Here is a 230,686-nt window from a genome sequence, read left to right on the forward strand (position 1 = left end):
GGCGCCGAGGGCAAGTACTACCAGATGTTCGGGGACAACGAGATCAACGTCTCGCTGACCGCCAACCCGAGCCACCTCGAGGCGGTCGACCCGGTCCTCGAGGGCCTGGTCCGCGCCAAGCAGGATCTCATCGCCGACGCCGACGACGAGAGCTTCCCGATCCTGCCGCTCATGCTGCACGGCGACGCCGCATTCGCCGGTCAGGGTGTGGTCGCCGAGACGCTCAACATGGCCATGCTGCCCGGCTACCGCACCGGCGGCACCGTGCACATCGTGGTGAACAACCAGGTCGGCTTCACCACCGCCCCGGAGCACTCGCGTTCCACCGAGTACTGCACCGACGTCGCGAAGATGATCGGCGCGCCGATCTTCCACGTGAACAGCGACGATCCCGAGGCCTGCGTCTGGGTTGCGAAGCTCGCCGTCGACTACCGCCAGACGTACCACAAGGACGTCGTCATCGACCTCGTCTGCTTCCGCCGCCGCGGCCACAACGAGGGTGACGACCCCTCGATGACGCAGCCGGCGATGTACGAGGTCATCGACACCAAGCGTGGCGTCCGCAAGAGCTACACCGAGGCCCTGATCGGTCGTGGTGACATCTCGACCAAGGAGGCCGAGGACGCCCTGCGTGACTACCAGGGACAGCTCGAACGGGTCTTCAACGAGGTCAAGGAACTCGAGAAGTACCACGCCGAGCCGTCGCCGTCGGTGGAGTCCGACCAGACCCTGCCGACCAAGCTGGTGACCGCGGTCGACAAGGAAGTCCTGCAGACCATCGGTGACGCCTTCGTCAACGTCCCGGAAGGCTTCAACCCGCATGCGCGCGTGAAGCCGGTTCTCGAGCGTCGCGCCGAGGCCGCCCGCAACGGCGGCATCGACTGGGCCTTCGCCGAGCTCCTCGCGTTCGGTTCGCTGGTCATGGAAGGACGCACCGTCCGCCTGTCCGGTCAGGACTCGCGCCGCGGCACCTTCACCCAGCGTCACTCGGTGCTCATCGACCGGGAGAACGGTTCGGAGTACACCCCGCTGAACCACCTGTTGCCCGCCGACGCCGAGGACAACGGCGGCCGCTTCATGGTCTACGACTCGCCGCTCTCCGAGTTCGCCGTCGTCGGCTTCGAATACGGCTACTCCGTGGGCAATCCGGACGCACTCGTCCTGTGGGAGGCGCAGTTCGGCGACTTCGTCAACGGCGCACAGTCGATCATCGACGAGTTCATCTCGTCCGGTGAGGCCAAGTGGGGCCAGCTCTCCGACGTCGTCCTGCTGCTGCCGCACGGACACGAGGGCCAGGGTCCCGACCACACCTCGGGCCGCATCGAGCGTTTCCTGCAGCTGTGTGCCGAGGGCTCGATGACGGTGGCGCTGCCGTCGACCCCGGCGAGCTACTTCCACCTGCTGCGTCGCCACGTGCTCGACGGCATCAGCCGTCCGCTCATCGTCTTCACCCCGAAGTCGATGCTGCGCAACAAGGCCGCCGTCAGCCCGCTGTCGGACTTCACCGACGACAAGTTCCGCTCGGTCATCGACGATCCGAAGTTCGCCAAGGGCGACGCCGACCGCAGCAAGGTCAAGCGCGTCCTGCTGGTGAGCGGCAAGCTCTACTACGAGCTCGCGGCCCGTCGTGACAAGGAGGATCGCGACGACATCGCGATCGTCCGCATCGAGCAGCTCTACCCGGTGCCGCACCGACGCCTGCGCAACACGCTGGAGCAGTACGGCAACGCCAGCGAGTTCCGCTGGGTCCAGGAGGAGCCGGCCAACCAGGGCCCGTGGCCGTTCCTCGGCCTGTGGCTGCCCGAGGTGTTGCCGGATGTCCTCGGTGGCCTGCGTCGCGTCTCGCGTCGCCCGATGTCGGCCCCGTCCTCGGGTTCGAGCAAGGTGCACGCGGTCGAGCAGCAGGAGATCCTCGACGAGGCGTTCGGCGAGTAGCCCACGCCGACCCGTTCGACACCACAGGAGGCCCCTGCCGGAATCATCCGGCAGGGGCCTCCTGCTGTTCGGGCATCACCAGATGTCGTGCGGCAGTTCCCATTCCGTGAGTTCACGGGTGAGCAGGTCCCGGAGGACGGCTTCGGAGCCGAAGGCCTCGTCGTCGAGTCCGAGGAGGGTGAACGACACCTGTTGCGGGGTTCGGACGAGCCAGGACTGCACGCCGTCGCCGAACCGGTGACCGGCCGCGGGATCGACGCCCTGGGTCGTGCCGCGCAGCACCATCCGGCGCGCGGTCCGGCCGCCGACCACAGTGGCCTCCGGGGTCACCTCACCGATGTTGGAGATCACCGCGTCGGGCATGCCCTTGCCCGCGCCGCCGCCCACGAGCTTGATCAGCACCGACGGCGGCAGGAACCAGGCGAGCGGGCGTAGATGGATGTGGGGTGCGCGACGCCCTTCGGACAGCCGCACGAAGGCGGCCTTGCACGCGGCCCGGATCCCGGTGAGATCTCCGCCCGGCACCGGCTCGTCGGTGAGGTACACCGAGACCCCCGCGATCGCGTTGGTCCGGTTGTCCTCCTCTCCCGCACGACGATCCACCGGGACGCCGACCTTGATCGGGGTGCCCAACGGGGATCGTCCGCTCGACCGGAGGAGCCCGCTCACCACCGCGATGAAGAGGGTGTTCGGGGTTCCGCCGTGCTCGGTTGCGACGCGGTCCCAGTCGCCCGCGGGGATCGACGCGGTCGCCCAGGTGAACTTGGCCGCCGGGGATCGCTCGGCGAGCGGAGGGCGTTCCGGTCGCGGATCCGGTTCCAGGCCACGAGGCCTTGCGGCGCTCGGCCACGGCCCGCACGATCCCCGCGACGACGGCACCGGCCTGCGCGACGGCGTCGGCCGCGTCGGCGAGACGCCGCCTACGAAGCGGGACAAAGGATTCCGAGGAGGCCGACGAGGGGGTACGGTCAGCCGCGACGGCGACAGGAACGCCCGACTCGCGTGCCGCCTCGGCGGCCGCAGCGACCATGCCCCGTCCGTCGGTGACCACGTGCAAGGCACTCAGGGACAGCACGGTGCCGCCGGATTCGGTGGGTGCGCAGCGCAGACGCCAGCACCGGCCGCCCTCGGCGTCGAGCGGGACCGTCGACATCTCGGCGATCGCCCAGGCGTCGACGCCGGCATCAGGAACGGGAAGGGAGTCGACGGCCAGGCCCGGGGCGTCGGGTGCCGGGCCCCAGCTCGGACGCGAGCCGTACACGGTGGACGGCACCAGCATCCGGTGCATGCGCCCTCGGGCGAGCGCGGCGTTCATGGAGGTCATCGCCTCGAGGGAGACCTCCTCGTCGAAGACCCAGACCAGCTGCAGCACCACCGACCAGCCGAGTGCCGGTGTGGCGAACCAAAACGGCGCGTCGTCGGTGGCGAGTCGTCCGTACCGGTCGTCATTCGTCTCTGGGCGTGACAAGAGCGCCATCAGTCCAACCTCATGTTGATCGACCGTGGTCGATGTCGATCCCCCGTCGTTCTCCCCGCGTACAAGGATCTCACCCGCGACTCGGACGTGCGCACCCAGGTTTCACCGGTCACATCTTGGTTATTCCTTCACCGAAGTCACGCCGTGGTCGAGCCCATGCCGCGACAACCGTAGACATCCTCGGAGGTCGATCTCATGTCATCCACGAATGTCCGTGCCACCCGTTCACCCATTCGAACCGCGGCGCTGGTCGTGGGCGCAGTCTTCCTGCTGGTCGGAGTACTCGGTTTCATCCCCGGCATCACCACCGACTACGACACACTGACGTTCGCGGGTCATCACTCGGAAGCCGCCTTGCTCGGCATCTTCCAGGTCTCGATCCTGCACAACATCGTCCACCTGCTGTTCGGCGTGGCCGGCATCCTCCTGTCGCGCGCCGCATCGACCGCGTTCCTCTACCTGGTCGTCGGCGGGGCCGTCTACCTCGTGCTCTGGATCTACGGCCTGGTCATCGATCACGACAGCGGCGCCAACTTCGTGCCGGTGAACACCGCCGACAACTGGCTGCACTTCGTTCTCGGGGCCGGCATGATCGGACTCGGCTTCCTGCTGCGTGGACGCCGCGATCGACCGACGACGGCAGACGTCAACCCGGCTGGTGGCCCGGCAGTCTGAGAACAGCTACGAGGTGGCCTGGGCGGCCGCGGCCGCCAGCGCCGGAAGGGCGGCGGTGATCAGCCCGAGGAGCTCCTCACGGGTGACCGTCGGTGAGGTGAGCCAGCGGATCGTCGTCTCCTCGACGAAGGCGATCCACCCGTGCACGCTCATCACCACCGTCGGGCTCACCTCCACCCCGAAGCCCGGCGCGTGATCGAGCACGCGGCCGACCATCACCTCGCGGGTGCGGTCGAAGACGTCGCGCATCGCGGGGTCCGAGCTCGACGCCCCGCGGATGAGCGCGGTGTAGGCGGAGCGGTTCTCGCTGACGAAGTCGACGAACGCCGCCATCGAGGCGGTCAGGATGGCGATCGGGTCGCCCAGGGACTCGTCGGGCTCGGTGCACGCGAGCATCCGGTCGGCCTGGGCCTGCGCGATTGCGACGTGATAGTCCTGCTTGGAGGCGAAATAGTGGAACAGCAGGGCCCGCGACACCCCGGCCGCGTCGGCGATGGCGTCGATGGTGATCTCCTCCAGTGGACGGTCCCGCACCATCTCCAGACCGAACTCCAAGAGCTGGTCACGACGCGCCTCCGGACTCATCCGGGTGCGCTTGGATGCGGTTCGCTTGTCCTCGATCACCTGCGCGGCAGCCGTTCCTCTACTGGTCACCCGGCCAGACTACTCCTATTGAGTCTTGTTCAATAACTATTGACACGTGTTCAGTATCACCCCTATGGTGGCACCATGACAACGAACGATGTAGAGATCGCCATCATCGGGGCCGGCTTCTCGGGGCTGGGTGCCGCCATCCGGATGAGGCAACACGGATTCGACGACTTCGTCCTGCTCGATCGCGGCAGCGACTTCGGCGGGACCTGGCGCGACAACACCTACCCCGGCGCCGCCTGTGACGTGCCGTCGCAGCTGTACTCCTACTCGTTCGCGAAGAACCCGACGTGGTCGCGGTCGTACTCGCACCAACCGGAGATCCACGCGTACATCAACGATGTCGCGGCCCGCCACGACATCGCCGCCCGGTCACGCTTCAACACCGAGGTGACCAACGCCGCGTGGAACGAGGACGAGGGTCGCTGGATCATCGACACCGCACGCGACGGCAAGACCGAGCAGGTCCGCGCCCGCGTGATGATCGGCGGCGTCGGACCGCTCTGCGAGCCGAACCTCCCCGACATCGACGGCATCGAGTCCTTCGAGGGCAAGATCGTCCACTCGGCCCGCTGGGACAACGACCACGACTTCACCGGACAGCGTGTCGCGGTCATCGGTACCGGCGCGTCGGCCATCCAGTTGGTCCCGGAGCTCGCCAAGGTGACCTCGCGCCTCGACGTCTACCAGCGCACCGCACCGTGGATCGTCCCCCGCACCGAGCGCGCCTACACCAAGCTCGAGCACTGGGCCTACAAGAACGTCCCGGGTTACCAGTCGGCCGTCCGCGGCGGGATCTACGCCGCCAACGAGGTCGTCGCCTTCGGCCTGACCTACTCGCCGACCGCACTCAAGCCCGTCGAACTGCTGTGCCGGGCGAACATCCTGCGCGGCATCGGTCGTGATGCCGAGCTCCGCCGCAAGGCCACCCCGACCTTCCAGGTCGGCTGCAAGCGCATCCTGCGCTCCAACGACTGGTACCCCGCCCTCGCCCGCCCCAACGTCGACCTCGTCACCGACGGAATCGACCGCATCACCGCGAACGGTGTCGTCGCCAAGGACGGCACGACGCGCGAGGTCGACGTCATCGTCGTCGCCACCGGCTTCCACGTCACCGACTCCCCCGTGTTCGAGAAGATCGTGGGCAAGGACCAGCGCAGCCTCGCCGACGTCTGGTCCGAGATCGGCATGCAGGGCTACAAGGGCTCGTTCGTCCACGGCTTCCCGAACATGATGCTGATGGTCGGACCGTCGACCGGCCTCGGCCACACCTCGATGGTGTACATGATCGAGTCGCAGCTCAACTATCTCGTGGACTACCTGAAAACCGTTCGGGCACAGGGGATCACCCGGACCGAGGTGCGGTTGTCGGCCCAGCAGGAGTACAACGCGGGCATCCAGCACAAGCTGCGCAACAGCGTGTGGGTCAACGGCGGCTGCGCCTCCTGGTACAAGGACGCCAACGGCAACATCACCACGCTGTGGCCGGGATTCACCTTCGCCTTCCGCAACACCACCCGCCGCTTCGACATCGCCGCATACGATGTCACCCGCGGTGCGCGTCGTCCGCTGACCCCCGCCCCGGACCGGGGCGACGAGTCGACGTCGGATCAGCCGGCGGCCGTGAACGCCTGAGCGTTCGACGCCAACAGATTTCGACACCATCTCGAGGAGAGACAACTCATGAAGGACTTTCGCGACAAGGTCGTGGTGATCACCGGTGCCGGTTCGGGCATGGGCCGCGACATCGCCGTCAAACTCGCCGCCCAGGGCGCCCGCCTCGCCATCTCCGACGTCACACCCGACGGACTGGCGGAGACCGAGCGTCTCGTGAAAGCGGCCGGCGCAGAGGTGCATTCGCAACTTCTCAACGTCGCCGAGCGTGAGGCGGTGCTGACCTACGCCGACACCGTCAAGGACCACTTCGGCGTCGTCAACGTGGTCTTCAACAACGCGGGCATCGCGCATCACGGTGAGGTCGAACGCACCGAGTTCAAGGACATCGAGCGCGTCATGGACGTCGACTACTGGGGAGTCGTCAACGGCACCAAGGCGTTCCTGCCGCACCTGATCGCGTCCGGCGACGGCCACATCGTCAACACGTCGTCGCTGTTCGGTCTTCTCGCCGAACCAGGTCAGGCCGCGTACAACTCGGCGAAGTTCGCCGTCCGCGGTTTCACCGAGGCGCTGCGCCAGGAGATGATCATCGCCAAGCACCCGGTGAAGGTCTCGTGCGTGCACCCGGGCGGTATCAAGACCGCGATCGCCCGCAACGCCACCGTCTCCGGCGACCACGATCAGAAGGCCACCGCCGCCTTCTTCGACCGTTACCTCGCACGGATGTCGTCCGAGGACGCCGCCGACGTCATCATCGCGGGCGTGCGGAAGGACAAGGCACGCATCCTCGTCGGCGCCGACGCCAAGATCCTCGACATCGCGGTGCGCATCGTCGCGTCGAAGTACCAGTGGGTCTCGGCGAAGGCCACCAGCTGGGCGCTGTCGAAGGCCCAGTGACGACTACAGGCCGTGCTCGGCCAGCCACTCGAGCGCGACCTCCCGCGGATCGCTGCCCGTCTCGACCTCGCCCGCCATCGTGGCGAGGTCGGCGGTGGCGATCTCGCCGGCGACCTTGTTCATGGTCTTGACCTGATCACGGTTGAGTGCGGCGGACCGGAAGACGGGCACGAGCATCTCGGCGCGCGGCCCGGACTGGTCGACCGGTCCGCCCTCGGTGCTCGGCTCGTCGGCTGGCGGGTTGTCGGCGGTGTCGCCGCCACCGGCCGAACCGCGTAGGGCCTGAACGTCCGACGACGCGCTCTCGGCGTCCTCTCCCGCGATGTCGAGCGGGGTGAGGAGGCCGACCGCGTCGCCCTCCGATGCACGCCGGAGCACCTCGTCGGTGGCTCCGACCGTCTGCACCGGCCCCAGACGGCAACCCGCCGAGGCGAACGCATCGAGCGTCGCCGGGTCGGGGTCGGAGGTGGCGACCACCGGCAGTCCCGGTGGGAGAAGTGCGCAGTCGTCGAGTCCGCTCGCGCCGACGCTGCCGGCGAGAGTCGTCGACACGAAGATCTGCGGTGCGCCGGACACCGGTGTCTCGTCGCCCACCGAGACTCCCTGCGGCAGCGAACGGTTCAGCTCGACGTAGACGTCCTCGGCACCGACAGCGGTCGACGACGGGGCGAGCATCGTCAGGAGGTCCCCGGTGAAGGCGGGGAAGAGGTCGAGGTCGGCGCGGTCCATCTCGTCGAGGAGCTCCGCGTCGTCTCCGCGTAGCTGATCGGCGGACACGACCGAACCCGCGTTCCGCAGGGCGCCCGCGTACACCTCGGCCATCACCCGCATGGCGGGCTCTTCCGACGAGCCGATCACGATGCCCCGCGGCGGCGAGCCGGCTTCGTCCCCGCAACCGGCGAGGACGACGGCCAGGGCTGCGATCAGCCCGGTGACCACCACGAGACGCTTGCGGGCGAGACGTTTACGCACGTTGTCACCGTATCTGTTATGCGCCGCCATCTGTTCTGCCCCACCAGCTTCAGACACCCTCGGCGATGAAGCCCATGATCGAGCTCGCGATGAGCTGGACGGCGATCGCGGCGAGCAGCAGACCGGCGATCTTGGCCAGCAGGGTGATGCCGCCGACGCCGAGTACGCGGATCAGGACCGTCGAGTACCGGAGCACCAGCATCACCACGATGTGCACGCTGATGATCGCGGCCGCGATGGCCAGGTAGCCGGCGGTCTGACCGTCGACGCTGCTGACCTGCACGATGACCGCGGCGATGGCGCCCGGCCCGGCGAGGAGCGGGGTGCCGAGGGGCACGAGCGCGACGTTGACGTCGTCGGACGCCTTCGGGTTGCCTGCGTTGCCCAGCCCGGTGAGCAGCTGGAGCGCCACCAGCAACAACAGCAGTCCACCCGCACCCTGGAGTGCGGGGATGCCGATGTGCAGATAGTTCAGGATCGCCTTGCCGCCGATCGCGAAGACGCTGATCACCAGGAGACTCACCAGGGGCGCCTGCCACGCCGCGCGCCGCCGGTACTCGGGCGACCGCTGACCGACGAGGCTGAGGAACAACGGAATCTGTCCGGGCGGGTCCATGATGACGATCAGCGTGATCAACGTGGTCGTGTACACGGTGACGTCGAAAGGCACGGCCGAATCTTACTGGGGAGGCGTGCCCGGGCCCCGCGGGTACCATCGGCAGGCGTGGCGACGATCCCCCGTTCCGGTCCGCGCGGCCTCCCGCCGCGCGGAGAACACCACCCGGCGCCCGCCTCCGAGAAGCCGGCGCGGGTATCGCGCGCCGTCGTCGACTGCGCGGTCTACATCAACGGCCACCGTCAGCCGGGTGACATCTCCTACCGCGACGCGCTGGCTCAGGTCCGCGAATCCGGCGAGGGTTTCGTCTGGGTCGGCCTGCACTCCCCCGACGATTCCCAGATGACCGATGTGGGCACGACGTTCGGCCTTCACGAACTCGTCGTCGAGGATGCCGTGCACGCACACCAGCGGCCGAAGCTCGAGGTGTACGACGACACGCAGTTCCTCGTGCTGAGAACCGTGCAGTACGTCGAACACGAGTCGATGGCGATGGCCAGCGAGGTGGTGGAGACCGGCGAGATCATGGTGTTCGCCGGACCCGACTTCGTGATCACGGTGCGTCACGGTGAACACACCGAATTGTCGGGCATGCGACGGAATCTCGAGAGCCGTCCCGAACGACTCGCCCTCGGCCCGACTGCCGTCCTGCACGCCGTGGCCGACAAGGTCGTCGACAGCTATCTCGCGGTGACCGACCGTATGGACGTCGACGTCGCCGCCATCGAGGAGTCGGTGTTCAGCCGGCAGAACCGCTGGCTCGACATCGACCCGGTTTATCTGCTTCGACGCGAGGTGCTCGAACTACGGCGCGCGGTCACCCCGCTCTCGACGCCGCTCCAGACCCTCACCGCGAGCGGTAACCCGTTGGTGCCCAAAGAGGTCCGACGACACCTGCGCGACGTCGCCGATCACCTCACGACCGTCATCGAACGGGTCCTGGAGTACGACGAGCTGCTGAACTCGATGCTGCAGGCCGGCGCCGCGAAGGTCGGCATCCAGCAGACCACCGACATGCGCAAGATCTCGGCGTGGGTCGCGATCGCCGCGGTGCCGACGATGGTCGCCGGTATCTACGGGATGAACTTCGACCACATGCCCGAACTACACCAACCGTGGGGCTATCCCCTCGTTCTCGGTGTGCTGGTCGCGACCTGCGTCGCCCTGTTCGTGGTATTCCGCCGCAGCCACTGGCTCTGACGACGAGCGCCGCGGGTACCGGGGGCGGCCGGTGAGTGCCGTTACCTAACCGGTGGTCGTCGGCCATCGAGAGGCCAGCGTCTCGCACACCGAACGTTGCTCGCTCTCGTCCCGCGCGTGCATCAGCAATCCCTCGACGGTGAACACCGCGATCATCACCTCGGCGTCGACGGTCTCCGGCGGGACTCCCGCCGTCTCCAGTTCGGCACGGAACAGACTGCCGGTGAGCAGGTGGAAGTTGTTGTGCCATTCCGCCACCGCCGGTGAGTGCGGCACGCGGGCATGCACCGTCGTCACCAGACCGCGCATCTCCGTCAACCGCTGCACGATCCACAGCACCCGAGCGGCGATCGGCTCACCCGACACCGCCTGATACATGGGCCACACATCGGCCATCACGGCCGACAGAACCGCGACGAGCACATCGTCCTTGTCGTCGAAGTACCAGTAGATGGTGTTGGCCGCGACACCGGCTTCCTTGGCCAACCGGTTCATCGACGTCGCCTCGTACCCGCCCTCGATGAACAGCCTCCGCGCGGCGACGACGATCTCCTCACGCTTCTCGTCGGCGGCTTGCGGCCGCTTGTTCCGCGCCACTGAAGAAGTCACCTCCACAGATTCTCTTGAATGCCGTTCAAGACACTGTTACCGTGTTGAACACCGTTCAAGATACCCCGGCGAAGGTTCTACCCATGTCACGTCAGTTCAGTTACGTCCGGTCCGATGTCACGTTCCGGTCGGGCGACGCCCGGTGCGCCGCCTGGCTCTACCGTCCGGAGGGCGCCGAGAACCCTCCGATCGTCGTCCTCGCCCACGGCTTCGCGGCATTCCGGGAACTGCGGCTCGACGCCTACGCGGCACGGTTCGCCCAGGCCGGCTATGCCGCACTCGTCTTCGACTACCGCCACTGGGGTGCGAGTGAGGGCTCACCGCGTCGTGTCCTCGACATCGCCAAGCAGCACGCCGACTGGGATGCCGCGATCGCCTACGTCCGGGGTCTCGACGGCGTCGACACGCGTCGAGTGGTGGCGTGGGGGACGTCCTTCGCCGGCGGCCACGTCCTGAGACTTGCCGCCCACGACCGCGACCTGGCCGCCGCGATCGTCCAGGTGCCGCACGTGAGCGGGCCCGCGTCGGCGTTCTCCCAGTCCCCGGCACTGGTGAGCCGCCTGATCCTCGCCGGAGTACGTGACCAGTTGCGGGCGTGGACGGGGCGGCCGCCCTACCGCATGGCCGCCGTCGCGCGACCCGGCGAGATCGCCATGATGACCTCGCCCGGCGCCTACGAGCAGGTCGAACGCATGGGAGACATGCGCGAGGAACTCCTCGCCGAGAACGACGTGGCCGCCCGAATCGCGTTGCGGGTGCCCTTCTACTCCCCCGGACGCCACGCAGCCGACATCGATGTCCCGGTGCTCGTACAGCTCGCCACGAAGGACGACGTCACACCCATCGACAAGGCCCAGGCCATCGCGCGTCGCATACCGAAGGGGGAAGTCCACACCTACGACTGCGCCCACTTCGAGCCGTATCTCGATCCGTACTTCGACACCATCATCGAGCATCAGATCGACTTCCTCGACCGCCACGTGGGAGATCGGCGATGACCACGAACGATCGTCGACGCACCACCGCGGGAAAGCCCGTCCTGGGTCGCACACTCAACCCCTTCGAGTGACGACGGTGCGCAACTGTCGGCGACCGGACGCGAACGGACCCGCCGGGAGCGCGATTGTCCGGTGACCGCACCGGGTAGTCGATCGGGCATGAGCACCACCGACACCGATGCCACTGTCGAGGCCCTGATGGAGCGTGCCGGACGGACCTACGCCGACGACGCGGGGATCACCCTGAAGAACACCCCGTCGCCGCTCTTCGAACTCCTGGTCCTGTCGCTCCTGCTGAGCACGCGGATCTCCGCCGACATCGCGGTCGCCGCAGCTCGCGAGCTGTTCGCCGCCGGGCATCGCACGCCCGAGAAGATGGCGCAGGCGTCGTGGCAGAACCTCGTCGACGCACTGGGACGCGGGCACTACAAGCGCTACGACGAGAGCACTGCCACCCGACTCAAGGAGGCGGGCCGGAAGGTCGTCGACGACTACCACGGGGATCTCCGTGAACTCGCTGCGAAGGCCGATTCCGACCCGGATGCGACCGCCGAGCTCTTGCAGGAGTTCACCGGCATCGGCCCGGTGGGCGCCGACATCTTCCTGCGCGAGGTGCAGTCGGTGTGGGACTGGGTCGCACCGCATTTCGACAAACGGGCCCTCGCCGCCGCGAAGGACCTCGGGCTGCCCGACGACCCCGGCCGTCTCGCAGATCTCGCCGACGGCAGGCCCGAGGTGCTCGCCGCCGCCCTGGTTCGGGCATCGCTGGACAAAGACCTGCTCGACGAGCTCAAGGCCGGATGAGGCGGGCCTATCCTGGGAGGGCGGCGATGGACATCCAGGTTTGAGTCCTGCGCTCCGCGGGCAATCGAGGACCGATTCGCGTCCACTGTGGACAACGAACGTGAGGAGTGCTGGTGTCAGCTGAGGCGATTGCAACCGATCCGACGACGGATGGGGTCTTTCGTGTCCCGACGCTGCCCCGCGCCCGCGGTCCGCTGTCCCGAGCGGTGATCGACCTCCTGCGCAGCGATCCCGACGTCACGACAACCGTCGAGGTGCCGGTTGCCCTACATGACGCCGACCCGTACGGCGACGACCTACAGCTGGCGCTGTACCTCTGCTACGAGATGCACTATGTGGGGTTCGCCGACGCCGACGCCACCTGGGAGTGGTCGCCGGCGCTCCTGTCACTGCGCGCCGGTCTCGAGCGGCGCTTCCTGGAGGCCCTCCACCGCGACGTACCCACCGCTGCCGAGGACGAGTCGGTGCAGGCCGAGATGGACGAACTCTGCATCGAGAATCTCGACGGCGACGGCGCGTCCTACTTCCTCCGCGACAACGGGACCTGGGAGCAGTACCGCCAGATGTTCGCACTCCGGTCGCTGTATCACCTCAAGGAGGCAGATCCACACGCCTGGGCGATCCCGCGACTCCGCGGGCAGGCCAAGGCCTCTTTCGTCGCAGTCGAATTCGACGAGTTCGGCGGCGGTCGCGGACGGGCCGTGCACCAGGAGCTCTTCGCCGACCTGCTCCGTTCGGCGGACCTGTCCGCCGACTATCTCGGCTACCTCGACACCGTTCCCGCCGCAGCCCTGACCCCGGTGAACCTGATGTCGCTCTTCGGCCTGCACCGCCGCTACCGCGGTGCAGCCGTCGGGCACCTCGCGGCGACCGAGATCACCTCGTCGCCCGGTTCCCAGCGGCTGCTCGCCGGACTCGAACGGCTCGACGCACCCGAAGCATGCCGGCACTTCTACCGTGAGCACGTCGAGGCCGACGCGGTCCACGAGCAGATCCTGCGCACAGACGTGGTCGGCGACCTCGTCCGGCAGGACCCGAGTGCCGAGGCCGATGTCATCTTCGGAATCCGTGCCTTCTTGTTCGTCGAGGACGCACTCGAGGCACACGTGATGGGTGCCTGGGAACGCGGCGAGAGCGCCTTCCCCGGAATCTAGAAGAACGGAATCTGGAAGAACGGACTAGTCGGTCGAGCGCCGACGACGCTTGCGGTGACTTGTGTCGCACAGCGGGTAGTTCTTGCTGCGCCCGCACGCACAGATGGCCACCATGAACCGGTCGGACTGCACACGGCAGCCATCCGGTAGTTCGATGTCGACCGGGCCCTCGACGAGCACCGGTCCCCCACGTACCACCCGCACCGCGGTGCGCTCGGCGCCCGCGCCGTTCTCGGTTCGCGCCACGGTGACGTCCTCCGAGGTCATGACTGTTCCGTGTCAGCAGTGTGACCCGGTGCCGGCTTCCCGTCGACCTTCTCGCCGCCCGGTGCGACGGCCGCGATGCCGACCAGTCGTTCGACGCGGCATCCGCGTTCGAGCAGCCCGCGTTCCTCGAGCCACTCGGCCCGCGCGGTCATGACAGGGCCGAACGGGATGAACCGCTCCGAGACGACCTCGGCGTGCAGACCGCCGGTACGGAGAGCACGCAGCGACGCCTCCTCGTCGGCGAACTCGGAATGCACCAGCAGGAACGCTCCGCCGGGCCGCAGCAGCGTCGGGACGTGCTCACACAGGAGGTCCAACACCGCCCGACCGTCGAGGCCGGCATCCCAGGCGTGCGACGGTCCCGCCGGGTGGTACCGGGGATCGTCGACCGGGGGCGTCGGCACGTAGGGCGGGTTGCAGGTCACGACGTCGTACTGCCCCACGTGGCGGGTCAGGTCGCCGTGCTGGACGGTGACGGACACCCCGGCAGTCAGCGAGGCCCGGCGCGCGTAGGCCACTGCGTCGGCGGATGCGTCGACGGCGGTGACCTCGGCTGCGCCCCGGCGCGCGGCGGCGATCGCGATCGCACCGCTACCTGTACACAGATCGAGGACGTTCTTGCCGTCCACGCCCAGGGAACGCACCATGTCGATGAGCAGTTCGGTGTCCTGCTGGGGCAGATAGACCTCGCCGACCGTGGCGATCCCGGAGGCGGCGGTGGTGGCCCGCGGCGTTGCGGGCGATGCGGATGTCAGCGTCACCAGTGCATCGTTCCCGTTTCTCACTGTGGTGAAACCTCAGCCGGGCGTGGCCGACGCGCGATTCGGCTCCGTGACGTCGATACCGGCCTCCCGCCACGCGTCCCGGAGAGCGTCTGCGCCCTTGAGCCGCACCCAGGCCGCCTCGTTGGCGGTGATCGGCACCGCCCGGAGCAGACGGACGGGATCCATCGGATCGGGCAGCTCGACCTCGCCGAGTTCGTCGGCGGACAGCAGCACCGCCGTGCAGGTTGCGCCGTCCCACAGCGGTTCGCCCAGATCGACGAGCGCATCGGCGTCGAGGATCAATCCCTCGACCGCCGGCGCGGCCGCCAGCGTCGCCATGCGCTTGTGCAGCCCCGGGAGCGGGGAACCCGCGCGCATTCGAACGACGAGTTCGGCGCGTGGCCCCTTCACCGGGTCGGCGTGGAGATCGGTCGGATCCGACATCGGATGGCGTGCGCATCCCGACGTCACGTAGACCAGTTCACCGGGAGCGGCGTCGTCGAGCACGAATCGCAGTACGTCGATCGGTTCGACGCCGAGGAACGTCACCGACGCCCGCTGTGGTTCGGCGCCCAGCCGATCCCGGAGATGTTTCCCGACGAGGTCGGTCACCGATTCAGTCACGTCCGACAGGCTACCGAGAAGTCTGCGACCGATTTGAGCCCTCGTCTAGCCTGGAACAATGGTCCGGGTTCTGGCGGTCGCCGACGAGGTGGTGGACTCTCTCACCTACGGCGTCGGTATCGAGGGGCGTCCCGACCTCATCCTCGGCGCCGGCGACCTCCCGTTCGACTATCTCGAGATCCTGTCGACGCTGTGCGATGCCCCGTGCGTCTACGTCCCCGGCAACCACGACCGGGAACTCCGGGGTTACCGGCGCGGGCGTACCGGTTGGACCCGCGCGGGCATCCCCACCGAGGACCCGGGTCCGTGCGGCGGCATCAACGCCGACGGCCGCACCGTGACGGTCGCCGGACTGCGCATCAGCGGACTCGGCGGAAGCCGCTGCTACAACGGCGGGACCAACCAGTACACCGACATCCAGCAACGTCTGCGGGCGATGCGGCTGCGCTGCGGGAACGTCCTGTCGAAACCCACGCAGGCGAACTCGGGCGGCACCGACATCCTCCTCACCCACAGTCCCGCGCGCGGCGTCGGCGACGGCGACGACACCCCACATCAGGGTTTCGACTGCTATCACCCCCTCGTGCGCGCACTGCGCCCGACACTGCTCGTCCACGGGCACGTTCATCCCTACGGCAGTCGCCCACGGGACCTACCGATCGGCGAGACGACGACGTCGATGAACGTCGTGGGCTTCTGCCAGTTCGACATCGATCCCGCGACGCGGAAGGTGGAGATCGTGAGGCGCAGGCATGGCGCGTGACACCGGATTCCCCGAGGCCGACGCCGAATACGACTTCGCCCGGTTACGACGCCGGGCCGAACGTGCCCGTCTCGCACAGTGGTTCATGCGGCAGCCGGCGGACGTCAACACCGTCCTGCCCTTCGACGAGGTCGTCGCGGCACTCGGCGCCACGGGCAAGACCGTGCTCGGACTCCAGGTCGTCGAGGTGTCCTCGATCGTCGGAAGCGTCGACCGCACCAAGGATTTCGACCGGTACTTCCGCCCCACCTCGTCGCACATGCGAGAACGGTGGCAGCGTATCGCCGCCGCCCAGCGCCGGGGCGAGTCGGTGCCGCCGGTGCAGCTCTACCGGGTCGGATCGATGCATTTCGTCATCGACGGCCACCACCGCGTGTCGATCGCCATCGCACGCAATCTGACCACGATCGACGCCTACGTGACCGAGATCCACACGCGCATCTCACCGGAGGGCATCAACGCACCGTCGGATCTGATCCTCAAGGACCACCGGCGGCTGTTCCTGTCGCGGGTCCCGCTCGAGGGCGCACAGGCCGAGGCGATCAAACTGACCGACGCCTTCGACTACGCCGAACTCGCGGAGAACGTGGAGGCGTGGGGTTTTCGGCTCTCCCAGGAGCTCGGCGAGTTCCTGAGCCGTACCGAGGTCGCCCGACGCTGGTTCGGCGAGGAGTTCCTGCCCGTCGTCCGCATGGCCCGCCGGGCGGGCATCCGCGACGACCTGACCAGCGACGCCGAGCTCTACATGTGGGTGGCATGCGAACGCTATCGCCTGGTGCGCAGGCACGTGTGGGACGAGAAGGTCTTCGACGAACTGCGCGACCACTCCGACCGTAAACGGCGGTAGTGGTCGCGCAGCGACGTGACGCGGACCCGCATCAGCGGCGGCGCAGCGACTCTCCCGAGCTCTGGTCGAAGACCGCCACCTTCGAGGCGTCGTAGAACAGCTCGGCGGTCGAACCGCGGGTGACCTTCGAGTCCGGCGACAGGCGGGCGATGAGCTGATTGCCGCCGAGATCGGTGCCGGAGTCGGCGGACAGTTCGGCGAGCGCATCGCTCGACGCCCGGTTCGACCCGTTGCCGACACCGAAGTAGGCGTAGATGTCCGAGCCCATCGACTCCAGGACGTCGATGTTCGCGGTGAACGTCGCACCCTGGCGACGTGTGGTGTCGTCGACGAGTGAGGCGTCCTCGAGGTGCTCGGGGCGGATGCCGATGAGAACCTCACCGCTGCTGCCGACGTCACCGGCGCGCGAGACCACGGCGCGATGGTCGTCGAGGGCGATGGTGCCGATCGCGGTCTCGATGCCGTCCGTGCCCAGGCGACCGGACAGGAAGTTCATCGCAGGCGACCCGATGAACCCGGCTACGAACACATTGGTCGGGTTGTTGTACAGCTCCTGGGGCGAACCGATCTGCTGGACGTGTCCGCCACGCAGCACGACGACACGGTCGCCGAGGGTCATCGCCTCGGTCTGGTCGTGTGTCACGTAGACGGTGGTGGTCCCGAGTCGCTGCTGCAGCTGGGCGATCTCGGTGCGCATCTGCACACGCAGCTTGGCGTCGAGGTTCGACAACGGCTCGTCCATGAGGAATGCCTTGGGCGAGCGCACGATCGCGCGGCCCATCGCCACACGCTGACGCTGACCGCCGGACAGGTTGGCCGGCTTGCGGTCCAGGTACTGCCCGAGATCGAGGATGCGCGCGGCCTCGTCGACCTTGGCGGCGATCTGATCCTTCGGCAGCTTCTGCAGCGTCAGCGGGAAGGCGATGTTGTCACGCACCGTCATGTGCGGATAGAGCGCATAGCTCTGGAACACCATGGCGATGTCGCGGTCCTTGGGGGCACGCTCGTTGACGCGTTCCCCGCCGATCCGCAGCTCGCCCGAGGAGATGTCCTCGAGTCCCGCGATCATGTTGAGCGTCGTCGACTTTCCGCATCCCGACGGTCCGACGAGGATCACGAACTCGCCGTCGCCGATCTCGATGTCGACCCCGTGGACCGCGGTGGAGCCGTCCGGGTACTGCTTGGTGACCTTGTCCAGAACGATGTCTGCCATGGGTTATCCCTTCACGGCGCCGGAAGTCAGACCGGCCACGATTCGACGTTGGAAGAACAGCACGAAGATGATGATGGGGATGGTGATGACGACCGCGGCGGCCGAGATCGACCCGGTCGGTTCCTCGAACTGCGAGCTGCCGGTGAAGTTGGCGATGGCCACCGGGGCGGTGATCGCTCGTTCGGTCGAGGTCAGCGACAGCGCGAGGAGCAGGTCGTTCCAGGCGAAGATGAACACCAGGATCGCGGCGGTCACCACACCCGGCGCGGCCAGCGGCGCGATCACCTTGCGGAACGCCTGCCACGGGGTGGCGCCGTCCATCTTCGCCGCCTTCTCCAGCTCCCAGGGGATCTCCCGGAAGAAGGCCGACAGCGTGTAGATCGCCAGCGGCAGCGCGAAGGTGATGTACGGCAGGATCAGGCCCGGCCAGGTGTCGAAGAGACCCAGCCGACGCTCGATGTTGAACAGCGGTGTCACCAGCGAGATCTGCGGGAACATCGCGATCAGCAGTGCCGCGCCGATGAGGACCTTCTTGCCCGGGAACTCCAGTCGGGCAACGGCGTAGGCGGCCATGGTGCCCAGGAGCACCGCGATGAGGGTCGTGATCAGACCGACGCCGATCGAGTTGATCAGCGCCGAGGTGAAGGCACTGGTCTCGAAGATCGACTTATAGTTGTCGAGAGTGAACTCGGTCGGGATGAACTTCCCGTCGGTCACGCTCGACGCCGGCTTGAACGACAGGCTGATGATCCACAGCAGCGGGATGAGTGCGTACAGGATCACCAGGATGTTGGCGATCGACCACCACGCCTTGGATTTTCCGCTCGAATTCACCGGATTACCTCCCCTCGTCGTCGGAACCCGGTGCGGCGGTGCCGAACCCCTTGATGAACACGAACGCGATGATCGCCACGCAGACGAAGATCAGGATCGAGATCGCCGATCCGACGCCCAGATTGAATGCGCCGAACAGGTTGTCGTAGCCCAGCATCGACACCGAGTAGGTGTTGTTGGACCCGCTGGTGAGCACGTAGATGTTGTCGAACACGCGGAACGCGTCGAGCGTACGGAACAGCAGCGCGACGAGGATGGCGGGCTTCATCAGCGGAAGGATGATGCGCCACAGGCGCGTCCACGCTCCCGCGCCGTCGACCTGTGCGGCCTTCAGCAGGTCGTCGGGCACCAGGGCCAGACCCGCCAGCAGCAGCAGCGCCATGAACGGCGTGGTCTTCCAGACCTCGGCGAGGATGATGATCGCCAGCGACGGCCACTGCTCGGTGAGCGGCGCACTGCCGTCGGGCAGCAGGTTCGCCAGGTAGCCGGTGCCCGGGGTCCACGCGTAGTACCAGGAGAACGCCGCCGCGACGGTCACGATGCCGTAGGGGATCAGGACCACCGTGCGAATCGTGCCGCGTCCGAAGATGGTGCGGTGCATCACCAGTGCGATGGCCATGCCCAGGACGAGTTCGATGAGCACCGACACGACCGTGATCCCCACGGTGACACCGAATGCCGTCCACCAGTAGTTGTCGGTCAGCACCGTCGCGTAGTTCGAGAACCAGACGAACTCGCGTTCGCCGGGCGCCGACAGGCTCATCTTGTTCAGCGAGAGCCAGACCGCGTAGATGATCGGATAACCGGTCACCAGCAGCATCATCAGTGCAGCGGGCGCGACGAGCCAGAAGGCGAGCCGCCGCTCGGCGGTCTTGCCCTCACTGCGCTTGCGGGGTTTCGTCGCGGACTCGGTGCGGGGTCGTTCGGCGACGGCGGTGGCAGCCCCCGATGACGGTGCGACACCGACGGATCCGAGACTCGATCCCACCGGGTTCACCGGCGACGACGCCGACGGGTTCGAACCGGAAGATGCCTCGTGGCGTCCTCCCGGAGGGGCCTTCCACAGTTCGTCCGAGTGGACCGGCGGGTTGTCGCCCACGATCGGGATCGGACCGGTCTGGGCCGGTGCATCGTCGGGCAGCGCGTGACGGCCGGCGCGGAACGTGGACTCGTCCTCGTTCGGCCTGCGCCCGGGTGTGTTGTCGTCGGTCACGGAACCAACCCTTCCCCGTCGATTGCCTTCTGGACGGCCTCGGCGAGTTCGTCCACCAGTGTCTCCGGATCCCACGCCCCGACCGGACTCAGCTTCGCCTGCAGCAGGGTCGAGATCGCCTGGTACTCAGGCGACTTCGGCCGCACCGCGGCGTGCTCGGGCTGGAGCTGGCGCTTGATCTCCTCGGCCATCGGGTAGGCGAGGCGGAAATCGGCGTCGTCATAGATCGATTCGATCACCGGAGGCGGGCCCGCGTTGAGGGAGAAGTTCTTCTGCGAGGCCTCGCTGGTGATGCACTCGGCGGCCTGCCAGGCCAGTTCCTGCTGCTCGGAGGTGCTCGCGACGGCGATGTTGATACCGCCGAGGGTCGTCTTGGTCGGCAAGCCCTCGAAGCCCGGGTACGGCGCGAAGTCGAAGACCTTCTGCATCTCGCGGTTGAGCGGGACCACATCCCGGTCGGACGGCGGATTCGCGCTGTCGGCGTACAGGTTCGCGTACTGCGTCAGGTCGAGGAACGGAACCGCGCCGGCGACCGCGTTCTCGCGCATGCCGGGGAACACGAAGGGCCAGTTGACCTCATAAAGGGCCTTGCCGCTCTCCATGCCGAGTCGGGCCGCCCCCTCGTCGGAATTGGTCAGCGACGGGTCGGCGCCCGGTGCGGTGGCCACCGCCTTGAGCGTGCGGAGTGCGCGGACCGTGGCGGCGCGATGTTCCGGGGTGTCGTTGAGGGTGACCTGGTCGGGATTGTCGGGGTCGACGACCTGCCCGCCGGCGCTGACGAGCACCGAGTTGAACCAGACCATCAGGCCCTCATATTGCCTGCCCTGCACCATGATGTAGGTCGGTCCGCCGTTGCGGCCGCTGACCAGTGCGTCCTCGAGCATCCCGTCCCACGTCGAGGCGGGGCGTCGTCGGTCGACCTTGTCCTCGAGGACGTCCTTGCGGTACCAGAGCAACTGGGTGTTGGTGGAGAACGGGATCGCGTAGAGGCGTTCGCGCTCATCCTCATCCGTCTTCCACACCGCGGTGTCGAGGGGGCCGCCGAGCGAGCGCGCGGAGACCTCCGCGGCCATCGCGTCCGGCACCGGGACCATCCAGCCGGCGTCGGCGAACTCCGCGGTCCACACCACGTCCATGCCCATGAGGTCGAGCCCGGAGTCGTTGCCCGCGAGGCGACGGGCCAGCTGCAGTCGCTGATCGTCGGCGCCCTTGGGCAGCGGCGTCGTGACGACCTTGTAGGCACCGTTGGAGTCGGCCGAACACTTGTCGCCGATCGCGGCGAAGGTGTCGGCACCGTCGGCCGGCGGATAGAAATTCAGTACGCCCGCTTCATATCCCGAGCCACACGCCGACAACACGGGAAGCGCCGCGGCCGCGGCGACTGCCGCCGCAAGGACCTTTCGCCTTACGCGACTTGTGGTTCGAGAGCCGGGCGGGCCGCCCTCCGATCGTCGGGAACCCCCCGATCGGCCAGTGCGGCCCGTTCCATCATCAGTGCTGACCCTGCTCCGCACGCAGCCTCCTCGATGTCGTACGCGGCGAACACCCGAGGTGCTCCGCCGTGAGCGTCCGAGGTGCAACGCTATACGTCGCGATTCGTGACATGCAACACATCCGGCATGGGCGTGCCACTCCCGTGTCGATCGTGATCGCCCCGTGTCCTCTAGGACAGGAGTCTCACATCGTCAGGCGGGCGAGCATGTCGCGCGCTTTCTCTGCGCTTTTCGGGTCGCAGAGGACGTCGTAGCGTCCGGCGACGAGTTGCATCGTCGACGCGAAATCGCGCTGTCCGCGGGTGGCGGCGTACGGAATCGTCGCCGAGATCACACCGAAGACCATGCCGCCCACGATGCCGGCGATGATCGGCCCGAGCGGCGAGCCGGTGAAGACGAGGGCGACGAGACACCCGAAGAAGAACCCGAGCCAAGCGCCGGACACCAGACCGCCACCGATTACCTTGCCCCACGTCAGGCGCCCGATGACACGCTCGACCTGCATGAGGTCGACGCCCACGATCGTGACGTCCTGAACCGTGAAGTTCTCGTCGGACAGGTAGTCCACCGCACGCTGGGCCTCGGCGTAGGTGCTGTAGGAGCCGATCGGCCAGCCCTTGGGCGGGGTCGGCAGGCCCGGTGTCTCCCGGCTCGGGCGCATGGGATTCGTCATTTTCGGGACCTCCCTCGTGGAAGTGGATCGACGGACGTCGCGGCTGATCCATACTCGCCGACGACGTTCGCCGAACCGTTGGCACTACCCTTACTCCCATGTCGTCGGTGAGCAAGGTGTTCGTGGCCAGATTAGTCGGGTTGGCCGTCCTTGGTCCCGATGGTGAATCCATCGGGCGGGTCCGTGACGTGGTGATCTCGATCCGATTGTCGGGTCAGCAGCCGCGCGCGCTCGGCCTCGCCGTCGAATTGACCACCCGCCGAAGGATTTTCGTCCCGATGCTGCGCGTGACCGGTATCGAGCCACGGGCGGTGACCCTCAACACCGGAACGGTGAGCCTCCGGAAGCTGCACCTGCGTCCCGGCGAGGCCCTGGCGATCGGTCAGATCCTCGACACGCGGGTCCGTGTCACCGATCCCGATCTGCCCGAACTCGCCGACGCCGACGTGACCGTGGTCGATCTCGGTATCGAGCGCACCCGTACCCGGGACTGGGTCGTGTCGCGGGTGGCCGTTCGTGCGGGCCGTCGTGGGCTGCGTCGGCGTCACGAGACCCACGTCGTGGAATGGTCCAGCGTCCAGGGGATCACGCAGTCCTCGCTCGATCTGCCGGGACAGGGCGTCGCCCAGGCGCTGATGCAGTTCGAGGGGATGCGTCCGGCCGACGTGGCCAACGCCCTGCGCGAGCTGCCGCCGAAGCGACGCGGCGAGATCGCGGCCGCGCTCGACGACGAACGGCTCGCCGACGTCCTCCAGGAGTTGCCGCCCGACGACCAGAAGGCGATGCTGACCGCGCTCGGCCGTGACCGGGCGGTCACGATCCTCGAGGAGATGGACCCCGACGACGCCGCGGACCTCCTCGGCGAGCTGCCCGACACCGAGGCCGAGGCCCTGCTCGAGGAGATGGACCCAGAGGAATCCGAACCGGTCCGCCGACTCCTGTTGCACTCCCCCGACACCGCCGGTGGTGTGATGACCTCCGAGCCGATCATCGTCAGCCCGTCGACCACGATCGCCGAGGCGCTCGCCCGCGTCCGCAACCCCGACCTCACCCCGGCCGCGGCGAGCATCGTCTTCGTCGTGCGCCCTCCGACGTCGACGCCGACCGGCAAGTACCTCGGCTGCGTCCATCTGCAGGCGCTGCTGCGTGAGCCGCCCGCCCACCTCGTCGGCGGCATCCTGGACACCGACCTCGCCCAGCTGCACCCCGAGGACTCCCTGGAGACGATGACCCGCTACTTCGCGACCTACAACCTCGTCTGCGGCCCGGTGGTCGACGAGGCCGGCCACCTGCTCGGCGCCGTCAGCGTCGATGACCTCCTCGACGAGATCCTGCCGCGCGACTGGCGTGAGACCGAACCCGAGGACATCGACCGGCCGTCCGGCGCCGGCGCGCAGGTGAGGATCCGATGAGCGAACAGGGCGGACGCAAACTCGACACCCCGAGCACGCGGCGCACCATCTCGTTCAATCTCGACTCCGACGTGGTCGGGATGTACAGCGAACGTGTCGCGCGATTCCTCGGGACCGGCCGGTACCTGGCCATCCAGACGGTGGTCGTGATCGTGTGGATCGCGCTGAACCTGGTCGCGGTGACGATCCGGTGGGACCCGTACCCGTTCATCCTGCTGAATCTGGCGTTCTCCACGCAGGCGGCGTACGCGGCTCCGCTGATCCTGCTCGCCCAGAACCGTCAGGAGAACCGCGACCGGGTGGCGCTTGAGGAGGATCGGATGCGGTCGGCGCAGACCAAGGCCGACACCGAGTTCCTCGCCCGCGAGCTGGCCGCCGTCCGCCTGGCCGTCGGCGACACGGTCACGCGCGACTACCTGCGCAAGGAACTCGACGACCTGCTCGACGAGCTGACCGAAAGGCTCGCCGCTCGCGACGCGGAGAGCGCGGACGAAGCGGACGCCGACGACCGATCCCAGTGACGAATCGTCCCCCCGATCTGGTCCGATAGACGCTCGTCATCGCTCCGTTATGTCACTCCAGTAACTTCTCTCCCATGAGTTTGCCGCCGTAACTTTTCGCATCGCAGCGACGAAGTGAGTGACGACGAGCAAATGCGGAGTTCGCCATTGGGTCATCAGACCCGATATGTATGGTGGGTCACAGTTCGGCCGGAACAGGGTGTCGGTCACACGGCGCCAGAGCCGGTCGGGCGCATTCGCTCTCGGCTCCAGGCCGTGCGGCCAGAGCGGGCAATCACTGCGTCCTCGGGGGCAGACGTGTGGTGTTTTGACAACGGAGTACATGTGATCGTGCAGGCGGGAACGAAGAATCGGATGGCGAGCCATCCGCGGGGATCGGCGGTGAACCGCCGGGTACACACGGAGACGGGGCGCCCGGCGAACGGGCGCACAGCACACGACGGTGGTCGTCGGTGAGCCCGCTCAACCTGGTGCGGCGCCGTCGTGGGCCGCAGCGTCCCCTGCAGTTTCCCCGCCGAGCCGCGACCATCGTCGTCGGTGGCGCCCTCGTCGGCACCATGGTCCTGGGCACCGCGTCGTCGAGCGCGCACGGCGTGCTCGCCGCCGCGACACCGGAACAACCCGAGGCCCCGGTCGTCGTCGCCGACGTGGTGCCGGGTTCGCCGGTCACCCTCCTCGGTTTCGCACCGCCGCCGGAGAAGCCGGCCGCCGCACTGCCCGCGCCCCAGTTCCGGCTCGCGAACGATCTCCCGTCCGGCCCGCTGGGCATCCCCGGCGTGGTCCTGCAGGCCTACAAACTCGCGGCCAACCGGGTCGGCGCCGAGAGCCCGCAGTGCAAGCTGCCCTGGTTCCTCCTCGCCGGCATCGGTCGGATCGAGTCCAACCACGCGAGCAACGGCTCGGTCGATCAGTACGGCACCACGATCAACCCGATCGCCGGCCCCGTACTCGACGGATCGCTGGCCGGCAACGCCGTCATCAAGGACACCGACGGCGGCCGCATCGACGGCGACCCCGAACACGACCGCGCCATGGGGCCGATGCAGTTCATCCCCAGCACCTGGGCGTCGTGGGGCTCCGACGCCAACGGCGACGGCAAGGCCGACCCCAACAACATCTTCGACGCGACCTACTCGGCGGGCCGCTACCTGTGCGCCGGGGTCAGCGACATCATGGGTGAGGGCACCCGCGTCGCCGCGGTCCTGCGGTACAACCGCTCGATGGAGTACGTGGCGAACGTGCTCGGCTGGGCGGGCGCCTACGCCACCGGCGTGATGCCGACGAACCCGATCCCCGAGGCCAAGCGCAAGGCATCGAGCTCCAAGAGCAAGAGCAAGTCCAGTTCTTCCTCGTCCTCGTCGACGCCGCCGTCGGGACCGTCCTCGTCGTCGCCCTCGGTACGCAAGCCGGCACCCCCGCCGCAGAACTGCTTCATCGTCTGCCTGCCGACGATCACCCTGCCCGGACAGGCTCCGCCGCCGACCAAGAAGCAGGCACCGATCACCAAGAAGGCGCCCCAGCCGAACCCCCGCGTCGGGGTGCCCGGACCCGCGACGACTCCGGTGCCCGTCCGCTGATCCGGCCCCCCGCAACCGTCCCCGGGACCACCACCGGGGTCTGCCGGTGACGCCGGTACGCTGGAGCAGATGACTACAGGAGTTGCGCCCACGGAATCGGCAGTTCGCGCCGCTCTGGGCAAGGTGAAGGATCCGGAGATCGGCAAGCCCATCACCGATATCGGGATGGTCAAGTCGGTCACGATCAACGACGACGCGAGCGTCGATGTCGGGATCTACCTGACGACGTCGGGATGCCCTCTGCGCACCGAGATCACCCAGCGCGTGGAGAAATCCGTCGCCGATGTCGCCGGTGTCGGCGCGGTGCGCGTCGAACTCGACGTCATGGACGACGAGCAGCGCACCGAACTGCGCAAGAAGCTACGCGGAGACAAGGCCGAACCGGTCATCCCCTTCGCCCAGCCCGGGTCCCTGACCCGCGTCTACGCCGTCGCCTCCGGTAAGGGCGGCGTCGGAAAGTCCAGTGTCACGGTCAATCTCGCGACCGCACTGGCCGAGCGCGGACTCACCGTCGGTGTTCTCGACGCCGACATCTACGGCCACTCCGTGCCGCGGATGCTGGGAAGCGATGCCAAACCCACCCAGGTGGAGCGGATGATCATGCCGCCGATGAACCACGGCGTGCGGTTCATCTCCATCGGCCAGTTCACCGACGGCAACACCCCGGTCACCTGGCGCGGGCCGATGCTGCACCGCGCACTGCAGCAGTTCCTCGCCGACGTCTACTGGGGTGACCTCGACGTCCTCCTGCTCGACCTGCCGCCGGGCACCGGCGACGTCGCGATCTCGATCGCACAGCTGATCCCGGGTGCGGAGATCCTGGTGGTCACCACCCCGCAGCAGGCCGCGGCCGAGGTCGCCGAACGCGCCGGTGCGATCGCACTACAGACACGCCAGAAGATCCTGGGCGTCGTGGAGAACATGTCCTGGCTCGAACTGCCCGACGGCACCCGCATGGAACCGTTCGGTTCGGGTGGCGGCGAGAAGGTCGCCGAGCGACTCACCCGTGCGGTCGGCGCCCCCGTCGAACTCCTGGGTCAGGTGCCGTTGGAGACCGCCCTGCGCGAGGGCGGCGATGCGGGTGTCCCGGTGGTCCTGTCGGCCCCCGACTCCCCCGCCGGATCGGCCCTGCGGGCGATCGCCGCGAAGCTGGCCGTGCGCAAGCGCGGGCTCGCCGGCATGAGCCTCGGACTCGACACCGTCCGCCACTCCTGAGCGGTCAGGTCAGGTCGCGTCCCAGTCGGTGACGGCGGGACGACGACCGGTCCGGCGTTCGGCCTGCGCACCACCCGAGGACGGCTCGGCCGACGGTGTGTCGGTGTTCTTGTCGAGCGACATCGGCGCCGACACCGGTTTGATCGGCGGTGCCGGCGTGGTGCTGCGATCGACGGTCGTGGCGTCTTCTCCGAGACGGAACAGTGAGTCGTCGCCGTCCAGCAGATGCTTGGTGACGATCGAGCGAGGCGTCATGCCCCGGAGCTCGTTGAGGTCGGCGAGCGGTTTGCGCAGGTCCTCGAACTCCGGACCCAGTTCGTCCTTGAGCTGGTTGGTCGCGCCGGTCGCGTAATCGCGGACCTTGCGCAACGACTGCATCGACCACGACACCGCGCCGGGGAGTCGTTCGGGTCCGAGGATGACGAGGGCCGCCACGATCAGGATCGCGATCTCGCCCCATCCGATACTGCTGAACATCTACCTCGTCCCGGTGTCAGTCGCTCTGCGGCGTGATCTTGCCGTCGAACGTGCGCCCGTCCCGCCAGTACTGGAACGGGATCTCCTCACCGATCTTCGCGGTCCGGACCGCGACATTCAACTCGTCGGCGCTCTCGATGGGCCGTCCGTTGAACGAGGTGATGACGTCGTTCTCGCGGACCCCCGCGCGTTCGGCCGGCCCGCCGGAGACCACGTTGCGCACCTGCGCGCCCAGGACCCGCTCGTTGCGGACCGAGCTGGCGTTGATGCCGATCTGGGCGTGGTTGACCTTGCCGTCGCGGATGAGGGCCTCGGCGATGGGCTTGGCCTCGTCGATCGGGATGGCGAAGCCGAGGCCGATGGAACCGCCGCCGGCACCGAGCCGACCTGCGGTGTTGATACCGACGACCTTGGCGTCGGCGTTGACCAGGGGGCCACCGGAGTTGCCGGGGTTGATGGAGGCGTCGGTCTGGATCGCGTCGATGACCGCATCGGTGTCGGACTCGGCGTCGGGAGTGAGGGCCACCGCACGGTTGGTGGCGCTGACGATGCCGCTCGTCACGGTCCGGTTGAGGCCGAGTGGCGATCCGAAGGCGACGACCTCCTCGCCGATCTGCAGATCTGCGGAGCTACCGAGGACCGACACGGTGGGATTCTTCACGTTCTCGACCTTGAGCACCGCGAGATCGGTCTTGGGATCACGGCCGACGATGCGGGCGGCGACCCGCTGACGGTCGAAGAAGATGACCTCGAGCTTGGCGGCCTTGTCGTTCGCGGCCATCGCGATCACGTGGTTGTTGGTGAGGATGTACCCGGCCTTGTCGATCACGAAGCCCGAACCGGTCGAGTAGGCCCCGGAGGCGCGTACGTCGATGGCGACGACGGACTTCTCGACGGCCCGCGCCACCTCGGCGATCGACGAACGCGGTGCCGATCCGTTGCCGGAGTCGTCGGTGGACAGCTCGACCGAATCGGTGGTCAGCGGGGCCGCGACCTCGGCGGTCCAGCGCCCCATCAAGCCGCCGACGAGAGCGATGAGCAGGGCGATGATCGCGAGTGTCGCAAGCGCGCTCCAGCTGATCCGGTTGCCCAGCAACACATCTCGCACACCGAGCTTGGGTCCGGGGTCGGTGGCCGGGGCCGACGACGCGGTCTGCAGTGCCGGGTCGACGAGTCGCGCCGGGCTTTCCGGATCGCGCCAGGGGTCGTTGGCCCGTGGCTCCTCGTCGGTCTGGCCGTACGAGGCGAGCGGGTCGCGCTGGAGGGTCTCGTCGGAACCCGGCGGGCGGCCGAAGGCCTCGGCGAGCACGGGATCCGGATCGGCGACATGGGGCTGCGGCGCGGAGTGATTGTTCGGAGTGGTCGCGAACGACCCGCGAACCCCCGAGGGCCGGCCGAAGACCTGCGCGGTCGACGGCGACACCGGGGAGTGTCGTGCGCGCCCGGGCGTCAGGCGCTGGGTGTTCGGGGGATCTTCGCGGCGGGCGAACTGGGCGTCACCACCGGGAGTCGAGGTGTCCTCGTCTTGCGATCCGGTTCCGTCGGCCACGTTCACCGACCCCGACGGCGGAAGTTGCGGCCACGGCCCGTGTCACGCGTGAGCGGGTTAGCGGGCGGACGCATCGCGTCGCGGGCGCCGGGGATGCCGTCGGTAGGGGCGTCCGAGCCGAGATCGATCTCGCGGGTCGGGATCTGGGACAGTGCACCGAGCAGGGATGCGGGCACCGACACCTGACCGGACTCGCGGAGTCGGGTGCGGGCCAGGGACTGTGCGTCGACGGCTGCCACGCATTCCGGGCAGAGCGCGAGGTGGTGGGAGGCGCGGGCGTGCGCCGACATGCCGAGCTCGCCGTCGACGAAGGCGGCGACCGCCTCGGGGGCGAGATGTTCGGTGGGTGCGAAGCGGCGTCCGCCGGCGGTGCCGGGCGCGCGATAGCCGCGATTGGGGAGGAAGGACGACGGGGCCGGTGTCCAGGAGTCCGCACTCCAGGAGGACCGCCGGCGACGGAGATTGGGGGTTGGGGGCTCGATACCGCCGCCCCGGGTCGGACGCCCGCGATCGCCGTCCATCATCGTCGGTCACCCCTCTCCACGACGTGTCCGCCGCAATCCGATCTCAGCCTGCCGAGTCTGTTCGCCACGGTACTCACCGCCGGCGGACTGTGCCGCCGCACGTGGCGTGCACGCAACGTCTCAGCTTATCCGAGTCAGACAACGACGCTCGTCGCCTTGTGGTTCCCGGACTCCGCCGAGGAGTCGGCGGAGGTGAGATGTCCGACGATCGACCGATGCCGGAACGACACCTCAGCTGTGTGCGCCGATGGCGACGGAACGGCTGCTGGTGTGGCCCTGAGCCGCCAGCGCGTCGCGGATGCTCTGCCGGCCGCGATGGATACGGCTGCGGACGGTGCCGAGCTTGACGCCCAGCGTCGCGGCGATCTCCTCGTAGGACAGGCCCTCGATGTCACAGAGGACGACGGCGGCGCGGAAGTCGGGCGCCAGCGAATCCAGGGCACGCTGCAGATCGGGATCGAGATTGGTGGCGTCGAAGATCTGCTGCGGGTCGGGGGTGTCGGCCGGCACGCGGTCGTACTCCTCCGGCAGCGCCTCCATCCGAATCTTGCTGCGGCGGCGGACCATGTCGAGAAACAGGTTGGTGGTGATGCGGTGCAGCCAGCCCTCGAAGGTGCCGGGCCGGTAGTTCGACAGCGAACGGAACACCCGGATGAAGGTCTCCTGGGTGAGATCCTCGGCGTCGTGCTGATTTCCCGACAGACGGTAGGCCAGGCGGTAGACGCGGTCGGCGTGCTCGCGCACCAGTTCGTCCCATGACGGCATCAGCATTTCGTCGCCGGTGGCGTCGAAACCTGCCGTGCCCGCCGGAACGGCAGGCACGTCGTCGATGGAATCGCGGGAATCGGTCATGGTGGGTGGTCGGTTCCTCTCTCGTGAACACAGCCCGGTGACCCTGAGCACTCACCGTGTGGAACAACGTCGCACCGATCGGGTATTCCCCATTCGGCGGGCGTTCACACCAGCCTGGAGCGGAATTACCGTCAACCGGACGCCCTTACCCTCTCCTACCGGAGTGTGGTCGCCGTATGAGTCGGCTGAGTGTTCCCTGAGGATGTGGGGCGACCCGGATTCGCGCAGGTCGGCGTGCCATGTCCGGGTTGGACCAAGCGACGGTTAACCTCGACGCGTGACCGAGTCAACCCCGTCCGCCGGCCCCGATCTGATCGCCTACGCCGAGTCGGCGATCGTCGAGGACGATGCCGTCATCGCCGCCCGTGCCCGCGCCGAGGAACTGGGCGCCACGCCCGTGAGCCCGGCGGTCGGTGCGCTGCTGGCGCTCCTGGCCCGCACCGCAGATGCCAAGGCGGTCGCCGAGATCGGGACCGGCACCGGCGTCAGCGGTCTGTGGTTGCTCAACGGCATGGCCGCCGACGGTGTCCTGACCACGATCGACCCCGAGCCCGAACATCACCGCGCGGCGCGGGCATCGTTTGCCGGGGCCGACATCTCCCCCGGCCGGACGCGTCTGATCAACGGCACGCCCACCGATGTGCTGCCGCGCCTGTCCGACTCGTCGTACGACCTGGTCTTCATCGACGGGCCGCTGCTGGACCTGCCGCGGTTCGTGACCGAGGCGGTGCGCATGTTGCGCGACGGCGGCGTCGTCGTGGTGCACAACGCGACCGCCGACGGCACCGTGGGCGACCCGTCCCGCACCGACCCGCCGACGGCCGCTGCCCGCGAGGCCGCCCTGCTGATCGCCGACGACGAGCGCCTCCTGCCGGTCGTCATCCCGCTCGGGCCCGGCGTGTTGGCCGCCGTCAAGACGCGCTGACCCGAACACAAACCCACCCTTTTCCGGCAAACCCACCACCCGTGCGGGTGCTGGGTTTGCCGGAAAAGGGTGGGTTTGTGGGTTCTACACGTCCGTCGAGAAGCGGATTCCGTTGTCGGGGATCTCGATTCCCGGCCACACCCGGGCGCCGCGCAGCAGTTCGCAGCGCGCGCCGATGTCTGCGCCGTCGCCGACGACGGTGTCACGGATCAGGGCCCGCGGACCGATCCGGGCGCCGAAACCGATGATCGAGCGCTCGACGACCGCGCCGGCCTCGATGACCGCGCCGTCGAAGACCACCGCTCCGTCGAGGCGTGCGCGGGGGCCGACCTCGGCTCCGCGGCCGACCACGGTGCCGCCGATGAGCAGCGCGCCCGGGCCGACGCCCGCACCCTCGTGGACCAGCGACTCACCGCGACGGTCGCCGAGTGCCGGCGACGGCGCGATGCCGCGGACCAGGTCGGCCGAACCGCGGACGAAGTCCTCCGGGGTGCCCATGTCGCGCCAGTAGGCGTGGTCGACGTGCGCGTGGACGTGCTTGCCCTCGGTGAGCAGACGCGGGAACACCTCACGCTCCACCGAGACGGGCACGCCGTACGGGATCGATTCGATGATCTCGCGCTCGAAGACGTAGGTGCCGGCGTTGATCTGGTCGGTCGGCGGGTCCTGGGTCTTCTCCAGGAAGGCGGTGACCCGACCGTCGGCGTCGGTCGGCACGCAGCCGAATGCGCGCGGATCGCTGACCCGGACCAGGTGGATGGTGACGTCGGCGTCAGCCTTGCGGTGGGTGTCGATGACGTCGCGGACATCGGTGCCGCCGAGCACGTCGCCGTTGAAGACGACGATGGTCTTGGCGGTCAGCTCGTCGAGGACGTTGCGGATACCGCCGCCGGTGCCGAGCGGCTCCTCCTCGGTGACGTAGCGCATGCTCAGTCCGAGCTTGGAGCCGTCACCGTAGTACTCGCTGAACGTCTCGGCCTTGAACGAGGTGCTGAGGACCACGTCGCGGATACCGGCCGCCTGGATGCGCGACAGCAGGTGGGTGAGGAAGGGCAGGCCCGCAGTGGGCAGCATCGGCTTCGGCGCCGAGAGGGTGAGCGGGCGCAGCCGGGTGCCCTTGCCGCCGACGAGGACGACCGCCTGGACGTCCTCGGCGACCGGACCCGATCCCACGACGGCTTCACTCCCCACCGAGTCGCGCACGGTGTACTGATCCACTTGATCGGTCCCTTCTTCGTGATGATCGGTACTCACTTCAGCACCTATCCGTTGGTTTCGCTCGTCGGGGTGTCCTGGGCCGACAGCGCGCGGCGGGCGGCTCGTACCGCGAGACGGGAGCGCACGGCCAGTCCGGCCCGCAGCGCCAGCCGCAGCGGTGCGCGTAGGACGCCGGGGTTGCGGTCGGCCTGGAACCGGTAGGCGCTCTCGTGGTGCGCGGGCAGCATCTTCTCCGGGTGCCGGCCCGCGCTGTGTCCCTTGGTGTGCACGATCTCGGCGGAGGGCACGTAGACGTTCTGCCAGCCGGCCTTGCCGAGTCGGTCGCCGAGGTCGACGTCCTCCATGTACATGAAGTAGCGCGGGTCGAAGCCGCCGACGGCGTCGAAGGCCTCGCGACGCATCAGCAGGCACGAGCCGGAGAGCCACCCGACGGCCCGTTCCGACGGGGCCTCGTCGTCGGCGCGGTAGGCCGCTGTCCACGGGTTGGACTTCCACACCGTGCCGAGGATGGCGTGGCCGGTGCCGGAGACGAGGTCCGGGACACGACGCGCCGACGGGTAGACCGTGCCGTCGGGTTCGCGGATCAACGGTCCGAGCGACCCCGCACGCGGCCAGCGTTGCGCGGCGGCGAGCAGCTCGTCGATCGAGCCGGGCTTCCACTCGACGTCGGGGTTGGCGATGAGCACGAACTCGATGTCGGGATCGAGTTCGGCGACGCCGCGGTTCATCGCACGCCCGTAGCCGAGGTTGCCGCCGGTGCGGACCAGCGTGACGGACTCGTAGTCCTGCTCGGCCTTCTCTGGTGCGCCGTCGTCGGAGCCGTTGTCGGCGATGATGACCTGCGGCATCACGTCGGTCACGGCGTCGAGACTGCGGAGGAATGTCGCGAGGTGATCACCGGAGGAGTAGGTCACCGTGACGACGGCTAGCTGAGCGGGCACCGGCTCAGGGTAACGAACCCTCTGACGCGGCGATCGACGCGTGCAGCGCGGCACGCCAGTCCCGCAGCGGGGTCAACCCTGCCGCGGCCCAGGAACGCCCGGAGAGCACCGAGTAGGCCGGGCGCGGTGCCGGGCGCGGGAACTCCGCCGTGGTCGTGGGCAGCACGCGTGACCGTTCGGCGCCGACCTCCTCGAAGACGGCCGCGGCCACGTCGAACCAGGTCGCGCGGCCCGCGTTGGTGGCGTGCAGGACGGCGCCGGTGACCTCGGGGCGGGGCCCGGCGGCGACGAGTTCCCACAGCCCGTCGGCGAGGTCGATGCAGTACGTGGGCGACCCGAGCTGGTCGTCGACGACCGACACGGTGTCGCGCGACTTCTCGAGGCGCCGCATCGTCCCGACGAAGTCGCGGCTCTCGGGACCGCCGGTGTACACCCAGGCGGTGCGCACGACCGTGGCGCGCGGGTCGGCCTCGAGGACGGCGCGTTCGCCTGCGAGTTTGGTGGCCCCGTAGACGGTGGCCGGTTCGCCGCTCACGTCGTCCGGTTCGTAGCCCTCCGGACGATCGGAGTCGGGTGCGGCACCGGGGAACACGTAGTCAGTGGAGACATGGATCAGCCACGCCCCCGCGGCGGCGGTGTGGGCGGCGAGCACTGCGGGACCGGTGACGTTGACGCGGCGGGCACCAGAGAGGTCCGATTCGGCGCCGTCGACGTCGGTGTAGGCGGCACAGTTGACGACGACGTCCTCGGGACCGAGGTCGCCGAGTGCGGCCGCCACCGACGTCTCGTCGGCGATGTCGATGTCGGCCGAGGTCAGCGGGCGCCACACCACGGAGTCGGGTGCCTGCGCCGACCTCCCCTGGAGGGCGGTGCCGAGCTGACCGCCGGCGCCGACGATGTACACGGTGGGGGTGCTGGGCGTGACACGCATGCGCACCATCGTGCCGCAGACCACGGTGGGCCACGACTCCACGTCATCCACGTGACGACCGCTACTCGACTCCTCGGCGTTGCGTTCTCGAATTCCCGAATCACTTCAGTAGCCTGGCGACAGCACAACACCAACTTTCACTTCTGCACCGACAATCCCATGGCGCGGACCGACCGGGCGCCACCGTCGAGCAGCTTGATGACCTCGAAAGGGATCGCTGACCAGTGGATTCACCATCCGACGGCGCACGTGGGCGGCCGCGCCCCCGGCGTGCGGTACCGCCGGAGCCGGGTAACCGGCGCACTCCGGATGCCGACAACGGCCGACGGCCCGTGCGCGGCGAACGCGCTGGTGAACCGGGACGGCCCAGCCAGGGAGCCCGCCCCCGTCCCGTGGACGCCGAGGCGGCCGGCCCCCGACGCCGCGTGGTTCGGCGTGCTCCCGAGCAACCGACCCGAGCCGAGTCCGCACAGCGTGCGCGACGCCAGCCGCCCCCGGAACGGATCCCCGCCCGGGACGAAGGGATGCCCCGACGACGCCACGCCGACGAGCGTGATCCCCGGCGGCGCGTGCCCCCGCAGGATCCGGCATCGCCCCGCCGTCCGCGTCGTGCCGACGAGCCTCTAGGTCGACGATCCTCCGGCGAGATCCACACGCGATCCAAGCCCGCCGAACGGCAGCGGCCCGCACCGCAGGACCCTGCCCGCAAGCGCCGGCCCCGCCCCGACGCCGAGCAGGCCACGGCCCCGGCGAAGAAGAGCGCCGCGAAGAAGGCCGGACCGGCGAAGGCAGGACCTCGGAAGGCGGCCGCCCCGAAGTCCGGCGCCCCGAAGTCGGCCGCTCCCAAGGCGACTGCCGAACAGGGTTCGGTCCAGAACACCGTCCCCAAGAAGGGCGCACCGAGGACTGGTGCACCCTCGAAGACCGGGGCACCCTCGAAGGCCACCACCGGCACTCCTCCACGCCGGAAGCGCCGATCGGCCACCGCCGGCGCCGCCGCGGTGACCGAGAAGCTCTCGGTGAGTGGAGAATCCACCGCGCCGGCGACTCCGCCGACCGCACCTCCCGGCACCTCGTCGCGCCCGCGCGCCCATTGGGCATCCGGAGCCGGGTGGGGTCGTGCGCTGATCGCGATCGCCTCGGTCGCCGTGCTGCTGTGTACCGGTTACGCCTGGAACACGATGTCCGACCTCGAGACCCGCATCACGCAGCTCGGTGGCCTCGGCCTGGGCGGCGCGAAAGACGGCGCCGTCGACATCCTGTTGGTGGGCACCGACTCCCGCACCGACGCGAAGGGCAACCCGCTCTCGCCGGAGGAGATCAAACTCCTCCGGTCGGGCGAGGAGGTCGCCACCAACACCGACACCATCCTGCTGGTGCGCATCCCCGAGGACGGTTCGTCGGCCACCGCGATCTCGATCCCCCGTGACTCCTACGTCGACGTGCCGGGAATCGGCATGAGCAAGATCAACGCCGCCTACGGCACCACCCGCGAAGGCGTGCGCGCTCGCGCCGTCGAAGCCGGGCAGTCACCCGAGGAAGCGGAGAAGGAAGGCACGCTCGCGGGCCGGAAGGCATTGGTGGACACCGTCGCCAACCTCACCGGCGTCCAGGTCGACCACTACGCGGAGGTCGGTCTGCTCGGCTTCGTCCTGCTGACCAATGCGGTCGGCGGCATCGACGTCTGCCTCAACGCGCCCGTCCGGGATCCGTTCAGCGGCGCCCGGTTCCGCAAGGGTGTCCAGACCCTCAACGGCCCCCGCGCCCTGAGCTTCGTGCGTCAACGTCACGGACTCCCCCGTGGCGACCTCGACCGCATCACGCGGCAGCAGGCCTTCATGGCGTCGCTGACCCAGAAGGTGCTCTCCGCAGGCACTCTCACCGACCCGGGCAAGCTCTCGGAGATGCAGAACGCGGTCGCGCGCTCCATCGTGATCGACGACGGCTGGAACATCATCAACTTCGCCGAGCAGCTCAAGGATCTCAGCGGTGGCCGCGTGAAGTTCGCGACCATCCCGATCGTGACCGAGCAGGGTTGGAGCGAGGACGGGATGCAGTCCGTCGTCGAGGTCGATCCGCAGGCGGTCAAGACCTACACCAGCAATCTCCTCACCCCGCAGCAGGCGGGCGGCGACACCCAGCGCGGCGACTTCAAGGTCGACGTCGTCAACGCCGGCACGATCGACGGGCTCGGGTCGAATGTCGCGAACATCCTGACCAACAAGGGTTATCAGTCCGGGGAGACCTCCAGCGGCAAGGCCGACACCAAGGACTCGGTGGTCTACGCCAAGGAGAACGGCGACGCCGCCCGACTGCTCGCCAAGGACCTCGGCGGCGTGAAGGTCGTCGAGGACCCGAACCTCGCCGATGACCAGCTCAAGGTGATCCTCACCAACACCTACGCCGGACCGGGCGGACTCGGCGACACCGGCGAACAGACCGACAACACCCCGGCCAGTGAGCGCGTCGGCAACAAGCGGCCGCCGATCACCGCCGGGACCAAGGGGCCGATGTGCGTGAACTGACCACTCCGAACACCGTTGCCGACGCGATCTTCGGTGCGGTGGCCGATCATTCGCGTCCGCTGCTGACCTACTACGACGAGGCGACGGGCGAGCGTACCGAGCTGTCGGCGGCCACCCTCGGCAACTGGGCGGCCAAGACCGCCAACTATCTGACCGACGAGATCGGCGTGGGGGCCGGGGATGTGGTGGTCGTGGATCTGCCCGAGCACTGGCAGACCGCCGGAATCGTGCTCGGCGCCCTGTGGTCCGGCGCCGATGTCCATCTCCCGGGACCGGACACCGCCGAGGCCGCGTCGGAACCGCTGGTGGTCTTCACCTCTCGTGACCGGCTCGACGGCCATCCCGACGCCGACGAGGTCGTGGTGGCATCACTCGATCCGTTCGCCCTGCCCCTACGTGACCTTCCGCCCGGGGTCGGCGACTACGGCAGCGTCGTACGAGTACACGGCGACCAGTTCGTCTCCCGGTCCCCCGCGGTCGAGGCGCTCGACGGGACACCGACGGCCGAGGTGATCACCGAGGCCCACACGGTCGCCGAACGGGACGGCATCGACGCCGGCACCCGGGTGGTGTCGACGCGTCCCTGGCACACCGCATCCGGCGTTCTCGCTCACCTGCTCGCGCCGATGATCGCCGGCGGCAGTCTCGTGCACGTCGCCAACGCGGCCGCGGAGCGGGTGACCGCGATCGCCGCGGTCGAGAAGGCCGGCGTCGTCTTCGCCGAGTGAGTTCTCGATTGCCGCAAATGCCGCGCGACCCCGCGGGAGCAGACACCAAGGCCCCGCGGGATCGCGGGTTTTGAGGCACAGTGGGCACATGCGACTACCTGACGCACTGGCCCGGTTCAACAAGATCGTCACCAATCCGATCCAGCGGATGTGGGCGCCTCACCTGCCACCGTTCGCCATGGTCGAGCACGTCGGCCGCAAGTCCGGGAAGACCTATTCGAACCCGGTGCTGGCCTGGGTGGACCGTGACAAGCTCACGATCGTCCTCACCTACGGCAGGCACACCGACTGGGTGCGCAACGTGCAGGCGGCGGGTTCGTTCACCATCGTCCGCAAGGACAAGCGCTATCGGGTGACCGGACCCCGCGTCGTGCCGTCGGACTCCCCCGACCTCGCCGGCGGCGCGAAGATCTTCGCGATGCCCTTCGAGTCGGCACTCCTCGGCACCCTCCACAAGGACTGAGCCGCGATGGCCGACGATCCGCTCGACGACTTCGCCGCGGAGGACGTGACCCTGCGCGGCGACACCCGTCGCGTCTACCGCAAGGGCACTGGTCCCGCGGTCATCGTGATCGCCGAGATGCCGGGCATCAGCCCGAAGGTCGCCAATGTGGCCCGGCGCATCGCCGATCTGGGCGCGACGGCCGTCATGCCGTCGCTGTTCGGGGTCGACGGCCAGGACCCGCGACCGGACAATCTCGGTCGCGTGGGCGCGGTGCGCAACATGCTGGGCACCATCACCAAGACCTGCATCACCCGCGAGTTCACCATTCTCGCAACGGGAAAGACCTCACCGGTCGCAGCGTGGCTGCGCGAACTCGCCGCCCTCGAGCACGATCGCTGCGGCGGTCCCGGCGTCGGCGCAGTCGGGATGTGTTTCACCGGCGGGTTCGCGCTGGCGATGGCCACCGACGAACGGATGGTGGCCCCGGTGCTCTCCCAGCCGTCGTTGCCGTTCGCGGTGCTCCCCGGCCGCGCACGCGCCATCGACGTCGACGCCGCAGACCTCGCCAAGGTCCAGGCGCGGTGCGCACGCGGTCTCGAGGTGATGGGTCTGCGCTTCGCCGGCGACCAACTCTCGCCGCGGTCGCGATTCGCCCATCTCCAAGAGCTTCTCGGCGATTCGTTCATCGGGATCGAGCTCCCCGACGAGGCGGCGAACCCGGATTCGATGTTCCCCCGGCCGCATTCGGTGCTGACCGAGGATCTCTACGACGAACCCGGACAACCCACCAGGGAGGCCTTCGACCGGGTGATGGACTTCTTCACCGACAAACTCGGCTTGCCGCCCACCGCTCCGGAATCCCCTGCCGCACAGGGCTAGTCGCCGAGCAGCTCCTGCTGCAGCGCGGCATCCTTGTCGAGGACCATCTGCTCGAGGCCCTTCTGGAACGACACCATCCGTTCCTGCAGGGCGGGGTCGGACGAGGCGAGGATGCGAACGGCGAGCAGCCCGGCGTTGCGCGCTCCGCCGACCGAGACGGTCGCGACGGGCACACCCGCGGGCATCTGCACGATCGACAGCAGCGAGTCGAGGCCGTCGAGGTGACGCAGCGGCACCGGCACACCGATGACCGGGAGCGGGGTCGCCGAGGCGACCATGCCCGGAAGATGCGCTGCCCCACCGGCTCCCGCGATGATGACCTCGATGCCGTTGGCGGCGGCGCCGGCGGCATAGTCGAGCATCCGCTGGGGTGTGCGGTGTGCGGAGACGACGCCCACCTGGAACGGCACGTCGAACTCGGCGAGCGCCTCCGCGGCGGCCTTCATCGTCGGCCAGTCGGAGTCGCTGCCCATGATCAGGCCCACCCGGGGACCCCGGAACTCTGCGGTCTCACTCATGAATGCACATCCCATCCGTCGGTCCACGTCGCGTGCGACATCCACTGCGCGGCACGCTCGGCGCGCTCACGCACCGATTCCATCGATTCACCCTGGCGGCCGACGACATTCACGTGGCCGATCTTGCGGTCGCGCCGCTCGCCCTTGCCGTACAGATGCACCTTCGCCTCGGGCATGCGCGCCATCAGGTGGTGCAGACGCTCGTCCATGGACATCTCCGGGGCCTCCGGTGCGCCCAGGATGTTGGCCATCACGGTCAGCGGCGAGGTCGGCGCGGTGTTGCCCAGCGGGTAGTCGAGGACGGCACGCAGATGCTGCTCGAACTGCGAGGTGACCGCGCCGTCCATCGTCCAGTGACCGCTGTTGTGCGGACGCATCGCGAGTTCGTTGACGACGAGCTCCCCGTCGACGGTCTCGAAGAGTTCCATCGCCATGACGCCGACCACGCCGAGTTCATCGGCCAGACGCAACGCCATCTGCTGGGCCCGCTCGGCGACCTCGTCGGAGAGATCCGGTGCGGGCGCGAGCACGACGGCGCACTGGCCATGACGCTGGATCGTCTCCACGACCGGCCACGCGGCGCCCTGCCCGAACGGGGACCGGGCGATCATCGCCGACAGTTCGCGGCGCATGGGCACTTTCTGCTCGGCGAGCAGGGCCGGTGCGTCGGACGGGTACTCGTCGAAGACCGCGAGCGCCTCGTCGGCGCCGTCGACCAGCCAGACCCCGCGGCCGTCGTATCCGCCGCGGACCGCCTTGATGACGATCTCCCACTCGTTGGCCTCGCCGAACTCGACGAGACGCGCACGGGCGGCCTCACGGTCGCCGGCGAGATCGGCGAACGCCGGTACCGGCAGACCCAGCTCGGCCAGCCGCACGCGCATGGCCAGCTTGTCCTGGGCGAAGTGCAGCGCCTTCGACGGCGGGAGGACTGCCACCCCTTCGGCTTCGAGCGCCTCCAGGTGCGCCAGCGGCACACCCTCGTGGTCGAAGGTCAGTGCAGCGGCACCTGCGGCGGCGCGGCGGAGATCGTCGAGTTCGTCGTGCGAACCGAGGACGATGTCGGCGCTCACCTGCGCGGCGGGATCGGACTCGGACGCGGCCAGGACGCGCAGACACTGGCCGAGGGCGATCGCGGCCTGATGGGTCATCCGGGCGAGCTGTCCGCCGCCGATCATCGTGACCTTCGGCATACCCGACGCCGCACCGGCACTCCGTGCCGCTTCGGGAGTGGGAGGCACCGTGGAATTCGAGGTCACCGGCCCGTTTTCGGGCGCTTCATCCGGCACGCGAGGATTCACGCGAACCATCGTTCCATGTCCGGTCCGTCATCCGCACAACCGCCCGGAGAACTGTCCCGACCGATTTGTTTCGTACACTCGGATCTTGTGCCATTGATCGACGAGCTGATCGCTCGCCTCCCAGCGCCGGTCCGACGGCTCGTCATGCGGCACCACGAACTCATCAAGTTCGCGATGGTCGGCGGCACGACGTTCGTCTTCGACCTCGCCATCTTCTACAGCCTCAGTCTCACGATTCTCGAGACCAAGCCGGTGATCGCCAAGGTCATCGCCGGTGTGCTGGCGACGATCCTCAGTTACATCCTCAACCGCGAGTGGGCCTTCAAGAACCGCGGGGGCCGGGAGCGGCACCACGAGGCGCTGCTGTTCTTCATCATCAGCGGGATCGGTGTCATCCTGCAGGCCGCACCGCTGTTCATCGGCAACAACGTCTTCGACATGCGGTCCAACCTCAGTGTGTCCGAGGTCGTCGTCGTCGACTTCGTCCTCGGCTACATCATCGGCAACCTGATGCAGATGGCCTTCCGGTTCTGGGCGTTGCGCAAGTTCGCGTTCCCCGAGGAGCTGCTGCGCGGCGGCGACGCCGGGTCCACCGACCTGCATCCGACGCTCGCCGAACTCAACGATGAGGAACTCGGTCACGCGTGATGCCGGTGTCCGAGTCGTCCTGACCCGGATCCTCCTGCTCGTCCGGGTCCTCGCCGTAGCCGCTCGCATACCGGGCCGGGACGACGATCGCGAAGACCGGTGGGCGTCGCACGGTGAGTTCCAGTCGTCCACCGTCGGCCTCGATGAGCGCCCGCGCCAGGGACAGTCCGACGCCGCTGCGACCGGCACCCGGCCGTTTCCCGGCCGAGAACCCCCGCCGGAAGATGTGCGCGGAGATCTCGTCGGCCACCCCCTCGCCCTCGTCGGCGACCGTGATGCGGACCAGATCACCGGCCTGCAGCGTGCTCACGTCGATCCGGCACATCCCGCGGCCGTGCTGTAAGGCGTTGTCGACGAGCACGCTGACCGCCTCGCGTAGGCGCCCGGACTGCGAGGTGAGTGCCTGGGGCGCCCCGTCGACCTCCACGGTCAGCTCACGGCCCTGGGCATCGAAGGCGTGGCGAAAGTCCTCGACCAGCGTGGTGAGCATCTCCCCGACGTCGATGAAATGCGGTGCGGGTTCGTCGGCCCGCGAGGCCTCCACCAGTTCGTCGAGTTCGGTGGCCAGTCGTTCGACCTGATCGAGCGCGGCCTCGGCCTCGGTGACCACCGCCGGGTCCTCGTGCAGTGTCAGCTCCTCGAGGCGCAGCTGGATGGCGGTCAGCCGGCTGCGCAGCTGATGCGACGCGTCGCCGGCGATCTCACGCTCCCGCTCGATCCGCAGCGCCTGCGCGGTGTTGGCGTCGGCGAGCGCCCGGGACACCCGGTCGAGCTCGGCGATGCCGTACATCTTCCATTCGGTGCGGAAGTCGGCGCGCCCGAGCGTCGCCGCCCGGTCGGCGAGATCGGTCAGGGGGTCGACGATCCGGCCGGCAGTCACGATGGCCACCACCGATCCGCCGATCACCGAGGCGAGCACCACGAGCAGCACGATCCCGGTCGCGGTCATCTGGTCGTCGCGGACCTCGTCGCGCGGGATGGACAGGGTCAACATGCCGGCGGAGCCCAGACCGATGGATTCCGACAGCCGGGAACCCCCGATGTCGGCGCCCACGACCAACCGCTGGGCTGTCCCCTCGAGATCCGGGTAGGTGATCGTCAGACGCCCGTTCGGCGGCAGCAGCAGCTCGAAGGACTCCCGGTTGACCGAGTCGCGCGGGATGCGCCCGTCGGCGCCCTCCTGGCGGATGAGCTGATCGGCGATGATCTTGAGCCGGTTGTCGAGGTCCTGGTGGGCGTTGTCGGCGACCCACCACCAGGCGACCACGCTCAACGGGATGCCCAGCAGACATCCGACCGCGATCAGGACGCCGATCATCGTGGTGAGCAGGCGTCGCCGCATGGACGCCGGGCGGCGAATCGAAGCGGGTCGTATGGGCATCGGCTTAGGGGTCGAACCGGAAACCGACGCCGCGCACCGTCACGATGTGCCGCGGGCGGCTGTGCCGGTCGTCGCCGATCTTCCGGCGCAGCCACGAGATGTGCATGTCGAGGGTCTTCGACGACCGCAGATCCGCCGACCCCCAGACCTCGGTGAGGATCTCCTCGCGTGTCACGACCTCGCCGGCGCGCTCCATGAGGAACCGCAGGAGATCGAACTCGCGGTTCGCCAGGGTGAGGTCCTGTCCGTCGGCCAGGACGCGGCGCGCCCGGGCGTCAAGCCGGATCTCGCCGCCCTCGAGCACCTCGTCACCGTCGCCGGGCTGGCGGCGCCGCAGCAGGGCGCGCACGCGCGCGAGGAGTTCTGCGAGCCGGAAGGGTTTGCCCACATAGTCGTCCGCACCGGCGTCGAGGCCGACGACGAAGTCCACCTCGTCGGTGCGTGCGGTGAGCATGAGGACCGCCAGTGCGGGACGTTGGGCACGCACCCGCCGACAGACCTCGAGTCCGTCGAGAACCGGGAGCCCGAGGTCGAGGATGAGCAGCTCGTAGCGACTGTCGAGCGCCTTCTCCAGCGCGTCGGCGCCGGTGCTCACGACCTCGCACCCGTATCCCTCCCGTGTCAGCGCACGTGCGAGCGGTTCGGCGATCGCGGCGTCGTCCTCGGCGAGCAGCACATTGGTCAACGCTCCCGCGCCCCTCTGCTCTCGGGACGGTCGGCGGGGCCGTCCGGGTCGCCGTAGGCGTCGTCTGGGTGGTCGTCGTCGCCGTACATGTCGAGCACCTCGTGATAGAGCAGGGAGTGGACCTTCTCCACCTGCGGGATGTCGTCGAAGGACAACGGCTCGTCGGAGGCCGACTCGATGACCAACGTTCCGGTCCGCAGCATCCGGTCGATCACGCCGTGGCGGAATTCGACGGTGTTGATCCGCCGGATCGGGATGTCGATCCCGGACCGCGTGAGGATTCCGTTGCGGAACATCACCCGGCGGTCGGTCAGCACGAAGTGCGTTGTCTTCCAGGACAGCAGCGGGCGGATGAAGTACCAGATGAGGCCGAGCGCCCACACCACGCCGACGACGATCAGCAGCACCGTCCGCGGGGTCGAGCTCAGCGACGACCCGGCGATCACGCCGGCGAGGACACCTGCGGCCGCGGTGATGATCCCGAACAGCAGGAACGGCCCGAGCAGACACTTCCAATGAGGGTGCCGGTGGAGAACCACACGTTCACCGGGCGCCAGGTTCTCCCGCGGGTAAGCCATGCGGCTCAGCATAATCGGGACGGGCGTGCCCGGGGGGCACGCTGAGTAGACTGCGAGGCACCAGTACCGATCGACTGCCGGGCACGTTGGGGCGGTCGGCGAGGAGAGATGTGATGACCTACCAGGACCCGCGGGGCCCGCACCGCGATCCCGATCCCCGGACCGCCCGCTACGAGTCCGGCTACAACCCCGATTCGCGTGCCTACAGCCAGCAGGGCGCGCCCTACGAGGAGCCGTACCGCGACCAGTACCCCGCCGAGCCCTACGGCGGCGGCGACGCCTACCGCGCCGCGGGCGGATATGCGGAGCAGCCGCGGCCGGCGCGGGCGCCGCGACGCGGCCCGGACGTCAACCCGGTCACCTTCGCCGGTGGAGTGGTGATGACCGGTGTGGTCACCGGCCTGGCGGCCTGGCTGGTCGCGTGGATCATCTCGGCCTTCGTCGAGAAGGTGAACGAGTCCGGCAAGCTCGGGGTGTGGAATCCGGTGGCGGCCAGCGAGATCTGGTTCGGCGTCGTGGGCTTCCTGTGCGCGCTCGCCGCGGGCGCCCTCTGGTACGTCCTCCAGCTGATCACGCCGGCGCCCAACCAGTTCTACCGCTGGATCGTCGGCCTGCTGCTGGTCGCCGCGGTCCTGATTCCGATCCTCACCTACCAGCAGACCTCGGTCGGCATCGAGACCGCGATCCTGCACTTCGTCATCGGCCTGCCGCCGTTGACGATCATCCCCGCGATGGGCATCAAGAGCCTGCAGCGTCCTGCCGGCTGATCTAGACCGGCCGCAGGTGCGTGACGTCGCCTGCGGCCGCGATCACCTGCCGCCCGTCGGCGTCGACGACGATCCGCCCGGACGCGTCGACGCCGGTCGCGGTGCCGACGACCTCCTCGTCGCCGGGCAGCACCAGCCGTACGCGGCGCCCGATGGTGTCGCTGTCCTCCCGGTAGCGGGCCGCGAGTCCGTCGACGTCGTGCGGCCAGAGGTCGAGCAGCTCCGACAACGCCCGCAGGTACGACGCCGCGAGCTCGGTGAGCGGGACGTCTTTGCCGGTCGCCAGCTGCAACGACGTCGCGGTGGGCACCGGCAACTGCTCCTGCGTCATCGTCGTGTTGAGGCCGGTCCCGATCACCGCCACTCCCCCGTCCCCGTGCCGGGTGTGCGGCGAACGCGTGTACTCCGACAGGATTCCGGCGGTCTTGCGCCCCTCGATCAGAACGTCGTTGGGCCACTTGAGGGTCGGCCGCACGCCCACCGCCTCGCCGATGCCCTGGACCGCGGCGAGGCCGGCCAGCAGCGACAGCCAACCGAGGTCCTCGGTGTGCTCACCGACCTCCACCGCCACCGACGTCGCCAGCTGGGTCCCGCGCGGCGCCGTCCACGTCCGCGCGTGACGTCCGCGGCCCGCGGTCTGATCGGTGGTCAGGCGTACCGTCCCGTCGATCGATTCGGTGGCCGCGCGTGTCACGAGATCGGCGTTGGTCGACCCCGTCGCGTCGACCACCTCGATCCGGTGCCAGCGCGTGTCGGCGAGTCGGGTCCGGAGCAGATCGGCGTCGAGGGTCATGTCTGAAGAACCTACTGGGTGCCTCGCCCAGGGATGACGAGCGGCGCAAACCCGCGGAAACGTTTGCGTAGCAAACGGTCCCTAGTGTGCGCACATGGATGTCGATGTCTTCGCCCAGCCCTCGAAACACCCACGGATGCACGGCGGATCGGCTCGAGGCCGCCACTCCACCGTGCGATGGGTGCGCGACATGATCGCGGCGTCGATCCGCGCGGGCCATCTGCCGGAGTCTGCACAACTCGCCGAGGACGCGCTCGTCAGCGAACTCGGCGCGAGCCGCGGAACGGTCCGCGCCGCGCTCCGGTCGCTCGCCGAGGACGGTCTTCTCGTCCGGAGACCCCGGGTGGGGACCATCGTCCATCCGCGACATGCGCGGCTCGAGATCTCCGACACCGTGGACAAGTCGTGGCAGGACCCCGAGATCTCGCTGCAGATCCTCGATCAGCGCACGGTCGCGACGACCGAGTTCCTCCGGTCATGTCTGGCGACGGAGGACGAATCCGTCCGGCTCCTCGACATCTTGTTCCGACGCCACGGCGAGGTGATCGGGGTCCGGACCGCCTACTTCTCCGCGGAGGTCACGTTCGACTTCGACGCGTACACGGGTCCGGTCACGATGGGTTCTGTGTCCTCCCTGCACTTTTCGGCGCCCATCGCGATTGTGGTGACCGAGGTGACGGCCGCGGCTGCCGACGCCCGGACGAGCGAACAACTCGGTATCGCCGAGGGCTCGCCGGTGTTGTGCCGGACCCAGGTGTTCTCTGATGCAGACGGGCGTCCGCTGCAGGTGTCCTTCGACCACTACCGCGCCGACCGGACGTCGTTCGTCACCGACCCGCTGGCAGTCACGATGCAGGATTGAGCATCGTCGCAGGTAGAGGGCGCGAGCACCGGCGCAAAGTTCGTTTACGCCGTCGGAACGGTCCACGAAACACCGGATTCATACCTTCATCTCAGAACGCCCCGGCGATCTTCTCCCGCTCACCTCACCCCAGGAGTCTCGATGATGAAGTACGGCGTCTTCCTCCCGACGGTCAACAACGGTTACATCCTGTCCAAGGCCTCCCCGCAGTACATGCCGAGTTATGAACTGAACAAACAGATCTCGGTCGACGCCGAGGCTGCCGGCTACGAATTCGTGCTGACCATGTCCAAGTTCCGCGGCTACGGCTCCGAGGGCAGCGGCTTCTGGGACTACGCCCAGGACCCGCTCGCGGTCGTCGGACCGCTCATCGGCGCGACGTCGACCGTCAAGATCTGGGGCTCGGTCGGCGCACCGTCGGTCCATCCGGCGATGGCCGCCCGGATCGCCGCCACCTACGACGACGCCAGCGGCGGCCGGTTCGGCATCAACATCGTCGCCGGGTGGAACCGCAGTGAGTACGCGCAGATGGGTCTGTGGCCGGGCGAGGACTACCCGAGCAAGCGCTACGGATACGTCGACGAGTACGTCCACATCCTGCGGACCCTCTGGGAGACCGGACGGATGACGTACGAGAGTGAGCATTTCCGGCTCGACGACTGCCTTGTGCAGCCGACACCGCGTCACGGGGTCACGGTGATCATCCCGGGTCAGTCCCCGCGGTCGATCGAGGCCGCCGCCAACCGCGCCGACGTGAACTTCGTGCTGGGTGACTTCGATCAGGTCGCCAAGGCACGCGCCGACCTCGTCTCCGTCGCCTCGCGGGCAGGGCGCGACGTCGGGACCGCTGCGCTGTACGGCATCATCACCGCCCCCACCGATGCCGAGGCGGTGGAGATGGTGCAGTCGTTCGCCGCCGACACCGACGTCGAGGCCGCGGACGGGCTCCGCGCCGCAGCCGCCGGCGACCCGACCGGGATGTCGGCGAAGATCCAGACCCAGGAGCGCCGCCAGGTGCTCGACGTCGACTTCGACCACCCGACCCGCGCCGCGGTCGTCACCGGTTCCTGCCTGTTCCACCCGCACCTCGTCGGCTCCTACGACCGCATCGCCGCATTCCTCCACGATCTCGACCAGGTCGCCGGCGTGGACCGCAGCGTGTTGTCGTTCCCCGACTACACGACCGACGTCTCCGCCTTCATGCAGAACGTGGCGCCGCGCGTCAGTCACCTCGCTGCGGTGTGAGTCGGATCGCGGTCTCGCGCAGGTCGTCCGCCGACCCGCGCGGGACCGCGTCCGTCCAGCTCAGAGGCACCCGAGGGAACCGGAAAACGGACAAACAGACCGCCACCGACCGATCGCTCGGGAACCTGAGGGATATCTCACGTTGATCCGGTTGACGTGGCTCACACTCAGGTAGTTAGCATCGACAGTCATGACCACAGCTTCACGCGACGATTCCGCCGCTCCCGACATCCACACGACAGCGGGGAAGCTCGCCGATCTGCGCAATCGTCTCGAAGAGGCGAAGCACCCCGTGGGCGAGGCCGCCGTCGAGAAGACCCATGCGAAGGGCAAGCTGACCGCCCGCGAGCGGATCACCCACCTGCTCGACGAGGGATCGTTCGTCGAACTCGACGCGCTCGCCAAGCACCGCAGCACCAACTTCGGTCTCGCCGAGCGTCGACCGGTCGGAGACGGTGTGGTCACCGGCTACGGCACGATCGACGGCCGCGAGGTCTGCATCTTCTCGCAGGACGCCACCGTCTTCGGCGGCAGCCTCGGTGAGGTCTACGGCGAGAAGATCGTCAAGGTCATGGATCTGGCCATCAAGACCGGCCGCCCGCTGATCGGCATCAACGACGGCGCCGGCGCCCGTATCCAGGAGGGCGTGGTCTCCCTCGGCCTGTACGGCGAGATCTTCCACCGCAACGTCCGCGCCTCGGGTGTCATCCCCCAGATCTCGCTGATCATGGGTGCCGCCGCCGGCGGCCATGTGTACTCGCCCGCACTGACCGACTTCGTGGTCATGGTCGACAAGACCAGCCAGATGTTCATCACCGGCCCGGACGTCATCAAGACCGTCACCGGTGAAGAGGTCACGCAGGAAGAACTCGGCGGCGCGACCACCCACATGGCCAAGTCGGGCACCGCACACTACGTCGCCTCCGACGAGGAGGACGCGCTCGAGTACGTCAAGGAGCTCCTGAGCTACCTGCCGAGCAACAACCGCGCTGACGCACCTCGCCTGCCGGTCGCGCAGCCGGCCGCCGGGTCCATCGAGGACACCCTGAACGACGAGGACCTCGAGCTCGACACGCTCATCCCGGACTCGCCGAACCAGCCGTACGACATGCACGAGGTCATCCGTCGCATCCTCGACGACGACGAATTCCTCGAGATCCAGGCCGATTACGCGAAGAACATCATCGTCGGTTACGGCCGCGTCGACGGACGCAGCGTCGGCATCGTCGCCAACCAGCCGACCCAGTTCGCCGGCTGCCTCGACATCGACGCCTCGGAGAAGGCCGCCCGCTTCGTGCGCACCTGCGACGCCTTCAACATCCCGATCGTCACCCTGGTGGACGTGCCCGGCTTCCTGCCCGGTACCGACCAGGAGTACCGCGGCATCATCCGACGCGGCGCCAAGCTGCTCTACGCCTACGGCGAGGCAACGGTCGGCAAGATCACCGTCATCACCCGCAAGGCCTACGGCGGCGCATACGACGTCATGGGCTCCAAGCACATGGGCGCCGACGTGAACCTCGCGTGGCCGACCGCGCAGATCGCCGTCATGGGCGCCTCCGGCGCCGTCGGCTTCGTCTACCGCAACCAGCTCAAGGAAGCCGCCGCGAAGGGCGAGGACGTCGACGCACTGCGCCTCGAGCTGCAGCAGGAGTACGAGGACACCCTCGTCAACCCGTACGTCGCCGCGGCCCGCGGATACGTCGACGCGGTCATCCCGCCGAGCCACACCCGCGGCCAGATCGCGACCGCGCTCAAGCTGCTCGAGCGCAAGATGGTCAACCTGCCGCCGAAGAAGCACGGGAACATCCCCCTGTGAGCGAGAGCGGCGTGAGTGAGGCATCCGTGAACGAGAGCACCGAGAAGGCGGCAGAGAAGCCGTTCCTGACCGTCGTCAACGGCAACCCGACCGACGAGGACCTCGCCGTTCTGGTGAGCGTCCTGGCCGGCGCGGGCGCCGGTGGGGGCGAGCCGGAACCGGAGATCCGCAACGACTGGGGCCGGCCCGTCGACCGGTTGCGTCCGCAGTGGGGCGCACCGTCGAGCTTCACCAACCTGCGCTACTGACACGTGCCTGACTCCCAGATCGGGTCGAACACACACGAGACCGGGCCGGCCACCGCCGGCCCGGTCTTCGTGCTCGGGTCCGCGTCCCCCGCCCGTCTTCGGGTTTTGCGTGCCGCGGGTGTCGAACCGGTGGTCCGTGTCTCGGACGTGGATGAGGACGCGGTGCTGGCCCAGTTGCCGCCCGGCACTCCCCCCGATGCCGTGGTCGCCGCACTGGCGCGCGCGAAGGCCGAGGCCGTCGCCGCGCTCCCGGACATCGCCGGCGCGGTCGAGAACGGCGAGACGGTCGTGGTGATCGGCTGCGACTCGATGCTGCTTCTCGGCGATCGTCTGCTGGGCAAGCCGCACACCCCCGAACGCGCACTGGCCCAGTGGTGCGAGATGCGCGGGCGCAGCGCCGATCTGCTCACCGGCCATCACCTGATCCGGCTGAGCCCCGGCGCCGATTCCGCCACTGCGACCGGGACCTCCTCCACGACAATTTATTTCACCGACGCCGACGACGACGTGATCGCGCGCTACGTCGACAGCGGCGAACCGTTGCAGGTCGCGGGTGCCTTCACCCTCGACGGCCTCGGCGGCTGGTTGGTCGAGCGCATCGACGGCGACCCGTCGTCGGTCATCGGGATCGGCCTACCACTCGTGCAGCGCCTGCTGACCGAGGCCGGACTGTCGGTCACCGACTTCTGGCAGCACTGAGCCCACCCAGATTGATGTCGCGTGCGACGTTATTCCGCATCCGTCCATCCGCGGCGATGCCGCTCCCGAGGAGCGAGCGAGCGCTCCCACTCGCTGCCTGATCCGAAAGAGCGCGACGCACCCATGTCCGCTGCCTGATCCGAAAGAGCGCGACGCACCCAGCTCTGCTGCCTGAGGTGCGAGCGCAGCGTCCCCCTCGCTCCCTGAGGTGCGAGCGCAGCGAGCCTCGAAGGGTCAGCGCACCTCGAACCACTCGACCAGTACAGCCCGGTGAACTGACGAAAAATTCGTCCCCGTGAGCACCATCCGAGGGCATATTGCCCTCGAAAGCCGCTCAGGGGGACGAGATTTTCGCGCCGCCGTGCCGCATTCTCCCGGGTCCCGCTGCGCGGCGATTGATGTCGCGTGCGACGCCATTCCTACCCGCTCATTCGGCGTCACTCGACCTCGAAGAACTCCGGCCAGTACCGCTGCAGGCAGTCCACCGGCTGCCCCTGGCGATTGAACGTCAGACCGGTGAGGCCGATGGTCAGCGCTCGCGCACGCTCGACCGCCGAGCCGTGGCCCGTCGCCCCGCCGGTGTCGCCGATGATCGGGAGCAGCGTCGCGACCTGCAGGATCTCCTTGGGTCCCAACCCGTCACGCTGGTAGGCGGTGGCGGCCCAGTTCGCGGCCAGGCAGTCGGCGACCAGCTCACTGTTCTTGCCCTGCGGCAGGCGTCGTTCCGGGATGTCGAAGGCCTCCGCCATCCGGAAGACCACGTTGTGCCCGTACTCGTGGGCGACGACGATGGCGGCGGTGAAGTCGCCGACTATCGGCGACGGCACCCCGAAGACGTTCCCGTCCCAGATGGCGGCGAAGGTGTCGACCGGCAGCACGATGCTGCCTTCGGTCTCCTGCCCCTCACCGTTGGGCTCCTCGTCGACCCCGCAGAAGAAGGCGTTGGCCTCGTCGGACGCTATCCGGTTCGACGCCCCGTCCTCGTCGATGCACTCGGTGGCGAAGGTGGTGCCCGACTCGATGAGGACCCGTCCCGGCGCGGGGTCACCCCAGCCGAGTTCGCCGAACCAGCCGCCCCAGGTCTGGTCGAGGTCGTCGAGCAGCGTGGTGAGGTACTTCGGTACCGCGGTGTCGACGTTGGACGAGTTCACCCCGCTCGTCATGAGCTCTGCCGCGGGTGTCGCCAGTTCGGGGCAGTCGTCGAGACTGCACCGGCCGGGGTCGGCGTTGCTCGGCGTCGACGACGGGATCCTCGACCGCGACGGCGAACTCGGGGTCGGCGACCCCGGCTCTGCGGACGAAGTCGACGACGACGCTCGGCTCGACGAGTCGTCGGCGGAGATGAGCGAACATCCGCTCGTCGCGGCGAGCACGGCCACCGCCAGCGGGACACCCCACCGCATGAGTCGCGAGACACTCCGGCGCTCCACCCGAGCCCCACGTCGATCGATCATTGGGCGAACTTAGCAGGCAACCACCCCACTGACCTGCGGTTTGTCATCCGACCGAAGCACGGCCCCGTTGGGCACCACAGACCGCACCCGATCTGCCACCGGGCGGTCCCGCGGGGCGATGCCCTACCCTTTATCTCCGGGACCGGTCACGGTCCGCGCGATGAATGTCGAGACGCCCGAACGCACCAAGCTGGAGAACAGACCGTGAGTGTTGAAACCGACCCGAATCCGGCCTTCGCCGAGTACGCCCACCCCGAGCGGTTGGTGACCACTCAGTGGCTGTCGGCTCACCTGGGCGCGAAGGGCCTCAAGATCATCGAATCCGATGAGGACGTGTTGCTCTACGACATCGGCCACATCCCCACCGCGCAGAAGATCGACTGGCACCTGCACCTCAACGATCCGGTCACCCGCGATTACATCAACGGTGAGCAGTTCGCAGAACTGATGCGCAGCAAGGGAATCGAGCGCAACGACACCATCGTCATCTACGGCGACAAGTCCAACTGGTGGGCAGCCTACGCACTCTGGGTGTTCACGTTGTTCGGTCACGAGGACGTGCGCCTGCTCGACGGCGGTCGCGACGCGTGGATGGCCGAGGACCGCGACACCTCCTTCGACGTCCCCGAGTACCCGCGGTCGGACTACCCCGTCGTCGAGCGCGACGACACCAAGATCCGCGCCTTCGCCCCGCAGGTCCTCGAGGTGCTCGGCACCGAGCCACTCGTCGACGTCCGTTCGCCGCAGGAGTACACCGGCGAACGCACCCACATGCCCGACTACCCCGAAGAGGGCGCACTGCGCGGCGGCCACATCCCCACCGCGGTGTCGATCCCGTGGGCCAAGGCCGCCGCACCGGACGGCCGGTTCCGTTCGCGCGCCGAGCTCGATGAGATCTACGGCGACCTCGACAAGGACACCCCGACCATCGCCTACTGCCGCATCGGCGAGCGGTCCAGCCACACCTGGTTCGTGCTCACCCACCTGTTGGGGTACACCAAGGTTCGCAACTACGACGGATCGTGGACCGAGTGGGGCAACGCGGTGCGCGTGCCCATCGCGGTCGGCGACGAGCCGGGTGCCGCACCCGGCTCCAAGTGAGCCCTGATCGACGATGAGTTTGCCCGCAGCCCTGGCCGAGATCGTCGATGACTTTGCCGCGCTTGGTGATTCGGACAAGATCACCTTGCTCCTGGAGTTCGCCGACGAACTCCCCGACCTCCCTGAGCATCTGCAGCAGGAAGCGATGGAACCGGTACCGGAGTGCCAGTCACCGGTGTTCCTGTCCGTCGACGCCGGTGATCCGGGATCGGTACGCCTGTACTTCACCGCGCCGCGCGAGGCACCGACCACGCGCGGCTTCGCGGCGATCCTGCACCAGGGACTGGACACCGCCTCGGCACAGGAGATCCTCGACGTCCCGTCGGACTTCTACTACGACCTCGGCCTGGGCAGCGTGGTCAGCATGCTCCGTCTCCGGGGTATGGCGGGCATGCTCGGCCGGATCAAGGCGCAGGTTCGCAATCAGACCTCCGGTTCCGGGTCCGACGCACCCGGGGCATGAAGTTCATCCAGATCCGCGATGAGCCCATCGCCCCGGGAGGGCTCGTCGAGTGGACTCCCTATGTCCCCGGCGGACTGGGAGCGTGGGATCACGACTCCCGCCTGACCTCGCACAACCACGAGCAGCACCTACGTGCGGCCTTCGAGTACCGCGTGCAGACGCAGCGCGAGGGCGGCCGCGAGGCGTGGCTTGGTCTGTCGATCGAGTTCGACGAGCCGTTGTCGATCCCGGCGATCCGCTCGGTGCTGACCCAGTGGATCGACCGCCACGAGGTGCTGCGCAGCCATGTGGTGATCAAGGGCACCGGCTTGCAGCGGCTCACCACCGACCCGGGCACCGTGAAACTCAAGATGGGCCGGATCGGCTGGTTCCGCGAGTCCGGGCCGCTCGTCGAGCAACTCGGCGGTTCCTTCGACCGTGCCACCGCACCGCTGCACTGGCCCGCCTACCTGTTCGCGACGGTGGGCCGGGCCGATTCGTTCACACTGCTGTTCGCCGCCGACCACTCCCTCGTCGACGGGTACTCGCTGATCATGGCCCAACAGGAGCTGGTCTCGCTGTATCGCGCGGCTCGGGAACACCGCAGCGCCAACCTGCCCGAGGTCGGCAGCTACGTCGACTTCAGCGCCGAGGAACGACGCCTCGCGGACCAGACCGGCGGCGACCATCCGGCGGTGGCCCTGTGGTCGGAGTTCCTGCGCACGGGCGCCGGCGACATGCCCGCCCTGCTGCGCTCACACGCCGATGACGTCGAGAACGCCGACCGCGAGTACCTCGAGGAGACGACGATCCCGCAGGAGTCGCTGTGGGGTGTCATCGCCGACGACGCCACGGCCAATCGCTTCACCGCGATCTGCTCGGAAGCCGGCGGAACGCTGACCGCCGGCATCCTCGCCGCGTTCGCGATGGTCCATCACGAGATGACGGGCGACGCGGACTTCCGCTGTGTGTTGCCCCGCCACACTCGCAACGACACCCAGTGGCTGACGTCCCTGGGCTGGTTCGTCGGCGTCGCACCGTTCTGGGTCGACATGTCCGACTCACCCACGTTCGATCAGGCGGTCGCCCGTTCCACCGCCGTCCTCAAGCGCGGCCGTCAGGGCGCCGCGCTGCCGTTCCTTCGGGTGGCGGAACTGATCGGTCATCAGGGAGAGCCGCGGTTTGTCATCTCGTTCATCGACACCCGCTATGCCCCGGGATCCGGGGCCGCCGACGCCGGGCGCGCGAAGGTGATCCGCAGCCACAGCTACTCGCCGCACGAGGTCTACATCTGGATCAACCGCACACCGTCCGGTTTGCGCTATTCAGCCCGTTTTCCGCGCGAATCCCCTCTTCGCGAGTACGGCGTCGACGAGGCGTCGGCCGACATCACCGTCGTCGGGGCCCCGATGCCTGATGCGTCACCTTTTCCACTCGACGCGGAGGCGAGCGCCATCGACCCGACCATCGGTCCTGTACACGCCTACCTGCACAATTTCGCCGAACTCGTCCGTCGGCTCGGTGATGCGAGCACGTTCTCCGCGGCGTTGTGACCCACGGCTCCACCGAACGTTTGCTCGGTGGGCTAGGGTATTGGCCGGAAGGTCGCGATGCTGGACTCCCGGCGTCGTCCATCGCCCGAGCCGTCCGCATCCCGGTCGACGAGGGTGTACCCCCCGTCTTGACCGTTTGTCCGACAACCGTGTCGCGCGCTAGCCCCGCGCTGCGAACACCTGAGTACGAGTAAGGCCCAGGAGAACAAGTGCCCAGTACCTCTTCCGCAATCAGCAAGGTCCTCATCGCCAACCGTGGCGAGATCGCTGTCCGCGTGATCCGCGCAGCCCGGGATGCGGGCCTCGCGAGCGTCGCCGTGTACGCCGAGCCCGACGCGGACGCACTGTTCGTCAAGCTCGCCGACGAGGCGTTCGCACTGGGCGGCCAGACCTCGGCCGAGTCGTACCTCGTGTTCGACAAGATCCTCGACGCCGCCGCCAAGTCCGGTGCCGACGCGATCCACCCCGGCTACGGCTTCTTGTCCGAGAACGCCGATTTCGCCCAGGCCGTCATCGACGCCGGGCTGATCTGGATCGGACCGTCGCCGCAGTCGATCCGCGACCTCGGTGACAAGGTCACCGCCCGCCACATCGCCCTCAAGGCCGACGCCCCGATGGCACCCGGCACCAAGGACCCGGTCAAGGACGCCGACGAGGTCGTCGCCTTCGCCAAGGAGCACGGCGTGCCCGTCGCCATCAAGGCCGCCTTCGGTGGCGGTGGCCGCGGCATGAAGGTCGCCTACACCATCGAGGAGATCCCCGAGCTGTTCGAGTCGGCGACCCGTGAGGCCGTCGCCGCCTTCGGTCGCGGCGAGTGCTTCGTGGAGCGCTACCTGGACAAGGCCCGCCACGTCGAGGCCCAGGTCATCGCCGACCAGCACGGCAACGTCATCGTCGCCGGCACCCGCGACTGCTCGCTGCAGCGTCGTTTCCAGAAGCTCGTCGAGGAGGCCCCGGCGCCGTTCCTGACCGACGAGCAGCGCACCAAGATCCACGAATCCGCCAAGGCCATCTGCCGCGAGGCCGGCTACTACGGCGCGGGCACCGTCGAGTTCCTGGTCGGCAACGACGGCCTGGTCTCGTTCCTCGAGGTCAACACCCGCCTGCAGGTCGAGCACCCGGTCACCGAGGAGACCGCGGGCATCGACCTCGTGCGTCAGCAGTTCCGCATCGCCAACGGCGAGAAGCTCGAGTTCACCGAGGACCCGACCCCGCGCGGCCACGCCTTCGAGTTCCGCATCAACGGCGAGGACGCCGGCCGCAACTTCCTGCCGGCCCCCGGCCCCATCTCGGTCTACAAGGAACCCACCGGCCCCGGCGTGCGCGTCGACTCCGGCGTGGTCGAGGGCGACGTCATCGGCGGCCAGTTCGACTCGATGCTGGCCAAGCTGATCGTCACCGGTGAGAACCGCGAGCAGGCGCTCGAGCGTTCGCGTCGCGCGCTCGCCGAGTTCCAGGTCGAGGGTCTGGCCACGGTCATCCCGTTCCACCGCCACATCGTCTCCAACCCCGCCTTCATCGGCGACGGCGAGAAGTTCGACGTCTACACCAAGTGGATCGAGACCGATTGGGACAACCCGATCGAGCCGTACACCGGTGGACAGCCGATCGAGGAGGACGACGCCGCACCGCGCCAGAAGGTCGTGGTCGAGGTCGGCGGACGCCGCGTCGAGGTCTCGCTGCCGGGCGATCTCGCCCTCGGTGGCGGCGGCGGTTCGACCAACGGTGTCATCCGCAAGAAGCCCAAGGCCCGCTCGCGCAAGAAGGGCGGCGGCGCAGCCGTTTCCGGTGACGCCGTGGCCGCACCGATGCAGGGCACCGTCGTCAAGGTCGCCGTGGAAGAGGGCCAGGAGGTCGCCGCCGGCGATCTGGTCGTCGTCCTCGAGGCCATGAAGATGGAGAACCCGGTCACCGCCCACAAGGACGGCGTCGTCACCGGCCTGTCCGTCGAGGCCGGTGCCGCGGTCACCCAGGGCACCGTGCTGCTCGAGCTGAAGTAACCCCTCGCTGCCTGAGGTGCGAAGAATTCCCTCTCGCTGCCTGAGGTGCGAAGGATTCCCTCTCGCTGCCTGAGGTGCGAGGAGCGAAAGCGACGAGCCACGAAGGCCTGGTGGGATGATCTCGCCAGCCCTTCGTGGCTCGCTTCGCTCGCACCTCAGGGAGCAGTGATCGGCCCCCTCGCTCGCACCTCAGGGAGCAGTGATCGGCCCCCTCGCTCGCACCTCAGGGAGCAGCGGCCGGCCCCTCGCTCGCTGCTCCCGGAGCAAAGATCGGCCTCCCCGCTCCCTGAGTAGCGAGGTCGCGTAGCCCAAACCCGCTCCCTGAGTAGCGAGCCTGCGAGCGTATCGAAGGGACACCGTGCAACCAGTCGAGATCAACGCGCCGGGACGTGGTATCTGCGTTCGCTTCGTGCGGACGACCGGATCACCGACGTCCCGACGTTGTCTCTTCTCGGGGTCGACTCCCCCGCCGACTACGTAGCGTCGGCGAATGACGACTGGGACAATGAGACCCGCTTCGTGTGGGCTATCTGCATCCCCACCACCGGCGAGCTCATCGCGCTGATCGGGGTGACCCCGGACGGCTCCTCCGGCGAGATGTGGGGCTTGGCGCGTGAGGGCTACGACGAGGCGCTCGACGCCGCGATCGGCCCGGTGTCACGCTTCGCCGAGGGGGCGTTGGGCCTGACTGTGCCAGAGCACTTCACACGAACCATCCGCTGAAACCCTCCCTGTGTCACGAGCCCGATCGACGTCGCACGCGACCTCGTTTCGCCACCGTCGAATCTCCCCGGCTCCCGCGTCGGCATCCTGATGACTTGCTAGCCTGCCCGCATGACCGAGCCTCCGCCGTTCAGTCCCACGATCACGCTGCTCACGTTGAGCCGGGTCTGGGAATCCGAGCTCGCGGCCGCACTCAAACCGCTCGGGCTCAACACCCGAAAGTACGGGCTCCTCGGCCACATTCGCGGCACTCCGGGGATCTCGTTCAGCGAACTCGCGCGACGGTCGCGCATCACGGTCCAGAGCGTGCACTCCGCGGTGTCGGGCTTCGTCGAGGCCGGACTCGTCGACGACGGCACCGCGCACGCAGGCAGCGCGTCGAGCCTGCGGATCACTCCGGCGGGCGAGGACATCCTGTCGCGGGCGGCCGGCGAGGTGGCCCGACTCGACACCGAGTTCTCCGCGCGCGACCTCGAACTGACACAAGCTCTCCGCAACCACATGATGCGGTCCTTTCCGGAGAGCTGACACCCGAGCCGACCTTCAGTTAGGCTGAAGGTTGTGAGAGTTCGCCACTACTTGCGCCGGCCGCCGACCGTGTCCGCGACCGAGGCCCTGCAGCTGGTGCACGACGGCGCGCTGGTCGTCGACGTTCGCCGCGACTTCGAATGGAACCGGGTTCACATCCCCGATGCGGTTCACATGCCGCTGGAGGTACTGCCCGACCGGTGCATCGAGCTACCGGAAGACACCCTCCTGATAGCGTTCTGCACCGGCGGAATCAGATCCGCCGGTGCAGCAAATCTCCTCGTGGAGAACGGCTTCGATGCCGTGAACATGAGCGGCGGCCTGATCGGCTGGCGCGCCGCGGGTGGCGAACTCAGCGAATGAGCCCGCCACCGGTCACGTGAACTAGGCCGTCGCGTTCGCGAACGCGTCGAGGTTGCCGGTCGCCTCGATGTACTCGGTCACCCAGCGTTCGATGACCGCCGAGGTCTTCTCGACCTTCTTGAACTGCCCGACGACCTGGCCGACAGGGTTGAAGGCGACGTCGATGCTCTCGTCGGGATGCTTGTGCGTCGCGGCGACCGCCATGCCGGACACCATGTACTGCAACGGCATTCCCAGCGGATCGGGGTTCTCGGGGTTCTCCCAGGCCTCGGTCCAGTCGTTGCGCAGCATGCGGCACGGCTTGCCGGTGAACGAGCGGCTGCGGACGGTGTCGCGGCTCGACGCATCGATGTAGGTCTGCTGCTGGACGGGGGTGTTCTCCGCTTCCTCGACCATCAGCCACTGCGAACCGCTCCACGCGCCCTGCGCACCGAGTGCGAGTGCGGCCGCGATCTGCTCACCGCTGCCGATACCACCGGCGGCCAGAACCGGCACGGGCGCAACCTCTTTGACGACCTGCGGCCAGAGCACGATCGAACCGACCTCACCGCAGTGGCCGCCGCCCTCGCCGCCCTGGGCGATGATGATGTCGACACCGGCGTCGGCGTGCTTGCGCGCCTGCTTAGGCGAACCGCACAGCGCGGCGACCTTGCGTCCGGCGGCCTGGATCTTCTCGATCATGTCCTTCGGCGGCGTGCCGAGCGCGTTCGCGATCAAGGTGACCTTCGGGTGCTGCAGCGCGATCTCGACCTGCGGCGTAGCGGTCGCCTCGGTCCAGCCGAGCAGCTGCAGCGAGTTGTCGTCGCCGTCGGCGAGCGGCACCCCGTGGTCGAGGAGCAGCTTGCGGCCGAACTCGAGGGTCTCGTTGGGGACCATCGACTGGAGCAATTTGGTGAGTTCCTCGGCCGACATGTTCGCGTCCATGCCCTCGTACTTGTTGGGGATCACGATGTCGACGCCGTACGGGTGATCGCCGATGTGCTCGTCGATCCAGTTCAGCTCGATCTCGAGCTGCTCCGGCGTGAAGCCCACCGCGCCGAGCACCCCGTAGCCGCCCGCCTTGCTGACCGCGACCACGACGTCACGACAGTGGGTGAACGCGAAGATCGGGAACTCGATACCGAGCTCATCGCAGATCGGGGTGTGCATACAGACTCCTCGCCAGTGTCAGAATTAGAACGTGTTCTAATCTGGATACCAGGCTGCGCGTCGTCGGACAAGCGTTCCGCGGAACACCCGTCCCGGGTCCGAGGGCCGCTGACCGGCGAACCTCGACTCGACTCCCAGACGTCGATCGAGGTCTGCCAGTCGAGATGAGTTCGACCGGATGACACGACTTCGACGAGAACTGTCGTACCCCTGCCCTATCCTGCAGATGTCAGGTGATCCTCCCGGTTCCGGTGAGGCGCCTTCCTTCCGCCCCGACTCGGGGCACACTCACCGAACGCGCCGCCCCAGCGGCGCCGCACTACGTCCGAGAGGGCCAACAATGACAGACCACATTGCGAGACAACCCAAGAAGATCCTCTACGTCGACATGGACAACACCCTCGTCGACTTCCAGTCCGGGATCGACAAGCTGAGCGACGCCGAGCGCAAGAGGTTCGAGGGCGATCTCGACGACGTCCCCGGCATCTTCTCGCTCATGGACCCGATGGATGGCGCCATCGAGGCCTACGAAGAACTGGCAAAGCTTTTCGACACCTACATCCTCTCGACCGCGCCCTGGGACAACCCCATGGCGTGGACCGAGAAACTGCTCTGGGTGAAGATGCACTTCGGCCGCGACAAGAAGTCGCCCGCCTACAAGCGGGTCATCCTGTCGCACCACAAGAACCTGAACAAGGGCGACTTCATCATCGACGACCGAACCATGCGCGGGGTCGACGCCTTCGAGGGCGAGCACATCCACTTCGGCCAGGCCGGCTTCGAAGACTGGGAAGAGGTCGTCGCATACATGCGCACGAAGGCCTGATCACGCCCGAGTGCCCGGCGATCGAACCCTCTTGACTACGTCGTATCTCGGCGGGCGTATGGGGTTCGCGCAGTCTCGGTATCTCCGTAGATGATCGCCCGTTCGCGACGGGATTCGGTGATCAGCGTTGCACCCCAGGTCATCACGGTGCCGAGGCGGTTGCGGACGCCGGCGAGGAAGGCGATGTGGATGACGCCCCACGCGACCCAGCCCGGGAACCCCGACATCTGGAACCGTCCCGACTGCACGATGGCGCGACGGCGCGCGATGTAGGCGGCGGTTCCGAGGTCGCGATACTTGAACGGCGCCCGTTCCTGTTTGCCCGCAACGGTTTCGGCGATGACCTTGCCCGCGTGGTGGCCACCCTGCATGGCGACCTCGGCGACGCCGGCGAGGTCCTTGTACGCCATCATGTCGCCGGCGACGAACACCTCGGGATGGCCGGGGACCGAGAGGTCCGCCTCCACCGGGATCCGGCCCGCCCGGTCCTGTTCGACGCCGAGCGCCGCCGCCAGGGTGTTGGCGAACGGGACGGCCTCGACGCCGGTGGTCCACAGCGTCGTTCGCGCCGGGTACCGGTCCTTGTGCTTGTCGGCCTTGCGGGTGGTCTCCACGTAGTCGTCACCGACGTCGGTCACGTGCACGCCGAGGTGCGTCTCCACGCCGAGGTCGTCGAGAGTCCGTTGGGCACTGGCCGAGAGCCGGGCGTCGAACGACGGCAACACCCGTTCCCCACCGTGCAACAGCAGGACCCGCGCCTGGGCGGGATCGATGGCGTCGTACTCACGCTCCAGCGCCCTGGTGGCGAGCTCGCGGATCTGACCGGCGAGCTCCACTCCCGTCGGTCCGCCCCCGGCGACCGCGAATGCCAGCCAGGACCGCTGTTCCTCGGGGTCGGTGATCGTCTCGGCCATCTCGAACGCGGCCATGATCTTGCGGCGGATCGTCAGCGCGTCGTCGAGGGTTTTCATCCCCGGTGCGTACTTCGCGAACTGGTCGTTGCCCCGGTACGCGGTCCGCATCCCGGTCCCGACCACGAGGTAGTCGTAGGGCAGGCGGAACGACGACCGGTCGAGACGGTCGACGACGACCTCCCGCGCCTGCACGTCGATGTCGGCGGCCTCCCCCAGGACGACGTCGAGATTGCGCTGGCGCCGGGTCAGGTGCCGGATCGGACTCGAGATCGCACCTTCCGACAGCAAACCGGTGGCGCATTGGTAGAGCAGCGGCTGGAAGACGTGGCTGGTGCTGCGATCGACCAAGGTCACGTCGACCGGGGCACTCCGTAGCCGGCGGACGCAGTGCATCCCCGCGAATCCTGCACCGATGACGACGACTCTGGGTCTCGAGGGGGCCATTCCGCCGATTGTTCCAGACTGATACGGACCCGTGGGATTGGTTTGGGCTTCGCGTCGCGGGGTATCCGCGCCGTGTGGAAACCAGGGTTTCTCTCTCGGTCAACGGTGTGGCCCACGACGTCGTCGTCGACACCCGCACCACCCTGCTGGACGGTCTGCGCGACCGCCTCGGCATCTTCTCGCCCAAGAAGGGTTGCGATCACGGCCAGTGCGGCTCGTGCACCGTCCTCGTCGACGGTCGGCGCATCGTCAGTTGCCTGTCGTTCGCGGTCAGCTACGAGGGCTCCGAGATCGTCACCGCGGATGGACTTGCCGAACCCGGCGATCTCCATCCCCTGCAGCAGGCGTTCATCGACCAGGACGCCTTCCAATGCGGGTACTGCACGCCCGGCCAGGTGTGCTCGGCAATCGGCATGCTCGACGAGGCGAAGAACGGGCACCCCAGCCACGCCACCGACGACCTCGACCCCGACGCGGCGCACGAGGCCCTCAGCGACGAGGAGATCCGGGAACGGATGAGCGGCAACCTGTGTCGCTGCGCGGCCTACCCCAACATCGTCGCGGCGATCCGGCAGGCGGCGGAAGGATGATCCCCTTCACCTACGAACGCGCCGACGACGTGGCGAGCGCCGTCGACTTCCTCCGCGACCATCCCGGAGCGAAACTGCTCGCCGGCGGCACCAACCTCGTCGACCACATGAAACTCGGTGTCGCCAACCCGCCTGCACTCGTGGACATCTCACGACTCCCCCTGGACCAGATCAGTGAGAACGCCGACGGTTCCCTGCGTCTCGGCGCGACCGCCCGCAACGCCGACACAGCTGCCCATCCCCTGGTCCGACGCCGCTACCCGATCCTCGCCCGCGCGCTGCTGGCGGGCGCATCACCGCAGTTGCGCAACCTGGCGACCAACGCCGGAAACCTGCTGCAGCGGACGCGATGCGTCTACTTCCAGGACGTCACGACGCCGTGCAACAAGCGCTCACCCGGTAGCGGCTGCTCGGCGATCGGCGGCTACACGCGCTATCACGCCATCCTCGACACTCCCGGCGCCGACGACCCGAACACCTGCGTGGCCACCCACCCGTCGGACATGGCCGTCGCGCTCACCGCCCTGGATGCGCGGATCGTCGTGCAGGGTCCGGACGGCGAACGCGAACTCGATGTCCGCGCGCTGTACCGCCACCCCGGTGAACATCCCGACCTGGACACGGTCCTCGACCCGCACGACGTCATCGTCGCGATCGACATCCCCGCGCCGCCGGCCGGGTCCGTCTCGACGTACCGCAAGGTCCGCGACCGGGCGTCGTATGCCTTCGCACTGGTCTCGGTCGGCGCGGAGATCACCATGGACGGGGACACGACCGACGGGGGCACCATCGGCGAGGCGCGGATCGCCCTGGGCGGCGTCGCGCACAAACCCTGGCGCGCCGAACGCGCCGAAGCCGTCCTCCGCGGGCGGCAACCGTCGCGCGAGTTGTTCACCGAGGCAGCCGATGCCGAACTCGCCGACGCCCGGCCCCTGGACGGGAACGAGTTCAAGATCCCACTCGTCCATCGCACCCTCAGCGCCGTCCTCGAGGAGCTGACCCGATGAGCGTCGTCGGATCGTCGCCCGCCCCCATCGGCCATGCGCGGATCGACGGCGTCGAAAAGGTCCGCGGCACAGCGCCGTACGCATACGAACACCTCACCGACGCAACCTACCTGTGGCCGATCACCGCGACCATCGCCCGCGGCCGGGTGACCTCGATGGACACCGCCGCAGCGGAATCGACCGAAGGTGTCGTCGCGGTCCTCACCATCGACAATGCACCCCGGCTGGCCGACACCTCCGACGGCGATCTCACGATCCTGCAGACGCCGGAGGTCGCCTACCGCGGTCAACTCATCGGCGCTGTGGTCGCCGAATCTCCCGAAATCGCCCGGGAGGCAGCAGCTTCGGTGACCGTGTCCTACGACGAGGCACCCCATGACACCGAGTTCCGCGCCGACCATCCCAATCGGTACCGGCCGGAGAAGGTGAACGGCGGCTTCGAACCCACGTCCGAGAGCGGCGAACCCGACCGGATCCTCGACGACCCTCCGTCCGGTTCGGTGGTGGTCGACGAGTGGTACTCCACGCCGGAAGAGCACAACAACCCGATGGAACCACACACCGTGGTCGCGACGTGGGCGCCCGACGAGAAGCTCCTCACCCTGTACGACTCGACGCAGTCGACGCAGGGCGTGGTCTCCGCGTTGGCGCCCGTCCTTGGACTCGAACCCGCACAGATGCGGGTGATCGCGCCGCATGTCGGGGGCGGGTTCGGGTCCAAGGGTTCCCCTCATTCGCACGACGTGCTGGCCGCCATGGCCGCGATGCGGGTGCCCGGCCGGGCCGTGAAGTTCGCGGTGACGCGCCAGCACATGTTCGCCTACGTCGGCCATCGTGCGCCGACGCGTGCCCGGCTGCGCATCGCCGCGGACGGCGACGGCAACATCACCGCATTGATCCACGAGGCACACGCGCACTCCGCTCATGCGAAGGAGTTCGCCGAGCAGGCGGCCGTCTCGTCGCGGATGATGTACACCGCCCCCAACCGGCGCACCGACCACCACGTCGTCCCCCTCGACGTCCCCCCGCCGTTCTGGTTCCGCGCCCCCGGCGAAGCGCCCGGGATGTTCGCGGGTGAGGTCGCGATCGACGAACTCGCCCACGCCGTCGGACTCGACCCGATCGAGCTGCGCGTCCGCAACGAACCCGCCGACGACCCGGAGAGCGGGAAACCGTGGTCGTCGCGGCAGCTCGTCCGATGTCTCCGCGAGGGCGCCGAACGGTTCGGCTGGGACCGTCGCCGCGCCGAGCCCGGCACAACCCGCGACGGACGGCAGCTCATCGGGTACGGCGTCGCGGCGTCGACGTATCCGCACATGGTGAACCCGGGCAACGAGGCCTCCATCTCCTATCGGGACGGCCGGTACGCGGTGCGGATCGCGGCCACCGACATCGGCACGGGAGCGTGGACGGCACTGACGCTCATCGCCGCCGATGCGCTCGGGATCGAGCCGGAACAAGTCGACCTGCAGATCGGTGACAGCGCCCTGCCGAGCGGCTCTGTCGCGGGCGGGTCGTCGGGCACATCGTCGTGGGGATCGGCGATCGTCGCCGCGGCACAACGATTTCGCACCCGGTTCGGCGACGCTCCGGCCGACGGCGCCGAGGTCAGCGCCGAGACCGACGAGAACCCCGATCTGAAGAAATTCCGGATCGCCTCGTTCGGTGCCCACTTCGTCGAGGTCCGCGTCGACGTCGACACCGGCGAGATCCGCGTCCCCCGCATGCTCGGGGTGTTCTCGATCGGGCGCGCCATCAATCCGCGCACGGTGCGGTCCCAGCTCATCGGGGGGATGACGTTCGGCATCTCGATGGCACTGCTCGAGGAGAGCGTCCGCGATCCGCGCTTCGGGCACGTCGTCACCCAGGATCTCGCCGAATACCACGTCCCTGTGCACGCCGACATCGCCGACATCGACGCCGTCTGGCTCGACGATCCCGACGAACACGCGACGCCGATGGGATCGCGCGGTGCCGGCGAGATCGGCATCGTCGGCAGTGCCGCGGCCGTCGTCAACGCGGTGTACAACGCAACCGGCGTGCGCGTCCGGGACCTGCCCGTGCACCTCGACGACCTGCTCGAGGATTTACCGGACCAGTGAGTCAGCCGACTCCCGGATAGGTCGACCAGCCCGGTACCGCGGGCGACACCGGCCACGGCTCGTCGGCCTGGGCAGGAAGCCAGTGCGGCATCCCCACCTGTCGCGTTGCCGCGCAAGCCTTCTGGTCGGTGGTCGGGGTGGGATACAGGGCGGAGAAGTCGTACCGCGAGGTGTACCAGCCGCCGAAGACGTCGGTCTCCGGCGTCCGCTGACCACCCCGCGGAGCCGCCGGCGGCTGGTCCCCGGTGCGTCGGATGTCGATTTCGACGGGACGCGAAGTGTCATACCCGACCGCCCACGTCCCATCGCTCTCCACCGAACGATATCCCTGACGGCACAGCACGATTCGCGTCCAGTCGACGTCGTCGACGCGTCGTAGGCCGGTGTAGAACGCGGTGCCGACCTGGCGCCGGGCCGCGGAGACCTCGGACGGGTAGGCGGTCACCATCTGGTCGATGTTCGACGGCGAGGCCTCGGCGAACCCCGGGTATCCCCACTCGACCGACGCCCCGGCGTTGGCGAGTTCGAACGACTCGACGTAAGCGCGGACGAAGGTGCCCTCGGCGGACTGGGGGTCGAGCACCGGTGTGGACGACCAACGGAAAGTGGTGTCGAAACCGGGCGGGAGGTGGGAGTCCTGGGCGGCGGGGCGATCGGGCGGAGCCTGGTCCGGCGATCCCGCGCACGCGGCCAGTCCGAGACCCGCGGCCAGCGCGGCGACCATCGCGACGATTCGACGGCGGTGTCCTCGCGCCACGTGATCACCTTCTTCGACGGTGATGGTCTTCGACGGGCCCGGTGTGCGCCGGCTCTGGCTGTACCGACGCGGGCTCTGTCTGCACCCTATGCACGGACGATCGGCAGAAGCGGGATCCGCGTGCACCGGAAAGGCGACGAGAAGGTCTCGAAATGGGCACGCCGTAGGGGGAGGCTCATTCCCGGGTGTCGATGTCCTGTCCCGTGGCCAGGTCGCCGCATTCGATGCAGGTCACCTGTTGATCTCGCAGGTACCGCTGCGCACCCACATCCCCGTGGATGACCTCGGCTGCGGGACCGAGATGGTCGGCGCCGATGTACACCGGATGCCCCCGCCGGCCGTCGAAGACGGCACGTACCAGATCCCCGCGCCGCCCTCCGGATGCCTCGACGATGCGACGCACCACGTCGGGTCCGACATCGGGGGTGTCGACCACCGTGAGCACCACACCGCCCACTGCGGGCCGACGCTTCGCCCAGTCGAGCGCCGCCGACACCGACGCGCCTATTCCGTCGGCCCAGTCGTCGACGACGAGTGCGGTGGTGCCGGCGGGCGGCTCGACGACCGCAGCCCCCATTGCGACCGCGATGTCCGCGCACCCACCGGCCCGGAGCGCGTCCGTCGCGGTCTGCAACCAGCGGCCGTCGTAGGCGAGGATCTTGGGCATCCCGTACCGGCTGCCGGCGCCGGCGGCGAGCACCACACCGAGAACCTCACCGATCTCGTTGTCCGCACCTGACGCCGTCACCGTTCCATCTTCCCAATCCCAGGAGCCGTTGGTGAATCGGCGGTCCTCGGGCGGACCTCCTAGGCTGTACGCGTGCGTCCAGACGAAGACCTCGACCCCGGCGGACGAGGACAGCTCGACCGCTTCAACGATCTCACCACCGACGCGTGCGTCAAGCGTTTGCTCGCCTGCTGCAGCTCGCTCACCTGGGCACAACGCGTCGCGGAAGAGCGCCCCTTCGCCGATCCACAAGCACTGTTGGATCGGGCCGACGACCTACTGGTCGAGCTGGCCGAGACCGACATCGACCAGGCTCTCGCCGGGCATCCCCGGATCGGCGACCGGCCCGACAACGCCTCGTCGGCCCGTGAACAGTCCGGGGTGTCCGGCGCGGACACAGCGGTCATCGACGAACTGAAGAAGTACAACGCGGCCTACGAGGACAAGTTCGGCCACGTCTACCTGGTGTTCGCCAACGGCCGCCCCGCCGACGAGCTGCTCGGAATCCTCAAGGAACGCATGGACAACGACCCCGCGACCGAACGCCGCGTGCTGCGCACCGAGCTGGCGAAGATCAACCGCAGCCGCCTGATCCGTATGCTGATGACACCAGACACCGACGAGGGAGCCTTCGCATGACCGGCCTGTCCACCCATGTCCTCGACGCCACGTCGGGCTCCCCTGCCGTCGGCGTCGAGGTGTCCCTACAGGACGCATCGGGCACCGAATTGGCTTCGGGCACCACCGATTCGGGCGGACGCATCGGCAAGGTCAACACCGAGGCCCTCGTCCCCGGCATCTACCATCTGGTCTTCGACACCGGGAACTGGTTCGCCGACAACGACATCAAGGCGTTCTACCCGGAGATCGACATCTGCTTCGAGGTCGACGACGCCGACCGCCACTATCACGTCCCGGTGCTGCTGAGCCCGTTCGCGTATTCGACGTACCGCGGTAGCTGACCCGGATGCCCGTCCACGACGACGTCGCCGCGCTGCTCGGGTCGGGTGCGGGGCGGGATCGTCGTGGGCATCACCGGCCCGCCGGGCGCGGGTAAGACGACCCTCGCGCGGTCCCTCGTCGACGACTTCACCTCGACCCTGGACCCCGACTCGGTCGGGTACGTCCCGATGGACGGCTATCACCTGTCGAACGCCGCACTGGATCGGCTCGGCCGCCGCGATCGCAAGGGCGCACCCGACACCTTCGACGTCGCTGGATTCGTTGCCACACTCCGACGCATCGCCGACGGCGGCGAGACCGTGTACGCACCCGACTTCGACCACACCGCCGGAGAGCCGATCGCGGCGTCGCTCATCATTCCCGCCACCGCGCGGCTGGTGGTCGTCGAAGGCAACTACCTCGGCCTCGACGAACCCGGATGGCGCGACGTCCGCCCACTCCTGGACCGCCTGATCTACGTCGACGCCGACGACGCCACCCGACGCGAACGCCTGCTCCGCCGGCACGTCGAAGCCGGGAAGAGCGAGGCCGAGGCCCGCGCATGGATCGCCACCGTCGACGACCCCAACGCGGGACTCATCACGGGTACGCGGTCACGGGCTGACACGATCATCGCCTGAGCGCTCACAGATTCCGTTCCCGCTCACCCGATTTCGGTGAGCGGGAACGGAATCCGTGAGCGAAACCCAGGAAGGGGCCGAAGGTCAGCCGATCTCGACAAGCAGGTCACCCGGCGACACCTGGGTGACCGGGCCGATCGCGACGCGCGTGACCTTGCCGCCGACGGGGGCGGTGATGGCCGCCTCCATCTTCATCGCCTCGATGGTGCCGATCGTCGCGCCGACGGCGACCTCGTCGCCCACATCGACCGACAGCGACACCACGCCGGCGAACGGCGCCCCGACGTGCTTCGGGTTGGACCGGTCGGCCTTCTCGGCGCTGGCGACCGCGGAGTCGATGCTGTGGTCACGGACCGCGATCGGACGCAGCTGGCCGTTGAGCACGCACATCACGGTGCGCATGCCCTTCTCGTCGGGCTCGCTGATGGCCTCGAGCCCGATCATCAGTTCCACGCCGGGCTCGAGGTTGACGCGATGTTCCTCGCCGTAGCGGAGACCGTAGAAGAACTGGTTCGCCGACAACCGGGAGGTGTCGCCGTAGGTCTCGTAGTGCTCCTCGAATTCCTTGGCGGGGCCGGGGAACAGCAGGTGGTTCAGACGCACCTGACGGTCGCGGCCGGGCTTGTCCAGGATCGCCTCGTCGTCGGCGGTCAGCTGCTTGACCTCCGGCGCCGGCGCCCGGCCCTCGAGTGCGAGGCTGCGCAGCGGCTCCGGCCAGCCACCGGGCGGGTCGCCGAGTTCGCCACGCAGGAACCCGATCACCGAGTCCGGGATGTCGTAGCTGCCCGGGTCGGCGGCGAAGTCCGACGCGGTGATCCCGCGTCCCACCAGCGCCAGCGCGAGGTCACCGACGACCTTCGACGACGGCGTCACCTTCACCAGGCGACCCAGCATCGAGTCGGCCGCGGCGTAGGCCTGTTCGACGGCCTCGAAGCGGTTGCCGAGACCCAGCGAGATGGCCTGCTGACGCAGGTTCGACAGCTGGCCGCCGGGGATCTCGTGCGAGTACACACGACCGGTCGGGGCCGGGAGCCCGGACTCGAACGGCGCGTACACCTTTCGCAGCGCCTCCCAGTACGGCTCGAGGTCGCAGACGCGGGCCAGGTCGATGCCGCTGTCACGGTCGGTGTTCGCGGTCGCCGCGACGATCGCCGACAGCGGGGGCTGACTGGTCGTGCCGGCCAGTGCGGCACTCGCTCCGTCCACCGCGTCCGCACCGGCCTGCCAGGCCGCCATGTAGGTGGCCAGCTGACCACCCGGGGTGTCGTGGGTGTGCACGTGGATCGGCAGGTCGAAGTTCTTGCGCAGAGCCGTCACCAGCTTGGTCGCCGCCGGGGCACGCAGCAGACCGGCCATGTCCTTGATGGCGAGCACATGAGCACCGGCTTCGACGATCTGCTCGGCCAACCGCAGGTAGTAGTCGAGGGTGTACAGGTCCTCCGACGGCGACGACAGGTCACCGGTGTAGCTCATCGCCACCTCGGCCACCGCGGTCCCCGTCTCGCGGACCGCGTCGATCGCCGGGCGCATCGCGTCGATGTTGTTGAGCGCGTCGAAGATCCGGAAGATGTCGATGCCCACGTCGGTGGCCTCTTCGACGAAGGCCGTGGTGACCTTGGTCGGGTACGGCGTGTATCCGACGGTGTTGGCGCCGCGCAGGAGCATCTGCAGGCAGATGTTCGGCATCGCCTCGCGCAACTGCGCCAGCCGATCCCACGGGTCTTCCTTCAGGAAGCGCAGCGCCACATCGTAAGTTGCACCGCCCCAGCACTCCACCGACAGCAGTTCCGGCGTCAACGTCGCGACGTAGGGCGCGACGTTGACCAGGCCGGTGGTGCGCACGCGGGTGGCGAGCAGCGACTGGTGCGCGTCGCGGAAGGTGGTGTCCGTGATGCCCAGACGCGGGTTCTCCCGCAGATCGCGGGCGAACCCTTCCGGTCCGAGCTGCAGAAGACGCTGCCGCGAACCGTCTTTCGGCGACGCGAGCACCGCGCGTTCGACGGTGGGCAGCTTGTCGCGCGGGTACACCGTGGTGGGCCGCTCACCGTGCGGCTTGTTGACCGTCACGTCGGCGAGGTACGACAGGATCTTGGTACCGCGGTCGGCCGACACGCGCTGGGTCAGCAGGCCCGGGCGCTCGTCGATGAACGAGGTGGTGACCCGACCGGCACGGAAGTCCGGATCGTCGAGCACGGCCTGCAGGAACGGGATGTTCGTCGCCACACCGCGGATGCGGAACTCGGCGACCGCGCGCCGGGCACGACGCACCGCGGTCGGGAAATCCCGTCCGCGACAGGTCAGTTTGACCAGCATCGAGTCGAAGTGGCCGCTCACCTCGGCACCGAGGTTGGCGCCGCCGTCGAGGCGGACGCCCGCGCCGCCCGGGCTGCGGTAGGCGGTGATCCGACCCACGTCGGGGCGGAAGCCGTTCGACGGGTCCTCGGTGGTGATGCGGCACTGCAGCGCGGCGCCACGGATACGGATGGACTCCTGCGACAGGCCGAGATCGTCGAGGGACTCCCCCGCCGCGATACGCAGCTGCGAGCTCACCAGGTCGACGTCGGTGATCTCCTCGGTGACGGTGTGCTCGACCTGGATACGCGGGTTCATCTCGATGAACACATGGCGTCCCTGCTCGTCGAGGAGGAACTCGACAGTGCCCGCGCAGGTGTAACCGATGTGGCGGGCGAAGGCCACCGCGTCGGCACAGATCTTCTCCCGCAGCTCGTCCGAGAGGTTGGGAGCCGGCGCGAGCTCGATGACCTTCTGGTGGCGACGCTGCAGACTGCAGTCGCGCTCGTACAGGTGGATGACGTTGCCGTGGGTGTCGGCGAGAATCTGTACCTCGATGTGGCGCGGGTTGACCACGGCCTGCTCGAGGAACACCGTCGCGTCGCCGAATGCCGACTCCGCCTCACGCGATGCGGCGGCGATCGCCTCGGCCAGGTCGGCACGGTCGTCGACGCGACGCATGCCGCGTCCGCCACCGCCGGCGACCGCCTTCACGAAGACCGGGAAGTGCATGTCCTCGGCCGCGGCGAGCAGTTCGTCGAGATCCGACGACGGCTCCGAACTCGCCAGCACGGGGATTCCCGCAGCCTTGGCCGCGGCCACCGCGGTGGCCTTGTTGCCGGTCATCTCCAGGATGTCGGCGCTCGGCCCGACGAAGGTGATCCCGGCCTCGGCACAGGCGGCGGCGAGGCCCTGGTTCTCCGACAGGAATCCGTAGCCGGGGTAGATCGCGTCGGCGCCGCACCGCACCGCTGCGGACACCACTTCCTCGACCGACAGGTATGCGCGCACGGGGTGGCCCGGCAGACCGATCTGATACGACTCGTCAGCCTTCAGGCGATGCACCGAGTTGCGATCCTCGTACGGGTACACCGCGACCGTGCGCGCCCCCAACTCGTAGGCGGCGCGGAACGCACGGATCGCGATCTCACCTCGGTTGGCAACCAGAACCTTGTCGAACATCGGGTGTTCCCTTTTCTCCCGCAGCGGCATTTTCGTCGAATTGTCGCCGGCCCGTTCACTTGACGGACCAATGAAGTACATCACGTGATCCTACTCACGCCGCAACCCACCCCGAGCACCCCCCACGACCTCCCCGAATCGCACCGAAACAGACTGCCGGACAAAGTAACCGGAACAGATTGCGCGGGCGTTGTGTAACGCTCTCACCGCAGGTGGGCAAGGTGAGAGATCACCAACGCGAAATACGGTCGAATACCGACCGATCGCTCTGTCGAAATTCGCTCGTACCGGAATCCGGATTGCGAATTAATCGGTCCGATTTCCGCAATACGGGTCGGCCTGCCCGTCCCGCGCGGCAGTGACCCACGCCGCAGGCTTTGGCCCGGCGGGTCGCCCACAACTAGCGTCGACCCCGGATCAGTCATGACAGACCGGGAGGTCAACACCGTGGGCTTCACACGCTTCGTCGCGCTCGGGGATTCGTTCACCGAAGGCGTCGGTGACACGGACCCGACCCGGCCCAACGGTCTGCGTGGCTGGGCCGATCGGGTCGCCGAACAGCTCGCCGCACGGAACGAGGACTTCTCCTACGCGAACCTCGCGATCCGCGGCCGCCTGCTCGACGCCGTGATCGACGAGCAACTCGACAAGGCGATCGCGATGAACCCCGACCTCGTCACCCTCTACGCCGGCGGCAACGACATCATGCGCCCGTCGATCGATCTCGACGCGCTGCTCGCCCGCTACGACGAGGCCTTGGGCAAGCTGGTCGCCACGGGCGCCACGGTCGTGGTCTTCACCGCCTACGACACCGGCTGGGCACCCGTGTTCCGCAAGCTGCGCGGCCGCATCGCCATCTACAACGAACTGCTCCGCGAGGTCGCCGAACGGCACGGCGTCGTCGTCTTCGATTACTGGCGACTCAAGGGTTACGACGATTACCGCATGTGGGACACCGACCGCCTGCACATGTCTCCTCTGGGCCACACCCGCATGGCCGCCGAGGTCCTCGATCTGCTCGGTGTGGAGCACGACATCACCCCCGTCGAGCTCGAGGCCGCCGCCGAACTGACCCGTCGCGAACAGCGTCGACAGAACGCCGAGTGGGCGCGCACCTTCCTCGGGCCGTGGATCATGCGGCGGGTGCGCGGCATCTCCTCCGGTGACGGCGTGACGCCCCGCTGGCCCGAATTGGTGTCCGGCGCGGATCTGCTCGCCCGCTGAAACCGCTACGCCCCGAAGGTCCCGGGAAGGGACGCAAACGTTCTCTCCCGAGGACGCCGGGATACTCTGGCCGTTCGGAGGTGTGAACCACACATGAGTACGACGGGCCGGATGAACGAGTGACGAGCAGGACCGAGACGAACGGATCGCAGGGCGAGGAGAAGCCGCACCCCGACACGTCCGCGGCGGCGGGCGACGAGCACACGCATCCCCGTGCGGCGGTCGCGGTGCTCTGCCTGGCCGGCATCGTCGTCGCCCTGATGCAGACGATCATCGTCCCGCTCATCCCGCAGCTGCCGACCCTGCTGAAGGCCGACGCGTCCAACACCACCTGGGCCATCACCATCACCCTGCTGGTGGGCGCCGTCGCCACCCCGATCGGCGGCCGGATCGGCGACATGTACGGCAAACGGCTCGCCATCCTGGGCAGCCTCGGCTTCGTCGCACTCGGCTCCGTCGCCTGTGCGCTCGCGACCTCGCTCCCGGTCTTCATCCTCGGGCGCGGACTCCAGGGCCTCGGGTTCGGCATCGTGGCCCTGGGGATCAGTGTCATGCGCGACATCGTCCCGGCGCGCTACCTCGGCTCGGCCGTCGGCACGATGAGCGCCTCCCTCGGCATCGGCGGCGCCCTCGGTCTGCCGTTCGCCGCGGCGATCGCGCAGCACGTCAGCTGGCACGCCCTGTTCTGGTCCTGTGCGGCGGCGTCGACCCTTGCGGCGGTGGGCGTCGCTCTCACCGTCCCGTCGACCACGCCCTCATCGGGCGGGCGCTTCGACTTCCTCGGCGCGATCGGGCTGACCGGCGTGCTGATCTGCCTCCTGCTGCCGCTGTCGAAGGGCGCGGTGTGGGGCTGGGGCAACCCGCTCACCCTCGGTTGCTTCGCCGGGTTCGTGGTGCTGCTCGCCGTCTGGGGATTCGTCGAACTCCGTCGAGACAACCCGCTGATCGATCTCCGAATCCTCGGCGAGCGCCCTCTGCTCCTCACCAACCTGGCCTCGATCGCCACCGGCTTCGCCTTCTACGCGATGCAGCTCATCCCGATCCAGTTGCTCATGGCGCCGACCAACAGTCCCAACGGTTTCGGCTACGACATGGTCCATGCGAGCCTGATCCTCGCGCCGAGCGGTCTGGTGATGTTCGTGTTCTCGCACATCAGCGGACGGATCAACGCCATCTTCGGCGCGCGGATCTCCCTCGCGCTCGGTGGCGTCATCATCGGCGTCGGGTACATCGTCTTCATCGTGGGTCTGACCGGCCCCTGGTCGCTCACCTGGATCCACATGCTGGTCATCGCCTGCTGCATCGGCGCCGGCCTGGGCATCGCCTACTCCGCGATGCCCGCACTCATCATGCAGTCGGTGAGCGTCGAGCAGACCGGCGAGTCGAACGGTGTCAACGCCCTGATGCGGATCATCGGCACCTCCACCGCATCCGCGGTCGTCGGCATGCTCCTGACGTGGTCGATGATCGCCGTCGCCGGCCCCGGTGGTTCGACGATCGCGGTTCCGGCGAGCGACGGCTACCTGTGGGCCGCCGGTATCGCGCTGGCCACCTGCGTGGTCGCCACGGTGGTCGCACTGGCCATCCCGGCGCGGCGCGGACTCACCGAAACCCAGGTGTGACACCGGACCTCGCCGATCGCGGTCCCCCGTCTGCAACGACCGGCACATCGAGATGCGCGGGCCGTCCGATCCACGTAGCGTGACGCCGTGCCCTCAGCGACGCTCATCGAGAACGCCTCCGTCCTCACCGTCGACGCGCAGCGTCGGGAGCTGCCCCGCGCGTCGGTGCTCATCGAGGGTTCGACGATCGTCGCGGTGTCCACCGAGCCGATCGACGCCGGAGACGCCGTTCGCGTCGACGGCCGCGGATGCGTCCTCACGCCGGGGCTGGTGAACACGCACCATCACCTCTACCAGTGGATCACGCGGGGCCTGGCGGCCGATCACACGCTGTTCCAGTGGCTCACCACGCTCTACCCGATCTGGGCCGGGATCGACGAAGAGGCCCTGCATGCCGCCGCCCTGGGCGGGCTGACCCAACTCGCGCTGTCGGGATGTACGACGACCACCGACCACCACTATGTGTTCCCGCGCGAGGGTGGCGATCTACTCGGGGCCGAGATCGCCGCCGCCGGCGAGATCGGGCTGCGTTTCCATCCCACCCGCGGATCGATGGACCTGTCGGAGAAGGACGGCGGACTACCCCCGGACACCGTCGTCCAGACGATCGACGAGATCCTCGCCGCCAGTGCCGATGCCGTTGCGCGGTGGCACGATCCGTCCCGCGACTCGATGTTGCGGATCGCGCTCGCGCCGTGTTCGCCTTTCTCCGTCACCACCGACCTACTTCGCGAATCAGCGATCCTCGCCCGCGAACTCGGCGTCCGCATGCACACGCACCTCGCCGAATCCGTCGACGAGAACACCTACTGCGCAGAACATTTCGGTTCGACGCCGCTGGAGTACATGGAGTCGGTCGGATGGGTCGGCCCCGACGTGTGGTTCGCGCACGGAGTGGAGTTCGACGACGCGGCGATCGCCCGCCTGGCCGCCACCTCGACCGGCGTCGCCCACTGCCCCACCTCGAATGCCCGTCTGGGCAACGGAATCTGTCGCACCCGGGATCTCGTCGACGCCGGGGTGCCGGTCGGACTGGGGGTCGACGGGGCGGCGTCGAACGAGTCCGCACGACTGCTCGAGGAGGCGCATCAGGCCGTCCTCATGGCCCGCGCGCGCGGCGGCCCGACTGCGCTGACCACCCGCACCGCTCTCGACCTCGCGACCCGCGGGGGTGCGCGGGTGCTGGGCCGGGAGGACGAGATCGGATCGATCGAACCCGGGAAGCTCGCCGACCTCGTACTGTGGGATCTGTCCACCGTCGCTCACTGCGACATCGACGATCCGGTGGCCGCGCTGGTCCTGGGAGCGATCCCACCGATCAAGGCGTCGTGGGTACAGGGCCGACAGGTGGTCGCCGACGGTGGCCTGCTCACCATCGACACCGAACAGATGACCACCGCCGTAGCGACGCAGCACCGCCGCCTGCTCGACAAGGCACGCTGATGGATCTCACCGCCGTCACCCAGTACCGATTCGCGCGTTCTCGCGACGAGGTGTTCCCGGCACCCGGCGAACAACTGGTCGCCGGCGGCACATGGGTCTTCTCCGAACCCCAACCGGCCACCACCGGTCTCGTCGACCTCAGCGAAATGGGTTGGCAATCGGTCGAAGACCTGCCCGACGGCGGCCTCCGCATCGGCGCCACCTGCACCATCGCCGAACTGGTCGCACTGCCACCGCGCCCGGGTTTCCGCGCCCATCCACTGTTCGCCCAGTGCGCGAACGCCCTTCTCGCGTCGTTCAAGATCTGGAACATGGCCACGGTCGGCGGCAACATCTGTCGGTCCTTCGCGGCGGCGTCGATGGTCTCCCTCGGCGTCGCGCTCGACGCGACGGCACACATCTGGCATCCCGAGGGCGCCGATCGCGACATCCCGGTCGCCGATCTCGTGATCGGCAACGGCATCAACGTCCTCGGCCCGGGTGAGGTCCTGCGCGCGGTCGACTTCCCCGCGCACGCGCTCGCCGCCGTCACCGGGTTCCGCAAGATCGCTCTCGTCGATCTCGGCCGCTCCGGCTCGGTCGTGACCGGCCGCATCGATCCTGACGGCACCACGGTGTACGGGATCACGGCCGCCACCGAGTGGCCCACGGTACTGCGGTACCCCCATCCGCCGGCTGCGGACCGGTTGCGTCACGACATCGTCACCGCCCCCGGCTACTACACCGATCCGCTCGGGTCGGCAGACTGGCGTCGCGGGGTGTCGGCGGTTCTCGCCGAGGAGATCCGCGTCGAGCTCGACGAGACGGGATAGAACGATGGAGTTCGAGGTCAACGGCGAGAAGATCGACGCCGAACCGGCTGCGGGACAATGCCTTCGGATGCTCCTGCGCCGGCACGCCCACTTCGAGGTGAAGAAGGGTTGCGACGCAGGCGATTGCGGTGCGTGTTCGGTCCTCGTCGACGGGCAACCCGTGCACTCCTGCATCTTCCCCGCACAGCGCATCGCCGGGAAGTCGGTGACCACGGTCGCCGGCCTCGGCACCCCAGACGATCTGCACCCGGTACAGCAGTCCTTCGTCGACAACTTCGGCTTCCAGTGCGGGTTCTGCACCGCAGGCATGATCGTCACCGCCTCGACCCTCACCCCGGACGACCTCCCCGATCTGCCGCGGCGGATGAAGGGGAACATCTGCCGCTGCACCGGGTACCGCTCGATCAGGGACGCGATCGGCAACGCCGTGGCACCCGCTCCGCCCCACCCGGACGGAGTCGGGGCCGAGGACAGCGGCACGGGCGTCGGCACTTCGGTGTGCCCGCCCGCGGCCCGACGCGTCGTGACCGGCACCGAGGCGTACACCTTCGACGTCCCCGTCGACGACGCACTTCACATCCACGTACTCGGTTCGCCGCACGCGCATGCACGAATCCGGTCGATCGACACGAGCGACGCGTCCGCCCTCCCCGGCGTGGAGGCGATTCTCACCCACGAAAATGTCTCGACGCCAAGGTTTTCCACGGGACGTCACCAGAACCGGCTCGAAGACCCCGACGACACACTGGTCTTCGATCCGGTCGTGCGTTTCATCGGTCAACGCGTCGCAGCGGTTGTCGCGGCGACCCCGGGGATCGCGGAACGGGCCGCGGCGCTGATCCGCGTCGACTACGAGGAACTGCCCGCGGTCTTCGACCCCGAGGAGGCACGCGCCCCCGGGGCCCCGGTTCTCCATCCCGACCGCACCCCCGAAGACCGTGTGGTGGCGGCCGATCAGAACATCGTCGCGACCTTCCACGAGGGGTTCGGCGGCGACGTCGACGAGGCACTGGCCGCATCGTCGACGACCGTGCACGGCACCTGGCGCACCGGACGGGTCACCCACGCCCAGTTGGAGACCCACGGTTCGATCGCCTGGACCGATGCCACCGGCCGTCTGGTCGTCCGTACGAGCACACAGGTCCCGTTCCTGGTGCGCGACGAACTCGCGCGACTCCTCGATCTTCCGGCCGAGAAGGTCCGGGTGTTCAGCGGCCGCGTCGGCGGTGGTTTCGGCGGCAAACAGGAGATGCTGACCGAGGATCTCGCCGCGGTCGCCACCCTGCGTACCGGTCGCCCTTGCGTGTACGAGATGACCCGCACCGACGAGATGACACGAACGACCTACCGCCACCCGATGCGGGTGACCGTGGATCTCGGCGCCGACGACGACGGCCGGCTCACCGCCCTCCGTGTGGACATGCTCTCCGACACCGGCGCATACGGCAACCACGCGATCGGCGTCATGTTCCATGCGTGCGCCGAATCGGTCTCGGTGTACAACTGCCCGGTCAAGAGGATCGACGCCGAGGCCGTCTACACCAACAACCCGCCGTCGGGTGCCTTCCGCGGTTACGGCCTCGGACAGGTGATCTTCGCGGTCGAGTCGGCGATGGACGAACTCGCGGTCCGACTCGGCATCGACCCCTTCGAACTCCGGCGACGCAATGCCGTCGCGGACGGCGATCCGCTCCTCATCGCCCGCCCCGACCCCGAGATCGATCTGGTGTACGGCAGTTACGGTCTCGACCAGTGCCTGGACCTCGCCGAATCCGCTCTGCGCCGGGGCAACGGCGCCGTCGTCCCGCCCGGTCCGCGGTGGCGGGTCGGTGAGGGGATGGCGATCTCCGCGATCGCCACGATGGCCCCGCGTGGTCATTTCGCCGATGTCACGGTCGCTGTCGACTCCGCAGGCACCTACCACGTCGGCGTCGGCACCTGCGAGTTCGGCAACGGCACCACCACGGTGCACACGCAGATCGTGGCGTCGGCGCTGTCGACCGATCCGGCCCGGGTCTCGCTCTGGCACGGGGACACCGACGCCGTACCCCACGACACCGGCGCGTTCGCCTCCGCGGGTACCACCGTCGCCGGAAAGGCCGTGCACGGCGCGAGCCTCGCGCTCCGCGACACCCTCGTCGAGGCGGCGAGCCGACTCACCGGCGTCGACCCCGAGTACGTCGAACTGCGCCCCGACGGCGCGGTGGCCGGCGGCCGGCTGATCGGTTTCCGGGACCTGATCGACGCGGTCGACGACGGTCATCGTGTGCGGTATCCGGACGGTCCGCGCGCCGTTGCCACGGGCGAGGAACGGGGCGAGATGCGTTCCATCGCATTCGATGTGCAGGCGTTCCGTGTCGCGGTCGACACCGAGACCGGCGCAGTCGCCATCCTGCAGTCGGTCCACGCATCCGACGCCGGCACCGTGATGAACCCCGAGCAGTGCCGCGGTCAGGTCGAAGGCGGTGTCGCACAGGGTATCGGCGCGGCCCTCTTCGAGGAGATCATGCTCGACAACGGATCCCCCGTGACCAAGGTGTTCCGCACCTACCGTGTCCCCCAGATGGCGGACATCCCGTTCACCGAGGTGTACTTCGCCGAAACCGCTGACCAACTCGGTCCTTTCGGCGCGAAGTCGATGTCGGAGTCACCCTTCAACCCGGTGGCCCCCGCATTGGCCAACGCCATCCACCGGGCCCTCGACGTCCGTCCGTACGAGACACCGATGTCGCGAGACCGGATCTGGCGTCTCACGCATCCCGAAGCCGTTGAGAAAGCACCGACGTAATGGTGTGACAAACACCCGACAAATGATCGGTGAACCCGAGTCTCGTTTCCTCACGAATCGGCACCCAACTCATTTCATTTGAGAGTGCATTTCGGGACCAGATACCGAACAGTTCTCCGGAAGTCCTGCGAATTCATCTCGCCGAGTCGCACACTCCTCACTGTCCACAGTCCAGAGGAGGGCGTCATGACACACACTGCACCCGGAGAAGAGCGCGGAACCCTGTCTGCCAAGCAGGGAATCGCCGCGGGGACGTCCATCGGCGCCGCGATCATCCTGATCGTCGTCGGAGTCGTCCAACTCGCCCAGGGAATCGCCGCGGTCGCCGAAGACGAGGTGTTCATCCGCGGCGTCGAATACGTCTACAAATTCGACTTCACGACGTGGGGCTGGATTCACATCGTGCTCGGAGCCATCGCGATCATCGTCGGTGCCGGCCTCGTCGGCGGGGCGGGTTGGGCCCGATTCACCGCCATCGTGATCGCCGGCCTGTCGATCATCGCCAACTTCCTGTGGCTGCCCTATTACCCGTGGTGGTCGATCCTGGTCATCGCGCTCGACGTGGTGGTCATCTGGGCCGTGTCGACCTGGAACCCCAGAGCCGAGTACTGACACCGATCGGCGCCATCCGTGAATACGGAGATCCCCGGGCCTGCCAAGGATCAGCCCGGGGATTCCGCGGCGCTCACCACCTCCGAACGCGCTGAGCTAGAGCGGCTGCGCGCCGAGGTGGCCGCACTGCGCGCCGCAGCCGGCACGACCCCACCGCGCGACACCGAGACACGGCGGTCGGGTTGGCGCTGGTTCGCGGTAGGTGTGCTGTGTGTCCTCGTCGCCCTGCTGGCAATCGCGTCGGTGACGTCCCGCTACGTCCGTGGGGAGCTGCTCGACACCGACCGCTATCTGACGATGGTTTCCCCTCTTGCCTCCGAACCGGCGTTGCAACAGGAGATCACCGACACCGTCACCGACGAGATCTTCAACCGGATCGACGTCGAGGAGCTGACCGCCACCGCCCTCAACGCGCTGACCGATGCCGTTCCCGCCACCGAGAACGCCCCCCGCGTGGATCGTGCAGTCGACGGATTGGCGCCCGTCCTCGCCGGTCAGGCCCGCAGCTTCGTCGAGCAGACGGTGTCGTCCCTGGTCGAGAGCGATCAGTTCGAGACCCTGTGGGTGGAGGCGAATCGTCGGGGGCACACCGCCCTCGTCGCCGTGGTCACCGGTGACGCCGGTCCGTCCTCGGTGACCGTCGACGACTCAGGAACTGTGAGCATCGCCCTGGGGACGGTGATCGACAACGTCAAGGCCCGACTTCTGGACCGCGGGTTCAGCTTCGCCGAGAAGATCCCAGCGGTCGACAAGCAATTCGTCCTGTTCCGCTCACCCGAACTGGTCAAGGCGCAACGCGCGGTCTCGGCACTCGACACCGCCGCCGACGTGCTGCCTTGGCTCACGATCGCCTGCGCGTTGGCCGCCGTAGCCGTCGCACCGCGGGGTCGGCGCCTGCGGGCATTCTCAGTGGTCGGCCTCTCGCTGGTACTCGCCATGCTGACGCTCGCCGTCGCGCTGATCGTCGCGCGCGCACTGTATCTCGACGACATACCGCCCGACATCCTGTCCCCGGACGCCGCAGCAGCCATCGCCGACACGGTCACCCAACCGTTGCGGCTCGCCTTGTGCGCCGTCGCGGTTCTGGGGCTCGTGGTGGCGATCGGCGCCTTCCTGGTCGGTGGCTCCGCGTCGGCCGTCGCGGTCCGCCACGGATTCTCCCGCGGACTCGACTCGCTGCAGAATCTACGGAAATCGCGACCCCCGAACACCTTCGAGTCGGCGGTCTACCGCGGACGCGTCGCTCTTCGCGCCGCGATCGTCGGCGTCGCCGCGGTGCTGCTGATGTTCTGGAACTACCCCACCGGCCTGGTGGTGCTGCTGATCGTTCTGTGCGGTCTCATCGCCCTGCTCGTCCTCGAGATCGTGATCCGTCCCGCTCAACGATCCGTTTCATAGCTCGAAACCGCGCTGGGCGCGGTTTCGAGCTATGAAACGTGAACGTCAGCCGCGCAGCAGCCCCTTGGCGACGTGGGTCACCTGGATCTCGTTGCTGCCGGCGTAGATCATGAGCGACTTGGCATCTCGCGCAAGCTGCTCGACCCGGTACTCGGCCATGTAGCCGTTGCCGCCGAACAGCTGAACGGCTTCCATCGCGACGTCGGTGGCGGCCTTCGACGAGTAGAGCTTCATCGCCGACGCCTCCGAAAGGCTCAGCGGCTTGCCCGCCTTGCCGCGCTCGATCGCGCTGAAGAGCATGTTCTGCACGTTGATGCGGGCGATCTCCATCTCGGCGAGCTTGAGCTGGATGAGCTGGAACTGCGCGATCTCCTGGCCCCACAGCTTGCGAGTCTTGGCGTAGTCGATCGACAGCCGCTGGGCCTCGTTGATGATGCCCAGCGAGAGCGCGGCGATGCCGACGCGTTCGGCGGTGAAACCGGCCTTGGCGCCTTCGGAGCCGCGCGAATCCTGACCGGTGTCCTCGGTCTCGCCGAGCAGACGATCCTTGCCGACCCGCACGTTGTCGAAGAACAGCTCACCGGTGGGCGAGCTCATCATGCCCATCTTCTTGAACGGCTTACCCTGCGTGAGGCCCGGCATGCCCTTGTCGAGGACGAAGGACAGCACCTTGCGGTCGCGCATGGGGGTGCCGCTGCCGTCGTCGAGCTTCGCGAACACGACGATGGTGTCGGCGTACGGACCGTTGGTGATGAACGTCTTCTGGCCGTTGAGGATGTAGTCGTCACCGTCGCGGCGGACGGTGGTCTTCATGCCGCCGAGAGCGTCGGAGCCCGAATCGGGTTCGGTGATGGCCCAGGCGCCGACCTTCTCCATCGTGACCAGCTCCGGCAGCCAGCGCTTCTTCTGAGCGAGCGTGCCCTTGCCGCGGATCGTCGAGGCGGTCAGACCCATGCTCACACCGAGCGAGGCGACGAGTCCCAGACACACGCCCGCGAGCTCGATGTTGACCATCATGAACATCGAGCCGCTCATACCGCCGCCGTCGCCGGATGATTTCTTCTTCTCCCCGTTGGCCTCTGCCTCGAGTTCCTTCTCGAGAGCGTCCTTGGCCATCGCATCGACCCCGAAGGTCGAGAGCAACTTACGGGTGATGTCGTACGGAGGCAGCACGCCGGACTCGAGCTCGTCGAGATGTGGTCGGATCTCCTTGTCGATGAACGCACGCAACGCGTCCCGCACCATCAGATCTTCTTCGGACCACTCGAACATCGTCACTCTCCCCAGACAGTGCCCGCCGGGGGCGAACACGTTTCAGTTTTGCCGACTCAACTGTGTCAGGAGTCACTCGCGATGTCTAGGTACGTCCTCTTGAATCTGTTTCTTCAGGGCGAATTCTCAGGGCCGGCCAGAAGTAGGAGGTCGCCGGCCGGACCTCGACCCGGAAGTACCCCGCGGCGTCGTCACACAGAAGTGCCTGCGCAACAGGCATCGCCACGACGACCGTCGCCACGTCGACGTTGAGGGTGTTGCGCCGGTCGTGCACCCGCCGCACGAACTCCTCGACGCTCTCGCCGCCGTGGGGCCGGGCCGCCGGGTCGGTGAAGAAGACCGCCAGCTCGCGAGGATCGATCTCCTCGGGCGCCGATCCCGCCCAGGTTCCGACGTCGAGCGTGCGGAGTTCCTCGTCGATCTCGGGCCGACCGCCCAGGAGCCGGACGCTCTCGAGTGTCGCGGGTTCCGGCCCACAGAAGGTCAGGGCCCCGACGACCGACGCCGCCAACGCTTCGATGTCGCGGCGACCGCGGTCGTCGAGGGGCGCTTCACCGCCGAAGCGCACCGATCGATTGGGACCGGTGCGCCCGGCGGTGATGATCTGCATGAATCGAGGCGCTCAGCTCTGGGCGGCGTCGACCGTCCGGGAGGTGGCCGGGCTCTCCGACCGCGCCATCGCGCCGAGGATCAGCGCGAAGGTCACCGTCAGCACCGTCCAGAGGATGACCTGGTTGGTGATCGTGTACACGCGGAAGTCGGCGACGACGTCCGCGGGGAAGCCGGAGAACACGATCTGGCCGGCGTCGTTGCGCACCGGCTCCGGCACCTCGCTGAACGTCGGCAGTAGTGCGATGGTGATGCCGACCGCGATCACGTACGCGGCGCCGCCCACCACGGCCGACACCAGTCCGCCGATCCGCGGCCGCAGCCACAGCGCGAGAACGACGGCCACGATCATCAGCACGACCGACGCGATGGTGACGGTCAGGAATGCACCCGTCCGTTCCCCGATCGTGTCGTCGTCCCCGACCGCGGGCGGATTGGCCGGGTACGCGAAGAACGGCACACCGAACACGGCGACGAACCCGATCGCCCCGAGGGCCCCGGCGACTGCGCGTGCGTCGGTGGCCGGGTACCGGTTGCCCAGATGGCTCCACAGCACGGTGAAGGCAACCGCGACGAACGCCCCCATGCACAGGGCGAACACCAGGTTGCCGACCCCGGCGCCGAGATTCTCCTGCATCGCGCGGGTGAAGACCTCGCCGCCCTCGCCGTGGGAATGCCCGCCGCCGGCGTGTGCCAGCGCCTCTTCGGCTTCCGAGCGCTCGGCCTCGTAGTCGACGGCCTTCGACACCACGGGTTCGAGATAGAACCGCGCGAAGACGAACGAGATGATGCCGGCGATCAGGCCCGAGAGCAGACCTGCGCCGATGAATTTCTTCTCCATGTGAACTTGTCCCTGCCGTTTCGGTATCAGGCCGACTCAGTGGCAGGGAAAGCCGAGGAAATGGCGGGAGTCGTGCACGAATTCGTGCACGTAGGTGTTCTCGCCGAACACCGACACGACCCCCTGGTCGTAGCCGAGGAAATAGTAGGCGAGCCCGGCCAGGAGGACCGTGAGGCTCAGCCAGAGCGCTGCGCTCGCGACCGAGAGATTCGGTACCGCCAAGGCGCGCGGAGAGGGTGTGACTGCTTCGGACGTACGGGGACCCGTCATGGGATTGTCCTTTCGCCGATCTCGCGTCGGAGAGTTGTGGATCAGATACCGCCGGCACGGCATCCTGACTCACGTCTTCTCTGGGGCACCGTCGAATCCCTCGACCGCGTCCCCGAGTCGGCGTTCACAGTGGCGCGACCGTTCCGGATTCTCACCGGATTCCCCGTACAGGCGTGTGTCGACTGTATACCCCGACCTGTCACACATGTGAGACATAGTGGATAGATGCCCCGCCCCTCTGTTCTCGATCGATTCACCGCCCCCACCCGGCGATGGTTCACGGGAGCGTTCACCAAGCCGACCGCAGCCCAGAAGGGCGCCTGGACCTCGATCGCCGACGGAGCGAACACCCTCGTCATCGCCCCGACCGGCTCCGGCAAGACCCTCGCGGCATTCCTGTGGGCGCTCGACCGGCTCGCCGCCGACGCCGGTGAGCGCCGCCCGGGTACCAAGGTCGTCTACATCTCTCCGCTCAAGGCCCTCGCCGTCGACGTCGAGCGCAACCTTCGCGCACCGCTCACCGGGATCACCCGCGCGGCGCAGGAACTCGACCTCCCCGAGCCGAACATCACGGTCGGCGTCCGCTCCGGCGACACCTCGGCCGCCGACCGCCGCGCGCTGGTGAAGACCCCTCCCGACATCCTGATCACCACGCCGGAGTCGCTGTACCTCATGCTGACCTCCGCGGCACGGGAGAGCCTCACCGACGTGGAGGCGATCATCGTCGACGAGGTCCACGCGGTCGCCGCGACCAAGCGGGGCACGCACCTCGCACTCACCCTCGAACGCCTCGACGAGCTCCTCGACAAGCCCGCCCAGCGGATCGGATTGTCCGCGACCGTCCGGCCACCCGAGGTGGTCGCCGGGTTCCTCTCCGGGTCGGCGCCCTGCCAGGTGGTCAAGCCCAAGGCCGACAAGACCTTCGATCTCCGCGTCGACGTGCCGGTCGAGGACATGGCGAACATCCCGCCGGCACCCGGCCCCGAGGGCGCGGATTCCGCCGAACTCGACGACGCCTTCTCCCCCACGGCCGGATCGCTGTGGCCGTATGTGGAGGCGTCGATCGTCGACCAGATCGAGGCCAACCGGGCGACGATCGTGTTCGCGAACTCCCGGCGCCTCGCCGAGAAACTGACCGCCCGGCTCAACGAGATCCACGCCGAGCGGCAGGGTGTCCCAGCCGAGGCCACCGCCAACCCGACGGTCGCGGGCGGGGCTCCCGCGTTCGTGATGGGCAGCGGCGCGAGCTCCGGCGCCGAGGCCGTCCTCGCGCGGGCGCACCACGGCTCGGTGAGCAAGGAGCAGCGCGCTCAGATCGAGGACGACCTCAAGGCCGGTCGCCTGTCCTGCGTCGTGGCGACCAGTTCGCTCGAACTCGGCATCGACATGGGCGCGGTGGATCTGGTGATCCAGGTCGAGGCGCCGCCGTCGGTGGCCAGCGGCCTGCAGCGCATCGGTCGCGCGGGCCACCAGGTCGGCGAGATCAGCCAGGGCATCCTCTACCCCAAACACCGCACCGACCTGCTGCACTGCACGGTCACCGTCGGCCGCATGCTCGACGGCGCGATCGAGGAGATCAAGGTTCCCCAGAACCCCCTCGACATCCTCGCGCAGCAGACCATCGCAGCCGCCGCCGTCGACGACCTCGACGTCGACCACTGGTACGAGGTCGTGCGTCGGGCGGCGCCCTACCACGATCTCGGACGCGGTGTCTTCGACGCGACACTCGACCTCATCGCCGGGCGCTTCCCCTCAGACGAGTTCGCCGAACTGCGGCCGCGGGTCAACTGGGACCGCGACGCGGGCGTGATCACGGGACGCCGAGGCGCCCAACGCCTCGCCGTGACCTCCGGCGGGTCGATCCCCGACCGCGGCCTCTTCGGCGTCTTCATGGTCGGCGAGAAGTCCACGCGCGTGGGTGAACTCGACGAGGAGATGGTCTACGAGTCGCGGGTCGGCGACGTGTTCGCCCTCGGCGCGACCAGCTGGCGCATCGAGGACATCACCCACGACCGCGTCCTGGTGTCGCCCGCATTCGGCCAACCCGGCCGACTGCCGTTCTGGATCGGCGACGCCATCGGGCGTCCCGCCGAACTCGGTGCGGCGATCGGCGCTTTCACCGGGGCCATCGCCGATCCCGGCAAGCTCGACACCCATGCCGAGCGTCTCGGACTCACCGAGAACGCGCGCACCAACCTCGCCACCCTCATCGCCGAACAACGCGAGGCGACCGGGCACCTCCCCACCGACCGGACACTCGTCGTCGAACGATTCCGCGACGAACTCGGCGACTGGCGCGTCATCCTGCACTCGCCCTACGGTCTGCGCGTCCACGCGCCGTGGGCGAGCGCCATCTCCCAACGACTCCTCGCGACGCTGGGGATCGAGGGCGCCACCACCGCGTCCGACGACGGGATCATCCTGCGTCTCCCCGACACCGACGACGCGCCCCCGGGTGCCGACGTCTTCCTCCTCGATCCAGACGAGGTCGAACAGCTCGTGACCGACGGTCTTGCCGACTCGTCGATGTTCGCCTCTCGGTTCCGCGAATGTGCCGCGCGCGCACTGCTTCTGCCCCGTCGGGATCCCGGTCGGCGCGCGCCGCTCTGGCAGCAGCGCCAGCGCAGCGCCCAATTGCTTTCCGTCGCATCGAAATTCCCGGACTTCCCGATCGTTCTGGAAGCGGTTCGCGAGTGTCTTCAGGACGTGTATGACCTCCCGGCACTGCTCGATCTGCTCGGCCGCATCCGGTCGCGCCGCATCCGGGTCGTGGAGACCGAGACCCCGAGTCCGTCGCCGTTCGCGGCGTCGCTGCTGTTCGGCTACGTCGGCGCCTTCATGTATGCCGACGACGCGCCGCTCGCCGAACGTCGGGCGGCCGCACTGTCCCTCGACACCAGCCTCCTCGCACAGCTGCTCGGCCGCGTCGACCTCCGCGAACTGCTCGATCCCGGTGTCATCGCCGAGGTCATCGCCCGTCTGCAGCGTCTGTCCCCCGAGCGGCAGGCGCGTGACGCCGAGGACGTCGTCGACCTGCTCCGCTGGCTCGGCCCCCTGACCACCGAAGAGGTGGAGGAAAGATACCGGGGAGAAGCAGCAGTGGCCGAGGTGCTGGCCGACCTGCACCGCAGCGGACAGATCATCTCGATCAACCACAACCGGCGCGCCCTGTGGGCGTCGATCGACGACACCGCACGGCTGCGCGACGCACTCGGGGTCCCGGCGCCGATGGGCATCCCGGCCGCCTACCTCGAACCGGTACCCGACCCCGTCGGCGACCTCATCGGGCGCTACGCCCGGACCCACGGGCCGTTCACCGTCACCGACGCCGCGGCGTCCCTCGGCATCGCCACCGCGGTCGTCCGCGACACCCTGGCCCGCCTGGCCGCGGAACGGCGCGTCGTCGAAGGCGATTTTCTGCCCGAGACCGGCACCGCCGATCCGGCGCAGGGCGCGGCACCGACCACCCAGTGGTGTCACACCGACGTCCTCGGTCAGATCCGCCGCGGGTCGCTCGCCGCGAGCCGGGCCGAGGTCGCACCGGTCGGCACCGAGGTACTCACCCGCTTCCTCGTGGAATGGCAGCACGGTTCGCCCGGCACCCAGCTGCGTGGCGTCGACGGCGTCGCGACCGTCATCGACCAGCTGGCCGGGTACCCGCTGCCGGCGTCGGCCTGGGAGTCGCTGATCCTGCCCGCACGTGTCTCCGACTATGCCCCGTCCATGCTCGACGAGCTGCTGAGCAGCGGCGAGGTCGTCTGGTCGGGGCACGGCCGCATCGGCAACGCCGACGGCTGGGTGGCCCTGCACCCTGCCGACGTGGCCGCGTTCACCATCGCCGAGGCCGACACGATCGACACCACCGCCGTGCACGACGCGATCACCACGGCACTCCAACCCGGTGGCGCACTGCGGTTCCCGCAGATCGCCGGGGACATCAGCACCGGCACCACGACGCCGGCCGCGGACATCGAGTCAGCACTCTGGGACCTGGTCTGGGCGGGACAGGTCAGCAACGACACGTTCGCGCCCGTCCGCGCACTGTTGCATCCCCGGCGTAACCCGACGACGCCACGGTCGGCGCCCGCGCACCGCGCCCGGGGTCGCGCACCCAGACTCCGCGCCGGTCGCCTCTCCGCGCGCTACCTGACCGAGCACGCATCCGGGCCGCCGGTGTCGCCGACCGCGAGCGGACGCTGGTTCGCACTGGACCGACCCGAGATCGACTCGACCATCGCCACACAGGCACTGTGCGACCAACTGCTCACGCGCTACGGCGTGATCACGCGCGGCAGCGTCGTCGCCGAGGAGGTGGCCGGCGGATTCGCCCGGGTCTACAAGGCGCTCACCGTCTTCGAGGACAACGGACAGGTCCGTCGCGGCTACTACGTCGACGGCCTCGGCGGCGCGCAGTTCGCCTCCCCGGCCACCGTCGACGAGTTGCGGCGTCACGCCCTCCCCGACCGCAAGCCACCCCGCGAGGCGACCATCCTCGCCGCGACCGACCCGGCCAACCCGTACGGCGCGGCGCTGGAGTGGCCCCGATCCCGCGACGCCGACGCCGGACACCGCCCGGGCCGCAAACCCGGCGCACTGGTGGTGCTCGTCGACGGCGAACTCGTGTGCTTCGTCGAACGTGGCGGCAAGACGCTGCTGACGTTCACCGACTCGATCCCCTCGCTCGAATCCGCCGCCGGCGCGCTGGTGGCCCTGGTGCGCGCCGGTCGCATCTCCCGGCTGACGATCGACCAGATCGACTCAGAGCCGGTGCGCGCCACCGATTTCGGGAAGGTCCTCGTCGAGGCCGGGTTCGCCACGACGCCGCGCGGCATCCGACTCCGGTACGGAACCCATGCCTGAGGGCGACACCGTCTTCGCCGCGGCCGCCCGGTTACGCCAGGGGCTCGAGGGACGAACCCTCACGTCGACGCAGTTCCGCATCCCGTCGCTGGCGACGTCGGACCTGTCGGGACGGACCGTCGTCTCCGTCCGGTCGCGGGGCAAGCATCTGCTCATCGACGTCGGCGAGAGCGAGCCCGGTGCGGGCGACGCGCTCAGCATCCATTCGCATCTGAAGATGGAAGGTGTCTGGCACGTCCATCGCCGGGGCCAGAAGTGGCGCCGCCCCGCCTATCAGGCGCGCGTCGTCCTCCGCACCGACGACACCGAGGCCGTCGGCTTCGACCTCGGCACGCTCGAACTGCTCGCCGACCCGGACGCTGCCCTCGCCTACCTGGGCCCGGACCTGCTGGCCGACGACTTCGACCGCGAGGAGGCGATCCGACGCCTCGCCGCCGACCCGGAGCAGACCATCGGCGCGGCACTCCTCGACCAACGGCTGATGGCCGGCGTCGGCAACGTCTTCCGTAGCGAGATCTGTTATCTCCGTGGCGTTCTCCCTACACGCCCGGTCGGCGAGGTGGATCTCGGTCCGATGGTCGACCTCAGCCGACGCCTGTTGTGGGCCAACCGGATGCGCTCGGCCCGGACGACCACCGGCCAGACGTCACCCAACGGACGAATGTGGGTGTACGGCCGCAAGGGACAACTGTGCCGCCGCTGCGCGACGATCATCAGACGCGGCGAGATCCCGTCGACCGGCGGCGATCGATCCATCTACTGGTGCCCGCGCTGCCAGGCCTGACGCGCAAACCCACCCTTTTTCGGCAAACCCAGCACCTGCCCGGGTGCTGGGTTTGCCGAAAAAGGGTGGCTTTGTACGCGCGTCTTGGTCATCAGACCCAGTGTATTGACGTGTAGAACATTCAGAATCCGCCTGTGCGAGAGCCAGATTGGTCGTCAATCACTTTGAGATCACTATGATCGCAATTGTGGGGCTTCGAATCGGGCTCCGATACGTTTTTCTTCGATCACATGATCACCATTCCTCTGAACGAAATCAGTGAGCATCCGACGAACGCGCCACTCCTGTCCGGCGCACCACTCGTCTGACGCCGCGCATCGAGCGCCAGTACTCATTTCGTGTCATCAGACCTCAGGTCGCCGTCCGCACCGGCGTGCGACCTACGACTGTGCATGGCTACCCGCCGAAAGGGATACCGATGACCACCACTCCTACCCAGGACGCCGCGCGCGGTGACGACCCCGGATTCGAGATCAGACGCCGTCCGCCCTGGATCTGGATCGCGTTGTCCCTCGCGGTGGTTGTCGCCGTAGTGGTGGCGGCGAGTTTTGCGCTGGGCAACGACGATAAATCTCCGAACGAGATTCCTGGGGCCACATTGGTGATCGCCACCGACGAGGGATGCGCCGGTGAACAGGCCCTCGTCGAGTTCATCGCCGAGAACGTCGCACCGAAGTACGGAATCAAGGTCGCCAATCGCGGCCTCTCCGACAGCACCACCATCAACCGCGCGGTGAGCGACGGCGAGTTCGCGGGAACGCTCTACCAGCACAAACTGTGGCTCAAGCAGGTTCTCGAGGCCAACCCTGACTTCGAAGAGGTCGCGGTGACCCCGGTGTTCCGATGGGGATTCGGCATCTGGTCGCAGAAGTACACCGACCCCGCCCAGCTGCCCGATGGCGCCACCGTCTCTCTGTACTCCGATCCCGCCAACGAGGCGCAGGGATTGTGGCTGCTGGAGCGCGCCGGCCTGATCAAGCTCAACCCCGACGCCGAGAAGTGGCGTGTCACCCAGAAGGACATCCTCGAGAACCCGAAGAACTTGAAGTTCCTTCTTCTCGACTTTGCCGCCCAGTCGCGTTCGCTGCCCGATCTGGATGCCGCGGTCGGTTACACCTACTTCTACCAAGCTGCGAAAGTGCCCGAACGCTACCAGATCTTCGCTCCGCCGCCACCGGACGAGTTCGCCGGTCAGCTGACCATCGGCAGCCGGTGGGCCGATACCGAGAACATCAAGAACCTGGTCAAGGCGTTCAAAGATCCTGCTGTCCAGGAGTTCCTGGCAACAGATCCGAGCGTGAAGGGCGGACTCCTTCCGCTGCAGTGACATTCGTCCACAACGCTTCACATCGCGGACCGACGAATCCGCGACAGACCGACCCCCATCACCGAGCATGTACCCGATGAGCGGTACATCGGCTCACGGAAGGACCCATGGCAGAGAAGAAGAAAGCCCATCTGCTGGGCTTCATGCAGAACGGCTTCAACAGTCACGCGACGGGCATGTGGCGCCATCCGCGCGACAAGGTCAACTGGGACTTCGGGAAGTACGACTACTGGCAGCACATAGGTCGCGTCCTGGAACGCGGACTCTTCGACGCGATCTTCATCGCGGACCAGCTCGCGCCGTACACGACGTACCAGAACTCGTCGGATGCGAGCGTCAAGTACGCCGTCCAGTTCCCGTGCAACGAGCCGTCGACGATCGTCCCCGCGATCGCGACGGTGACCGAACGGCTCGGTATCGGTGTCACCTTGTCGACCGCGTTCGAGCACCCCTACTCGATGAGTCGACGGCTGTCGTCGCTGGACTACCAGTCGAACGGTCGCATCGCGTGGAACATCGTATCGTCGTTCTCCCATGGGGAATGGAACGCGTACGGCATCGATGGCCGCGAACGGGGGGATCGCTACGAGCGGCTCGAGGAGTACATGGAGCTCTGCTACAAGCTCTGGGACTCCTGGGACGACGACGCGATCATCGCCGACAAGGCGTCGGGGATCTACGGCGACCCCGCCAAGATCCACGAGGTCGATCACGAGGGTGAATACTTCCGCTCGAAGGCGCGGCACTTCGTCGCTCCGTCGCCGCAGAAACATCCCGTCCTCTGGCAGGCCGGCTCGTCCGATCGCGGACGAGACTTCGCGGCCAAGCACGCCGAGGCGGTCTTCGCCGTACACCCGACCATCGCGAGGATGAAGGAGTACTCGGCCGACCTGGAACAGCGGGCCACCGAACGCTTCGGACGCGAACCGGGCAGTGTGAAGCGGATTTTCGGTCTCCAGACCGTCGTCGGCGAGTCTCGCGCCGAAGCCGAGGACAAGTTCGAACGGATCAAGGAATGCATCCCGCCGGAGGGTGCCCTCGCCTGGATCTCGGGTCACTTCGGAATCGACTTCTCGCAGTACTCGCTGGACGACAACGTCGCCGACATCGAGGTCCCGGGTATCCAGGGGTTGTTCGAGTCGATCCTGTACGCCAAGGACGGCGCACCCGTGACGGTCCGCGAAGCGGCACTGATCTACGCCCAGGGCATGGGCATGCCGGTTGCGGTGGGAACTGCGGCCGACATCGTGGACCAGATGGAGGTCTACCTCGACGAGGGCGGCGCCGACGGGTTCATGCTCGCGACGACGTTCACGCCCGGATGCTACGAGGAGTTCGTCGACTGGGTCGTTCCCGAACTCCAGCGCCGCGGTCGATACCGTGAGCGCTACACCGGCACCACGTTGCGCGAGCACCTTCGCGAGTACTGAGACCGTCCGCAAACCCACCCTTCCTCGGCAAACCCAGCACCTGCCCGGGTGCTGGGTTTGCCGAAAAAGGGTGGGTTTGCGAAGCGGCGTCAGACGGGATACCGCTCGGGCTCGGGACCGAATTCGAAGCGGCGCGCGGTGATCTCGTCGACGGCGATCTCCACGTAGTTGTATTTCACCGTCGCGATCCACGGACGCAGGGGCAGCTTGTCGGCCGCCTCGATGTCGCCGAACGACGTCAGGATGCGGGCCGTTCCCTTGGCGACGACGCTCCAGCCGCCGGTGTCGGTGTGGGCGTCGGTCTCGAACGCCACCCGGTCGTTCACGACGAGTTCGGAGAGCTTCGTCCCCTCGCCGGTGCGCAGGGTGATCTTGCCGTCCGCGGCATGATAGTTGACGGGGAAGATATCGGGTGAACCGTTGACGCTCAACGCGATACGACCCAACTCGGCGGAGCCGAGCAGTTCCCACGCCTCGTGCGGGCCGAGGACCTGAACCGGAGTCTCTGTCATGACCAGTCCCTTCTCTCCCCCACTCTCGATCCTGCCGCGGGACAGTGGGATCGAACAGAGACCAACGACCCACCTGTCCGGGACACAAGGTCACCGAACCGGTGGGTCCGACGATCTCACTCGGGGACGGGCACCGGTTCCAGGATCTCCGACCGCGCCTCGGGGGCGGCGGCGCGCAGTGCGTCGGCGGAGTCGTCGTCGGGCTGTTGCTGCGAGGCAACCTCGGCCTCGACCCGGGCGATGTAGGTCGCGACCTCGAAGTCGCGTTGTTCGGTGGTCCAGTCCAGGATCGGTGCGAGCAGGTCCGCGACCTCGTCGGCGCAGTCGACGCCGCGGTGTGAGTACTCGATCGCGATGCGGGTCCGCCGGGCCAGGACGTCTTCGAGATGCAGTGCGGCCTCGTCGATCGCGGCGTAGACCACTTCGACGCGCAGGTACTGCGGCGCAGCAGCCAGCGGCGCGAGCAGCGACCTGTCTTCCTGGGCGTAGTAGAGCACGTCGTCGATGAGCGAGCCGTAGCGGTTGAGGAGTCGCCGAATCCGATACGGGTGCAAGCCGTATCGCTGCCCGAGATGCTCGCACTGGTTGATCAGCGCGAAGTAGCCGTCCGCACCGAGCAGCGGCACCCGCTCGGTGATCGACGGCGCCACCCGGGTGGGGATGAAGTCGTTGCACGCGTCGACGGCGTCGGCGGCCATGACCCGGTAGGTGGTGTACTTGCCGCCCGCGATCGACACCAGACCCGGCGCCACGGTGGCCACGGCGTGCTCGCGCGAGAGCTTCGACGTCTCGTCGTCCTCACCCGCCAGCAGCGGTCGAAGGCCGGCGTAGACGCCTTCGATGTCGTCGTGGTTCAGTTTGGTGACCAGCACCTCGTTGACGCGTTCGAGGATGTAGTCGATGTCGGCCCGGGTGGCGGCCGGATGCGCGAGGTCGAGGTTCCAGTCGGTGTCGGTGGTGCCGATGATCCAGTGCGTCTCCCACGGGATGACGAACAGCACCGAGTTTGCGGTGCGCAGGATGATCGCGGTCTCGCTGACGATCCGGTCGCGCGGCACCACGATGTGCACGCCTTTCGACGCGCGCACCTTGAAGTGCCCGCGCTGCTTGGACAATGCCTGCACCTCGTCGGTCCACACCCCGGCGGCGTTGATGACACAGTGGGCCCGCACCTCGGTGACGTCGCCGTTCTCGGTGTCGCGCACACGGACCCCGAGAACACGATCGGATTCGCGGAGGAAGCCGATCACCTGCGTCGAGGTGCGGATGACCGCGCCGTAGTTGGCCGCGGTGCGGGCCACCGTGAGGCTGTGCCGCGCGTCGTCGACAACCGTGTCGTAGTACCGGATTCCGCCGATGAGCGAGCTGCGCTTGAGCGCGGGGGCCACGCGCAGGGCACCCGAGCGGGTCACATGCTTCTGCCCGGGCACCGATTTCGCGCCGCCCATGCGGTCGTAGAGGAAGATCCCCGCCGCGACGTAGGGCCGTTCCCAGACCCGCTGCGTCAGCGGGTAGAGGAACGGCAGGGGCTTCACCAGGTGCGGGGCCAGCAGCCGCAGCGAGAGCTCGCGCTCCTTGAGTGCCTCACGCACCAGCCCGAATTCGAGTTGTTCCAGGTAGCGCAGGCCGCCGTGGAACATCTTCGACGACCGGCTCGACGTCCCCGAGGCGATGTCGCGGGCCTCGACCAGCGCCACTCGCAGACCGCGCGTGGCGGCGTCGAGTGCGGCACCCACGCCGACCACCCCGCCGCCGATCACGACGACGTCGAACTGTTCCTCACCGAGACGTCGCCACGCTTCGGCTCGGTAGAGCGGGCCCATGTCCGCCGGCCGGTCCGGGTTGAACTCGGTGTTCATGTTCGCCGAGCCTAATTGATCTCGGGCCGCACCACAGCGTGCGACACTGACGGCGTGGGCAGTTCAGGCAAATACGTGGCGGCGATCGACCAGGGCACCACCTCCACCCGGGCGATGATCTTCGACCACAAGGGACGCGTCGTCGGCGTCGAACAACTCGAACACGAACAGATCTTCCCGCGGGCCGGCTGGGTCGAACACGACGCCGCCGAGATCTGGCGCAACACCCGGCGCGTGGGTGCCGCCGCGCTGGCCTCGGCCGAGCTGACCGCCAAGGACATCGTCGCCTGCGGGATCACCAATCAGCGCGAGACCACGGTGATCTGGGACCGCGAGTCCGGAAAGCCGGTCCACAACGCGATCGTCTGGCAGGACACCCGCACCAGCGAGGTGTGCAAAGAACTCGCCGGCGACGTCGGCGCCGACCGCTTCCGAGAACGCACCGGCCTACCGTTGTCCACCTACTTCGCCGGCCCCAAGGTGCGCTGGCTGCTCGACAACGTCGACGGCCTTCGCGAACGCGCCGAGGCAGGCGAATTGTGCTTCGGCACAATGGATTCCTGGATCGCGTGGAACATGACCGGTGGCGTCGACGGCGGGCAGCACGTCACCGACGTCACCAACGCCTCACGCACCATGCTCATGGATCTGCGGACGTTGGACTGGGATGAGGAGATCTGCGAGGAGATGGGCATCCCAATGTCCATGCTTCCCGAGATCCGCAGCTCATCCGGGGAATTCGGCTCGTTGCGCGGGAACGGCCCGCTGCCCGGCGTCCCGCTGACCGGCATCCTCGGCGACCAGCAGGCCGCCACCTTCGGTCAAGCCTGCCTGAACCCCGGCGAGGCCAAGAACACCTACGGGACCGGGAACTTCTTGTTGCTCAACACCGGCACCGAGCCGGTCTTCAGCGAGCACGGCCTGCTGACGACAGTCTGCTACCGCATCGGCGACCAGCAGGCGCGGTACGCGCTGGAGGGATCGATCGCCGTGACCGGGTCGCTCATCCAGTGGCTGCGCGACAATCTCGGCCTCTTCCCGGTGGCGTCGGATGTCGAGAAGCTGGCCGCGGAGGTCGACGACAACGGCGGCGCGTACTTCGTCCCGGCGTTCTCCGGCCTGTTCGCACCGCGCTGGCGTTCGGATGCCCGCGGCGTGATCGTCGGCCTGACCCGTTTCGTCAACAAGGGCCACCTGGCGCGTGCGGCACTGGAGGCCAGCGCCTTCCAGACCCGCGAGGTCATCGAGGCGATGCAGGCCGACGCCGGCATGGAACTGTCCACACTCAAGGTCGATGGCGGGATGGTGGTCAACGAACTGCTCATGCAGTTCCAGGCCGACATCCTCGACGTCCCCGTGGTGCGGCCGGTGGTCAACGAGACCACCGCGCTGGGTGCGGCCTACGCCGCCGGCCTGGCCGTGGGGTACTGGGAGAGCGAGGACGAGATCCGCGCCAACTGGGCCGAGGACAAGCGGTGGAAACCCACGATGGTCGAGGAGGAACGGGACCGCCTGTACGCGGAGTGGAACCGGGCCGTCGAGCACAGCTTCGGCCTGGCGTGACCCACCGGTCCGGCGTGACTCAGGCGACGAAGTCGGCGAGGACGCCGACGACGCCCGCGCTGCCGCCGAGTGCTGCGGCAGCCTCGTAGGCCGCCTCCCGCAGGGCGGTCCGCGGAGCCTCGGCCGTCGTCGTCACCGACATGGCCGCGAGGACGCAGTCGAGGGCCCGGGCACGCCGGAAGCAGTCGAGCTGGGCGTCGACGTCGCCGCGGCGCTGATGCGCGAACGAGTCGAAGTCATGTTGTGCGACAACCACTCTCAACGCAGCCACCCCCGCCGGGTCGGCGCTGCCCTGTTGGCGCCACTGTCGGATCACGTCGCGGATCTCGGGTGTCGACGCACCCGTCACGTCCATCACCGTGGCGACGAGGAGGTGCAGACACCGGATGATGTCCTCGTCCGGTACCGCGGAGGCGAGCCGGGCGACGCCCCCGGGCAGCCGATCGACCCGGCTCAACATGTTCGGCTCCTCGTGTCCGGCGACGATGTGTCGCCGCCGGCGGTGCCGGCGTCGGAGGTCTCCGGCGAACGACCCGGCAGGGTGGGGTCCTCCCCCGGAGTCAGCCGGAAGGCCGGGGTCTCCGACGGTGTCGACGCCCGTTGGGGAATCCAGTCGCCGATGACCGGGGGCCCGACGAGTGGCAGATCGCCGACGATCTCCGCGCCGTGCTCCCGGTTGTGCAGATAGGGCGCAGCCTTGTGCTGGTTGTCGTTGTCGGCTCCGGGTCGGCGGCCCATGGGCGGTGCGCCGGCCGGACCCACCGGTGGGGTGATCCCGGCACGCGGTGTCGCGGCGGGCGGCGCCGATGCTGCGGGCGTCGCAACCGCCGGCGACGACGGCGACGGCGACGGCGACAGTGGGAGTGGCCCGACGACCGGGATCGCCCCTCCGCCGATTCCTGAACCGAAACCCGCTCCTGCGGAACGGGGTTCGTCCACAGCGCCCGTTCGGCCGGAGCCGGCGAAACCGTGCGGGGTGCTGCCCGGGGTGCCCATACCGCCGCGGAGGAGACCGTCGGGGTCGTCGTCGGCGCCGCCACGGCCGGACGAGCCCGACGAGGAAGCCGACGCCGACACCGGGGTGACGACCGGGGCGGGTCCGCCGCCCGCCGGTCCCGGAGCCGCACCGTTGGTCGCGACCGGGACCGCGCCGCCACCGGAACGGCCGAAGTCCCCGGCGTCGACCGTGTTCGCGGCCTGACCCCGGGGCGTCTCGGGACGCGAGCCCAACCCACCTCCGGCGGACATGCCGCCGGTGCCGCGGACCAGATCGTCCGGCCCGGTGGGCTCGGGAAGCGAGTGCTGGACGCGTTGCATCGGCGACGAGTACGTACCCGACATGGTGCGGTCCGCCTCGAACCGCACCATCGGCGCGTCCTCGGGATTGTCGCGGAGGTGCTGCTGCAGTTCGCGCAGCCGACCTTCCTGATCCCGTGTCGCACCGACGATCCCGACCGCGCTGCCCAGTGCCTCGCCGACCACGGTCGCCGTCTCCAGGCTCCGCTGCATGGCGTCGGACAACGACTTCCCCGCCTCGAGGGCGGTGTCGGAGGCGCGGCCGCGCAGGTCGTCGTCGAACATCGCCGCCATCCGCTCCGACGCGCGGCGCACCGCGTCGATCGCCTTGAGGATCGTCTCGACGTCCCCGGCCGCCTGGCCGGGTTCCATGGTGCGGAGGGTGTCGATGATCTCGTCGATGCCCATGCCGGCCCAATCGGTGCGTCCGCCCCCGAAGGACGGCGCGTTCGACACGCCCCGATTGTTCTGGGCGAACGGCCCTGTCACGACAACGGCCCCGTCACGACATCTCCCCCCACGTCGCGGTGCGCCCGGTCCCGGGCGGATCGGTACGACCCTACCGCGATGGTGGGGTCTCGCCGGTTGTCAGTCCAGATCGTCGTGACGGACGAGCTGACGCGCCGCCTCGGTGATCGACCCGGACAGCGACGGGTACACCGAGAACGTCTGTGCGAGATCTCCGACCGTCAGTTTGTTCTGCACCGCGAGGGCCAGCGGGAGGATGAGCTCGGAGGCGTTCGGGGCCACCGCGACTCCGCCGATCACCACACCGGTGGCGGGGCGGCAGAAGATTTTCACAAAGCCGCGTCGCAGACCGCTCATCTTGGCGCGCGGGTTGGTCGCCAGCGGCAGCATCACGGTGCGCGCGGGGTACTCACCGGCGTCGATGGCCTTCTGCGACACCCCGACGGTGGCGATCTCGGGACGCGTGAAGATCGCCGACGCAACGGTTTTCAGCTTGATGGGGCTGACACCCTCGCCCAGGGCGTGGTACACCGCGATGCGGCCCTGCATGGCGGCCACCGAGGCCAGCGGCAGCAGGCCGGTGCAGTCGCCGGCGGCGTAGATGCCGGGCACCGAGGTCCGGGAGACCCGGTCCACCTGGATGTAACCGCCCTTGTCGACCTCGACACCGGCGCGCTCGAGTTCGAGGTTCGCGGTGTTGGGGATCGAGCCGACGGTCATCAGCACATGGCTGCCGGTGACGGTCGATCCGTCGGCGAGATGGGCGGTGACGGTGTCGCCGTCGCGGACGACCTTGTCGGCGCGGGCGTGCTTGACGAGTTCGACGCCGCGTTCGGCGAGGGCGTCCTCGAGCACCAGGGCGGCGTCCTCGTCCTCATGCGGGAGCACGCGGTCGCGGCTCGACACCAGCGTCACCTTCACACCGAGTTCGGTGTAGGCGTGGACGAACTCCGCGCCGGTGACACCCGAACCGATGACGACGAGATGCTCGGGCAGCTCCTCGAGGTCGTAGAGCTGACGCCAGGTGAGGATGCGCTCGCCGTCGGGCTGGGCGTCGGGCAGGATGCGGGGCGACGCACCGGTCGCGATCAGGACGACGTCGCCGTCGAAGCGCTGGGTGCTGCCGTCGGCGAGGGTCGCGAGGACGCTGTGGGTCGAGACGCCGACCTGTGCCTCGTCGAGCACGGCGGTGCCGGTGACCAGATTGACGCCCTCGCTGACGAGTCGCGACTTGATGTCGGCGGACTGGGCGAAGGCGAGGTCGCGCACGCGCTGATGGATCTGCGGGAGCGTGATCAGGGTGTCGTCGGCCTTGATGTTGATGCCGAGGTCGATGGCGCGGCGGACCTCGGTGCGGATGCCGGTGGAGGCGATGAAGGTCTTCGAGGGGACGCAGTCCCACAGCACGCAGGCGCCACCGATGCCATCCGAATCGATCACCGTGATGTCGGCTCCGTACGCGGCCGCGGCGAGCGCCGCCTCATAACCCGCTGGGCCACCGCCGATGATGACGATCCTGGTCACTGTGCACTCCTGTCCTTCACCGGTATCGCCGCGGCTGCCCTCGTGGGGCACCGCGCGCCCGATGTGGTGTTGTCGAATGGGCGAACTGGCTGGCGCCGGACCGACGGGCGTCCGACTTCAGTGGTGTCCGACGGCAGATCCGACTGGGTCGAGCCCCGCGGGGTTGTGCGTAGCTCTGGTGTGGCGGACCGTCACATGGTGTCGCGCCATGTACCAACCTAGTCCGGATCGTTCCGCAACACGCCACGTGGTGGCCCCGCGTGCGTCGTACGCCACTCCTTCGCCCCTGCCTGTCGCCTTTCCGAGTCGCCGTCGACCCACTAGGCTCCATCCGTGCCTATATACGCCGCGTACGGATCGAACATGCATCCCGAGCAGATGGCGGAACGCGCGCCGCACTCGCCGATGGCGGGTACGGGATGGCTACGCGGATGGCGCCTGACCTTCGGTGGCGGCGACATCGGCTGGGAGGGTTCCCTGGCGACGGTCACCGAGGACCGCGAGGATCCCGACGCCCGCGTCTTCGTCGTCCTGTACGACGTGACCACCGAAGACGAGGAGCTCCTCGACCGTTGGGAGGGGTCCGAACTCGGTATCCACCGCAAGATCCGCGCCCGCGTCGACACCGCCGACGGCCCTGTGCTGGCCTGGCTCTACGTGCTCGATGCCTATGAGGGCGGGCTCCCCTCGGCCCGCTACCTCGGCGTCATGGCCGAGGCTGCGGAGATCGCCGGTGCCCCTGCCGACTACGTGCAGGACCTGCGGTTGCGCGAGTCGCGCAACGTCGGCCCCGGGCCGGGGCCCGTCGAATCCTGACCCCGACGCCCAGGGCGCGAACGGCCTTCACCTGCTCCTCGAGTAGCGAGGTGGCGCGAACGGCCTTCACCTGCTCCTTGAGTAGCGAGCTGGCGCGAACGGCCTTCACCTGCTCCTTGAGTAGCGAGCTTGCGAGCGTATCGAAAGGACCCCGACGCCTAGGGCGCGAACGGCGGCGTGAGCTCCGGCGGTTCGCCGGTGGCGCTGCGTGCGTTGAGGACGACGCCCGCGAGGGTGCGGACACCGATCGCCAGTGCGCGTTCGTCGAGGTCGAAGTTCGGCGAGTGCAGGTCGACCTGCGGGCCGAAACCGTCCCACACACCGAGGCGCGCCATGGCGCCCGGAACCTGTTCGAGGTACCAGGAGAAGTCCTCGCCGCCGGGTGACTGCGGTGTGGCGGCGACGGCGTCGGGTCCGATCGCGGCGACCGCGCGTTCGAGCATCCCCACGGCGACCTCGTCGTTGACCACCGGCGGCACACCCCGGAAGTAGGAGAGGTCGTAGCGCACGCCGAGCGGCGCGAGGAGCTCACCGACGACGCTGCGGACCAGCGGCTCCAGGGTCGCCCAGGTGCCGTGGTCGCCGGTGCGCACCGTGCCGCGCATCCGGCCTTCCTGCGGAATCGCGTTGGCGGCGCTGCCGGCATTGGCCGCACCCCACACCATGACCGTTCCCGACCGCGGGTCGACGCGCCGCGAGAGCACCCCGGGCAGTCCGGTGATAACGGTGCCCATCGCGTAGATCAGGTCGCCGGTCAGGTGCGGTCGGGACGTGTGCCCGCCTGCGGAGTGGAGCTGCAGGTCGATGTGGTCGGCTGCCGAGGTCAACGGACCCGAACGCAGGCCGACGGTGCCGACGGGTAGACGCGGATCGCAGTGTAGGGCGAAGATGCGCCCGAGTCCGCTGGTCACGCCGGCCTCGATGGCGTCGAGCGCACCGCCGGGCATGACCTCCTCGGCCGCCTGGAAGATCAGTCGGACCCCCACCGGGAGCGGTCCCGCCGAGGCCAGGAGCTTGGCCACGCCGATCAGGATCGCCGTGTGGGCGTCGTGTCCGCAGGAGTGCGACGCCCCCTCGACCGTCGAGGTGAACGGGAGGCCGGTGTGTTCGGTGACCGGCAACGCGTCCATGTCGGCGCGCAGACCGATCCGCGGTTCGCCGGCCGGCCCGAGGTCGCAGACCACGCCGGTGCCCAGCGGGAGCCGACGCGGGTCGAGGCCCGCGGCCGACAGTTCGGCCATCACCAGTTCGGTGGTGCGCACCTCCTGCCGGGACAGTTCGGGATGGGCGTGGATGTCACGGCGCCAGGCGACGAGATCAGGGGCGTGATCGGCGAGCCACGCATCGATGATCCTCGACGCGTCCGGCTGACTCTCGGCCATCACGCCGGTCACGACAGGACCCCGGCGGGCGTCGGAACGGCGAGGTCGGCGAGCAGCGGGCCGCGGAGTCCCCGCTTGATCAACGCGAGGTTGGGTCCAACCGTCGCCGCACCGGCGGTGGCGATCTCGGCGGCGCGGGCGGTCAGCTGATCCGCCTCCACCGCCTCGTCGACGATGCCGGCGGACACCGCGTCGGCGGCGCCGTATCGCCGGCTGGTGTACATCGCCTCGGTCGCGGTCCGGTCGGTGAGTCGTGTGCGCAGGAGCGTCGACATCCCGCGGGTGAACGGCATGTTCAGGGCCGCTTCCGGCAACGACCAGAAGCCGCGCTCGGTGCGCATGACCAGGTGGTCGGCGCAGAGGGCGAGCATGGCGCCCGCGCCGAAGGCGTGGCCGTTGACCGCCGCGACCGTCGGCACCGGGAGGGTGAGGATCGTGGCGTACAGCGCGTGCACACGGTCGAGGTATGCGGGCAGCTGATCCGGCGCGGCGAAGATGTGGTCGGTGTCGAGCCCGTTGGTGAAGAACTTGCCGGTCGCGGTCAGCACCAGCGGACGCTTCGGGTCGGCGCTCACCTCAGCGAGCAGCCGTTCCACCTCGTCGAGCCATTCCAGACGGAAGCGGTTCTCGGGGTTCGACTCGTCGAGCTCGGCGCCCTTGGCCCCGAGATGGAGTTCGACGACCTCCCCGACCTCGTTGAGATATGGCATGAACAGACCTTATCGCTCCGCGGCGCGTCCTCTCCCGGCGCGGCGCTCGCACGCCGCCGCAGGGCCGCACCGGCGTCGGGGCCACCGTTTAGGGTTGGCGCATGGATCCCACTGCCGACGCCGACGCCGCGGCCCTCGTCGCTGCCGCCACCATCGCCGCCGAGACCGACGCCGCCGCACACGATGTGGCCGTGATCCTCGGTTCCGGATGGGCCCCGGCCGCCGACGCGTTCGGTGCACCGATCCGTTCGCTGCCGATGTCGTCGATCCCGGGCTTCACCCCACCCAAGGCCGCCGGCCACGGCGGCGTGATCCATTCCGTTCGGGTCGGAGACCGTCGAGCCCTGTTGATGCTGGGCCGGATTCATGCCTACGAGGGCCACGATCTCGCACGGGTCGTGCATCCGGTGCGGACTGCGGCGGCGGCCGGCGTCCACACCGTCGTGCTCACCAACGCGGCCGGCGGTCTACGCGAGGACATGTCGGTGGGTCAGCCGATCCTGATCTCCGACCACCTCAACCTGACCGCGCGTTCCCCGTTGGTCGGCGCACAGTTCGTCGATCTCGTCGACGCCTACTCCCCCCGCCTGCGCGGGATCGCCCGGCGCGTCGACTCCTCCCTCACCGAGGGTGTCTACGCCGGCCTGCCGGGACCCCATTACGAGACCCCCGCCGAGATCCGGATGCTGCGCACGCTGGGCGCCGACCTGGTCGGCATGTCGACGGTGCACGAGACCATCGCCGCACGCGCCGCAGGGTTGGAGGTCCTCGGGGTCTCGCTGGTGACCAACCTGGCCGCCGGGATGACCGGCGAACACCTCAGTCACGCCGAGGTGCTCGAGGTCGGGCGTGCATCGGCGACGCGTATGGGCGAACTGCTCGCCCAGATCATCGGCGAACTGTAGAACCGATCCCGGCGGCGAATTCTCCCCCGACGCGTCCCGAAAGAACCCGAGGAGCACCATGACCTACCCACCCGACGGCTCCGGCGGTTATCCGCCCGGCGGGTACCCGGGCGCCTACGGGCCCGGTGGCTATCCGCAGAGTCCGCCGCCACCGCCACGCTCCCCGTGGACGTCGCCCGCGGTTCTGGTGGCCATCGGCGCCGGCGTCCTGCTGGTGGTCGCGGGCGTGCTGGCCGCGTTCCTGCTGATCCCCGCCGACGAGGAGTCCACCGACACGGTTGCCGCCGGCTCCACCACCTCGGAGCCGCCCACGATCACGAGTACGGTCACGCAGTCCCCGCCGCCGACCCCGACCACCATCACGACGACGACGCCGTCGCCGCCGCCGAACCGTCCGGCCCCCACCGTGGCGGGCGCGGACTGGCAGGGGTTCGTCACCGGACCGCGCTGCAACGCCGCCGACGACCCGGCGGTCGCGATCGGTCAGACCTCGCGGTCGCGCGTGGTCATCTGCCAGGTCGGCAATCAGACGGGCCGTTGGTACTACAAGGGACAGGCTCCCGAGGGCGGCATCGAGTTGCAGTTCCCGACCCGCGTCGGCAACACCTTCGAGGCGAGCAACGGAGCCGTCCGCTACCTGGTGTCCCCGTCGAGTCTCACCATCGTGGAGGGCGGTTCGGTACTGGCGAACGAGCCGATGCTCGCCTACTGGTCGTCACCGGGCTGAACGCAGCAACCAAACGGCCCGGGGTCTCCCTCAGCGCGGGCCGAACTGACGGTCGCCGGCGTCGCCGAGTCCCGGGACGATGTAGTTGGCGTCATCGAGGCCCTCGTCGATCGCGGCCACGACCAGACGGCACGGATGGCCCGCCTTCTCGAGCAACTCGACTCCCTGAGGTGCCGCGACGACACAGACCGCGGTGATGTCGGTGGCGTTGCGCGCGACCAGCAGCTCGATCGTGTGCAGCATCGACCCGCCGGTCGCGAGCATCGGGTCGAGGACGAAGACGGGCAGCCCGGAGAGATCCTCGGGCAGGGACTCGAGATACGGCACCGGCTGGGCGGTTTCCTCGTCGCGGGCGATACCCACGAAACCCACCCGGGCCTCCGGCACCATCGCATGCGCCTGCTCGACCATCCCGAGGCCGGCACGCAGGACCGGGACCAGCAGCGGCGGCTTCGCCAGCCGTGATCCGGTGTGCGGGACGAGCGGCGTGCTGATCTGCACGTCCGCTCTGGGCGCACCGGCGAGCGCCTCGTAGATCAGCATCTGGGTGAGATCCGAGAGTGCCGCACGGAATCCGGCGTTGTCGGTGGTCTCGTCCCGCATCGTCGTCAGACGAGCGGCGGCGAGAGGATGGTCGACGATCAGGCGTTCCATGGCGACCACACTATTTCCTGAACCCCACCCGCGTGTGCATCGAGGTACCGCGCATCGCCGGCGGCGGGGTTCGTCCGCACTCGATGGAACCGAACCGGCGTCCACCGCGTCGAAAACCCATGAGCCCGCGATCCACCGCCCCAACCGCCGACCTCTCCCGTCCCGGGTCCGCCCGGACCTCCGAACTGATGACGGAATCTGCAGCGCTGCAGGAGTTCTCGTCGACGCACCGCACCGGGAGCGTGCTGGTCGGCGATCAGGCCCGCAGCGACGAGGCAGTTCTGGTCGATCTCGCGATCACGTTCGGGGTCATCGGCGCAGAGTTTCTCGCCGCGGTGGTCGAGTTCCTCCTGATTCACCGGAGCAACCTCGAGACGACGGCGTCGCGGCAGGAAGACATCGCCTCGGCCACCCGCCGCGCGGACGACACCTACCTCGCCTGCGACTGCGCGGCCGCGGACCGGGGGTTCACCCTCTGATGCTCGACGTCGACATGTTCGTCGGACCCCTGCGCCAACTCGTTGCGGCACTGGGCACCGGCATCCTCGCCCCGGGTAACCCGGCGGAGACCGTCCGTGCCGCCGCGGGTGCGGTCGACGCCGCACGCCGTGGATCGTCTGCCGCCACCGAAGCGGTGCGCACACACTGGGAGGGTTCCGGCGCGGCAGCGGCCGTCGACGCCGCGGGGAGACTTCAGCAGAGCATGGGCACGCTGGCCGACGACGCCGATGCGTTCGCCCGCCTCGTCGAGAGCGCCGGCGGGAAGGTGCAGACGGCGTCGACCCAACTCCTCGGCCTGGTGGACTCTCTCGAACGTCGGGCCCGCGCGTTCGGGAGCGAGTTGTTCAGCCCGGCCGGCCTGCTGACGATGCTGCCGGTGGCGGCCGAGCATCTCGGCCGCGGTCTCGAGATCGTCGCTCGCACACGCGCCGACCTCCGCGCCGACACCGACGCGATGGCGGCCCTCGGGCGGCGGATCGCACCCGCGCCGGTCACGATCACCGGCGGCTCGGCGACCGGCGAGCACCCTTCGGGGTCGCCGGCCCCCGGGGGCGTGCCGATCACACTTCCCGACGGTTCGGTGGCCCACGCGCCGAACGAGCGGGCGGCGACGGCGGTGCAAGCCGCACTGAGCCAGCGGGGTGTTCCTTATCTCTGGGGCGGGACGACGCCCGCCGGTTTCGATTGCAGTGGTTTCACCAGATGGGCCTACCGGCAGGCCGGTCTCGAACTCCCCCGCCTGGCCCAGGATCAGGACACCGCCGGAATCCGCGTGTCACGAGCCCAATTACAGCCCGGCGATCTCGCCGTGTGGTCCGGGCACGTGGCCATGTACATCGGCAACGATCAGATGATCGAGGCCGGCGACCCGGTCGGCGTCTCCCCGGTTCGGACGACCAATCTCGACCAGACCTTCGAAGGATTCTTCCGCCCCCGATGACAACGTGGCGCGAAGAGCGTTCGGCCTCTGTGGGGGCACTACTGGATCCACGGCGATCAATCGCTAGGCTGTGTCCCCATGGCCGGAGACATCGTCCCGATTGAGCTCGGACTCACCGACGGAAACAGCTTCACCCTGTGGGCACCCCGCTGGCGAGAGGGTGACGACGAGTGGGAGGCGTTCCTCGGTCTCGACGAGGATCTCTACGTCCTGCCCGGTGTCGCCGAGCTGGCGGCCTTCATCCGCACCAACGACGACAACGACCTCGTCGAGCACCCGGCGTGGCCGACCATCGTCGGCGTGCAGGCCGAGGAGCTGATCCCCGACGAGCGCCACACCTACGACCTGGTGGGCGTGCCCGAGCTCGCCGCCGAGGATCCGACCCCCGAGGTCATCGCCGAACTCGAGGACGCGCTCGAGATCGTGCGCATCCTGGGCGAGGTCTGCGAACTGACCGCGATCACGAAGTTCTTCAACGGCAACCCGATCCTGGGTGCGGTCACCACCGGCACCCGCAACTTCGAGGGCCGCGAGGGCCTCGACCTCTGGGTCCGCATCGGCCGTCTCATCGCCAAGCACTGGGACGATGTCCTCGACGCGATCGACGAGGTCATCACCACGCCGAAGGTCGACGCGAAGGCCGTCGAGACCGCCGAGGCCGAACTCGAGGCCGCCGCGTCTGCCGAAGACGAGGACGAGCCGGACGACGACGACATCGAGATCGTCGAGACCGCGGACGACGCCACCGATGACGCCGACGACGAAGATGACGATGAGGACGACGATTACGACGACGACGATTTCTGGGCGTCGGTCGGCATCGACCCGATCAAGATCGTCACGAGCGGCAACGAGTACCTGACACTGCGCTGCTACCTCGGCGACGACCCGGTCTTCCTCGGCACCAAGGGCAAGATCTTCGTGTTCACGTCGGCGCGCTCGCTCTCGCGTTTCCTCGCCGACGACAACACCCACGATCTCGCCGAGCTGTCGACGTTCGAGGACGTCCGCACCGAGGCCACCAACGGCTCACTCGAGTTCGACGTGATCGACGACAACGTCTACGTGCTGCCCGGCCTCGCCGAGGACATCGCCGACGGCCCGCGCCGCATGGACCGCGACCAGCTCGACCTCGCCGTCGAACTGTTCACCGACGCAGCCGACTACGCCGGCGACGACACCGTCAACGAGGCCCTCGGTACGTCGACTCCCCTCGGCTGGTTCGTCGACTACACCGTCAACCCCGACCCGAAGCGGATGGCCCCGAGCGGACCGTTCGACAACGAGGCCGAGGCCTGGCGGGCGCTCGAGCACGACTTCGAGACCCGGCTCGTCCGGAAGGGCTAGCCCGTCCCCGCTCCTTGAGTGGCCCCGGCTCGTCCGAAAGGGCTGATCCTTCCCGCTCCTTGAGTAGCCCCGGAGCGTGCGGAGGGGCGTATCGAAAGGAGTTCTTTTCGGTATCGAGGTCAGCCCGACCCGAGCAGCACCGCGTAACCCGGCTTGATCACGTCGTCGATGACCGCGAGCCGTTCGTCGAAGTGGATGAACGCCGACTTCATGGCGTTGACCGTGAAGCGTTCGAAATCGGCCCAGCCGTAACCGAACTGGTCGGCGAGCAGCCCGAACTCCTTGCTCATCGTGGTGTCGCCCATGAGCCGGTTGTCGGTGTTGACGGTGACCCGGAACCGGAGCCGGGCCAACACGTTGAACGGGTGCTCGGCGAGCGAGGTGACCGCCCCGGTCTGCACATTCGAACTCGGGCACAGTTCGAGCGGAATCCGCTTGTCGCGCACGATGTTCGCGATGAGGCCTAGCTTCGCCCCGGTGAAGGAGTGGGCGGCGAGGTCGACGCCGTCGGGGAGTTCGATGTCGTCGAAGACCCGAACCCCGTGGCCGAGACGGTCGGTGCCGCAGAAGCCGATGGCCTCATGGATCGACGGCAGGCCGAACGCCTCGCCCGCATGGATGGTGAACGGCGCACAGTTGGCCCGCATGTACTCGAAGGCGTCGAGATGACGGGTGGGCGGATGACCGGCCTCGGCACCCGCGATGTCGAAGCCGACGACGCCGCGATCGCGGTAGCGCACCGCCAGTTCGGCGATCTCCCGTGAGCGCGCCGCGTGCCGCATCGCGGTGACCAGACAGCGGACGATGATCGTCTTCCCGCGGTCGGCGGCGATCCGCTCGCCGTCGGCGAATCCGCGCAGCACCGCCTCCACCACCTCGTCGAGGGTGAGTCCCGCCTCGAGATGCTGTTCCGGGGCGTACCGGACCTCGGCGTAGACGACGTTGTCGTCGGCGAGGTCCTCCACGCACTCGCGCGCCACCCGTTCGAGGGCGTCGACGGTCTGCATGACGGCGACGGTGTGGGTGAAGGTCTCGAGATAGCGCTCGAGGGAGCCGCTGTCGGCGGCTTCGCGGAACCACCGCCCGAGTCCGGCCGCGTCGTCGACGGGCAGTCCGTCGTAGCCGACCTCGTGCGCGAGCTCCAGGACGGTCGCCGGCCTCAGCCCGCCGTCGAGGTGGTCGTGGAGGAGAACCTTGGGCGCGAGGGTGAGGTGCGCCGGATCCAGCGTCGTCATCTTGTGAACCTAACGGAATCGATGATCAGTGGCCGGTCGCCGACGCCGCTCGTGTCGTCGGTGCCGATCTCGATCCGCACCGCACCGTCGAGACTCGAGCGCGCGCCCGCGATCCGGTTCTCATCCTGCGTGTGCAAGGTGAACAGCGGCTGGCCGGCGCGGACACGGTCGCCGGGTCTGGCGTGGATGACGACGCCTGCCTCCGCCGACACCGCTTCGCCGGGCTTGGATCGTCCTCCGCCCAGGCGCCACGCCGCATCTCCGACCGCACGCGCGTCCATGTCGGTCATGACGCCGTTCCGGTCGGCGGTGACCACGTCCTGATGCCGGGCGACCGGCAGCGGGGTGTCCGGATCTCCGCCCTGTGCGGAGATCATCGACCGCCAGGAGTCCATCGCCCGGCCGTTCGCCAGGTGTTCGGCGGGATCGGCGTCGGGCAGGCCCGCCGCGTCGAGCATCTCCCGTGCGAGCGCGAGGGTCAGCTCGACGACATCGGCCGGGCCACCGCCGGCGAGGACCTCGACCGATTCGGCGACCTCGACGGCGTTGCCGACCGCCAGGCCGAGCGGAACGCTCATGTCGGTGATCAGCGCCCGGGTGTCGACCCCGGCGTCGTGGCCGAGTTCGACCATCGTCGACGCCAGCTCGCGCGCGTCGGACTCGTCCGGCAGGAAGGCGCCCGAACCGGTCTTCACGTCGAGGACGAGTGCGCCGGTGCCCTCGGCGATCTTCTTGCTCATGATCGAGGTGGCCAGCAGCGGGATGGATTCGACCGTCCCGGTGACGTCACGCAGCGCGTAGAGCTTGCGGTCGGCGGGGGCCAGATCCGCGCCGGCGGCACAGATGACCGCGCCGACGCGTTCGAGCTGGCCGATCATCTCCTCGGTGCTCACCTCGGCCCGCCAGCCGGGGATCGATTCCAGTTTGTCCAGGGTGCCGCCGGTGTGGCCGAGACCCCGACCGGACAGCTGCGGCACCGCCACTCCGAACGAGGCAACCAGCGGAGTGAGCGGCAACGTGATCTTGTCGCCGACGCCGCCCGTGGAGTGTTTGTCGACCGTGATCAGCCGACGGCCGTCGCGGCGCAGGCCCGTCAGGTCCATCCGCCGTCCGCTGTCGATCATGGCGCGGGTCCACGTCGCGATCTCCCGGCGGTTCATCCCACGGAGATAGATGGCCATCAACAACGACGACATCTGTTCCGGGGCGACCTCGCCGCGGGTGTACCCGTCGACGATCCACGCGATCTGGGCGTCGCTGAGTTCGCCGCCCCCACGCTTGGTCGCGATGACCGAGACGGCGTGGATCACCTCGTCGGCGGCGGGCTCGACAGAGGCGGTCACGAGACGACCTCGGCGATGTCGTCGGGACCGAAGGCGTCGGGCAGGAGGTCGGAGAGGACGCGTGGACCGGACGGGTGATCGACGAGGAGGTCGCGCCCGCCGTGCTCGAGGAGCACCTGCCGACACCGCCCGCACGGCATCAGAACCTTGCCGGAAGCGTCGGTGACGGTGACCGCACGCAGGGACTTCCCGCCTTGTGAGATCAATTGAGCGGTGAGTGACACCTCGGCACAGATACCCAAACCGTATGAGACATTTTCCACATTGCAACCTGCCACGACACGCCCGTCGGAGGTGATTCCCGCGGCCCCCACCGGGTAACGCGAGTACGGGGCGTAGGCATGGGACAACATCTCAGTTGCTTTGTGTCGCAGAACATCCCATTCGATTTCGGTACTCACGCCCACCTCCAGGCAAAGGGTGTAACCAACCGGACATGCGCTGTTCATCGGCGCAAAAGCTTGGGTAAGGCAAACCTAAGTCGTAATGTCTTGTGCCTCAAATCGGTTCGGGCAATTTATCACCGGAATGGGCATGGGTTTAGAGTCTCTTGTCATGGGTCCATGGTCGAGTCGGAGCATGCCGATTCGACGCGTCCATCGACGATGTTGGAGGCCACTTTTCCGATGAGCACCTCGACCGAAGTCGCACCTGACCCGGTGCGTCGACGTTCTCTGTACCGCGGCGACCCGGGCATGTGGTCCTGGGTTCTGCACCGCATCACAGGCGTCACCATTTTCTTCTTCTTGTTCGTGCACGTGTTGGACACCGCGGTCATCCGCGTCGATCCCAACCAGTACGACGAGATCATCGAAACCTACAAGACCCCGATCATCGGTCTCATGGAGATCGCCCTGGTCGCCTGCGTCCTGTTCCACGCCTTCAACGGCGTGCGCCTGATCCTGGTGGACTTCTGGTCCAAGGGCCCCAAGTACCAGCGTCAGATGCTGTGGGTCGCGATGACCCTGTTCGTCGTCGTGTTCGCCGCCGGCGCCATCCGCCTGCTGCAGATCATGTTCAGCCACCTGTAGGAGACACCAGAGATGACCACCTCGGAAGCCACCGGTGTCGCGAAGACCCTCGGCAAGGAACACGACCGTCCGGCCAGCCTGGACAACCCCCGCTCCCCGCGTAAGCCCAAGGGCGGCAACTTCGAGAAGAACGCATGGATGTTCATGCGCTTCTCCGGCCTGATCCTCGTCTTCCTGACGATCGGCCACATGTTCATCATGCTCGCCTGGGACGGCGGCGTGCACCGGATCGACGCCTCGTTCGTCGCCGCGCGCTGGAGCTCGCCCGGCTGGCAGATCTGGGACCTGACCATGCTGTGGCTCGCCCAGCTGCACGGCGGCAACGGCGTGCGCACCGTCATCGCCGACTACTCGCGCAAGGACTCGACCCGCTTCTGGCTGAACGTGCTGCTGGCCGTGTCGATGATCCTGACCCTGGTGCTGGGCACCTACGCGATCCTCACCTTCGACGTCAACAGCGTCGGCTAAAGGAGACCATCAACATGCAGGAACACCGCTATGACGTCGTCATCGTGGGCGCCGGCGGCGCCGGGATGCGCGCGGCGATCGAAGCCGCACCGCGTGCCCGCACCGCGGTTCTGACCAAGCTCTACCCCACCCGTAGCCACACCGGCGCGGCCCAGGGCGGCATGTGCGCCGCGCTGGCCAACGTTGAAGAGGACAACTGGGAGTGGCACACCTTCGACACCGTCAAGGGTGGTGACTACCTCGCCGATCAGGACGCCGTCGAGATCATGGCCAAGGAGGCCATCGACGCGGTGCTCGATCTGGAGAAGATGGGTCTCCCGTTCAACCGGACGCCCGAGGGCAAGATCGATCAGCGTCGTTTCGGCGGGCACACCCGCGACCACGGCAAGTCGCCCGTGCGCCGCGCCTGCTACGCCGCCGACCGCACCGGTCACATGATCCTGCAGACCCTGTACCAGAACTGCGTCAAGCACGACGTCGAGTTCTTCAACGAGTTCTACGCACTCGACATCTGCCTCACCGAGAACGAGGACGGCGAGCAGGTCGCCACCGGCGTCGTCGCCTACGAGCTCGCCACCGGCGAGATCCACGTCTTCCACGCCAAGTCGATCGTCTTCGCGACCGGCGGCTCGGGCCGTATGTACAAGACGACGTCCAACGCCCACACCCTCACCGGTGACGGCATGGGCATCGTCTTCCGCAAGGGCCTGCCGCTCGAGGACATGGAGTTCCACCAGTTCCATCCGACGGGCCTCGCGGGTCTCGGCATCCTCATCTCGGAGGCCGTCCGCGGTGAGGGCGGCATCCTGCGCAACGCCGACGGCGAGCGCTTCATGGAGCGCTACGCCCCCACCATCAAGGACCTTGCGCCCCGCGACATCGTCGCCCGCTCCATGGTTCTCGAGGTGCTCGAGGGCCGCGGCGCCGGACCGAACAAGGACTACGTCTACATCGACGTGACCCACCTCGGCGAGGACGTCCTCAACGAGAAGCTGCCGGACATCACCGAGTTCGCCCGCACCTACCTCGGCGTCGACCCGGTCACCGAGTACGTGCCGGTGTTCCCGACGTGCCATTACGTCATGGGTGGCATCCCGACCAACATCAACGGTCAGGTGCTGCGCAACAACGACGAGGTCGTCCACGGTCTGTACGCAGCCGGTGAGTGTGCCTGCGTGTCGGTGCACGGCGCCAATCGCCTCGGCACCAACTCGCTGCTCGACATCAACGTCTTCGGACGCCGCGCCGGCATCGCCGCCGCCGAGTACGCGAACAACGCCGACTTCGCCGAACTGCCCGAGCAGCCGACCGAGATGGTCGACGGCTGGCTGGAGCTGCTCCTGTCGGAGCACGGTCACGAGCGCGTCGCCGACATCCGCACCGAGCTCCAGGCGTCGATGGACGCCAACGCATCGGTGTTCCGGACCGAGGAGACCCTCAAGCAGGCCCTCACCGACATCCATGCACTCAAGGAGCGCTACGCCCACATCAAGGTCCACGACAAGGGCAAGCGTTTCAACAGCGACCTCCTCGAGGCCATCGAGCTGGGCTTCCTGCTCGAGATGGCCGAGGTCACCGTGGTCGGTGCACTCAACCGCAAGGAATCGCGTGGCGGCCATGCCCGCGAGGACTACCCCGATCGCGACGACGTGAACTACATGCGTCACACCATGGCCTACAAGAAGGGCACCGACCTTCTCTCGGACATCGAGCTGGACTACAAGCCCGTGGTGCAGACCCGTTACGAGCCGATGGAGCGTAAGTACTGATGACATCTGTTCTGGACAAGCCCGCACCCTCCTCCGACGAGCCGCCGCTGCCCCCGGTGCCCGACGAGGCCACCATGGTCACGTTGAAGATCTTCCGGTTCAACCCGGAGAATCCCGACGCCCAGGGCTTCGAGAGCTTCCGCGTCCCGGCGCTGCCGACCGACCGCCTGCTCAACCTGCTGCTGTACGTGAAGGGCTACCTCGACGGCACCCTGACGTTCCGCCGCAGTTGTGCCCACGGCGTGTGCGGTTCCGACGCCATGCGCATCAACGGCGTCAACCGCCTGGCCTGCAAGCTCCTCATGAAGGACATGCTCCCCAAGGACAAGTCCAAGGAGATCACCATCACCGTCGAGCCGATCCGCGGCCTGCCGGTGGAGAAGGATCTCGTCGTGAACATGGAGCCGTTCTTCGACGCGTACCGCGCGATCAAGCCGTTCCTGATCACCTCGGGCAACGAGCCGACCCGTGAGCGCATCCAGAGCCAGAGCGACCGCGCCCGCTTCGACGACACCACCAAGTGCATCCTCTGTGCCTGCTGCACCACGAGCTGCCCGGTGTTCTGGACCGAAGGTTCGTACTTCGGCCCGGCCGCGATCGTCAACGCGCACCGCTTCATCTTCGACAGCCGTGACGAGGGCGCCGTCGAGCGTCTCGACATCCTCAACGACGTCGACGGTGTGTGGCGTTGCCGCACGACCTTCAACTGCACCGACGCATGCCCCCGCGGCATCCAGGTGACGCAGGCGATCTCGGAGGTCAAGCGCGCACTCATGTTCTCGCGCTAGACGTTTCAGCTTTCTCTGCAGCCCGGCAACGGCCCGCACCGACTTCGGTGCGGGCCGTTGCTCATTCGCACATGTAGCGGATCGTGCTGCTGGGCGACACGGACCGCTACGTCTGGCGGGCGTTCGATGCCTCGCCCCGGAAGATCCCCGCGATGATCGAGTCCACGAGCGCCGCCTCTTCCTCGGGGGTCGCCGGCCAGAGCAGCATGGTCAGCACCGACCGGATCGCGAACCGGGCGGCGACTGTGTCGTCGGGGTCGATGCCGATGAGTTCTGCGGCCACATCGAGCACGGTCGGCGAGGCGAGCACGGTCGGCGTCGTCGCGATGAGGCTTGCCGGCCGGAGGAACTGTCGTATCACCCGATCTGCACGCAGGGCGCCGACCGCCGCGGTGATCGCGATCCGGGCGCGCTCCTCCCCCGCCGTGCCGGCCGCTTCCGCGCGGATCGATTCGAGGACCGGGGCGGCGGTCGTCGACAACACCGCCTCGATCAACTGGGCACGGCCACCGGCGTGACGGTAGATCGTCGCCCTGGAGCAGTGGGCTCGAGCGGCCAGTTCGTCGATGCTGAACGCATCGAGTCCACGCGAGGCGATCAGTGTCGCGGCCTGCGACACGAGCCTCCTTCGCGCCGCGTCGCCGCGATCGCCACCCACGAGCCAGTCAGCCATGCACGCCCTCCGTCGTCGAATCTCATCATGAGACAAGGAACAGCTGGCTGGGTGCGTTTTCTGGCAGGTCAAGAAGGGTTCGTGAGACATCGAATCCCGGCGCCACGATCTCCCCGTGTCGACTTCGGCGAGAACCGTTGTCCCCGCCGCGCCCCGTCGGAGACGCTGGGTGCATGCTCGCACTCGACGACCCCGCCTTCCTCTCGCGTTTCCACACCGGGTCCCCGGTGCAGCAGGTCGGCGACTCCCCGTTCTTCGCCGTTGGTTCCTGGGAGCTCATCGCCGAGGTGGTGCGACGACCCGGGGACTTCTCGTCGAACCTGACCGCCACGATGGTCTGCCACGACGACGGGTCGGTGTCGGAGTTCCCGGTCGCCGGACTCGGCGATGCGATGCACGTCCTGGCCACCGCCGACGGCCCGCGCCACCGCCTCCACCGGTCGCTGGTCATGCCGTCGCTGACACCTGCTCGCATCCGGGCCCTGGAGCCCTTTGTCGCCGAGGTCGTGGACACCGCCTGGTCCGAGGGACTCGACGGCGACACAATCGACTGGACAACAGCTGTGGCACAACGTGTCCCGATCACCGTGGTCACCGGGCTGCTCGGCCTGCCACACGAGGACATCGACGATCTCGCCCGCTGGGCCGGTGCGACCAACGTGCTGATCGACGGCGTCATCACCCCCGGCCAACTCACCACCGCGATCACGGCGGTCGCCGAACTCACCGCCTACCTCGGCGACCGACTGGACTCGGCACTACGCAACGACAGGGCCGGTGCACCAGGACGAGGGGTGCTCGCCGACATCGCGTCGGCCGTGGCCCGCAACGACCTGGACCACCCGGCGGCGGTGATGATTCTCCTGCAACTCGTCGCGGCGGGGTCCGACTCCACCGTCAGCCTGCTGACCGATGCGGTCCGGGTTCTGGCGCAACACCCCGAGGTCGCCGCACGGTTACGTCGCGACCCCGACCTCATCCCAGCATTCGTCGAGGAGGCCCTGCGCTTGGAATCACCGTTCCGCGGCCACTTCCGGCACGTCGTCGCCGACACCACACTCGGCGACACCCACCTCCCCGCCGGCTCCCACATCTTTCTCATGTGGCGCGTGGCCAACCGCGACCCCGAGCACTTCGACGCCGCGCCGACCGTCGACCTCGACCGCGGCGCCGCCCGGTCCGGGCACGGCTCGCACCTGGCGTTCGGCAAGGGCCTACATCTCTGCGTGGGAGCCGGCCTGGCCCGGCTGCAGGGTCGTCTGGCGATCACCCGGTTGCTCGATGCCACAACGGATTTCCGCCAGACCACGACCCGGGAGCTGACGCTCGTCCGGTGATCGGGAACCGCACGGCGCCCGGTTGCGTCCAAGAAGGACCCAGCCAAGCCCGCCGAACGGAGAGTCTCGTGGTCCGAGTCCTGTACGTCCGCCTACTGCTCACCCTCCTGACCAGCACCGCCCTGTGTCTGGCGGTGTTCTCCCCCGCCACGGCGGCACCGACGCCCGGCGCCGACCCTGGCCACGAGGCCCAACCGGTCACGATCACCCTGACCTCCGACCACCAACACAACGGCGCCGCCGTATGGTTCGACGCCGCCGGCCGACTCCGCACCCAGACCGACGTCCCGCTCACCCATCAGGACGGCCACACGAAGCTGTGGTCGGCATCGCTGGTGTACACAAGACATTCGCCGGACAAACCACTCGACGCGCTATTCCAGTCCGGCGGAGGCTTTTCCAGATGTCAGATCTGGGTCGAGTCCAAACTCGTCGCCGAGGACACCGCTCGTGGACACGAACCGACGAGCAGGTGCCGAGCACGCAATTGAGCCAGGTTTCGAACTTACAGGGAGGAATCGGAAGCAGAATCGTACTCTGACTCTCGTCGTGATCATGTGAGCGGAGAACCACCATGGCGGAGCGCATCGAGGCCGGAGCGGTCGGAGACAGCGGCAAGGCCCGCGTCGTTGATGATCCCGGCAACAAGGGCCTGCGTCTCGGTTCGATCGGGCTGATGGGCAACGTCATCATCGGCTTGTCCGCCGTCGCACCGGCTTACAGCCTCGCTGCCACTCTCGGTTTCGTGGTCGACAGCGTCGGCGCAAAGGCCCCGGCGATGTTCGTCCTCGCCTTCATCCCGATGTTGCTCGTGGCCTTCGCCTACCGCGAACTGTCCCGCGACACCCCGGACTGCGGCACGACATTCACTTGGGGCACAAAGGCTTTCGGTCCGTGGATCGGCTGGATTGGCGGGTGGGGCCTGGCCGTGTCCGCGATCATCGTGCTCGCCAACGTTTCCGAGATCGCCGCGCTGTACCTGTTCAAGTTCCTCGGCCTCCACGGCCTGGCCGACAGCCTGCTGGCGAAGATCCTGCTCGGCAGTTTCTTCATCATCGCCATGACCTGGATCAGCATCCGCGGCATCGTCATCAGCGAACGCATGCAGGCGATCCTGATGTTCATCCAGTTCGCCGTGCTCGTCATCGCGAGCGTGATCGCGCTGGTGAAGGTCGGCACCGGCCGGGCCGGCGACCAGGCGATCACACCGGAGTGGTCCTGGTTGTGGCCCAGTGGTCTCGACCAGTCGCAGATCGCTGCGGCGGTCATCCTGTGCATCTTCATCTACTGGGGCTGGGATGCGTGCCTGGCGATCAGCGAGGAGACCAAGGACCCCGACAAGACCCCGGGCCGAGCCGCCCTTCTCACGTGCGTGATCCTGGTCGCCACCTACGTGTTGGTCGCCTACGCGATCCAGTCGTTCGCCGGGTTCGGCGACACCGGGATCGGACTGGGGAACGACGCGAACGACGAGGACGTCCTGACGATCCTGGGCGAGCCGGTGGCCGGCGCGATCATGTCGTCGGCACTGCTGCTGACGGTCTGCGTCTCCGCGCTGTCCTCGACCCAGTCCACGATCCTGCCCACCGCACGCGGCAGCCTGTCGATGGCCGTCTACAAGGCACTGCCCGAGAAGTTCGCCTCGATCCACCCGCGCTACATGACCCCCGCCTTCGGCACCGGCGTCATGGGTGCCGCGGCCCTCACCTTCTACCTGGTCCTGTCACTGCTCAGCCAGGACACCCTCGCCGACTCCATCTCCTCCCTCGGACTGGCGGTCGCCTTCTACTACGGGATCACCGCCTTCGCCTGCGTGTGGTACTTCCGTTCGACCCTGTTCGCCTCCGCACGGAACTTCTTCCTGCGCGGCCTCTTCCCGTTCCTCGGCGGCCTCGCAATGGCGGCGGCCTTCATCCGCTCCGCGATCGACATGATCTCGCCGGACTACGGCGCCACCTCGGTCGGCGGGATCGGTGGCGTCTTCGTCCTCGGGGTGGGCATGCTGGTTCTCGGAATCCCCCTGATGCTCGCCTGTTTCGCCCACAACAGCGACTTCTTCAGGGGCAAGACACTGACCGCGACCACCGAGGTGAAGGTTCCCGATGTCTACTGAGACCGCCGCAACCCGCCCTGACGCAGAGACGCCCATCGACCCGACCGACGATCCGGGCACTCCCCGGCTCACCGTCGGATACCTCGCGACCCCCTCGGGCGCCGACGGGGTCGTCCTCGCCGTGGCGCTCGCCCGGGTCACCGGCGCGGCCATCGACCTGGTGTGCGTGGTTCGCCCGACGCCCTACGACGGCCAGCCCGGGCTCGCCCAGTATCAACAGCGCATCGAGGCGCAGGCCGCCGACTGGCTCCGCGAGGGCGCCGAGCTGATCCCCGCCGGCTTCTCCTATCGCACCGTCGTCACGGTCAACGAGTCCTTTGCCGACGGGCTCGCCTCCCACGCGGTCGACACCGGGGCCAAGATGATCGTCGTCGGCGGCACGGGCGACGGGTTGCTGAGTCGCCACACGCTCGGCACCGTCAGCAACGAACTCGTCCACTCCTCACCCGTTCCGGTCGCATTGGCGCCGCGCGGATATGCGGATCGGGTGGACGCGGTCCTCGACATGGTGACCGTCGCCGTCCCGGTCAGACCCGGCGAGGACAATCCGCTCCCGTTCGCCGAGAAGCTCGCCGAACGCGCCAAGCTCGACCTCCGACTGCTCTCGCTGGTCTCCCTCGAATCGCCCTTCGACGACGACTCGTCGAGGGACGTGCGCGCCGCGCAGATCGCCGTCGCGCGTGAACTCCTCGAGAAGACCCGCTCCGAGGTGAATCCCGAACTCGAGGTCGACGTCCTCGTCGCCGATGGCACGACGCTCGACGAGGCACTGGCCAATCTCCCCTGGGACGCCAACGACATCGTCGCCATCGGCTCCGGTCACCTCGGATCACCCAACCGGGTCTTCCTCGGTAGCACCGCCTCTCGTATCCTCCGGTGGACGACGGCACCGGTTATCGTGGTCCCCAAAAGCGGCTGACCGCAGCCCGCGCCGATCACGGAGACCGACACCGACTTGACCGACCAACGTGCGCGAGTGCTCGAGATCCGCCACGCCGACTCCGAGCCCCCGGGTTTCTACGGCCCACCGCTGATCGACCTCGCGGACGTCACCATCTTGCGGATCTGGCGTGAGCCGGTACCCACCGACCTGACCGGATTCGACGCCGTGGTGACCCTCGGTGGGGCGATGGGAGTCGGCGACGCCCAACGCATCCCGTGGATCGCCGACGAGATCGCGCTCCTGCGCCGGGCGCTCGACCTGGGGATCCCGATCTGGGGTGTATGTCTCGGCGCCCAGATCCTGGCCGCCGCGCTGAACGCCGACGTGTACACGGCCTCCTCGCCGGAGGTCGGCATCCACACCGTCACCCTGAACGATGCGGGCACCACCGATCCGGTCTGGGGCACCGCGGACGGTGAGACGTCCGGAACGGTGCCGTCGGAATTCGACGTCGTGCAATGGCACTTCGACACGTTCACACTCCCGCCGGGGGCCACGCTGCTGGCGTCGTCGTCAACGTGTGTCAATCAGTTGTACCGCCACGGGAAGTCGTACGGCGTGCAGTTCCACCTCGAGGCCGGCGGTGAGCTCGTCGGCGAATGGCTCGACTCCACCGAGTCACGATCGCTGATCACCGAGACCATCGGCGTCGAGGCCACCGATCGTTTCCCCGCCGACGCCGCAGCCACCGAACCCGTCACCATCCCGCTCGCGCGCACCGTGCTGACCCGGTGGCTGACCGGTGTGGTGGTGGCCGACGCCCCATCCGCCGGTCGGACTCAGCCGACGCCGTAGGCGCGCACAAAAGCGTGTGCACCGTCGATCATGGTGCGCCGTAGACGTTCTGAGTCGACGGTGAGCGGGTTCGGTTGCTCGTTGAAGGCAAGAAGGAGCGTCAACGCGAAGAAGTGATCTGCCGCGCGTCGCGGGTCCTCCACGGAGAGCAGACCGAGTCCGGCGAAGTGAGCGATCCGCTCGGAGATGGCGTTCTCGACCGCTCCGGTCTCCAGATCGTCGTCGGCGTCGGGGTCCTGCCAACGCCGTTGCGCCACCAGGGCCAGCACAGCGGCATACTCCATCGAGCCCACGACGGTGACGCCGAGGTCGATGGCGGTCGACGTCAGCGCCTGCTCTAGCCGGGCCACGGTGGTGATACCCGCGTCATCACCGAGATGTGCGTCGATCACCTTGTTCGCGAAGATATCCAGGGATTCGGTCGCGTCCGCCAGGATCGAACGGAACAGACGTTGCTTGTCGCCGAAGTATCCGTACACGGTGGCCTTGGAGACCTTGGCCTTGGCGGCCACGGCGTCCATGCTCACCCGGTCGACACCCTGACTGACGAACAGGTCCCGCGCGGCCTCCACCACGGCCCGACGCTTCGTGGCCGAGGCCTCACTCAAGAGGTGCACCGGCTTCGGGTCATTCATGCCCACACCCTACAACAGAGATACTGAACCGTTCAGTCTTGGTGTATTGAACTAAACGGTTTAGTCTGCCTCTGTGACATCAACTCAACACTCCGCCGAGGCCGCGTCCGCGCCGGTGTCGCAGCGGCGACTGAACCTGATCAGCGCGGCGCTTGTCCTCGGGGTCTTCACGACGCTGCTGGACACCACGATCGTGAACATCGCGATCGAGCACCTTCGCGCGGCTTTCGACGCCTCGATCGCACAAACCCAATGGGTAGCCACGGCCTATCTCCTGCTATACGTGGCAGTCATCCCGATCAGCGGGTGGGCATCCGAACGCTTCGGAGCTCGCAACGTCTGGGCCTTCTCGGTCGCGGTCTTCCTCGCCGGCTCGATCTTCTGCGGCCTGGCGACCTCGCTGCCGATGCTGATCGGGTTCCGCGCCGTGCAGGGCATCGGGGGCGGCATGCTGATCCCGCTGTCGTTCTCGATCCTCACCCGCGCCGCAGGCCCCGAACGGATCGGCAAGGCCATGGTGGCGATCGCGCTCCCGGCTCAGCTCGCCCCGGTGTTGGGGTCGGTCCTCGGCGGCCTCATCCTGCAGTACTGGAGCTGGCACTGGATGTTCTTCATCAACATCCCGGTCTGCGTGGCCGCACTCGCACTCGTACGGTTCCTGCCCGAGGTTCCCGGCCGTCCCGGCACGCGCCTGGACACCCTCGGTTTCGCGCTGCTGACTCCTGGTGTGATCGCCTTGGCCTACGGCATCTCCGAGGCCACCGGCGCCGGCGGGTTCACCGCCGTGACGGCATGGCTGCCGTTGCTGATCGGCATCCTGCTCGTCGCGGCGTTCGTCTACCACTCGCTGACCACACGCCGCCAACCTCTCATCGACGTACGGCTTTTCGCGCGACGCAGTTTCGGACTCAGCAGCGTCATCACCTTCATGGCCGGGTTCACCACCTACGCGTTGACCCTGTTGCTGCCGCTGTTCTACCAGCAGATCCGCGGCGAGGGCGTCCTGGCCACCGGCCTACTGCTGATACCGCAGGGTGCCGGCACCATGCTCTTCTTCCTGCTCGCCCGTCGGATCGCCACCCACGTCGACGGCCGCTTCATCGTCGCCGGCGGTAGCGCACTCATCATGATCGGCATCCTGCCCTTCGTCTTCACCGGTCTCGACGGCGGCGGGATTCTGCTGTTGGCCGGCCAGCTCCTGCAGGGCATCGGCTTCGGCGCCGCCATGTTCCCGGTCATGACATTGGCCTTCGGAAGCCTCACACACGACGAAATACCAAGCGGCAGCGCGGCGTTCAGCGTCGTGCAGCGTGTCGGGGCGCCGTTCGGTGTCGCAGTCGTCGCCGTCATCCTGCAGAGCCGACTCGACTCCGCCGACTCACCGGCCCAGGCCCTCACCGCGTTCACCGGCACCTTCTGGTGGGTACTCGGGCTCAGCCTCATCCCCTGCGCCCTCGCCTTCCTCATCCCGAAGACACGAAAGAAGACCGCACAGGTGACCGCGCCGGATCAGTAGGGGCATCGTCCCCGAACGAACGGTGCAGCGCACCAGAATATGTCGACACCCGATCGACGACCCCGAATCCAATCGTCGCAAGGAGAACTCTCATGCCCACAGCACCGGCCCTCGTCGGCAGGTTCGCCGAGGCACTCATGGGCCGCCGCGCGTGTGTGCTCGCCACGGAACAGATCGCTCCCGATTTCCTCGAAGTCGAGTTCCGGGCCGAGCCACCGCCCGGTGGATGGCAGCCCGGCCACGAAGTCCAGGTCCGCGCCACCCGCACCGAGGGTCGCCGGTACACGGTCCACGGGGTCGTCGACGCCCAACGCATCACCATTCTCACCGTCCTTCACGGTGACGCACCCGGAACCCGATGGCTGCGCGCCCTCCGACCTGGAACGGAGATCACCCTTCTGGCTGGTAAGCACGTGGCCGCGCGGTTGCCCGGAACTCGCCTGATCTTCCTCGGAGACGGTTCTGCACTCGGCACGTTCAACGCGCACACCGCCGTCGGACACGGTGCGGTCACGACAACCACGGTGATCGAGGCTCCGCCCGGATCTGTTGCAGCACTGAGCGATCGGTGTCCCGGTTACCGGATTCTCCCTGCCCTCGACGATGAGCCCGGGGCGACGACACAAGCCTGGCTCGACGACGCGCTCCGCAACGGCGATCTCGCCGACGTCGACGGCGCCCTTCTCCTCGGACACGCTCAGTCCATCCAGCAGCAGCGACGCGCTCTGATCACCGGTACAACCCTCGACAGGCGTGCGATCACCACCAGACCGTACTGGGCAACCGGGAAGGCGGGGCTCTGAGGGGAGCACGGACCCGTAGTTCCCGACGGGCCCCACACGGCAGGTCGCGCGCGCCGGCATCAGCTGTCGAAGCCCAGTCCGATCCGGTCCAGCAGCGTGAGCCATGCGCCGCGGCGACCGTTGCGACGTTCGCTGCGCGCCATCTGATGCCGGGTGAGAGTGATTCCCGCCCAGCGGATCGGTTCCGGCGGGAACGGTAAGGGCTTGCGGCGCACCATCTCCAGGGCGGTGCGTTCGGTTCGTAGACCGTCGACGAGGTCGAGTGCGGTGGCAGCCGCGAAATGCGAGGCGCCGACGCCGAGTCCGGTGAAACCGACCGCCGTCACCACGCGCCCGCCGTGGGAGGTGTCCCAGAAGGCGCAGAACCGCGAGCAGGTGTCGATCACCCCGCCCCAGGTGTGCGTCGCGGTGATCCCCTCGAGTTGCGGGAACATCTGCAGGAGATGATCACCGAGCAGCGCCCATTCGCCGGGCTGGTGGGCGCGGCGGGGGTCGTCGTCGGACCCGAAGTGATACGGCGCGTCCCAACCGCCGAACAGCATCCGGTTGTCGGCGGTGAGCCGAAAGTAGTGGAAGCGTGGACCGCTGTCGGCGAGTCCCTCGCGCCCAGCCCAGCCCAGGGAGGCGAGTTGATCGTCCGACAACGGTTCGGTCATCAGTGCGTAGTCCCACACCGGGACCGTGTAGAGGCGCAGTCTGCGGACCAGCGATCGGCTCGCCGACGTCGCGACGACGACCCGACCGGCGCGAATGTGCCCGAAATCCGTCCGGGCGCAGATCTCGTCACCCGACGAATCCGAGGTCAGATCCAGAACCTCGGTGCTCTCGAAGATCTGCACGCCGAGCCGTTCGGCTGCCTCGGCGAGGCCGAACGCGAGTTTGGCGGGGTCGAGGATCGAGACATGCGGGTCGTAGAGGGCGCCGCGGACCATCGGGGAGTTGACGCGTTCCCGGGCCGCGGATGCGTCCAGCAGGACGAGATCCTCACCGAGTGCCTGCCCGGCGGCCGCGGTCTCGGCGAGATCGTCGAACTGCCAGTCGGTGGTCGCCAGGTCGAGTTCGCCGGTGCGCTCGACGTCGGCGTCGATGCCCAGGCGGGTCAGGGTGTCGACGATGGCGTCGAGGGTCTCGCGACCCATGCGCAGCAGCGTCGGCATCTCGTCGGGGAACCGCTGCAGTCCGTTGCCGAGTCCATGTGTGAGGCTGGCCGCGCAGAAGCCTCCGTTGCGTCCGGAGGCGTGTTCGGCGAGCCGGTCGCGTTCGACGAGCACGATCGATCGGGAGGGATTGCGTTCGGCGGCTTGCGCGGCCGCCCACAGGCCGGTGAAGCCACCGCCGACCACCAGCAGATCGGCGGTGGTCTCGCCGACGAGTCGGGGCCGGGGTTCGGGACGCAGGTCGCGGTCGAGCCAGAAGGGGCGGGCCGCGGCCCGCGCGACCACCTCGACTCCCCGCTGGGTCGGCCGCGAGGCCCACGTCCGGTCGGTCACGCCGTCGGACCGCCGAGGGTGAAGATCGTTCGGTGCCATTCCTTTTCGGCGACGCCGTGGATGTCGCTCATGACGTGCTTGATCAGCAGGTACTCGTCGAGCGAGTAGGTCGACATGTCCTTGCCGAAGCCGGAGGCACCGAATCCGCCGTGCGGCATCTCGCTGATGATCGGGATGTGGTCGTTGATCCAGACGCACCCGGCGTGAATCTCACGCGAAGCACGTTGCGCGCGATACACATCGCGCGTCCATGCCGACGCCGCGAGGCCGTACGGGGTGTCGTTGGCGCGACGGATCGCGTCGTCGTCATCGGTGAAACGACTGACCGCGAGCACCGGCCCGAACACCTCGTCGCGGTAGATCTCCGAATCCTCGGCCACGTCGGCGACGAGCGTGGGCGGGTAGAAGGCGCCCTGACCGTCGGGGACGCTACCGCCGGTGACCACGCGCGCACCGACCGCCCGCGCACGGTCCACCATCCCGGCCACCTTGTCGCGGTGCCGCCGGGAGATGAGGGAGCCCAGATCCGTTGCCGGGTCGGTCGGATCGCCGATGACGACCCGCGACATGAGGTCTGCGACGCCGTCGACGAAGTCGTCGTAGAGCGCGGGCGCGACGATCGCGCGGGTGGCCGCGGTGCAGTCCTGGCCGCCGTTGATGATCGAGCCCGCGACCGCACCGTGGATCGCGGCCTGCAGGTCGGCGTCGTCGAAGACGACGAACGGCGCCTTGCCGCCGAGTTCGAGCTGGATGCGGGCCCCGTTGGTGGCGGCCTGCGCCATCACCTGCCGGCCGACCGCGCTCGAACCGGTGAATGTCACCATGTCGACGTCGGGATGCCCGGCGAGATGGGCGCCGGCTTCCGGTCCGGTGCCGACGACGATGTTGAGGACACCGTCGGGCAGTCCGGCCTCGGTGGCGATGCGGGCCATCGTCAGCGTGGTCAGCGGCGTGATCTCGGCGGGTTTCAGCACCACCGCACAGCCGGCGGCGAGTGCCGGGATGACCTTCCACACTGCCATCTGCAGCGGATAGTTCCACGGCGTGATGGTGCCGACGACCCCGACGGGTTCCCGGCGGATCGACGAGGTGTGGTCACCTGAGTATTCCCCGCTCGCCTTGCCCTCGAGATTCCGTGCGACTCCGGCGAAGAAGTCGACGTTGTCGATCGATCCGGGGATGTCGAACTCGGTCGCGAGCCGAACCGGTTTACCGGTGTGGGCGACCTCTTCGGCGATCAGCAGGTCGGACTCGGCGTCGAGCGCCCTGGCCAACGCGAGCAGGACTCCCGCCCGTTCGGCCGGGGTCGCACGACCCCAGGCGGGCTGCGCGGCGCGAGCACTGGCCACCGCGGTATCGATGTCACCGCGACCTGCGAGTTTCACGGTCGCGACCGGCTCATCCGTGGCAGGATTGATCACGATGTGATCGGCACCGGTCGAGTGATGGGGCTTTCCGTCGATCCAGCCGGACGGAATGCTGGTTGGAGAGGACATACCCCCAGATCCTACCGCCGCCGTTGCGGATTCACGTGTCGAAATACGGTTTCGTTGCGGATTCAGTCGTCTGTGTTGCGGTCCGCTGCGGAATCCGTCACGATCATGGGGTGGCTGACCCTGCATCCACACAGTTGGACGCAACTGCGAAGAAGATCATCGAACTCCTGCAGGCCGATGGTCGGAGCAGCTATGCCTCCATCGGCAAGGAAGTCGGCCTGTCCGAGGCCGCCGTCCGCAACCGAGTCCAGAAGCTCAGCGAGAGCGGACTCATGCAGATCGTCGCGGTCACCGATCCCCTCAAGCTCGGGTTCGCCCGCCAGGCGATGATCGGAATCCGCTGTGTGGGTGACACCCAGGCTCTGGCGCAACACCTCGCCGAACACCCCGAGATCGACTACGTCCTGCTGACCGCGGGATCGTTCGACATCCTGATCGAGGTCGTCTGCGAGAACGACGACCATCTCCTGGAGATCCTGAACAAGAAGGTGCGCGTGCACCCGGAGGTCGTCGGCACCGAGACCCTCGTCTATCTCAAACTCGTCAAACAGCAATACAACTGGGGAACCAGATGACCGACTGGAAGTCACGATGACACTGACCGCACCCTCGACACCACCCGATTCCGCCCGGTCGCTGGGCGAGCGCAGTGCGGCGCACCTCTGGGGACACTTCGCCCGGCACGGCGACGCCATCACGCCGCCGGTGATCACCCGCGGCGAGGGTATGCGCATCTTCGACGATCAGGGACGCAGCTACCTCGATGCGCTCGCCGGACTCTTCGTCGTGCAAGTGGGTCACGGTCGGGAGGAACTGGCCGAGGCCGCCGCCAGGCAGGCCAAGGATCTCGCGTTCTTCCCGTTGTGGTCGTACGCGACTCCCCCGGCGATCGAACTCGCCGAACGCCTCGCCGCCTATGCACCCGGCGACCTCAACCGAGTCTTCTTCACCACCGGTGGCGGCGAAGCCGTCGAGAGCGCCTGGAAGCTGGCCAAGCAGTACTTCAAGCTCGTCGGGAAACCCGGTAAGCACAAGGTGATCTCGCGTGCGGTCGCCTACCACGGCACACCGCAGGGCGCGCTCGCCATCACCGGTGTGCCGGCCCTCAAGGAGGCCTTCGAGCCGTTGACGCCCGGGGCGTTCCGCGTGCCGAACACCAACATCTACCGGGCGGCCGACGACATGTCCGCCGACCCGAAGAAGTTCGGCCGCTGGGCCGCCGACCGCATCGCCGAGGCGATCGAGTTCGAGGGCCCGGACACGGTGTCGGCGGTCTTCCTCGAGCCCGTCCAGAACGCCGGCGGGTGCTTCCCGCCGCCGCCCGGCTATTTCGAGCGGGTCCGCGAGATATGCGACGAGTACGACGTTCTCTTGGTCTCCGACGAGGTGATCTGCGCGTTCGGCCGCATCGGGTCGATGTTCGCCTGCGACGACTTCGGTTATGTCCCCGACATCATCACCTGCGCCAAGGGCATGACATCGGGCTACTCCCCGATCGGCGCGATGATCGCCAGCGACCGCCTGTTCGAACCGTTCCGCGACGGCACCACGACGTTCGCGCACGGTTACACCTTCGGTGGGCACCCGGTGTCGGCGGCAGTCGCGCTGGCCAACCTCGACATCTTCGAGCGCGAGGGCCTCAACGAGCACGTCAAGACCCAGGCACCGGCGTTCCGGGCGACCCTCGAGAAGCTCCACGACCTGCCGATCGTCGGCGACGTACGCGGCGAGGGGTACTTCTACGGGATCGAACTCGTGAAGGACAAGGCCACCAAGGAGACGTTCACGGCGGCCGAGTCCGAACGCATCCTGCGCGGATTCCTCTCCACCGCACTGTTCGACGCCGGGCTCTACTGCCGCGCCGACGACCGCGGCGACCCCGTCGTCCAGCTCGCCCCTCCGCTGATCGCGGGTCAGGCCGAGTTCGACGAGATCGAGCAGATCCTGCGGTCGGTCCTGGGCCAGGCGTACTCGCTGCTGTAGTCCACGCGGCCGAACGTCGGACACGGCCGCTCCGCGCGTCCTGAGCCTGCCCGGTTCCGCTGGTAACGTGCGGTCGGTGACCTCGGGGTGGACTCGCCGGACCTCATCGGCGCTCGTCGCCGCCCTGCTCGGGCTACTACTGAGCATGATCGCCGCAGGTCCAACAATTGTCGGACCTGCCGGCGCGGTTCCCGTCCCGACCGGTGCACCGCCGGCCTTCACGACGCCCCTCACCGACCACTGTCCGCACAAGACCGGCACCCCACCGGCCGTCGACGAGTCCGAGGTCGTCGCACCCGGTTCGACGACCCCGCCCCCGCTGCCGGTCCCCACCCCGCCGATCGGGGGCGAGGACCTCGGGTACTGCGGCGTCGTCGCCGATCCCGCCGCGGGTCCGGTTCCCCCTCGGCTCACCTCGGCCGGGTGGCTGATCGCCGACCTCGACTCGGGCAACGTCATCGCGGCCAAGGATCCGCACGGGCGGTACCGGCCGGCGTCGACGATCAAGGTGCTGCTCGCGCTCATCGTGCTCGACGAGCTCGATCTCGATGCGACGGTCGTCCCGACCGCGGAGGACTGGAGCACCGAGGGCGACTCCTGCGGGATGGGGCCCGGCGGTCGCTACTCCGTCCGCGACCTGCTGACCGGGCTGCTCATGGTGTCGGGCAACGACTGCGCCAACGCCCTCGCGCGCGAACTCGGCGGTGTGGAGACCACGCTGGAGAAGATGAACGAACGCGCCCGCGAGCTGGGCGCCGCCGACACCCGCGCGGCCAGCCCGTCGGGTCTCGACGCCGCCGGGATGTCCTCCTCGCCGTACGACCTCGCCCTGATCTACCGGGAAGCCATGGCACAGGAGACCTTCCGGGAGTTGATCGCCAAGCCCACCTTCCGGTTCCCCGGGTATCCCCGCCGACCCGATGTGCCCGGCGACAAGGACCATCCGGCGTACGACATGTACAGCAGCAACCGCCTTCTGGTGGACGGTTATCCAGGCATGCTCGGCGGCAAGACCGGATACACCGACGACGCCCGCAAGACCTACGTCGGCGCGGCCGAACGCGACGGACGCCGCATCCTCGTCGTCCAGATGTACGGACTTTCGGTCGAGGGCGACATGTACTGGGACCAGGCGCGGGAGATGTTCGAGTACGGATTCCGGGCCGACCCGAACATCTCGGTTGGACGCCTCGTCGAATCATTCGGGGAAGCAGTCGAAACCACCGCACCGCGCGCCGCGTCGTCGGCGGACTCCCACCTCGCGAGCACCGGTTCCGACGCCGCCTCACCCATCTCGGTCCGCATCCTCATCGGACTCGTCGCAGCCCTCGCCGCCGTGGTCCTCTTGCTGGTGGGATTGAGGCTCTTCGGGCGTAGGTGACGCTCAACCGCCGGCCGACTCCGACACGACCCCATCCGACGCGGGTGCCAATCGGTGGAACCCACTGCGGTGGAAGACCAATGGAGAAGTGGCCGGATCGGTGTCGAGGGTATGTACACGCAGCAGTATGACGAGGTGATCACCCGCATCGAGCTCGGCGTACACCGACGTCGTCAGCCATCCGCTCGCGTCCCGCAGGACGATGCTCCCGTCGTCGAGCGAATCCCAATCGACGCCGGCGAAGCGGTCTCCGTGTTTTGTCGATAGCCTCAGGCAGACCTCACCGTGCTGTTCGGCGAGAATCGTGACCCCGAGTCGCGCTGCCGCACGGAGGTCCGGCCACGTCTGCGACGATCGTTGGACGCAGACCGACACCAACGGCGGGTCGAGCGACACTGCTGTGAATGTGCTCGCCGCCATTCCCACCGGGCGCCCGTCTCGCATGGCGCACAACGCCACGACGCCGGACGGGAAGGCACCGAACACTTCTCGGAGACGGCTCGGGACGAGATCGGTCTGTTCTCTCATCGCATGACTTCTCTCTCGTAGTGCTTGTCACAGATCGAGCACCAGTCGAGACGTGCAGGACCGGGACACACAGGTCATGATCACGTCGCCGGCTTCCCGTTCGTCGTCGGTGAGTACGGAATCACGGTGCTCGGGTACGCCGTCGAGCACAGTGGCCTCGCACGTGCCGCAAGTCCCCTCGCGACAGGAGGAGGAGACAATAACCCCGCCGACTCTCTCGACGGCTTCGAGGATCGTTTCATCATCCGCGACAGTCACTGTTACCCCGGACATCTGGCACTCGACCTCAAAGGGAGTATCACCGACGCGGGGCCCCACCGGCTCGGCCGGGCTGAAGCGTTCCGTATGGAGGGCTCCGTGCGGCCACGACTCCGTCTCCGATTCGATGGCCGTCAGCAGCCCCTCGGGTCCGCAGCAGTACACGCCGACACCTTCTCGTGGTTCACCGAGGATCCACGTCAGGTTCAACAGGCCGACCTCGTCCTGCGGGTAAAGGTGCACTTTGTCGCCGTAGCCGGCAATCTCATCGGCAAAGGCCATCGAACCGCGGGTACGACCGCCGTAGTGCAGCGACCACGGGACACCCCGCGTCTCGGCCTCGCGGAGCATCGGCAGGATGGGCGTCACCCCGATCCCACCCGCTATGAACAGGTACTCGGCAGCGTCCTCGAGCGGGAAGTGGTTGCGCGGTCCGCGGACCCGGACGCGGTCGCCGCAGGAGAGTCGATGAGCACGTTCGGAGCCGCCGCGACTTTGACGTTCCCGCAGAACCGCGATACGCCATGTCGGCTCGAGGGGTGACCCGCACAGCGAATACTGCCGAACGAGGTCGTTGCCGAGGTCGAGGTCGATGTGGGCGCCCGGCGAGAAGTGCGGTAGTGCAGTTCCGTCATCCGCTTCCAGTCTCAGACTCACCACGTTGACGCCCTCGAAGCAGACGCTATGGACCTTCACGTCGATCCACTCGACATCGTCTGGCGTGCCGGCGGCCGGGTCTTTGACTGCGGAAGATTGAGTCATTCGAAGTCACCCGACCGAATCCGAAGGCATACCCGCACTTTCGAGGCGTGGCCGGCTCCGAAACCGTCCACGGTCATCGACGCGTGCCGCGGGCGTCGATGACGCGGCGTGCCTTGAAGGTGGTCGGTTCCAGAGTGCCCGGCGTCAGCACCTCGAACGGGATCCGGATTCCCAACCGTTGCTTCAACACAGCCTCGGCGCGGCCGACGAGCCCGCCCTGGGCTTCGGTACGTCGGTCGTCATCCATCGCCTGCCAGGCCTCGTGTGTACCGGCCGAGACCTCGGCGTGAACTGCGATCTCGTCGAGTGCACCTTCGGTGTGGACATGAATCCGGAATTCGGGTCCGAGTTCAGGGATGTCACGCAATGCGGTCTCGACGGCACTCGGGTAGATGTTGGCACCCCGGATGACGAGCATGTCGTCGAGACGTCCGAGCACACCCTCGGGCATGCGCGGGTAGGTTCGGCCGCACACGCACGGGGTGTCGTCGAGGTACGTCTCGTCGCCGGGCGCGAATCGGATCATCGGTTGGGATTCTCGCCATAGGTGCGTGTAGATCACGGCGCCACGTTCGCCGACAGGGATCGCCAGATTGTGGTCGTCCCGATCGACGACCTCGGTGTAGACCTCATCGGTGATCAGGTGCGTGCCGGTACCCGCCTCGCATCCGACGCTGGTCTGGAACGGATACATCTCCGAGGTCGAACCGGCATCGGCAACCGTTGCGCCCCAGCCCTCTTCAATGATCCGTCGCGTGCCGGGCAGGCTCCCACCGGGTTCGCCGCCGACCAGCACGTGCCGTACCGAACTGGCCCGCAGGTCGACCCCCATCCGCTCCGCCACGGACAGCAGGTGAATGCAGTACGACGGGGTCGCACTGAACACCGTCGAGCCGAGAGTGCGGATCATCTCGATGTGTTTCTCGGAATCGGTGACCCCCAGGGGGAAGACCGTGGCGCCGATGCGTTCCACGCCCTGTAGGACACCCCAGCCACCGAAGAACAGTCCGAACGGGAAACCGATTTGGACGATGTCGTCGGGGCGCACACCTGCACACCACTGCGCCATGGCGTGTACATCGGCGGCCCGGTCCCAGTCACCGCGGGACACCGCATACATCGTCGGGGTACCCGACGTGCCCGATGACCCATGGACGCGCGCAATACCACCGGCGCCGAAATCCTTTGTGTACGAGCCGAACGGTGGATGCTCCTGCTGATCTGCGACAAGCATTCTCTTGGTGATGATCGGAACCTTTGCCGTGAAGTCCGCAAGCGACGTCACGTCTTCGGGCCGAAACCCATGCTTGTCGTAATGGCGCCGATAGAACGGCAGCTCGTCGTACACATAGCGCAGCTGGAGCTGGATCCGCTCGAGAATCCGACGATCCCGCTCCTCGGGGTCGAGTGTTTCGCGGGCCTCGTCCCAGTATCGGCGAGTCGCGTAATGGGAGGCTGAGTCAGCGTCGGCGGCGGTGGCGGCAAGCGCTTGTGAAGGGGGCATCGATGTCTGTCCTTGGCTCACGGAGATGGATTCAGGCGGGTCGGCTGACCAGACCCTGGGTCTCGGCCACGTCCCAGTACGAATGCAGACCACGGACGTGCTGGCCGCCGTCGACTGGGATGAAGTGACCGGTGATGCGCGCGGCATGCTCCGACATGAGGAACATTGCGACATCTGCGATGTCCGTCGCGTGCTGATGACGAGCCGGGGCGATCAGGGTGCGATCCAAGAACTCCTGGCCGATCTGGCCGACGGTGAATCCCGCCCCGAGCGGGGTGTCGACAGTGCCAGGCCCGATCGAGTTCACGCGTATTCCGTACCGTCCTAGTTCACCGGCACTCACCTTGGTGAACTGCATGACTCCAGCCTTGGCGGCACAGTAGTGGCCTAGACCGTCGGTGGCTGCGACGGCATTGAGTGACGAGATGTTGACGATCGATCCCCCTTCCCCGGCGCCGATCGCCTGCTGGGCGAACGCCTGTGTGCACAGGAATGTGCCCTTGAGAAGGGTGTCGACGATGAGGTCCCAGTCTTCCTCGGAGCAGTCCCGGATCAGCGACAACGACGCAGTCCCAGCATTGTTCACGAGGTGATGAACCGGTCCGAAGGTGTTCTGCGCCAACCGGAATGCTTCGCGGACGTCCCCCTTGACCGCCACCGAACCCACGTGCCAGGCCAGGCGGTCAGAGTGACCCAGCTCCGCCGCGGCCAGTTCAGCATTTTCTGCGCTCTTCTCCAAGACCACGACGTTTGCCCCCGCCTCGAGTAGCGCGGCGGTGATGGCTTTTCCGATTCCGCTCCCGCCGCCGGTGACGAGAGCGACCCGGCCGGCGAAGTCATCGTTTGTTCGGGGCACCGAATCAAACCCCCAGGGCGACACGCGCGAGCTTGTTTCGTCGAGCCATGTTCTCGCGCGGGGTAAATTGCGGCGTGACGTAGCGCGCGAAGAGCTCGAGAGAGCGATTCCACTTGTCCGTTGTCACCCAGTCACGGCTGTTGATCAGGAACGTTCCGAATCCACCGGTGACCTCTTCCAGTTCGCGGATCTGACGGGTGCAGTCCTCGGGGCTCCCGATGATCCACGGGATCTCCTCGACCATCCACTCGAAGGTGAGTTCGGCGTCGTCCATGCCCTCCCCCTTCTTCATCAGCGCACCGAGACCGAGGCCCAACAGGTACTCGTAGGACCGATGCACGCCTGCCCGGATCTCCTTCATCGCCTGGTCCTTACTGTCAGACACGTAGACCTCGCGGGTGATCCGCCAGTTCTGGCGCGCGACCTCGGGGTCGAGACCGTTCTCCTCCGCCGCCGAGGTCAGCGCCGCAGCATGTGCCGCCAGGTCAGGGGCGTTCGGATACCCGTTGTTGTCCCCCGGAGCGAAGTACACGCTGAGAGCCTTCCACCCCTTGGCGCCGCACCGGGCGTAGTTGTGCGTTCCGGTCAGGCCGGCGATCGCGAAGGGCGGAACCTCCTGGTAGGGGCCGACCTGCAGCTGACGGTTCTCGTACTTCCAGTACACGCCTTCATAATTGACGGGCTCGTCGGAGGTGAGGAGCTCCCAGATGATCTCTAGCGCCTCGGTGGTACGGGGAGCGGCCTCGGACCGTTCGAGCTGGAACAGGGCCTGGTCCGTGGGCAGCCCTCCGCCGCCGAAACCGTACTCCAACCGGCCGTGGGTGAGGTGGTCGAGGAATGCCAAACGCTCGGCAACCTGGAACGGGTCCTGGTACGGGAGGTTGACCACGCCGGTGCCGAGTCGGATCCTGCTCGTGAGGGCCGAGGCCTTCGCGAGCAGCAGTTCCGGCATCGGGACGTTCTCGTAGCCACCGGTGTGGTGTTCGCCGATCCAGAACTCGCTGAAACCCAGCTTCTCCGCCAGAACGATCTCTTCGATGTCCCGGTCGTAGGACAACGACCAGTTCTCGATCGGCGGGTGTTCCGGCATCGCGAACAGACCAAACCTCATGTGTGACCTCCCTGTACGGCTGAGCCCGGTCGTTGACCAGACACATATTGGTTTATTGCCGACCCAATAGTGATCTGACTCACTGCGGCGTGTCAAGGGTGGTCTAAGAAACCGGCTTTTCGCAACAGCTTTCGAGGACTCCCCGACCGACCTAGCGATTGATAACCAACCCCAGGTCTGTTTATCTTGTGACCGTGAACACAAGCGAGCAAACCCGTGTAGGCGTGGATCCGCGGCCGGTCGTGAAGCACGGCGACGACGGCACCTGGACTGTTTCCGGTTCGCGGTGCACGCGCTGCGCGAGAGCGATCGCCTACCAGTGGCCGCGCTGCCCTGGTTGCGCGGGCGAGGTGCACCCAGAGGATTTCGTCGGCATCGGCGTGGTGTGGAGCCGGACCACCATCCACATCGCGGTGGGCGATCACGTTCCGCCGTACACGGTGGCCTACGTCGACCTCGACAACGGGCCTCGAGTACTGGCCCAAGCGAGCGGAGAGACCGTCGACGTCGGCGCCCGGGTCCGCCTGGTCGGCCTCACGTCCAGCGGAGATCCGCACGTCGAGGAGGTGCGCCGATGAACCGGGTCGCGGTACACGGCGTGGGCATGTCCCGGTTCGGACGGCAACCGGGACGTGACCTCTTGGCCCTCGCCTACGAGGCCATCGCCGGAGCATTCGACGAGGCCGGCTCCGATGCCGTCGACGCGGTGTGGGTCGGAACGGTGTTCGGAGCGCCCGGCGTCGCCCAGCGGGTCCTACGCAGCCTCGGCATCACCGAGGTCCCGATCATCACCGTCGAAAATGCCTGCGCGAGCGGAACAACGGCCTTTATCGAGGCCCACGAGGCAATTCGCACCGGTCGATACGGACGTGTACTCGCCCTCGGTGTCGAGCAGATGAGTACCGCCTTTTCCGGCCCCATCGTGCCCGAGACGACCGATCCCGAAGGCCTCAGCGGGCTCGCCCTGCCCGCGCTCTACGGGATGAGTGCCGCTCGATACCTCCACGACGGGGCTGTGACGCCGGAACAACTGGCTGCGGTATCGGTCAAGAACCGCAATCACGCGCAAGGCAATCCGCGAGCGCCGTTCCGCGAACGCCTCACCGTCGAGGAGGTGCTTGCGTCACGCATGATCGCCGAACCGCTCACGCTCCTGCAGTGCTGCCCGACCAGCGACGGCGCCGCCGCCGCGATTCTGGCGCCGGCCACGGGCGCCGCCGGAGAGGTGACCGTGCGCGCGACGACGATGCGAAGCGGGCGTGTATGGGACCAGACCTCGCCCAATGTGTGGGGCCACGACATCGTCCGGGACGCCACCGTGGATGTACTCGATGCCGCCGCAATCGGTTCCATTGACGACATCGATGTCTTCGAGGTTCACGATGCGTTCACCATCGGCGAGATCGTGACGACCGAGGCCCTGGGAATTGCCGCCCCTGGCGAGGGCGGTGCGGCGGCTGCGACCGGGAGGACAGCACTCGGCGGCGACATGCCGGTCAATCCCTCCGGCGGACTGCTGTCACGCGGACACCCTCTGGGCGCAACCGGATTGGCGCAGGTCGCGGAGGTCACGTGGCAGCTCCGCGGACAGGCCGGCAGCAGACAGGTCGAGTCGGCACGACTCGGCCTGGTCGAAACGATGGGTGGAGGTGTCTCCGTTCTGGACGGAAATGCCTGTGCCATGACGATTCTGGAGGCTTCATGACCACGTCGGGAACCGAGGTCGCGAACGTCGACCTGCTCGATCCAACCGCGCTGGCCGACCCGTACCCGATCTTCGCGATGCTGCGTGCGCAGGACCCCGTTCACTGGAACGCTCGGTACAAGTCCTGGTTCATCACCTCCTTCGACGACGTAACCGCTGCGCTCAAGGACCCGCGTTTCACCTCGAACCGCATCACTCCCTACCGCGAGAACGTTCTGAGTAGGCCTGGAACCGACCCGTTGTTGCGCGAAGCTTTCGGTGTCCTCGACGACTGGATGGTGTTCAAGGATCCGCCGGACCACACACGACTACGCCGACTTCTCAGCCGCGCGTTCACTCCGCGCTCTGTATCGAGGATGCGGCCGGCAATCGAAACGATCGCCACTGAATTGCTCGACCGGGCGATTGAGCGCGGCGACAGCCGAATCGACCTCATCGGCGACTACGCCTATCCGCTCACATCCTCGGTGATCGCTGAAATGCTGGGCGTTCCCCGCGAGGATCGTGACCGTTTCAAAGACTGGTCGGACCAGATCAGTGGGCTCGTATTCGGAAGTCTCGGCGACGACGAGCGCCACCGGCGCGGTGCACGCGGGATGAAGGAACTCACCACCTACCTCGCTGAACTGGTCGCCGACCACGAGAAGTCGCCGTCCGACGATCTGATCTCGATGCTGATCTCTGCCAGGGAGAACGACGACTCGCTCAGCCACGACGAGGTGATCGCCACCGGTGTCCTGCTGTTGTTTGCCGGCCACGAGACCACCACAAACCTCATCGGGAACGGAATTCTGGCCCTCTTGGACCACCCGGAAGAGCATCGTGCCGTCGATCCCTCCGATCTGGCTCAGGTCAACGGGCTCGTCGACGAGCTCCTCCGGTATGACGGGCCGGCCAAAAGCGTGGTCCGACTCGTGACCGAGGACATGGTGTGGGGCGGCAAACAGATGCGTGCCGGCGAGCGGGTCTTCCTCTTCCTGTCCAGTGCCAACCGCGACCCGTCTGCATTCGAGAACCCGGACATCTTCCAGGCCTCGCGGCGCGCCGGCCGTCAACTCGGCTTCAGCGCCGGGCTGCACTATTGTCTGGGCGCGCCTCTGGCCAGGCTGGAGACCTCGATCGCGGTACCGGCCGCCATCAGTCGGCTCAGTGGCCTGGCGCTCGATCCCGACGACCCGGTCTCGTGGGCGCCGACTCTCCTGACACGCGGGATGACGCGGTGCCCCGTCCGCTACGACCTACGATCGGATTCGACCCACTAACCATCGGTTGCCGCTCGGTCGCCGAACAACGAAGCGGCCCCGCCCGATTCGGAACAGGAGGAACGATGGCTCGTCCGAGTCGTTGGACAGACGTCGTCGAGGCGGCGGCCGAGGAGTTCCGGAGCCGCGGATACGACAGCGCAACCCTCGAGGACATCGCCGCGCGTGTGGGAATCCTCAAGGGCAGCATCTACAACTACGTGCAAAACAAAGAAGAGTTGCTGCTCGCGGTCGTGGAACGTCCGGCGGAAGTACTGCTCGCAGACCTCGAACAGCTACGCAACGACGACCAGCAGTCGGCGACCATAAGGCTACGCACGCTCTTCCGGATTCAAGTACGCGTGTTCAGCGACCACTACCCCGCGGCGTTCGTGTACCTACGCAACATCGGACGCACCGACCTGTCCGACAAGTTCGGGAAGTTCACCGAGATGGATGCGAGATATATGGGCATCCTGGAAGATCTGATCGACGACGGAGTCAGGCGTGGTGAGTTCAATCCCCCGGTGAGCCCGCGAATCGCCGCCTTGTCGCTGGTCGGCATCCTCAATTGGATGCAGCACTGGTTCACACCCCAGAGCGACGATGCGAACCGTCGCCTTGCCGACGATCTGTTCGCGATGGCGCTGGGTGGACTCACGTCCGGCGGCAGTCTTGCCCGAATCCTGGCCGGCACTCACGATGCCGGGGCACCGCTCAGCGCGTTCGACTCGACAACCATCCGATCAGCACGCTGATCCCCGCACCAACGCCCGCGGCGGCTGCGAGTGCCGCGGGCCGCGGCGTCGGACTGACCTCGACGGTCGGTGAGATGACCACGGGCCGATGCAGTTCCGCGTCTGGGTCCTCCTCGACCTGGAACTCGGCGTTCGCCGGGTCGGTTGCGCACCAAGCGGCTGCGTAGAGCACGATGCGCGATGCGAGGTAGGCGAACACCATGACGCCGAGGATCGGACCGAACGCCACGCCCGCCGGGCTGCTCAGCACCGACTGGAGGTAGAGGCCGCCGACCGTCTTGACGATCTCGAATGCGACCGCGGTGATCAGACCGGCCTTGAGGGTGTTGCGGAAGGGCAACTGCACCAACGGGAGTCGGGCCATGACGAAGGTGAACAACGCCCAGGTGGCGAGGATCGACACGGCGATCGACACCACGCGGACGAGGATCGGCGCCCACGACGCGTCATCGAGAGCCACCCACCCCAGCACCGTCTGCGTGAGACCCGAGTTGCCCAGCGCGGTGATCGCCATTGTCACGGCGAAGGCCACGCCGAGGCCGGCGAAAGTCACGAGGTCCCATACCTTCGACATGACCGCGTTGCGTTGAACGCGGCCGCCCCACATCTCGGTCATGCCGGCGCGGACGCCGGAGATCCAGCCGATGCCGGTGAACGCCGCACCGAGAAGACCGACGACACCGACCGTGGTGCGGGAGTCGATGGCTGAGGTGATGATGTCGGAGACCTGGTCGCCCAGCTGCCCCGGCATCTTCTCCACGACTGCGTCCTGGATGGTCTGCAACATCTCCGGCTGCCGGGCCAGCACGAAGCCGGCAACCGCGAACGCGACCATGATGATCGGGACCAACGCGAGGATGCCGTTGAAGCTGATGCTCGCGGCATACAGATTGCCGCGACGGTCGTTGTAGCGATCGACGGTTCGGAGTAGATGGTCAAGCCACGGCCAGCGTTCGCGCCGGTCCTCGTAGATCGACTTCGCCCGCGTTGCAAGCGACTTCCCCGAATCGACCACCGAACTCACCGCACGCCTCCTCGTCGGGTTGCCGAGGGCGCCGGACTCAGGACCGTGTCAGCGCCTCGGTGACAGGAAACCCACCTTGTCATAGACCGACTCGAGGGTCGCCGAGGCCACCGACCGGGCGCGCTCCGCGCCCCGTGCGAGGATCACGTCGAGCTGCGCGGGATCGTCCATGTACTCGGTGACGCGGCCGCGCAGCGGGGTGACGAACTCGGCGAGGATGTCGGCGGTCTCGACCTTCAGGTCGCCGTATCCCTTGCCCTGGTACTTGTCGACGAGGACGTCCACCGGGGTACCGCTCAACGCCGACTGGATGGTCAGCAGGTTACTGACACCGGGCTTGTTCTCCGGGTCGAAGCGGATCTCGGTCTCGGTGTCGGTCACCGCCGAACGGATCTTCTTGGCGGACTTCTTCGGCTCGTCGAGCAGATTGATGAGACCCTTGTCGGTCTCGGCGGACTTGCTCATCTTCGCGGTCGGGTTCTGCAGGTCGTAGATCTTGGCGAATTCCTTGACGATGTACGCCTGGGGAACCTTGAGGACCTTGCCGAACCGCGAGTTGAACCGCTGCGCGAGATCGCGGGTGAGTTCGAGGTGCTGACGCTGGTCCTCACCCACCGGCACCTGATCCACCTGGAACGCGAGGATGTCCGCGGCCATCAGGATCGGATAGGTGAACAGGCCGACGCCGGCGGCGTCTACGCCCTGCTTGGCCGACTTGTCCTTGAACTGCGTCATCCGGCTCGCCTCACCGAAACCGGTGATGCACGACAGCACCCAGGTCAGCTCGGCGATCTCCGGGATGTGCGACTGAACGTAGATCGTGGAGCGCTCGGGGTCCACGCCGACGGCCAGCAACTGCGCGACCGACAGCCGCGTGCGCTCGGCCAGTGTCTTCGGATCGAACGACGCCGTGATGGCATGCATGTCCGGGATGAAGTAGAACGCCTCGAAATCGTCCTGCAGGGCCACCCACTGTCGAACCGCACCCAGGTAGTTGCCGAGGTGGAAGGAATCGCTGGTCGGCTGGATTCCCGACAGTACGCGGGGGCGGGCGGCGCCGGATGCGGGGACGTCAGAACTCATTGGTCCATTTTCGCACCACGCGCAAAGCCCTTTTACGCGGGCGCCCGCCTCACTCGTAGACAACGGTGACCGGCGCGTGATCGGACCAGCGCAGGTCGTATGCAGCAGCCCGGTCGACCGTCGCCTTCACCGCACGCTCGGCGAGCGAGCGGTTGGCGAGCTGGTAGTCGATCCGCCAGCCGGAATCGTTGTCGAACGCCTTGCCGCGCCACGACCACCACGAGTACGGGCCGCTCTCACCGGGATAGAGCTCACGGGTGACGTCGTGCCAGCCGGATTCCAGGAGACCACCCACCCACGCGCGCTCATGCGGCAGGAAGCCCGGACTCTTCAGGTTGCCCTTCCAGTTCTTGATGTCCGCCTCGGCGTGGGCGATGTTCCAGTCGCCGCCGACGACGACGTGGCTTCCGCTGCGGACGAGCCGACCGAGGTGGGCGCCGAACTCGTCGAGGAACCGCACCTTCTCCTCGTATTTGGCGATGTCCTTCTCGGCGTCGGTGCGCGCCGCCCCCTTCGGGAGGTACAGACTGGCCGCGGTCACCGGCCCGAGGTCGGAGTCGAGGTCGACCTCGAGGTAGCGGCCGAGATCGTCGAATTCCGCACTCCCGAAGCCGAACCGGACCGCGGCCGGCTCGGTGCGGGTCAGCACGCCGACACCGGCGTGCCCCTTGACCGACGACTCGCTCATCGTGAGATGCCATCCGGCGTCGAGGACAGGGGCCAGCGCGTCGCGGGCGAGATCCTCGCTCGCGCGCACCTCCTGCAGCAGTACGACGTCGAGCGACGAGTCCTCCAACCAGGGCAGGAAACCGCGGTTGGTTTCGGAACGATGCTTGACCGCCGCGCGGATTCCGTTGACGTTGACCGTGGAGATGGAGAGTGGCACGGGGCCACATCCTACGGATGCGGTCCGACAAGCCGACGCCCGCTGCGCTGCTTGAGAACGGTTGCGCGACGTATCGGAATGAGACGAGAAAGAGGTAAGGCAACCCTTGCGCACCCCGGAAGAGGTATGTAAGCATTACCTAATCCAGGCACGAGGTTAGGTCCCGAGATGTTCGTTTGTATTTGCCGCGCGGTCACCGTCGACGAGGTTCATGAGCACTGCGATGCCGGTGCGTACACCGTCGACGACATCAGCGACCGCTGTGGCGCGGGCGAGGGCTGCGGCACCTGCTTGGAGAAGCTCGACAGCATCCTGAGTGAAAGGCTGGCCACCTCGACGAGCGCTGCATGATCTGATTCCGACAACTCCAGCAACAACCTCGCGCGAGTGACGCGCGCGGGGCGTTTTGCCGTGTTAGCTTCATCACTACAAGTGTTCGGCTAACGGGAGGCTGTCAAATGCGTGGCGACGACGAGGTCATTGCTCTTCTCAACGAGCAGCTCACGAGTGAGCTGACCGCGATCAACCAGTACTTCCTCCACGCGAAGATGCAGGAGAGCTGGGGTCTCACGGAGATCGCCGCCAAGACCCGCGCCGAGTCCATCGAGGAGATGACTCACGCGGAGATTCTCACCGACCGCATCCTCTTCCTCGATGCGCTGCCCAACTACCAGCGCCTGCTGCCGCTGCGCATCGGTCAGTCCATCCGCGAACAGTTCGAGTCGGACATGGCGATCGAGGTCGAGGTCGTCGAACGCCTGCGCCCGGGCGTCGCGATGTGCCGCGAGAAGGGCGACATCACCAGCGCGAACCTCCTCGAGAAGATCCTCGCGGACGAAGAAGAGCACATCGACTACCTCGAGACGCAGCTCGAGCTGATCAACAAGCTCGGCGAACCGCTCTACCTGTCGAAGACGATCGCGACGCCGCCGACCAACGGCTGACGCCCCCTCAAGCGACTACCGGGCGCGTTCGCGCGGTCACGAACGCGACGACCGCGACCGCGATGCCGGCGACTGCCAGGACGGCGCCGATCACCGCCGGTGACAGGAATCCCCACCCTGCACCGACCACCACGCCCCCGAGGAACGCACCTGCGGCGTTGGCGATGTTGAGCGCCGAGTGGTTGAGGGCGGCGGCCAACGTCTGGGCGTCGGCCGCGACGTCCATGAGGCGTGTCTGTAGCGCGGGGATCATGGTCGTACCGGTCAGCGCGACGAGATACGTGAGCATGAGTGCTGCCCAGGCATTCTCGGCGAGTACGGCGAAGGCGGCGAGCGTTACCGCACTGGTGGACAGCCCGGCGAGAATCGCGGTCGAGACGTTGCGGTCGGCCGCCCAGCCGCCGACGAAGTTGCCGGTCACCATGCCCAGCCCGTACAGCATCAAGGCGATCGGGACGACCGAGACCGGCAGTCCCGTCACCGAGGTGAGGGCCGAGTTCAGGTACGTGTAAAAGGCGAACATCCCGCCGAAGCCGACGACACCGATCACCAGGGTGAACCACACCTGCGATCGCCGGAGCGCGCCGAGTTCGGTCAGCGGGTCGGTGATCGTCATGCCCGACAGGCTCGGCAGCACGCGGATCAGCGAAACGACCGTCGCGACGCCGATGACGACGACGATCGCGAACGCGGTGCGCCAACCGAACGTCTCCCCCAGCCAGGCCGCAGCAGGCACGCCGACGACGTTCGCGACCGACAGGCCGAGCATCACCTGCCCGACTGCCTTGGCCCGATTCCGCGGACCTGCCATGTGCGCAGCGACCAGCGCCGCGACGCCGAAGTACGCGCCGTGCGGGAGACCGGCGACGAATCGCGCCACCAGGAGGAGCCCGTACGACGGCGCCAGGACGGTGGCGAGGTTTCCGACGGTGAACGCCACCATCAGGGAGATCAGCAGGACCCGCCGCGACATCCGCGCCGTGAGTGCGGCGATCAGCGGAGCGCCGACCACCACACCGAGTGCGTAGGCCGAGATGACGTGACCGGCGGTGGGTTCGGAGACACCGAGTGAACCGGCGATGTTCGGCAGCAGACCCATCGCGACGAACTCGGTGGTTCCGATTCCGAAACCGCCGAGGGCGAGCGCGAGGATGGTCAGCCTGCGGGCTCGGCTCGAGATCCCCGAGGAGGGGCGCTCTGCGACGTCCGACGTCGCGTCGTCGAGCACGTCGATGGCGAGGTCGTCCGGTGCACCGGTGGTCGTCGTGGGGGCTTCAGGCACGCCTCATGCCAACCGGCACTCCGGCACCACCATTCCCCGACGGCCGGTGAGTTCGTTCACACAGCAAACGACCAGTCGTTGTACAGCGCCTACTCCGAGCCGGAATCACCGCCGGAAGAACTGTCCGAACCGCCACCGCTGCCGTCGGAGCTGCTGGAATCCGAGCCACTGCCACCGGAGTCCGACTTCGAACCTCCGCTACTGCTGTCGCCGCCGCCGGAACCGCTCGAATCCGAGCCCCCGGAGCCCGAGCCGGAGCCGCTGTCGGAACCGCTCGAATCCGAGGTCCCGGAGTCGGTGCCGCCGGAATCGTCGGTGTCGCTGTCAGGACCACCCGCACCCGAGGCGCCGTCATCCGACGACGGTCCGGCCGACGAGTCGGTCTCCGACCGCGTGACGCCCGGGTCGGTGCCGCCGGTCGACGAGTCGGTCCCGTCTCCACCACCGGCCGGAGTGTTGTCGTGGTCGGTGACCGGCGCCGAGGTGTCCGTGCCCGCAGACGGGTCGCCGATCGACTGACCGTCGGCCACCTCGGTGACCGCGGGCGAACCGCTGCCGCTGCCCGACGCCTCGACTTCTGGAGCCGTGGCCTCGGGATCGTCGTCGACCGTGGCGACGAACCGGGCCAGCGCCACCGATGCCGAGGAGTCATTGTCGGCCGGCAGTGCAAGGGTGTTCGGCTGCGAGGTGATCGTCGGTCCGACGATCGCGCCCGCCCAGTACCGCACGAAGTTCACCGGCAGCAGCACGATGCTGCGCACGCTGTCCGCGAGAGCAGTCACACCGCGCATGAGTCGTGCCGGGGACAGACTGACGATGCCCTGCAGGATGTCCTCGAACACGAAGAGGTCGGGCAGGTAGGCGCCGTAACCGAGTTGCGGCAGCGGGGGCAGGAAACCCTGGACCAGCCGCACGACGGGTTGCAGATTGGCCAGCGTGATGCCGAGCGGCAGGCCGATCGTCGGACGGCCGGACAGGAAGTCGCCGATCTCGCCGGTGTACCCGATGTCCTTCGCCCAGCCCTGGACCAGCTCGGCGAACGCCGACTTGGCCCCCACCATGCAGACCGTCCCGGACGGGGTCCCCGTGCCGCTGCACGAGACCGGCCGCGTATCCCACTGCGACGCGGGGTCGCGGTACATCGCCCATGGGTAGAGGAAGTGCTTCGTCTGGTATCCGAGGATGCCGTCGATGGCACCGATCGGGTCGTACAGCGGGTCCGGCAGGTCGCAGATGGGGTCGCCGTCGATGCACACCGAGACCACGCGATCGGAGACCGTCCCGAATCCCGCGTCCGCACCGTTCGCGCCGCGCGGGCCCGACATCGTCAGACCGGGGATCACACCGATCAGCGACAGCTCGATACCTCGCCCGGTCTTGTCGCCGGCGCGCCGCGGATCGGAGTACAGCTCGCCGCTGATGACGTCCGGGTCGATGGTCACCATGACCGGGTTGCCCTCGTCGTCGAGGATCGGCTCGCCGTTCTCGTCGATCGCGGCGATCTCGCCGACCGTGCCGTTCCCGATCTCGGACAGCACGTCGCCGGCGACGCGGGCGCCCTGCGAATAGCCGGCCACGACGACGGGCTTGCCCTGACACTGTGACTGATAACCGGCAATCGCCGACTTGGTTGCCGCGGTCCCCTGCGCGACACTCGAGTCATAACCCGTCGCTCCCAGGGGCCACAGGGTCGTCGGATAGTCGGCGTAGATGACCTTGTAGGCGCCCTCGCCGGCGTACGGGGAGTTCGGGTCGGGGCTGTTGTCGGGTCCGAGCCCGGTGTAGCGCTGTTTGACGCCGACGAGGTGCTGCCCCTCCGGGTCGTTGGTGCCGCCCACGATGACGACCGCACCCGCGCCACACGAGTCCGCCTTCGCTTCCGGGACACCGCCGACCAAGCCGAAAGATGCGGCGACCGCCACGCCGGTCGCGGTTGCGATCAGAAACGACGGCCGACGCGACCTGAGATGCTCCATTGCCCCCACGAGGCCCACTCCTCACCACTCCCGGACACGCTTCAGGGATGAAGAGGCGTCTTCACCGGGGTTGACCGGAACTCTAAGGGGAGAAAGCGAACCTGACAGGACGCTGAGAAATGCTAACGATTCTGAACAGGTGATTCACGCTGCTCATCCGCCGATTTCACCCGCTCGGAGGACACGTCCACTACACGGTTCGGGTGGCTGACGAGGACTTCGATTCGGCGTGACCGGGAGGGTTCTCTGGCACTCACATCCGTGTTATATCCTTGTCGCCAGGTCATGAGTATCAGCGACAAGCCCCGGCTAGCTGATCGGCAACCCTCCAACCGCGGTGGGGTGCTCCGGGTGATGACCGGGTTGTGGGATCGCGGAAGCGAAGCCCCGGCAAGCGCGGGTCCGAAGGTCGGACCCCAACAGGGTCGAGTTTGGCCCTGCCGACCGTAGAAAGTGATCAACAGTCATGTCTGATGCCAACGAAGGCACCAATCCAGCCGACAACTGGAGCTTCGAGACCAAGCAGGTCCACGTAGGCCAGGCTGCCGATGCAGCCACCAACGCTCGGGCGCTGCCGATCTACCAGACCACCTCCTACGTCTTCAACGACACGCAGCATGCGGCGAACCTCTTCGGTCTCGCGGAGCCGGGCAACATCTACACCCGCATCATGAACCCGACCCAGGATGCGGTCGAGCAGCGGATCGCGGCCCTGGAGGGTGGCGTCGCGGCTCTGCTCGTCGCGTCGGGTCAGGCCGCCGAGACCTACGCGATCCTGAACATCGTCGAGACCGGCGGTCACGTGGTGTCGAGCCCCCGTCTGTACGGCGGCACCTACAACCTCTTCCACTACACCCTGCCGAAGCTGGGCGTCGAGGTGAGCTTCGTCGAGGATCCCGAGGACCCCGCGTCGTGGCAGGCCGCCATCAAGGACAACACCCGGGCGCTGTACGGCGAGTCGATCTCCAACCCCAACAACGAGATCCTCGACATCAAGGGCATCTCGGAGGTCGCGCACCGCAACGGCCTGCCGCTGATCATCGACAACACCGTCGCCACCCCGTACCTGATCAATCCGCTGGCCCACGGCGCCGACGTCGTCGTCCACTCGGCCACCAAGTACATCGGCGGCCACGGCACCGCGATCGGCGGCGTGATCGTCGACGGCGGCACCTTCGACTGGCGCGTCCAGCGTGACGGCAAGGACCTGTTCCCCGGCTTCACCACCCCGGACCCCAGCTACCACGGTGCGGTCTTCGCCGACCTCGGCGCTCCGGCCTACGCCCTGAAGGCCCGCGTCCAGTGGCTGCGCGACACCGGTGCGGCGATCGCCCCGTTCAACGCCTTCCTGCTCGCCCAGGGTCTCGAGACCTTGAGCCTGCGCATCGAGCGCCACGTCTCGAACGCGCAGAAGGTCGCGAAGTTCCTGGAGGGCCACGCCCAGGTCGAGTCCGTCGCCTACGCCGGCCTCGAGTCCTCGCCGTGGTACCAGCGCGGCCAGGAACTCGCCCCCAAGGGCCAGGGTGCGATCATCGCCTTCGAGATCAACGGCGGTGTGGACGCGGGCAAGAAGTTCGTCGACGCCCTGACCCTGCACAGCCATGTGGCCAACATCGGTGACGTCCGTTCGCTGGTCATCCATCCGGCCTCGACCACCCACAGCCAGCTGACCCCGGAGGAGCAGCTCGCCGCGGGTGTCACCCCGGGCCTGGTGCGCCTGGCCGTGGGTATCGAGGGAATCGACGACATCCTGGCGGACCTCGAACAGGGCTTCGCAGCCGCCAAATAGGACAGGTGAGGCAGTTTTGTCGGTGAGTATCGACCTGAACGCGCAAGCGTCTGATCAGCCCGACTGGGAATCGGTCCCGGACGGGAAGCTCGTCGGCATGAGCATCGGCTCACTGCCTCTCGACAGCGGTGAACGGATCGACAACGTCACCCTGGCGTTCCAGCGCTGGGGGACGTTGTCGCCGTCCCGCGACAACGTCATCCTCACCCTGCATGCCCTCACCGGCGACTCCCACGTCACCGGTCCCGCCGACGCCGAGCACGAGACGCCCGGTTGGTGGGACGGCCTCATCGGCCCGGGCCAGGCGATCGACACCGACGAGTGGTGCGTCATCTCGGCCAACGTGCTCGGTGGGTGCAAGGGATCGACGGGTCCCGGGTCCCTCGCGTCAGACGGTCGACCCTGGGGTTCACGCTTCCCGCAGATCACCGTGCTCGACCAGGTCCGCGCCGAGGTCGCACTCCTCGACCGCCTCGGAATCCGCAGTGTCGGAGCAGTTCTCGGCGGTTCGATGGGTGGCGCCCGCGCGCTCGAGTGGGCCATCGAGTACCCCGATCGCGTCCGTAGCGCACTGGTGCTGGCCGTCGGCGCCCGCGCCACCGCCGACCAGATCGGCATCCAGACCACACAGATCGCCGCCATCAAGTCCGACCCGGCCTGGCAAGGCGGCAACTACCACGGAACCGGACAGACACCGCTGACCGGCATGGGCATCGCCCGCCAGATCGCACACCTGTCCTACCGCAGCGAACCCGAGCTCGACGAGCGGTTCGAGAACAAACCGCAGGGCGACGAGCAGCCGTTGCTCGGCGGTCGTTACGCCGTGCAGAGCTACCTCGAGCATCAGGCGTCAAAGCTGATGCAGCGCTTCGACCCGGGCAGCTACGTGGTGCTCACCGAGGTCCTCAACCATCACGACGTCGGCCGCAACCGCGGCGGCATCAAGAAGGCGCTCAACGAGTGCAAGGTCCCGGTCATCGTCGGCGGAATCGACTCGGATCGCCTGTACCCGTTGCGATTACAGGCCGAGCTCGCCGAAGAACTGGGCAACTGCGTCGGCGGCCTGCAGGTCGTGCGATCCGACACCGGACACGACGGCTTCCTCACCGAGTTCGACGCCATCAGCGACCTGCTCAAGCGCACTGTCGAGCTCGCACGCCGCGACGCCTGATCCCGGCCCTCCCGGATTCCAGTAACCGGCCGCCTGCGCTCAGCGCGGGACGGGGACCGGGGTGCTCGACGACGCCGGGGGTGCCGTGCGAACGGCTCCGGATTGCGGCGTCTCTTCACTGGGCGATGACCCCGACGACTGACTGGGTGCCGGCTTGTACGGCGTCGGCTGGGTCAGCGGCGGCGGAGCCGGCGTGGTGTTGCGCGGCCGGATCTCCTTGGGCAGCAGGGTCGGCGGGATCGGGGGCGGCGTCGAGCCCGGCGCGAACGGCAGCGTCGGCCACGGGAACGGCGACAGCGTGCGCGTGCTGGTCGTCCCGGTCGACGGCGCGGTCGGCGGCAACTCGGTGGTGGCCCAGCCCGGCTGTTCGTTCCATGCCGGCGGTTCCGCCGGCTGCAGCGGTTGGACGGGCTGCTCGTAGGTCTGTTCGACCGGTTGGTCCGGAACCTGCGTCACCGGGGCCTCGGTCGTCGGCACCGGCTCCGAACTCTGCTCGCTCGATGTGGCGACCGCGGGGACGCTGCCGACCGTCGACGACGGCTCGGGGACGTCGCGGTCGGCGAACGACGAGCTGATCGCGTAGAAGGTGATCAGGACCGCGGCGATGATCGCGCCCGCGGCGGCGAGCGGTGTGGCCGACAACCACTCGCGCTGCCGCTGCCCGCCGATGAAGGCGAGTCGGGTTGTGCCCGAATAGGTTTCGCCGGCCAGAAGTGCCGCCCCGGTCGCCGCGACCAGTTCCGGGGTCGACGGGCACACCGTGTCGAAGTCGTGGCCGCGGGCCATGTCGCGGACCGCGGGCAGATTGGCGAGACCACCGACGAAGACCACCGCATCCGGGGTGACGCCACGGGCGGACGCCTCGGCGACGTAGCGGTCGAACACCTCGCGTGCCTCGCGGACCATCGGTGCGACCGCGTTCGCCACCTGGGACTCGGTCAGCGCGACCCGTCCCGCGCCGCCGGGGAGGGCCACCGAGGGGCCGTCGGAACCGGCTCCTGAGTGTCCGTAGGCGATCTCTTCTTTGGCGGTCCGGCAGGCACTGAGCAGTTCGCTGCGTCCGGCGCGCGTCCGAGCGGCCTCACCGAGCGATGGGTTGTCTGCGGTGAGGTTCGCGGCGATGGCGCGGTCGAGGCGACGTCCGCTGAGGACCGTCGAGCGTTCGAGCCCGGTGATCCGGCGACTGCTCGGATCGACGGTGTAGATCGACATGCCGGTGTCGCCGCAGTCGACGACGACGGCGGTGGAGAAACGATCGATCTCGCCGGTGTCGGCGAGGCAGGCGACCACCGCCTCGTCCTCGGCGACCAGACGGATCTGGCGGCGCGGCCCGCTCCCCCGTGATCGCAGATGGCGTCGTTGGGCGGGGGTACGCGCGGCCACGCCGATCGGCCCCACCCGGGCGTCGGCCTCACGGGCGGCGCCGAGCATGACGTCGATTCCGGCGTTGACTCGACCCGCGCCGTCGAGGCCGTCGGTCGGGTCGACGTCGATGACGCGGGAATCCACCACGCTGCGGCCGAGATCGTCACGCGTCAGCAGGACGTAGTGGATCATGCCGGCGCCTGCCGACACGCCCATCGACGTCACTTCATTCACATGGTCATCGGTCGGTGTTGCAGTGATACGTACTCCAGCGGTCGGTGCGTCTGCCCCAGCGTCGTACTCAGTGCTCGGCAGAGAGAGTTGCCTGGTCAGGCGCGACCACTCGGCCTGAAGGTCACGCGCAGGTCTCTATTGTAATCAATCCGTGCCCAAAGAGTCGATCGACGTGGCGAGCCAGAGCATTACGCCGCCGACCGTCGCCATCACGGACACATCGAATAATTTTCCTCTGACCTGCAGTAATCCCGCCCGGGACGCTGGGATGAACGCACGGAGCAGTGCTCCGACGAGAAGTGCCGTGCCGAACACGAAGGATCCGCGGCGCCAACGGTCGAACATCACGAGCAGCGCTGCTGCCAGGACACCCAGCATGACCAGCAGGTACGGGATCTGGACGAGAACAGCGCGCACCCCCTGCACCGGCTCGGGCCCGGGTGCGGCGTCGTGATGTCCGTCACCGGGGGCCGACGGCCGCAGCCGATTCGGATCCGACGAGGGCACATCCGCTCCCGCCGGACCGACCCGCGGCTCGTCCGGGCTCACGCCGTGCCGCCGCCCTCAACGCCGGCGACGGCTCCGGTGGCGGCCTGCTGGGCGGCGAGTTGCTGCTCGGCCCGTTCGACGACGTTGACGAGCAGGAAGGCACGCGTGAGCGGTCCGACCCCGCCGGGGTTCGGCGAGACGTGTCCGGCGACCTCCCACACGTCGGGATGGACGTCGCCGACGAGGCCGTCGTCGGTTCGGCTGACGCCCACGTCGATGACCGCGGCACCCGGCTTCACCATGTCCTTGGTGATCAGATGCGGGACGCCGGCAGCCGCGACGACGATGTCGGCGCGCTCGACCTCGGACCGGAGATCGGCGGTGCCGGTGTGGCAGAGGGTGACGGTGGCGTTCTCGCTACGCCGTGTCAGCAGCAGGCCGATCGGCCGGCCGATGGTGACGCCGCGACCCACGACGGTGACGCGCGCACCGGCGATCGGGATGTCGTAACGACGGAGGAGATGGATGACGCCGCGCGGCGTGCACGGGAGCGTCGACTCCTTGCCCAGGACCAGGCGACCGAGGTTGATCGGGTGCAGTCCGTCGGCGTCCTTGAGCGGATCGATCCGCTCGAGCGCCGCGTTCTCGTCGAGGTGCTTGGGCAGCGGCAGCTGCACGATGTACCCGGTGCAGGCCGGGTCGGCGTTCAGTTCGTCGATCGCCGCGTTGAGCTGCTCGGTGGTGGCGTCGGCCGGCAGATCCTTGCGGATGGAGGCGACCCCGATGCGGGCGCAGTCCGAATGCTTGCCCTTCACATAGGAATGCGAGCCCGGGTCGTCACCGACGAGCACGGTGCCCAGACCGGGGGTGATGCCCGCCTCGCGCAGTGTGTTCACCCGTTCGGTGAGATCTGCGAAGATCTCGTCGCGCGTGGTCTTGCCGTCAAGTCGTATCGCGGTCACGCCCGACATTCTTCCATCCACGACGACTGCGATGTGAGCCACTACTGTCAGTGCCGTGAGAGCAACACGGGCCGACGTCGACCTCGCTGCGGCAACCATCTCCCCTCTCCTGCGGCGGACACCGACACTGCGCACCGTCATCGAGACCGTCGACGGCCCCCGCAACGTCGTGTTCAAACTCGAATACCTCCAGCTCGGCGGCTGTTTCAAGGTGCGGGGAAGCCTGTGGGCGACGCTGCACGCACGCGCCCAGGGAGCGCTGACCGACGCCGGCGTCCTCGTCGCGTCCGGAGGCAACGCGGCGATCGGCGCGGCGTGGGCCGCACGGATAGCCGGCGTGCCGTGCACCGTCGTGATCCCGGAGACCGCGCCCGAGGTCAAGGTCCAGACGTTGCGCACCCTGGGCGCGCAGGTCCATCTCGTCGGGCTGCGATATCAGGACGCCGCCGACGCCGCAGGCGAACTGGCCGCGACCACCGGCGCGTTAGCTCTGCACGCCTACGACCTGCCCGACATCGTCGCGGGCGCGGGCACGATCGGCCTCGAGATGACCGAGGACTTTCCCGGTCCGCTCACCACCGTGGTCTGCGTCGGCGGAGGCGGCCTGCTGGCCGGTCTCGCGGCGACGCTGCGTCCCGGCGATCGGCTCGTGGGCGCCGAACCCCTCGGGGCCTCCTGTCTCCACCAGGCACGGGCGGCGGGGGCACCGGTCCCGGTCGAACTCGAGAGCGTCGCCGCCGACTCCCTCGGCGCCACCCGCGTCGGCGACATCTGCTGGGAGACCGCCGCGCAGCGCCCCGACGTCGACAGCGTGCTGGTGACCGACGCCCAACTCTTCGACGCGCGGCGTATGCTGTGGGACTCGCACCGCATCCTCGTCGAACACGGCACCGCCGCGGCCGTCGCCGCGGTGACCACCGGAGCGGTTCACCCGGAACCGGATTCGACGCTGTGTATCGTGCTGTGCGGGGCGAACACGGGGTTCGACCTGTAGCGGACCTCCGCGCGCTGTCATCGGCGTCGAGCCCGGCGACTACGCTGAGCACATCATGTTCCGGATCATGTTCTATCAGCCCTGTATCCCGCCGAACACCGGAAACGCGATCCGGCTGGCCGCCAACACCGGGTGCGAACTGCATCTCATCGAGCCGTTGGGGTTCTCGATGTCCGACGCCCAGGTCAAGCGGGCGGGGCTGGACTATCACGAGATGGCCAACGTGACCGTGCATCCCAACCTGGTGACGGCCTGGACCACGTTAAAGCCCGAGCGCGTGTTCGCGTTCACCGCGCACGCGGAGAGATATCACACCGACGTCGACTACCGGCCCGGCGATGTGCTGCTGTTCGGTCCGGAACCCACGGGTCTGCCCGACGAGGTGCTCGCCGAACCCGAGGTCACCGACCGGGTGCGCATCCCGATGCTCGCCGGTCGTCGATCGCACAACCTCGCCAACGCGGCGAGCATCGTCGTCTACGAGGCGTGGCGGCAGAACGGTTTCGCCGGCGCCGTCTAGTCGACGCGGTACCGCTTGGTGCGGGCGGTGGCCCCGCCGATGAGCGCGACTTTGCTCTTGGGTACGCCTAGATGTGAGGCGAGCAGCTCGGCGACCGCCTTGTTGGCACGCCCCTCGGTGGCGGGTTCGCGAACGTAGATGGTGAGGGCTCCGTCGGGTCCGGCCTCCACCAGCGGACCCTTGCTGCTCTTCGGCTTGACGGTCACCACGACCTGCTGCGACATCGATTTCCCCGATTCGTAGTTTGTCACTCCGGCAGGCCCCCCACGGGCTACTGCCAGTCCCTGGATCTGGTTCCCACCCGAAGATCCATGCGCTGCAAACGATCTGCGACGACGGTCACCGCGCCTTCGGCATTTTGTACCCGACCGCGCACCAGCAATGCCGGTGCGGTCTGTGCCAGTACACGGTACCGCGCCCAGAGGCCGACGGAACACACCACGTTGACCATTCCGGTCTCGTCTTCGAGATTGATGAAGGTCACGCCGGAGGCCGTTGCAGGTCGTTGGCGGTGTGTCACCGCCCCACCGATCAGTACGCGTGCACCGTCGGGCACCGACAGCAACCGGTCCGCCGCCACCACCCCCATCGCATCGAGCCGAGGGCGCAGGAACTGCGTCGGATACGACTTCGGGGTGATGCCGGTGGCCCAGGCGTCGGTGGCCGCCAGTTCGATGTCGGACAGACCGGGCAGCGTCGGCGTGGCACCCGCCGAGCGGAGTTCCAGCTGGTCGTCGCGGACGGTCGCGGCCGCACCGGCCTCCCAGAGCGCCTGGCGCCTACTGAGACCGAAACCGTCGAATGCCCCGGCCCCGGCGAGACCCTCGAGTTCCTTGGCGCTCAACGCGGCCCGACGGGAGACGTCGGTGATGTCGGTGTACGGTCCGTCGGCGCGCCGGTCGACGATCCGCTGGGCCGCCTCCTCCCCGACCCCGCGCACCTCGTCGAGCCCCAGCCGCACATCGAGGCCCTCGTTCTCCAGCGTCGCGTGCGCCAGGGAGGCGTTGATGTCGGGACGATGGACCGCGACCCCGTGCCGTCGGGCGTCGGCGACCAGCGTCTGCGGCGAGTAGAAACCCATCGGTTGGGCCCGCAGCAGCGCCGCGCAGAACGCGGCCGGGTGATGCAGCTTGAACCACGACGAGTAGAAGACCAGCGAGGCGAAACTCTGCGAATGACTCTCCGGGAAGCCGAAGTTGGCGAACGCGGCCATCTTCTCGAAGATGCGGTCGGCGGCGTCCCCGGTGATGCCGTGGAGCTCTTCCATCCCGGCATAGAAGCGTTTGCGCAGGCGTTCCATCTTCTCCGGCGACCGTTTGGAGCCCATCGCCCGACGCAGCTGGTCGGCCTCGGAGGCGTCGAAGCCCGCGACGTCGACGGCCAGCTGCATCAACTGTTCCTGGAACAGCGGCACCCCCAGCGTCCGCTCGAGGGCCTTGTGCATCGACGGGTGTTCGACGGTGACCGGCTCGTCTCCGTTGCGTCGCTTGATGAAGGGATGCACCGAACCACCCTGGATGGGACCGGGACGGATCAGCGCCACCTCGACGACGAGGTCGTAGAAACAACGCGGTTTCAGCCGCGGCAGGGTCGCCATCTGGGCGCGGGACTCCACCTGGAACACGCCGACCGAGTCGGCGCGGCACAGCATCTCGTAGACCGCCGGTTCGGCGAGGTCGAGTGTGGCGAGATCGACCTCGATGCCCTTGTGCTCGGCGACCAGATCGATCGCGTAGTGCAGCGCCGAGAGCATCCCGAGACCGAGCATGTCGAACTTGACCAGCCCGATGGCCGCGCAGTCGTCCTTGTCCCACTGCAGCACGCTGCGGTTCTCCATCCGCGCCCACTCCGTGGGGCAGACGTCGGCGATGGGCCGGTCACAGATCACCATGCCACCGGAGTGGATGCCCAGATGCCGTGGCATGCCCAGGATCTCACCGGCCAGATCGGTCACGTCGGAAGGCGCGGTGTCCGGGGACTTGGCCCAGGCGTCCTGCTGCCCGGGCGCATACCCCAGCGCCCGCGCCATGTCCCGGATCGCCGAGCGGCCGCGATAGGTGATGACGTTGGCCACCTGGGCGCTGCGATCCCGGCCGTACCGGCGGTAGACGTACTGAATGGCCTCCTCACGACGGTCGGACTCGATGTCGATGTCGATGTCGGGTGGCCCGTCGCGCTCTGGGGCGAGGAACCGCTCGAACAGCAGCTTGTTGGCGACCGGGTCGACGTTGGTGATCCCCAACGCGTAACAGACCGCCGAGTTGGCGGCACTCCCCCGGCCCTGACACAGGATGTCGTTGGCCTTGCAGAAGTCGACGATGTCGGCGACGACGAGGAAATAGCCGGGGAACGTGAGGGTTTCGATGATGGCCAGTTCGTGTTCGATCTGCCGGTAGGCCTGCGGATGTTCGACCGGTGTGCCGTATCGACGCCGGGCGCGGGTCATGGTGAGTTCGCGCAGCCAGCTGGCCTCCGTGTACCCCTCCGGCACGTCGAACGGCGGCAACTCCGGTGCGATCAGACCGAGCTCGAAGGCGCAGTCGGCGGCGATGCCGACCGCGTTGTCGATCGCGTCGAGGTGCGCGGGCATCAACCGGGCCATCTCGTCTCCGCTGCGCAGGTGTGCGCCGGCGACACCCGGCATCCAGCCGGCGATGGTCTCGATGTCGGTGCGTGCCCGTACCGCCGCCATCGCCATCGCCAGCCGGCGGCGTCGGGGTGCGGCGAAGTGCGCACCGGTGGTCGCAACCGTCGGCACCCCGACGCGGGCGGCGAGACCGGCGAGCACACCGTTGCGTTCGTCGTCGTCGGGCATGCCCTGTGCGGTGAGTTCGAGGACGACGTTGCCGTGGCCGTAGGTCTCGATCATCTCCCGCAGCGCGATCTCCGCGGCCGGGACGCCGCCGCGGTCCAGCGCACGCCGGACCGCACCCTTCCGGCAACCGGTGAGGACCAGCCAGTGTCCGTCGCCCGCACCGGCCAGCGCGTCGCGGTCGTAGCGCAGCAACCCCTTCTCACCCGCCACCATGTGCGCCTCGGCGATGGTCCGCGACAACCGCCGGTAACCCTCCCCGTCGCGCGCGAGGACCAGCAGATGTTCTCCCGGCGGATCGTTGAGGCCGGTCCGGGCGATGTCGGGTTCCAGCGACAGCTCGGCACCGAAGACGGTCGGCATCGCGAACTCGCGGGCGGCCTCCGCGAACCGGACGATGCCGTAGAAGCCGTCGTGATCGGTGACCGCCAGCGCCTGGAGCCCGAGGCGTTCGGCCTCCTCGACCAGTTCCTCCGGCATCGACGCGCCGTCGAGGAAGCTGTACGAGCTGTGGGCGTGGAGTTCGGCATAGGCCACCGACGACGAGCCGCGCGCGATGTCCTCCGCCTGGTAGGCGCCGCGTTTGCGCGACCAGGCCGGGCTGTCGCCGCCGTCGCCCGGGAACATCGCGTGGTCGCTGTCGTCGGGACCGAAGGCGGTGCCCGGACGCCCGCCGTCGGGCGCGCGACCGGAGAGCACCCGCTCCATCTCCGACCACGTCGGAGGTCCCTGATCCCAGCCCACCCGAACAGTCTATCGAACAGATTTTCGAATGAACATCTCGATTCCACACCCGGAAGTCATTGCGCTCGGGACAGGTAAGTGCAACTCTGAGTACCAGAAAGATTCCATCTCCCATCCGGGGGGACGAGGACATCAAGCGGGCCCACGCCCGCTCACATGATGGGATCCCTACATGACCAGCTACTTCATCACCGGAGGCAGCGGATTCATCGGCCGGCGCGTCATCGATCGACTCCTGACCGTCGACCCCGACGCGACCATCCACGCCCTGGTGCGAGAATCCTCCCGATCGGCGTTCGACGCCCTGCTCGACGAGCTCGGAGCCACCGACCGGGTGACCCCGGTCGTCGGGGATCTGACCAGCCCGGGTCTCGGCCTCGACGCGCATGACCTGCCGGAGTTCGACCACGTGGTCCACCTCGCCGCGATCTACGACATGGCCGCCGACGCCGAGTCACAGCGCGCGGCCAACGTCATCGGCACCTCTCGCGTCGCCGACTTCGCCATCGCCCACGACGCCCTGTTCCACCACGTGTCCTCGGTCGCCGTGGCCGGCGATCACCGCGGCCGGTTCACCGAAGCCGATTTCGAGGTCGGCCAGGGCTTTCCGACGGCGTACCACCGGACCAAGTTCGAGGCGGAGCGGGTCGTCCGCGAACGCGAGGGCCTGCGGTGGCGGGTGTACCGGCCCTCGATCGTGGTCGGCGACTCGCGAACCGGTGAGATGGACAAGATCGACGGCCCCTACTACTTCTTCGGTCACCTCACTGCGCTCGGCCATCTGCCGTCGAAGTTGCGGTTGCCGATGCCCGACCTCGGGAAGCTCAACATGGTGCCCGTCGACTTCGTCGCCGCCGCGATGGTCGCGCTCATCGCCGTGGACCCCGAACGCAGCGGGCTGGTGTTCCACCTCGGCGACCGACGTTCGCTGACCACCACCGAGATGTACAACGCACTCGCCCCGGCGTTCGGGGCACCTCGCGGTTTCGACGTCATCCCGCACTCGGTGGTCGAGCCCGCGCTGGCCCTGTCGGCCATGGGACCCGCTCGCGTCGGCCGCAATCTTATTGCCGCCCAACAGGGTATCCCGTCGGCGGTGCTCGACGCGGTGTCGTTGCCGGTGGACTTCTCCTCCGACGCCACCCTCGCCGTCCTCCACGAGCAAGGGATCAGCGTTCCCGACTTCACCGAGTACGCACCCGGCCTGTGGCAGTACTGGTCGGCCCACCTCGATCGCTCCCGCAACCGGCGCCGTGACCCCCGGGGTCCGCTGGTGGGCAAGAACATCCTGATCACCGGCGGGTCGAGCGGTATCGGCAAGGCCACCGCCCGGATGTGTGTCGCCCGCGGCGCCAACGTGATGATCGTGGCCCGGTCTGCCGAGGAACTCGATGCCGCCGCAGACGAATTGAATTCGACGACCAGCAAGAAGGGCATCCCACCGGGTCGTGCGGTGGCCTACCAGTGCGACATCACCGACGAGGAGTCGGTCAACGCGCTGGTCAAGTCGGTGCTTGCCGAGCACGGTCACGTGGACGTGCTGGTCAACAACGCCGGCCGGTCCATCCGACGCGCCACCGTGAACTCGGTGCAACGCTCGCACGACTACCACCGGGTCATGGCGGTCAACTACTTCGGCGCGGTCAACCTCATCCTCGGACTCCTGCCGCACATGGTGGCCCGGAGGTCGGGACATGTGGTCAACGTGACCTCGATCGCGGTGCAGTCCCGCGGACCGCGCTTCGGTGCATACGCGGCGTCGAAGGCGGCGCTGGAGGCGTTCAGCGACGTCACCGGCACCGAGACGGTCTCCGACCACGTCACGTTCTCCAATGTCCGTCTGCCGCTGGTGAAGACGCGGATGATCTCGCCCACCGAGGTCTACGACAACCAGCCCGGCACCTGGGATGTGGACAAGGCCGCGGCCCGCGTGCTGCACGCGATCGTCGACCGGCCCAAGCGGGTCAGCTCGGTCGTCGGGACGATCGCCGAGATCGGGCACCGCTTCACCCCCGATCTGACCACCCGCATCCTGCATCAGGAGTATCTGCTGTTCGGTGAGTCGGCGGCGGCGATGGGGCGGGCCCGCCGTTCGGGTGGGCGCGACGCGTGATCGACACCCCGTACCTCGAGGTCGACGTCGACCGCCTGGACCACAACCTCGCCACCCTCGCCGGAGCAGCCCGAAGCCTCGGGGTCGACGTGCGGCCGCACGCCAAGACCCACAAATGCGCCGAGATCGCCCGCCTGCAGATCGAGCACGGCGCGGTCGGCCTGACCGTGGCGACCATCGGCGAGGCCGAGGCCTTCGCCGACGCCGCGGAGATCACCGGGTGCACCGACATCTTCATCGCGTACCCATTGTGGCCGACCGCCGGTCAGGCAGCTCGGCTGCGCGCCCTCGCCGAGCGGGTCACCCTCCGACTGGGGATCGATTCCCTCGCCGGCGCACGGCATCTCGCGTCGGCGGTGGGTTCGGCGCCCATACAGGTGCTAGTCGAGGTCGACTCCGGCCAGCACCGCACCGGCGTCACCCCCGAACTGGCCGGTTCGGTCAGCGCCGCGGGTGCCGCGGAGGGACTCGACGTGATCGGCGTGTTCACCTTCCCGGGCCACTCCTATGGTCTCGGGGACACCCGACGCGACGCCGCCGCCCAGGAGCTGGCTGCACTGGCGACAGCGGCCGACGGGTTGCGCACCAACGGAATCGAACCGCGCATACGCAGTGGCGGCTCGACCCCGACGGTCGGCCTGCTCGACGCCGAGCAGGCGAACGTCCTGACCGAGATCCGGCCAGGCGTGTACCCGTTCAACGACGCACAGCAGGTGGAGATCGGCTCGTGCGGCTTCGGCGACGTCTCGTTGACCGCGGTCGCGACCGTGGTGCGCCGTGACAACCACCGGATCGTCCTCGACGCGGGCAGCAAGATCCTCGGCGCCGACCGCGCCCCCTGGGCCACCGGGTACGGCCGGCTCCTCGATCATCACGACGCCCGCATCGTGATGCTGTCGGAACATCATGCGGTGGTGGAGTTCCCGGCCGGGGCGTCCGACGAGCGCATCCCCGGTATCGGGAGTTTCGTCCGCGTGGTGCCGAATCACGTGTGCAACGCGGTCAACCTCGTCGACGAACTGGTGGCGATCGACGGCTCGGACACCCGCTGGCCGGTCATCGCGCGGGGACGGAACAGCTGACTCTCATCCGACGCGAACACCTTTCGACGCAAGATATTTTCGCGCACGCCCGAACTTGCGGTCTGTCGAAAATGCGTACCACTGTGTATGCAGATCCAATTCGTCTACGAGGTCACGGAACCGACGAAAGGCACCACGACCTTCGATCGCCCGCTCTAACTGGACCCGCAACTGCGGATCGCTCTGCCGTTCGGTGAAGTCCGCCATGTCCTGCCAAGCATCGGGAGATCCGATGCATTCGAACGCAAGCCAGCGATCTGGGTCATCTTCTACGTCGACGCTGTTGCCCTCCCCGACCATGTCCGGATCCATCAACTCGTCGTTGTAGACGTCGCCCGTCTGTAGGTCGATGTAGCCGCCCGCCGAGCGGTTCGGATCGGTCTCCATCTCACCGCACAGCATCTCCAGATCCACCGGGACGACGCGGCCAGGCAGTGGTTCACGGCGGAGACACGCCAGCAGGTCCGCGGCCAGTTCGGCGTCGCCGGGCAGGCCACGGCGCGTCAGCCTGTTGACGATCGACAGCGCCACGGGCTCAACGCGTTCACGTAACGACTCGAGCGCCGCGGGGATTCCGGCTCCGATCTGCTGAAGGACATCGTCGACCTCGCAACCGTCGACCGCGTCGAGAAAGCGGGTGGCGTCCGACGTAGCGATCGCAGCCCGCACCTCCGCCAGGTCGACCTCCTTGATCACACGCTGTTCGGGCCACAGAGCGGCCAACATCGGGTGTGGGCTGCCGGGGCGCCGAGGTGCTCGATTTCTACCGTCTTCATCTGCCCATCGACGCCCGTACTGATCAGGGATGTCGCCCCAGCCCCAATTCGGGAGTGGGCTGTCGGGCCGGAACCCGAACACCTCCACCGGATCCACCTTCTGCGTGGCCACCGAACAGCAGTGCGTCCAGTCGTCACCCAGATCGAAGACGTACCGGAACTCGCTTCCGGGCTTCACGAGCCGGACCACCTTGGCCGAGTCGATGTCCACCACCTCCCGGAGCGGACCGTGGCTTCCTCCGGTCATCTCAGCAGCCGTCTCGAGGTCGGTGACCACACGTCCGTCGTCAAGAGTGAACATCGACAGGTGCGCGAGGTCCCACCGCGCGAACGCGGTGTTGATGGAGAACGCGAGATCGATGAAGGTGTGCGATGGCCCGATCGCGAAGACCCTTCCCGGATACGGCCATAGTTCCTGCCCCCGTCCGCCGAGCAGTTCCACTGTCACTGACAACCAGGTTCGTGCCATGCGACCGAGGGTGCCACCGCGACCTCGATCCGTCAGCCCGACGAAACCGGTTCACTCGTAGACCCCTTCGACGATCCACTCCCCGCCGCGATAACAGAGCAGCAGGGCACGTGAGTCGTCGAGCAGGACCTGCGCCCGGGCGGTCAGCTCCGTGGCCCCCGCCGCGGATGCCCGTTCCATGCCGACCGGCCACGGTCCGGCCCACCAGCACAGTCCCCAGCTCGCCTTTCGACCTTTCCCGCGACCCGGCGACCCCGACAGCCGGACGGTCACCGGTTCGGCGGTGAACGCTCCCCGCTCGGTCACCCGCACCGGCTGACCGAGTGCGTCGAGCACGCTGATCGCCGTCTCCACCAGCATGGTCGGGGTGGGTTGCGGCAGGTGGCCCGGCCACGGCGCGGAGGGGTCGCGGCGCGGTGTCCGCTCGTCACCGAGGGACACCATCGTGATTCGTTCGGCCGGACCGCGGCCGCCGCTGAGCACCGGGATGCGCACGGCATCACCCCCCAGCAGGCCTTGGATGCGGACCAGGGAGCGTCGGGCGCGTTCTTCGACGTCCGGGTCGACCGCCGAGCCACCGTTGAGGGTGTCCGAGAGCTGGTAGTGCAGGGAACCGGCCTCGACGACCTCCACCGGCTCCAGCCGCAGGCGCACGATCGGCGAGTCGGGGCGGGTGTCCTTGGCCTGGCCTCTCGTCCGTCCGTTCCCCCGTCGGCCACCGGTCAGCCAGCCCTCCAGCTGCCATCGGATGCGGTCCGCGGTGGTCTCCGGGGTCAGCGGCTGCGCACAGTTCCACGTCCGCGAATGTTGCTGTCCGCGTTCGGTGGTCGCCTCGATGGTGAGTCGGGTGCAGGCAACGGCGGCGTCGCGCAGGCGCCGGTGGAGCTTCTCGGCGAGGGTGCGGCCGATGAACGCCGCGGCGTCGATGCGGTCGACGGGCGGATCGCAGGTGTGGTCGACGTCCAGTTCGGCCGGTAGGTGGCGGCCCGACGGCACTCGACCCGGCAACGCGTTGGCCAGACGGTGCGCGAGCACCGCGTCCCGGGCGAAACGGGTCGCCACGTCGGCGATGTCCATCTCGGCGAATGCGCCGATGGTGCCGATCCCCAGGCGCCGCAGCAGATCCACCAGCTCGGCACGCGACGGATCGCTCATGCTCGGTTCGAGGGCGAGGTCGGCGATGGGCCGGTCGGCGAGATAGGCCCGGTCCCCGCCCGGCTCCACCTGATGGCCGCGCCGCGCGGCGAGGACCGCGGTGAAGATCTCGTCGGCGATGCCGACCTGCGATTCGATGCCGCAGGCCGACACGATGTCGACGAGTTCCTCGGCGAGTGCCTCCATGCCGCCGAAGTAGCGCGCCGCCCGGTCTCCGGGGATCACCAGCAGACCGGGCCGGAGCACCTCGAGGGTCGGGATCACCTCGGCCACCGCGGCCACCACCGGATCGAACAGCCGACCGTCGCGGACCTCGTCGGCCGCGACGACGGTCATCTCCGGGCAGAGTGCCTGCGCCTGGCGTTTGCGCATGCCGCGTCGGACGCCGACGGCCCGGGCGGTGGACGAGCAGGCCACCACCCGATTCGCCGACAGCACCGCCACCGGATGCAGCGGCGGCAGATCGGCCTCGGCGGCCGCCGCCATCGCCGGCCAGTCCGGGCACCAGAGCGCGAGGGTCCGCCTGGTGGGTTCCTGCCGTGTCATCAGTTCGCGACCGCGAGGATCGGACGAGTGCTCGTCGTCGAGACCATCTCCACCGAGCGATCGGCCCCCTGGCCTCGCGCCAGGAGATCGACCTCGGTGCTCTGCGTCTGCCGGCCGCGTCCCGATGCCGTTACCTGCAGTCTCATCCCGCCGATGCGGCCGTAACCACTGCGTGCGGTGTCGAGGTCGGTGGCGCCGGACAACAACGGACTGTGCCGGTAGGTGAGCACCCGCGCCTCGATGTTCAGCTGCGCACCCGGCCAGGTGCCCCCGGCGACCAGCAGGACCGACGACTGCTTGCGGACGCGTCCCATCACCACGCGTGCCCGCGACGGGGGCACCGCATCCGCCGTACCCGGCCCCACACGGCCGAGCACCACCAGGTCCATGCCGTCGAGCAGGACGGCGGCCACCTCCACCGGATCGATGCCGGGGTCGGGGATGGTGGCGATGCGCGAGAGGTCCGCACCCATCTCCACCGCCGAGAGCAGGCTCAGCCGGGGCATCCCGACGATCCCGACCTGGCCGCCCGCACGGGTGACCGACGCGATCATCGCGACCAGCAACGAGTTGGCGCCGTCGAACCGGGCGACCGTACCGCGCGGAATCCCGTTGTGCGGCAATATCTCCGACAACGGCTCCGGAATCGGCAGCACGCCGGCGGCCGGGTCGCGGGTCTCCACCACAGGCCGGTCGGGGCGTCCGGACATCGCCGCCATGCGTCGGCGGAGTCCGGCCAATTCATCCGTACGGGACGACACATCCATGACACGGGACGACACATCCATGACACTCTCCAGTCGCGTGGTGGTACTCGAGCGAGCCGGGAAGGTGCTGCGCCATCTGGTCCTCGAACCGCTGTGGGAATGATCCGAGAGGGTGATCTCGTCCGCCGATCATTCGAACATTGTTTCGATAACCAGAGAGTAGAACCACCCACCGACAAGCGTCAACCGACGCCCATCGGCGACCCACGAACAGGTGTAACACGTTGCACTGGCGCAACTTTCGCCACAGACCCCGAGGTGCGAACACCAACCCCGCTGCCTGAGGTGAGAGGAGCGCAAGCGACGAGCCACGAAGGCCTGGTGACGTCATCTCACCAGGCCTTCGTGGCTCGCTTCGCTCGCACCTCAGGCAGCGGGGGCAGCTCGCTTCGCTCTCGCACCTCAGGCAGCAGAGAGTCAGAACAGAGTGAGCGCGTGCTGCAGCTCGGGTGCGGCCACCGACCCGGGCGATCCCGCGTCCGAGCCGGACTGCCGCAGACCACCGGAGCCCGCCAGCCCATGCTGCTGCACCAAGGGCTGCATCCGCTCCCGCAGCCACGACGAGTACTCCGGCGTCACGTAGGCACCGCGCCCGTAGAGTCCGCGATACCTACGGATCAGGGCGGGGTGTTCCTCGGCCAGCCACTCCAGGAACCACGGTTTGGTCGAGGACCGCAGGTGCATGGGGAACGCGGTCACACCCGATGCCCCCGCGTCGGCGAGAGCCCCGAGCAGCTCGTCGAGATGCGATTTCGCATCCGTCAGGTATGGGATGACCGGTGCGACCATCACGTGCGGCGCCAGGCCGGCATCGGCGAGGTCGCGGATCAACGACAGTCTGGCCTGCGGCGACGGGGTGCCGGGTTCGATCTTCTTCTGCAGATCCGAATCGATGATGGCCAGCGAGATGCCGATGCTCACCGGGACCTGGCCCGCCGCCTGCCGCAGCAGAGGCAGATCGCGCCGGATCAGCGTCCCCTTGGTGAGGATCGAGAACGGCGTCCGGGACTCCGCGAGCGCGGAGATCACCCCCGGCATGAGCTTGTACCGGCCCTCCGCGCGCTGATACGGGTCGGTGTTGGTGCCCAGCGCGACGGTCTCCCGCGTCCACGAGCGACGCTTGAGCTCCTTGCGCAGCACCGCGGCCACGTTCAGCTTCACGACCACCTGGGAGTCGAAGTCCTTGCCTGCATCGAGGTCGAGGTATTCGTGCGTCGGCCGGGCGAAACAATAGCGGCACGCGTGAGTGCATCCGCGAAAAGTGTTGACGGTGAACTGGAACGGGAGATGAGACGCTTCCGGGACACGATTGAGAGCACTCTTCGCGAGCACCTCGTGGAAGGTGACACCCTCGAAGTCGGGTGTTCGCACCGACCGCACCAGGCCGGAGCGGCTCAGCCCGGGGAGCGCCCCGTCGTCGACCTCGACCGCCTGCTCGGACCATCGCATAGAGCGAGTCGAACACATGTGCGATCACACTGTCAAGCGCGGTGCCCGCCGACGAGCCCTCGCGGCTATCATCGCCGTATGCCACCGTCCGTCGGAACCCATCATGCCCCAGGTCCCCAGTACCTGGTGGCCGGCCGATACCGCCTGAAGTCGCGGATCGGCGGCGGCGGCATGGGCACGGTGTGGCTGGCCCGCGATCAACTCCTCGATCGCGACGTGGCCGTCAAGCAGGTCGTCTCCACCGAGGGCCTCACCGAGGATTCCGCGGACAACGTCCGCAAGCGCGCGATGCGCGAGGGTCGCATCGCGGCGAAGCTGTCCCATCGCAACGCCATCGCGATGCACGACGTCGCCCTCGACCGCGGCGAGCCGTGGCTGGTGATGGAATACCTGCCGTCGCGCAGCGTCGCCCAGATCCTGCACGCCGTAACAACACTCGAGCCGAGGGAAGCGGCCCAGATCGGCGCGCAGGTGGCCGACGCGATGGTCGAGGCCCACGCTGCCGGGATCGTGCACCGCGACATCAAGCCGGGCAACATCCTGATCGCCGAGGGCGGCCGCAACGCCGGGCTCGTCAAGATCACCGACTTCGGTATCTCGCGGGCCAAGGACGACGTCACCCTCACCCAGACCGGCGTGATCACCGGCACCCCAGCCTATTTCGCGCCCGAGGTGGCTCGCGGCGCGGAGCCGATGGAGGCCTCCGACGTCTACTCGCTGGGCGCCACGATCTACACGATGGTCGAAGGTCAGCCGCCGTTCGGCGTCGATGACAACTCGATCGCCTTGCTGCACAAGGTCGCTCGTGCGCGGATCAATCCGATGACCAAGGCCGGCGACCTCGAACCGGTCCTGTTGCGCTTGCTGGAACCGAGCCCGACGAAGCGGCCGACGATGGCCGAGGCACGCGATGCCCTCACCGCGTTCGCGGCGGGTTCGCGCGGCACCAAGGACCAGGTACTCACCGGACTCATCACCCGCCCCGGCGCCGGTACGCCCGTGTGGGCGCAGCGCAACAACCGATCGTCGACCACAGGGCCTCACCGCCCGGTGGCGGGCGCGACGCTGCCGCCCTACGCCCCGACCCTGGCCGGCGACCGCGGCTCACGCGACATCCCACACACCCGCCAGGAGCACCACTCCCCGACCCTGATGTCGACGCCGCCGTATTCGATGACGTCCCAGTCGTCGTCGCCCCACCGTCAGCCGATGAACCCCGGCTACGGAGAACCGACCCGCAACTCCGCGACCTCGAGCACCGCACTCGCGGTGTCGGTGTTCGTGTTCTTCGCTGTGCTGGCAGTGCTCGTGGTCCTGGCGATCGCGCTGCTGCGCTAGGGCTTTGGAGTTGAATGCGCCGCAGCTCCCGCGTGGCCGATTCCTTCCCGCTTACCGGATAGCGCCCGCGGGAGGTAAACGCTCCCGCGGGATCAGCCGATGTGGCGCGTGGCCGCCCAGCGGGTCAGCGCGTTCCGGTTGGACTGCTGGGTCTTGCGCAGCACGTTCGACGCGTGCGTCTCGACGGTCTTGATCGAGATGAAGAGTTCCTCGGCGATCTCCCGGTAGGTGTAGCCGCGGGCCAGCAGTCGCAACACCTCGAGCTCACGGCGGGTGAGGGAGTCGAGTTCGGGGTCCAGCGGCGGTTCGGGCGCCGACGACTTACCGGTGAACGAGTCGAGCACGAACCCGGCCAGCCGAGGGCTGAACACCGCGTCACCCTCCGCGACCCGGCGCACCGCATCGGCGAGTTCGGCGCCGTCGATCGTCTTGGTGACATACCCCCGGGCGCCGGCCCGAATCGTCGCGATCACGTCCTCGGCGGCGTCGGAGACGCTCAGGGCGAGGAAGACCGGCGCGTTCTCCGCATCGGCACCGAGCCGGTCGAGGACACCCCGCAACACCGCGACCCCGCCGCCGGCGGGCATGTGGACGTCGAGGAGCACCACATCCGGTGCGGTGGAAACGATCCCGGCGATCGCTTCCGGCACGGTGCCCGCCTCGCCGACCACACGTAGTCCCGACTCGTCGGCCAGTTCCGCGCGCACTCCGGAACGGAACACGGCGTGGTCGTCGACGAGGTACACGGTGTAGGTCGACGCCGGGGCGTCGGTCGTCGTGTCCGTCGGGTTCGGGGTCTGCTCGGGGGTCATCTCACCTTCCGGTCATCCGTCGATTCGTTCTCTGCCTGTTCTACCGGGGATGCCGTGGAGTCGCCTGCTTCCTCGACCACCGACACACCGTCGATGCGCGGCATCGTGAGCGCGACGTTGGTGCCGCGTCCGGGGTTCGAGGTGATCGCCACACGGCCACCCATGCGTTCCATCCGCGCCCGGATGGACCGGCTGATGCCCTGTCGATCCTCGTCGATGACGTCCGGATCGAAGCCGACGCCGCGGTCGCGGACGAACACCTCGACCTGATCCTCGGTCACCTCGCTGTACACGTCGACGGTGCGCTCCCCGGAATGCTTGGCCGCGTTCACCAGCGCCTCACGGGTCGCACCCGCCAGCGCCGACCAGCGTTTGGCATCGCGCGCGTCGCTGGGACGTAGATCGCCGACGGTGATGATCTCGACGTCGACCCCGTAGGCGTCCTCGACTTCCGCGCCGACGCTGCGCAGCGCCGCGGCGAGCGAACCACGTTCCTGGGCGGGGTCGCCGAACAGCCACGCACGGAGCTCGCGTTCCTGACTGCGGGCGAGGCGCGCGACCTCCTCCGGGCGATGTGCCTTCTTCTGGATGAGAGCGAGGGTCTGCAGCACGGAATCGTGTAGGTGCGAGGCGATCTCCTCGCGTTCGGCGTTGCGGATGCGTGCGGCACGTTCCTCGTTGAGAGCCCGCCACATCCGCATCCACAGCGGCACGGTGAGGAGTACGACACCGATCAGGGTCGCCACCACCGCGAGGATCGTCGAGTTGAGTCCGCCGAAACTGCGGTCGCCGGCGAGGACGATCACCACGAGCCCGCCGACCACCAGCAGCACACCGCCGATCAACCGTGTCCAGGTCAGCAGCGGAGCGCGCGGCGCCCGATGTGAGGTGTCGAACTCGCGCCACACCAGGCTCGCGCCGATGGCGATGAAAACGAACGGAACCAGATACTCCGCGGGCGTGCCCGACGCGGCGAAGCCGACGACCGACATCGCCACGAGCCCGATCACCGCGAGTCCGAGTGACTGCCTGCGCTCGCCCGGTGCGGGCGGTGCGGTGTCCTTGCCGGGCGGGCAGAAGAACCAGAGCAGACCGTAGGCCGCGACCCCGGCGCCGGCGAGCGCGGCGAGCACCACGAACACGATCCGGACGCGGAAGACGTCGACCCCCAGATGGTCGGCTATGCCGCCGGCGACCCCGGCGACCACCCGGCCGCCGTCCCGTCGTACCAGCCGCGGGGCAGGCTCCACCTCCGTTCCACTCACTCCTCGATGTTCCCACGGGCGACGAATCCGGACATCGGGGTTCACCCCTGTTTCTGTGCCCTCGATCTCGGGGTCGAGGGTCGCATCCCCGATCAACCCCGGGCGGAAATCAGGGGATCACCCGATGTGCGGCGGGTGCCCGGCAGAGCACGATGATCGCCATGGACACCAAGGAGTTCCAGAGTCAGATCAGGGAGATGTGGTCGACACGCCCCTACCGTCCGGAGAACCGGACCATCGCCGGCGTGTGCAGCGGCATCGCCGCCCGCTACCGCGTCGATCCCACGCTCGTGAAGATCGCCTTCGTGGTGTCCGCCTTCTTCGGCGGCAGCGGGCTCATCCTGTACCTCGCGGCGTGGATCGCGTTCCCGGGCCGGCAGCGCGCCCAGGCCGAGGCGGTACGCGCCGCGAACGCCGGGCACCGCGGTCACCGACGCCACGGACCGCCGTGGGGCAATCCCCAGTTCATCGTGCTGGCGGTCCTCGCGATCGTCATCGTCACCTCGGTCGGCCCGAACCGCACCTGGGGGTCGGGCGGCCTGGTCGGCGCGATCCTCATGCTGGGCGGGTGGTACCTGCTCCACCTGCGCACTCCGACTCCCCCGCCCGGTACCAGCATCGACACCGTCGCCGTCACCGACGTCGTCGTGCCGCCGCCGACGGCGGGACAGTTCGAACGCTGGGTCCCGCGCGCCATGGCCGGCACCGGGATCACCGGCGCCCCGGCGAACACGCCCACCTCCACGAGCGCACCGAACGTGAACCTGCAGAAACCTGCGGCCGACACCGGAACACAACGGGGTCCGGCAACGACCGAGAACCCGACCACGGAGTCAACTGACCCCGCGGCCACAGAGGAGATCTCCATGACCAAGAGCGACGTCGACACCGCATCGGACGGGACGCAGCGCTGGTCACCCCTGCCGACACCGGTGCCCGCCTCCGACGACGTCGACACCTCCCCGCCCTCCTGGGATCCGCTGGGCGTGGCCCCGTTCGCCTGGGATCTGCCCGAACCCGCCACACCGGCGAAGCCGGTCGAGCAGCGGCGTCGCCGGTCACCGTTGACGCTGATCGTCCTCGGGCTGGCGGTCATCGTCGGAGCGATCGGGACCGCCCTGCATCAGGCGGGGGTCGACTGGTTCACCGTGCCGCGCATCCTGTCCCTGTGTCTGGCGGTCGTCGGTGCCGGCCTCGTGCTGGCCGCGACGCTGCGTCGGCGCACCGGTGAGCACAGCACCGGCCTGTTGCCGGTCGCCATCCTGCTGGGTGTCGCGACCATCGTGACCACCACGGTCTCCGGTGTCACCCTGCCCACCGGCGGGGCCGGCGACCGGAACTGGAAGCCGCTGAGCGAGAACGACATCCAGCCCGAGTACACCCTCGGGATGGGCGAGATGACCCTCGACCTGCGGGAGATCGACCTCACCGCCGACCGACGCGTGGAACTGCGCAACGGGATGGGCGTCATCGAGGTCGCGCTGCCCGAGAACATGAACGTCCGCGTCACCTGCGACACCGGCATCGGCGACATCGACTGTCCCGCCGGACTCGACGGTGGCCGTGACGGCACGGACGGACCAGTCCTCGAGATCGACGCACACACCGGCATGGGAGAGGTTCGGGTCACCCGATGAACGAGCAACTCGACAGCGGCCCGAACATGGCTGACGACCACACCGAATCGACCCACCGCGCACCGGGGTTGGGGGTCGTGGGCATCGCGGCCCTGGCCGTCGCGGGGTGGGGACTCGCCGGCGGACCGGCACTGCCCGACGCGGCGAACCTCGGCTGGGCGGCCGTCGGCATCGGACTGCTCATCGGACTGATCCTGATCATCTCCGGAACACGTAGCCGGGGATGAGGGACGAGGGGTGAATGCGATCAGGCCGGCGTGATGTCCACGCCGGCCTGATCGTGTTCGGTCATTCCCACTCGATGGTGCCCGGCGGCTTGCTCGTCACGTCGAGGACGACGCGGTTGACGTCGGGGACCTCGTTGGTGATGCGCGTCGAGATGACCTCGAGGACCTCGTAGGGCACGCGGGTCCAGTCGGCGGTCATCGCGTCCTCGCTCGAGACGGGACGCAGCACGATCGGGTGTCCGTAGGTGCGGCCGTCGCCCTGGACGCCGACGCTTCGGACGTCGGCGAGAAGCACCACCGGGCACTGCCAGATCTGGGCGTCGAGACCGGCGGCGGTCAGCTCCTCACGGGCGATGAGATCGGCCTTGCGCAGCATCTCCAGACGATCGGCGGTCACCTCGCCGACGATGCGGATCGCGAGACCCGGGCCCGGGAACGGCTGGCGTGCGACGATCTCCTCGGGCAACCCGAGTTCACGGCCGACGGCGCGGACCTCGTCCTTGAACAGCAGGCGCAGGGGCTCGACGAGGCTGAACTCGAGGTCGTCGGGCAGGCCGCCGACATTGTGGTGGCTCTTGATGTTCGCGGTGCCGCTGCCGCCACCGGATTCCACGACATCGGGGTACAGGGTCCCCTGGACCAGGAAGTCGACCTTCTCCCCTGCCTCGGCCTCCTCGCCGAGGACCTCGCTCACCGCGCCCTCGAAGGAGCGGATGAACTCGCGGCCGATGATCTTGCGCTTGGTCTCCGGGTCGCTCACACCGGACAGTTCCTTCAAGAACTTGTCGGCGGCGTCGACGGTGACCAGCTTGGCGCCGGTCGCACCGACGAAGTCGTGCTGGACCTGCTCGCGCTCACCGGCGCGGAGCAGTCCGTGGTCGACGAAGACACAGGTGAGGCGATCGCCGATGGCGCGCTGCACCAGCGCGGCGGCCACCGCGGAGTCGACGCCGCCGGACAGACCGCAGATCGCCCGGCCGTCGCCGATCTGATCGGCGACCGCATCGATGAGGGCGTCGGCGATGTTCGCCGCGGTCCAGGTGGCCTCCAGCCCGGCGACCTCGTAGAGGAAGCGGGTGAGGATCTGCTGGCCGTGCGGGGTGTGCAGCACCTCGGGGTGGTACTGGACGCCGGCCATACGGCGCTTGAGGTTCTCGAACGACGCGACAGGGGCGCCCGGCGTCGAACCGGTGACGGTGAAGCCCTCCGGGGCCTGCTGCACCGCGTCGTTGTGGCTCATCCACACCGGCTGGGTGTCGGAGAGGCCCTGGTGCAGAATGCCCTCGCCGTTCACCGTCAGGGTGGTGCGGCCGAACTCGCGACCACCGGTGTTGGCGACCTCGCCACCCAGCTTCGCGGCCATCGCCTGGAAGCCGTAGCAGATGCCGAAGACCGGGACGTCCAGGTCGAACACGGCGGGATCGAGTTCGGGGGCGTCCTCGGCGTACACCGACGCCGGTCCGCCCGAGAGGATGATCGCGACCGGGTTCTTCTCCTGGATCTTCGCCAGCGGCGCGTCGTGGGAGATCACCTCGGAGTAGATCCGGGCCTCACGCACTCTTCGTGCGATCAGCTGCGCGTACTGCGCTCCGAAGTCGACGACGAGAACGGGCCGCGGGCCCTCGAGGAAATCCTCAGCAGAAGAGTCTGTCACCCGGTCGAGTCTAGTGGTCGACCACGACGTGAAATACTTCGACACCGACATGACTGCATCTCCCCGCACCTCCGCATGGTCGCTGAGCATCGGCGATCTCACCCAGGCCGCCGTTTTCGCCGCGTTGATCGCCGCGCTCGGCCTGCCCGGGACCATCAACATCGGCACCAGCGGCGTGCCGATCACGTTCCAGACCCTGGGTGTGATCCTGGCGGGAGCCGTCCTGGGGCCCAAGAAGGGCACCCTCGCGGTCGTCATCTTCATGGTGCTGGCCATCGCCGGACTCCCGATCCTGTCGGGCGGACGCAGCGGCCTGACCGCGCTGGCCTCCCCGACCGCCGGCTACTTCGTCGGCTTCCTGCCCGCGGTCATCGTGATCGGCGTGCTCACCGCGGCGATGATGTCCGTCGGCGACAAGCCCCGCTACCGCGTTCTCTGGGGCATCGGGATCAACGCACTGGGTGGGATGTTCGTCCTCTACCTGTTCGGGGTGATCGGACTGGTCCTGCGCACGGACCTGACGGTGTGGGCGGCGATCACGTCGAACGGCCCGTTCATCATCGGCGACGTTCTCAAGGTCGTCGTCGGCGCACTGGTCGCCGCGCAGATCCACCGCGGCCGACCCGGCCTGATCGAGCCGCTCCGACTGTCCCGGCGCACCGTCGCCGGCAGCTGAGCCGCTCCGCGATCGCCCCGCTTCGATGATCGAGTTCACGAACGTCTCGCACGCCTACGACGACCGGGTCGTGCTGCGCGATGTCTCGTTGGACCTCACCGAGAACCGCATCGGCATCGTCGGGGCCAACGGCAGCGGGAAGTCGACGCTGGCGCGGATGATCAACGCGCTCGTCGTGCCCGCGTCGGGCACGGTGACCGTCGACGGTCTCGACGTGTCCCGCAACAAACGTGAGGTCCGACGCCGCGTCGGGTTCATCTTCTCCGACCCCGACCGGCAGATCATCATGCCGACCGTCATCGAGGACATCGAACTGTCGTTGCGGCGCACCGACCTCGACAAGAAGCAGCGCGCGGCCCGGGCCCTCGGGGTGCTCGACCGGTTCGGACTGGGCGAGCACGCCGACCATCCCGCGCAACGCCTGTCCGGCGGGCAGAAGCAACTTCTCGCGCTGGCGTCGATCTTCGTGACCGACCCCGCGATCATCGTCGCCGACGAGCCGACCACACTCCTCGACCTCCGCAACACCCGCATGCTCACCGATGTCTTCGCGACGCTCGACGAGCAACTCATCGTCGTCAGTCACGATCTCGACATCCTCGACGGCTTCGACCGCGTCATCGTCATCGACGACGGCCGGGTGGTCGCCGACGACGAACCCTCGCCCGCTCTCGCCTACTACCGGACACTGATGTCGTGAACGTCCTCGGCGTCTACCGTCCCGGGAACACCCTGCTGCACCGGCTCCCGCCGGGAGTCAAATTCGTCGCGATGGCCGTGGCGATCCTGGTGATGTCGCTGACCGTGCGGACGCTGCCCGCACTGGGGATCGCGGCGCTCGCGGTCGCGGTGACCTTCGCACTGGCCGGCATCGGTCCCCGGGAGGCCGCCAAGCAGCTGCGGCCCCTGCTCTGGATGTTGTTGTTCATCTTCGTTTTCCAGGTCATCTTCACCGACTGGCGTCGGGCCGTGGTGGTCTGCGGACTGCTGGCGTTGTCGGTCGCGCTCGCCACGGTCGTCACGCTGACGACCCGCACCACCGACATGCTCGACGCGATCGTCCGCGGCCTGAGCCCGCTGCGTCACGTCGGCGTCCGCACCGACCTCATCGCCATCGCGTTGGCGCTGACCATCCGCGCGATCCCACTGATGGTCGAGGTGGTGCGCGAGGTCGACGAGGCGCGCAAGGCCCGCGGGCTCCGCCCCGGACCTCGCATCCTCGTCGCTCCGGTGGTACTGGCCGCGTTGCGCACCGCCGACGGATTCGCCGACACGCTCACCGCTCGCGGCCTCGACTAACCCCCGCGATCCGTAGAGAAAATGCGCGCTATAGCCGCATATCTTCTACGAAATCCCGTCAGGCGGGCCGGGTGACCGGCGTGATCGGCAAGCGCAGCGCGCCGGGAGCGTCTGCCGGGACGACAGGCGACGTCGGCACCGTGGGATCGATGCGCCGGTAGCTCTCCCCCTGCGGCGGCCGGCGGTCGTCCTCACCCTTGTTCGGCCACAGTGCGATCGCACGCTCGGCCTGGGCGCAGATGGTCAGCGACGGGTTCACACCGAGGTTGGCCGAGATCGATGCACCGTCGGTGACGTGCAGCGTCGGGTAGTTCCACACGCGCTGGTAGGGGTCGATGACGCCGGTCGTCGGGTCATCGGAGATGGCACACCCACCGAGGTAGTGGGCGGTGAGCGGCATGTTCAAGATGTCGCCCCACGTGCCGCCGGCGATCCCGCTGTTCATCTTGGCGGCGATCCGGCGGGTTGCCTCGTTGCCCTTGGGGATCCACGTCGGGTTCGGCTCGCCGTGCCCCTGCTTGCTGGTGACGTAGCGCAGCGGACCCCGCTTGCGCACGAAGGTCGTCAGCGAGTTGTTGTTGTTCTGCATGACGAGAGCGATCACCGTGCGCTCGCTCCACTGCTTCACGACGAGCAGCCGAACCAGGAGGAACGGGTTCTTCGCGACCTGCTTGAGGAACTGACCGAACCGGTTGCGACGCGTGCCACCGTCGGTGAGCAACGTCTGCAGATACGCGATCGCGTTGGAGCCCTTGCCGTATCGCACCGGCTCGATGTGGGTGTTCGGCTCCGGGTAGAACGACGAGGTGATCGCGACGCCGCGTGAGTAGTCGTTCTCCGGATCGATCCGCGACCCCATCGCACCCAAGATCGACTCCGAGTTCGTGCGCGTCAACCGTCCCATCGCATCCGAGATCTGCGGCAGCGTGGTCAGTTTCGCGTGATGCATCAGGCGTTGGGTGTTGAATGTCCCCGCGGCGAGGATCACCTGGCCGGCGGTGAAGGTGCGCCTGCGACGTCCCAGCGGTCCCCACGACGACGAGTGGTGCGTCCCGACCTCCCACGAACCGTCGGCCCGCTGGACCAGCGAATCGACCGTCGTGCGGTCGATGATGTTGGCGCCGTTGCGTTCTGCGAGTCCCAGGTAGTTCTTCATCAGCGTGTTCTTGGCGCCGACACGGCAGCCGGTCATGCAGGCGCCGCACTCGGTGCAGGCGGTGCGATCGGGTCCGGCGCCGCCGAAATACGGGTCGGGCACCGTCTCGCCGGGCGCTCCGTCGAAGCCGGTCTTCGCGCCGAAGAACACGCCGACGGGCGTGGGGGTCACGGTGTGGCCGACGCCCATTTCCTCCGCCACCTCGGCGACGATCCGGTCCGAAGAGGTGATGGTGGGGTTCTTGACCACGCCCAGCATGCGCCGCGCCTGGTCGTAATACGGCGTGAGCTCGTCCTCCCAGTCGGTGATGTGGTTCCACTGGGGGTCGGTGAAGAACGGCGTCGGCGGCTTGTACAGCGTGTTCGCGTAGTTCAGTGAACCGCCGCCCACTCCCGCACCGGCCAGGATCATCACGTCCTTCAGCGCGTGGATGCGCTGGATCCCGTACAGTCCCAGCTTCGGCGCCCACAGCCAGCGGTTGAGACGCCAGCTGGTCTTCGCGAACTCGTCGTCGGAGAAGCGGCGACCCGCCTCGATGACGCCGACGCGGTAGCCCTTCTCCACCAGGCGCAGCGCGCTCACGCTGCCGCCGAAACCAGAGCCGACGATGAGGACGTCGAACTCAGGAGAGCTGTCGGATCGCTTCTTCACACCCATGGAGACCATGCTAATGGTCGTTGTCACATGGGATGACCCAGGTCACCCTAACCCTTCGATACGCGTCCTCCGCAAGCTCCGGACGCTACTCAGGGAGCGAGTGTGCCGATCCTCCGCAAGCTCAGGACGCTACTCAGGGAGCGTCAAGCGTGGACGGACAACCCCACCCGCTGGAACTCCTTGAGGTCGCAGTACCCGGCCTTGGCCATCGCGCGACGCAGGGCGCCGACGAGGTTGAGCTCGCCGAACGGGTCGTCGGACGGACCGTTGAGGACACGCTCGAGGCTCGGACGGTCGGCGTTGCCGGCGACCTGCAGGAGCGCACCGCGCGGGGTGTCGGGGTGGGCAGCAGCCGACGGCCAGTACCAACCACCGCCGGGAGCCGATGCCGAGGCGGCGAGCGGCGTACCGAGCACGGCGGCGTCGGCACCGCAGGCGATGGCCTTGACCAGATCGCCCGAGTTGTGGATGTCGCCGTCGGCGATCACGTGGACGTAGCGTCCGCCGGTCTCGTCGAGGTAGTCGCGGCGGGCGGCGGCCGCATCGGCGATGGCGGTGGCCATCGGCACGCCGATGCCCAGCACCTCACCGGTGGTGGTCGCACCCGCGGCCGAGCCGTACCCGACGATCACGCCGGCCGCACCGGTACGCATCAGGTGCAGCGCGGTGCGGTGGTCGTGCACGCCGCCGGCGATCACCGGGATGTCGAGTTCGGCGATGAAGGTCTTGAGGTTCAGCGGCTCGCGAGCACCCTCGCCGTCGACCTGGGCGACGTGTTCGGCGGAGATGATCGTGCCGTGCACGACGAGCAGCTCGACACCGGCCTTGAGCAGTGCCGGGGTCAGCTCGGGTGCATGCTGCGGGCTGACGCGGACCGCGGTGGTGACACCGGCGTCGCGCACCTGCGCCACGGCTTCGGCGAGCAGACCGCTGTCGAGGGGTGCGGCGTGCAGCTTCTGCAGATGACGCACCGCGGCATAGGGATCGGGATCACCGGCGGCGATGGCGGCCAGCTCCTCGAGTTTGGCGTCGACGTCGCGATGCCGGGCCCACAGCCCCTCGCCGTTGATGACGCCGAGCGCACCGAGCTTGCCGAGCTCGATGGCCACCGACGGCGACACCAGCGCGTCGGTCGGGTGGCTCAGGATCGGCGACTCGAACCGGTAGGCATCGATCTGCCACGCGGTGGAGACGTCCTTGGAGGAACGGGTCCGACGGGACGGGACGATGCTGATGTCGTCCAGTTCGTAGGTCCGTCGGGCCGTCCGGCCCATGCCGATTTCGACGAGGTCACGCACCAGTGCGCCTTTCTGGGGAGTTCAGCTGCACATCGACCCTACGGTGTCCCCGGCCCGAACGGACCGGGGACACCAGGGGGATGTCAGCGGGAATAGTAGTTGGGTGCCTCGGTCGTCAGGGTGATGTCGTGCGGATGCGACTCCTTGAGTCCGGCCGCAGTGATCTGGACGAACCGCGCCGTCTGCAGATCGGTGATCGACGACGACCCCGTGTAACCCATCGCGGCGCGCAGGCCACCGACCAGCTGGTGGATCACCTGGGACAGCGGCCCGCGGAACGGCACCCGACCCTCGATGCCCTCGGGGACCAGCTTCTCCTCCTTGAGGACGTCGTCCTGGAAGTAGCGGTCCTTGGAGTACGACTTGGCCTGACCGCGTCCCTGCATCGCACCGAGCGAACCCATGCCGCGGTAGCTCTTGAACTGCTTGCCGTTGACGAGCACGAGCTCACCGGGCGCCTCGGCGGTGCCGGCGAGCAGCGAACCGAGCATTGCGGTCGAAGCACCGGCCGCGAGGGCCTTGGCGATGTCGCCCGAGTACTGCAGACCGCCGTCGGCGATGACCGGGACGTCGGCCTTCTGACAGACGGCGACGGCCTCGAGGATCGCGGTGATCTGCGGTGCGCCGACACCTGCCACGACGCGGGTGGTGCAGATGGAGCCCGGTCCGACGCCGACCTTCACCGCATCGGCACCGGCGTCGATGAGGGCCTGTGCGGCCTCACGGGTGGCGACGTTGCCGCCGACCACGTCGACGCGGTCGCCGACCTCGGCCTTGAGCTTCGCGACCATGTCGAGCACGAGACGGTTGTGGGCGTGGGCGGTGTCGACGATGATCACGTCGACGCCGGCATCGGTCAGCGCCATCGCGCGGTCCCACTGGGGTCCGCCGGTTCCCACGGCCGCGCCGACGAGCAGGCGACCGTCGGAGTCCTTGGTGGCGTTCGGGTGCTGTTCGGTCTTGACGAAGTCCTTGACGGTGATCAGACCGGTGAGGCGGCCGTTTCCGTCGACGATCGGCAGCTTCTCGATCTTGTTGCGACGCAGCAGCCCGAGGGCGGCCTCGGCGGAGACACCCTCCTGCGCGGTGATGAGCGGCGCCTTGGTCATGACCTCGGCGACCGGTCGGTTCTGGTCGACCTCGAAGCGCATGTCGCGGTTGGTGATGATGCCGATCAGCTCGCCCTTGTCGTCGACGACGGGCAGGCCGGAGATGCGGTACCGCGCGCACATCGCGTCGACCTCGGCGAGGGTGTGGGTCGGCGAGCAGGTGACCGGATCGGTCACCATGCCGGCCTCGGACCGCTTGACGGTCTCCACCTGGGCCGCCTGCGCCTCGATGGAGAGGTTGCGGTGCAGCACGCCCATACCGCCGGCGCGCGCCATCGCGATGGCCATGCGAGACTCGGTGACGGTGTCCATCGCCGAGCTCACCAGCGGCACGCGCAGGGTGACGTTCTTGGTCACCCGCGAGGAGGTGTCGACCTCACTCGGGATCACATCCGAGGCCGAGGGCAGCAACAGGACGTCGTCGAAGGTCAGGCCGAGCATTGCGACCTTGCCGGGATCGTCTCCACCGGTGCGAACATGCGTCATCGGTCCATCGTATCGACTCGCCCGATGCGGCGATCGTCACACGTGCACTCCGGTACCGATGACCGTATCCGGGGCCCGTGTTGCCACCTCCGCCACGCCCGCCGTATATCGCCTGAATACCTTCGAACGCCTGCGGCGTGACAGCCCGGGAATCCGCTACGGTGGTGGTGTGCGTGACCACCTCCCACCCGGCCTCCCGCCGGATCCGTTCGCCGACGACCCGAGCGACCCCGCTTCCGCATTGGACAGCGTCGAGCCCGGTATCCCGTTGGACGAGAACGAGCGGCTGGCGGTCGAAGAGGACCTCGCCGACCTCGCCGTCTACGAGGCACTGCTCGCCCATCGCGGCGTCCGGGGCCTCGTCGTCGTCTGCGACGACTGCCACGAGGACCACTACCACGACTGGGACATGCTCCGCGCGAACCTGATCCAGCTCCTCATCGACGGCACCGTCCGGCCGCACGAGCCGGCCGTCGACCCGCGCCCCGACGCCTACGTCACCTGGGACTACTGCCGCGGCTACGCCGACGCCCGCAACCACTACGACGAAGGCCGCTGACCCGGGACGATCTCGAACCACCACTCCCTCTCATACGACTGCGCCCGTACCGATCTCGGTACGGGCGCCGTCGTCTGTGGAGTTGAGGCGGGCTATCGAGGGTGCCCCTCCGACGCATCGACGCCGGGCGGCGGTGTCCACGGGAAGGCCGGGAAGTCGGCCGGGGTCCGCGTCATCGACGAGCTCGTCGACGGCACCTCCTCGGTCGGCTCGCTGGGCGGGCTCGACGGCACGGTCGGCTCGCTCTGACCGGGCTCCTCGACCGGGGCGGGCACCTCGGTCGTGGGCGCGGTGGTCACGGAGATGTCAGAGGGCGACGGCCGTTCGGACCGCTTACGCACGTCCGGCTTGGTGGTCGGCTCACCCGACTCGGTCACCGCGGGCTCCGACCGGTCGGCCGACGACGTCGCCTGCCTGGTGGACGGCAGACCGGCACCGGCACGGAGTCGGTTCATCCAGTCCGACATCTCCTGGCGGGTGTCCTTGTCACGCATCGGCCCCATGCTGTTCTGGGCCTTGGCGATGAAGCTCGCGGCCGCGGCGGTGTCGCCGGCGGCGATGGCGGCCTCGGCGCGCTCGAGGTTGCCGCGCACATCGTAGGCCGCCTTGGTCTCGGAAGCGGCCTCGGCGAACACGACCTGCTTGACGCCCCACAGCGGGTCGCCCGGCTGCGAGCCCTCGGACATGACGGTCAGGCCGGCTGCCGCGACGATGACGATCGCGGCCGCGCCGGACACGACGCGGAGGTGGCGCACCATTCGACGGCCACGACTCGCGCGTTCGGTGCTCTCGATTGCCCGCTCGACGTCGTCGACGGAGACCAGCTCCGGCACCGGGGTCGACACGACCTCGTTGCGCCAGCCCGAGAGAAGTTCTGCGAGTTCGTATTCGGTGTCGTCGCGCGTGGGGACGGGGACGTCGTGGGCGAGCGCCTCGAGGAAGTTCTCGTCGAAGCCGACCTCGGAGAGGTCCAGCGACTCCCCGCCGGCCACGCCCATTTCGCGCTCGAGGTCGCCGTCGGCGGACGCGGGACCACCGGCGGACGGGCCGCTCGGACCCGGTCCCCGACCGTCGGCCGGCGGCTGACCGGGACGGCTGAGCTGCTCACGCCCGTGGACGGAGCGACGATGGCGCCAGTCAGATCCTCCGCTCATCGTGACCTCCTGTCCGTTTCAACTCGTCCTTCAACTTCGCCAACGCCCGGTGCTGGGCGACACGAACCGCACCTGCGGTGCTTCCGATCATCTGGGCCGTCTCCTCGGCTGACATGCCGACGACCAGCCGGAGCACCAGCACCTCGCGCTGTTTCTCCGGAAGTATGTCGAGTAGGGCGCGCATCCGCCTGCTGCCGTCGGCGTCGAGGGCGAACTGCTCCGGTCCGCCGGTGACGTGACCGACCTCGGGCACGTCCTCCACCGGATCGGACTTGACCCGGGCGGCGACCCGCATGGCGTCGGCGACCTTGTGCGAGGTGATGCCGTAGACGAAGGCCATGAACGGCTTGCCCTGGTCCCGATAACGGGGCAGCGCGGTCATCACCGCCATCAAAGCCTCCTGCGCGATGTCATCTGCGGAGAACAGATGGCGTTCTCCGGTTCCGATTCGCCCTCGGCAATAGCGCAGGATCGGTTCCTGCACGCTCTCGAGGACTGACGTGAGAGCTGAACGATCGCCCTGGCCTGCGGCCCGGACGGCGTCGTCCAACTCACCACCTGTCAGCTTCATCGCGCGTAGGAATCCCCGTGTTACAGATCGGTTGACCGTTTGTGAGCCGGTCCTGTTACGGGCCCCGACACCCCTGAACGTCACGTCAACGCCGAGGCAGACCCTCAAACACCTTAGCCATCAACCCTCGGGCCTCAGTGCCATGCCCTTACCGACCAGCGTGGCGCGAAGGTCCCGATACCTCTCCTCCTCCGAGGCCGACGCCGCACCGATACCGGTCAGGAGGCTCAGTCCCGCCCACTCCAGGGGCAGCAGACCACGTTCACCTGCGTCGACGACGACATCGCGGGCCTGGGTGGCCGACACCCCGATCTCCCCCACACCGGCGAGTGCCGCCGCATGGATGAGAGAGGTCTTGACGCGGTGCCGCGCGGGCACGCCCGAGGTGGCAGACAGATGCCGGACGAGCGCAGTGCCCGCCTCCGCGTGGGACAGCCCCGCCGCACTGTTTCCGGAATAGAGGCCGAGTTCGGCACTGACCCACTCCCAGCGCAGCCGGCACCGCCCGAGTGTGAGCCAGTCCACACGCTCCGCCGAGGCCCAGCCCTCTGGGGACAACAGCTTCCGGGCCCGGTCCAGCAATCTCCCCGATGCTCCGAAACGGAGGAGACCGAGGTTGTCCGCTGCCAGTCCGATGAGGGCGTCGGCCCGTGCCGCCCGTACCGGGTCGGCGGCTGCCACGGTGCCCGGGGCCGAATCGACCATCGCGACGGCTGCGAACGCGTGGCCGTCGACCCCCTGCGCGAGGTCGTGGCGTCCGCCCTGCCTGAGTAGAGAGGCCGTCGTGCTGCGGCACAGTGACAGCAGTGCCGCCGCATCCGGGTCGCGCGGCATCGACCCGTGCGCGGACCTCACGTCCACACCCAATCGCGCCAGATCGGTGAGCGCCGAGGCGTACTCACCGCGGCCCCCCGCCTCGACGGCAGCCTCCCAACGCAGTTCAGAGGCCCTGTCGAGGCCCTGTGAAGTGGTCTTGATCACTACATCTCTTTTGGTTTGCATGAATTTAACGAACGATTCCCAACGTTAATCCTGAGACCAGATCACCGGCGGATGAGAAGAAGATTTCCTTGGTGTTAACCGTTGACATGGTCGTCGTTTGCCGATCAACGCACACGCGCCCTCCCGAGGAATGACAAACTATCGGATAGTTGCAGGTCATCGACCATTCGTTTCGTCCATCCAGACGGCATGTAAACCCCCGGGGAGCACTGTGCTAGCACCTTCCGTCCATCTAACGCGCCGTTAACATTTCCGAGACTTTCACCCTGCGGATGGCCGATTTCGACGGTATTGACGCCATTTCTCAGGCCCGCTTAATGTGAGCCACAGCGTTGCAGGAAATCGACGTTTCTCCACCGCGCACCACGGTGCGGCCCTAGACAAGGAGCAGCTGCCATGCCTCAGCCCAACCATCTCCCCGGCCCCAACGCAGACATCTGGGACTGGCAGATGTCCGGCCTCTGCCGCGGCGTCGACTCTGCGATGTTCTTCCATCCTGACGGTGAACGCGGCCGTGCGCGCGCCCAGCGCGAGCGTCGCGCCAAGGAGATGTGCCACCAGTGTCCCGTCATCGCCCAGTGCCGCGAGCATGCTCTCGCCGTGGCCGAGCCCTACGGGATCTGGGGCGGGCTCTCGGAGTCCGAGCGCAGCATGCTGATGAAGCGCGGTGTCGGCCGCCGCCTGGCGAGCTGAACAGTCCGTAGCCGCCGGCGGAAAGGGACCCGCCGGCGTCAGGGCCACCGCGGCACCACCGCGAACAACACAGGAGCCGGGCATCCGCAGAGGATGCCCGGCTCCTGTGTTGTGTACTACCGGAGCGACGCGCTCGGATCAGTGGGCGTGACCGTGTCCGGCGTGGCCGGCCGGCTCCTCCGCGGGCTGATCGGTGATCGCGGTCTCGGTGGTGAGCACCATGCGGGCGACCGAGGCGGCGTTGACAACCGCGGAACGGGTCACCTTCACCGGGTCGATGATGCCCTCGCCGACGAGGTCACCGAAGGTGAGGCTCGCGGCGTTGAAGCCCTCGTTCTTGCCGAGGTCGGCGACCTTGGACACCACCACGGCACCGTCGAGACCCGCGTTGGAGGCGATCCAGTACAGCGGGGCCTTGGCGGCGTCCCGGACCACGCGGACGCCCAGCGCCTCGTCGTCGGTCAGCGAGTCGGCGAGCTCATCGAGCACCTTCGACGCCTGGACGATGGCCGAACCGCCGCCGGGGATGATGCCTTCCTCGACCGCGGCCTTGGCTGCGGCGACGGCGTCCTCGACGCGGTGCTTGCGCTCCTTGAGCGAGGTCTCGGTGGCCGCACCGACGCGGATGACGGCGACGCCGCCGGCCAGCTTGGCCAGACGCTCGGCGAGCTTCTCCTTGTCCCAGTCGGAATCCGACGCCTCGATCTCGCGACGCAGCTGCGCGGCGCGACCGGCGATGGCCTCCTTGGTGCCCGCACCCTCGACGATCGTGGTGGCGTCCTTGGTGACGACGACACGACGCGCCGAACCAAGGACCTCCAGGCCCACGGTCGACAGGGTGAGGCCCACGTCCGAGGTGACCACGGTGCCGCCGGTGACGACCGCGAGGTCCTCCATGAACGCCTTGCGACGGTCACCGAAGAACGGCGACTTCACCGCGACTGCGCGGATGGTCTTGCGGATGGAGTTGACCACGAGGGTCGACAGCGGCTCGCCCTCGACGTCCTCGGCGACGATCAGCAGCGACTTGCCCGCCTCGACGACCTTCTCCAGCAGCGGCAGGAACTCCGGCAGCGAGCTGATCTTGTCGCGGTACAGCAGCACGAGCGCGTCCTCGAGGACCGCTTCCTGGCTGTCGACGTCGGTGACGAAGTACGGCGAGAGGAAGCCCTTGTCGAACTGCACGCCCTCGGTGATGTCGAGTTCGGTCTGCAGGCCCGAGCCCTCTTCGACGGTGACGACGCCGTCGGCGCCGACCACGCTCATCGCCTTGCCGACCATCTCGCCGATCTCCTCGTCCCGCGAGGAGACGGTGGCGATCTGGGCGATGGACTGCTCGCCGTCGACCGGGGTCGCGGCGGCCAGCAGGGCCTCGCTCAGTGCGTCGGCGGCCTTGCTGATGCCCTGACCGAGTGCGATCGGGTTGGCACCGGCGGCGACGTTGCGCAGACCGGCCTTGACCATCGCCTGCGCGAGAACGGTTGCGGTGGTGGTGCCGTCGCCTGCGACGTCGTTGGTCTTGGTCGCGACCGACTTCACCAGCTGGGCACCGAGGTTCTCGAAGGGATCCTCGAGGTCGATGTCCCGGGCGATGGTGACGCCGTCGTTGGTGACGCTCGGTCCGCCGAAGGCCTTGGCGAGCACCACGTGCCGGCCGCGCGGGCCGAGGGTGACCTTCACGGTGTCGGCGAGCTGATCGATGCCTCGCTCGAGCGCCTTGCGCGCTACTTCGTTGAATTCAATCTGCTTGGCCATGAATCTCTTTCTTCGCGGGAGTCGTCCGGCACAACGCACACCGCCCCGGTACCCCTGCACGGGGAGCCGGGGCGGTGCGTCGAGTCACGAGACGACTCGCGGGGTCTGTGTGGCCCGAGTCCTACTTGCCGATGACGGCGAGGACGTCGCGCGCCGACAGGATCAGGTACTCCTCACCGGCGTACTTGATCTCGGTGCCGCCGTACTTGCTGTAGATGACGGTGTCACCTTCCTTGACGTCCACGGGGACGCGGTTGCCCTGCTCGGTGACCCGACCCTCGCCGACGGCGATGACGGTGCCTTCCTGCGGCTTCTCCTTGGCGGAGTCCGGGATGACCAGGCCCGAGGCGGTGGTCGTCTCGGCCTCGACGGCCTGCACCAGGATCTTGTCCTCAAGCGGCTTGATGTTCACGCTCGCCACGATGTGAGTCCTCAACTTTCGTACTGAGAAAGAATCTGCACGTTCATGGCCCTGGGACAAAACCTCGTCGTCGCGGGTGTCCGAGGCTTCACTCAGCGCCGACTAGCACTCTATACGTGCGAGTGCCAGCACTCAAGGGTGGAGGGTGCAAAATGCCGGAGTTTCGCTCGCCGCGATCACAGCTCAGGGGCGCCGGGACCACCGGAGACGGCTCAGAGCTGACTGACCCGCACCGACATCGCCGGGTCGGAGGCCACCGTGAGCGGCGACGGCGCCGCCCCTCCGGCGATCACGTGGGCACCCAGGGTGGCGATCATGACCCCGTTGTCGGTGCAGAGTCGCGGCTTGGGCACACGCAGCGTGATACCGGCGGCCGCGCAGCGTTCCTCCGCGAGCGACCGGATCCGCGAGTTGGCGGTGGCCCCGCCGCCGAGGACGAGGGTGTCGACCCCCAGATCGCCGCACGCACGGACCGCCTTCATGGTGAGCACGTCGGCGACGGCCTCCTGGAACGACGCCGCGACATCGGCCACCGGAACCGCCGCCCCGTCGCGCTCACACTTCTCCACGTACCGCGCGACCGCCGTCTTGAGACCGCTGAAGGAGAAGTCGTTGCGGGCGTCGCGCGGGCCGGTCATCCCGCGGGGGAACGCGATGGCCTTCGGGTCACCGTCGCGGGCGGCACGGTCGAGGGCCGGCCCACCGGGGAAGCCGAGGTCGAGGAGCCGGGCGACCTTGTCGAAGGCCTCCCCCGCCGCATCGTCGACGGTGGTGCCGAGTTCGACGATCGGCTCGGCGAGATCGGTCACGTGCAGCAGATGGGTGTGTCCGCCTGACACGAGCAGCGCGACGCACTCGGGCATCGGACCGTGCTCGAGGGTGTCCACCGCGACGTGGCCACCGAGATGGTTCATCGCGTACAGCGGCACGTCCCAGGCGAGTGCATAGGCCTTGGCCGCGGCGACGCCGACGAGCAGCGCACCGGCGAGCCCGGGTCCGATGGTGACGGCGATGGCATCGGGCCGGTCGATGCCGGCGGCCTCACGGGCGCGGCGCATCGTCGGCACGATGGCCTCGAGGTGTGCGCGCGAGGCGATCTCGGGGACGACACCGCCGAAGCGCGCGTGCTCGTCGACGCTCGAGGCGACCTCGTCGGCGAGCAAGGTCGCGTAGCCGGGGGTGTCACCGTCGGCCGGCGTCCAGCGCACGATCCCGACTCCGGTCTCGTCGCAGGAACTCTCGATGCCCATGACGATCACGCCGGGCCCTCCTCGGGATCGAGCGGCCGCCCCGAACTCGGGACCCGCAACATCGTGTAGGCATCCGCGCCGGACGGCTGATAGTAGTTCCGGCGGATCCCGGCGGTGCTGAAGCCGTGCCGGGAGTACAGGGTGATCGCGACGTCGTTGTCGGTGCGGACCTCGAGGAAGACCGGTGCGTCGACGGCGTCGGCCACCGTCAGCATCGCGTCGAGCAGGGCCTTTCCGATCCCCCGACCGCGATGGGCGGGATCGACGGCGATCGTGTGGATCTCGCACTCGTAGGCGTCGGGCTGACCGAGCGTGGAGATCCCGGCGTAACCGATGACCTCCCCACCCGCGCGTTCCCGCGCCGCGAAGTAGGTGTTGTAGGGCGCGTTCAGTTCGGCCCGGAACGCCGAGGCCGGCCACGGCGAGTCCTCGGCGAACATCTGCTTCTCCAGCGCCGCGCACCGCGGGATGTCGCCGTAGGTCAGTGCGTCGATGATCAGTTCCGGTGCCGTCACCGCGCGGCTCCCAGTTTCCGGGCCTTCTGCTCGACCGCGTCGGGGCGTCGGAGGTACAGCGGCACAAGGGGTTCGGGAATCTCGCCGGCGATGATCGCGGGGGCGGCCGCCGCGACGAGTCCGCGCGCCGATGGCACGGTGGCCTGGGGCGGCGCTCCCGTCCAGCCGACCAGTTCCAGATGTGACGCCGAACCCGACGCCGCGCCGACCTCGCCGGCGGTGAAGACCGGGGACAACTCGTCGGCGACCGCCGCCGGGGCGGTGACCTCGGGGCCGCGCACCCGCGCACCGTCGCGGTACAGCGCCCAGTACACCTCTCGGCGCCGGGCGTCGGTGACGACGAGGACGTCGGGACGGCCGGCGGGCGGGGTCGTGTCGAGGGCGAGCGCATCCAGCGAACACACGCCGTACGCAGGGAGGCCGAGCGCGTCGGCGAAGGCCGCACCGGTGGCCATACCCACGCGCAGGCCGGTGAACGGCCCGGGACCGCATCCGACGACCACCGCGGCCAGCGCATCGCGGGAGATCCCGGACTCGGCAAGGCATTCCGCGATCAGGGTGGTGAGCAGTTCCGCATGTCGGCGATGGTCGGTGACGACGCGCTCGGCGAGCGCCCTCACGTCGGCGACCGTCTCCCCGGTCAGTTGGACGATCCCGGTGACCACCGAGTCGGTCGCGCTGTCGATCGCGAGCACCGTCCGCGCCGCGTCGAGATCTCCTCCGCCGGAACTCATTCCTCGGTCACCCACTCCCATTCCACATGTCGCACATCGGTGTCCACGTCGCGGCGCAAGCGCACCACGAGATAGCGCTGGGCCAGCCGCTCGGCAACACCCTCACCCCATTCGACCACGACGACCGCATCGGTCAGCTCGGTGTCGAGATCCAGGGCGTCGAGTTCGTCGAGACCGCCGCGTGCCAGGCCGCCTTCCCCGTCGTCACCGGCCAGCCCGAGCCGGTAGGCGTCGACGTGGACCATCGCCGGGCCGCCGGGACGGCCCGGCCGGTGCTCACGCGCGATGATGAAGGTCGGCGACGTGACGCGGCCCTCGATCCCCAGACCTGCGCCGATCCCGCGCGCCAGAGCGGTCTTGCCCGCGCCGAGCGGGCCGTCGAGGATCACGAGGTCACCCGGGGAGAGCACGGTCGCGAGTTCGGCGCCGAAAGCCTCGGTGTCGGCGACCTCCGGCAACTCGCGGGTCCCGGTGCGGTCGGTGACCGGCGTCGGGTGCGTACGGTCTGCGTGCATACGGTCGGTCTGCGTTTCGTCTGGGTGAGATCCCTCGGGGCTCATGCCTTCGCCCGCCTCTTCCACCAGCGCCGACGAGGAGCCGGCAGGGCGACCCGGGCGCGGTCCACCAGATCGACGATCGCGTCGCTGACCAATCGTGGTTCCTCCATCTGGACCATGTGTCCGGCTCCCTTGACCACCACGAGACGGGAGTCCGGTCCGAGCTGGGCGAACATGCGCACCGAGTTCGGCAGGGGTGTCAGCCGGTCCTTGTCGCCGCAGACCACGGTCGTGGGCACCTGCGCCAGCACCGGCAGAGCCGTCGACTCGTCGTGGATCTCCAAGGCGTGCAGGAAGTTCACGATGGTCTCGATCGGCGTGGACTGGATCATCTTCTCCACGGCGCTACCGAGCGCCGGGCTGAAGAACGCCGGACCGAAGCTGGCCGCGACGAGCACCGGTTCGAGGGCCTGACGGGTCAAACCGCGGCCCGCCTGGACCAGGCGCGGTGCTCGGCGAACACTCAGCCGGAAGGCGTCGACCACCGGATTGCCAAGGCCCTCACCGAGTCCCGCTTCGGTCAGTCCCCGAGAGGCGGTCGCGACGAGACCGACCCCGGCAACCGGCCCGGTGGACGAGAACAGCGCCGGGTGCCGGCGCGCCAGACCCATCACCGTCATGCCGCCCATCGAATGACCCACGACCACAACGGGCCCGCTGGTCACCGTCGAGCGGATGACCGCCGCGGCATCGTCGGCGAGCTGCGCGATGGTACAGGTCTCCACCGGCGCGGGATCGCTCTCGCCATGGCCGCGGTGGTCGTAGAAGACGAAGCGGTAGTTGCGGTCTGCCCACTCCTCGCCAAGCTGCTCACACTGGAAGTGCCAGCTCGCGAGCCGCAGGCTGAACCCGTGCACGAAGACGATGGTGAGCTCGGGCGGAGTGCCGTTCGGGACGTCACCGAGGTCGATGGTCCGGACCGCGAGATCGAGGCCGTCGTCGGTGGTCACGGTTCGCGCGTTCTCGTCGTACATCGTGGTGAGATCGATGTCGGCGTGCGGATCGGTCTTGCCGACCACGCTCTTGCGCGCGAGGTTGCGCGCCGCACCGATCGCCGCCATGCCGCCCAGTGCGGCGACACCGGCCACCCCGGCCAGCAGCCCGACGCGTTCGGAATCGTCCACCACACTCACCCCGCTCACTCGTCGGCCACCGCCTCATCGCGGGCCGCGCCCGCGTGCAGGTAGCGCCGAACCACACGGTTGCCGACCTGGGAGACGATCTCGTAGTCGATGGTGCCGATGGCGTCGGCCCAATCCTTGGCCGTGATGCCGCCGCGGGCACCGGTGCCGAAGAGTTCGACCTCGTCGCCTTCCCGCACCCCGGCCCCGTCGGGTCCGAGGTCGATGACGAACTGGTCCATGCAGATTCGGCCGATACCGTCGAACAGGCGGTCGCCGATGCGGACCCGGATACGACCCGACAGCAGTCGCGGCACTCCGTCGGCGTAGCCGGCGGGGACGACCGCGACGACGGTGTCGCGCGGTGCGATCCAGGTGTGGCTGTAGGAGACGCCGGTGCCGGCGGCGACCTTCTTGACCAGGGCGACCCGTGCCGTCAGCGTCATGGCCGGGATGAGTCCGAAGTCGCCGAGTTCGGGGACCGGCGTACGGCCGTAGAGTGCGATCCCGGGCCGAACCATGTCGCGCGCCAGGTCCGGACGGGTCAGTGCCGCAGGCGAGTTCGCCATGTGCATGATCTCGGGTGCGGCGCCGAGGCGGGCCAGGTCGGCGGCCGCGGCGTCGAGTCGGGCGGCCTGTTCGCTGTTAAGCGGGTGGTCTGGTTCGTCGCCGCGGGCGAGGTGGCACATCACCGCGCGGACGGTGACCGCGCCCTCGGCGTGCGCCTTCGCGATCTTCTCGGCGAAGTCGTCCCATTCGTCGGTGGCGACCCCGCTGCGGTTGAGGCCGGTGTCGACCTTGGCCGTGACGCGCGCGGTGACTCCGGCGGCCCGGGCGGCGGCGACCACCGCGTCGAGCTGCCTGGCCGAGGACAGGGCGATGTCGATGTGGTCGGCGACCGCGCCCTCGAAGTCCGCACCCGGGGCGTGCAGCCATGCGGTGATCGGGGCGTCGACACCGGCGGCGCGCAGTGCGCGGGCCTCGGCGATGTGGGCGACGCCCAGCTCGGCGGCCCCCGCGGCCAGCACGGCCTTGGCGACCGGTACGGCGCCGTGGCCGTACGCGTCGGCCTTCACGACCGCCATCACGGCAGCATTCGAGGCGGTACGCAAGACGTCGAGGTTGTGCGCGATGGCGCCGAGGTCGACGGTCGCGGTCAGGGCAGCAGAAGTCATCGCCGACCATTCTCCCAGATCGTCACCACCGATTTGTGCGCGGCGACCCGCAGAGCGCCGTGACCAGCGGCTTCACCAACCCGTTTATGAGTAATCACACCGATGTGGCAGCGGCGGGGACACGGTTGGCTGGACGACACGTGCTGCTCACCTCCCCAGAAAGCGATCATGTACGCCACCATGAACCCCGTGCCCGGTCATCCCAGCCCCGGTTTCCCCGATCCCCGGTTTCCCGATGACTTCGTCCCCGTGGATCCGGTCGTGTACGGCCCCGCCCGTACCGCCATCCCGGCCGGGCGGACCCCTGGCCTGCGCGAATCGGTCATCGCCTGGGTGTCGAACGGCTTGGCCTGGGTCTCCCTGTTCGCGTGCGGGGTCCTGTTCTTCGTCGCGATCCTCGAGGCGCTGGGCGAGAACGACGCAGACGGATGGGTGGTCGCGGCGATCGTCATGTATGTGGTGGGTGTGGTGGCGACCATCGGCGCGGCGGTCGGCCTGATCGCATCGTTCGTGAGACGTCTCGGCGCCGACGAACTGCACCGGCCGGGACCGATCGCGGATCTGGTGATGCTCACGGTCGTCACGCTGATCAGCGCGGCGGGGTGTGCGTCTCCGTTGCTGTTCTTCCTGTAGCGAACTCCCTGATCGCCGGGCGCAGCGCCGCGAGCAGCGCGGACGCACCGATCGGGGCTCCTCGGCTCGCCAGCAGAGCGGCGTGGGCGTGGACGCGGGCCGCCCAGGCCCCCGCCTCCTGCGGCGACCGGCCGACGGCGAGCAGCGAGCCGGCGATCCCGGCCAGCACGTCACCGGCACCGGCGGTCGCGGCCCACGACGACCCGGCGTCGTTGCCGACGACCCTCCCCGACGGATCGGCGACCAGCGTGATCCGGCCCTTCAGAAGGACCGTGACACCCCATCGGGCGGCGAGGTCGGCGACCGCGGACACCCGATCGGCGCCCACCTCGGCCCCGGTCAACCGCGCGAACTCGCCGGCATGCGGGGTCAGGAGTGTCGGTGCCGCGCGACCTGCGACCAGCCCCGGTTCATTCGACACGATGGTGAGCGCGTCGGCGTCGACGAGCACCGGCAGATCGGAGTCGAGGACGGTACGCAGCAGCGCCGTCGCGGCGGCGTCGGTGCCCATACCCGGACCCACCACCCAGGCCTGGACCCGGCCGGCGTCGGCGAGGTCCGGCGCGGCGACCACCTCGGGGAAGTGCGACACCACCTCGGCGTGCGCCGAACCGACGTATCGCGTCATACCCGAGGTCGCGGTGACTGCGGCCCCGGCGGCCAGGATGGCCGCGCCCGGGTAGCGATGTGAGCCGGCGATGACCCCGACCACGCCCTGGGTGTACTTGTCGTCCGCGGGACCCGGTACGGGCCAGTCGATCTCAGCGTCGGAGTACGAGATGAGTTGCCGCGCATCGGGTTGGAGTGGATCGCCGACACCGATGTCGACGACGACCACCCGGCCGCACCGCGGTGCCGCCAGGAGATGCGCGCGGCGCGGGAAGCCGAAGGTCACTGTGACATCGGCACGGACCGACGGGTCGTGCACCTCGCCGGTGTCTGCTTCGATGCCGGACGGAAGATCGACTGCGACGACGACGGTTTCGGGATCGAGGCCGGCGAAGACCGTCGCGGCCGCGGGGCGCAGCGGCCCCCTGCCGCCGATGCCCACGACCCCGTCGATGACCGCGTCGAGCCCGCCGGGCAAAGCGTCGTCGACCCGACCGCCGGCCGCCCGGAACGCCCGCAGTCCGGCGGGGTGTGCCTTCTCGGGGGCGAGCAGCACTGCATGCGCGGCGACTCCGCGACGGGCCAGTTCGGCGGCGGCGAAGAGCGCGTCGCCACCGTTGTCGCCGGCGCCGACGACGACACCCACCGACCGGCCGTAGCAGCCGCCGGCCCGGTTCAGTTCCGCTGCGACGGCCTGCGCGACGCCGTGCGCGGCGCGGCGCATCAGCGTCCCGCTGGCGAGCAGATCTCCCGACGCCCGCTCGGCGTCGCGGACCTCGTCGGCGGTCAGGTACCGGGTCGGCATGGGTGCCGGTCTACTCGACGGTCACCGACTTGGCCAGGTTGCGCGGCTTGTCGACGTCGTAGCCGCGGGCCTGGGCGACGCTGGCGGCGAACACCTGCAGCGGCACCGTGGAGACCAGCGGCTGCAGGAGCGTCGGCGTCTTCGGGATCGGGATGAACTCGTCGGCGACCGCGCGCGCGGCGGCGTCGTCGGCTTCGGCGATGACGATGGTGCGCGCACCGCGGGCCTGGATCTCGCGGATGTTGCTGACCATCTTCGAATGCAGCACCGCGCGACCGTCCGGGGACGGCATCACGGTGATGACCGGCAGGCCGTCCTCGATGAGGGCGATGGGGCCGTGCTTGAGCTCACCGGCCGCGAAGCCCTCGGCGTGCATGTACGCGAGCTCCTTGAGCTTCAGCGCACCTTCGAGCGCCACCGGATAGCCGACATGGCGGCCGATGAACAGCACGGTGTTGTGGTGGGACAGCGACCGGGCGAGGTCGCGGACCGGCTCCATGGTCCCAAGGACCTCAGCGACCGAATCGGCCATGGCCTCGATGGCGGCGAACTCGCGGGCCACCTCGTCGGCGTACTTCGTGCCGCGGGCCTGCGCGAGCGCCAGCCCGACCAGGTAGGCCGCGACGATCTGCGCGAGGAAGCACTTGGTCGACGCGACGCCGATCTCCGGACCGGCGTGGGTGTAGAGCACGGCGTCGGATTCGCGCGGGATCTGCGCACCGTTGGTGTTGCAGATCGCCAGCACGCGGGCCTTCTGGTCCTTGGCGTGCCGGACGGCTTCGAGCGTGTCGGCGGTCTCGCCCGACTGGGAGATCGCCACGACCAGTGTCGACCGGTCGAGGACGGGGTCGCGGTAGCGGAACTCGCTGGCCAGCTCGATCTCGACGGGCAGACGCGTCCAGTGCTCGATCGCGTACTTCGCCAGCAGGCCGGCGTGGTAGGCCGTGCCACAGGCGACGACGAAGACCTTGTCGACGTCGCGCAGATCGTCGTCGGTCAACCGCTGCTCGTCGAGCACGATGCGCCCGTTCTGCAGATGACCGAGCAGGGTGTCGGCGATCGCGCGCGGCTGCTCGGCGATCTCCTTCAGCATGAAGAAGTCGTAGCCGCCCTTCTCGGCCGCGGCGAGGTCCCAGTCGATGTGGAACGGCTTGCCCGCGCGCTCGTTCCGGTCGAAGTCGGTGATCGTATAGGTGTCGGCGGTGATGACGACCACCTCGTCCTGACCCAGCTCGACGGCTTCGCGCGTGTGCTCGATGAACGCGGTCACGTCGGAACCGACGAACATCTCGCCCTGGCCGACACCCACCACGAGCGGCGTGGACCGGCGGGCGGCGACGATGGTGTCGGGGTGGTCGGCGTGGGTGAACACGAGGGTGAACGCACCCTCGAGTCGCTGCAGTGCCGCATACGCGCTGGAGACGAAGTCACGGGCGGTGGGACCGAAGGCGTAGTACTTGGAGACCAGGTGGACGGCGGTCTCGGTGTCGGTCTCCGACCCGAACTCGACGCCGTCCTCTTCCAGCTCGGCCCGCAGCTCCGCGTAGTTCTCGATGATGCCGTTGTGGACGACCGCGATCTTGCCGTCGTCGCTGGCATGCGGATGCGCGTTGCGGTCGGTCGGCTTGCCGTGCGTGGCCCACCGCGTGTGGCCGATGCCCGTGGTCCCCGACAACGACTCGCGGCCGACGGTCGCGATCTGCTTCTCCAGGTTCTCCATCCGGAGAGCCTTCTTCTGGATCGCGGTGTTACCGGCGCCGTCGAGGATGGCGACGCCCGCCGAGTCGTACCCGCGGTACTCCATCCGTCGCAAAGCCTCGACGACGATGTCCAGGGCATCGCGCCGCCCCACGTATCCGACGATTCCACACATAGCTAGTCAGCGTACCTGCGTGCGGTGAGAACGACGCGCCCGCGCGGTGGGAACGACGCGCCACCGTGCGGGGCGTCACTCCAGGGTCTTGGGGACCACGACGTTCGGTGCTGCGGCGGGTACCGGAGACGCCGCTCGACGACGCTTGCGCTCCTTGGCGCCGAGCAGTTTGGCGATGCGGTCCTGGACTTCCGGCGGGTCGTCGAGGTCGACGGCCGGGACCTTGCCGAGGACGGTGTCGGCGTCGGAGAACGCCTGGTACTCGGCGTCCTGCGTGAGCGTGTGCAGCAGGAAACCGGTGGTCAGGGCGCGCACGGCGGTGTGCGTCTTCTTGTCCGCGCCGTTGCTCCCCCACAGCGCACCGATCGTCCGTTGTTCGAGGAGGCCGCGCGACGTCGCGCCGGGCGGGGTGCGCAGAACTGCGCGGTGCTCGTCGTCGGAGGCGTGGTCGGCGCCATACGCCTGCGCGAGCGGGAGTGCGTTGCCGTCGATGGTGTCGAGTTCGCCGATCGAGGAGACGATGAGACCGGGCGCACGGACGCTGCGCGCAGCGGGCAGGAGTCCGACGGTGGTCGGCGCCGGGAACAGCGCGGCCACTCCCCGGACCTCCGGCTGCGGCTGACCGTGCAGTACGCCTTCCGACGCGGCGATGACAGCGGCCGACGCCCCGAACCCGTGGCCGGCGAAACCCACCTTGGCCGGGTCGACGGTGATCTCGCCGAATCCCAGCCGGACCCGGGTCACGATCGACAGCGCCGAGCGCAGCTGCGCGGCCATCGCGTCGTCGGAGACCAGTACGCCCCGCTGGTCGGCCGGCACCGCGACCACGATGCCCCAGGAGGCCAGATGCTTGCACAGGTCGCGGTAGCGACTCGGCGACGACAGCCAGCCGTGCCCGAAGGCGATGGCGGGCAGCCTTTCCCCGTCGGCGGGGGTGAACACCTCACCGCGTGTACCGACGATCCCGAGGTCGCCGCGCAGGACTCGGTGCGGTCCACGACGGCCGAGCGCGGCCATCAGCTTCGCGGGCGGCTGCGATGGTTTCGAACGCTTCTTGCCTGGCACAGCAGACAGCCTATGCGTTCGGTGGCGGCAGATGCGGACTGGCGTCGGCCTTGTCGGCGGGCAGCATGATCCCGGGCAGTGCGTCGGCGGCGTCGGCCTCGTGCTCGAGCTCGGCGCGCAACCGTTCGGTCTCTGATTGCTCGGCGGTGCGCCGGTGTTCGGCCATCGACCGGCCGAGATCGCGCTGAGCAGCGGAGAAACGGTGCGAGGCGTCGGCGACCTCGGCGGTGGCCGAGCGCGCGAGGGCCTCGATCTGGTCGGCGAGGCTCACTGGTCACCGGCCAGGGCCAGGTCACCCGCGGACCGCTCGGGCGTCGTATCGGTGTCGGGATCGGTCGATGGTGTGCTGCCCTCGCGGGTGTCGGCGACGACGTGGGTCGGCGTCGGGGCTCCCCCGCCGGGACCGGCCGCCGGCCTCCCCTCGACGGCACCGGCCGCTTCCATACCCGGAACACTCTGTGCGACTTCGGGTTCCACGGCCGGTGCACCACTCAGCCGGAACGGGATGTCCTGCTCCTCATGCTGCTCCCCGGACTCCCGCGCCGCGCGCACCGTCTCGGTCGGCGCGATCGGCGGCTCGGCCGGAACCGGTTGGGGACGGACCGATTCGACCGGCTGCGCCCCAGGCGGGGTGACGACGCCGGCCCCGGGCTCCCCGGTCTCGATCTCGACGGGGTAGGGGTCGTCGTCGATCCCGTCGAGGGACCGGTTGAGGATGTCGAGGATTGCGGTGATCCCGCGCAACGTGGCGTCGACCGAGGTGGTGAACAGCTCGACCCGTGACCGGATGTCCTCGACCGCGACGTCGAGCGGGACACGTCCGGTCACCACCGCCTGAGGTAGCTCGGCGGGTGGTGTTCCCGCAGCGCTCGGTGCCGACAGCCGGGCGACCGCCAGGTAGAAGGTACGGAGCAACCGGTCGATCCCCGATGCGGCCGCCGAGGTGGCGTCGGTGATCGTGTGCAACAGGTAGAGGTCGGATTCCGCACGCCGCTGATGGTCGACGGCCGCGTCGATCGCGAGTGATGCGGACCTGCCGTGCCAGCCGTCGAGCCGCACCCGCTGTTCGGGCAGGTGGTGCAGCTGTTCGGCGACGGCCCGGTGAGCCGAGACCAGAACGCGGCTGTCCGCCGACAGCGCGGTGATGTCGAAGTCGTCCACCACCCGGAGGCCGGCCCGGACCGAGGCGTCGTCGGGGACGGGTACGCCCATCAGCCGCCCGGCCGCCAGCAGCCCGGTGAGTGCGGCGGCGCCGTCCTGCGCACCTGCCCGCAGCGCAGTCAGGGAGCTCTCGTCCCGCCTCATCTCGGAGCCACCTCGGCTGCCGGTGTCGCATGCGAGATCTCGCCCGCAGCTTGCGCATCGCCGTCGGCCATGCCGATCGCGGAGTCGCGCAGGTTGCGTGCGAGCACGGCCGCGGCCCGGGACTGCGACCGGAGACGAGCGGACAGTGAGGCACTCAGCTCGGCGTAGGTTGCGGCGGATGGTCCAAGCGACGCCGCCGCGTCGGGGCCGGCACCGGCGCGCGCCCACCGGCCGAAGTCGTGCGCGGCGAGGTCGTCGGCGACGGCGTCGAGGACCAGCGACGAACGCCGGTAGTAGGCCGCGACCGCGGACACCTGTTCGACATCCATCGCGATGCGGTTCGGCTCGATGCCGCCCAATGCTCACCCCCGTCCATCCCCTGCCCCCGATCCTCCCGGTCGCGGACGATGCGGTGATCGTACCCATCCCGGGTGCCGCCGTCCGGCCCGGCGACCTGCCTACTTGGACGCGCACGGGCCGCCCCCGGTTCCATCCGTCTCAGAACGTGCAACGAGGGTCCTTGGGATTTCCGACAACGACCGGCTTCCCGGTACCTTCCCGTCGTCACATTCTTGATCGAGAGTGACACCGACCACACCGTCGGTGAAAGGACCATGCAATGAGCACGTCGGACGTCAACTTCGGACTCTGGTACGACTTCCGCAATCCGCCCGGGAACTCGCGCGGTTTCGGCGACTTCTACCGCGCGACGCTCGACCAGATCACCTGGGCGGAGTCGATCGGGATCGACTCGGTCTGGCTGACCGAGCACCACTTCATGGAGGACGGCTACACCCCCTCGCCGTTCCTGCTCGCCTCCGCGATCGGCGACCGGACGACGACGATGAAGATCGGCACCAACCTCGTCGTGTCGCCGCTGCACAACCCGATCCGACTCGCCGAGGACTCGGCCACGCTGTCCCTGCTGACCGGCGGGCGCTTCTCACTCGGCGTCGGACAGGGATATTGGGAACCGGAATTCGAGGCCTTCGACCGGCGTCTGATCAACCGCCCGAGCCTGCTCGAGGAAGGTGTGGAGATCGTGCGCCGCTGCTGGTCCGGGTCGGCCGAACCGTTCGACGGCAAACGACTGCGCAAGCCCGCCCTGCCCGTCACGCCCACCCCCGAGACGACTCCCGATCTCCTGGTCGGTGCGATGGCCGACCCGGCGATCGAGCGGGCCGCCCGCATCGGCGACGGCTTCCTCAGCACCCAGAACGCCCACCACGCGGCGTACCTGGATGCGCTCGAACGACTCGGCCGGTCCCGTGACGAGGGCCGGATCTTCGCCGGGCAGTGGACGATCATCGCCGACGATCCCGAACGCGAGTGGTCGCGCATCGGCACCCATGCGCTCTACCAGATCAACAAGTACATCGAGATGGGTGCGTTCGGCCCCATCCCGCAGTTCACCGATCCCGGCCAGCTCGTCGACGCCGGCTCGTTCACCCTGTGGGATCCGGCCACCGCGGTCGACGAGCTCACCGCGCTGCTGACCGCCACCCCGCAGATCGAGGACGTGCACTTCTGGGCGCAGCTGCCCGGTGAGTCGATCGACAGCGGCAGCGCTCGCATCGAACTGCTCGCCGGCAAGGTCGTTCCCGAGGTCCGTGCGCGGCTGGCCGCCCAATCGTCGGTGGAGGTCCCTGCATGAACCACCCTCCGTCGGCGCACCCGCTGCTGATCACAGACTTCCTGTACCGGGCACGGGACATGTTCGGCGACAAGGAGATCGTCGATCACGTCGACGGTGCCGAGGCTTTCCGGTACACGTATCGGGACTATGCCGACCGGGTCCTGCGGCTCGCCTCGGCCCTCGTCGCGAGCGGTGTACGGCCGGGCGACCGCGTCGGGACGCTGGCCTGGAACCACCGGCGGCACCTGGAGCTGTACCTCGCGGTCCCGCTCGCCGGGGCCGTGCTGCACACGATCAACATCCGGCTCTCCGCCGACGAGATCGCCTACATCGTCGACCATGCCGACGATGCGATGATCTTCGCCGACCCGTCGCTGGACCACATGCTCTCCGTCGCGCGCGAACGGCGTCCGGACATGCCGGTGATCCCGATCGACGCCGACGACGAGAGCGTCTCGGCGGGAACGACTCTGGACTCGATGGTCGCCTCGGCGGAACCGATTGCGGCACCGGTCGCCCGCGCGGACGACGATCTGGCCGTGCTCTGCTACACGTCGGGTACGACGGGGGCGCCGAAGGGCGTTGGATATTCCCACAAGTCCCTGTATCTGCACACGATGGCGGCCTGCCTGGCCGACGGACACGCGATCTCCGAACGCGACCGCGCCCTGCTGGTGGTCCCGATGTTCCACGCCAACGCGTGGGGGGTCCCGTTCGCGGCGCTGATGTCCGGGGCGTCGCAGATCCTGCCCGGGCCGCATCCCACACCCGCGCAGATCGCCGGCATCATCGCCGCCGAGCGGGTGACCTACACCGGGATGGTGCCGACGGTGGCGGTCGACCTGCTCGCCCATGCGCAGGCCGCGGGGACCGACCTGAGCAGCCTCCGCGCGCTGGTCCTGGGCGGTTCGACGCCGGCCCTGGGCCTCATCCGCGACCTCGAGGCACTCGGCATCCCGGTGTTCCAGGGCTGGGGCATGACCGAGATCTCGCCGATGGCGACGTTCTCCCGTCCCCCGGCATCCACCGACGACGACCCGGAACGCCGCTGGGCGTACATCCGGAAACAGGGGCGGCTCCTCCCGGGGCTGCAGTGGAAACTCGTCGACGACGACGGCCGGATCATGCCTCACGACGGGATCAGCCGCGGGGAGATCCTGATCCGCGGCCCCTGGGTCGCCACCGGTTACTACGGTGCCGATCATCCGGACAAGTTCGACGACGGCTGGTTGCGCACGGGCGACATCGGCGTCATCGACGAACACGGCTACCTCACGATCGTCGATCGCACCAAGGACCTCATCAAGAGCGGCGGCGAGTGGATCAGCTCCGTCGCGCTGGAGGAGGCCCTGATCGAGCACCCGGCCGTCCACGAGGCTGCGGTGGTCTCCGTTCCGCATCCGCGCTGGCAGGAACGTCCCGTCGCCTACGTGGTCGGCGACGACCGCCTCGACGTGGACGTGGTGAAGGCCGAGCTGGCCGAGCGTGTCCCGCGCTGGTGGGTGCCCGAATTGATCGTCGCCGTCGACGCCCTCCCGCGGACCAGCGTCGGAAAACTCGACAAACGACGACTCCGCGAGCAGGCGGCCGGGACGCCCGACTTGTGGGAACCCACAACCGCCGCGGATTCTCCCGTTCCCGTGACGCACGCCGATTCCTAACGTCAACAGTGTGAAGTTCAGCCTGTTCTACGTGTTGGAGAGTCCGGACCGGGACTTTCGCCGGGCCTACGAGGAGATGCTCTCGCAGGTCGAGATCGCCGAGCGCCTCGGGTTCGACGGGGTCTGGCTCGCCGAGCACCACGGCAGCGCCTACGGGTCGATGCCGTCGCCGCAGGTCGCGGCGGCGGCCATCGCGGCCCGCACCTCCCGGATGCGCATCGGCATCGCGGTCAGCAACCTGACACTCGCCTGGCCGGTCCGCATCGCCGAGGACTTCGCGATGGTCGACGTCATCTCCGGCGGCCGACTCGACTTCGGCGTCGGACGCGGCTACCAGCCCCACGAGTTCCGTGCGATGGGCGTCGCCGACAAACAGGACGTCAGCCGGGAGGTCTTCGACGAGGCGTTCCAGATCGTCACCGGACTGTGGGCCAAGGCGGTCGGCGAGCCGTACACGTTCCACGGCAAGCACTTCCACATCGACGCCGTGGATTGCCGGCCCGCACCCCTCCAGCAACCGACGCCTCCGATCTATGTGGCGTCGATCAGTCCCGAGACCTTCGACCTGGTTGCCGACCACGGCCACAACATGCTCGTGACGCCGACCCTGATGACCCTGCCCGAGTTGAACGGGTTCGTCGTCAACGCCAAACGCACGCTGATGCACCGCGGCCGCGACCCGCTGTCCCTCGACTTCCCGATGAACTGGCAGATCCACCTCGCCGAGAACGACGAGGAGGCCGTCCGCCGGGCCCGGCCGAGTCTCGAGTGGTACTTCGACAACGTCATGTCCGCGGTGCCGCAGGGTGCCGCGACGCCGGCAGGTTACGAACGCTACGCGGCCCTGGCGGAGGCCGCGGCCGAGGGAGCGATGTCGTTGACCGGCCTGCGCGAGGGCGGCATCTGCTACGTCGGCGATCCCGACGGACTCATCCGCGAGATCGAGATCCTGCGCGAGGAGACAGGTCTCGACCATCTCATCTGCTGGATGCGGTTCGGCGGCATGCCCCACGACGACGTCGTGCGGTCGATGGAACTCCTCGCCGAGCACGTCATCCCGCATTTCGCCGATGCCCCACCACTCGTCCCCCGTGCCCTCCGGCACGAGGAACCCACCCAGTCCGACAAGTTTTTCGAAATCGAGTTCGACGATGAAGGAGAAGTCCATGAGCTATCTCGCGGTTGAGAACGATCGCCGGATCTACTTCGAGCACCACCGTGGGGACGCGCGTCCCATCGTGCTGATCCACGGCTGGGGCGCCAACACCCGCTGCTGGGACACCACCGCCCCCGCGCTGAAGGCCGAGGGTCATGAGGTCGTGCTCGTCGATCTGCGGGCATGTGGCCGCTCCGACAAGGACTTCGAGGACGTCTCGATCGCGGCCCTGGCCGACGACGTGGTCAAGGTGGTCGACCATCTCGGCCTGGATTCTCCCGTCATCAACGGCTGGTCTCTGGGCGGAGCCGTCGCGACCGCCGCCGCGGCCGCTCTCGGCTCACGCGCCGGCGGTCTGGTCCTCACCGGCGGTGCGTCGCCGCGCTACACCGCGACCGACGACTGGCCCTACGGCGGCTCCACCGAGGACGTCGAGGGAGTCCTCGCCGGTGCCGCCGCCAACCGTGCCGACACCTTCCGCGGCGTGGCCGGCGCGGTGTGCGCGACTCCCCCGAGTTCGGATGTCCTGGACTGGATCTGGGGGATGTTCCTGGAGATGGGCCCGGCCGGGGACGATTCGTTGCGCGACCTCGCCCGCACCGACCTGCGCAAGGAGCTCGGTGGGCTCGACATCCCGATCCTGCTCCTGCACGGCCGGGACGACGCCTTCGTCCCCTTCGCCGGGGCCGAGGCCGTCCTCGAACTCAATTCCCGTGCTCGTCTCGTCCCGTTCGACGCCTGCGGCCATGCCCCGTTCCTCGAGGACCGGGACCGCTACCTCGCCGAACTGTCCGGTTTCCTGAAGTCATGAGCGTCGGATCCCGGGTCTGGATCGTCACCGGCGGATCGCGCGGCATCGGCCGGGCAGTCGTCGAGAACCTCACGGCCCGAGGCGATTCCGTTGTTTCTCTGGCGCGCGGTGTGGCGACCACGCCGTTCACCAGGCCGGCGCAGGTCCTGGAGTTGAAGACCGACATCACCGACTCCTCGTCGGTGGCCCGCGCACTGGCCACCGTCAAGGAGGAGCACGGCGGCGCCCACGGCCTGATCAACGTCGCCGGCGTGCACCGCGGTGGACGGGTCGACGACCTGAGTCGGGAGGACTGGGATCTTGTGTTGACCACCAACCTCACCGGCGCCTTCGAGATGTGCAAGGCCACGGTCCCGATCCTCGAACCCGGATCGTCGATCGTGAATGTCGGTGCGGTGGTGGGATTCCGGGGATTCCCGGGCGACGTCGCCTACGGATCGGCGAAGGCCGGCCTCAGCGGCCTGACCCAGGTCCTCGCCGCGGAACTCGCCCCGCGCGACATCCGCGTCAACCTGGTCATCCCCGGTTTTGTGGATACCGACATGACCTCCGGACTCAGCGATCGGGCACGGGCACGCATCGTCTCGTCCATCCCCGCCGGTCGTACCGGCCGACCGGAGGAGATCGCCCAGGCCATCGTCGATGTCGCGCTGTCCACCTACATGTACGGCGCCATCGTGCCCGTCGACGGCGGATTGATGAACACCTTCAGCGGCGGTGGCCGATGACGTGGGGTCGAGTCGCTTCGGCGCGGTTGTGACAACCCACAAGAGGCGCGAAACGAGAGGGTGACTCAGGCCACATCGACTCATAACGTCGTTGTTGCACACAGTTTCTCGCCTTCCCCGGAGGGTGGCGGTCAAAAGGAGGCCAATCGGTGTCAACCAGTACAGCAAGCGTCAGCACGGAGCAGCAGAACAAGGCTCTGGTCGCGGAATTCATGGAGGTGTTCTCCCGCGGCGACGTGGACGCCATCCTGTCCTATCTGGCGCCGACGGCCACCTGGTGGGTGGGCGGAGAGATCGACGGGATCTCCGGAACCAAGAACAAAGAGGAATTCGGTGCAATGCTGGCCGGCCTCTCCGCCACCACCAAGACCGGCGCCATCGCCCTCACCCCGCTCGCCTTCACCGCCGAGGGAGAACGCGTGGCGGTCGAGACCGAGTCGTACTCGGAGATGAACAACGGCAAGGTCTACAACAACCTCTACCACTTCGTCTTCGTGGTCCGCGACGGAAAGATCCACGAGGTCAAGGAGTTCCTGGACACCGAGCACACCCGCGCGGTCTTCCTCGGCTGAGAACTCCCCTCGCGAAATCGCAACACCCCAACCCCTCGATCCTCCAACCCTTTTGAACCAAGGAGTCAATGCAATGGATGTCGGCGTACTTCTCGTCTTCCAGAACTACCACGAGAACGTGAGTGACGAAGAGGTCTTCCTGCGCGACCTCGAGCTCGGCGTACTGGCCGAGAAGGCCGGTTTCGACTCGGTCTGGTCGGCGGAGCACCACTTCGACGACTACTCGATGTGCCCGGACAACTTCGCGATCCTGTCCTACCTCGCCGGCCGCACCTCGAAGGTCAAGCTCGGCATCGGTGCGACCATCCTGCCGTGGAACGATCCGCTGCGCGTCGTGGAGAAGGCCATCATGCTGGACCAGATGTCCGGTGGCCGCGTGCTTCTCGGCATGGGTCGCGGCCTGGCGAAGATGGAGTACGAGGCCTTCGGCATCCCGATGGACGAGGCCCGCCCCCGCTTCAACGAGGCCGCCGAGATGGTGCTGCGCGGACTCCGCACGGGCGTCGTCTCCGGCGACGGTCCGATGTACCCGCAGAAGGAGATCGCGCTGCGGCCGGCCCCGAACCCGAACACCTCGTGGGACGGGCGGCTTTTCGCCGCGGCGATGTCGCCCGACTCGGTCCCGGTGGTCGCCGACCTCGGCGTCCAGATGATGACCTTCATGCAGTTCCCGTTCGAACAGCATGCCGAGGCGATCAACGGCTGGAAGCAGATGTTCCGCGACGCCCAGGGCGTCGAGCCCGGCCCGCCGGTCATCCAGGACTTCGTCATCTGTCACGAGGACGAAGAGGAAGCCCGCCGACTGGCCTACGAGCACATCAACCGCTACTTCCTGTCGGTCATCAAGCACTACGACTTCGCCGGCAAGCACTGGCGTGAGACCAAGGGCTACGAGACCTACCAGGCGGGTGCGGACATGATCCGCGAGGCCGGCATGGAGGCCGCGGCCGACGCCTACGTCGAGGCGAACATCTACGGCACGCCCGAACAGTGTGTCGAGAAGTACGCCTACCGCCACGAGCTCATCGGCGACTTCCTCCCCAACGCGGCCTTCGCCTTCGGCGGTCTGCCCTTCGACGAGGCCGAGAAGAGCCTGAAGCTCTTCGGCGAGAAGGTCGTCCCCGAGGTCCACAAGATGAAGGCCAAGACGCCCGCGGCGGTCTGATCCGCCGACCGAACATCGCTGCGGCGCCGGCCCCTTCCCCGGCGCCGCAGCGACTCCAACCCCCACATCACGCAGGAGGATCGGTGAACGAAACCGTTCTCGACCAGGTGGCCCTCGGGTTCCGCGAGGTCATGGCCAAGGTCTGCACGCCCGTCGCGGTCATCACGGCCTTCGACGACCGGCGGCCGCACGGCACCACGGTCAGCGCGTTCACGTCGCTGTCGATGGGACCGCCGATGATCCTCGTCTCCCTCGACCGCGGCTCCGACCTCCTCGCGATCATCCGCCGCACCGGACGATTCGGCGTCAACGTGCTCGCCCACGACCAGGCCGACATCGCGATGCGGTTCGCCCGCAAGGGCGCCGACAAGTTCGACGGGGTCGACTGGTCTGATTCCGCGGACCTCCCCCGCCTCGACGGCGCCGCCGGCTGGCTGGGCTGCACCACCGAATCTCTGGTCGACGGCGGCGATCATGTTGTCGCACTGGGCAACATCGTCGAGACCGGCGTCACCTCCACCGCCCCCCTCACCTACCACGACCGGGTGTTCGGCACCCACCGAGCATTCGAGGTCGCCCGATGAACACGACCACCCGTCCCCAGGACCCCGACGCCCCGACCCCCATCGCGACCGAGGCGTCGACCCAGGCCGTCGCCCGCGCGGTCGCGGCCGTGGCGGCAGGCGGTTTCGTCGTCGTGGTCGACGACGACGACCGGGAGAACGAGGGCGACCTCATCTGCTCGGCGTCGTCGATCACCGACGAGCAGATGGCGTTCCTGATCCGTCACACCACCGGCATCATCTGTGCCCCGATGAGCGCCGACCGTGCCCGCCGGCTCGAACTGCCGCAGATGGTCGAGGACAACCGGGACGCGCACGGTACCGCCTTCACCGTCACCGTGGACCACAAGGACGCCGGCACCGGGGTCTCGGCACACGACCGCGCCCTGACCGTCCGGGCGCTCGCCTCCGACGGCACCACGGCCGGCGAACTGCGCCGCCCCGGACACGTGTTCCCCCTGCAGGCCCGCGACGGCGGGGTCCTCACCCGCGCCGGGCACACCGAGGCCGCCGTCGACCTGGTCACCTTGGCCGGGGCCGGCGAGGTCGGGGTCATCGGCGAGATCATCGCCGACGACGGGACGATGCGGCGCGGCGACGACCTCCTCGAGTTCGCCGAACACCACGGACTGCCGGTGCTGCGCATCGCCGACCTGGTGGCCCACCGGACCGCCGCCGGTTCGTTCGTCCACCAGATGGCCACCGCGGCGATGCCGACCCTGTTCGGCGACTTCCGCGCGGTCGCCTACCGCTCGGACATCGACGACACCGAACACCTCGCCCTCGTCATGGGCGACGTGGCCGCCGCGGGCGCCACCGCCGAGGGCGCGCTGGTGCGCGTGCACAGCGAATGCCTGACCGGCGACATCGTCGGCTCACTGCGTTGCGACTGCGGCGCGCAGCTCGAGCAGGCGCTGTCGGCCATCGCTGCGGAGGGCTGCGGAGCGGTCATCTACCTGCGCGGACACGAGGGCCGCGGTATCGGACTCGGCCACAAGATCCGTGCGTATGCACTGCAGGAGCAGGGCCTCGACACCGTCGACGCCAACACCGCACTCGGACTGCCGGTGGATTCGCGCACCTACGGCACCGGCGCCGCGATCCTGAAAGACCTGGGCATCCGCCGCGTCCGCCTGATCACCAACAACCCCGCGAAGTACGGCGGACTCGGCGGCCACGACCTCGACATCGTCGGGCGCGTCGGCCTGCCGACCGTCTCCACCCCGCACAACGTCCGGTACCTCCGCACCAAGAAGGAGCGGATGGGCCATGTGCTGTCCGGTGACCCCGCGATCGGGGAGGTCGGCGTCGGCGAGGTCCGTCTCGGGGAGGCCATGACCGGGACCACGGGTGCATGAACCGACTCACACGACGTTGCTACTGTGAGGTTCATCATGAGGTGTCGGTGAGGAGGCCGTGCGGATGACGTCCATCGCGGAGCGCGGAGTCGATCCCGGTATCGATTCCGAGGGCGGGTCGGCACGTGCCACCGGCCGCGAACGCGACGTCATCGCGGCCTTCGCCGAGATCACCACCGAGGCCATCACCGACACCAAGCTCGAGGACCTCCTCAGCCTGGTCGGCCAGAAGCTCTGCGCACTCCTCGGCGTCACCCGTTGCTCGGTCTACCTGCGGCACGCCAACGGCAGCTATCGCGGTGCCGCGGGCTTCTGCGAGGACGCCGGCGACATCACCGAGGCCGTGAAGCGGCAGGTCTCCGGCTTCGACGGCGACCTGTTCAGCCAGGAGGTCATCAACACCCGCGCGCCCGTCGTCATCGCCGACGCCCTCAACGACCCGCGCCCCCACCGCCGGACGATGACCCACTGGGACGTCCGCGCGATGCTCGGCGTCCCGCTCACCTTCGACGACGCGGTGATCGGCCTGATCTTCGTCGACAGCCGCGGCCGCGAACACGAGTTCACCCCCGAGGACATCGAGGTCGCCGAACTGTTCGCGCGCCTGTCCGCCCTGTTCATCAGCCAGGCGATGCTCAACACCCGCCTGCGCGGTCAGGCCGCCGAGATCGCGCGGAACAACGCCACCCTGGCCTACCTCGCCGACGTCCACCACCGCCTGACCAGCGCGGTGCTCGAGGGCGCCAACATCCACCGCGTCGTCGAACTCCTGTCGGAGCTGTCGGCCAAGCCTGTGGTTCTCTACAACAACTCCTTCGATGTACTCGCCTGGGCCGCGCCGGAGGCGCTGAAGCTGACCGCTCCCCCGGTGATGAGCGAGAAGGTGCGGGCCACCGCCTCGGTGCGGCAGGCTCTCGCCGAACTGTCTGTAAGCACGCCGTCGGCCATCGTCCCGGCGCAGCTGGCGGTCGGCCTCGGCCGCCGACACCTGATGTGCCGCTTGGTGATCGAGGGGAGACAGACCGGTTTCCTCGGCATCGTCGAGGTGGGCCGCAGCCTCGAGGCCCTCGACGCGAACATCGCCGAACGCGGCGCCACCGTCCTGGCCCTGCAGATGCTCTCCGAGCGCCGGCAGATCGAGACCGAGGGGCAGGCGCGCGATGACTACCTGTCGGACCTGCTGCGCAACAGCCGCGACAAGGAACACCTGGTCCGACGCGGCCCGCAGTTCGGCATCGACCTCACCAATCCCCATGTGCTGGTTCGGTTCACCGTCGACGATGCAACCGACCGGCTGACGGCGTCGGCGATCCAGTCGCTGGTCACCCGCACCTTCGCCTCGGTCATGGCCATCTCCCCGCCGCCGGCTGTCCGACTGCCGGGCGCGGTCATCGTCATGGTCCGCCTGGAGTCCGACGACCTCGACGAGGTCGGGAGGGTCCGCGACCACGTGTCGACGATCCGCGATCGACTCTCCGGCGATCTCTCACTCGGCGCCACCCTCATCTCCGGCATCTGCCGCACCCCCGTCGACTATCCGCACGCCCATCGCGACCTACGCGAGATGGGTTCGGTGGCAAAGTCGTTCGGGTGGGACGAGCGGGTGATGACCCTCGACGAACTCGGCCTGTTCCGGGTGATCGTGTCCAGCGGTCACGTCAAGGAGGCCCTGCACTTCGCGCACTCCTTTGTCGCACCCGTCCGACAGCACGACGACGGCACGCTCCTCGCCACCTGGCGGGCCTTCGTGGCCGCCGACGGTAAGGTCCAGGCCACCGCGACGACACTGGACGTCCACGAGAACACCATCCGGTACCGCCTCGGCCGGATCAAGGAGATCGCACGACGCGATCCGACGTCGCTGGACTGCCTGCTGTCGGCGAAGATGGCCTTTCAGGTCCTCGACCTCGCAGGTCAGTGACCTGCGAGGACGCCCATTGGAGATTCCTCCAACCGGCCCGCACGACGATGGTTCTCCCCGGGCCGGACACGCCATAGGTTCATTCCATGGCCCGCAGCACGATCCCCGACCGTCCCGCCCCCGATCAGATCCGGGTCGACGCCGACGAGATCCCGGTGGACACCGCCGCCCTCGCGGCGTGGATGGACGAGACGGGCCTGCCCGGCGGGGACATCGACCTCCGGCCGCTGCACGGCGGAACCCAGAACATCATGGTGATCGTCAGCCGCGGCGGACGGGACTACGTGCTCCGCCGCGGTCCCCGGCACCTGCGCCCGCAGTCGAACGCGGCGATCGCCCGCGAGATGACGCTGCTGTCGGCCCTGAGCTCCACCGATGTCGCACATCCCCGGTTCGTCGCCGGCACCACCGACACCGACGTCCTCGGGGCCACTTTCTTCCTGATGGAGCCCGTCGAGGGGTTCAACGCGGCCGACAGCCTGCCGGCCGCGTACGCCGCGACCCCCGAGGGACGGGAGGCGATGGGTTACGCACTCGTCGACGCGCTCGCGGGTCTGGCGGCCGTCGACCACTCCGCGATCGGTCTCGACGACTTCGGCAAACCGGACGGCTTCCTCGAACGACAGGTTCCGCGGTGGCTCGCCGAACACGAACGTTACGCGCGCACACCGGGATACCCGGGCGGGACGTTCCCCGATCTCGACCGGATCGCCGGCTGGCTCGACGACAATCGCCCCGCCGAGTTCCGGCCCGGGCTGCTGCACGGCGACTACCACGTGGCCAACGTCCTCTACGATCACCGCACCCCCGAGGTCGCGGCCATCGTCGACTGGGAGATGGCGACGGTCGGCGACCCGCTGCTCGATCTCGGTGTGCTGCTGGCCATCTGGCCCGACGACCCGCGGCAACCGGACCTCTACGAGAGCGCGCTCGGCCAGGCCGGCGACCTGCCGAACCGATCCGCGATCATCGCCCGCTACGCCGAGCGGTCCGAGAGGAACCTCGAGGCCCTGGACTGGTACACCGTTCTCGCGAGCTTCAAGCTCGGCATCATCCTCGAGGGCACCTACGCCCGCTCCTGCGACGGCAAGGCGCCCCGCAAGGTCGGCGAGCGACTGCACCGCTACGCCGACGGCCTCTTCGTCCGCGCCCGCGAGATCATCGCCGGCGCCTGACACAGCCTCTCCCCCGGATCGAACCGCGATCCCCACCTCGTCCGACCCCACAGAAACGGAGCACACCACCATGGCCTGGGATTTCTCCACGGAACCCGACTTCCAGAAGAAGCTCGACTGGATGCGGGATTTCGTCCGCACCGAGGTCTTCCCGCTCGAGACCCTCGACCTCGACTGGGATCAGTTGCGCAAGGCGATCGCCCCGCTGCAGGAAGAGGTCAAGGCCAACGACCTGTGGGCCGCGCACCTCGACCCCGAACTCGGCGGACAGGGATATGGCCAGGTCAAGCTCGGCCTGATGCAGGAGATCCTGGGTTCCACCCCGTTCGGTCCGCTCGTGTTCGGCTGCCAGGCACCGGATTCCGGGAACTGTGAGATCCTCGCCGCGGTCGGGACCGAGGAGCAGAAGAAGCGGTGGCTCGAGCCGCTGCTCGCCGGTGAGTACTACTCGTCGTTCGCGCTGACCGAACCCGACAACGCCGGCGCCGATCCGACCAACCTCACGACCACAGCGGTCCGGGACGGGGACCAGTGGGTTCTCAACGGGCACAAGTGGTTCATCAGCAACGCCGCCACCGCCGACTTCATGATCGTCGTGGCCGTCACCGATCCCGATGCCGAACGCCACCGTCGGACCTCGCAGTTCATCATCCCCATCGACGCCCCGGGTCTCGACGTGGTCCGCGACATCGGTTCGGTGGAGAACCCCCGGCCGCGGCCGTACACCTACGGCTCGCATTGCGAGGTCGTGCTGCGCGACGTCCGCGTCGACGACTCGGCCCTGCTCGGCAACCGCGGCGACGGCTTCCTCATCGCCCAGAAGCGCCTGGGCCCCGGCCGGATCCATCACTGCATGCGCTGGATCGGCCAGGCGAGCCGCGCCTTCGACATGATGTGTGAACGCGCCACCTACCGGTACGCCCACGGATCGGTCCTCGCCGACAAGCAGACGGTCCGCAACTTCATCGCCGACTCCGCCGCCGAGATCCAGGCACTGCGCCTCATGACGCTGCACGCGGCGTGGCGCATCGACGAGGAGGGCACGGCCGCCGCCCGCAAGGACATCGCGCTCATCAAGTTCTTCGGCGCGAAGATCCTGCACGACGTCATCGACCGCGCACTCCAGGTGCACGGCTCGCTCGGTTACAGCGCGGACCTGCCGCTGGAGTCCATGTACCGGGCCGCGCGCGCCGCCCGCCTCTACGACGGCCCCGACGAGGTGCACCGCGACAGCGTCGCCCGCCAGTACCTGAAGGGTTACACCCGACCGGCCGACGACCGTCCGACCGAGCACATCCCCACCCGCCGCGAGGCCGCCCGGCGCCGCTTCGCCGAGCTTCTCGCCGAACAACCCTGATCCCACCCCCGCACTGACCCGACCAGAAAGCGAACACGTATGTCTCTCAACGGAAAAACAGCGATCGTCACCGGCGCGGCACAAGGCATCGGTCAGGCCACGGCGATCCGTCTCGCCGCCGACGGCGCTCATGTGGTCGCCGCCGACATCCAGGACTGCGAGGTCACTCTCAAGGAGATCGCCGAGGCGGGCGGCTCCGCGGAGGCGGTCCGTCTCGACGTCCGCGTCGCCGACGACTGGTCGGCGGCGGTGGAGCAGATCACCGCCTCCCGCGGCTCGGTCGACTGCCTGGCCAACGTGGCCGGTGTGGTCAACATGATCAGCGAGGACTCCGTCGTCGGTCTCACCGAGGAAGCGTGGGACCTCGTCGTCGGCACCGACCTCAAGGGTGTGTGGCTCGGTATGCGGGCGGTCATCCCGGGCATGATCGACAACGGCGGCGGCCGCATCGTGAACATCTCGTCGATGGCCGCGCTGCGGGGTCTGCCGAACCTGGCGTCGTACTCGGCGGCCAAGGGCGGCGTCGTGGGTCTGACCAAGCAGGCGGCCTACGAGTACGGACCGCAGAACATCCTCATCAACGCCATCGCGCCGGGCACCATCGACACCCCGATCCTGGCCGACATCACCGAGGAGATGCGGCAGGCGAATGCCAACGCCCACATCGTGCGTCGGCTCGGCCGCCCGTCGGAGATCGCGTCGATGGTCGCCTACCTGATGCGCGAGGGCGACTTCCTGACCGGCGAGATCTACCCGGTCGACGGCGGCTGGGCCGCCAAGGGCAACTTCTGAGAGGAGCTCAGGCGCGCAGTTCGATGCCGTGAGCCGTCACGGCATCGAGCAGCGCGGTCGGGCGATCGGCCGGCGGCACATCGTGCACCAGCGCAAAGGAACATCCGAGCGCTCGTGCACCGCCGTCGGCCTTCTCGCTGTCCCCGACCATGAGCACATCGCCGGCGGGCACACCGATCGGGTCGAGGGCCGCGCGGAAGATCCGCGGGTCGGGTTTGATCGCGCCGACCTCATAGGACAGCGCATACGCGTCGACGAGATGGTCGACACTGTGCAGGGCGAGGACTTTGCGCAGGTCGAAGGCGATGTTGCTGACGATGCCGATCGGCACCCCGGCGTCAGCCAGACGCGTCAGCACCTCGACGGTGTCGGCGAACGGCACCCACGACTCCGGGTCGAGGACCCGGTCGTAGAGAGCGTTGGCGTGACCCGGATGGCTCAAGCCGACCGTACGCAGCAGCGCGAGATACCCGACACGGTGCAGTTCCGGGTCGAGATCCCGTCGCTCCCAAGCAGTCCGGTCGTCACCCTCGATCCCGTCGGGCAGGCCGACCGGCGCGACCATGCGGCGGATGATGTCCGCCTGACGTGCCGGGGTGAACGACTCGCCCGCGTCGTCGAGGAGATCGACGAACCAGTCATCGCGCGCCTCGAAGCGGAACAGCGTGCCGGAGAAGTCGAAGAGGACCGCCCGCACTGCGTTCGCCGTGTTCGCGGTCATGCGCCGGCGGCCGCGACGACGTCGGCGAGACCGCGGGCGACCGAGCCCGCCTGTTCCGCCGTGCCGGCCTCCACCATGACCCGGACGAGTTGCTCGGTTCCGGAGGGACGCAACAGAACTCGACCGGAGTCACCCAGTTCGGCCTCGGCGTCGGCCACGGCCTGCTTGACCGCCGGCGACTCCGCGACCGCATGCTTGTCGGCGACGCGGACGTTGATGAGTTCCTGCGGCAGCACCGTCACGATGCCGGCCAGGTCGGCCAGCCGCGCCGAGGTGGCCGCCATGCGGGCCATGATCATCAGGCCGGTGAGGATGCCGTCACCGGTGGTTCCCGAACCCGGGACCACGATGTGGCCGGACTGTTCGCCGCCGAGGGAGTACCCACCGCGACGCAGCTCCTCGACCACATAGCGGTCGCCGACGGCGGTGGTGCGCACCGTGATCCCCGCCTCGCGCATCGCGATGTGCAGACCGAGGTTGCTCATGACGGTGGCGACGAGGACGTTCTCGTGCAGACGGCCCTTGTCGGCGAGCGACATCGCCAGGATCGCCATGATGGCGTCGCCGTCGACGATCTCGCCGGTGGAATCCACTGCCAGACAACGATCGGCGTCGCCGTCGTGGGCGAGTCCGAGATCGGCGCCGTGCTCGAGGACGGCCGCCTGCAGCTTGTCCATGTGGGTCGACCCGCAGTCGGCGTTGATGTTCAGGCCGTCGGGATCGGCGTGGATCGTGATGACGTTGGCACCGGCGTCGGCGTAGGCCAGCGGCGCGAGCTGCGACGCGGCGCCGTGGGCGCAGTCGACGACGACCGTCAGACCGTCGAGACGCTCGTCGATGGCCTGCGCCAGATGCCGGCGGTAGCGGTCCCCGGCGTCCGGTGCGTCGAGGACGCGACCGACCGCGGCACCGATGGGCCGGATGAACTCCTCGCCCATCGCCGCTTCGATGCGGTCCTCGATCTCGTCGTCGAGCTTGTGCCCGCCGGCGGAGAAGAACTTGATGCCGTTGTCGGGCATGGGGTTGTGCGACGCGGAGATCATCACGCCGAAGTCGGCGCGGTAGTCCGCGGTCAGGAACGCGACCGCCGGGGTGGGCACGGTGCCGACGCGGATGGCGTCGACGCCGGTCGCGGCGAGTCCGGCGCACACGGCGGCTTCCAGCATCTCGCCGGAAGCACGCGGATCACGACCGACCACCGCGCGCGGACGGCGGGTCGAATCGTCGGAAATTTCTTCGAAAACGACCGCGGCGGCCGAGGCCAGGCGCAACGCGAGCTCGGGAGTGAGCTCGGCGTTGGCCAGGCCTCGGACGCCGTCGGTACCGAAAAGGCGTGCCAAGATCAGCGCTTGGAGTACTGCGACGCCTTGCGGGCCTTCTTCAGGCCGTACTTCTTGCGCTCGACCGCACGCGGGTCACGGGTGAGGTAGCCGGCCTTCTTGAGGGCGGGACGATCCTCCGGGGTGACCTCGATGAGGGCACGGGCGATGGCGAGACGCAGCGCGCCGGCCTGGCCCGAGGGGCCGCCACCGACGAGCTTGGCGAAGATGTCGAACGACTCGGTGCGCTCGACGAGAACCAGCGGAGCCTTGATCAGCTGCTGGTGCACCTTGTTGGGGAAGTACTCCTCCAAGGAGCGGCCGTTGAGCTTGAACTCACCGGTGCCCGGCATCAGGCGAACGCGGACGACGGCTTCCTTGCGGCGGCCGACGGTCTGGATCGGGCGGTCGATCACGATCGGCTCGCGGACGTCTTCGACGGCCGGAGCGGCGTCGTAGTCGTCAGCAGCAGCCTCGACGGCTTCCACGGCCTCGACGACCTCGACAGCTTCTTCGACGGCCTCGACGGCCTCGTTGATGTTCTCGTTGGTCACTGGGCCACCTGCTTGATCTCGAAGGGGACGGGGCGCTGGGCCGCGTGCGGATGATTCGGGCCTGCGTAGACCTTCAGCTTCGAGGCCATGGCACGACCGAGCTTGTTCGAGGGCAGCATGCCCTTGACGGCCTTCTCGATGACGCGCTCGGGGAAGGTCTCGAGCAGCTCGGCGGTGGTGCGGGACTTCAGGCCACCGGGATGCCCCGAGTGGGTGTAGTTCAGCTTGCGCTCGGCCTTGTTGCTGGTCAGCGCAACCTTCTCCGCGTTGATGATGATGACGAAGTCACCACCGTCCATGTGCGGGGCGTAGGTCGGCTTGTGCTTGCCGCGGAGCAGGTTCGCGGTCTGCACGGCCAGCCGGCCGAGCACCACGTCGGTGGCGTCGATGACGTGCCACGTACGCGTGATGTCACCGGCCTTCGGGGTGTAGGTAGGCACAGTTGGTCCTCAACTCTTGTCTTTAGGGTGCTGGTCGGGTGCGCGGCGGAGGTTGTTCCCGGCGACCAGTGGGGACCCGGGCCTCTTCTGCCTGTACACACACGTGTGCGACAGGCGTCGAGCACCAGCGATCCAGGTTACGCGACCGTGCAGGTCAGGGTCAAAACGCCCGACGGGGCTCACCCCACCCGTACCGAGCCGACGGCTCGCGCGCACTCGTCGTCCAGCGACTCGGCGGCCGACCCCGCCTGACAGCCGATGGACACCTGCAGTCCGTCGTCGACGATGACATACCAGCGGATGGAGCTGCCCGAGGCCGGCGCCTCCCGGTAACTGATGACGTCGCGTCCGGCGTACCGGGTATCGGCGGAGAACTCCGTGACGACGTCGTCGCCGCGCTGCTCGATCCGGTTGCGGAGGCTGGTGGCGACCGACTGCGGGGTCGAGCCGTCGCGCAGTTCGGTCAGCACCGCGATGATCCGGCGGCCGTCGGTCTCGGAGACGAACACCGCGCGCTGCGTGGTCGGGTCGTCGGTGGTGTCACCGGGAGTGTCCTGTCCGCTGCGCCTCCAGTCCCCGGGAACCGACAGCGTGGCGCGTCCGACGGTGGCCTCGGAGGTCGCCGGTGCCGGGTCGTCCCGCTGCCACCAGCCGACCGCGAACGCGCCGGCGACGACGATCACCGCCGCGGCCGCCGCACCGGCCAGCACCCGGCGGCTGCGCCGGATCGACACGTCCGTCGCCGGCTCCGCGGGGTCGGCGACCACCGGCACGGCGTCGTCGGCGACACCTCCGGTCCGCCGGCCTAGGCGGACGACGAGGTCGCGGTCCACCGGTACGACACGGCCGGCGATCGCGTGCTCGGCGACCAGGCCGACCGCTGCCGCCACCTCCGCGGGGTCGTCGCCGTCGACGAAGACCGCCTCGACCGCGTCGTCGATGATCGTGAGGCCCTCGGTCCCCTGCTCCCCCGGCTCGATCAGCCCGGAACGTTCGAGAAGCCAGCCCTCGGGGTGCCGCCGCACGATCTGCACGTCCCACGCCGCCGGTCGCGGACGGGCGGGATCGGCGGGCGGGGTCGGGATGTGCGTGGTCTCGACCACGGCACAGCGCTGCACGGTGATGTCGGCGTGGCTGCGCGCGACGAGGACCGCACGCGGGAGGAGCGTGAGCGGGGCACGGCCACCCACGTCGGCCAGCGACGACGCACGTCGCGGTCCCCAGGTGCTCGGATGCCCGACGATGAGCGGGTGTTCGGCCTCGGCCGCGATCCCCAGGTCGGCGAAGGCCATCTGCCACGCCTGGCGCAGGTGGTGCCGCCGGCCGTCGGCGACCACCGTCATCTCGTCCACGGCATCGAGGAGCGGACGCAGGTCGAGCCCGGAATCCCTTGCGCCGCTACCGGGTTCGAAGATCCTGGGTCGGCCGTACGCGAGGTCGACGATTGCGGGACGCCGCCGTATCCCGCTCACGCCCGCACGTGCCTCAGCCATCGCAGATCGTCGTCAGTCCTCGGCCGGCACGAGCGCGACCTGGATCATCTCCTGCGGACGCACGCGGGAGACCAGCTCACCGCGTCCGGGGACCAACCGCTGCATGCGGCTGCGCCCGGTGATGAACCCCTCGTCCCGGTCGCCGCTCATCAGCAGCATGTCCGACGACAGGTCCTTCAATCGTGCGATCACCGGATCGAACATCGCCCGGCCGAGGCCACCGGAACGGCGGGCCAGGATGATGTGGAACCCGATGTCCCGCGCGTGCGACGCGAACTCGATGACCGGCAGCAGCGGGTTGCCCGCCGAGGTGGACACCATGTCGTAGTCGTCGACGACGAGGTAGACCTCCGGCTTGCCCTCCAGCCACGTACGCTCCCGCAGCTGCGCGACGGTCACGTCGTCGGGGGGCATGCAGCCCTTCAGGTAGACCGCCAGCTGGTTCATCAGCGTCATCGCGTTGTCGTGTGAACTCGCGTAACCCGCGAGGTGATCGCCGTCGACGATGCCGAGCATCGTGCGGCGGTAGTCGATGAAGGCGATCTTCACCTGCTCCGGGGTCCCGCCGGCGACGAGTCCGCGGACGATCGCACGCAGCACGTTGGTCTTCCCGTGCTCGACGTCGGCGAAGACCATGAAGTGCGGCTGGGCGTTGAAGTCGAGGACCACCGGGGCCAGCTCGAGTTCGCCGACACCGATCGCGACCTGGTTGAGCGACAACGAGACCCCGGCCGCGGCGAGCCCGTTCTGCACCGCCGCCATCTCGATCTCGGTGCTCAGCTTGCGCACCGGCATCGCCGACCGGCCCGGGTACGCGGCGGCCAGTTTCTCCGCCGACGCCGCGACGCCGGCGGGCAGCGACTCGGCGCTGCTGACCGCGTCGAGCCGCGGCAGCGCGATCAGCATGTGCAGTTCCTCCGCGGTGAGACCGCGGCCGGGACGGTTCTGCGGGACACCCGCGGCGGCGCGACGGCCCATCTCCGAATCCGTCGGATCGCCGAGGCGCAGTTCGATGCGTGTGCCCAGGAGGTCGCGCACCGCCGGACGGATCTCGGCCCATCGCGACGCACTGACGATGACGTGGACGCCGAAGGACAGACCCTGGGAGACGATCGTGGTGATCTGTTCCTCCAGCGACTCCAGTTCGGAACGCAGCACACCGATCCCGTCGAGCACGAAGAAGACGTCGCCGAAGCGGTCGCCGGCCAGCGGGTCGTCGGGGGCGACGGTCCCGGTGGCGAACCAGGCCGCGCGGCGGGCGCGGTAGTCGCGCATGGACTCGACGCCCAGACGGGCGAACAACAGCTCGCGCGCCCGGATGATCGCCCCGACCTCGGCCACGGTGCGACGGACGGCGTCCATGTCGCCGCGGGATGCCACCGAACCGACGTGCGGGAGCGCGGCGAGACCGGCGAGACTGCCGCCGCCGAAGTCCAGGCAGTAGAACTGCACCTGTTCCGGGGTGTGGGTGGCGGCCGCGGTCATGATGATCGTCCGCAGCGTCGTCGACTTACCCGACTGTGGTCCGCCGACCACCGCCACGCTGCCGGCCGCGCCGGAGAGGTCGACGACCAGCGGGTCGCGTCGCTGGTCGTAGGGGCGGTCGACCAGACCGATCGGCAGCGCGAGATTCCCGGGTACCGCCGGCTTGGTCCAGTCACGCGCACCGACCAGGTGTTCCACGGTCGGCGACTCGTCGAGCGGGTCCAGCCACACCCGGTGCGCCGGCGGGCCGGCACCCTCCATGCGGCCGACGATGGTCTGCATCAGCGTCGGCACCGACACCGAGGTCGGTTCGAAGTCGACCGGGTCGTCGGGAGCCGCGTCGAGTGCCGGGGGCTCCTCGTCGAGCAGGCTCGCCGCCTGGTCCAGCAGCGACCGCGGCGAACCCTCGTCGAGCGGCACCGGAAGTGCGGTGAAGACCTTGAGGTTCCCCAGCCGCGGGGAGCCCGGCGCGACGGAATCCGCGGAGTCCTCGGCCGCGGTCGGCGAGTAGTACGGACCGGAGACGTAGGAGGTGTTGAAGCGTACTGGATCGTCTGAGTCGCACTTCAGGTACGCCGAGCCGGGCACGCTGGGCAGGTGGTAGGCGTCGGGGACACCGAGCACCGACCGGGACTCGTTGGCGGAGAAGGTCTTCAGACCGATCCGATACGACAGGTGGGAGTCGAGGCCGCGTAGCTTGCCCTCTTCGAGGCGCTGCGAGGCAAGCAGCAGGTGGATGTGCAACGAACGGCCCAGACGGCCGATCGCCACGAACAGCTCGGCGAAATCCGGCTTCTGCGACAGGAGTTCGGAGAACTCGTCGACCACGATGAACAGGGCGGGCAGCGGCTCGAGACGCACGCCCGAGGCGCGGGCACGCTCGTAGTCGGCGACGTTGGCGTAGTTGCCCGCCGCCCGCAGGACCTCCTGGCGGCGGTTCATCTCACCCGACAGCGCATCTTTCATGCGGTCGACCATCGACAGTTCCTGCTCGAGGTTGGTGATGATGGCCGCGACGTGCGGCGCGGACTCGAGTCCGAGAAACGTTGCGCCACCCTTGAAGTCGACGAGAACCAGGTTCAGCTCGGTCGGCGAATGCGTCGCCAGCATGGCGAGGACGAGGGTTCGCAGGAACTCCGACTTGCCCGAGCCGGTCGCACCGATACACAGACCGTGCGGTCCCATGCCGCCGTGCGCACTCTCCTTGATGTCGAGTTCGACGGGCGCGCCGCTCGGGGTGTAGCCGATCGGCACCCGCAGCCGCTCGCGTCCCGTGCGTCCGCGCCAGGCGGTGGCCGGGTCGAACCGAGCGGCGTCGTCGATGCCGAGGAGTGCGGGCAGACCCGGGTCGGTCGACGTCGCCTCGGACTCCAGATTCGCCAGGGTCGCCGCGGTCGCCAGGCGGTACCGGGCCATGCGGCGGGCGATCGCCTCGGCCTCGGCGACGGTCAGCGAGTCCATGTCGGCGAATTCCTCGACGCCCGCGGCACTCCGGGCCGACACCTTGCCGCCGCGTACCACTAGTTGCAGGCCGCGCCGGGCCGCGAGGCCGTCCGGCGGTGCGGTCAGGTCGAGAACTGTGACCCCCTCCATGCCTGCCGAACTGAGGACGCGTTCGTCGCCGGCGACGTAGCCGTCGTCGATGATGACGACCAGGTGGGCGCGGTTCCCGCTGGGCGGGGCGGACCGGCTGAACCGGCCGCGCTCGAGAAGGTCTGCGGCCAGTGCGTTCTCGAGATCGGCCAGCGTCGGATAGATCATCCGCATCGGACCGATCCCGTCGTGCAGCGTCGGATGTCCCGCGTGCGGAAGCCATTTCGCCCAGTCCCAGGCCTCACCCGCCGGGTCGCCGGTGACGATGCCGATGTGGAGGTGGTCGGGACCGTGGAAGGCGCACAGCTCGAGGATCATCGAACGGACGAGTTCGCGGGTCTCCTGCCGCGCGCCCTCGATGTTGATCGCCGGGAAGCCGCGCAGCGAGATGGATCGAGGCAGACTGTAGACCGCGGAATGAGTGCGCACGAAGCGTCGCAGCGCGACCATCGACACCGGTTCGATGTCCTCGAGGGGTCCGGTCTCCGGCGGCATCAGACGGGTGGCCAGGCGCTGGACGCCGACGCCCACCCGCACGTGGGCGAAATCGTTGTCGGCGGGGCGCCGCTCCCACATGCGCCGGCTGCCGACGACGTCGAGCAGGGCGTGCGGGTCGGGATGGCTCCAGGTGCGGGCGGCGCGCTGGTTCTCGACGGTGTCGAAGACCTGGCCGCGCAGCTGACCGAGGTAACGGAAGTAGTCCTTGCGCTCCTCGTTGAGTTCCGCGGCGCGCTTGCCGCCGCTGCGTCCGCCGGCGGCGAACATGCCGAACATCGACATGAGCATCATCAGCGGGAACATCATGAACAGCGGATTGGTCAGGATGTTGCGGCCGCCGGTGACCATCATCAGCGCGATCATGCCGACGACGGCGACGATCATGACCACGGGCAGCAGCTTGACGAGCAGATTGCCGGGCACCACGCGAGGCACGTCGGGCGGCGCCTGGATGTTGACCTCGCCCCCGGGCATGCGCGGCGGCGTGATGCGTGGACGACGCACGAACCCCTCGGTGGTCGTGACCACTCGATCCCCCCTGACACCTTCGAGCTGTGCATCCCCTCGCGGGCGAACCCGCTGAAGTTGGCTATGTTAGCTGCTGAACCCTGGGGGAGGATTGACCTGTATGTCACCTGTGGACGGATTCGCACCGGGACACCCGACGACCACCGCGGACGGCACCGGCGGTGACCGGCAGCGCTCGGACATCTCGGTCGAGCCACAACTCGTACGCGTGTCGGTGCTGGGCGGCAACACCCAGCTCGACGTCGGCCTGCCCGCCGGCATCCCGATCGCCGGGCTCATCGGCGATCTCGTCGCACAGATCGAGTCGCGCAACCCCAACCGACACGACCCAGACGATCCCGACGCCGATTCCCGCGGCCGCGGCCGTCCGCACGACCGGCAGAACCGCTGGACGCTGGCCCTGGTCGGCCAGGAACCGCTCCCCCTGCACCGTTCGCTGTCGGAGTCGGGCATCCGCGACGGCGATCTCCTCCTCCTGACCTCCACCCGCACCGGCGAGTCACCCGTCCTCTTCGACGACGTCGTCGATGCCGTTGCGCGGCTGAACGAATCGCAGTTCGTGGGCTGGACCGCGACCTCGGCGCGATACGTGGGCTACGCGCTGGCCCTCGTCGCGGCGGTTGCCGCCGGCGCGGGGTTGGCCGCGAGCCGGATCGACAGCGGCGCACTGTGGCTCGCGGGAGGGTCCGGGCTCGCGGTGATCGGACTCGTCACCGCGGCGACGATCGTCGCGCGCTACTACCGCGACCAACTCACCTCGACGATCCTGTCCGTCTGTGCGGCGCCGCTGGCGTTCGTGACCGGCATGCTCCTCACACCCGGTTCCTACGGGGCGGCGCATCTGACACTCGGATTCGCCCTCACCCTGGTCACCGCGGTCATCACCTACCGGATGACCGCGGTCGGTGCGACCGCCCACAGCGCGGTGACCAGCGCCGCCCTCGTCGGCGCGCTCGGTTGCGGTGCGCGTCTGCTCCTCGACGCCGACATCTCCCATGTCGCGGCCGTGGTGGCGGCGGTGGGACTCCTGCTGATCGGACTCTCCCCGCGGCTGACGATCCTGCTCGCGAAACTGCCGCTGCCGCCGGTACCCACCGCCGGCGCGGCCATCGACGTCAAGGACATCGAGCCGCAGCCGTCGATCGAGGGCATCGGCGCGATCGGGGCGACGGCACTGCCGAAGGCCGATGCGTTGGAACGACGCTCGTACATCGCCAACGCGTACCTGACGGGCATCGTCGGCGGACTCACCGCCGTGGTGGCGATCTCGGCGGTACTCACCGCCGCTCCCCTCGCCGGCTTCGAGTGGAAGAACGCCACCTACGCCGCGATCATCGGCGTCGTCCTCTGCCTGCGCGGCCGCTCCCACAGCGACCTCTTCCAGGCGGCGATCCTCATCATCGGCGGTTCGCTCGTGGTGCTCACGCTGCTGGTGGGCCTGGCGTTCGGGGACGGCCGGTGGCCGATCATCTCCTTCGCGCTCGGTGGTGTCGTCCTCGTCGCCGCGCTCGTCTTCGGAGTCGTTGCGCCGCACCAGGACTTCTCCCCGGTGATGCGCCGCTGGGCGGAGATCGGCGAGTACTTCCTCGTCGCGCTCATCGTCCCGCTGCTGCTGTGGTTGCTCGACCTGTACCGGATCGTCCGGGACATCTGATGTCCCGGGCGACACCCCGGGTCGCGATGCCCGTCGCGCTGACGCTGACCGCGACCCTGCTCGGGTTGACCTCCTCCCCCGCCGCCGCGGTGACACCGCCGCGCGTCGACTCCTCGGCACTTATCCGTTCGGCGCCGGTCGCACCGCCGGAGCCGACCGAGCAGAGCCATCTCTGCAACACCGCCACCCTCACCCGCAGCACCGCGAAACCCACTGCCGCACAATCGATGATGAACCTCGACGAGGCGTGGCGCTTCAGCCGCGGCGCCGGGCAGCGGGTGGCCGTCATCGACACCGGCGTCACGCCGCACCCACGCCTGGGACGCGTCACGGCGGGCGGCGACTACGTCTCCGGCGGCACCGGGCTCGAGGACTGCGACGCCCACGGCACGCTGGTCGCCGGGATCATCGCCGCACGCCCGAGCAGTTCCGATGCCTTCGCCGGGGTCGCACCCGCGGCGTCGATCATCGGCATCCGCCAGTCCAGCAGCGCATTCAAGGCCAAGAACAACCGTCGCGACGATTCGGCGCCGTCCGTGGGCTCCGGATTCGGATCCGTCCGCACACTCGCGCACGCGATCGTCCGCGCCGTCGACCTGCGCGCCACGGTCATCAGCATCTCCGAGGTCGCGTGCGCGTCGTCGGCCGCCAAGGTCGACGACCGCGCTCTCGGGGCCGCGATCCGGTACGCCTACGAGCGCGACGTCGTCGTGGTGGCGGCGGCCGGCAACGTCACCCGGGACGGCGCCTGCCGATCCCAGAACCCGGCGCCCGCGGCAGGCGATCCCGCAGACTGGGGTTCGGTCACGACCATCGCGAGTCCCGCGTGGTACTCCCCCTATGTCCTCACCGTCGGCTCGGTCGACGCCGCGAGCGGCGCACCGAGCGACTTCAGCCTGCACGGCCCCTGGGTCGGGGTTGCCGCACCGGGCACCGACATCGTGAGTCTGGACAGCGAGAAGGGGTCGAGCCGACTGGTTTCGGCGCAGCGCAGCGAGGAAGGTCCGCTGCCGCTGATCGGCACGAGTTTCGCCGCACCCTACGTCGCCGGCACCGCGGCGCTGGTCCGGGCCCGGTTCCCCGATCTGAGTGCCCGGGAGGTGATGGATCGCATCATCGCGACCGCCCACTCCCCGGGGACCGGCCACGACCAGCGGATCGGTCACGGCGTCGTCGACCCCGTCGCGGCGCTCACCGCAGAACTACCCGCCGACGAGAAGGCCCGGCCGCAATCGGCTCCGATCGCCGCACCCGCACCGCCGACGCCGCCGGATCACACCGCACGCAACGTGGCGATCGCCGGAGCAGGGATCAGCGCCGCGGTCATCGCCGCGGTCCTGGCCATCGCACTGCCCCACCGCCGGGTCCGCAAACTCGATCCCGACGAGTTCTGAGCAGCGGCGTTCAGGTCAGCTGCCGGAGCGTGCGGGACGCAGCTCGCGCGGCAGCGCGAAGGTCAGGGTCTCGTTGGCGGTGTTGACCGTCTCCACCGTGCCGTAGCCGCGCTCGGCGAGGTAGTCGAGCACACCGCGGACGAGGACCTCGGGCACCGATGCGCCGGAGGTGACGCCGACGGTGTTCACACCCTCGAGCCAGGTCTCGTCGATCTCGCGGGCGTAGTCGACCAGATGACCCGCCTTGGCGCCGGCCTGCAGGGCGACCTCGACCAGACGCACCGAGTTCGACGAGTTCTGCGAGCCGACCACGATCACGAGGTCGCATTCGGGCGCCATCGCCTTGACCGCGACCTGACGGTTCTGGGTGGCGTAGCAGATGTCGTCGCTGGGCGGATCGTTGAGCAGCGGGAACTTCTCCCGCAGGCGACGCACCGTCTCCATGGTCTCGTCGACCGACAGCGTGGTCTGCGACAGCCAGACCAGCTTGGACTCGTCACGCACGGTCACCGAGTCGACGCTGTCCGGGCCGTCGACGAGCTGGATGTGCCGAGGCGCCTCACCGGCCGTCCCCTCGACCTCTTCGTGGCCCTCGTGACCGATCAGCAGGATGTCGTAGTCGTCCCGCGCGAACCGCTTGGCCTCCTGGTGCACCTTCGTCACCAGGGGGCAGGTCGCGTCGATGGTCCGCAGATTCCGTTCCGCGGCGGACGCGTGGACCTGCGGCGACACGCCATGGGCCGAGAACACGACGATCGCACCCTCGGGCACCTCGTCGGTCTCCCCCACGAAGATCGCGCCGCGATCGGCCAGGGTCTCGACCACGTGCCGGTTGTGCACGATCTCCTTGCGGACGTAGACGGGAGCGCCGTGCTTGTCGAGGGCGCGCTCGACCGTCTCCACCGCGCGGTCGACACCCGCGCAGTAACCGCGGGGTTCGGCGAGCAGGACACGCTTCGTCTCAGACATGTCTCCCAGGGTACGGGTTACAGACGGGTGCCCATTGATGGCAGAGTGTTGGCATGGATCGCGCACCCTACCCGGCCCGTATCGCCGCAGGTCTGATCGTCACCGCCCTCGAGGAGACGCGCAAGCTTCCCGCGCTGCTCGTCACCCTCCCGATGACAGCGGTCAGTCAGACCCTGCAGGCAGGTATGCGGGCGCAGCAGAACATCGCCGAACTCGCCATCAAGGGCGACGCCGCCCTGGGGATGCTCTTCGACAAGCCCAGCGAGCAGCCCGAATGGGCCCGCTTCGACGAGGACGACGAGACCCCGGAACCCGGCTACGACGCCCACGCCGGTGACGTACCGATCGAGAAGCCCACCAGCATCGTCGACGAGGTCGAGGCCGCCGCCGACGGCAACGATCCGGGTGACCAGCCCGGCGAGGCCGTGAAGTCCACCACGACCGCGAAGGTGACCAACGCCACGAAGACGAGCGGGGCCACCAAGTCGACCGCGACAAGCGGGGCCACCGAGGTCGACGCGGAGGCCTCCGACGCCGACCTGGCCGCGCCGCCGCGCGCCGACGCCGGCCGCTTCGCGCTGTACAGCTCCGCTCCCGAGGATGTCGTGGACGCCGCGGAGAAGAAGCCGACGGCACCCAAGGCCAAGCCGAAGAACGGGACCACCCCCGAGATCGTCGTTCTCATCGACTACGACACGCTGACCCTGGCACAACTGCGTGCGCGTCTGCGGACGGTCGGCACCGAGGACCTCGAGACCCTCGTCGACTACGAGAAGGCCAACCGTGGCCGCGCACCGTTCGTGACGATGCTCGAGAACCGGATCGCCTCGCAGAACAAGCGCTCCACCGAGGCGTGAGCGGGACCTCGCCGAACTCGGCCGAGAATCCGTGGCCGGTACGCACGGTCAACACCAAGATCGCCGACTGGATTCACCGGTTGGGTCAGATCTGGGTGGAGGGTCAGGTCACCCAGATCAACCGGCGCCCCGGTACCCGCACGGCGTTCCTCACCCTGCGGGACCCGGCCGCCGACATCTCCATCTCGGTGACGTGTAGCCCGGATCTGTTGGCGCGCACCGAGGTTCCGCTCACCGACGGCAGTCAGGTCGTCGTTCTGGGCCGGCCGAGCTACTTCACCGGCCGGGGCACGGTGTCGCTGCGGGTCAGCGACATCCGGCCCGTCGGCGTCGGCGAACTGCTGCTGCGGATCGAACGCCTCCGGCAGTTGCTCGCCGCCGAGGGACTGTTCGACCCCCGGCTGAAACGTCCGCTGCCGTTCCTGCCGCGCTCGATCGGGCTGATCAGCGGGCGAGCCAGCGCCGCACAGCGCGACGTCGTCAGCGTCGCCACCGATCGGTGGTCGGCGGTCCGCTTCGACGTCCGAGAGGCCCCCGTCCAGGGCCCCACGGCGGTGGCACGCATCCTCACCCACCTCGCCGACCTCGACGCGCATCCCGACATCGAGGTGATCATCATCGCCCGCGGCGGAGGCAGCGTCGAGGATCTGCTGCCGTTCTCCGACGAGGCGTTGTTGCGCGCGGTGTCCCGTTGTCGCACACCAGTGGTCAGCGCCATCGGTCACGAGCCCGACAACCCGCTGCTCGACCTCGTCGCCGATCTGCGCGCGGCGACCCCGACCGACGCCGCCAAACGGGTGGTGCCCGACGTCGAGGCCGAACTCGCCGGGATCGACGACCTCCGCCGGCGCAGCGCACAGGCATTGCGCAACTGGGTCCGTCGCGAGACCGGGGTCATCGAAGGACTGCGACGACGCCCGGTCCTCGCCCGGCCCGGGGTGATCGTCGACCAGGAGTCCGCGAACGTGGCCGAGCTGGTGCGTGCGCTGCGGCGCGACGTCCGGCGCCACGTCGACACCGAGGACCGCCGTCACGAGCATCTCGCGGCCCGGCTGTCGACGCTGGGCCCGGCCCAAACCCTTGCGCGCGGTTACGCCGTGGTGCAACGCACCGACACCGACGTGACCCACGTCGTGAACACACTCGACGACCTGCCCGTGGGGGCCGAACTACGTATCCGGGTCGCCGACGGCGCGGCGCGCGCCACCGTCACCGCGACCGAGGCACCCACCACTTCCCCTGAGGACGAAGGAGATTCGTGAGCACCGACAGTGACGACACCGGCGAGGAGTACACGCCGGTTGCCGAACTCGGCTACGAGGAGGCGCGCGACGAGCTCGCCGACATCGTCAGCACGCTCGAGCACGGCGGCCTCGATCTCGACACCTCGCTGGCCCTGTGGGAGCGAGGCGAGGCACTCGCGACGCGCTGCGAGGAACACCTCCGCGGAGCGCGCGAACGCATCGAGACCGTGATCGCGCAGAAGAACTCGGCCGACGAGGACGACGACTAGCGCTTCCCGAGGGCCCTTTCCAGCGCTCAGGCGTCGAGCGGCTGCTGCTTCGCCACCGACGCCGCGATCGTCTCGATGTCGGCGTCGGGTCCGCGCGACAGCACACCCACACGCACGTTGCCGAAGTCGGTGATCCAGAACTTCTTGCCCTCGGCGGTCTCGTAGGTCACCCACTGCCGGCCGCCCGCCTCGCGGGTACCGGTCGCGCCGATGTCGCCGTACTTCGTGTCGCCGCCACCGAGGTACGGGACCAGCAGGTCCTCCGACGCGTCGGTCTGACTCAGCTGCACGTAGGCGCCACTCGCGCTGAGCCAGCCGACGGTGCTGACCCGATGCCCCTCGATCGCGTCCGACGAGCCGGAGTTCGGCTTCCATCCCTCCGGGGTCGGCGGGCGGCGGATCGGGAACGGCATCTGTCGGGCGTCGGCGTCCAATGCGGTGACCACGTCGAACGCGGGCACCTTGTTGTCCGCCGGGTCCTGGTTCAGTCCGACCGAGCAATTCCCCGACGCGATCGCCACCAACGCGATCAGCGCGAGCAGCGGCACCAACGACCAGAACATGTCCTTGCCGTTGATGAGAATGCGCGGTTTGTCTGCCATGAGGGCGAGTATCCCACCACCAGGGTCAGTCACCGAACGGCCGGTGTGACATGCAAGGATGGTCCCTGAGATCACCGCCACACCCACGGATCCCACGGGCTGCGACCCACCGGGTTCCGGGCCACACCTGAGGAGCCGAAGACGATGACAGCCAGCAGCCACCAAGCACCCGATCGCAACCTCGCGATGGAACTGGTCCGCGTGACCGAGTCGGCTGCACTCGCTGCCGGACGCTGGGTTGGTCGCGGCGACAAGAACGGCGGCGACGGCGCGGCGGTCGACGCGATGCGTCAGCTCCTCTCCACGGTGTCGATGCGCGGCGTCGTCGTCATCGGCGAGGGCGAGAAGGACGAGGCCCCGATGCTGTACAACGGCGAAGAGGTCGGCAACGGCGAGGGACCCGACTGCGACGTCGCGGTCGATCCCATCGACGGCACCACCCTGATGGCCGAGGGCCGCCCCAACTCGATCTCGGTGATCGCGGTCAGCGAGCGCGGCACCATGTACGACCCGTCGGCCGTGTTCTACATGGACAAGATCGCCGTCGGCCCCGACGCCAAGGGCGCGATCAACATCAACGAGTCGGTCGAGTGGAACATCAACTCGGTCGCCAAGGCCAAGGGCATCGACGTCGCCGACCTGACCGTCATCGTCCTCGACCGTCCCCGTCACGCCGAGCTCATCGGTGAGATCCGACAGGCCGGCGCCAAGATCCGCCTCATCTCCGACGGCGACGTCGCCGGCGCCGTGGCGGCCGCCGACGACTACTCGACCGTCGACATGCTGATGGGTGTCGGTGGCACCCCCGAGGGCATCATCACCGCCGTCGCGATGAAGTGCATGGGCGGCGAGATCCAGGGCAAGCTGTGGCCCCGCAACGAGGAGGAGCGTCAGAAGGCGCTCGACGCCGGCCACGACCTCGATCGGGTACTGACCAACGACATCCTGGTCAGCGGCGAGAACGCCTTCTTCTGCGCGACCGGCGTCACCAACGGCGACATGCTGCGCGGCGTCACCTACCGCCCCAACGGCGCGACGACCCGTTCGCTGGTGATGCGCTCGAAGTCCGGCACCGTCCGCCGCATCGAGGCCGTCCACAAGCCGGCCAAGCTCCGCGAGTACGCCAACATCGACCTCTGATCCACCCGAGCAGCGCGGCCCCACGCCGGGACCGTGACCGTGATGCACCTCACGAGTCCGGTCACCTCTGGCGTGGGGCCGTTCTACTGGGGCGATACGATCCGGTGCGTGAGTAAACCTGCCTCAGCCCCCGAGTTTCTCTACTCTGATCTGCTCCCCATCGGCGCCGACGAGACCCCGTACCGACTGATCACCACCGAGGGCGTCTCGACGTTCGAAGCCGGCGGACAGACCTTCCTCAAGGTGGAGCCGGAGGCGATCCGCAAGCTCACCGCGGAGGCGATGCACGACATCAGCCACTACCTGCGCCCCGCCCACCTCGCGCAGCTCCGCAAGATCATCGACGACCCCGAGGCGTCGGGCAACGACCGCTTCGTGGCACTCGACCTGCTCAAGAACGTCAACATCTCCGCCGGCGGCGTGCTGCCGATGTGCCAGGACACCGGCACCGCGATCGTGATGGGCAAGAAGAGCGAGGGCGTGCTGACCGGCACCGACGACGCCGAGGCGATCTCGAAGGGTGTCTACGACGCCTACACCCAGCTCAACCTGCGCTACTCGCAACTGGCGCCGCTGACGACGTACGAGGAGAAGAACACCGGCTCCAACCTGCCTGCCCAGGTGGAGATCTACGCCACCGAGCAGGGACCCAAGGGGCCGGAGTACAAGTTCCTGTTCATGGCCAAGGGCGGCGGTTCGGCCAACAAGTCCTTCCTGTTCCAGGAGACCAAGGCCATCCTGAACCCGAAGTCGATCCTCAAGTTCCTCGACGAGAAGATCCGCTCGCTGGGTACCGCGGCGTGCCCGCCGTACCACCTCGCCGTCGTGATCGGTGGCACCTCGGCCGAATTCACCCTGAAGACCGCCAAGTACGCCTCGGCGCACTACCTCGACAACCTCCCGACGCAGGGTTCGATGTCGGCCCACGGTTTCCGCGACCTCGAACTCGAGGACGAGGTCTTCAAGCTGACCCAGTCCTTCGGCATCGGCGCCCAGTTCGGCGGCAAGTACTTCTGCCACGACGTCCGCGTCGTCCGTCTGCCGCGTCACGGCGCGTCGTGCCCGGTGGCCATCGCGGTGTCGTGCTCGGCCGACCGCCAGGCCCTCGGCAAGATCACCGCCGACGGCGTGTTCCTCGAGCAGCTCGAGACCGACCCGGCCAAGTACATGCCGGCTGCCGGCGTGGCCGAGGACATCTCGGGCGGCGAGGTGGTCGAGGTCGATCTCAACCGCCCGATGTCGGAGATCCTGGCACAGCTGTCGCAGTACCCGGTGAAGACGCGCCTGTCGCTGACCGGCCCGCTGGTGGTGGCCCGCGACATCGCGCACGCCAAGATCAAGGAACGCCTCGACGCCGGCGAGCCGATGCCCGATTACCTGCGCGATCACCCGGTCTATTACGCCGGCCCGGCCAAGACCCCCGAGGGCATGGCGTCCGGATCGTTCGGTCCGACGACCGCCGGCCGCATGGACTCCTACGTCGAGCAGTTCCAGGCCGCGGGCGGCTCGATGGTCATGCTCGCGAAGGGCAACCGGTCCAAGCAGGTCACCGAGGCGTGCAACTCGCACGGCGGCTTCTACCTGGGCTCGATCGGCGGCCCGGCAGCCCGCCTCGCGCTCGACTGCATCAAGAGCCAGGAGATTATCGAGTACCCCGAACTGGGTATGGAAGCG

Annotated in this window: 214 protein-coding genes, 1 pseudogene and 2 riboswitches (2 of these 217 only partly in view); of the genes and pseudogenes, 114 read left to right on the plus strand and 101 right to left on the minus strand. The window is 68.3% G+C overall.

Translation table 11 applies throughout. The annotated features are described in order from the left end of the window. Positions 1–1,935: the 3' portion of a multifunctional oxoglutarate decarboxylase/oxoglutarate dehydrogenase thiamine pyrophosphate-binding subunit/dihydrolipoyllysine-residue succinyltransferase subunit gene (locus GONAM_RS05740; RefSeq protein ID WP_040535531.1), read on the plus strand. The gene continues 1,878 nt to the left of window position 1, outside the view; 1,935 of the gene's 3,813 nt are visible here — the last part of the coding sequence; its start codon lies beyond the left edge, outside the window; its stop codon occupies positions 1,933–1,935. 75 nt (positions 1,936–2,010) lie between these two features. Here GONAM_RS05740 and GONAM_RS22900 read toward each other — a convergent pair whose 3' ends face one another. After that, entirely contained in the window at positions 2,011–2,871 is an 861-nt protein-coding gene (locus GONAM_RS22900; RefSeq protein ID WP_245548577.1) for a hypothetical protein, read from the minus strand. A gap of 140 nt (positions 2,872–3,011) precedes the next feature. On the opposite strand from GONAM_RS22900, the gene GONAM_RS22905 reads away from it, so the two are divergent. Both GONAM_RS22905 and GONAM_RS05750 read left to right on the plus strand, forming a co-directional pair. Beyond that, the gene (locus tag GONAM_RS22905; RefSeq protein ID WP_245548578.1) at positions 3,012–3,431 is read left to right on the plus strand and encodes a hypothetical protein; all 420 of its coding nucleotides are present in this window, start codon (positions 3,012–3,014) and stop codon (positions 3,429–3,431) included. Between the two features lie 176 nt (positions 3,432–3,607). After that, positions 3,608–4,087 (plus strand): DUF4383 domain-containing protein, encoded by a 480-nt coding sequence (locus tag GONAM_RS05750; RefSeq protein ID WP_006865832.1) that lies wholly within the window; start codon positions 3,608–3,610, stop codon positions 4,085–4,087. A 6-nt stretch (positions 4,088–4,093) separates the two neighbouring features. Here the strand turns inward: GONAM_RS05750 and GONAM_RS05755 are convergent, their stop codons facing one another. Continuing rightward, complete coding sequence (locus GONAM_RS05755; RefSeq protein WP_006865833.1) at positions 4,094–4,741, minus strand: TetR/AcrR family transcriptional regulator; 648 nt, start codon at positions 4,739–4,741, stop codon at positions 4,094–4,096. Positions 4,742–4,816: 75 nt separating this feature from the next. On the opposite strand from GONAM_RS05755, the gene GONAM_RS05760 reads away from it, so the two are divergent. Beyond that, on the plus strand, positions 4,817–6,373 hold the full coding sequence (locus tag GONAM_RS05760) for a flavin-containing monooxygenase (RefSeq protein WP_006865834.1): 1,557 nt from the start codon (positions 4,817–4,819) through the stop codon (positions 6,371–6,373). Positions 6,374–6,421: 48 nt separating this feature from the next. Beyond that, positions 6,422–7,252 (plus strand): SDR family NAD(P)-dependent oxidoreductase, encoded by an 831-nt coding sequence (locus GONAM_RS05765; RefSeq protein ID WP_006865835.1) that lies wholly within the window; start codon positions 6,422–6,424, stop codon positions 7,250–7,252. Positions 7,253–7,255: 3 nt separating this feature from the next. Here the strand turns inward: GONAM_RS05765 and GONAM_RS05770 are convergent, their stop codons facing one another. Next, complete coding sequence (locus tag GONAM_RS05770) at positions 7,256–8,224, minus strand: type 2 periplasmic-binding domain-containing protein (RefSeq protein ID WP_006865836.1); 969 nt, start codon at positions 8,222–8,224, stop codon at positions 7,256–7,258. A gap of 49 nt (positions 8,225–8,273) precedes the next feature. Further along, the gene (locus tag GONAM_RS05775) at positions 8,274–8,894 is read right to left on the minus strand and encodes a MarC family protein (protein WP_006865837.1); all 621 of its coding nucleotides are present in this window, start codon (positions 8,892–8,894) and stop codon (positions 8,274–8,276) included. A gap of 54 nt (positions 8,895–8,948) precedes the next feature. Here GONAM_RS05775 and GONAM_RS05780 point away from each other — a divergent pair, with 54 nt between their 5' ends. Beyond that, a complete protein-coding gene (locus GONAM_RS05780) occupies positions 8,949–10,040 on the plus strand; it encodes a magnesium and cobalt transport protein CorA (protein ID WP_006865838.1) in 1,092 nt (363 codons plus the stop codon). A gap of 45 nt (positions 10,041–10,085) precedes the next feature. Here GONAM_RS05780 and GONAM_RS05785 read toward each other — a convergent pair whose 3' ends face one another. Continuing rightward, positions 10,086–10,637, minus strand: coding sequence for a TetR/AcrR family transcriptional regulator (locus tag GONAM_RS05785; protein WP_040535534.1), 552 nt, complete (start codon positions 10,635–10,637; stop codon positions 10,086–10,088). Positions 10,638–10,732: 95 nt separating this feature from the next. On the opposite strand from GONAM_RS05785, the gene GONAM_RS05790 reads away from it, so the two are divergent. From GONAM_RS05790 to GONAM_RS05800, 3 genes are all read left to right on the plus strand, one after another. Next, a complete protein-coding gene (locus tag GONAM_RS05790; protein ID WP_006865840.1) occupies positions 10,733–11,647 on the plus strand; it encodes an alpha/beta hydrolase in 915 nt (304 codons plus the stop codon). Between the two features lie 159 nt (positions 11,648–11,806). After that, the gene (locus GONAM_RS05795; protein WP_006865841.1) at positions 11,807–12,451 is read left to right on the plus strand and encodes an HhH-GDP family DNA glycosylase; all 645 of its coding nucleotides are present in this window, start codon (positions 11,807–11,809) and stop codon (positions 12,449–12,451) included. Between the two features lie 107 nt (positions 12,452–12,558). Continuing rightward, positions 12,559–13,605 (plus strand): iron-containing redox enzyme family protein, encoded by a 1,047-nt coding sequence (locus GONAM_RS05800; protein ID WP_006865842.1) that lies wholly within the window; start codon positions 12,559–12,561, stop codon positions 13,603–13,605. A 24-nt stretch (positions 13,606–13,629) separates the two neighbouring features. Here the strand turns inward: GONAM_RS05800 and GONAM_RS05805 are convergent, their stop codons facing one another. From GONAM_RS05805 to GONAM_RS05815, 3 genes are read right to left on the minus strand one after another with little or no spacing between them, the layout of a single operon-like run. Continuing rightward, complete coding sequence (locus tag GONAM_RS05805) at positions 13,630–13,872, minus strand: CDGSH iron-sulfur domain-containing protein (protein WP_006865843.1); 243 nt, start codon at positions 13,870–13,872, stop codon at positions 13,630–13,632. Continuing rightward, a complete protein-coding gene (locus GONAM_RS05810; protein ID WP_040535537.1) occupies positions 13,869–14,633 on the minus strand; it encodes a HemK2/MTQ2 family protein methyltransferase in 765 nt (254 codons plus the stop codon). Before GONAM_RS05810 ends, GONAM_RS05805 begins: the two co-directional genes overlap by 4 nt. Positions 14,634–14,669: 36 nt before the next feature. Further along, positions 14,670–15,260 carry a suppressor of fused domain protein gene (locus GONAM_RS05815; protein WP_006865845.1) on the minus strand — a complete coding sequence of 197 codons (591 nt, stop codon included), beginning with the start codon at positions 15,258–15,260 and terminating at the stop codon, positions 14,670–14,672. A 58-nt stretch (positions 15,261–15,318) separates the two neighbouring features. Here GONAM_RS05815 and GONAM_RS05820 point away from each other — a divergent pair, with 58 nt between their 5' ends. Both GONAM_RS05820 and GONAM_RS05825 read left to right on the plus strand, forming a co-directional pair. Next, complete coding sequence (locus tag GONAM_RS05820; protein ID WP_006865846.1) at positions 15,319–16,023, plus strand: metallophosphoesterase family protein; 705 nt, start codon at positions 15,319–15,321, stop codon at positions 16,021–16,023. Then, entirely contained in the window at positions 16,013–16,870 is an 858-nt protein-coding gene (locus GONAM_RS05825; protein ID WP_006865847.1) for a chromosome partitioning protein ParB, read from the plus strand. The genes GONAM_RS05820 and GONAM_RS05825 overlap by 11 nt, the downstream gene beginning before the upstream one ends. Before the next feature lie 31 nt (positions 16,871–16,901). Here GONAM_RS05825 and GONAM_RS05830 read toward each other — a convergent pair whose 3' ends face one another. The 5 genes from GONAM_RS05830 to GONAM_RS05850 all read right to left on the minus strand — a co-directional run bounded on the left by GONAM_RS05830 (position 16,902) and on the right by GONAM_RS05850 (position 22,296). Then, a complete protein-coding gene (locus GONAM_RS05830) occupies positions 16,902–18,083 on the minus strand; it encodes an ABC transporter ATP-binding protein (RefSeq protein ID WP_006865848.1) in 1,182 nt (393 codons plus the stop codon). 3 nt (positions 18,084–18,086) lie between these two features. After that, positions 18,087–18,917, minus strand: a complete 831-nt coding sequence (locus tag GONAM_RS05835; protein WP_006865849.1) for a carbohydrate ABC transporter permease — start codon at positions 18,915–18,917, stop codon at positions 18,087–18,089. 4 nt (positions 18,918–18,921) lie between these two features. Beyond that, entirely contained in the window at positions 18,922–20,130 is a 1,209-nt protein-coding gene (locus GONAM_RS05840; RefSeq protein WP_006865850.1) for a carbohydrate ABC transporter permease, read from the minus strand. Then, a complete protein-coding gene (locus GONAM_RS05845) occupies positions 20,127–21,488 on the minus strand; it encodes an extracellular solute-binding protein (RefSeq protein WP_006865851.1) in 1,362 nt (453 codons plus the stop codon). Before GONAM_RS05845 ends, GONAM_RS05840 begins: the two co-directional genes overlap by 4 nt. A 319-nt stretch (positions 21,489–21,807) precedes the next feature. Beyond that, positions 21,808–22,296 carry a YflT domain-containing protein gene (locus GONAM_RS05850; protein ID WP_006865852.1) on the minus strand — a complete coding sequence of 163 codons (489 nt, stop codon included), beginning with the start codon at positions 22,294–22,296 and terminating at the stop codon, positions 21,808–21,810. 98 nt (positions 22,297–22,394) lie between these two features. Here GONAM_RS05850 and GONAM_RS05855 point away from each other — a divergent pair, with 98 nt between their 5' ends. The 4 genes from GONAM_RS05855 (at position 22,395) to GONAM_RS05870 (ending at position 27,021) form a co-directional block, all read left to right on the plus strand. Continuing rightward, positions 22,395–23,708, plus strand: coding sequence for a magnesium transporter MgtE N-terminal domain-containing protein (locus GONAM_RS05855; protein ID WP_040535540.1), 1,314 nt, complete (start codon positions 22,395–22,397; stop codon positions 23,706–23,708). Continuing rightward, positions 23,705–24,229, plus strand: coding sequence for a DUF1003 domain-containing protein (locus tag GONAM_RS05860; RefSeq protein WP_006865854.1), 525 nt, complete (start codon positions 23,705–23,707; stop codon positions 24,227–24,229). Before GONAM_RS05855 ends, GONAM_RS05860 begins: the two co-directional genes overlap by 4 nt. Positions 24,230–24,681: 452 nt before the next feature. Next, entirely contained in the window at positions 24,682–25,806 is a 1,125-nt protein-coding gene (locus tag GONAM_RS05865) for a lytic transglycosylase domain-containing protein (RefSeq protein ID WP_006865855.1), read from the plus strand. A gap of 69 nt (positions 25,807–25,875) precedes the next feature. Continuing rightward, complete coding sequence (locus GONAM_RS05870; RefSeq protein ID WP_040535543.1) at positions 25,876–27,021, plus strand: Mrp/NBP35 family ATP-binding protein; 1,146 nt, start codon at positions 25,876–25,878, stop codon at positions 27,019–27,021. Positions 27,022–27,030: 9 nt separating this feature from the next. Here GONAM_RS05870 and tatB read toward each other — a convergent pair whose 3' ends face one another. The 4 genes from tatB to sigE form a co-directional block, all read right to left on the minus strand. After that, entirely contained in the window at positions 27,031–27,498 is a 468-nt protein-coding gene (tatB, locus tag GONAM_RS05875) for a Sec-independent protein translocase protein TatB (protein WP_006865857.1), read from the minus strand. Between the two features lie 16 nt (positions 27,499–27,514). After that, complete coding sequence (locus tag GONAM_RS05880; protein ID WP_040535545.1) at positions 27,515–29,053, minus strand: S1C family serine protease; 1,539 nt, start codon at positions 29,051–29,053, stop codon at positions 27,515–27,517. After that, positions 29,050–29,571 (minus strand): hypothetical protein, encoded by a 522-nt coding sequence (locus tag GONAM_RS05885; RefSeq protein ID WP_006865859.1) that lies wholly within the window; start codon positions 29,569–29,571, stop codon positions 29,050–29,052. The genes GONAM_RS05880 and GONAM_RS05885 overlap by 4 nt, the downstream gene beginning before the upstream one ends. 231 nt (positions 29,572–29,802) lie before the next feature. Next, the gene (gene sigE / locus GONAM_RS05890; RefSeq protein ID WP_006865860.1) at positions 29,803–30,423 is read right to left on the minus strand and encodes an RNA polymerase sigma factor SigE; all 621 of its coding nucleotides are present in this window, start codon (positions 30,421–30,423) and stop codon (positions 29,803–29,805) included. A gap of 277 nt (positions 30,424–30,700) precedes the next feature. On the opposite strand from sigE, the gene GONAM_RS05895 reads away from it, so the two are divergent. Then, positions 30,701–31,348: an O-methyltransferase gene (locus GONAM_RS05895; RefSeq protein WP_006360466.1), complete on the plus strand. Its 648-nt coding sequence runs from the start codon at positions 30,701–30,703 to the stop codon at positions 31,346–31,348. 84 nt (positions 31,349–31,432) lie between these two features. On the opposite strand, the gene manB is transcribed toward GONAM_RS05895, so the two are convergent. The 3 genes from manB to rfbD are packed head-to-tail and all read right to left on the minus strand — an operon-like array spanning position 31,433 to position 34,447. Then, entirely contained in the window at positions 31,433–32,566 is a 1,134-nt protein-coding gene (gene manB / locus GONAM_RS05900) for a mannose-1-phosphate guanylyltransferase (protein ID WP_006865861.1), read from the minus strand. Between the two features lie 44 nt (positions 32,567–32,610). After that, positions 32,611–33,507 carry a glycosyltransferase family 2 protein gene (locus GONAM_RS05905; protein WP_006865862.1) on the minus strand — a complete coding sequence of 299 codons (897 nt, stop codon included), beginning with the start codon at positions 33,505–33,507 and terminating at the stop codon, positions 32,611–32,613. Between the two features lie 4 nt (positions 33,508–33,511). Continuing rightward, entirely contained in the window at positions 33,512–34,447 is a 936-nt protein-coding gene (gene rfbD, locus GONAM_RS05910) for a dTDP-4-dehydrorhamnose reductase (RefSeq protein ID WP_040535611.1), read from the minus strand. A 515-nt stretch (positions 34,448–34,962) separates the two neighbouring features. Here rfbD and GONAM_RS05920 point away from each other — a divergent pair. The 4 genes from GONAM_RS05920 (at position 34,963) to GONAM_RS05935 (ending at position 39,015) form a co-directional block, all read left to right on the plus strand. Then, positions 34,963–36,963 carry an LCP family protein gene (locus tag GONAM_RS05920; RefSeq protein ID WP_006865865.1) on the plus strand — a complete coding sequence of 667 codons (2,001 nt, stop codon included), beginning with the start codon at positions 34,963–34,965 and terminating at the stop codon, positions 36,961–36,963. Next, a complete protein-coding gene (locus GONAM_RS05925) occupies positions 36,951–37,691 on the plus strand; it encodes a TIGR03089 family protein (protein WP_006865866.1) in 741 nt (246 codons plus the stop codon). The genes GONAM_RS05920 and GONAM_RS05925 overlap by 13 nt, the downstream gene beginning before the upstream one ends. An 88-nt stretch (positions 37,692–37,779) precedes the next feature. Then, complete coding sequence (locus tag GONAM_RS05930; protein ID WP_006865867.1) at positions 37,780–38,154, plus strand: nitroreductase family deazaflavin-dependent oxidoreductase; 375 nt, start codon at positions 37,780–37,782, stop codon at positions 38,152–38,154. A 6-nt stretch (positions 38,155–38,160) separates the two neighbouring features. Further along, on the plus strand, positions 38,161–39,015 hold the full coding sequence (locus GONAM_RS05935) for a dienelactone hydrolase family protein (RefSeq protein ID WP_006865868.1): 855 nt from the start codon (positions 38,161–38,163) through the stop codon (positions 39,013–39,015). Here GONAM_RS05935 and purE read toward each other — a convergent pair. Beyond that, on the minus strand, positions 39,012–39,533 hold the full coding sequence (purE, locus tag GONAM_RS05940) for a 5-(carboxyamino)imidazole ribonucleotide mutase (protein WP_006360458.1): 522 nt from the start codon (positions 39,531–39,533) through the stop codon (positions 39,012–39,014). The two genes, GONAM_RS05935 and purE, sit on opposite strands and share 4 nt — an antisense overlap. Further along, positions 39,530–40,843 (minus strand): 5-(carboxyamino)imidazole ribonucleotide synthase, encoded by a 1,314-nt coding sequence (locus GONAM_RS05945; protein ID WP_040535546.1) that lies wholly within the window; start codon positions 40,841–40,843, stop codon positions 39,530–39,532. The genes purE and GONAM_RS05945 overlap by 4 nt, the downstream gene beginning before the upstream one ends. A gap of 78 nt (positions 40,844–40,921) precedes the next feature. Here GONAM_RS05945 and GONAM_RS05950 point away from each other — a divergent pair, with 78 nt between their 5' ends. After that, positions 40,922–41,482 carry a GtrA family protein gene (locus GONAM_RS05950; protein ID WP_040535547.1) on the plus strand — a complete coding sequence of 187 codons (561 nt, stop codon included), beginning with the start codon at positions 40,922–40,924 and terminating at the stop codon, positions 41,480–41,482. Here GONAM_RS05950 and GONAM_RS05955 read toward each other — a convergent pair. Genes GONAM_RS05955 through GONAM_RS05965 form a run of 3 tightly spaced genes read right to left on the minus strand, consistent with a single transcriptional unit; the run spans position 41,454 to position 44,126 of the window. Further along, positions 41,454–42,824 (minus strand): sensor histidine kinase, encoded by a 1,371-nt coding sequence (locus GONAM_RS05955; protein WP_006865871.1) that lies wholly within the window; start codon positions 42,822–42,824, stop codon positions 41,454–41,456. The genes GONAM_RS05950 and GONAM_RS05955 overlap by 29 nt on opposite strands. Positions 42,825–42,867: 43 nt before the next feature. Next, positions 42,868–43,548: a response regulator transcription factor gene (locus GONAM_RS05960; RefSeq protein ID WP_006359261.1), complete on the minus strand. Its 681-nt coding sequence runs from the start codon at positions 43,546–43,548 to the stop codon at positions 42,868–42,870. Then, complete coding sequence (locus tag GONAM_RS05965; protein WP_245548579.1) at positions 43,545–44,126, minus strand: PH domain-containing protein; 582 nt, start codon at positions 44,124–44,126, stop codon at positions 43,545–43,547. The genes GONAM_RS05960 and GONAM_RS05965 overlap by 4 nt, the downstream gene beginning before the upstream one ends. Positions 44,127–44,239: 113 nt before the next feature. Here GONAM_RS05965 and GONAM_RS05970 point away from each other — a divergent pair, with 113 nt between their 5' ends. Continuing rightward, positions 44,240–44,893 carry a hypothetical protein gene (locus tag GONAM_RS05970; protein WP_006865874.1) on the plus strand — a complete coding sequence of 218 codons (654 nt, stop codon included), beginning with the start codon at positions 44,240–44,242 and terminating at the stop codon, positions 44,891–44,893. A 1-nt stretch (position 44,894) separates the two neighbouring features. On the opposite strand, the gene GONAM_RS05975 is transcribed toward GONAM_RS05970, so the two are convergent. Next, the gene (locus GONAM_RS05975; RefSeq protein WP_006865875.1) at positions 44,895–45,686 is read right to left on the minus strand and encodes a biotin--[acetyl-CoA-carboxylase] ligase; all 792 of its coding nucleotides are present in this window, start codon (positions 45,684–45,686) and stop codon (positions 44,895–44,897) included. A 94-nt stretch (positions 45,687–45,780) separates the two neighbouring features. On the opposite strand from GONAM_RS05975, the gene GONAM_RS05980 reads away from it, so the two are divergent. From GONAM_RS05980 to GONAM_RS06000, 5 genes are all read left to right on the plus strand, one after another. Next, positions 45,781–46,548 (plus strand): GntR family transcriptional regulator, encoded by a 768-nt coding sequence (locus tag GONAM_RS05980; RefSeq protein WP_040535549.1) that lies wholly within the window; start codon positions 45,781–45,783, stop codon positions 46,546–46,548. A gap of 141 nt (positions 46,549–46,689) precedes the next feature. Next, a complete protein-coding gene (locus GONAM_RS05985; protein WP_006865877.1) occupies positions 46,690–47,793 on the plus strand; it encodes an LLM class flavin-dependent oxidoreductase in 1,104 nt (367 codons plus the stop codon). A gap of 190 nt (positions 47,794–47,983) precedes the next feature. Further along, a complete protein-coding gene (locus GONAM_RS05990) occupies positions 47,984–49,612 on the plus strand; it encodes an acyl-CoA carboxylase subunit beta (protein ID WP_006359257.1) in 1,629 nt (542 codons plus the stop codon). 11 nt (positions 49,613–49,623) lie between these two features. Beyond that, on the plus strand, positions 49,624–49,860 hold the full coding sequence (locus GONAM_RS05995) for an acyl-CoA carboxylase subunit epsilon (protein WP_167330266.1): 237 nt from the start codon (positions 49,624–49,626) through the stop codon (positions 49,858–49,860). A 3-nt stretch (positions 49,861–49,863) separates the two neighbouring features. Further along, positions 49,864–50,559, plus strand: a complete 696-nt coding sequence (locus tag GONAM_RS06000) for a Maf family protein (protein ID WP_006865879.1) — start codon at positions 49,864–49,866, stop codon at positions 50,557–50,559. A 437-nt stretch (positions 50,560–50,996) separates the two neighbouring features. On the opposite strand, the gene GONAM_RS06005 is transcribed toward GONAM_RS06000, so the two are convergent. Beyond that, a complete protein-coding gene (locus GONAM_RS06005) occupies positions 50,997–52,013 on the minus strand; it encodes a neutral zinc metallopeptidase (RefSeq protein WP_245548580.1) in 1,017 nt (338 codons plus the stop codon). Between the two features lie 204 nt (positions 52,014–52,217). Here GONAM_RS06005 and GONAM_RS06015 point away from each other — a divergent pair, with 204 nt between their 5' ends. The 7 genes and pseudogenes from GONAM_RS06015 (at position 52,218) to GONAM_RS06045 (ending at position 58,723) form a co-directional block, all read left to right on the plus strand. Next, the gene (locus tag GONAM_RS06015; RefSeq protein ID WP_006865881.1) at positions 52,218–53,114 is read left to right on the plus strand and encodes a sulfurtransferase; all 897 of its coding nucleotides are present in this window, start codon (positions 52,218–52,220) and stop codon (positions 53,112–53,114) included. Between the two features lie 13 nt (positions 53,115–53,127). Then, positions 53,128–53,577 carry a SufE family protein gene (locus GONAM_RS06020; protein ID WP_006865882.1) on the plus strand — a complete coding sequence of 150 codons (450 nt, stop codon included), beginning with the start codon at positions 53,128–53,130 and terminating at the stop codon, positions 53,575–53,577. Further along, on the plus strand, positions 53,574–55,109 hold the full coding sequence (locus GONAM_RS06025) for a condensation domain-containing protein (protein WP_006865883.1): 1,536 nt from the start codon (positions 53,574–53,576) through the stop codon (positions 55,107–55,109). Before GONAM_RS06020 ends, GONAM_RS06025 begins: the two co-directional genes overlap by 4 nt. 209 nt (positions 55,110–55,318) lie before the next feature. After that, positions 55,319–57,109, plus strand: coding sequence for an acetyl/propionyl/methylcrotonyl-CoA carboxylase subunit alpha (locus tag GONAM_RS06030; RefSeq protein ID WP_006865884.1), 1,791 nt, complete (start codon positions 55,319–55,321; stop codon positions 57,107–57,109). Between the two features lie 358 nt (positions 57,110–57,467). Next, positions 57,468–57,832, plus strand: a pseudogene (locus GONAM_RS06035) (GNAT family N-acetyltransferase). A 111-nt stretch (positions 57,833–57,943) separates the two neighbouring features. Next, complete coding sequence (locus GONAM_RS06040) at positions 57,944–58,360, plus strand: MarR family winged helix-turn-helix transcriptional regulator (RefSeq protein ID WP_006865886.1); 417 nt, start codon at positions 57,944–57,946, stop codon at positions 58,358–58,360. A gap of 33 nt (positions 58,361–58,393) precedes the next feature. Beyond that, a complete protein-coding gene (locus GONAM_RS06045) occupies positions 58,394–58,723 on the plus strand; it encodes a rhodanese-like domain-containing protein (RefSeq protein WP_006865887.1) in 330 nt (109 codons plus the stop codon). A gap of 21 nt (positions 58,724–58,744) precedes the next feature. Here GONAM_RS06045 and GONAM_RS06050 read toward each other — a convergent pair whose 3' ends face one another. Then, positions 58,745–59,872, minus strand: coding sequence for a nitronate monooxygenase (locus tag GONAM_RS06050; protein ID WP_006865888.1), 1,128 nt, complete (start codon positions 59,870–59,872; stop codon positions 58,745–58,747). A 340-nt stretch (positions 59,873–60,212) separates the two neighbouring features. On the opposite strand from GONAM_RS06050, the gene GONAM_RS06055 reads away from it, so the two are divergent. Beyond that, on the plus strand, positions 60,213–60,698 hold the full coding sequence (locus tag GONAM_RS06055) for a 5' nucleotidase, NT5C type (RefSeq protein WP_006865889.1): 486 nt from the start codon (positions 60,213–60,215) through the stop codon (positions 60,696–60,698). A gap of 35 nt (positions 60,699–60,733) precedes the next feature. Here the strand turns inward: GONAM_RS06055 and GONAM_RS06060 are convergent, their stop codons facing one another. Beyond that, positions 60,734–62,056, minus strand: coding sequence for an NAD(P)/FAD-dependent oxidoreductase (locus tag GONAM_RS06060; protein ID WP_040535556.1), 1,323 nt, complete (start codon positions 62,054–62,056; stop codon positions 60,734–60,736). 74 nt (positions 62,057–62,130) lie between these two features. Here GONAM_RS06060 and GONAM_RS06065 point away from each other — a divergent pair, with 74 nt between their 5' ends. From GONAM_RS06065 to GONAM_RS06075, 3 genes are read left to right on the plus strand one after another with little or no spacing between them, the layout of a single operon-like run. Next, entirely contained in the window at positions 62,131–62,646 is a 516-nt protein-coding gene (locus GONAM_RS06065; RefSeq protein ID WP_040535559.1) for a (2Fe-2S)-binding protein, read from the plus strand. Continuing rightward, a complete protein-coding gene (locus GONAM_RS06070) occupies positions 62,643–63,653 on the plus strand; it encodes an FAD binding domain-containing protein (RefSeq protein WP_006865892.1) in 1,011 nt (336 codons plus the stop codon). Before GONAM_RS06065 ends, GONAM_RS06070 begins: the two co-directional genes overlap by 4 nt. Then, positions 63,650–65,755, plus strand: a complete 2,106-nt coding sequence (locus tag GONAM_RS06075) for a xanthine dehydrogenase family protein molybdopterin-binding subunit (protein WP_006865893.1) — start codon at positions 63,650–63,652, stop codon at positions 65,753–65,755. The genes GONAM_RS06070 and GONAM_RS06075 overlap by 4 nt, the downstream gene beginning before the upstream one ends. Before the next feature lies 1 nt (position 65,756). Here the strand turns inward: GONAM_RS06075 and GONAM_RS06080 are convergent, their stop codons facing one another. Together GONAM_RS06080 and GONAM_RS06085 are read right to left on the minus strand one after the other, a co-directional pair. Beyond that, the gene (locus GONAM_RS06080) at positions 65,757–66,479 is read right to left on the minus strand and encodes a hypothetical protein (protein ID WP_006865894.1); all 723 of its coding nucleotides are present in this window, start codon (positions 66,477–66,479) and stop codon (positions 65,757–65,759) included. Between the two features lie 208 nt (positions 66,480–66,687). Next, on the minus strand, positions 66,688–67,260 hold the full coding sequence (locus GONAM_RS06085) for a nucleotidyltransferase family protein (protein ID WP_006865895.1): 573 nt from the start codon (positions 67,258–67,260) through the stop codon (positions 66,688–66,690). A 72-nt stretch (positions 67,261–67,332) separates the two neighbouring features. Between GONAM_RS06085 and uraD the strand changes: the two genes are divergently transcribed. From uraD to GONAM_RS06100, 3 genes are all read left to right on the plus strand, one after another. Beyond that, positions 67,333–67,878 (plus strand): 2-oxo-4-hydroxy-4-carboxy-5-ureidoimidazoline decarboxylase, encoded by a 546-nt coding sequence (uraD, locus tag GONAM_RS06090; RefSeq protein ID WP_006865896.1) that lies wholly within the window; start codon positions 67,333–67,335, stop codon positions 67,876–67,878. Beyond that, positions 67,875–68,201, plus strand: a complete 327-nt coding sequence (uraH, locus tag GONAM_RS06095; protein WP_006865897.1) for a hydroxyisourate hydrolase — start codon at positions 67,875–67,877, stop codon at positions 68,199–68,201. The genes uraD and uraH overlap by 4 nt, the downstream gene beginning before the upstream one ends. Positions 68,202–68,264: 63 nt before the next feature. Then, positions 68,265–68,822 carry a nucleoside/nucleotide kinase family protein gene (locus tag GONAM_RS06100; protein ID WP_369403356.1) on the plus strand — a complete coding sequence of 186 codons (558 nt, stop codon included), beginning with the start codon at positions 68,265–68,267 and terminating at the stop codon, positions 68,820–68,822. An 84-nt stretch (positions 68,823–68,906) separates the two neighbouring features. On the opposite strand, the gene GONAM_RS06105 is transcribed toward GONAM_RS06100, so the two are convergent. Continuing rightward, positions 68,907–72,296, minus strand: coding sequence for a pyruvate carboxylase (locus GONAM_RS06105; RefSeq protein WP_040535562.1), 3,390 nt, complete (start codon positions 72,294–72,296; stop codon positions 68,907–68,909). 423 nt (positions 72,297–72,719) lie between these two features. On the opposite strand from GONAM_RS06105, the gene GONAM_RS06110 reads away from it, so the two are divergent. The 7 genes from GONAM_RS06110 to GONAM_RS06140 all read left to right on the plus strand — a co-directional run bounded on the left by GONAM_RS06110 (position 72,720) and on the right by GONAM_RS06140 (position 82,195). Beyond that, positions 72,720–73,520 carry an SGNH/GDSL hydrolase family protein gene (locus GONAM_RS06110; RefSeq protein ID WP_006865900.1) on the plus strand — a complete coding sequence of 267 codons (801 nt, stop codon included), beginning with the start codon at positions 72,720–72,722 and terminating at the stop codon, positions 73,518–73,520. Between the two features lie 119 nt (positions 73,521–73,639). Beyond that, complete coding sequence (locus tag GONAM_RS06115; protein ID WP_006865901.1) at positions 73,640–75,142, plus strand: MFS transporter; 1,503 nt, start codon at positions 73,640–73,642, stop codon at positions 75,140–75,142. 87 nt (positions 75,143–75,229) lie between these two features. Next, complete coding sequence (locus GONAM_RS06120; RefSeq protein WP_006865902.1) at positions 75,230–76,585, plus strand: 8-oxoguanine deaminase; 1,356 nt, start codon at positions 75,230–75,232, stop codon at positions 76,583–76,585. After that, positions 76,585–77,397, plus strand: a complete 813-nt coding sequence (locus tag GONAM_RS06125; protein ID WP_006865903.1) for an FAD binding domain-containing protein — start codon at positions 76,585–76,587, stop codon at positions 77,395–77,397. Before GONAM_RS06120 ends, GONAM_RS06125 begins: the two co-directional genes overlap by 1 nt. A 4-nt stretch (positions 77,398–77,401) precedes the next feature. Next, entirely contained in the window at positions 77,402–80,185 is a 2,784-nt protein-coding gene (locus GONAM_RS06130) for a molybdopterin-dependent oxidoreductase (RefSeq protein ID WP_006865904.1), read from the plus strand. Positions 80,186–80,371: 186 nt separating this feature from the next. After that, on the plus strand, positions 80,372–80,797 hold the full coding sequence (locus GONAM_RS06135; RefSeq protein ID WP_006865905.1) for a DUF7144 family membrane protein: 426 nt from the start codon (positions 80,372–80,374) through the stop codon (positions 80,795–80,797). An 18-nt stretch (positions 80,798–80,815) separates the two neighbouring features. Then, entirely contained in the window at positions 80,816–82,195 is a 1,380-nt protein-coding gene (locus tag GONAM_RS06140) for a hypothetical protein (protein ID WP_006865906.1), read from the plus strand. Between the two features lie 45 nt (positions 82,196–82,240). Here the strand turns inward: GONAM_RS06140 and GONAM_RS06145 are convergent, their stop codons facing one another. The 4 genes from GONAM_RS06145 to GONAM_RS06160 form a co-directional block, all read right to left on the minus strand. Beyond that, positions 82,241–83,467: an acyl-CoA dehydrogenase family protein gene (locus GONAM_RS06145; protein WP_039880074.1), complete on the minus strand. Its 1,227-nt coding sequence runs from the start codon at positions 83,465–83,467 to the stop codon at positions 82,241–82,243. Between the two features lie 85 nt (positions 83,468–83,552). After that, positions 83,553–84,077, minus strand: a complete 525-nt coding sequence (locus GONAM_RS06150; protein ID WP_006865907.1) for a histidine phosphatase family protein — start codon at positions 84,075–84,077, stop codon at positions 83,553–83,555. A 12-nt stretch (positions 84,078–84,089) separates the two neighbouring features. Beyond that, positions 84,090–84,917, minus strand: coding sequence for a CbtA family protein (locus GONAM_RS06155; RefSeq protein WP_006865908.1), 828 nt, complete (start codon positions 84,915–84,917; stop codon positions 84,090–84,092). Positions 84,918–84,953: 36 nt separating this feature from the next. Beyond that, on the minus strand, positions 84,954–85,187 hold the full coding sequence (locus GONAM_RS06160) for a CbtB domain-containing protein (protein WP_006865909.1): 234 nt from the start codon (positions 85,185–85,187) through the stop codon (positions 84,954–84,956). Positions 85,188–85,223: 36 nt separating this feature from the next. Beyond that, a riboswitch (cobalamin riboswitch) is annotated at positions 85,224–85,402 on the minus strand. A 10-nt stretch (positions 85,403–85,412) separates the two neighbouring features. Here GONAM_RS06160 and GONAM_RS06165 point away from each other — a divergent pair. The 4 genes from GONAM_RS06165 (at position 85,413) to GONAM_RS06180 (ending at position 93,588) form a co-directional block, all read left to right on the plus strand. After that, positions 85,413–90,047 (plus strand): ATP-dependent helicase, encoded by a 4,635-nt coding sequence (locus tag GONAM_RS06165; protein WP_006865910.1) that lies wholly within the window; start codon positions 85,413–85,415, stop codon positions 90,045–90,047. Continuing rightward, positions 90,040–90,831 carry a DNA-formamidopyrimidine glycosylase family protein gene (locus GONAM_RS06170; RefSeq protein WP_006865911.1) on the plus strand — a complete coding sequence of 264 codons (792 nt, stop codon included), beginning with the start codon at positions 90,040–90,042 and terminating at the stop codon, positions 90,829–90,831. The genes GONAM_RS06165 and GONAM_RS06170 overlap by 8 nt, the downstream gene beginning before the upstream one ends. Before the next feature lie 418 nt (positions 90,832–91,249). Then, the gene (locus GONAM_RS06175) at positions 91,250–92,158 is read left to right on the plus strand and encodes a MetQ/NlpA family ABC transporter substrate-binding protein (protein ID WP_006865912.1); all 909 of its coding nucleotides are present in this window, start codon (positions 91,250–91,252) and stop codon (positions 92,156–92,158) included. 107 nt (positions 92,159–92,265) lie between these two features. After that, positions 92,266–93,588: an LLM class flavin-dependent oxidoreductase gene (locus GONAM_RS06180; RefSeq protein ID WP_006865913.1), complete on the plus strand. Its 1,323-nt coding sequence runs from the start codon at positions 92,266–92,268 to the stop codon at positions 93,586–93,588. Between the two features lie 89 nt (positions 93,589–93,677). Here GONAM_RS06180 and GONAM_RS06185 read toward each other — a convergent pair whose 3' ends face one another. After that, on the minus strand, positions 93,678–94,100 hold the full coding sequence (locus GONAM_RS06185) for a pyridoxamine 5'-phosphate oxidase family protein (protein WP_006865914.1): 423 nt from the start codon (positions 94,098–94,100) through the stop codon (positions 93,678–93,680). 116 nt (positions 94,101–94,216) lie between these two features. Further along, complete coding sequence (gene glpD, locus GONAM_RS06190) at positions 94,217–95,959, minus strand: glycerol-3-phosphate dehydrogenase (RefSeq protein WP_006865915.1); 1,743 nt, start codon at positions 95,957–95,959, stop codon at positions 94,217–94,219. A 75-nt stretch (positions 95,960–96,034) separates the two neighbouring features. Between glpD and glpK the strand changes: the two genes are divergently transcribed. Beyond that, positions 96,035–97,522, plus strand: coding sequence for a glycerol kinase GlpK (glpK, locus tag GONAM_RS06195; protein WP_006865916.1), 1,488 nt, complete (start codon positions 96,035–96,037; stop codon positions 97,520–97,522). Positions 97,523–97,541: 19 nt separating this feature from the next. Here glpK and GONAM_RS06200 read toward each other — a convergent pair whose 3' ends face one another. From GONAM_RS06200 to GONAM_RS06210, 3 genes are all read right to left on the minus strand, one after another. After that, positions 97,542–97,982 carry a hypothetical protein gene (locus GONAM_RS06200; RefSeq protein WP_006865917.1) on the minus strand — a complete coding sequence of 147 codons (441 nt, stop codon included), beginning with the start codon at positions 97,980–97,982 and terminating at the stop codon, positions 97,542–97,544. Next, complete coding sequence (locus GONAM_RS06205; protein WP_245548581.1) at positions 97,976–99,274, minus strand: hypothetical protein; 1,299 nt, start codon at positions 99,272–99,274, stop codon at positions 97,976–97,978. The genes GONAM_RS06200 and GONAM_RS06205 overlap by 7 nt, the downstream gene beginning before the upstream one ends. A gap of 132 nt (positions 99,275–99,406) precedes the next feature. Next, on the minus strand, positions 99,407–100,810 hold the full coding sequence (locus tag GONAM_RS06210) for an NAD(P)H-quinone dehydrogenase (RefSeq protein ID WP_006865919.1): 1,404 nt from the start codon (positions 100,808–100,810) through the stop codon (positions 99,407–99,409). A gap of 333 nt (positions 100,811–101,143) precedes the next feature. On the opposite strand from GONAM_RS06210, the gene GONAM_RS06215 reads away from it, so the two are divergent. Next, on the plus strand, positions 101,144–101,626 hold the full coding sequence (locus GONAM_RS06215; RefSeq protein ID WP_040535567.1) for a gamma-glutamylcyclotransferase family protein: 483 nt from the start codon (positions 101,144–101,146) through the stop codon (positions 101,624–101,626). Positions 101,627–101,784: 158 nt separating this feature from the next. Here GONAM_RS06215 and GONAM_RS06220 read toward each other — a convergent pair whose 3' ends face one another. Next, positions 101,785–103,008, minus strand: a complete 1,224-nt coding sequence (locus tag GONAM_RS06220; protein WP_040535617.1) for an amidohydrolase — start codon at positions 103,006–103,008, stop codon at positions 101,785–101,787. An 8-nt stretch (positions 103,009–103,016) separates the two neighbouring features. After that, positions 103,017–103,718 carry an enoyl-CoA hydratase/isomerase family protein gene (locus GONAM_RS06225; protein ID WP_006865922.1) on the minus strand — a complete coding sequence of 234 codons (702 nt, stop codon included), beginning with the start codon at positions 103,716–103,718 and terminating at the stop codon, positions 103,017–103,019. Positions 103,719–103,819: 101 nt separating this feature from the next. On the opposite strand from GONAM_RS06225, the gene GONAM_RS06230 reads away from it, so the two are divergent. Then, a complete protein-coding gene (locus GONAM_RS06230; protein ID WP_006865923.1) occupies positions 103,820–104,623 on the plus strand; it encodes a purine-nucleoside phosphorylase in 804 nt (267 codons plus the stop codon). Positions 104,624–104,681: 58 nt separating this feature from the next. Beyond that, entirely contained in the window at positions 104,682–105,350 is a 669-nt protein-coding gene (locus tag GONAM_RS06235; RefSeq protein ID WP_006865924.1) for a hypothetical protein, read from the plus strand. Positions 105,351–105,380: 30 nt separating this feature from the next. Here GONAM_RS06235 and upp read toward each other — a convergent pair whose 3' ends face one another. Continuing rightward, positions 105,381–106,004, minus strand: coding sequence for a uracil phosphoribosyltransferase (upp, locus tag GONAM_RS06240; protein WP_040535619.1), 624 nt, complete (start codon positions 106,002–106,004; stop codon positions 105,381–105,383). A 188-nt stretch (positions 106,005–106,192) separates the two neighbouring features. Here upp and GONAM_RS06245 point away from each other — a divergent pair, with 188 nt between their 5' ends. From GONAM_RS06245 to GONAM_RS06255, 3 genes are all read left to right on the plus strand, one after another. After that, a complete protein-coding gene (locus GONAM_RS06245) occupies positions 106,193–106,483 on the plus strand; it encodes a type VII secretion target (protein ID WP_083876386.1) in 291 nt (96 codons plus the stop codon). Then, a complete protein-coding gene (locus tag GONAM_RS06250) occupies positions 106,483–107,445 on the plus strand; it encodes a C40 family peptidase (RefSeq protein ID WP_006865927.1) in 963 nt (320 codons plus the stop codon). The genes GONAM_RS06245 and GONAM_RS06250 overlap by 1 nt, the downstream gene beginning before the upstream one ends. 78 nt (positions 107,446–107,523) lie before the next feature. Then, a complete protein-coding gene (locus GONAM_RS06255; RefSeq protein ID WP_006865928.1) occupies positions 107,524–108,792 on the plus strand; it encodes a SatS C-terminal domain-containing protein in 1,269 nt (422 codons plus the stop codon). A 119-nt stretch (positions 108,793–108,911) separates the two neighbouring features. Here GONAM_RS06255 and GONAM_RS06260 read toward each other — a convergent pair whose 3' ends face one another. Genes GONAM_RS06260 through GONAM_RS06270 form a run of 3 tightly spaced genes read right to left on the minus strand, consistent with a single transcriptional unit; the run spans position 108,912 to position 111,771 of the window. Further along, positions 108,912–110,027 carry an adenosine deaminase gene (locus GONAM_RS06260; protein WP_006865929.1) on the minus strand — a complete coding sequence of 372 codons (1,116 nt, stop codon included), beginning with the start codon at positions 110,025–110,027 and terminating at the stop codon, positions 108,912–108,914. Continuing rightward, positions 110,024–111,370 carry a thymidine phosphorylase gene (locus GONAM_RS06265; protein ID WP_006865930.1) on the minus strand — a complete coding sequence of 449 codons (1,347 nt, stop codon included), beginning with the start codon at positions 111,368–111,370 and terminating at the stop codon, positions 110,024–110,026. The genes GONAM_RS06260 and GONAM_RS06265 overlap by 4 nt, the downstream gene beginning before the upstream one ends. Continuing rightward, positions 111,367–111,771, minus strand: a complete 405-nt coding sequence (locus GONAM_RS06270; RefSeq protein WP_040535622.1) for a cytidine deaminase — start codon at positions 111,769–111,771, stop codon at positions 111,367–111,369. Before GONAM_RS06270 ends, GONAM_RS06265 begins: the two co-directional genes overlap by 4 nt. A gap of 225 nt (positions 111,772–111,996) precedes the next feature. Between GONAM_RS06270 and sdhC the strand changes: the two genes are divergently transcribed. Genes sdhC through GONAM_RS06290 form a run of 4 tightly spaced genes read left to right on the plus strand, consistent with a single transcriptional unit; the run spans position 111,997 to position 115,426 of the window. After that, positions 111,997–112,401 carry a succinate dehydrogenase, cytochrome b556 subunit gene (gene sdhC / locus GONAM_RS06275; protein WP_006865932.1) on the plus strand — a complete coding sequence of 135 codons (405 nt, stop codon included), beginning with the start codon at positions 111,997–111,999 and terminating at the stop codon, positions 112,399–112,401. 12 nt (positions 112,402–112,413) lie between these two features. Continuing rightward, positions 112,414–112,869: a succinate dehydrogenase hydrophobic membrane anchor subunit gene (locus GONAM_RS06280; protein ID WP_005195959.1), complete on the plus strand. Its 456-nt coding sequence runs from the start codon at positions 112,414–112,416 to the stop codon at positions 112,867–112,869. 14 nt (positions 112,870–112,883) lie between these two features. Continuing rightward, the gene (gene sdhA, locus GONAM_RS06285; protein WP_040535570.1) at positions 112,884–114,638 is read left to right on the plus strand and encodes a succinate dehydrogenase flavoprotein subunit; all 1,755 of its coding nucleotides are present in this window, start codon (positions 112,884–112,886) and stop codon (positions 114,636–114,638) included. Beyond that, positions 114,638–115,426: a succinate dehydrogenase iron-sulfur subunit gene (locus GONAM_RS06290; protein WP_006865934.1), complete on the plus strand. Its 789-nt coding sequence runs from the start codon at positions 114,638–114,640 to the stop codon at positions 115,424–115,426. The genes sdhA and GONAM_RS06290 overlap by 1 nt, the downstream gene beginning before the upstream one ends. Positions 115,427–115,532: 106 nt before the next feature. On the opposite strand, the gene GONAM_RS06295 is transcribed toward GONAM_RS06290, so the two are convergent. Next, positions 115,533–116,099: a TetR/AcrR family transcriptional regulator gene (locus tag GONAM_RS06295; protein ID WP_006865935.1), complete on the minus strand. Its 567-nt coding sequence runs from the start codon at positions 116,097–116,099 to the stop codon at positions 115,533–115,535. Positions 116,100–116,272: 173 nt separating this feature from the next. Here GONAM_RS06295 and GONAM_RS06300 point away from each other — a divergent pair, with 173 nt between their 5' ends. The 5 genes from GONAM_RS06300 to GONAM_RS06320 all read left to right on the plus strand — a co-directional run bounded on the left by GONAM_RS06300 (position 116,273) and on the right by GONAM_RS06320 (position 121,287). Next, positions 116,273–117,436 carry a cytochrome P450 gene (locus GONAM_RS06300; RefSeq protein WP_006865936.1) on the plus strand — a complete coding sequence of 388 codons (1,164 nt, stop codon included), beginning with the start codon at positions 116,273–116,275 and terminating at the stop codon, positions 117,434–117,436. Between the two features lie 68 nt (positions 117,437–117,504). Then, positions 117,505–117,927, plus strand: a complete 423-nt coding sequence (locus GONAM_RS06305; RefSeq protein ID WP_006865937.1) for a hypothetical protein — start codon at positions 117,505–117,507, stop codon at positions 117,925–117,927. 83 nt (positions 117,928–118,010) lie between these two features. Beyond that, the gene (locus GONAM_RS06310) at positions 118,011–119,549 is read left to right on the plus strand and encodes an APC family permease (protein ID WP_006865938.1); all 1,539 of its coding nucleotides are present in this window, start codon (positions 118,011–118,013) and stop codon (positions 119,547–119,549) included. Further along, positions 119,539–120,468 (plus strand): universal stress protein, encoded by a 930-nt coding sequence (locus GONAM_RS06315; RefSeq protein WP_006865939.1) that lies wholly within the window; start codon positions 119,539–119,541, stop codon positions 120,466–120,468. Before GONAM_RS06310 ends, GONAM_RS06315 begins: the two co-directional genes overlap by 11 nt. Before the next feature lie 36 nt (positions 120,469–120,504). Beyond that, on the plus strand, positions 120,505–121,287 hold the full coding sequence (locus GONAM_RS06320) for a type 1 glutamine amidotransferase (protein WP_006865940.1): 783 nt from the start codon (positions 120,505–120,507) through the stop codon (positions 121,285–121,287). Here GONAM_RS06320 and GONAM_RS06325 read toward each other — a convergent pair. After that, positions 121,272–121,922, minus strand: a complete 651-nt coding sequence (locus GONAM_RS06325; protein ID WP_006865941.1) for a TetR/AcrR family transcriptional regulator — start codon at positions 121,920–121,922, stop codon at positions 121,272–121,274. The two genes, GONAM_RS06320 and GONAM_RS06325, sit on opposite strands and share 16 nt — an antisense overlap. A gap of 73 nt (positions 121,923–121,995) precedes the next feature. Here GONAM_RS06325 and GONAM_RS06330 point away from each other — a divergent pair, with 73 nt between their 5' ends. Together GONAM_RS06330 and GONAM_RS06335 are read left to right on the plus strand one after the other, a co-directional pair. Further along, positions 121,996–123,438 (plus strand): MDR family MFS transporter, encoded by a 1,443-nt coding sequence (locus tag GONAM_RS06330; RefSeq protein ID WP_083876384.1) that lies wholly within the window; start codon positions 121,996–121,998, stop codon positions 123,436–123,438. Positions 123,439–123,530: 92 nt separating this feature from the next. Next, positions 123,531–124,241, plus strand: coding sequence for an SIP domain-containing protein (locus GONAM_RS06335; RefSeq protein ID WP_006865943.1), 711 nt, complete (start codon positions 123,531–123,533; stop codon positions 124,239–124,241). A 59-nt stretch (positions 124,242–124,300) separates the two neighbouring features. On the opposite strand, the gene GONAM_RS06340 is transcribed toward GONAM_RS06335, so the two are convergent. Beyond that, on the minus strand, positions 124,301–125,731 hold the full coding sequence (locus GONAM_RS06340) for an NAD(P)/FAD-dependent oxidoreductase (protein WP_006865944.1): 1,431 nt from the start codon (positions 125,729–125,731) through the stop codon (positions 124,301–124,303). Next, positions 125,728–127,227: a gamma-aminobutyraldehyde dehydrogenase gene (locus GONAM_RS06345; RefSeq protein ID WP_006865945.1), complete on the minus strand. Its 1,500-nt coding sequence runs from the start codon at positions 127,225–127,227 to the stop codon at positions 125,728–125,730. The genes GONAM_RS06340 and GONAM_RS06345 overlap by 4 nt, the downstream gene beginning before the upstream one ends. Before the next feature lie 110 nt (positions 127,228–127,337). Here GONAM_RS06345 and GONAM_RS06350 point away from each other — a divergent pair, with 110 nt between their 5' ends. From GONAM_RS06350 to GONAM_RS06360, 3 genes are all read left to right on the plus strand, one after another. Further along, positions 127,338–127,802: an Lrp/AsnC family transcriptional regulator gene (locus tag GONAM_RS06350; RefSeq protein WP_006865946.1), complete on the plus strand. Its 465-nt coding sequence runs from the start codon at positions 127,338–127,340 to the stop codon at positions 127,800–127,802. 16 nt (positions 127,803–127,818) lie between these two features. Then, the gene (locus GONAM_RS06355; RefSeq protein ID WP_006865947.1) at positions 127,819–129,210 is read left to right on the plus strand and encodes an aspartate aminotransferase family protein; all 1,392 of its coding nucleotides are present in this window, start codon (positions 127,819–127,821) and stop codon (positions 129,208–129,210) included. Between the two features lie 76 nt (positions 129,211–129,286). Continuing rightward, the gene (locus GONAM_RS06360) at positions 129,287–130,591 is read left to right on the plus strand and encodes a D-alanyl-D-alanine carboxypeptidase family protein (protein WP_040535634.1); all 1,305 of its coding nucleotides are present in this window, start codon (positions 129,287–129,289) and stop codon (positions 130,589–130,591) included. Positions 130,592–130,594: 3 nt separating this feature from the next. Here the strand turns inward: GONAM_RS06360 and GONAM_RS06365 are convergent, their stop codons facing one another. The 5 genes from GONAM_RS06365 to GONAM_RS06385 all read right to left on the minus strand — a co-directional run bounded on the left by GONAM_RS06365 (position 130,595) and on the right by GONAM_RS06385 (position 135,610). Then, positions 130,595–131,119 (minus strand): flavin reductase family protein, encoded by a 525-nt coding sequence (locus tag GONAM_RS06365; RefSeq protein ID WP_006865949.1) that lies wholly within the window; start codon positions 131,117–131,119, stop codon positions 130,595–130,597. A gap of 27 nt (positions 131,120–131,146) precedes the next feature. After that, positions 131,147–132,139 (minus strand): PDR/VanB family oxidoreductase, encoded by a 993-nt coding sequence (locus GONAM_RS23120; protein ID WP_006865950.1) that lies wholly within the window; start codon positions 132,137–132,139, stop codon positions 131,147–131,149. 73 nt (positions 132,140–132,212) lie between these two features. After that, positions 132,213–133,643 carry a phenylacetate--CoA ligase family protein gene (locus tag GONAM_RS06375; RefSeq protein ID WP_006865951.1) on the minus strand — a complete coding sequence of 477 codons (1,431 nt, stop codon included), beginning with the start codon at positions 133,641–133,643 and terminating at the stop codon, positions 132,213–132,215. A 31-nt stretch (positions 133,644–133,674) separates the two neighbouring features. Continuing rightward, complete coding sequence (locus GONAM_RS06380) at positions 133,675–134,499, minus strand: SDR family NAD(P)-dependent oxidoreductase (RefSeq protein WP_040535637.1); 825 nt, start codon at positions 134,497–134,499, stop codon at positions 133,675–133,677. Between the two features lie 4 nt (positions 134,500–134,503). After that, the gene (locus GONAM_RS06385) at positions 134,504–135,610 is read right to left on the minus strand and encodes an LLM class flavin-dependent oxidoreductase (RefSeq protein WP_006865953.1); all 1,107 of its coding nucleotides are present in this window, start codon (positions 135,608–135,610) and stop codon (positions 134,504–134,506) included. Positions 135,611–135,960: 350 nt separating this feature from the next. Here GONAM_RS06385 and GONAM_RS22915 point away from each other — a divergent pair, with 350 nt between their 5' ends. The 4 genes from GONAM_RS22915 (at position 135,961) to GONAM_RS06405 (ending at position 139,314) form a co-directional block, all read left to right on the plus strand. Next, positions 135,961–136,188 carry a Zn-ribbon domain-containing OB-fold protein gene (locus GONAM_RS22915; protein WP_245548583.1) on the plus strand — a complete coding sequence of 76 codons (228 nt, stop codon included), beginning with the start codon at positions 135,961–135,963 and terminating at the stop codon, positions 136,186–136,188. Then, a complete protein-coding gene (locus GONAM_RS06395) occupies positions 136,185–137,315 on the plus strand; it encodes a thiolase family protein (RefSeq protein WP_006865955.1) in 1,131 nt (376 codons plus the stop codon). The genes GONAM_RS22915 and GONAM_RS06395 overlap by 4 nt, the downstream gene beginning before the upstream one ends. After that, positions 137,312–138,577: a cytochrome P450 gene (locus tag GONAM_RS06400; protein WP_006865956.1), complete on the plus strand. Its 1,266-nt coding sequence runs from the start codon at positions 137,312–137,314 to the stop codon at positions 138,575–138,577. Before GONAM_RS06395 ends, GONAM_RS06400 begins: the two co-directional genes overlap by 4 nt. Positions 138,578–138,642: 65 nt before the next feature. Next, positions 138,643–139,314: a TetR/AcrR family transcriptional regulator gene (locus GONAM_RS06405; RefSeq protein WP_006865957.1), complete on the plus strand. Its 672-nt coding sequence runs from the start codon at positions 138,643–138,645 to the stop codon at positions 139,312–139,314. Here the strand turns inward: GONAM_RS06405 and yhjD are convergent. From yhjD to GONAM_RS06420, 3 genes are read right to left on the minus strand one after another with little or no spacing between them, the layout of a single operon-like run. After that, the gene (gene yhjD, locus GONAM_RS06410) at positions 139,274–140,338 is read right to left on the minus strand and encodes an inner membrane protein YhjD (RefSeq protein WP_006865958.1); all 1,065 of its coding nucleotides are present in this window, start codon (positions 140,336–140,338) and stop codon (positions 139,274–139,276) included. The two genes, GONAM_RS06405 and yhjD, sit on opposite strands and share 41 nt — an antisense overlap. Before the next feature lie 48 nt (positions 140,339–140,386). Further along, positions 140,387–141,421, minus strand: coding sequence for a tryptophan--tRNA ligase (gene trpS, locus GONAM_RS06415; RefSeq protein WP_006865959.1), 1,035 nt, complete (start codon positions 141,419–141,421; stop codon positions 140,387–140,389). Positions 141,422–141,470: 49 nt separating this feature from the next. Then, entirely contained in the window at positions 141,471–142,307 is an 837-nt protein-coding gene (locus GONAM_RS06420; protein WP_006865960.1) for an exodeoxyribonuclease III, read from the minus strand. Positions 142,308–142,475: 168 nt separating this feature from the next. On the opposite strand from GONAM_RS06420, the gene GONAM_RS06425 reads away from it, so the two are divergent. Both GONAM_RS06425 and bfr read left to right on the plus strand, forming a co-directional pair. Continuing rightward, positions 142,476–142,658 (plus strand): (2Fe-2S)-binding protein, encoded by a 183-nt coding sequence (locus GONAM_RS06425; protein WP_006865961.1) that lies wholly within the window; start codon positions 142,476–142,478, stop codon positions 142,656–142,658. Positions 142,659–142,765: 107 nt separating this feature from the next. Beyond that, on the plus strand, positions 142,766–143,251 hold the full coding sequence (gene bfr, locus GONAM_RS06430; RefSeq protein WP_005195922.1) for a bacterioferritin: 486 nt from the start codon (positions 142,766–142,768) through the stop codon (positions 143,249–143,251). Positions 143,252–143,258: 7 nt separating this feature from the next. Here bfr and GONAM_RS06435 read toward each other — a convergent pair whose 3' ends face one another. Next, entirely contained in the window at positions 143,259–144,533 is a 1,275-nt protein-coding gene (locus tag GONAM_RS06435) for an MFS transporter (protein WP_006865962.1), read from the minus strand. A gap of 89 nt (positions 144,534–144,622) precedes the next feature. Next, positions 144,623–146,518 carry a cutinase family protein gene (locus GONAM_RS06440; protein WP_006865963.1) on the minus strand — a complete coding sequence of 632 codons (1,896 nt, stop codon included), beginning with the start codon at positions 146,516–146,518 and terminating at the stop codon, positions 144,623–144,625. A gap of 272 nt (positions 146,519–146,790) precedes the next feature. Beyond that, positions 146,791–146,912: riboswitch (SAM riboswitch) on the plus strand. A 63-nt stretch (positions 146,913–146,975) separates the two neighbouring features. On the opposite strand from GONAM_RS06440, the gene GONAM_RS06445 reads away from it, so the two are divergent. Next, positions 146,976–148,298: a bifunctional o-acetylhomoserine/o-acetylserine sulfhydrylase gene (locus GONAM_RS06445; RefSeq protein WP_006865964.1), complete on the plus strand. Its 1,323-nt coding sequence runs from the start codon at positions 146,976–146,978 to the stop codon at positions 148,296–148,298. 16 nt (positions 148,299–148,314) lie between these two features. Next, positions 148,315–149,469: a homoserine O-acetyltransferase MetX gene (metX, locus tag GONAM_RS06450; protein ID WP_006865965.1), complete on the plus strand. Its 1,155-nt coding sequence runs from the start codon at positions 148,315–148,317 to the stop codon at positions 149,467–149,469. A gap of 39 nt (positions 149,470–149,508) precedes the next feature. Here metX and GONAM_RS06455 read toward each other — a convergent pair whose 3' ends face one another. From GONAM_RS06455 to GONAM_RS06465, 3 genes are all read right to left on the minus strand, one after another. Further along, positions 149,509–151,050, minus strand: coding sequence for an Hsp70 family protein (locus GONAM_RS06455; RefSeq protein ID WP_006865966.1), 1,542 nt, complete (start codon positions 151,048–151,050; stop codon positions 149,509–149,511). 162 nt (positions 151,051–151,212) lie between these two features. Beyond that, a complete protein-coding gene (locus GONAM_RS06460; RefSeq protein ID WP_040535640.1) occupies positions 151,213–151,494 on the minus strand; it encodes a DUF3017 domain-containing protein in 282 nt (93 codons plus the stop codon). Positions 151,495–151,613: 119 nt separating this feature from the next. Further along, entirely contained in the window at positions 151,614–152,519 is a 906-nt protein-coding gene (locus GONAM_RS06465; RefSeq protein ID WP_217997544.1) for a bifunctional methylenetetrahydrofolate dehydrogenase/methenyltetrahydrofolate cyclohydrolase, read from the minus strand. A gap of 55 nt (positions 152,520–152,574) precedes the next feature. Between GONAM_RS06465 and GONAM_RS06470 the strand changes: the two genes are divergently transcribed. Continuing rightward, positions 152,575–153,513 (plus strand): serine/threonine dehydratase, encoded by a 939-nt coding sequence (locus tag GONAM_RS06470; RefSeq protein WP_006865969.1) that lies wholly within the window; start codon positions 152,575–152,577, stop codon positions 153,511–153,513. A gap of 55 nt (positions 153,514–153,568) precedes the next feature. Next, positions 153,569–154,033: a tRNA (cytidine(34)-2'-O)-methyltransferase gene (locus GONAM_RS06475; RefSeq protein WP_006359166.1), complete on the plus strand. Its 465-nt coding sequence runs from the start codon at positions 153,569–153,571 to the stop codon at positions 154,031–154,033. Here the strand turns inward: GONAM_RS06475 and GONAM_RS06480 are convergent. Beyond that, positions 154,030–154,257, minus strand: coding sequence for a DUF167 domain-containing protein (locus GONAM_RS06480; protein WP_005195902.1), 228 nt, complete (start codon positions 154,255–154,257; stop codon positions 154,030–154,032). The genes GONAM_RS06475 and GONAM_RS06480 overlap by 4 nt on opposite strands. A 47-nt stretch (positions 154,258–154,304) precedes the next feature. Continuing rightward, positions 154,305–157,589, minus strand: coding sequence for an error-prone DNA polymerase (locus GONAM_RS06485; RefSeq protein WP_006865970.1), 3,285 nt, complete (start codon positions 157,587–157,589; stop codon positions 154,305–154,307). Positions 157,590–157,761: 172 nt separating this feature from the next. Here GONAM_RS06485 and GONAM_RS06490 point away from each other — a divergent pair, with 172 nt between their 5' ends. Both GONAM_RS06490 and GONAM_RS06495 read left to right on the plus strand, forming a co-directional pair. Then, positions 157,762–159,702 carry an SDR family oxidoreductase gene (locus GONAM_RS06490; protein WP_006865971.1) on the plus strand — a complete coding sequence of 647 codons (1,941 nt, stop codon included), beginning with the start codon at positions 157,762–157,764 and terminating at the stop codon, positions 159,700–159,702. After that, complete coding sequence (locus GONAM_RS06495; RefSeq protein WP_006865972.1) at positions 159,699–160,784, plus strand: alanine racemase; 1,086 nt, start codon at positions 159,699–159,701, stop codon at positions 160,782–160,784. Before GONAM_RS06490 ends, GONAM_RS06495 begins: the two co-directional genes overlap by 4 nt. A 3-nt stretch (positions 160,785–160,787) precedes the next feature. Here GONAM_RS06495 and GONAM_RS06500 read toward each other — a convergent pair whose 3' ends face one another. From GONAM_RS06500 to GONAM_RS06515, 4 genes are all read right to left on the minus strand, one after another. Further along, complete coding sequence (locus GONAM_RS06500; RefSeq protein WP_245548584.1) at positions 160,788–161,837, minus strand: UPF0158 family protein; 1,050 nt, start codon at positions 161,835–161,837, stop codon at positions 160,788–160,790. A gap of 243 nt (positions 161,838–162,080) precedes the next feature. Next, positions 162,081–163,730, minus strand: coding sequence for a DNA polymerase Y family protein (locus GONAM_RS06505; RefSeq protein WP_006865974.1), 1,650 nt, complete (start codon positions 163,728–163,730; stop codon positions 162,081–162,083). After that, on the minus strand, positions 163,730–164,518 hold the full coding sequence (gene imuA', locus GONAM_RS06510; RefSeq protein ID WP_006865975.1) for a DnaE2-dependent mutagenesis accessory factor ImuA': 789 nt from the start codon (positions 164,516–164,518) through the stop codon (positions 163,730–163,732). Before imuA' ends, GONAM_RS06505 begins: the two co-directional genes overlap by 1 nt. 396 nt (positions 164,519–164,914) lie before the next feature. Then, positions 164,915–165,946 carry an Rv2578c family radical SAM protein gene (locus tag GONAM_RS06515; RefSeq protein ID WP_006865976.1) on the minus strand — a complete coding sequence of 344 codons (1,032 nt, stop codon included), beginning with the start codon at positions 165,944–165,946 and terminating at the stop codon, positions 164,915–164,917. A gap of 78 nt (positions 165,947–166,024) precedes the next feature. Between GONAM_RS06515 and GONAM_RS06520 the strand changes: the two genes are divergently transcribed. Then, positions 166,025–167,284 carry a serine/threonine-protein kinase gene (locus GONAM_RS06520; RefSeq protein WP_040535576.1) on the plus strand — a complete coding sequence of 420 codons (1,260 nt, stop codon included), beginning with the start codon at positions 166,025–166,027 and terminating at the stop codon, positions 167,282–167,284. Between the two features lie 92 nt (positions 167,285–167,376). Here the strand turns inward: GONAM_RS06520 and GONAM_RS06525 are convergent, their stop codons facing one another. Both GONAM_RS06525 and GONAM_RS06530 read right to left on the minus strand, forming a co-directional pair. After that, the gene (locus GONAM_RS06525) at positions 167,377–168,096 is read right to left on the minus strand and encodes a LuxR C-terminal-related transcriptional regulator (protein WP_006865978.1); all 720 of its coding nucleotides are present in this window, start codon (positions 168,094–168,096) and stop codon (positions 167,377–167,379) included. Next, entirely contained in the window at positions 168,093–169,361 is a 1,269-nt protein-coding gene (locus GONAM_RS06530; protein WP_040535578.1) for an ATP-binding protein, read from the minus strand. The genes GONAM_RS06525 and GONAM_RS06530 overlap by 4 nt, the downstream gene beginning before the upstream one ends. A gap of 152 nt (positions 169,362–169,513) precedes the next feature. Here GONAM_RS06530 and GONAM_RS06535 point away from each other — a divergent pair, with 152 nt between their 5' ends. Together GONAM_RS06535 and GONAM_RS06540 are read left to right on the plus strand one after the other, a co-directional pair. Next, positions 169,514–170,998: a PspC domain-containing protein gene (locus tag GONAM_RS06535; RefSeq protein WP_040535581.1), complete on the plus strand. Its 1,485-nt coding sequence runs from the start codon at positions 169,514–169,516 to the stop codon at positions 170,996–170,998. Beyond that, positions 170,995–171,225, plus strand: coding sequence for a hypothetical protein (locus GONAM_RS06540; RefSeq protein WP_006865981.1), 231 nt, complete (start codon positions 170,995–170,997; stop codon positions 171,223–171,225). Before GONAM_RS06535 ends, GONAM_RS06540 begins: the two co-directional genes overlap by 4 nt. Positions 171,226–171,286: 61 nt before the next feature. On the opposite strand, the gene guaA is transcribed toward GONAM_RS06540, so the two are convergent. Beyond that, positions 171,287–172,879 (minus strand): glutamine-hydrolyzing GMP synthase, encoded by a 1,593-nt coding sequence (gene guaA, locus GONAM_RS06545; RefSeq protein WP_006865982.1) that lies wholly within the window; start codon positions 172,877–172,879, stop codon positions 171,287–171,289. 49 nt (positions 172,880–172,928) lie between these two features. Between guaA and GONAM_RS06550 the strand changes: the two genes are divergently transcribed. The 3 genes from GONAM_RS06550 to GONAM_RS06560 are packed head-to-tail and all read left to right on the plus strand — an operon-like array spanning position 172,929 to position 174,854. Then, on the plus strand, positions 172,929–173,555 hold the full coding sequence (locus GONAM_RS06550; RefSeq protein ID WP_040535643.1) for a biotin transporter BioY: 627 nt from the start codon (positions 172,929–172,931) through the stop codon (positions 173,553–173,555). Between the two features lie 25 nt (positions 173,556–173,580). Then, the gene (locus GONAM_RS06555; protein ID WP_006865984.1) at positions 173,581–174,255 is read left to right on the plus strand and encodes an energy-coupling factor ABC transporter ATP-binding protein; all 675 of its coding nucleotides are present in this window, start codon (positions 173,581–173,583) and stop codon (positions 174,253–174,255) included. Then, positions 174,252–174,854: an energy-coupling factor transporter transmembrane component T family protein gene (locus GONAM_RS06560; RefSeq protein ID WP_006865985.1), complete on the plus strand. Its 603-nt coding sequence runs from the start codon at positions 174,252–174,254 to the stop codon at positions 174,852–174,854. The genes GONAM_RS06555 and GONAM_RS06560 overlap by 4 nt, the downstream gene beginning before the upstream one ends. A 58-nt stretch (positions 174,855–174,912) precedes the next feature. On the opposite strand, the gene GONAM_RS06565 is transcribed toward GONAM_RS06560, so the two are convergent. The 3 genes from GONAM_RS06565 to guaB form a co-directional block, all read right to left on the minus strand. Then, positions 174,913–176,667, minus strand: coding sequence for a GMC family oxidoreductase N-terminal domain-containing protein (locus GONAM_RS06565; RefSeq protein WP_006865986.1), 1,755 nt, complete (start codon positions 176,665–176,667; stop codon positions 174,913–174,915). A 143-nt stretch (positions 176,668–176,810) separates the two neighbouring features. After that, the gene (locus GONAM_RS06570; protein WP_006865987.1) at positions 176,811–177,965 is read right to left on the minus strand and encodes a GuaB3 family IMP dehydrogenase-related protein; all 1,155 of its coding nucleotides are present in this window, start codon (positions 177,963–177,965) and stop codon (positions 176,811–176,813) included. A gap of 83 nt (positions 177,966–178,048) precedes the next feature. Further along, the gene (guaB, locus tag GONAM_RS06575; protein WP_006865988.1) at positions 178,049–179,560 is read right to left on the minus strand and encodes an IMP dehydrogenase; all 1,512 of its coding nucleotides are present in this window, start codon (positions 179,558–179,560) and stop codon (positions 178,049–178,051) included. A 169-nt stretch (positions 179,561–179,729) separates the two neighbouring features. On the opposite strand from guaB, the gene GONAM_RS06580 reads away from it, so the two are divergent. Next, a complete protein-coding gene (locus tag GONAM_RS06580) occupies positions 179,730–180,119 on the plus strand; it encodes a DUF5319 domain-containing protein (protein WP_005195870.1) in 390 nt (129 codons plus the stop codon). A 92-nt stretch (positions 180,120–180,211) separates the two neighbouring features. Here the strand turns inward: GONAM_RS06580 and GONAM_RS06585 are convergent, their stop codons facing one another. From GONAM_RS06585 to GONAM_RS06595, 3 genes are all read right to left on the minus strand, one after another. Next, a complete protein-coding gene (locus GONAM_RS06585) occupies positions 180,212–181,273 on the minus strand; it encodes an anti-sigma-D factor RsdA (protein WP_006865990.1) in 1,062 nt (353 codons plus the stop codon). Further along, on the minus strand, positions 181,257–181,844 hold the full coding sequence (locus GONAM_RS06590) for a sigma-70 family RNA polymerase sigma factor (protein ID WP_040535584.1): 588 nt from the start codon (positions 181,842–181,844) through the stop codon (positions 181,257–181,259). Before GONAM_RS06590 ends, GONAM_RS06585 begins: the two co-directional genes overlap by 17 nt. A 120-nt stretch (positions 181,845–181,964) precedes the next feature. Continuing rightward, on the minus strand, positions 181,965–182,825 hold the full coding sequence (locus GONAM_RS06595) for a hypothetical protein (RefSeq protein ID WP_006865992.1): 861 nt from the start codon (positions 182,823–182,825) through the stop codon (positions 181,965–181,967). A 417-nt stretch (positions 182,826–183,242) separates the two neighbouring features. Here GONAM_RS06595 and GONAM_RS06600 point away from each other — a divergent pair, with 417 nt between their 5' ends. Continuing rightward, positions 183,243–183,539, plus strand: a complete 297-nt coding sequence (locus GONAM_RS06600; RefSeq protein ID WP_006865993.1) for a WhiB family transcriptional regulator — start codon at positions 183,243–183,245, stop codon at positions 183,537–183,539. Positions 183,540–183,677: 138 nt separating this feature from the next. On the opposite strand, the gene groL is transcribed toward GONAM_RS06600, so the two are convergent. The 8 genes from groL to alr form a co-directional block, all read right to left on the minus strand. Continuing rightward, positions 183,678–185,294, minus strand: a complete 1,617-nt coding sequence (gene groL / locus GONAM_RS06605; RefSeq protein ID WP_006865994.1) for a chaperonin GroEL — start codon at positions 185,292–185,294, stop codon at positions 183,678–183,680. 121 nt (positions 185,295–185,415) lie between these two features. After that, positions 185,416–185,715 (minus strand): co-chaperone GroES, encoded by a 300-nt coding sequence (groES, locus tag GONAM_RS06610; protein WP_004019185.1) that lies wholly within the window; start codon positions 185,713–185,715, stop codon positions 185,416–185,418. Between the two features lie 212 nt (positions 185,716–185,927). Then, the gene (gene tsaD, locus GONAM_RS06615) at positions 185,928–186,974 is read right to left on the minus strand and encodes a tRNA (adenosine(37)-N6)-threonylcarbamoyltransferase complex transferase subunit TsaD (RefSeq protein WP_006865995.1); all 1,047 of its coding nucleotides are present in this window, start codon (positions 186,972–186,974) and stop codon (positions 185,928–185,930) included. Beyond that, complete coding sequence (gene rimI / locus GONAM_RS06620) at positions 186,971–187,480, minus strand: ribosomal protein S18-alanine N-acetyltransferase (protein ID WP_006865996.1); 510 nt, start codon at positions 187,478–187,480, stop codon at positions 186,971–186,973. Before rimI ends, tsaD begins: the two co-directional genes overlap by 4 nt. After that, entirely contained in the window at positions 187,477–188,214 is a 738-nt protein-coding gene (gene tsaB / locus GONAM_RS06625; protein ID WP_006865997.1) for a tRNA (adenosine(37)-N6)-threonylcarbamoyltransferase complex dimerization subunit type 1 TsaB, read from the minus strand. Before tsaB ends, rimI begins: the two co-directional genes overlap by 4 nt. After that, positions 188,211–188,729, minus strand: coding sequence for a tRNA (adenosine(37)-N6)-threonylcarbamoyltransferase complex ATPase subunit type 1 TsaE (gene tsaE / locus GONAM_RS06630; protein WP_051992505.1), 519 nt, complete (start codon positions 188,727–188,729; stop codon positions 188,211–188,213). Before tsaE ends, tsaB begins: the two co-directional genes overlap by 4 nt. A gap of 41 nt (positions 188,730–188,770) precedes the next feature. Continuing rightward, positions 188,771–189,913: an alpha/beta fold hydrolase gene (locus tag GONAM_RS06635; RefSeq protein WP_006865999.1), complete on the minus strand. Its 1,143-nt coding sequence runs from the start codon at positions 189,911–189,913 to the stop codon at positions 188,771–188,773. Continuing rightward, entirely contained in the window at positions 189,910–191,067 is a 1,158-nt protein-coding gene (gene alr, locus GONAM_RS06640) for an alanine racemase (protein ID WP_006866000.1), read from the minus strand. Before alr ends, GONAM_RS06635 begins: the two co-directional genes overlap by 4 nt. Positions 191,068–191,235: 168 nt before the next feature. On the opposite strand from alr, the gene GONAM_RS06645 reads away from it, so the two are divergent. Then, entirely contained in the window at positions 191,236–191,700 is a 465-nt protein-coding gene (locus tag GONAM_RS06645) for a hypothetical protein (RefSeq protein ID WP_006866001.1), read from the plus strand. Here GONAM_RS06645 and GONAM_RS06650 read toward each other — a convergent pair. The 6 genes from GONAM_RS06650 to GONAM_RS06675 form a co-directional block, all read right to left on the minus strand. Next, positions 191,657–193,114 carry a bifunctional ADP-dependent NAD(P)H-hydrate dehydratase/NAD(P)H-hydrate epimerase gene (locus tag GONAM_RS06650; protein WP_006866002.1) on the minus strand — a complete coding sequence of 486 codons (1,458 nt, stop codon included), beginning with the start codon at positions 193,112–193,114 and terminating at the stop codon, positions 191,657–191,659. The two genes, GONAM_RS06645 and GONAM_RS06650, sit on opposite strands and share 44 nt — an antisense overlap. A gap of 10 nt (positions 193,115–193,124) precedes the next feature. Beyond that, entirely contained in the window at positions 193,125–194,987 is a 1,863-nt protein-coding gene (gene glmS, locus GONAM_RS06655) for a glutamine--fructose-6-phosphate transaminase (isomerizing) (protein WP_006866003.1), read from the minus strand. Between the two features lie 75 nt (positions 194,988–195,062). Next, positions 195,063–196,052 carry a dienelactone hydrolase family protein gene (locus GONAM_RS06660; protein WP_006866004.1) on the minus strand — a complete coding sequence of 330 codons (990 nt, stop codon included), beginning with the start codon at positions 196,050–196,052 and terminating at the stop codon, positions 195,063–195,065. Positions 196,053–196,062: 10 nt separating this feature from the next. After that, complete coding sequence (locus GONAM_RS06665) at positions 196,063–196,323, minus strand: hypothetical protein (protein WP_006866005.1); 261 nt, start codon at positions 196,321–196,323, stop codon at positions 196,063–196,065. Further along, the gene (locus GONAM_RS06670) at positions 196,320–197,357 is read right to left on the minus strand and encodes a hypothetical protein (RefSeq protein ID WP_006866006.1); all 1,038 of its coding nucleotides are present in this window, start codon (positions 197,355–197,357) and stop codon (positions 196,320–196,322) included. The genes GONAM_RS06665 and GONAM_RS06670 overlap by 4 nt, the downstream gene beginning before the upstream one ends. Then, positions 197,354–197,716: a hypothetical protein gene (locus GONAM_RS06675; protein ID WP_006866007.1), complete on the minus strand. Its 363-nt coding sequence runs from the start codon at positions 197,714–197,716 to the stop codon at positions 197,354–197,356. Before GONAM_RS06675 ends, GONAM_RS06670 begins: the two co-directional genes overlap by 4 nt. 260 nt (positions 197,717–197,976) lie before the next feature. Here GONAM_RS06675 and GONAM_RS06680 point away from each other — a divergent pair, with 260 nt between their 5' ends. The 13 genes from GONAM_RS06680 (at position 197,977) to GONAM_RS06740 (ending at position 212,252) form a co-directional block, all read left to right on the plus strand. Then, a complete protein-coding gene (locus tag GONAM_RS06680) occupies positions 197,977–199,011 on the plus strand; it encodes an LLM class flavin-dependent oxidoreductase (protein WP_006866008.1) in 1,035 nt (344 codons plus the stop codon). Continuing rightward, positions 199,008–200,654, plus strand: a complete 1,647-nt coding sequence (locus GONAM_RS06685) for a long-chain-fatty-acid--CoA ligase (protein WP_006866009.1) — start codon at positions 199,008–199,010, stop codon at positions 200,652–200,654. Before GONAM_RS06680 ends, GONAM_RS06685 begins: the two co-directional genes overlap by 4 nt. A gap of 10 nt (positions 200,655–200,664) precedes the next feature. Next, positions 200,665–201,840, plus strand: a complete 1,176-nt coding sequence (locus GONAM_RS06690) for an LLM class flavin-dependent oxidoreductase (RefSeq protein WP_006866010.1) — start codon at positions 200,665–200,667, stop codon at positions 201,838–201,840. Beyond that, positions 201,821–202,621: an alpha/beta fold hydrolase gene (locus GONAM_RS06695; protein ID WP_006866011.1), complete on the plus strand. Its 801-nt coding sequence runs from the start codon at positions 201,821–201,823 to the stop codon at positions 202,619–202,621. The genes GONAM_RS06690 and GONAM_RS06695 overlap by 20 nt, the downstream gene beginning before the upstream one ends. Then, the gene (locus tag GONAM_RS06700; RefSeq protein ID WP_006866012.1) at positions 202,618–203,349 is read left to right on the plus strand and encodes an SDR family NAD(P)-dependent oxidoreductase; all 732 of its coding nucleotides are present in this window, start codon (positions 202,618–202,620) and stop codon (positions 203,347–203,349) included. The genes GONAM_RS06695 and GONAM_RS06700 overlap by 4 nt, the downstream gene beginning before the upstream one ends. 149 nt (positions 203,350–203,498) lie before the next feature. Further along, positions 203,499–203,921 carry a nuclear transport factor 2 family protein gene (locus GONAM_RS06705; RefSeq protein ID WP_006866013.1) on the plus strand — a complete coding sequence of 141 codons (423 nt, stop codon included), beginning with the start codon at positions 203,499–203,501 and terminating at the stop codon, positions 203,919–203,921. Positions 203,922–203,994: 73 nt separating this feature from the next. Beyond that, the gene (locus GONAM_RS06710) at positions 203,995–205,086 is read left to right on the plus strand and encodes an LLM class flavin-dependent oxidoreductase (RefSeq protein ID WP_005195821.1); all 1,092 of its coding nucleotides are present in this window, start codon (positions 203,995–203,997) and stop codon (positions 205,084–205,086) included. 83 nt (positions 205,087–205,169) lie between these two features. Further along, the gene (locus GONAM_RS06715; protein WP_006866014.1) at positions 205,170–205,670 is read left to right on the plus strand and encodes a flavin reductase family protein; all 501 of its coding nucleotides are present in this window, start codon (positions 205,170–205,172) and stop codon (positions 205,668–205,670) included. Further along, positions 205,667–207,007: a bifunctional 3,4-dihydroxy-2-butanone-4-phosphate synthase/GTP cyclohydrolase II gene (locus GONAM_RS06720; protein ID WP_006866015.1), complete on the plus strand. Its 1,341-nt coding sequence runs from the start codon at positions 205,667–205,669 to the stop codon at positions 207,005–207,007. The genes GONAM_RS06715 and GONAM_RS06720 overlap by 4 nt, the downstream gene beginning before the upstream one ends. Positions 207,008–207,071: 64 nt before the next feature. Next, the gene (locus GONAM_RS06725; protein ID WP_006866016.1) at positions 207,072–208,928 is read left to right on the plus strand and encodes a GAF domain-containing protein; all 1,857 of its coding nucleotides are present in this window, start codon (positions 207,072–207,074) and stop codon (positions 208,926–208,928) included. A gap of 86 nt (positions 208,929–209,014) precedes the next feature. After that, positions 209,015–210,103: a phosphotransferase family protein gene (locus tag GONAM_RS06730; protein WP_006866017.1), complete on the plus strand. Its 1,089-nt coding sequence runs from the start codon at positions 209,015–209,017 to the stop codon at positions 210,101–210,103. A 70-nt stretch (positions 210,104–210,173) separates the two neighbouring features. Beyond that, positions 210,174–211,460, plus strand: a complete 1,287-nt coding sequence (locus GONAM_RS06735) for an acyl-CoA dehydrogenase family protein (protein ID WP_006866018.1) — start codon at positions 210,174–210,176, stop codon at positions 211,458–211,460. Between the two features lie 39 nt (positions 211,461–211,499). Next, complete coding sequence (locus GONAM_RS06740) at positions 211,500–212,252, plus strand: SDR family NAD(P)-dependent oxidoreductase (protein ID WP_006866019.1); 753 nt, start codon at positions 211,500–211,502, stop codon at positions 212,250–212,252. A 7-nt stretch (positions 212,253–212,259) separates the two neighbouring features. Here the strand turns inward: GONAM_RS06740 and GONAM_RS06745 are convergent, their stop codons facing one another. The 6 genes from GONAM_RS06745 to GONAM_RS06770 all read right to left on the minus strand — a co-directional run bounded on the left by GONAM_RS06745 (position 212,260) and on the right by GONAM_RS06770 (position 220,883). Then, on the minus strand, positions 212,260–212,973 hold the full coding sequence (locus tag GONAM_RS06745; RefSeq protein ID WP_006866020.1) for an HAD family hydrolase: 714 nt from the start codon (positions 212,971–212,973) through the stop codon (positions 212,260–212,262). Beyond that, positions 212,970–214,313 (minus strand): phosphoglucosamine mutase, encoded by a 1,344-nt coding sequence (gene glmM, locus GONAM_RS06750; protein WP_006866021.1) that lies wholly within the window; start codon positions 214,311–214,313, stop codon positions 212,970–212,972. The genes GONAM_RS06745 and glmM overlap by 4 nt, the downstream gene beginning before the upstream one ends. Positions 214,314–214,315: 2 nt before the next feature. Continuing rightward, positions 214,316–214,846: a 30S ribosomal protein S9 gene (rpsI, locus tag GONAM_RS06755; protein ID WP_006866022.1), complete on the minus strand. Its 531-nt coding sequence runs from the start codon at positions 214,844–214,846 to the stop codon at positions 214,316–214,318. Continuing rightward, complete coding sequence (rplM, locus tag GONAM_RS06760) at positions 214,843–215,286, minus strand: 50S ribosomal protein L13 (protein WP_005195808.1); 444 nt, start codon at positions 215,284–215,286, stop codon at positions 214,843–214,845. Before rplM ends, rpsI begins: the two co-directional genes overlap by 4 nt. A 179-nt stretch (positions 215,287–215,465) precedes the next feature. Continuing rightward, complete coding sequence (locus tag GONAM_RS06765) at positions 215,466–216,779, minus strand: type VII secretion-associated protein (protein ID WP_006866023.1); 1,314 nt, start codon at positions 216,777–216,779, stop codon at positions 215,466–215,468. Positions 216,780–216,791: 12 nt separating this feature from the next. Next, positions 216,792–220,883 carry a type VII secretion protein EccC gene (locus GONAM_RS06770; RefSeq protein ID WP_006866024.1) on the minus strand — a complete coding sequence of 1,364 codons (4,092 nt, stop codon included), beginning with the start codon at positions 220,881–220,883 and terminating at the stop codon, positions 216,792–216,794. Positions 220,884–220,983: 100 nt separating this feature from the next. Here GONAM_RS06770 and eccD point away from each other — a divergent pair, with 100 nt between their 5' ends. Beyond that, positions 220,984–222,537 (plus strand): type VII secretion integral membrane protein EccD, encoded by a 1,554-nt coding sequence (eccD, locus tag GONAM_RS06775; protein ID WP_006866025.1) that lies wholly within the window; start codon positions 220,984–220,986, stop codon positions 222,535–222,537. Further along, positions 222,537–223,931 (plus strand): type VII secretion-associated serine protease mycosin, encoded by a 1,395-nt coding sequence (gene mycP, locus GONAM_RS06780; RefSeq protein WP_006866026.1) that lies wholly within the window; start codon positions 222,537–222,539, stop codon positions 223,929–223,931. Before eccD ends, mycP begins: the two co-directional genes overlap by 1 nt. 15 nt (positions 223,932–223,946) lie before the next feature. On the opposite strand, the gene GONAM_RS06785 is transcribed toward mycP, so the two are convergent. Beyond that, complete coding sequence (locus tag GONAM_RS06785) at positions 223,947–224,900, minus strand: 4-hydroxy-3-methylbut-2-enyl diphosphate reductase (protein WP_006866027.1); 954 nt, start codon at positions 224,898–224,900, stop codon at positions 223,947–223,949. A 53-nt stretch (positions 224,901–224,953) separates the two neighbouring features. Here GONAM_RS06785 and GONAM_RS06790 point away from each other — a divergent pair, with 53 nt between their 5' ends. The 3 genes from GONAM_RS06790 to GONAM_RS06800 are packed head-to-tail and all read left to right on the plus strand — an operon-like array spanning position 224,954 to position 227,270. Beyond that, positions 224,954–225,757, plus strand: a complete 804-nt coding sequence (locus GONAM_RS06790; RefSeq protein ID WP_006866028.1) for a lipid droplet-associated protein — start codon at positions 224,954–224,956, stop codon at positions 225,755–225,757. Then, a complete protein-coding gene (gene xseA, locus GONAM_RS06795) occupies positions 225,754–227,019 on the plus strand; it encodes an exodeoxyribonuclease VII large subunit (RefSeq protein WP_006866029.1) in 1,266 nt (421 codons plus the stop codon). Before GONAM_RS06790 ends, xseA begins: the two co-directional genes overlap by 4 nt. Beyond that, on the plus strand, positions 227,016–227,270 hold the full coding sequence (locus tag GONAM_RS06800; protein WP_006866030.1) for an exodeoxyribonuclease VII small subunit: 255 nt from the start codon (positions 227,016–227,018) through the stop codon (positions 227,268–227,270). Before xseA ends, GONAM_RS06800 begins: the two co-directional genes overlap by 4 nt. A gap of 26 nt (positions 227,271–227,296) precedes the next feature. Here the strand turns inward: GONAM_RS06800 and GONAM_RS06805 are convergent, their stop codons facing one another. Next, positions 227,297–227,872 (minus strand): DUF4245 domain-containing protein, encoded by a 576-nt coding sequence (locus GONAM_RS06805; RefSeq protein WP_006866031.1) that lies wholly within the window; start codon positions 227,870–227,872, stop codon positions 227,297–227,299. Between the two features lie 144 nt (positions 227,873–228,016). Here GONAM_RS06805 and glpX point away from each other — a divergent pair, with 144 nt between their 5' ends. Together glpX and GONAM_RS06815 are read left to right on the plus strand one after the other, a co-directional pair. Then, positions 228,017–229,012 (plus strand): class II fructose-bisphosphatase, encoded by a 996-nt coding sequence (gene glpX, locus GONAM_RS06810; protein WP_006866032.1) that lies wholly within the window; start codon positions 228,017–228,019, stop codon positions 229,010–229,012. A 108-nt stretch (positions 229,013–229,120) separates the two neighbouring features. Continuing rightward, positions 229,121–230,686, plus strand: partial view of a fumarate hydratase gene (locus GONAM_RS06815; RefSeq protein WP_040535651.1) — the 5' portion only. It continues 132 nt past the right edge of the window; only the first 1,566 of its 1,698 coding nucleotides appear in the window; the start codon lies at positions 229,121–229,123; the stop codon falls past the right edge of the window.

Source organism: Gordonia namibiensis NBRC 108229 (assembly GCF_000298235.1).
Lineage (GTDB): Bacteria > Actinomycetota > Actinomycetes > Mycobacteriales > Mycobacteriaceae > Gordonia > Gordonia namibiensis.

Bases quoted from the DNA above. Each gene is read 5' to 3' on its own strand.
- GONAM_RS05750 (WP_006865832.1), top strand. From the start codon at position 3,608: ATGTCATCCACGAATGTCCGTGCCACCCGTTCACCCATTCGAACCGCG.
- GONAM_RS05760 (WP_006865834.1), top strand. From the start codon at position 4,817: ATGACAACGAACGATGTAGAGATCGCCATCATCGGGGCCGGCTTCTCG.
- GONAM_RS05765 (WP_006865835.1), top strand. From the start codon at position 6,422: ATGAAGGACTTTCGCGACAAGGTCGTGGTGATCACCGGTGCCGGTTCG.
- GONAM_RS05790 (WP_006865840.1), top strand. From the start codon at position 10,733: ATGTCACGTCAGTTCAGTTACGTCCGGTCCGATGTCACGTTCCGGTCG.
- GONAM_RS05795 (WP_006865841.1), top strand. From the start codon at position 11,807: ATGAGCACCACCGACACCGATGCCACTGTCGAGGCCCTGATGGAGCGT.
- GONAM_RS05805 (WP_006865843.1), bottom strand. From the start codon at position 13,872: ATGACCTCGGAGGACGTCACCGTGGCGCGAACCGAGAACGGCGCGGGC.
- GONAM_RS05820 (WP_006865846.1), top strand. From the start codon at position 15,319: ATGGTCCGGGTTCTGGCGGTCGCCGACGAGGTGGTGGACTCTCTCACC.
- GONAM_RS05825 (WP_006865847.1), top strand. From the start codon at position 16,013: ATGGCGCGTGACACCGGATTCCCCGAGGCCGACGCCGAATACGACTTC.
- GONAM_RS05830 (WP_006865848.1), bottom strand. From the start codon at position 18,083: ATGGCAGACATCGTTCTGGACAAGGTCACCAAGCAGTACCCGGACGGC.
- GONAM_RS05850 (WP_006865852.1), bottom strand. From the start codon at position 22,296: ATGACGAATCCCATGCGCCCGAGCCGGGAGACACCGGGCCTGCCGACC.
- GONAM_RS05855 (WP_040535540.1), top strand. From the start codon at position 22,395: ATGTCGTCGGTGAGCAAGGTGTTCGTGGCCAGATTAGTCGGGTTGGCC.
- GONAM_RS05860 (WP_006865854.1), top strand. From the start codon at position 23,705: ATGAGCGAACAGGGCGGACGCAAACTCGACACCCCGAGCACGCGGCGC.
- GONAM_RS05870 (WP_040535543.1), top strand. From the start codon at position 25,876: ATGACTACAGGAGTTGCGCCCACGGAATCGGCAGTTCGCGCCGCTCTG.
- tatB (WP_006865857.1), bottom strand. From the start codon at position 27,498: ATGTTCAGCAGTATCGGATGGGGCGAGATCGCGATCCTGATCGTGGCG.
- GONAM_RS05885 (WP_006865859.1), bottom strand. From the start codon at position 29,571: ATGATGGACGGCGATCGCGGGCGTCCGACCCGGGGCGGCGGTATCGAG.
- sigE (WP_006865860.1), bottom strand. From the start codon at position 30,423: ATGACCGATTCCCGCGATTCCATCGACGACGTGCCTGCCGTTCCGGCG.
- rfbD (WP_040535611.1), bottom strand. From the start codon at position 34,447: ATGGTGCGCATGCGTGTCACGCCCAGCACCCCCACCGTGTACATCGTC.
- GONAM_RS05920 (WP_006865865.1), top strand. From the start codon at position 34,963: ATGCCCCGACGACGCCACGCCGACGAGCGTGATCCCCGGCGGCGCGTG.
- GONAM_RS05930 (WP_006865867.1), top strand. From the start codon at position 37,780: ATGCGACTACCTGACGCACTGGCCCGGTTCAACAAGATCGTCACCAAT.
- GONAM_RS05935 (WP_006865868.1), top strand. From the start codon at position 38,161: ATGGCCGACGATCCGCTCGACGACTTCGCCGCGGAGGACGTGACCCTG.
- purE (WP_006360458.1), bottom strand. From the start codon at position 39,533: ATGAGTGAGACCGCAGAGTTCCGGGGTCCCCGGGTGGGCCTGATCATG.
- GONAM_RS05945 (WP_040535546.1), bottom strand. From the start codon at position 40,843: ATGGTTCGCGTGAATCCTCGCGTGCCGGATGAAGCGCCCGAAAACGGG.
- GONAM_RS05955 (WP_006865871.1), bottom strand. From the start codon at position 42,824: ATGCGGCGACGCCTGCTCACCACGATGATCGGCGTCCTGATCGCGGTC.
- GONAM_RS05965 (WP_245548579.1), bottom strand. From the start codon at position 44,126: ATGGCTTACCCGCGGGAGAACCTGGCGCCCGGTGAACGTGTGGTTCTC.
- GONAM_RS05970 (WP_006865874.1), top strand. From the start codon at position 44,240: ATGACCTACCAGGACCCGCGGGGCCCGCACCGCGATCCCGATCCCCGG.
- GONAM_RS05975 (WP_006865875.1), bottom strand. From the start codon at position 45,686: ATGACCCTCGACGCCGATCTGCTCCGGACCCGACTCGCCGACACGCGC.
- GONAM_RS05980 (WP_040535549.1), top strand. From the start codon at position 45,781: ATGGATGTCGATGTCTTCGCCCAGCCCTCGAAACACCCACGGATGCAC.
- GONAM_RS05985 (WP_006865877.1), top strand. From the start codon at position 46,690: ATGATGAAGTACGGCGTCTTCCTCCCGACGGTCAACAACGGTTACATC.
- GONAM_RS05990 (WP_006359257.1), top strand. From the start codon at position 47,984: ATGACCACAGCTTCACGCGACGATTCCGCCGCTCCCGACATCCACACG.
- GONAM_RS06005 (WP_245548580.1), bottom strand. From the start codon at position 52,013: ATGATCGATCGACGTGGGGCTCGGGTGGAGCGCCGGAGTGTCTCGCGA.
- GONAM_RS06020 (WP_006865882.1), top strand. From the start codon at position 53,128: ATGAGTTTGCCCGCAGCCCTGGCCGAGATCGTCGATGACTTTGCCGCG.
- GONAM_RS06025 (WP_006865883.1), top strand. From the start codon at position 53,574: ATGAAGTTCATCCAGATCCGCGATGAGCCCATCGCCCCGGGAGGGCTC.
- GONAM_RS06040 (WP_006865886.1), top strand. From the start codon at position 57,944: ATGACCGAGCCTCCGCCGTTCAGTCCCACGATCACGCTGCTCACGTTG.
- GONAM_RS06050 (WP_006865888.1), bottom strand. From the start codon at position 59,872: ATGCACACCCCGATCTGCGATGAGCTCGGTATCGAGTTCCCGATCTTC.
- GONAM_RS06055 (WP_006865889.1), top strand. From the start codon at position 60,213: ATGACAGACCACATTGCGAGACAACCCAAGAAGATCCTCTACGTCGAC.
- GONAM_RS06060 (WP_040535556.1), bottom strand. From the start codon at position 62,056: ATGGCCCCCTCGAGACCCAGAGTCGTCGTCATCGGTGCAGGATTCGCG.
- GONAM_RS06070 (WP_006865892.1), top strand. From the start codon at position 62,643: ATGATCCCCTTCACCTACGAACGCGCCGACGACGTGGCGAGCGCCGTC.
- GONAM_RS06075 (WP_006865893.1), top strand. From the start codon at position 63,650: ATGAGCGTCGTCGGATCGTCGCCCGCCCCCATCGGCCATGCGCGGATC.
- GONAM_RS06080 (WP_006865894.1), bottom strand. From the start codon at position 66,479: ATGGTCGCCGCGCTGGCCGCGGGTCTCGGACTGGCCGCGTGCGCGGGA.
- uraH (WP_006865897.1), top strand. From the start codon at position 67,875: ATGACCGGCCTGTCCACCCATGTCCTCGACGCCACGTCGGGCTCCCCT.
- GONAM_RS06105 (WP_040535562.1), bottom strand. From the start codon at position 72,296: ATGTTCGACAAGGTTCTGGTTGCCAACCGAGGTGAGATCGCGATCCGT.
- GONAM_RS06110 (WP_006865900.1), top strand. From the start codon at position 72,720: ATGACAGACCGGGAGGTCAACACCGTGGGCTTCACACGCTTCGTCGCG.
- GONAM_RS06125 (WP_006865903.1), top strand. From the start codon at position 76,585: ATGGATCTCACCGCCGTCACCCAGTACCGATTCGCGCGTTCTCGCGAC.
- GONAM_RS06130 (WP_006865904.1), top strand. From the start codon at position 77,402: ATGGAGTTCGAGGTCAACGGCGAGAAGATCGACGCCGAACCGGCTGCG.
- GONAM_RS06135 (WP_006865905.1), top strand. From the start codon at position 80,372: ATGACACACACTGCACCCGGAGAAGAGCGCGGAACCCTGTCTGCCAAG.
- GONAM_RS06145 (WP_039880074.1), bottom strand. From the start codon at position 83,467: ATGTTCGAGTGGTCCGAAGAAGATCTGATGGTGCGGGACGCGTTGCGT.
- GONAM_RS06150 (WP_006865907.1), bottom strand. From the start codon at position 84,077: ATGCAGATCATCACCGCCGGGCGCACCGGTCCCAATCGATCGGTGCGC.
- GONAM_RS06155 (WP_006865908.1), bottom strand. From the start codon at position 84,917: ATGGAGAAGAAATTCATCGGCGCAGGTCTGCTCTCGGGCCTGATCGCC.
- GONAM_RS06160 (WP_006865909.1), bottom strand. From the start codon at position 85,187: ATGACGGGTCCCCGTACGTCCGAAGCAGTCACACCCTCTCCGCGCGCC.
- GONAM_RS06165 (WP_006865910.1), top strand. From the start codon at position 85,413: ATGCCCCGCCCCTCTGTTCTCGATCGATTCACCGCCCCCACCCGGCGA.
- GONAM_RS06170 (WP_006865911.1), top strand. From the start codon at position 90,040: ATGCCTGAGGGCGACACCGTCTTCGCCGCGGCCGCCCGGTTACGCCAG.
- GONAM_RS06175 (WP_006865912.1), top strand. From the start codon at position 91,250: ATGACCACCACTCCTACCCAGGACGCCGCGCGCGGTGACGACCCCGGA.
- GONAM_RS06180 (WP_006865913.1), top strand. From the start codon at position 92,266: ATGGCAGAGAAGAAGAAAGCCCATCTGCTGGGCTTCATGCAGAACGGC.
- GONAM_RS06185 (WP_006865914.1), bottom strand. From the start codon at position 94,100: ATGACAGAGACTCCGGTTCAGGTCCTCGGCCCGCACGAGGCGTGGGAA.
- glpD (WP_006865915.1), bottom strand. From the start codon at position 95,959: ATGAACACCGAGTTCAACCCGGACCGGCCGGCGGACATGGGCCCGCTC.
- GONAM_RS06200 (WP_006865917.1), bottom strand. From the start codon at position 97,982: ATGTTGAGCCGGGTCGATCGGCTGCCCGGGGGCGTCGCCCGGCTCGCC.
- GONAM_RS06220 (WP_040535617.1), bottom strand. From the start codon at position 103,008: ATGGCCGAGAGTCAGCCGGACGCGTCGAGGATCATCGATGCGTGGCTC.
- GONAM_RS06225 (WP_006865922.1), bottom strand. From the start codon at position 103,718: ATGCCATATCTCAACGAGGTCGGGGAGGTCGTCGAACTCCATCTCGGG.
- GONAM_RS06230 (WP_006865923.1), top strand. From the start codon at position 103,820: ATGGATCCCACTGCCGACGCCGACGCCGCGGCCCTCGTCGCTGCCGCC.
- GONAM_RS06235 (WP_006865924.1), top strand. From the start codon at position 104,682: ATGACCTACCCACCCGACGGCTCCGGCGGTTATCCGCCCGGCGGGTAC.
- upp (WP_040535619.1), bottom strand. From the start codon at position 106,004: ATGGAACGCCTGATCGTCGACCATCCTCTCGCCGCCGCTCGTCTGACG.
- GONAM_RS06245 (WP_083876386.1), top strand. From the start codon at position 106,193: ATGACGGAATCTGCAGCGCTGCAGGAGTTCTCGTCGACGCACCGCACC.
- GONAM_RS06250 (WP_006865927.1), top strand. From the start codon at position 106,483: ATGCTCGACGTCGACATGTTCGTCGGACCCCTGCGCCAACTCGTTGCG.
- GONAM_RS06255 (WP_006865928.1), top strand. From the start codon at position 107,524: ATGGCCGGAGACATCGTCCCGATTGAGCTCGGACTCACCGACGGAAAC.
- GONAM_RS06260 (WP_006865929.1), bottom strand. From the start codon at position 110,027: ATGACGACGCTGGATCCGGCGCACCTCACCCTCGCGCCCAAGGTTCTC.
- sdhC (WP_006865932.1), top strand. From the start codon at position 111,997: ATGAGCACCTCGACCGAAGTCGCACCTGACCCGGTGCGTCGACGTTCT.
- GONAM_RS06280 (WP_005195959.1), top strand. From the start codon at position 112,414: ATGACCACCTCGGAAGCCACCGGTGTCGCGAAGACCCTCGGCAAGGAA.
- sdhA (WP_040535570.1), top strand. From the start codon at position 112,884: ATGCAGGAACACCGCTATGACGTCGTCATCGTGGGCGCCGGCGGCGCC.
- GONAM_RS06290 (WP_006865934.1), top strand. From the start codon at position 114,638: ATGACATCTGTTCTGGACAAGCCCGCACCCTCCTCCGACGAGCCGCCG.
- GONAM_RS06295 (WP_006865935.1), bottom strand. From the start codon at position 116,099: ATGGCTGACTGGCTCGTGGGTGGCGATCGCGGCGACGCGGCGCGAAGG.
- GONAM_RS06300 (WP_006865936.1), top strand. From the start codon at position 116,273: ATGCTCGCACTCGACGACCCCGCCTTCCTCTCGCGTTTCCACACCGGG.
- GONAM_RS06310 (WP_006865938.1), top strand. From the start codon at position 118,011: ATGGCGGAGCGCATCGAGGCCGGAGCGGTCGGAGACAGCGGCAAGGCC.
- GONAM_RS06315 (WP_006865939.1), top strand. From the start codon at position 119,539: ATGTCTACTGAGACCGCCGCAACCCGCCCTGACGCAGAGACGCCCATC.
- GONAM_RS06325 (WP_006865941.1), bottom strand. From the start codon at position 121,922: ATGAATGACCCGAAGCCGGTGCACCTCTTGAGTGAGGCCTCGGCCACG.
- GONAM_RS06335 (WP_006865943.1), top strand. From the start codon at position 123,531: ATGCCCACAGCACCGGCCCTCGTCGGCAGGTTCGCCGAGGCACTCATG.
- GONAM_RS06345 (WP_006865945.1), bottom strand. From the start codon at position 127,227: ATGTCCTCTCCAACCAGCATTCCGTCCGGCTGGATCGACGGAAAGCCC.
- GONAM_RS06355 (WP_006865947.1), top strand. From the start codon at position 127,819: ATGACACTGACCGCACCCTCGACACCACCCGATTCCGCCCGGTCGCTG.
- GONAM_RS06365 (WP_006865949.1), bottom strand. From the start codon at position 131,119: ATGAGAGAACAGACCGATCTCGTCCCGAGCCGTCTCCGAGAAGTGTTC.
- GONAM_RS23120 (WP_006865950.1), bottom strand. From the start codon at position 132,139: ATGACTCAATCTTCCGCAGTCAAAGACCCGGCCGCCGGCACGCCAGAC.
- GONAM_RS06375 (WP_006865951.1), bottom strand. From the start codon at position 133,643: ATGCCCCCTTCACAAGCGCTTGCCGCCACCGCCGCCGACGCTGACTCA.
- GONAM_RS06385 (WP_006865953.1), bottom strand. From the start codon at position 135,610: ATGAGGTTTGGTCTGTTCGCGATGCCGGAACACCCGCCGATCGAGAAC.
- GONAM_RS06395 (WP_006865955.1), top strand. From the start codon at position 136,185: ATGAACCGGGTCGCGGTACACGGCGTGGGCATGTCCCGGTTCGGACGG.
- GONAM_RS06400 (WP_006865956.1), top strand. From the start codon at position 137,312: ATGACCACGTCGGGAACCGAGGTCGCGAACGTCGACCTGCTCGATCCA.
- GONAM_RS06405 (WP_006865957.1), top strand. From the start codon at position 138,643: ATGGCTCGTCCGAGTCGTTGGACAGACGTCGTCGAGGCGGCGGCCGAG.
- trpS (WP_006865959.1), bottom strand. From the start codon at position 141,421: ATGAGTTCTGACGTCCCCGCATCCGGCGCCGCCCGCCCCCGCGTACTG.
- GONAM_RS06425 (WP_006865961.1), top strand. From the start codon at position 142,476: ATGTTCGTTTGTATTTGCCGCGCGGTCACCGTCGACGAGGTTCATGAG.
- bfr (WP_005195922.1), top strand. From the start codon at position 142,766: ATGCGTGGCGACGACGAGGTCATTGCTCTTCTCAACGAGCAGCTCACG.
- GONAM_RS06445 (WP_006865964.1), top strand. From the start codon at position 146,976: ATGTCTGATGCCAACGAAGGCACCAATCCAGCCGACAACTGGAGCTTC.
- GONAM_RS06455 (WP_006865966.1), bottom strand. From the start codon at position 151,050: ATGGGCGTGTCGGCAGGCGCCGGCATGATCCACTACGTCCTGCTGACG.
- GONAM_RS06475 (WP_006359166.1), top strand. From the start codon at position 153,569: ATGTTCCGGATCATGTTCTATCAGCCCTGTATCCCGCCGAACACCGGA.
- GONAM_RS06480 (WP_005195902.1), bottom strand. From the start codon at position 154,257: ATGTCGCAGCAGGTCGTGGTGACCGTCAAGCCGAAGAGCAGCAAGGGT.
- GONAM_RS06490 (WP_006865971.1), top strand. From the start codon at position 157,762: ATGACCAGCTACTTCATCACCGGAGGCAGCGGATTCATCGGCCGGCGC.
- GONAM_RS06505 (WP_006865974.1), bottom strand. From the start codon at position 163,730: ATGACACGGCAGGAACCCACCAGGCGGACCCTCGCGCTCTGGTGCCCG.
- imuA' (WP_006865975.1), bottom strand. From the start codon at position 164,518: ATGGATGTGTCGTCCCGTGTCATGGATGTGTCGTCCCGTACGGATGAA.
- GONAM_RS06515 (WP_006865976.1), bottom strand. From the start codon at position 165,946: ATGCGATGGTCCGAGCAGGCGGTCGAGGTCGACGACGGGGCGCTCCCC.
- GONAM_RS06520 (WP_040535576.1), top strand. From the start codon at position 166,025: ATGCCACCGTCCGTCGGAACCCATCATGCCCCAGGTCCCCAGTACCTG.
- GONAM_RS06525 (WP_006865978.1), bottom strand. From the start codon at position 168,096: ATGACCCCCGAGCAGACCCCGAACCCGACGGACACGACGACCGACGCC.
- GONAM_RS06535 (WP_040535581.1), top strand. From the start codon at position 169,514: ATGATCGCCATGGACACCAAGGAGTTCCAGAGTCAGATCAGGGAGATG.
- GONAM_RS06540 (WP_006865981.1), top strand. From the start codon at position 170,995: ATGAACGAGCAACTCGACAGCGGCCCGAACATGGCTGACGACCACACC.
- GONAM_RS06550 (WP_040535643.1), top strand. From the start codon at position 172,929: ATGACTGCATCTCCCCGCACCTCCGCATGGTCGCTGAGCATCGGCGAT.
- GONAM_RS06555 (WP_006865984.1), top strand. From the start codon at position 173,581: ATGATCGAGTTCACGAACGTCTCGCACGCCTACGACGACCGGGTCGTG.
- GONAM_RS06565 (WP_006865986.1), bottom strand. From the start codon at position 176,667: ATGGGTGTGAAGAAGCGATCCGACAGCTCTCCTGAGTTCGACGTCCTC.
- guaB (WP_006865988.1), bottom strand. From the start codon at position 179,560: ATGACGCATGTTCGCACCGGTGGAGACGATCCCGGCAAGGTCGCAATG.
- GONAM_RS06585 (WP_006865990.1), bottom strand. From the start codon at position 181,273: ATGAGCGGAGGATCTGACTGGCGCCATCGTCGCTCCGTCCACGGGCGT.
- GONAM_RS06590 (WP_040535584.1), bottom strand. From the start codon at position 181,844: ATGAAGCTGACAGGTGGTGAGTTGGACGACGCCGTCCGGGCCGCAGGC.
- GONAM_RS06600 (WP_006865993.1), top strand. From the start codon at position 183,243: ATGCCTCAGCCCAACCATCTCCCCGGCCCCAACGCAGACATCTGGGAC.
- groL (WP_006865994.1), bottom strand. From the start codon at position 185,294: ATGGCCAAGCAGATTGAATTCAACGAAGTAGCGCGCAAGGCGCTCGAG.
- tsaB (WP_006865997.1), bottom strand. From the start codon at position 188,214: ATGAGTTCCGGCGGAGGAGATCTCGACGCGGCGCGGACGGTGCTCGCG.
- tsaE (WP_051992505.1), bottom strand. From the start codon at position 188,729: ATGCACGCAGACCGTACGCACCCGACGCCGGTCACCGACCGCACCGGG.
- alr (WP_006866000.1), bottom strand. From the start codon at position 191,067: ATGACTTCTGCTGCCCTGACCGCGACCGTCGACCTCGGCGCCATCGCG.
- GONAM_RS06645 (WP_006866001.1), top strand. From the start codon at position 191,236: ATGTACGCCACCATGAACCCCGTGCCCGGTCATCCCAGCCCCGGTTTC.
- GONAM_RS06650 (WP_006866002.1), bottom strand. From the start codon at position 193,114: ATGCCGACCCGGTACCTGACCGCCGACGAGGTCCGCGACGCCGAGCGG.
- glmS (WP_006866003.1), bottom strand. From the start codon at position 194,987: ATGTGTGGAATCGTCGGATACGTGGGGCGGCGCGATGCCCTGGACATC.
- GONAM_RS06670 (WP_006866006.1), bottom strand. From the start codon at position 197,357: ATGAGGCGGGACGAGAGCTCCCTGACTGCGCTGCGGGCAGGTGCGCAG.
- GONAM_RS06680 (WP_006866008.1), top strand. From the start codon at position 197,977: ATGAGCACGTCGGACGTCAACTTCGGACTCTGGTACGACTTCCGCAAT.
- GONAM_RS06685 (WP_006866009.1), top strand. From the start codon at position 199,008: ATGAACCACCCTCCGTCGGCGCACCCGCTGCTGATCACAGACTTCCTG.
- GONAM_RS06695 (WP_006866011.1), top strand. From the start codon at position 201,821: ATGAGCTATCTCGCGGTTGAGAACGATCGCCGGATCTACTTCGAGCAC.
- GONAM_RS06700 (WP_006866012.1), top strand. From the start codon at position 202,618: ATGAGCGTCGGATCCCGGGTCTGGATCGTCACCGGCGGATCGCGCGGC.
- GONAM_RS06710 (WP_005195821.1), top strand. From the start codon at position 203,995: ATGGATGTCGGCGTACTTCTCGTCTTCCAGAACTACCACGAGAACGTG.
- GONAM_RS06720 (WP_006866015.1), top strand. From the start codon at position 205,667: ATGAACACGACCACCCGTCCCCAGGACCCCGACGCCCCGACCCCCATC.
- GONAM_RS06725 (WP_006866016.1), top strand. From the start codon at position 207,072: ATGACGTCCATCGCGGAGCGCGGAGTCGATCCCGGTATCGATTCCGAG.
- GONAM_RS06730 (WP_006866017.1), top strand. From the start codon at position 209,015: ATGGCCCGCAGCACGATCCCCGACCGTCCCGCCCCCGATCAGATCCGG.
- GONAM_RS06735 (WP_006866018.1), top strand. From the start codon at position 210,174: ATGGCCTGGGATTTCTCCACGGAACCCGACTTCCAGAAGAAGCTCGAC.
- GONAM_RS06740 (WP_006866019.1), top strand. From the start codon at position 211,500: ATGTCTCTCAACGGAAAAACAGCGATCGTCACCGGCGCGGCACAAGGC.
- GONAM_RS06745 (WP_006866020.1), bottom strand. From the start codon at position 212,973: ATGACCGCGAACACGGCGAACGCAGTGCGGGCGGTCCTCTTCGACTTC.
- GONAM_RS06765 (WP_006866023.1), bottom strand. From the start codon at position 216,779: ATGGCTGAGGCACGTGCGGGCGTGAGCGGGATACGGCGGCGTCCCGCA.
- eccD (WP_006866025.1), top strand. From the start codon at position 220,984: ATGTCACCTGTGGACGGATTCGCACCGGGACACCCGACGACCACCGCG.
- mycP (WP_006866026.1), top strand. From the start codon at position 222,537: ATGTCCCGGGCGACACCCCGGGTCGCGATGCCCGTCGCGCTGACGCTG.
- GONAM_RS06785 (WP_006866027.1), bottom strand. From the start codon at position 224,900: ATGTCTGAGACGAAGCGTGTCCTGCTCGCCGAACCCCGCGGTTACTGC.
- GONAM_RS06790 (WP_006866028.1), top strand. From the start codon at position 224,954: ATGGATCGCGCACCCTACCCGGCCCGTATCGCCGCAGGTCTGATCGTC.
- GONAM_RS06805 (WP_006866031.1), bottom strand. From the start codon at position 227,872: ATGGCAGACAAACCGCGCATTCTCATCAACGGCAAGGACATGTTCTGG.
- glpX (WP_006866032.1), top strand. From the start codon at position 228,017: ATGACAGCCAGCAGCCACCAAGCACCCGATCGCAACCTCGCGATGGAA.